Below are 178,981 nucleotides of genomic sequence, written 5' to 3'. Positions count from 1 at the left end.
GGTCTGGATCACCTGGGCCGGGAGGCAGTGTCCTGAACGAGACACACGGTGCGCGCCACGCGCAATGATGAGCGCGGTTGGGCACGAGACACCCACACAAGGCCGCAAACAGAGCCAGGTGCGGGGGTCTCTATAAGGCGCAGTGCGCACGAACCGTCAGACATGCACGGCACCGAATGGCCACGCCCACGCCACGCGCGGGAACGAGCCGGAGAAAGCATGCCAACCGGGTGCAAGGGCACGCCTGCGGCCAAAAGGGGAGACGCCCCAGGCCGGTAGGACCATGCCCCTTGGACCAGCCACAGCGGCCACACGGCCCCACCGGCCGCTCCCGAGCACACCACTGCCCGACAGCGCAGCACAAGCGCCGAAGGGCGGCAGGGGCTGCCCGAGAGCGCCAGCCCGAATACCCGATGGCAGCGAACCAGCGCCGGAGGGCGGAGGGCGGGAGCCCGGAACCGGAGGACGAAGGTCCGAAGGTAGCAAGCCAGCGCCGGAGGGCGACAGCTCGAAGGTGAAGAAGAACGAGTGAGTGCCCTTGAGCCGGAAGGCGAGGGGCGGTGAGTGCTTGCCCGGAGCCGGAAGGCGTGGGGCGGCGGTTGCATGCCCGGTACCGGGAGGTGCGGGGTGGGAAGCGGAAGGGAGTGTGGAGGCGATGCAGGACATGACCGAGCCCTCTGCGTTCTCCGCATCGTTTCGCTGCCGAACCAGTACAGGCCGGCCTGCGGCGCGAGCCGCCGAACTGGGCCCCGGCGGGACCGGACACGGCCTCGCCTCGGCAACGCTTCCCCGACTCGATGCCGGCACTGCCTCGGCGACAGCTCGAACCACGGATTGCAGTCGACCTGAGCCCAGCAACCGGCCAGGACCTTCTCGGCGGCTGCTCCGTCGCCGCCAGGTTGTACCGCAACCGACACGATCCTGGCCTCAACAGCACCGCATCAGCCCTCCACCGACTCCGGTTCCCGCCGAGCGCCAGCGCCAGCGCCACGACCGAAGACGACCGCGCTGCGGAGGCGAACCTTCAGCGCCGCGCCGCCGCTTCGCCGCAGCCTGCCTGGACCTCGGCCGCAACCTGACCCAGCCTCGGCAACGCACCGCAGGCCATCTCCGCGTCGCTTCCGTCGCTGATGGCTTGTACCGCTTTTCGAGCACGACCCGGCCCCGGCAGCACAACACGACCCTTCCGGCGGCCGCTCCGTCGCTGCCTGACGAACCCTCGGGTATCGCGGCGCTGTTCCGTCGCTGACTGTCTGAACCGCGACCGCAGATCGGCCTTGCTTCGGCTGTGGGCGCTCGGGATTCGTGTGGCGGTGCTGTCGGTGCTGGTTTGAACCGCGGTCCAAGACGGCCCTCGCTCCGGTAGCGGACCACCGGGAATCCCACGCCTTGCTCCGTCGCTGACTGCCTGAGCCTCGACCGAAACCGGACCTGGCCTCGGCAACCCACCACAGGCTATCCCTGCGCCACTTCCGTCGCCGATGTCTTGTACCGCAATCGGAAACAGAACCCTTCCGCGGCGGCGCACCCGTATTCGCATCATCGCTGTGAGCCCTGTTCTGTCGCTGACCGCCTGAACCGCAACCCGGCACAGTCCCCGACCCGACAATGCACCCGCCTAATCTCGCATCACCATTTCGGTACCCAAGGCGCGGTCCACCGGAGCCTCTACCCAGTGAGAGTCACTGTGAAACCTATTGCCCGATAGGCGGTTTGGGTGAGCAGAGCCCGTTTCGGCTCGGCTATGTCGCCGAAGTGGACTGTTTGTTTGAGCTTCGCGAGTCGGGGGTCTTCGAGGATGCCTTCTACCGGGCCCCCGGTGACAAGCACATCGAACTCGGCGTTGCCGAGGACTGCATAGGTCGCCTCTCGGGCGCGTTTCTCGGCTGCCTTCGCCTGGCCGTCTCGGCGTCTTGCGAAGCGCTGCTGGGACTGCCCGCCCGCCTTGGTCTTGCCTTGCACATAGGCGGTGTCGGTCTTGGAGACGGTGACCTTGCCGTCTTCGACGATCCCCACTGAATAAGCGCCCTTGCGGGCCAAGAGGACCGCGATGCGGCGGGGTTCGAGCGCGTAGTCGCGCAGGTGCTCGGCGGCCGTCTGCGGATCGTCGTCCAGGAGCCATCCGGCGGGCAGACCGCCGGCCAGTGTCCAGCGGACACTGGCCGACAAGCCTTCGTTCGATTCGATCGTCCACGCGTCGTCTCCGGCGCGGTGGCCCGCGATGCCGCCGTTGCGGGCGGCGAAGTTCGCGACCCACTTCGGGAGCCGCTCGGGCTCGACCTCGACGATGCGGCCGCCGCCGAAGGCGGGGCGGACCTTAGACGTTGAAGCCAAGGGCCCGCAACTGGTCGCGGCCGTCGTCGGTGATCTTGTCCGGGCCCCACGGCGGGATCCACACCCAGTTGATGCGCAGGTCGGTGGCGAGCCCGCCCTCCGGGCCCGAGCACAGGGCCGAGCGCGACTGGTCCTCGATGACGTCCGTCAGCGGGCACGCCGCCGAGGTCAGGGTCATGTCGAGGGTGACCACGTTCTGCTCGTCCACGTGGACCCCGTAGATCAGGCCGAGGTCGACCACGTTGATGCCCAGCTCGGGGTCGACCACGTCTTTCATGGCCTCGAGGACGTCGTCCTCTTTCGCCTTCACGGTGTCACTCATCCGTCGGTCCTCCCGGGGATCGCGGTTTCGGCACGGACCAGGGCGTCCTTGAACGCCATCCAGCCCAGGAGCGCGCACTTGACGCGCATCGGGTACTTCGAGACGCCGGCGAACGCCACGGCGTCCTCCAGGGTCTCCTCGTCGCCTTCGGACTGGCCCTTGGAGTTCATGAGCTCGGTGAACTCGCCGAGGCGGGCCAGCGCGTCGTCGACGGTCGTATCGTGGACCAGTTCGTACAGCACCGACGCGGAGGCCTTGGAGATCGAGCAGCCGACGTTCTCGTAGGAGACGTCGGCGACGCGGTCGCCGTCCACGTGGACCCGGAGGGTGATCTCGTCGCCGCAGGTCGGGTTGACCTGGTGCGACTCGCCCTCGTAGGGTTCGCGCAGGCCGAAGCCGCGCGGGCGCTTGTAGTGGTCCAGGATCACTTCCTGGTACAGCTCGTCGAGATTCATCAGCCGAACACCTTTCGCACCTGGCCCAACGCCTCCACGAGCCGGTCTATTTCCTCGCGGGTGTTGTAGACATAGGCCGAGGCGCGGGTGGTGGCGTTGACGCCGAAGCGGTCGCAGGTGGGCTTGGCGCAGTGGTGGCCGACGCGGACGGCGATGCCCTCGGCGTCGAGGATCTGCCCGACGTCGTGCGGGTGGACGTCCGCGAAGGTGAAGGAGACGGTCGCGCCGCGCCCGATCGGGACGCGGGGGCCGACGACGGTGAGGCCGTCGACGGTCTCGAACCGCTCGAGCATGTACCCGGCGAGTTCCTTCTCGTGGGCGCGCACGTTCTCCATGCCGAGCTCGTCGAGGTAGTCGACGGCCGCGGCCAGGCCCACCGCTTCGGCGATCGGCGGCGTGCCGGCCTCGAACTTGGCGGGCGCGTCGGCGAACGTGGTGCGCTCCATGGTGACGGTCTTGATCATGGAGCCGCCGGTGAGGAACGGGGGCATGGCGTCGAGGAGGTCGGCCTTGGCCCACAGGACGCCGATGCCGGTCGGGCCGAGCATCTTGTGGCCGGTGAAGGCGATGAAGTCGACGCCCAGTTCGGCCACGTTCACGGGCAGGTGCGGCACGGACTGGGAGGCGTCGAGGCCGACCAGTGCGCCGACCTCGCGGGCGCGGGCGGTGATCTGCGAGGTCGGGTTCACGGTGCCGAGCAGGTTCGACACGTGGGTGAACGAGATGACCTTGCAGCGTTCGGTGACGACTTCGGCGACGCTTTCGAGGTCGAGGCGGCCGTGGTCGGTGACGCCGATCCATTTGAGCGTCGCGCCGGTGCGCTGGGCGAGCTGCTGCCAGGGCACGAGGTTGGCGTGGTGCTCCATCTCGGTCACGACGATCTCGTCGCCGGGGCCGAGCTTGAAGCGCGGGTCGGCGGCCGGGTCGAACGCGGCGTTCTGGAACGCGTAGGCGAGCAGGTTGATCGATTCGGTGGAGTTCTTGGTGAACACCACCTCGTCGGGGCTCGGGGCTCCGATGAAGGCCGCGACGCGGGCGCGGGCGCCCTCGTACGCTTCGGTGGCCTCGGCGCCGAGCGTGTGGACCGAGCGCGAGATGTTCGCGTTCGAGTGGTCGGTGAAGCGGCGCATGGCCTCGACGACCTGGACGGGCTTCTGCGAGGTGGCGGCCGAGTCGAGGTAGGCGAGCTGCCTGTCGCCGATCCTGCGTCGCAGGATCGGGAAGTCGGCGCGGATCGACTCGACGTCGAGCTTGGTGACAGCCTCCACGGGCTCCTTCTTCCTGGTGGTCTAGGCCTTCTGGCCGACGTAGGACTCGTAGCCCTCGGCTTCGAGCTTGTCGGCGAGTTCGGGCCCGCCCTCTTCGGCGATCCGGCCGTCGACGAAGACGTGGACGAAGTCGGGCTTCACGTACCGCAGGATGCGCGTGTAGTGCGTGATGAGCAGGATGCCCGATTCGCTGGTGGACTTGGCGTGGTTGATGCCCTCGGAGACGGTGCGCAGGGCGTCGACGTCGAGGCCGGAGTCGGTCTCGTCGAGGATCGCGAACTTGGGCTTGAGCAGCTCCATCTGGAGGATCTCGTGGCGCTTCTTCTCGCCGCCGGAGAAGCCCTCGTTGACGTTGCGGTTGACGAAGGCCTCGTCCATCTTGAGATCGGCCATGGCGCCCTTGAGGTCCTTCATCCAGGTGCGGATCTTGGGGGCCTCGCCGTCGATGGCGGTCTTGGCGGTGCGCAGGAAGTTCGAGACGCTGACGCCGGGGACCTCGACGGGGTACTGCATGGCGAGGAAGAGGCCGGCGCGAGCGCGCTCGTCGACGCTCATCTCCAGCACGTCCTCGCCGTCGAGCAGGACGGTGCCGCCGGTGATCTCGTACTTCGGGTGCCCGGCCAGCGAGTAGGCGAGGGTCGACTTGCCGGAGCCGTTGGGGCCCATGACGGCGTGGGTCTCGCCGGAGCTGATGGTCAGGTCGACGCCGTGCAGGATCGGCTTGGCGCCCTCTTCGGTGTTGACCGAGACGTGCAGGTCGCGGATTTCGAGCTTGCTCATTGCAGATTCCTTCAGGCGTTTTCGGTGGTCTTGGGTTTCAGGCTGAGGTAGACGTCGCCGTCGCGCAGTTCGATCGGGTAGGTCGGGACCGCGACCGTGGCGGGCGGTCCGGACGGCTTGCCGGTGCGCAGGTCGAAGCTCGACCCGTGGAGCCAGCATTCGATCGAGCAGTCGTCGACGTCGCCCTCGGAGAGCGCCACGGCGGCGTGGGAGCACTCGTCGTAGAGGGCGAACACCTCTTCGCCCTTGCGCACGAGCACGATCGACGTGCCGTGGATGTCGGCCGCGACGGGCTCGGCATCGGGCAGGTCGCCGAGCGCGCACACGCGCAGGAAGTCCTGGTCGGTCATTTAGGCACCGGCATCCAGGCGCGCGACGACGAGTTCGGTGAGTTCCTCCCGCAGGGCCTCGTCGGGGACCTTCTGGAGGATCTCGTTGAAGAAGCCCTTGACGACCAGCCGGCGGGCCTCGGGCTCGGGGATGCCGCGGGACTGGAGGTAGAACAGGTGCTCCTCGTCGAAGCGGCCGGTCGTGGAGGCGTGTCCGGCGCCGACGATCTCGCCGGTCTCGATCTCCAGGTTCGGCACCGAGTCGGCGCGGGCGCCGTCGGAGAGGACGAGGTTGCGGTTGATCTCGTAGGTGTCGGTGCCGGTGGCCTTGTCCTGGATGAGGACGTCACCGACCCAGACGGTGTGCGCGGTCGCGCCCTGGAGGGCGCCGCGGTAGTTCACGTTCGAGCGGCAGTCGGGGACCGAGTGGTCCACGAGCTGGCGCTGCTCCAGGTGCTGGCCGGCGTCGGCGAAGTAGAGCCCGAGGGCGTCCACGGAGCCGCCGCGCCCGGCGTAGTCGATCGACAGGTACTGGCGGACCAGGTCGCCGCCGAGCGTGACGGCGATGTGGTCGAGCTTGGCGTCCTTGCCGAGGCGGGCCTTCTGGTGCTCGACGTGGGTGGACTCGCGGTCCCATTCGGCCACGACGACCAGGCGCAGGTGCGCGCCGTCGCCGACCGAGATCTCCACGTTGTCGCCGAGGCGGGCCTGGCCGGTGTGGCGCACGATGACGGTGACGTCGGCGTGGTGGCCGACCTCGAGGTAGGTGTGGGCCCAGGTGGCGCCGTCGAGGCCGCCGCCGGTGACGTCGATCCAGACCGGTTCGGCCACGGCCGCCTCGGGCGCGACGGCGACGAGCAGGGCCTTCTCGCTGTTGGCCCAGGCGACGGCGCTGGGCCGGTCGAAGGGCGTCAGGATCGATCCCAGGCGCTCGTCGTCCTTGCCGACCGCTTCGGCGCTGACGCCTTCGGGCAGGCTGCGGATGGCGTACTGGGCGGCCTTGACCGCGGGCGCGGTGCCTTCACTGTCGAGGCCGGCGAGGCGCTTGATCGGCGTGAAGCGCCAGTCCTCCTCCCGGCCGGTGAGGGCCGGGAAGTCCGCGGGCTCGAACGAGCGCAGCAGCTGCGACTTGGTCTTCGGGGGCACCTCGCCGGCGCCGTGGGTGTGCGGCTTGGCGGATGTCGCCAATTCGATGCTCATGAAATCTCTGGTTTCCTAGTCCGGGCCGTGGGTCGGTTAACCGACCGCGCCTTCCATTTGGAGCTCGATCAGGCGGTTGAGCTCGAGGGCGTACTCCATGGGGAGTTCCTTGGCGATGGGCTCGATGAAGCCGCGGACGATCATCGCGGCCGCCTCGTCCTCGGTCAGGCCCCGGCTCATGAGGTAGAACATCTGGTCCTCGCCGATCTTGGAGACCGTCGCCTCGTGGCCCATGTCGACGTCGTCCTCGCGGATGTCGACGTACGGGTAGGTGTCCGAGCGCGAGATGGTGTCGACCAGCAGCGCGTCGCACTTGACGGTGGACTTGGCGTGGTGCGAGCCGTCGTCGACCTTCACCAGGCCGCGGTAGGAGGTGCGGCCCCCGCCCCGGGAGATCGACTTGGAGACGATCGTCGAGGAGGTGTGCGGCGCGGCGTGGGTCATCTTCGCGCCGGTGTCCTGGTGCTGGCCGGCGCCGGCCATGGCGACCGACAGGACCTCGCCCTTGGCGTGCTCGCCGGTCATGACCACGGCCGGGTACTTCATGGTGACCTTGGAGCCGAGGTTGCCGTCGACCCATTCCATGGTCGCGCCCTGCTCGGCGATCGCCCGCTTGGTGACCAGGTTGTAGACGTTGTTCGACCAGTTCTGGATGGTCGTGTACCGGACGCGGGCGTCCTTCTTGACCACGATCTCGACCACGGCCGAGTGCAGCGAGTCCGAGGAGTACACCGGGGCGGTGCAGCCCTCGATGTAGTGCACGAACGAGCCCTCGTCGGCGATGATGAGCGTGCGCTCGAACTGGCCCATGTTCTCGGTGTTGATCCGGAAGTAGGCCTGGAGCGGGATGTCGACGTGGACGCCCTTGGGCACGTAGATGAACGAGCCGCCCGACCACACGGAGGTGTTGAGCGCGGCGAACTTGTTGTCGCCGACCGGGATCACCGTGCCGAAGTACTCCTTGAAGAGCTCGGGGTGCTCCTTGAGGCCGGTGTCGGTGTCCATGAAGATGACGCCCTGCTGCTCCAGGTCCTCGCGGATGGAGTGGTAGAGCACCGTCGACTCGTACTGGGCGGCCACGCCGGAGACGAGCTGCTGGCGCTCGGCCTCGGGGATGCCCAGCTTGTCGTAGGTCTTCTTGATGTCCTCGGGCAGGTCCTCCCAGGACTCGGCCTGCTTCTCGGAGGCCTCGACGTAGTACTTGATGTTGTCGAAGTCGATGCCCGACAGGTCGGCGCCCCAGTTCGGCATCGGCTTGCGGCCGAAGAGTTTGAGGCCCTTCAGGCGCAGGTCGAGCATCCACTCGGGTTCGCCCTTGCGCGCGGAGATGTCGCGGACGACCTCCTCGGTCAGCCCGCGCCGCGCGTTGGCCCCGGCGGCGTCGGAGTCGGCCCAGCCGTACTCGTACCGCTCCAGGGAGGCCAAGGCCTCCTCTTGGCTCAGCGGTTCGCTCTTCTGCGTGTCGGTCATCTCAAGTCTCACCTTTGACCTGTCGGGTTGTCGGTCTGCCGTTCGGGGTCGGGCAGCGGCACCGGGCCGCCGCCTGCTCCGTCGGTGCCCGCGGCCCTGCGGCCGCGGCTGGTGCCGGGAACGTGGGTGGTGCACACCCCGTCCCCGTTGGCGATCGTGGCCAGCCGCTGGACGTGGACGCCCAGCAGGCGGCTGATCACCCGCGTCTCCGCCTCGCACAGCTGCGGGAACTCCGCGGCCACGCCCGCCACCGGGCAGTGGTGCTGGCAGATCTGCCCGCCCGAGGCGATGACCGACGCCGTGGCGGCGTAGCCCTCCCCGGACATGGCGGTCGCCAGCGCCTGCGCGCGGGCCATCGGGTCGTCCGAGTCGACCGCGTCCATGGCGGCCCGGCAGCGGGCCTCCAGTCGCGCGACCTGCTCGGCGGCGAAGCCGCCTATGGCGTCCTCGCCTTCGAACCGGCGGATCCAGCGCAGGGCCTCCATCGCGAGGTCGTCGTACGTGTGGCCGAGTCCGGTGCGGGCGGCCGGCGTGAGCTGGTAGCTCCTGGCCGGTCGGCCGCGGCCGGCGGTCTTGACCACGCGGGTCTCGACCAGGCCCTCGGCCTCCATCGCGTCGAGATGGCGGCGGGTGGCGGTGGCGGTGATGCCGAGGGAGCGGGCCAGGACGGCGGCCGTGGCGTGGCCGCCTTCGAGCAGCAGCCTGGTCACCCGGCGGCGGGTGTCCCCGTCCGTCGAGTGGCTGGCCGCCCTCGTCACCATTTCCACAAGATAAATGTTACTTAATTCGCAGGGGACCGTCGAGATGCCTGGTGGTGAGACGGGGCACGCAGGGTTGCCTAACCTCACAAGGCGCCGGAACCGCGCAGCCCACATCGGCGGACCCGGCCCGAGCCGCGGGGCGGGTCCAAGGTTAGATTCGCGCCGTGGAGCTGTTGCAGCGGTGGTTCGGTCGGCCCAAGGCGATTCGCAGATGGGCGCTGGCTTGCGTGATCGCGAACGTCGGCATCATCGTGACCGGCGGCGCGGTGCGCCTGACCGAGTCCGGGCTGGGCTGCCCCGAATGGCCCAAGTGCACGGCCGACTCCCTGGTGACGACCCCTGAGATGGGGATCTTCGGGGTGATCGAGTTCGGCAACCGGGTGTTGACGTTCGTGCTGGTCGCGGTGGCGCTCGGGGCGCTGGCGGCGGCGTGGCTGCGGGTGCCGCGGCGAAGGTCGCTGGTGCGGCTGGCGGTACTGGGGATGCTGTACGTCCCGGTGCAGGCGGTCATCGGCGGGATCACGGTGTGGACGAACCTGAACCCGTGGGTGGTGGGCCTGCACTTCCTGGCGTCGATCCCGCTCGTGGCGATCTCGGTCGCGCTGTACGTGCGCGCGGGCGAGCCGGACGGGGCGGTGGTGCCGCTGGTGCCGCGCGCGGTGACGCTGCTGAGCCGGGGCCTGGTGGGCGTCGCGTTCGCGGTGATCGTGCTGGGCGTGGTGGTGACCGGGTCGGGCCCGCACGCGGGCGACGCGGAGACGCCGCGCAACGGCATGGACCCGGCGTTGATGTCGCAGTTCCACGCGGACCTGGTGTGGCTGCTGGTGGGGATGACGGTGGCGCTGATCGCGGCGCTGCACGCGGTGAAGGCCCCGGAGTCGGCCAAGCGGGTGGCGTACACGCTGCTGGTCGTGGAGCTGCTGCAAGGGGTCATCGGGTACACGCAGTACTACATGGACCTGCCGGAGCTGCTGGTGGGGATGCACATGCTGGGGGCCGGGGTGCTGTGGGTGGCGGTCGTGGCGGTGCCGTTCAGCCTGCGCAGGCGCGAGCCGAGCGCCGAGGCCGTGCCGCTGCATTACGAGATCCACGGCGAACGCGAGGGCGACCGGATCGTCGAGCCCGAACCGACCGTGAGGGAAACCGCGGTCTAACCGGGCACGACCTCGACGGCGGCGTGGTGGGCGCCGATCGGTTTCGCATCGCCGGTGAGCAACGGCGCGTCGAGGAGTTCGGGCAAGGCGATATAGGCGGCGTCGTGGCCGTTGCGGTCATGCCGGAGCGCCCAGCACCGGTCGGCGGTGACCGACCCGGGATAGCGGCGGATCGGCAGTTCGGCGAAGTCGGCTCGGGCGGTGTCGGCGTCCGCGGGCTTGGAACGCGACACGCGGTCCGGTACCGGACCGCGTGTCGCGTTCTCGGGGTCAGCGCTTGCCGGTCGGGGTGAGGGTTATGAAGGTGACCGAGTAGGGCTCGAATTCGTAAGTGAACTCGTTGCCGAGGTGCTTGACCTGTTCGGTGACCGGGTAGACCACCTGGTCCTCGCCGAGGACGTTGTCGCAGCCGGGTTCGCAGGCGATCGTGGTGACCTCGCCGCGCTTGTGGAGTTTCCGGCCTTCAAATGCGATGTCGGTGGTGATCGCCTTGTCCTGGGCGTTCACCACTTTGAGGGTGATCGCGCCGGTCTCGGCGTCGCGGGTGACCACTTGGTAGAGCGGTTCGATCGCGGCGTCGTCCTCGACGCTGAAGGCCTCCTCGCCGTCGATGTAGCCGGTGATGGTGCGACCGTCGACTTCCACCTTCAGGTCGTAGGTGCGGCCGGTCTCGATCACGGTGTCGTGGTTGAGGAGGGTCGACTTCCCGCCGCTGGAGGACTTCTCGACCGCGCTGGTGGTGTTGTTCCAGCCGCCGAGGTTCCACCAGTAGTAGTCGTCGGAGCCTTCGACGCCGAACATGACGAGGAAGCCCTCGTCGCCGGCGGTCTTGGTGGCCTTGAGCTCCAGCGTGTAGTTCGACCAGTCGGCCGAGCCGGCGGTGGAGCGGGCGTCCTCGACGATCGCGGTCTGGTGGTAGGCGCCGTCGAGCACCTCCCAGGTGCCGGTGGGGGTGTCTCCGGGACCGGTCACGGTCCAGGCGTCCGATCCGGCCGCGAAGTCGTCCGCGAAGAGGACCTCGCCGTCGGCTCCGGTCACGGTCACGTCGTCGTAGGCCGCGGCGGTGTTCCAGGTCGCCACGCCGATGCCGCCGGCGATGTCGGCGACCTCGACGGGGTCGGCCTCCAGGGTCGAGGCGAGCGCCTCGTCTCCGGCGTGGGCGCTGAACAGTTGCTGCACTTCGTAACTGGCGGACTTGACGGCCTGGTGGTTGTCGAACCAGATCATGTCCGGGGCCCAGTCGACGTAGTCGATGTTCGACAGCAGCGGCGCGTAGGAGGCCAGGTCGACCACGTCGCCGTTGCGTTCGAGACCGGTGAGGTACGAGGCCTCGGAGAGGGCGCTCCACCAGGTGTTGGAGAGGGAGGCGTACTCGCCGACGAACACGTGCGGGCCCTCGCGGTCGTAGGCGTCGTAGCGGTCGTTGTTGGACAGGAACCACTCGGGCGAGTTGTAGTAGTGCTCGTCCACGAGGTCGGCGCCCTGCTCGCGGGCGAATTCCCAGCTGCGGTCGAAGACCTCGCCCTCGTCGTCCACGCCGGAGTTCGCGATGATCGCGATCTCGGGGTGCGCCTCGCGGATCGCGTCGTGGAAGGCCGGGTAGTTCTCGTAGTACTGCGGCTTGTACTCCTCGTTGCCGAGGCCGATCATGGTGATGCCGAACGGCTCGGGATGGCCCATGTCGGCGCGCAGCGAGCCCCATTCGGAGTCGGCCGGGCCGTTGGCGAACTCGATGAGGTCGAGGGTGTCCTGGACCCAGAGGTCGAGTTCGTCCGGGTCGGTGATCTCGGCCGAGTCGCCGCAGCCGGTCACGCCGACCGGGACGACGGGCAGCGCTTCGGCGCCGATGTCCTCGGCGAACTGGAAGTACTCGAAGTAGCCGAGGCCGTAGGACTGGTTGTAGCCCCAGAAGTTGTGGTTGGTGAGGCGCTCCTCGACCGGGCCGACGGTGTCCTTCCAGTTGTAGGCCCGCTCGCGCGAGTCGGGGTCGAAGGAGCCGGTGTTCACGATGCAGCCGCCGGGGAACCGCAGGAAGCTCGGTTCGAGGTCGGCGATGAGCTCGGCGAGGTCGGCGCGCAGGCCGTTCTCGCGGCCGAGGAAGGTGTCCTCGGGGAAGAGGGAGACCATGTCGAGGTCGGTCGCGTCCGAGGTGGTGACCGCGAGGCGGCCGGTCGTGCTCGTCGCGTCGGCGGTCAGGGACGCTTCGAGCTTCGTCCACTCGCCGGTGCCGTCGAGGGCGAGGGCGGCGGTGGAGGAGAGGGCGTCGCCGCCTGCGTCGGTGAGGCTCGCGTGGAGCTCGGTGTCGGCGTCGGCGCGGGCCCAGACGCTGAAGTCGTAGTCGTCGCCGGCGGTGTAGGCCATGCCGGAGTTGTAGCCCGCGTTGACAATCGTGGCTGCGGCCGCGGCGCTGAGATAGGTGGCGTTGGCGTCGTTGAGGGGGTCGGCGGTTTGGATCTCGGCGCTGCCGTCCACGGTCCAGGCGGTCAGCGGGGTGTACGAGCCGTTGTCGGCGGGGCTGAACTCGAAGGAGCGGTTCTGGACGAGTTCGGCGTAGAGGCCGCCGTCGGCGGCGTGGTTGATGTCCTCGTAGAACAGTCCGTAGAGCCGGTCGGAGATGGCGGTCGCGTCGCCGAGGTCGACGGCGATGCTCGCCTCGGCCTCGGGCGCGGGGCCTCTGCCCGCGGTGAGGGTGGCGAGTACGACGACCGCGGCGCCGGCCACGGCGAGGGTGCGCGTTCGGTTCGGAGGCTGCATCGTCTCCCGTTCTGAAAAGTGTTGAAACATGTCAATGTATTGTGCATGTTAACGGTCACTCGGTCAAGGGTCGGGAAGATCCGAGGCCGAGGCGGCGGACGCGGGCGATCACTTCGGGGCGGGGAGCGGCGGGTGCGAGTGCGGCGGCGCGCGGGGCCGGGGAGCGGCGGGCTCATAGAATCCGGGCGTGACACAAGCGATCTCGCGACGCGAACGCGCCCTCGGCTGCCTCGTCGGCGGCGCGGTGGGCGATGCCCTCGGCTACCAGGTCGAATTCGACTCCTGGCCGCAGATCGCGGCCGACTACGGGCCCGGCGGGGTCGCCGAGCTGCGGTACAACCGCGTCTCGGACGACACCCAGATGACCCTGTTCACCGTCGAGGGGCTGTTGCAGGCGCAGCCGGGGGCCGAGGCCGAATCGGTGCGGCTCGCGTATCTGCGGTGGCTGGTGACGCAGCAGGAACCGATGCCGCCCATGGGTTCTCGCGGACTCGCGGCGCTGCCGTGGCTGTACGCGCGCCGCGCGCCCGGCAACGCGTGCCTCTCGGGGCTCGCGGCAGGAGGCGAGCCGGGCGTCAATCCGGACTCGAAGGGCTGCGGCACGGTCATGCGCTCGGCCCCGTTCGGGCTGCGCCACTCCCCCGCCGAGGCCTACGCGCTCGCGGAGGCGTGCTCGGCGTTCACGCACGGGCACCCGACCGCGGGGGCCGCGGCGGGTGCGCTGGCGATGATCGTGGCGCACTTGATGGAGGGCGCGAGTCCGCAGCGCGCAGTCTCGGCGACGCTGCTCCACTTGCAGCGGAGCCTGGACCGGTCGGAGACGGCGGACGCGCTTCAGAAGGCGTACTCGCTGGCGGGGAACGTCCCGCCCGGGCCGAACACGTGCACGCCGCTGGGTGAGGGCTGGATCGCGGAGGAGGCGCTGGCGATCGCGGTGTACTGCTTCCTGGGGACGGACGACGTGCGAGCCGGGCTGGTGGCGTCGGTGAGTCATGGGGGCGACTCGGACTCGACCGGAGCGATTCTCGGGAACCTCTATGGAGCGGCGTACGGCCATGCGGCACTGCCGAGGGAATGGGCCTCGCAAGCCGAAGGCCGGGAGACGATAGCGGCACTGGCCGAGAAGTTGAGCGGAGAATAAGAGCGGACCGGTTGCAGCGCAACCGGTCCGAAGGATGAAGCCGAGGAAGGCGACCCGGCAAAGAGGAGTCGAACCACCGGGCGATGTCATACCCCCGAGGCAGGGTTGAACCGGGGGCCCATCGATGTCCGAATTGCCCGGAACCCTCCGCTCACCTTTCGCAACTCCCGCGCGTGGCGGCCTAGGCGGCGGCCTTCACCGCCGCTGCGACCGCCGGGGCCACTCTCGGGTCCAGCGGCGACGGCACGATCCTGTCCGCCGCCAGATCCTCCGCCGCAATGTCCGCGATCGCCTGGGCCGCTGCGAGCTTCATCTTCTCCGTGATCTGCGGCGCCCCCGCGTCCAGCGCGCCCCGGAAGATCCCCGGGAAGGCCAGCACATTGTTGATCTGGTTCGGAAAATCGCTGCGCCCGGTCGCCACGATCGCCGCGTGGCGCGCGGCCACCTCCGGGTCGATCTCCGGCGTCGGATTCGCCAGCGCGAACACGATCGCGTTCGCCGCCATGCCCTCCAGCGCCGACTCCGGAATCCGCCCGCCCGAGACGCCCACGAGCACATCCGCCCCGCGCAGCGCCTCGGTCACGTCGCCTCGGCGGCCGCTTCGGTTCGTGCGCGCCGCGAGCTGTTCCTTGACCGGGTTCAACCGCTCCCGGCCTTCGTGGATGATCCCGGTCGAGTCGCACACGATCACCTCGCCGACTCCGGCTTCGGTGAGGATCTTCGTGATCGCCACCCCCGCAGCCCCCGCGCCGACCACCGCGACCGTCAGGTCCTCGGCGCGCCGGCCCTGGAGCCGGATCGCGTTCGTCAGCGCGGCGAGCACGACCACGGCTGTGCCGTGCTGGTCGTCGTGGAAGACCGGGATGTCGAGCATGGCCTTGAGCCGGTCCTCGATCGCGAAGCAGCGCGGCGCCGAGATGTCCTCCAGGTTGATCCCGCCGAAGGACGGCGCGATGGCGGCCACGGCCGCCACGATCGCGTCGGGGTCCTTGGTGTCCAGGCAGATCGGCACGGCGTCGACGTCCGCGAACTGGCGGAACAGGGCGGCCTTGCCCTCCATGACCGGGAGCGAGGCGGCCGGGCCGATGTCCCCGAGGCCGAGCACCGCGGTGCCGTCGGTGACCACGGCGACGAGGTTCGAGCGCCAGGTGTGCGTCCGCGCCAGCGAGACGTCGGCGGCGATGGCCTCGCACACGCGGGCGACGCCGGGCGTGTAGGCGACGGAGAGGTCTTCGCGGCTGTCGAGCGGGACGGTGGAGGAGGTGCGCAGTTTGCCGCCGCGGTGGGCGAGGAAGATCGGGTCTTGCAGGTCGATCACGGTTTGAGATGGCACGGAAAGCCTCATTGCTTCGATGACGATCGCCGACTCTGCGGACGCGGAACGGATGGTTCCATCGGGGAGTGAGCGGCGGGAGGCGGCGTCATGCGGGCTTCTGACCCCCACGCCGCGACTACCGGCTCGCGGCGTGCGTGCGCCGCCGCGAGCGGATTTCCCACAGGGCGGTCAGTGTAGCTCAGCGGTGGTCTGGATCCGGATCGCGGCGGCGGTCCACGCGGCGCGTTTCACCGCCTCGTCCTCATCCCCCAACGCTTTGGACAGTTGCACGAAATCATTTGCGGCCCTTTGGAGTCCGACTCGCTTCAGGTTCGCCGCGACGGTTTCGACGCGGACGCGGGAGGGTTCGCGTGAGCGGCGCAGCCCCTGGTGCGCCAGGTCCGCGCAGACGACGGTCGCGGCCTCGATCGCGGCGGCGACCGGATCGGTGGTGGCGGCGTGGTCGGCGGCGGCGAGGTCGGCGGAGTCGTCGCCGGGGGCGAGGTCGGGCACCACGGGGCCGTCGCCGGTGAGGATCGCGGTGGGTTCGACGATGAGTTCGCCTCTGTGGCGGCGCACGTGGCCGGCGACGGCGAGCGGTTCGGTGGCGAGGGCCTTCTCGGCGGCTTCGAGCGCGCCGGGAGCGGCGGCGCGGTGCTGGACCCGCAGGCGCGCCGATCCGCCGCCGGGGGCGGTGATGCGCGCTTCGAGGCACTGCGTCGCCGGGTCGTATCCGAGGGCGTCGACCGAGGCGATCGCTATGACGCGCAGGGATTCGGCGGCCACGCGCGGGCGGACGAGCCCGGGCGGCAGGTCGGCGAGTTCGGCGGCGAGCGCGTCGAGGTCGGTGGCGCGCAGGGAGTTCGGCAGGTCGTTCCAGGCGAGGCCGAGCGGGAGCACCTGGGTCTTGGCGAGCCGTCCGGTGCCGAGTTTGAGGGCGCGGGCGGCGGTGCGGGTGGCGGCCTCGGTGACGGTGTTCCCGCCCGCGAGGGCGCTGATCCGGCATCCGGCGATCTTGCGGCCGGCGAGTTCGGCGCCGGTGAGGTTGCCGTCCTCGGGGAGGGGCCATTCGCGTTGGATCGCGAGGACCATGCCGGTCTCGGGTTGCGCGAAGTAGACCTCCAGGGTGCGGCGGTCGCCGTCGGTGCCGATGCGGGCGCCGATCCCGGTGAGGCGCACCAGGGTCAGCGGGGTCGCGTCGGCCTCCTCGCTGCCGAGGATCTGCGCGGGCGGGGTGCCGCCGGGGTGCGCCGAGGCGCGGGCGCGGGCGGGGAGTTCGGCAAGGAGCGCGGCGAGCCGGTGCGGGTCGTAGGCGGCCGAGCGGTCCTCGTAGCGCTGGAGCTGGTCGATGAGGTCGTTGACGGCTCCGGCGGGCCAGTGCGCGCGGCGGCGGGTGAGGGCCTTCGCCTCGCGTTGCAGTGCGGCGCGCAGGACGGCGTCGGCGCCGTCGACGCCGTCGAGGAGCACCTGTTCGGCGAGCGCGAGCGCCCCGGCGAGGCTGCTCTCGGCGCTGGTGCCGCCGACGCTGACGGTGGTCGTGCCTTCGGCCGGGGCTTCGCGGAAGGCCCAGACGGCGAGGACGATGGCGGCGGCGCGGGCGGGCCCGGTCGCGTCGGTGTGGACGTAGCCGAGGCCGGGGACGAGGAAGGAGACGGTGGCGGCGGGCAGTTCGGCGACGGCGGGCCGGTCGGGTCCGGGCCAGACGAGGCGGGCGGTGTACCCGGCGCGGCGGGTGGCCTCGGCGGCCTTGAGCGCGTGGTGGCCGAGGGCTTCGCGGAGCTGGTCGTCGGTGATCGCGGCGGGGGTGGCGACGGGCTGCGGGGCGGTCTCGGCGGGCGCGGCGGCGTCGTCCTCGGCGGGTGCGCCTTCGTGTTCGCGCTGGTAGGCGAGGACGGCGCCGATGCGGTGGCGGCATTTGCCGCTCGCGCCGCAGGTGCAGGTGGCCGTCTCCAGGCCGCCTTCGGCGGCGAGCACGGCCCGGGCGCCGTCGGGGAAGACGGCGGTGAGGGCGCCGTCCTCGGCGAGGGCGAGTTCGGGGGCGGCCCCGGCGTCGAGGTCCTTGGCGGCGCGTTTGACGAGGCCGCGGTTGGCAAGGGCCGCAAGGGCGTCGGGGGTCAGCGCGAGCAGGTCGCTGCGGGTCACTCTCACTCCATCCAGAGGGGTCTTCAGGTGCCGAGCCGCTCGGCGACGAACTCGACCAGGTGGGACGGGGTCATGGCGCCGACGTGGGCGCCGACGTTCGCGAGGCGCCCGGCCATGTCGCGGTCGTAGACGGGGTTGGCCTCCTCGTCGAGGGCGGCGAGGCCGAGGACCTGCGTGCCCTGCTCGCACAGTTGCTTGACGGTGTGGACGAGCCGGTTGGGGCTGCCGCCCTCGTAGAAGTCGGTGACGAGCGCGACGATGCAGCGGCGGGGGTTCTCGACCAGGCCCGCGGCGTAGTCGACCGCGCGGGCGATGTCGGTGCCGCCGCCGAGTTGGACCTTCATGAGCAGCTCCACCGGGTCGTCCACATCGGAGGTCATGTCGACCACTTGCGTGTCGAAGGCGACCAGGTGGGTCTTGAGGCCCGGCAGGGCGTAGAGGCACGCGGCGGTGACCGCCGAGTGGATCACCGATCCGGTCATCGACCCGGACTGGTCGACCAGGAGCACCAGCTGCCACTGCTCCAGGCGCTTCGAAGTGCGCGAATGGAAGTGGGGGCGCTCGATCGCGACCTGCCGGTCCTCGGGCCGGTAGTGCTTGAGGTTGGACTTGAGGGTGCGCTTGAGGTCGAAGTCGCGGGCGCGGCGGTGCTGGCTGGGCCTGCGGTTGCGGCTGCCGGTAAAGACGGTGCGGACCTCGACCGAGAGCTTCTCGACCAGGCGGCGCACCACCTCCTCCACGATGCGGCGGGCGGCGTCGAGCACCTGCGGGTTCATCAGGTGCTTGGTGCGCAGGACCGCCTTGAGCAGGGCCGGGTTCGGCTCGATGCGCGCGAGCACCTCGGGGTCGGTGAGCACGTCGTGGATCTCGTAGCGCTCCACGGCGTCGCGTTCGAGCCGTTCGATCGTCTCCTTGGGGAAGAGCCGGTGGATGCCCTCCAGCCAGTCCACAGTGGTCAAGATGGACGGGTCGTCGCCGCCGTGGCGGTCCCCGCGCGCGCCGCCGCGGCGCACGTCGCGCTTGCCGAGGTCGTCGTCGCGGCTGTAGAGCCAGTCCAGTGCGGCGTCGCGACCGGCGTTCTCGGGGCCGAGCCCGCCGGTGTGGCGTTCGGCGGCGGGCCCGAGGATGAGCCGCCAGCGTTCCAGGTCGGCGCCCATCAGGACTCCCCTCCGAATAGCAGGTGTTCGCGTTCGAGGACGGCCTCAACGCGCGATTCCAGCGCCATCGAGGCCGCCACGGTGAGCGGGTCGACCTCGTGGCGCGCGGTCAGGTCGTAGGCGTCGCCGCCGCCGCGCAGCGACACGATCCGCTCGGCGATCTGGCCCCGCTCGCGCGGCGGGAACATCCCGAAGGCCTGGCGCAGCGCCGGAAGCGCCTCCAGGAACTCCCCCTCGGTCAGGTCGCCGACGAGTTCGTCCACGGCGGCCACGACCCCTTGGGCCTCGGCGAGGACCTCCTCGCGGGCGAGGGCGAACAGCCCGGAGAGCCAGTCGCCGAGCCGGTTCGGCCCGGCCGCGCCCTCGGCGGCGGCGACCGCGTCGGTCGGCGCGCCGAAGGTCCACGCGAGCCCCAGGGCCGCCCCGCGCAGGTCCGGCGGGGCCTGCGCGTCCAGCGCGATCCGGTCGGCCGCCCGCGTCACCGTCTCCGGCGAGGGCGTCAGGTCCGGGGCGTGGCGCACCGCGTCCCGCAGGGCGCGCAGCGCGTCGAGGCGCCCGAGGTCGGCCGGGCCCGGCGGGGCGTGGAGCCCTTCGACGAGCCACAGGACGCGGTCGCAGCAGGCGGCGATGACCGCCGCGTACAGGTCCGAGCCCGCCGTACCGAACAGGTGGTCGTGGCGCCACAGCGCCAAAGCGACCGACAGGGCCTTCCCGACCGCGGACACGTCGCCGCTGTCGGCCACGGCGGCCTCCACCGCCGCGCCGATCCGGTCGGTGAGATGGGCCCTCCCGCACAGGGCGGCGTCGAAGAGGATGCCCGCCATGGCGTCCAGTTCGCCGGTGCGGTCGAGCCGCTGCTCGAGGACGGTCTGGGCGGCGTCGCCGAGGGTCGCGCCGAGCGCCCCGGCCTCGATGAGCGCCGGGAGGCGGTCGCCGTGGGCGCGGAGGTCCCAGTGCTCCTCGGAGGTGACGTCGGCGCCGGCGGTGGGCCCGGCGGCGCGTTTGATCCCGGGGATGGCCAGCAGCCGCAGGCAGTGCAGCAGGCGGCTGCGTTCGAGGTCGCGGGGTTTGACGAGGTCGAGGCGCAGGGCCGCGTCGGCGTCGAGGCCGAGGCGTTCGAGTTCGGCCTGGGCGTCGGCGACCAGCGGCGGCGCGGGCGTGGCGGGGTGGAGGCGCCCGACCCGTTCGCCCGTGAGCGCGGCGGTCATCTCGACCACGACCGGGTGGGTCCCGGGGGTGAGGGTGCCGCGGCGGGTCCACGGGAGCGGCTGTTCGAGGTCGTCGCTGATGAGGGCGCTGGCGAGGCCGTCGAGGAGGTCGGTGCGGCCGGGCCGCTCGTGCCCGCGCAGGCGCGCGAGGCCGTCGGTGAGGCTGCGCGCGCCGATGAGGTCCGAGGTGGAGACGTGGAGTCCCTTGCCGCGCAGGCGCATCGTGATGCGCTGGACGAGCGCGGCGGCCGCGCTCCCCGGTCCCCGCTCCCACAGCTGCTGGTAGTACTCGGGCGAGGGCATCCCGGACTGGTAGCCGCCGAAGGCGTCGAGGCGCTTGAAGGAGTAGGGCACGAGGAAGCCGCCCACGTCGGTGCCTTCGGGCGGGCTGGGGACCTCGGGGGCCTCGGTCGTGCCGGTCGCGGCGAGCTTGCGCAGCGCGGGGGCGTGGAAGCCGCCGCAGACGACGAGCACGGGCCCGTCGGTCGCGGCGAGCGCGGCCCTGATCCACCGGGCCATGTACGCCTCGCGCTCGGTGTCGGTCCCGCTCGCCTCCGACTCGCCGCGGACGAGGTCGAAGTACTGGTCGAGCCGTTCGGTGAGGCCTTCGGGATCGGCGATCTCGATCAGGTGGTCCCACAGGGCGTCGGTGTTGTCCACGGCGAAGGCGCGGCAGAGCCGGTCGGTCGCCTCGGTGTAGCGCTTCTCGGCGTCGGAGTAGCGGTTCTCGATGCCCGCGAAGGCGTCGTGCCAGGCCGGGAGGTCGATGAACTTGACGTCGGCGCCGGTGCGGCGGCCCTTGGTGAGCGCGGCCCACTCCGGCGAGTAGTCGCACATGGGCGTCCAGGAGCGGCGCACGGCGAGGTCGGTGCTGGCGTAGGAGTAGATCGCCACGGGCAGTTCGTGTTCGAGGGCGAGTTCGTCGAGCCGGTCGTTGAAGTCGGCGGGGCCCTCGATGAGGACGGCGGCGGGCCGCAGCGCCTCGACGCGTTCGGCCACGAGGCGGGCGCAGGCGGGCGAGTGGTGCCGCACGCCTTGGACGTGAAGGCGCTCGATCATCCCGGCAGCAGGTTCCGCGCCTGGTAGAGCGAGGCCCAGTGGGGGCCTTTGCGCTTGGGGGCCTTCTGTTCGAGGTAGCGGCGCAGGCGGGCGAGGTCCTCGGCGCTGTCCTTGGCCGCGGCCCCGGCCATGCAGTCGACGATGTCGCCGGCCTGGGCCTCGCCGCCGCGCAGGTACCAGGCCTTGATGCCCACGGCGTGGGCGACCGAGACGGCCTCGGCGGTGGACATGACCGCCTGCGGGCGCCCGCCCTGGGCGTCGCCGGCGCGCAGGTCGCGGAAGACCCGCACGAGCACGGCGAGCACGTCCCGCGAGGGCGGGACGGGCACGCCCGAGCGGGCCAGCGCGGTGGCGGCCTCGTTCTCGACGAGGTCGAGTTCGGTGTCGAAGTCGGCGATGGGGAAGACCGTCTCGAAGTTGAAGCGGCGCTTGAGGGCGGCGCTCATCTCGTTGACGCCGCGGTCGCGGGTGTTGGCGGTGGCGATGATGTTGAAGCCCTCGCGGGCGAAGACCATGGGGTCGGCGTCGAGTTCGGGGATGGCGAGCACGCGGTCGGAGAGCGGGGAGAGCAGGGAGTCCTGGACTTCGAGGGGGCAGCGGGTGATCTCCTCGAAGCGGACGACGCGGCCTTCGGCCATGCCTTGGAGGAGAGGCGCGGGGACGAGGGCGCGCCGGGTGGGGCCTTCGGAGACGAGCAGGGAGTAGTTCCAGGAGTAGGCGATCTGGTCCTCGGTGGTGGAGGCGCCGCCTTGGATGGTGAGGGTGGAGTCGCCGGAGACGGCGGCGGCGATGAGTTCGGAGAGCAGGGATTTGGCGGTGCCGGGTTCGCCGACGAGCATGAGGCCGCGGTTGGTGGCGAGGGTGACGAGGGCGCGGTCGATGAGCGAGGGGTCGCCGACGAACTTCCTGGCGATGCCGCGGGACGGGTCGCCGACGATGAAGGTGCGGGCCGCTTGGAGGCTGAGGGCCCAGCCGGGCGGGCGGGGCGCGTCGTCCTCGGCGGCGAGCTTGGCGAGTTCGTCGGCGTAGCGGCGCTCGGCGGGCGGGCGCTGGAGGCGCGGTTCGGCGGTGGTCGTGTCGCTCATGTGCGTCTTTCTAGCTCAGTCGGTCGCGGGTGAGGGCGGCGAGGCCGTCGATGAGTTCGGCGGCGGTCACGGGGTCGAGGCGGTGTCCGGGCAGGGGCCGGGCGTGGTCGGGGTGGCGGTTGCGGGTCGTGGTGAGCCGCACCGAGTTCAGGGTGAGGCGGAGGGTCGGTTCGGGGGCGAAGCCCTCGGGTCGGGGGTCGGCGTCGGCGAGGAGCCAGCCGCCGGGGATCGGGCGTTCGAGGTTCCCGGTGCGGTCGGTGCCGTCTTGTGGCGAGGTGAAGCGGTGCGTCCATCCGAGGGTTTCGGCGAGGGTGGCGAAGGCGGCGGTGGTGCCGTCGAAGCGGGTGAGGCGGCCGGTGGCGAGTTCGTCGGCGGTGAAGGTCGCGGAGGGGCGGGTGAGCTGGTCGAAGGGTTGGAGGACTTCGTAGTCGCCGAGGAGGGCGGCCCAGGCGGGGGTGTCGGGGCCGAGGAGGGCGGGGTGGGCGAGCCGGATGGGGCCTTCGGGGGTGAACTCGCGGTCGTGCACGTCGGCGAAGCCGCCGTCTTCGGCGATGCGGAAGCCTGTGCCGCTGAACCAGACCAGGCGGGTGGCGAAGGGTCGCACGAGGGGGTGGTCGAGGAGTGCGGCGAAGGCGTCGGGGTTCCAGGTGCGGCCGTCGAGCATCGCGGTCCGGAGGCGTTCGATCTGGGTTTCGGCTTCGGTGGCGACGGTTTTGACGAGGCGCTTGTATCGGGTGATGGCGGCCTTGGCGGCGGGCGCGTCGTCGCGCACGCCGGGTTTGGGGAGGGATTTGCGGATCTTGCCGGTCTCGTCGGCGAGGTGGGGGTTGAGGAGGTGGTCGAAGCTGGCGTGGAAGCGGCGGGGTCCGTAGTCGAAGGTGAGCGTCTCGGGGTCGGTGACGCCGTGGTCGGGGACGAGGCGGTCGGCGTAGGTCTCGATGTCGAGGCCGCGTGCGGCGGCGAGTCGTCCGGCGAGGGTCCAGGCGCGTTGGGAGACGGCGCGGGACCGGTCGGCGAGGGCGATCGCGCGCAGGTGGGTGAAGGCGGTGTCGGTGCCGATGTGGGCGAGCACTTCGATGGCGAGGAGGGCCCGGTCGGCTTGGCCGCGGCCGGGCCAGGTGAAGGCGAGGGGGCCGAGCACGGCGGCGGTGGCGTCGTCGCCGAAGCATCCGAGCTGGTCGACGGCCCAGGAGTCCTTGCTGGGGGCTTCGGCGCGGAGCCAGAGTTCGAACAGGGCCAGGGAGAAGCGGCGCAGCGAGTCGGGTTCGCAGTGCTCGGTGTAGAGGTCGGTGCCGGGGAACGGGATGCGGGTCGACCACAGCGACAGGGCGGCGATGAGGTGGTGCACCGAGGCGCGCGGGAGTGCGGCGCGGGGCTGGGCGGGGTCGGTGCCGCGGAGCATGACCGGCGGGAGCATGGCCGGGTCGGCCCAGGGGCCGGGTTTGGGGGCCGGGCCCGCGAGCGGCGTGTGCGGGTGGGCGGCGAGGAGGTCTCGTACGCGCGTGAGGGCTTCGGGCCCATGGGGTTCGGCGGCGCGGAGGACGGCGTCGGGGCCGAGGCGCAGGCCGAGGTAGCGCAGGGCGGCTTCGCCGCCGGCGCGTTCGCGGTTGTTGCCGCCGAGCGCCGCCGGGGCGAGGAGGGGGACGGCGTGTTCGCCGTGGCGGTCGAGCCAGTCGACGGCGTGGGCGCGGGCGGATTTGAGGCGGCCGAACCAGTCGGCGACGAGTGCCGCGGCGGCGGCGCTGCGGATCGGCACGATCGCCTGGGCGTATTTCGGTTTGTCCCTCATGCGGGCCACGACCGCGTCGGCGACGGGAGCGCCGCCGCGGGCCAGGCGTCCCCAGAAGCGCTCGGTCACGTTCAGGCCGAGGTCGGCCGGGTCGACCCAGTACGTCTCGGGGTCCCAGGAGCTGAACTCGGGTTCGATGGCCATGGCGCGTTCGTATTCGCCTTCGCCCCAGACGATCGCGGTGCCAGCGGGCGCTGTGAGTCCTTCGAGCGGCGCGGCGGGGCGGCGTTTGGCGCGCTGGGTCCAGGCGGGTTCGGTGAGGGGATCGGGGAGCCGTCCGGGTCCGGCGGTGGTGGGGACGGTCTTGTCCAGGAGCGCTTCGACGGCGGCGCGGTCGCGCTCGTCGAGGTCTTTCAGGGTCGCTTCGAGCGGCACGTCCTCTTGCCGGAGGGCCCCGCAGAGGCGGATCGCGTCGGCCGCCGGGAGGTCGTCGGCGCGGGCGACGGCGCTCGCGAAGCGGGTCGAGGCGTGCAAGGCGGCGCAGCGGAGCCCGGTGAGCACTTCGGCCTCGCCGGCGCAGCGGACGAGGAGGTCGGCGGCCGCGTCGCTCGGGACGAGCGCGATCGCCTCGTAGAGGGCCGATCGCTGTTTGAAGTCGAGGCGCTTGCGGCCGAGGGCCGCGGTGAGCAGCGGGAGGGCGTCGGGGCCGAGGGCGGCGACGAGTTCGGCGAGGACGTTGCGCTGCAAGTCGAGGCCGGCGAACTTCTCGGCGCCGAGGAGGTCGGCATGTACGCGCTCGCCGAGGGAGGCCCACAGGAGCGGGTCGACGGTGAGGTCGGTCGTCGCGGTGCGGCGCTCCCGGCAGACCTCGGTGACCCAGGCGGTCTGGTCGGGCAGGAACAGGGCCGCGGCGAGCCGCTTCGGCGGGGTGTCGCGGTGTTCGCCGGCCAGGGCGACGAGGCGCTCGTACTCCTCGGGCGCGGCGTCGGCGATGCGCGCGCGGACGAAGGCGAGCAGGCGTCCCCGGCCGCCCAGGAGCATCCATTTGAGGGAGCTCGGTTCGCCCGGGACGAGCGCGGGCAGCCGTTCGGGGCGGTCTTCGGGGTCCTGGTACCAGCGGATGCCGATGCCGAAGTCCTCGATGAGCGCGGCGACGGCGAACGGCAGGCCGTGCGCGGCGGCGAGGTGCGCGAACAGCTCCGCGCAGCGGTCGGCGCGTTCGTCGGCGACGCGGAACATCGCGGAGTGGTAGTGCCTGGTGAACCTGAGCAGCGTGATGACCGCGCCCGCCCCGGCCGGGTCCGGCTCGCCGCCGAGGTGCGCCCGGGCGGCGCGGGCGAGGCCCGGATCGGTCTCGGGGCGTTCGAGGGCGGCTTCGAAATGCTCGCGTGCGGCCTCGATCCGCGCGGCGACCGCTGCGACGGCGGCCGGGTCGACCGTGTTCGGCGACCGGACCCCGTTGCCGCGCCTCGGCAGCACCAAGGCCGCCCACTCAGGCGGGAGGTTCGCCTGATCTTCTTGCGCGGCAACGGGTTCGGTCATTTCATTCCTTCACGGGGCGGGAGGTTCCCCAAGATCATAGGGACCGCGTGCGACACCGGCCGGCGATCCCCGGTTCGAACACGGTCAGGACCGGCCGGTGATCCGCGCCAGCGCGGCGAGGATCTCCGAGGCCGTCTGCGGGTCGACCGCGGGCGGTCGGGTCTCCTTGTCGCGCTCCCCGCCGTACCAGAAGTCGCGCTGGTCGGCGACGCGCACGCCCGCGAAGGTCTGGATCGGGTTCTCGCCGATCATGCCGACCCAGATGCCCGGGTCGAGCGCGACGGTCACGAACCCGCCTTCGGGCAGCGGGAAATACACGCCCGGTTCGACCCCGCCGTCCTCGGGGGAGGCGCGCAGCCAGCCGCGCTTGGTGAGGCCGAGGACGCGGCCGACCTCGACCTTCGCGCCCTCGAATCGCTCCAGGCAGCCGGTGGCGAGTTCGTCCTCGGTGAAGGCCATGACCGGCCGCGAGAGCTGCTCGAAGGGCTGGAGGATCTCGTAGTCGGCGAGGATCTCGGCCCACGCCGCGATCTCCGAGGCGCCCAGTCGGATCGGGTGCGCGAGGCGGATCACGGCGTCGTCGGGGAGCGCCACGGCGTCGTCGTCCACGTCGGAGAGGGTGCCGTCCTCGGCGATGCGGAACCCGATGCTCGCGCCGCCGGATTCGGCGGTCCACACCAGGCGGCGGGCGAGGTGCTTGACGAGGGGGTGCGTGGCGAAGTACCGGGTGAACTCCTCGGCGTTCCAGGTGCGGCCCTGGGCCATCGCGTTCTCCAGGCGGGCGACCTGGTCGGCGGAGGCGGTCCGCAGTTCCTTCTTGAGCAGGGAGAACCGCTTGTAGGCGGCCGCGGCGACCTCCGGGTCGTCCTTCGCTCCGGGTTTGGGCAGGCTTTTTCGGGGCTTGCCGGTCGCGTCGGTGACGTACGGCTTGAGCTGCTCGTCGAAGACCACGGTGAACGCGCGCGGGCCGTAGTCGAGGGTCAGTGCGGCGTCCTCGCCGAGGCCGAAGTCCGGCACGAGCCGGTCGGCGAGCTGCTCGCGGCTCAGGCCCAGGCCGGTGGCGATCGCTTCGATCTGGATTCGCGCCTCTTCCTTGAGGGCCTTGAACTTCACCTTGTCGGCGATGCCCTGGATGGCGCGCAGGGCCTCTTCGGAGCCGATCGCGCCGAGCACGCCGAGACCGGTGACGGCCCGCTTGTGCTGGGACTGGCCGGGCCATTCGCGGACCTTCGGGGCGAGCAGGCGCACGGTGTCGTCGTCGGCGAAGTGGGCGAGCTGGGTCAGGGCCCAGCCCTCCTTGGTGGGCGCACCCGCGGCGAGCCACATCTGGAACAGGGCCCTGCTGAAGCGGGCCAGCGAGGCGCGGTCGAAGGTCTCGGCGACGACGTCGAGGCCGGCGTACGGGTAGTCGGGAGTCGCCAAGGCCAGCACGGTGATCAGGTGCGGGACCGATCGGCGCGACAGGGCGTGCTCGCGGTCCTTGAGGAGCACCGGCGGGAGCGGGTAGGCGGTGGCCCAGTCGGGGATCTTGGGGACCTTCGCGCCGCGCGGCTCCAGCGGGTCGCCGTCGAGCAGGTCGCCGATCGCGGCGACCGCCGCTTCGCCGTAGGGCGCCGCGGCGGCGGCGATCGCGTCGGCGCCGTGGCGCATCGCGGCCACGGTCAGGGCGCCTTCGGCGTTGCGGCGGGCCTTCTTGTCGGCGCCGAGCGCGTCGGGGACGAGCAGGGCCGCGCCGTCGGCGCCGTGCCGGTCGATCCAGGCGATGGCGCTGGGGCGCGCGGATTTGAGGCGGGCGAACCAGTCGGCGGCCAGGCGCGCGGCCTCGACGCCGCGGATCGGGACGATGGTCTCGTGGTGGATCGAGTTGGATCGCAGCTGGGCGACGACCCGGTCGGCGACCCGGGCCTCGAAGCGGGAGAGGATCACCTTGAGGTCGCTCGGTTGGTACAGGGCGAACGCGCCGCGCCACTTCTCCAGGGCCTTGGTCGCGATCGGCATGGGCGCGTAGGTGAGCGCGATGGCGAGCAGGTTATCGGCGTCGGGCGTGCCGAGCGAGAGGATGCGCCGGTGCCAGTCCTCGTCGCTGTAGCGGCCGAAGTAGTTGTACTTGGCCTGCGACCAGCGGTCCCGTTCGCCTTCGGCCCATACGACGCGGGTCTCGGCGGGCGAGGTGAGGCCTTCGATGACGACGGGCTTGCGTTTGGCGCGCTTGGCGGTCCACGGCGGACTCGTCAGCAGCGGCGGCAGCGACTTCGCGGGCGCGCTGGGGACGGCGGCGATGGTGGCGGTGAGCGCTTCGACGGCGGCGCGCTCGGTGTCGGTGAGCGCGTCGCGGTGCTGGTCGGGGACGCGGTCGGCGAGCGAGGCGAGCATGGGCCGCAGTTCGGGCGCGGTCACTTCGGCTTTGGCGGCGATGACGCGCAGCGCCCGCGCGGGGAACCGCTTGGCGGCGTCGGCGAGGTGCGGGAGCACGTACGGCTCGGCGAGATTGGCGACGAGGTAGGCCATGGCCTCGTCGGTCGGCAGGAGCGCGACGGCCTTCAGCAGGAGGCGGCGGGCCTCGCCGTTCGGGTGCTGGCGCAGGGTGTCGAGGAGGATCGGGAGGCTGTGCGCGCCGAGGTTGCCGACGATCGCGGCGACCATATCGGTGGTGATCCACCACTGGTTGATCCGGCCCAGTCCGGCGGCGGCCACCGCCGCGGGGTCGTCGAGGGCGCTCCACAGCAGGACCTCGGCGTAGTACTCCTCCTGGGGGTCGAACTCGCGGCAGGCCTCCTCGGTCCACGCCCGCTGCTCGGGCATCACGAGTGCGGTGACGAAGCGCCGGGTCGCGTCGGTGCGGACGGCGCCGACCCGCGCCACGGCCGCCGCGTACTCCGTTTCGGACGCGGACGCGAGCAGGCCGCGCACCGGGTTGACGGCGCCGTCGAAGACGGCGGCGACCGAGCCGAGCTGGGCGAGGCTGGTGACCGTGAGCCTGCGCTCGGCGATCTGGCCGCGCAGGCGCCGGTTGTAGGCGCCGGCCCACGGGTCGACCGAGTACCGGACGATGGCGGCGGCGACGGCGAACGGCAGCCCGTAGTCGGCGACCCAGGCGTCGAACTCGGGGCGCAGGGACGACTCGGACTTGCGCCGCTCGCTGACGCCGACGAGCGCGGCGATCGCTCCGGCGCCGAGCGGGTCGGGCTCGCCGCCGCCCGCGAGGCTGTCGAGGTGGCGGCGCACCGCGGGCGCGTAGTCGGCGTTCTCGGGCTTGTCCATGGCGGTGCGGATCTCGGGCTCGTGCCAGTCGATCAGGCCGCGGACCGCCTCGGAGGCACCGGGGTCGAGTTCGACCGGACCGGCGGCGCGCAGGCCGCGCCGGGGCGGCAGGACCTTGGCCCAGGAGGCGGGGAGTTCGAGCTGGTCTTCGCGGGGCGCGTCGGTTTCGGTCATCGGCTGCTTTCTGAAGGGCCGGGGCGGTCGCCGTCGAGCATAGGCCCCGCGTACGACATCCCCTGGTGGCGGACGGTTCAGGTGGAGGCGGCGGTCAGGAGGCGCCGGTGAGCCGCGCGAGGGCGGCGAGCGCCTCGGAGGCGGTGACGGGGTCGATGCGTTCGGGCCGTTCGCGTTCGGGATCGGCGCCTGCCACGTCGTAGGTCTCGGTGTGGTCGAGGAGGACGCCGCGGACGGTCTGGTCGGGGAACTCCGAGGCGTACCCGGCGTAGATGCCCGGCTCAACCGCGACGGTGAGGTAGCCGCCGCCGGGCAGCGGGTAGGCGATGCCGGGGCTCATGCCGCCGTCTTCGGGGGCGGCGCGCCGCCAGCCGCCGCGGGTCATGCCGATGAGGCGGCCCACGTCGACCGTGGGCCCTTCGAAGCGGGTGAGGCGGCCGGTGGCGAGTTCTTCGGCGGTGAAGGCGAAGACGGGGCGGGAGAGCTGGTCGAACGGTTGCAGGATCTCGTAGTCGGCGAGGACTTCGGCCCAGGCGCCGACCTCGGCGCCGAGGAGGGCCGGGTGGGCCACGCGGATCACGGCGTCCGAGGGAAGGGCGCGGGTCTCGTCCTCGATGTCGCTGTAGGTGCCGTCCTCGGCGATGCGGAACCCGGTCCGGGTCCCGCCGGTCTCGGCGAGCCACACGAGGCGGCGGGCGAGGTGCCCGGTGAGGGCGTGGTCGACGAAGAACCGGCGGAACTCCTCGGGCCTCCAGGTGCGGCCGCGGACCATCGCCACTTCGAGGCGCGCGATCTGCTCGGCCGCGACGTTGCGCAGTTCCTTCCTCAAGGCGCCGAAGCGCTTGTAGGACTCCTCGGCGAGGACCGGGTCGTCCTTCGCGGCGGGCCGCGGCAAGGTCTTGCGGGGCTTGCCGCTGGCATCGATCGCGTAGGGCTTGAGGTGCTCGTCGAAGGCGACGGTGAAGCGGCGCGGGCCGTAGTCGAGGACGAGGGCCCGCTCGTCGCCGAGCCCGAACTCGGGCACGAGCCGGTCGGCGAGCTGGTCGCGGTCCAGGCCGAGACCGGCGGCGACGGCGTCGATCTGCCTGGTGGCCTCGTGCTTGAGCGCTTCGAACCGCACCTTGTCGGCGATGCCCTGGATGGCGCGCAGGGCCTCTTCGGTGCCGATCGCGCCGAGCACGCCGAGACCGGTGACGGCCCGCTTGTGCTGGCCCTCCCCCGGCCACGCGCGCAGGTGCGGGGTGAGGGCCCACACCGTCTCGTCCTCGGCGAAGTGGGCGAGCTGCGTGAGCGCCCACCCGTCCTTCGGGGGCGCGCCGACGGTGAGCCACTGCTCGAACACGGCCCTGCTGAAGCGGGCCAGTGAGGCCCGGTCGCAGGTCTCGGCGACGACTTCCAGTCCGGCGTACCGGTGGTCCGGGGTCGCCAGGGCCAGCACGGTGAGGAGGTGGCGCACGGACTCGGCCGGGAGGGCCCGCTCGCGTCCTTTGAGGAGCAGCTGCGGGAACATCGGCGGCGAGGCCCACGAGCCGGGCTTGGGGACTTTGACCCCGCGCGGCTCCAACGGGTCGCCCGCGAGGAGGTCCGTGAGCGCCTGGACCGCTTCGGGCCCATAGGGTTCGGCGCCGGCGGCGACGGCTTCGGCCCCGTGGTTCAAGGTGAGGTGCCCGAGCGCGGCCTCGGCGGAGGTGCGGGCCTTGCGGTCCTTCCCGAGGGCGTCGGGGACGAGGAGCACCGCGGCGTCGAGGCCGTGGCGGTCGAACCAGGCGACGGCGGCGGCGCGCACGGATTTCAAGCGCGCCAACCGGTCGGCGGCGAGGCGGGCCGCGGAGGCGCTGAGGACCGGGCCGAGCACGGTCCAGTCCGAGCCGTCCGCCGCGGCGGCGTCCACGGCCTTGTCGATCACGGCCGCACCGAAACGGGTGAGGGCGCTTCGGACGATGTAGCCCATCGGGTCCCAGTCCGAGGCGTTCCACTCCTCGAGCGCGGTCGCGGCGATGTCCTTCGGACCGAAGGCGATCAGGGTGTCGAGCCATCTGCGGCTGCCGGTGGGCCGGCGAAGGAGCTGGCGCTTCCAGCGGACCGCGTCGGCGTCGCGCTCGTACTCCCGGGCGAACTCCTCGCTCCAGGCCTCCCGCTCGCCTTCGGCCCAGACCAGGCGCGGCTCGCCGATCGGTTCGAGGCCTTCGATGACCGGGCCTTTGGCCTTGGCGCGCTTGCGGACCCACGGCGGGGCCGTGAGCAGGGGCGGGAGGTCGGCCGGGTCGGCCTCGGGCACGGGCCGGGCGGCGGCGGTCAGGGCGTCGAGCGCGGCGCGTTCGGCGGCGTCGAGCCGGCCGCTCTGGTCGATGACGGCGGCGACCGCCGCGAGCCGGGCGCGTTTGGCCGCGTCGGTCGCGTCGGCGGCGGTCAGGGCCCTGGCCATCCGCGAGGGGTAGCGCGCGGCGGCGTCGACCGCGCAGTCGAAGACGTGGGGCCGGTCGAGGCGGTTCGCGAGGTAGGCGGCGGCCTCGTCGCTCGGAATCATGGCGACGGCCTTGAGCAGCAGCCGTTTCGTGTCGGCGCTCATGTGACGGGGTTCGTCGAGGGTCGCGGTGAGGATCGGCAGGCTCGCGGCCCCGGCCGAGTCGACCAGCGCCGCCGTCGACTCGATGTCCACATGGTACTCGTCGAGGCCGGTGATCCCGGCGGCCTCCAGGTGCGCCCCGCCGCTCACCGAGTGCGCGATGATGCGGTCGGTCGCGGCGCTTCGGCGTTCGGTGCGGTACTCGGTGCAGGTCGCGAAGGCCCAGTCGGCCTGGCCGGGCAGGAAGAGCGTGGCCGCGAGGCGCTTGGCGACGGTGTCGCGGTGCCCGGCCGCCGCGGCGACGGCCTCGGCGTACTCCTCATCGCTCGCGGCGGCCAGGAGCCCGCGCAGCTCGGCGACCGCGCCGGAGTCGAGCTCGGCGTTGAGGGTCGGCGCGTCGTACATGTAGAGCGGGACGAGCACGTAGTCCCCCAGCGGGCCCCGGCGGTTGCCGGGGCGCGGGTAACCGCGCAGTTGGACGGCGCAGCGCTCGATGCAGGCTCGCACGGTCCAGGCCAGGCCGTGCTCCTGGACCCAGGCGTGCAGTTCGAGCCGGCCCCACCAGTCGGCCTCGTGCGGCCCGGCGTTGCGCAGGAACGTCGAGACCGCGGCGGCGCCGCGCGGGTCGGGCCGGCCGTCGAGGTGGGCGCGCACGACCGAGGCGTGCTTGCGGTTCTTGCGCATCAGGAGGATCTCGTCGAGGAAGGACCGGTGGGACTCCAGTTCCTTCCGGAGCCGCGCCGGGGCCTCGGGGTCGAGGACCATGGGCCTGCCGGGGCGGGTGCCGCGCCGCGGCAGCAGCCGTGACGCCCAGGCGGTCGGGAAGACGATGCGGTCCTCTCGGGGCGCGGGGTGTTCGGTCATCATCACCTCTCGTGGGGCCGGGGGCGGCGGTGCGCCGCCCCCGGCCGCGGGGGTCGTCAGGGGTCGAGGGGCCGTGTGCGAAAGGCCGGGTTTACGAGGCCATGGTCAGGAGGCACTGGTCAGGCGGGTGAGCGCGGCGAGCACTTCGGAGGCGGTCACCGGGTCGATCGCCTTGTCCCGCCAATCCTGTTCGTCCTTGCGCGGCGCCCAGTACGTCTCGCGCTCGGTGAGGCGCACGCTCTCGAGCTTCTGTTCGGGGAACTCGGCGACCGCTCCGGCGTAGATGCCCGGCTCCAGCCCGACCATGACGTAGCCGCCGCCGGGCAGCTCGTACGAGAATCCCGGCTCCATCCCGGCGTCCTCGGGGGCGGCGCGCCGCCAGCCGCGTTTGGCCATGCCGAGGATGCGGCCGACGTCGACCGTGACGCCCTCGAAGCGGGTCAGGTGACCGGTGGCGAGCTCCTCCTCGGTGAAGGTCATGATCGGCCGGGTGAGCTGGTCGAACGGCTGGAGGATCTCGTAGTCGGCGAGGACTTCGGCCCAGGCCTCGACCTCCTCGCGCTCCAGGTGGACCGGGTGGGCCACGCGGATGGTCGCGTTCTCGGGGAGGTCGAGGGCGTCGTCCTCGACGTCGCTGAAGGTGCCGTCCTCGGCGATGCGGAAGCCGAACCGGGCGTCGCCGTCCTCGGCGAGCCAGACCAGGCGCCGGGCGAGGTGGCGGGTGAGCGCGTGGTCGGCGAAGAACCGCCGGAACTCCTCGACGCTCCAGGTGCGGGCGCCGACCATAGCGGATTCGAGTCGCCCGACCTGGTCGGCCGCGACGTTGCGCAGCTCCTTCTTCAACGCGCCGAAGCGCTTGTAGGAGGCCTCGGCCAGCTCCGGGTCGTCCTTCGCCCCGGGTTTGGGCAGGGCCTTGCGGGCCTTGCCGGTGTCGTCGACCACGAAGGGCTTGAGGTGCTCGTCGAAGGCGACGGTGAAGCTGCGCGGACCGTAGTCGAGGGTCAGCGCGGCGTCCTCGCCGAGCCCGAAGTCCGGCACGAGCCGGTCGGCGAGCTGCTCGCGGCTCAAACCGAGCCCTTGGGCGATCCCCTGGATCTGGCGCGAGGCCTCTTCCTTGAGCGCCTTGAACTTCACCTTGTCGGCAATCCCCTGGATGGCCCGCAGGGCCTCTTCGGAACCGATAGCGCCGAGCACCTCCAGGCCGGTGACGGCCCGCTTGTGCTGGGACTGGCCGGGCCATTCGCGGACCTTCGGGGCGAGCATCCACACCGTCTCGTCCTCGGCGAAGTGGGCGAGCTGCGTCAGCGCCCACCCGTCCTTCGGGGGCGCGCCGACCGCGAGCCACTGCTCGAACAGGGCCTTGCCGAAGCGCGACAGCGAGGCCCGGTCGCAGGTCTCGGCCACGACGTCGAGCCCCGCGTAAGGGTAGTCGGGAGTCGCCAAGGCCAGCACCGTGATCAGGTGCGGGATCGACTCGGCCGGGAGCGCCCGCTCGCCGCCGGCGAGGAGCACCTGCGGGAGCATCACCGGGGAGGCCCACGCCGCGGGCTTGGGGACCTTGACGCCGCGCGGCGTCAGCGGGTCGCCGCCGACCACGAGGCCGATCGCGGCAGCGGCCTCGGGACCGAACTGCTCCGCCCGGGCGACGATCGCCTCCTGCCCATGACGGATCGACAGGTGCGCCAGCGCGGTCTCGGCGTACCGGCGGCGCTTCTTGTCGGCGCCGAGCGCGTCGGGCACGAGGTGCGCGACGGTGTCGAGGCCGTGCCGCTCGAACCACTCGGCGGCGCTGAGCCGGGTGGATTTGAGGCGGTCGAGCCGTTCGGCGGCGATGCGGGCGGCGGCGGTGTTGAGGATCGGTCCGGGCAGGTCCTGGGAGGTCGCGTCCTTGGCCACGCCGTCGAGGAGCCGGTCGATCACGGGTTCGCCGAAGCGCGCGAGGAGGCGCTGGCCGAGGGCGCCCGTGACGACTCTTCCGTCGTTGTCGATCCAGTCCTTGAGGTGCTCGGCGGCCTTCTCGTGCGGTCCGTAGGCCATGAACTGGGTGTAGCGCCAGTCGTTGTGCCGGGGCGTCTCCTCGGCGAAGTACCGGTCCCAGTAGGCCTCGTCGTAGGAGTAGTAGCCCCAGAGTTCGGACCATTCCCGCTGTTCGCCCGGGGCCCAGAGGAGGTGCGTTTCGGAAGGCGGGCGGAGGCCGTCGATGACGACGGGTTTGGCGTTGGGGCGCTTGAGGGTCCAGGGCGGGGCGACGAGGAGTTGCGGCAGTTCCTCGGCGGTGGCCTCGGGGACGCGGACGGTCTCGGTCAGGAGCGCGTCGAGCGTCGCGCGTTCGTCGTCGGAGAGGTGTTCGCGCCCTTGGGGTTCGGCGATCACGGCGATGGCGGTGAGGACCGGCCGCAGTCCGGCGGGGGCGGTCTCGGTGAGGCGCAGGGCGGCGCGGAGGGTCCGGACGGGGAACCGGGCGGCGGCGTCGGAGGCCGGCTCGAAGACGTGGGGTCGGTCGAGGTGTCGCAGCAGGTACTCGACGGCGTCGTCGCTGGGGAGGAGGCTGATGGCGCGGAGCACGAGTTTCCTGAGTTCGCTGGTCAGGTCCGAGGTGTCGAGGGTCGCGGCGAGGACGGGCAGCGCGTCGGTGCCGAGGCCGTCGACGAGTGCGGCGACGGTCGCGGCGTCGGTGTAGTAGCCGCTGACGTCGTTGAGGCCGGCGGCGGCGAGCTGTGCGGGTTCGCTGAGGGTGTGCATGATGAGGATGTCGGACCAGCCGAAGGTGCGGGCGGCGGCGTAGTCGGTGCAGGCCTCCAGGACCCAGGCGGTCTGGTCGGGGAAGAGGAGGGCGGCCACGAGCCGCTTGGGGCCGGTGTCGCGGTGGCCGGCGACTTCGGCGAGGACGGCGGCGTACTCGTCGTCGGGGAGGTCGGCCAGCAGCGAGCGGAGGGCCGTGATGCCGCCGTCGCGCAGTTCGTTCATGAGCAGGTAGGGGTAGTCGAGGGCGTAGGGCCGGATGACCCGCTCGGCGATGGCGCCGGCGACGCGGTGCTCGTCGGTGCTGGAGTAGACGGGGAGCCGTTCGACGGCGGCGGCGAAGGCGAACGGGAGGCCGTACTCCTGGATCCAGAGGTCGAGGTCGGGTCGCAGGCAGGAGGTGTTGTCGGAGCGGCGGTCCTCGGCGGCGCTCAGCGCGGCCACGGCGGCGGCGCCGGCCGGGTCGGCCTTGCCGTCGAGGAAGGCGTTGCCGGCGGCGGCGTATTCGGCGTTCTCGGGCAGGTCCAGGGCGGCGCGGAGTCTGCCGGTGCGGGCGGCGATCTTCTGGCGCCGCAGTGCCGGTGCGCCGGGGTCGAGCACGACGGGCTTGCCGTTGCGCTTGCCGCGCCGGGGCAGGAGGCGGGAGGTCCAGGCGGCGGGAAGTTGGAGCCGGTCTTCTTGGGGTGCAACGGTTTCAGTCATAAATGTCCTTAGTGGATATATTTCGGGGCGCGGCTCGGTGCGGCCGGGATGTCGACGAGGATAGGCCTCGGGTGCGACGGCCGGGGTGTTCGAAAGTCCTACTCGGTGCGGATCAGGCGGTCGAGGGCGGCCAGGGCTTCGGAGGCGGTGACGGGGTCGATGTCGGTGGGGTGGCCGCCGGACGGCGCGCCGCCGTACTCCTCGAGGTTCGACAGGTGCACCGAGGTGAGTTCCTGGGGTCCGCTGGCCGCGCCCATGCCGATCTGGATGCCCGGGGAGAGGGTGACGATCAGGTGGCCGCCGCCGGGGAACGGGTGGCTGATCCCCCATTCGGTGCCGTTGTCCTGGGGGCGGCAGCGGACCCAGCCGCGGGCGGCCAGTCCGAGGATGGCGCCGGCTTCGACCTCGTGGCCTTCGAAGCGCGGCAGGAGGCCGGTCGACAGTTCTTCGGCGGTGAGGGCCATGACGGGCCGGTCGAGTTGCGGGAACGGTTGCAGGATCTCGTAGTCGGCGAAGATCCTCCCCCAGGTCTCGCGGTCGTCGGGTGGCAGGTGGAGGGGGTGGGCGATGCGGATCGCCGCGTCGTCTGCGAGCGTCATGGCCGTCTCGTGGGCGTCGCTGAAGGTGCCGTCTTCGGCGATGCGGAAGCCGGTCGTCTCGGAGCCGGTCTCGGCGAGCCAGACCAGGCGGGAGCCGAGGTGGCGCAGCAGCGGGTGGCCGAGCACGGACCGCTCGAATTCCTCGCGGTTCCATATGCGGCCCTTGACCATGGCCTTCTCGTAGCGGCGGATCTGGTCGGCCGCGGCGGTGCGCAGCGCCTTCTTCAGGTCCGCGAATCGCCTGTGGGAAGCACCGGCGAGGTCGGGGTCGTCCTTCGCGCCGGGCTTGGGGAGGCTCTTGCGGGGCTTGCCGTCCTCGTCGGCGACCTGCGGTCTCAGGTGCTCGTCGAGGACCACGCGGAACCGGCGGGGGCCGTAGTCGAGGACGAGCGCCGAGGTCTCGTCGAAGCCGAAGTCCGGCAGGAGCCGGTCGGCGAGCTGGTCGTCGGTGAGCCCCATCCGGTGGGCGATGCGCGCGACGTGGCGTCCCGCTTCGACTTTGAGCGCCTTGTACTTCACCTTCTCGGCGATGCCCTGGAGGGCGCGGAGGGCGTTCTCGGTGCCGATGTCGGCGAGCACGCCGAGGCCGACGACCGCGCGCTGGTGGAGGCTCTGGCCGGGCCAGGCGCGCAGGAGCGGGGTGAGTCGCTCCACGGTGGCGTCGTCGCCGAGGTCCCGCAGCACGGTGAGCGTCCAGTCGTCGGCTTTGGGCGATCCGCCGTCGAGCCAGTTCGCGAACAGCGTCCAGGTGAACTCGCTCAGCGAGGCGGGGTCGCAGGTCTCGGCGAGGATTTCGAGGGCGGTCGGGCGGTCGAAGCCGGGCAGGGCGAGCAGCGTGACGACGTGGGGGATGGAGTCGGACGGGACCGCGAGGTCCTTGTCGCGCAGGCGCAGTTGCGGGAGCGCGGCGAGGTCGAGCCAGCGGCCGGGCTTGCGGATCTTCTCGGGACGGAGGTCGTAGGCGTCGGTTTCGAGCAGCGTCGCGATCGCCTGGGCCGCTTCAGGTCCGTAGGTTGCGGCGGCGTCGATGAGGGCGGCTTCACCGTGGCGTTCGGCCAGGTGGTGGAGGGCGCGTCGGGCGGAGGTCCGCCGCCCCGACAGGTCGCTGAGCGTGTCGGGCACCAGCAGTTGGGCGGCGGCCGGGCCGTGCCGGTCGAGCCAGGCGGCGCCGACCGCCTTGGCGGCCTTCAAGTTCGTGAACCGGTACGCGGCGATCCGGGCCGCGTCCAAGGAGCGGACGGGTTCGAACAGGTCGCCGAGACGGGCGTTGCCTCGCAGGGTCTCGGTCAGCTTCGCGGCCGCGGCGGTGTCGAAGCGGACCAGGACGGCCTGGAGCCGCGCCCGCAGGCGCGGCTCGTCGCGGTCGCTGGTCGCACCGTTCCAGGCGGCGAAGATCGGCTCGGCGATCGATTCGGGGCCGTAGGCGATCAGTTCGAGCGTGGCGCCGTCGACCCAGGCCGGGCGCTCCTCGGCGCGCCTCGCCCAGTCGGGTTCGCCCGGCCCGGTCGGGTCGTACGCGGCGGATTCGCGGACGAAGCGCTCGCGTTCGCCCTCGGCCCAGACGAGGTGCGCGGCTTCGTCGGTGCGAAGCCCTTCGATGACGCCGACGGCCGGCGCGGGCCGATCGGAGGCCCAGGACGGATCGACCAAGATCAAGGGCAGGTCGTCGGCGGACGCTTCGGGAAGCGGGTTCGGCTCGTTCACGTCCGCAACAGTAGGCCCCGGCTGCGACAGCGCGCCGCCGCCGAGGCGTCACTGCGGGCCACTGGCCAGCGCGAACGTGTCGATCAGAAGCCGTTCTTGCGGGGCACGTCGATGACGCCGAAGGCGCCGAGGGCCGCGATCGCCATGAGTGCCACGACGACCGCGGCGATGAGGACGCCGGTGGCCTTGCCCGCGGGGTGGCCGAGGTTGATCGTCCACTGCGAGCCGCCGACGCGCTGGTGCACGAAGAAGGCCGGGTCGTCGCGGTTGATGTAGACGAAGCCGCCGAGGTGCCAGTGCCGGTCGTCGTCGCGCTGCACCAGGCCGGTGTCCTCGTCCTCCTCCTCGGGCAGGGCCGGGAGCCGGTGGCCGCCCGCGCCGACGCGCACTTCGAAGGCCACGGCCGCGACCGAGGCGACGAGCAGCGGCGCGAAGAGCGCCAGGGTGAACGGAATCGAGGGCGGCACGATCTCCCACAGCCGCAAGGCGATCCCGGCGAGGGTGAGGTTGCCGCAGGCGACGATGAGCAGGCCGAGGCGGGCGAGGGAGCGCAGGTAGATCCGGTAGCGCCGGGCGGTGGCGGCGGGCCGGGCGGCGTCGAGTTCGGGCCGGACGCGCACGATCGCGACCAGGACGAGCGCCGTCCCGAGCGTGACGGCGGCCTGGCCGATGACGGGGTTGGCGGCGGTCCAGAACCCGGTCGGGACGCGCTCGCCGCCGGCGAGGTCGAGGCCGGCCATGCCCGGCAGGGTGTCGGGCAGTGAGGGGGCGTGCAGGAGGCCGACGATCGCGGTCGCGGCGAAGATCGCCACGGCCGGGATGAGACCGAGCCACGGGACGCGGACGGGGTCGGTGCGGAAGGTGAGGTCGGCGGTGACGGCCTGCTTGGTGCCGGCGTACCAGTCGCCTTCGCGCTTGGCGGTGCGGATCTTGTTGCCCGCGTGGAGGAAGGCGGCGGTGTCGGCGACGAGGAGCGCGATGGTCGCGGCGGCGGCCGCGAGGTTGAAGTCGGTGAGGAGCGCCAGCGGGAGGGACAGGAGCACGGCGGCGGCGCCGAGGCCGAGCACGTTGCGGGTGTAGGCGCGTCGGGCCAGGCCGATGGCGGCTTCACCGGCCCGGGAGGCGGGGACGGCGACGCCGAACGGCAGGGTCGGGCGGGTGAGGGCGGGCAGCGCCCACCAGACGGCGGTGACCGTCGCGGTGGTCGCGAGCAGCAGGGCGAACGCGGTGAGGTTCACGGTGCTTTCCTTTCGGCGGCTTCGGGGGTGGCGGACGGGGGGTTGAACGAGTCGAGCAGGAGGCCGGAGCGCCGCAGGACCTCTTCGGTGGTGAGGCCTTGGGCGACGGCTTCGGCGAGGAGGATGCGCAGGCGTTCCTGCCAGGCGTCGGCGATGCCGGGTTCGGGCGGGCCGGAGCCGGGGTCGCGGCGGACCACGGCGCCGCTCTTGCGGTTGACGCGGATGAGGCCTTCGCGGCGCAGGAGGTCGTAGGCCTTGTTGACGGTGTGGAAGTTGACGGCGAGGTCGGCGCCGAGCTGGCGGGTGGAGGGCAGGGGCGAGTCGGCGGGGAGTTCGCCGACGGCGATGGCCGTGACGATCTGGTCCCTGATCTGCTGGTAGATCGGGATCTCGCTGTCGAGGTCGAGCGTCAGTCGCATGGCGGAAGTCTATCTGATGTACATGAGCTATAACAACTAGATGAGCTGTCAAAATGAAATCGGCTCGTGAAATGGGATGGAGTCCCGGTGTCACGCGGTATGGCGGGGCGAGGAACGAGCCGCCGTCAATGCGCAAGGACGGACGCGACCGGGGCCTGCGGCCAGGCCCGTAGCTGGGCGAACCCTGTGGCCCGCCGCGTGTCGCGGCGGGCCACAGGGTTCGCCAGCGCCGCCGCCGATTCCGGCGCCGAATTTCGGGCTCCAGGCCCCAAGACACAGCCACCGCACCAGGCCCGATCCGCTCGTTCACCGGCGGGTTCGGCCACATGGCTGAAGCGGACCGGCTGCTCCCGCGACGACGATGGCGATATGCACCCTCCGAAAAGCACGCCCCGCCGCGAATGGCTCATCGCCGCAGGACTTCTCCTGCTCGCCCTCGTTCCCTCACTCGCCGGAGCGTTCCGGATCGGCGAGATCGCCACCGGCGCACCCGAGACCGCCGAGAACGCCCGGTTCATGCAGGTGCCGCTGCCGGTGGTCGTGCACATCGCGGGCGCGCTGGCCTACTCGATCCTCGGCGCCTTCCAGTTCCTCCCGCGCCTGCGAATGCGTCACCTGCGCTGGCACCGCTTCGCCGGGCGCTACCTGCTCGTGCCCGCCGGACTCGCCGTCGCGCTCACCGGACTGTGGATGACCGCGTTCTACGACACGCCCGCAATCGCCGACGGCCCGGTGGCGGTCTCGCGCTACATCGTCGGCACCCTCATGCTCGCGTTCCTCGCCCTGGGCGTCGCCGCGATCGCCCGCCGCGACACCGTCGCTCACGGCGCGTGGATGATCCGCGCCTACGCTCTGGCCATGGGCGCGGGCACGCAGGTGCTCACCGCGGGCGGGTCCATGGTGCTGTTCGGCGAACCGGACGCTCTCGCGCACGCCGTCCAGCTGAACGCCGGATGGCTCATCAACGCCGTAGTCGCCGAGTGGGTGATCGCCCGCCGGCGTGCCGCGCTGCGGCGGCCCCGACCTGCGACGATCGCCGCGTGACAGGATGCGACCCATGCACAGCAAGCTCGCCGCCGCTTGGTCGCGCCCGCGCGCCGAGGGCGCGGAGGGGCCAAGGCCGCGGGACTTCGCCCTCGTCGTGGCACTGGTCGCAGTGTCCCTCGTGGAGGGAGCGGTGCGGCCGGACCTCGCGTGGCCCTCGGCGACGATGCTGGTCACGGTCGCGATCCTGCCGGTGCTCCTGTGGCGGCGCACGCGTCCGCTGATCAGCGTCGCGGTCATGACGGGCTCGACCTCCGCGTTCGCGCTCGCGCAGGCCGCGGCGGGGCTCGACCCGAACGCGCTGGTCACCACGGCCGCGTTCCTCACCGTGCCGTATGCCCTGTTCCGTTGGGGCTCAGGGCGGGACCGAATCGCTGGCGCAGTAGTCGTCGCGGCGGGGCTGGTGTTCTCCAGTGTGCTCGGGCGCGATCCGCTCGCGGACACGATCGCCGGGGTCGCGTTCATGGGCGGCGCGTGCCTCATCGGGGCGCTGCGGCGCGAGCGCGTCGAGGCGCGGGCACGGCTCCTCGACACCGTGCGGTCGCGCGAGCGCGAGGCGCTCGCCCGCGATCTGCACGACACTGTGGCCCATCATGTCTCGGTCATCGTGATCCGCGCGCAAGTGGCGAGCGCGGACCCGCGGGATACGGCGCGCGTGGCCGAGTCGCTCGGCGTGATCGAGCGCGAGGCGCAGGCGGTGCTGTCCGACATGCGATCGCTCGTGCGCACGCTTCGCGCTCCGGCCGAGTACGCGCCGACGGCGGGAATGGACGAGCTCGCCCGCCTCGCCGATCCGGGGCCACCGCCGGTGACCGTGCGCCTTAACGCTCCGGAGGAACTGCCAGGCATCGTGGCCTCGACCCTGTTCCGGATCGCACAGGAAGGGGTCACGAACGCCCGCCGCCACGCCCGGGGTGCCACCGGCATCGAGGTAACGGTCGATGTGGAGGCGGACACCGCGCGGCTAACGGTCCACAACGACGGAGCCCCGGCGAAGCCGAATTCAGGCGAAGGCCATGGACTGCAAGGAATGACAGAACGAGTGGCACTGCTAGGCGGAGAGGTAACGGCCGGCCCAGATCCAGCCGGAGGCTGGACCCTGAACGCGGTGCTGCCGGTCCACGCAGAAAAGCGCGAGGCGTAGATGGCCGCCCTAGGCAAAGTCAGCGCGGGGCAAAACAAGTTCCCCTGCAAGGCCGCCATGGAGCCGGTCCGAGTCTTGCGGCGAAGCCCTCGAACCACCATCTCACCCTGAAGGGCCCCTTATGATCCGCGTTCTCGTCGCCGATGACCAGGAGCCCGTGCGCACGGGTCTTCGAATGCTGCTCGAAACGCAGTCCGACATCGAGGTGGTCGGCGAGGCTGCGGACGGCGTGGAGGCGGTCCGGCTCGCTCAGCAACTGCGCCCCGACGTGGCGCTCCTGGACATCCGGATGCCCGGGCTCGACGGCATCCAGACGACCACACTCCTCGCGGGCGAGCGCATCGCCGACCCGATCGCCGTCGTCGTCATCACCACGTTCGACCTCGACGAATACGTGCACGGCGCGCTCCGCGCCGGAGCGAAAGGCTTCCTGCTCAAAGACGCGGGCCCGCACCTCATCGGCGAGGCCGTGCGCGCCGCCGCAAACGGCGACGCCCTTATCTCGCCGCAGATCACGATGCGCCTCCTCGGCGAGTTCGCCCGCCCCGCCCGACAGGTACGGCAGCCGACCAGTCCGCTCACCGACCGCGAGGAGGAGGTGCTCGCGCTGCTCGCCACGGGCCTGACGAACACCGAGATCGGCGAGCGGCTGTTCCTCTCGCTCGGCACGGTCAAGACCCATATCGCAGGCGTCCTCACGAAACTCGGTCTGCGCAACCGCGTCGAGGCCGCTATCTGGGCGTACGAATCCGGTCGCGTGCACGCGGATCCGTCATCGAATTCAGGGTCTTTATCCGATATTTCATAAAATAACCACTATTTTCACAACAAATTACAACAAATACCTAAATATCATTGACTGCGGCTCCGCGCATTGATAACTGTAAATGCGTCTACTTCCCTCACCCGTGTAGCGCCGATCGGTCATTCGGCGTGCCACCAGGAGGAAAGAAGATGCTCCAGAGACTCAGACCATCCCGCGGGGTCCGCCGGGCCGTAGCGGTCGCCGTCGCCTTGGCGGTGGTCGGCACGATCGGCGCGGTCAACGCCACGACCTCGGCGATCGCGCAGCAGAACCCCGCATGGGGCTCCGAGCTGCCCCCGGCCGACGCCGAGTTCAGCATGGCCTACGAGCTGATCCTGCAACCCGATCCGAAGGGGTACGAGCCGCGCGCCGGCGAGTGCTCGAACGAGATCCACGCCCGGTACTGGGAATACGGCCCGGACGGCAAGGTCTACCCGACCTGGCACCCCACGCAGGACCCGAGCGGCTGCTCCTTCGGCCACGAGCACGGCGACGATCCCCGGAACTCGCCGCTGTTCTCGGACAGCGGGTTCCCGCCCTTCGGCTACGTCAGCCAAGTGCAGGCCGACAGCCTGGCCGAGACCAGCCACCGCCACGAAGACCACGTCGGACACAAGATCCTCGTCCAGAACACGGACGTGATCGAGGGCGACGACGGCAGCGCGTTCTTCCCGCCGCAGGGCAATGTCCTCGCCAACTGCGACATCCTGCTCAAGATCCACCAGGGCACGCACTCGCCTGACGCGTTCAAGAACAACATCCACGAGCTGATCAGCAACATCAGGTGCTCGGGCGGCGGCCAGACCGTTCAGGCGAACGTGGCCTTGATGATGCCGTTCGGCGTTGCCGGGGGCTTCGGTCCCTCGGAATGCCCGGGCTTCGGCGGCCCGCGCGTCGAGGTCGGCACGGCCGTCCCGGCCGACTCGCCCTCCGAGTACCAGACGCTGGGTCGCTTGATCTCCAACGCCGCCTGTGTGGACGCCATCCGCCGCGGCGAGACCCACTTCGACCCGCTCTTCCCTGAGCCGCAGCCGTTCAACGTCTCCGACATGGACGACTTCTGGTTCGGCAACTCGCAGGTCAGCGGGGCGGGCGTGACGTTCAGCATCTCGCCGCTCTTCTATGTGGTCGACTCCCAGCGCTACCACGACCCGGCGCTGCCCGACGGGCTCGGCAGGGTCCTGGACCTGTGCTACGAGTCGGATCTCTTGGGCGGCTTCAACTGCGACGAGGCGTTGCAGGCCGGCGGCGGGCAGCGGTTGGACTGGGACGACCCGCGTTCGCCGTTCAAGGGCACGAACCGCGAGTTCCGCCCCGGCGGCTTCACGTTGCAGACCTCGGGTGAAGGCGTGATCTACACCGACACCTACGGCGGCAACGCCTCCACCACGCCGTTCGACGGTTCGATCGAGCAGTACTTCTCGGGCAACTCCGGCAACGGCTGGTACCTGAGAGGCGCGAACCGGAACTGGGACGACGGCACGGTCCACTCCCCCAACTAGAACCCCATAGAGGCGAGAGGGGCCCACAGCGGGGACGCCGCGGGTCCCTCTCGCTATGAGTGTCACCGGGAAGCGCCATTGGGGATCGCAGTCGGGAGCGCCGTTGGGAAACGCCTCAGAAAAACGCCGCCGAGGAAGCACTGGGAAGCACCGAAAACGCTTGAGCACGCTCGGAACTCTCCTTAGCCTCCGCACGGTCGCCCGGCCGCAACGGCCTAGGGCGGCCCGGCATCGCTCTATCGACGCGGTCAGGAACGGGTCGATGGATGGGCCTGCTCATCCTCCCGGCTTCGTCTTGAATCCCCGGCGGGGGCCGGGGCCGTCGGCGGCGAGTTCGTCGCCTCGGTTGTAGATCGAGCACTGGTCGAGGGACAGGCAACCGCAGCCGACGCAGCCGTCCAAATCCTCCTGTAGATCGCGCAGGTAGGCGATCTGGTCCTCCAGTCGCTGCCGCCACGAGGAGGAGAGCCGCTGCCAGTCGGCGCGGTCGGGGATGCGCCGCTCGGGCAGCCGGTCCAAGGCGTCCTTGATCTCGTCCAGGGACAGGCCCACCGAGCGCGCGGCCCGGATGAACGCGACCCGGCGCAGCTCGGCCCGGCGGTAGCGGCGCTGGTTGCCGCCGGTGCGCACCGAGTGGATCAGGCTGAGCGACTCGTAGTAGCGCAGCGTCGGCGCGGGCAGTCCGGCGCGCGCGGCGAAGTCGCCGATCGCAAGCAGCGTACGGGCATCGGGATCGCTCATGTGGCCGTCCTCACTTCGACTTTCACCCGAAGGCATTGACCTCAAGTCGACTTGAAGTTACATGATTCCGGCATGACCATCACCTATGAGGAGACCAGAGAACTCGCCCAGCGCACCGTGGTCGACGCCCGCTATCCGAACATCAACATCTACACGCTCGACGCGATCTGGGTGCTCTACGACCGCGTGCTGCGGGTCGACCCGCAGCGGATCGACGATCCGGCCCGGGACCGGTTCCTGCTGTCGAAGGGCCACGGCCCCAGCGCGTTCTACGCGGTGCTGGCGGCGAAGGGGTTCTTCCCGGCCGAATGGCTCGACACGGTCGCGGACCTCGAATCGCCGCTGGGCTCGCACCCGGACGCCACGCTCGTGCCCGGTGCGGAGATCTCCTCCGGTTCGCTGGGCCACGGCCTGCCGCTGGGAGTGGGCGTCGCGCTCGGCCAGCGCGCCACCGGACACCGCGACGCGCAGGTGTACGTGCTGGTCGGCGACGCCGAGCTCGACGAGGGCTCCAACCATGAGGCGATCGCCTACGCCGGGGCCGTGGGACTCGCGAACCTCAACGTGATCGTCGCCGACAACGACTCCGCCTCGCACGGCTGGGCCGGCGGGATCGCCTCCCGGTTCGCGGTCAACGGCTGGAGCACCGCCACCGAGGACATGCACGACCACGACGCGCTCTACAGGGCGTTCACCGCGCCGCATCCGGACCGACCGCATGTCACGGTCGCCACCGTCCGCACCTGATCCGACTTCCGTTTCGACTCACCGAGGACCCGCCATGTTCCGTTCCAGCCCTTTGACCGACGACCTCCAGCGCCTGACCATGCGCGACGCCTTCGCCGCCGCTGCCGCCGACCTCCTCGACAGGGACCCGCGTGTCGCGGTGGTCCTGGCCGACATCTCCGCCGACCTCTTCCGAAAGGCCGCCGAGGCCCATCCCGACAGGGTCGTGAACGTCGGCATCCGCGAGCAGTTGCTGGTCGGCGCGGCCGGGGGCCTGGCGCTGGCCGGGCTGCGGCCGATCGCGCACACGTATGCGCCGTTCCTGATCGAGCGGGCGTTCGAGCAGGTCAAGCTCGATTTCGAGCGCCAGGGCACGAGCGGGGTGCTGGTGAGCGTGGGCGCTTCGTACGACTGGGCCGAGGGCAGTTTCACGCATTTCGGCCCGCGAGATGTGGCGCTGTTCGACACGCTGCCGGGTTGGCGGGTGTTCGTGCCGGGCCATGCGGCGGAGGTGCCGCCGCTGCTGGAGGAGGCGGTGGACTCGGAGGAGGGTGCGTATGTGCGGTTGTCGTTGCGGCACAACGAGGCTCCGCATGGTGGAACGGACGGTGCGCTGTCGGTGATGAGGAGAGGTAAGCGCGCCGCGGTGATCGCGGTGGGGCCGGTGCTCGACAATGTTCTGGCCGCCGCTGAGGGTCTCGATGTGACGGTGGCGTATACGAACACGCCGCGCCCGCTCGATACGGAGGGGTTGCGGGATCTGGCCGCCGAGACGGGAGGGACGGTGGTGATGGTGGAGCCGTATCTGGAGGGGACGTCGGCTTGGCTGGTTTCTAAGGCATTGTCTGATCGGCCGCACCGGTTGCTGTCGATCGGGGTGGGGCGGGAGGAGTTGCGCCGGTACGGCACGGCGGCGCAGCACGAGCGGTTGCACGGCCTCGACGCCGAGGGCATCGGTGCAAGGGTGAGGGAGTTCCTGGGCCCGGCCTGAACGGGGCCCGAGCAGGGGCTCCCGGCTCCCGGCTCCCGGCTCCCGGCTCCCGGCTCCCGGCTCCCGGCTCCCGCGGATTGTCGTACCTCCGCGGCACTCTTGCATCGGGGGGCCTTGCGATCCGACACACCCGACCCCGGGGGTGCCGGCGCGACACCCCGATGGCCTTGTATAAGAGGCCTTACATGAGGAACGAGTCGACCGCCAGCGCCAGGAACAGCAGCGTCAGGTAGCTCGTGGACCAGTGGAACAGGCGCATCGGCTTCGGGTCCTCGCCGCGGTTGACGCGCCCGAGCAGCTTGTGGCATTCGAGCACGAACATGCCGCCGGTCACCGCCGCCACGACGCCGTACAGCCAGGTCGATCCCAGCGGCACGGCCACCAGCGACACGATGAGCGTCAGCCAGCCGTAGACGACCGACTCGATCGCCACGCGCTTGGCCGGGGCCACGGTCGGCAGCATCGGGATGCCCGCGGCGGCGTAGTCGTCCTTGAACTTCATGGCGAGGGCGTAGAAGTGCGGGGGCTGCCACAGGAACACCACGGCGAACAGGATCCACGCCATCCACGACATGTGGCCGGTCACGGCCGCCCAGCCGATGAGCACCGGCGCCGCGCCGCACGCGCCGCCCCACACCGTGTTGTACGGGGTGGTGCGCTTGAGCCAGATCGTGTAGACCACGTCGTAGTAGACGATCGCGCCGAAGGTCAGCGCCGCGGCGAGCCAGTTGACGAGCAGGCCCATGCCGAGGACGGCGACCGCGCCGATGACCAGCCCGAAGATCAGCGCGTTGCGCGGCGGGATCTGGTGCTTGGCCAGGGGGCGCCGGGAGGTGCGGCGCATGAGCTGGTCGATGTCGCGGTCGATGTAGCAGTTGATCGCGTTGGCCGACCCGGCCGCGAGCGCGCCGCCGAGGAGGGTCGCGATGACGGCCGTGAGGGTCGGAAGGCTGTCGTACTCCATGCGCGCGGCGACGAGCATCGCCGGGATGGTGGTGATGAGGAGCAGCTCGACGATCCGCGGCTTGGTGAGTGACACGTACGCGCCGACGAGGGTGCGCAGGTCCGGCCGCGCCGCTTCCGGGGCGTCGGGTTCGGGCACCTCGATCCGCTTGCGGGCCTGGGGCCGGGGGCGGTCGGTCGCGGTGCCGTTCGAAGCCGCACCTTCAGCGGGGGTTCCGTTCAGAACGGCGCCGCTTGCGGCGGCGCCGTCGTCTGCGCGGGTCGGGTCCTCGTTCATCACCGCCCACCATACGGTCTGTGCGGTTGTGACCCGGGCCTGGGTCGAGGGCCCCTACCTGGGCGTTCCGGGTGCGAGTCTTGCTCGTGGGCGGGTTCACAACGTGCGGAATTCCGGCCTCCGAGAGACTGCGCATAAAGTTCACCCCGTGTAGGTAGGGTCAGAAGACACACGTCAACGGCCCAAATACGACGAGTATCAAGACGATTCATCAAGGAGTATCGCAGTGGCACAGTTCGAGTGGACCGAACTCGACCAGCAAGCGGTTGACACGGCGCGGCTGCTGGCCGCGGACGCGGTGGAGAAGGCCGGCAACGGTCACCCCGGCACCGCCATGAGCCTGGCCCCGGTGGCGCACACCTTGTTCCACAAGGTCATGCGCCACGACCCGAGCGAGCCGAACTGGGAGGGCCGCGACCGCTTCGTGCTTTCGTGCGGCCACTCGAGTCTGACACTGTACGTCCAGTTGTACCTGGCCGGGTACGGCCTGGAGCTTGAGGACCTGAAGAGCCTGCGCCAGTGGGGATCGCTGACCCCGGGGCACCCCGAGGTGCACCACACCAAGGGCGTGGAGACCACGACTGGTCCGCTCGGGCAGGGCCTGGCGACGGCCGTGGGCATGGCGATGGCCGCCCGCCGCGAGCGGGGCCTGTTCGACCCGGAGCCGGCGGTGGGCGAGAGCCTGTTCGACCACTTCGTGTACGTCCTGGCCTCCGACGGCGACATCGAGGAGGGCGTGACCCACGAGGCCTCGTCGATCGCGGGCGTGCAGGAGCTGGGCAACCTGGTCCTCATCTACGACGACAACGAGATCTCGATCGAGGACGACACGAACATCGCCCTGGTCGAGGACGTGGCGAAGCGCTACGAGGCCTACGGCTGGCACGTGCAGACCGTGGACTGGAAGGGCGGGGCCGAGTACAAGGAGGACCCGCGGGCGCTGTTCGAGGCGATCGAGGCGGCCAAGGCCGTCACCGACAAGCCCTCGCTGATCCGTCTGAAGACCATCATCGGCTGGCCCGCCCCGAAGAAGCAGAACTCGTACGCGGCCCACGGTTCGGCCCTGGGCGCCGGCGAGATCGCCGCGACCAAGGAGCTGCTGGGCTTCGACCCCGAGCAGGCCTTCCAGGTGTCCGACGAGGTGCTGGCGTACACGCGCGGCGTGGTCGAGCGCGGCCAGGCCGAGCGCGCCGAGTGGCAGGGCGCCTTCGACGCGTGGGCGTCGGCGAACCCCGAGAACAAGGCCCTGCACGACCGCCTGTGGGCGGGCGAGTTCCCCGAGGGCTTCGAGGCCGCCTTCCCCGAGTTCGAGCCCTCCGCGAAGGGCGTCGCGACCCGTTCGGCCTCCGGCAAGGTGCTGTCGGCGCTCGCGCCGGTGCTGCCGGAGCTGTGGGGCGGCTCGGCCGACCTGGCCGGGTCGAACAACACCACGATGGACGGCGAGCCCTCGTTCCTGCCGCTGTCGCGCCAGACCAAGACCTACCCGGGCAACCCGTACGGGCGCACCCTCCACTTCGGCATCCGCGAGTTCGGCATGGGCGCGATCCTCAACGGCATCAAGCTCCACGGGCCCACCCGCCCCTACGGCGGCACGTTCCTGGTCTTCTCCGACTACATGCGTCCGGCCGTGCGCCTGGCGGCGCTCATGCAGACCCCGGTGGTCTACGTGTGGACGCACGACTCGATCGGCCTGGGCGAGGACGGCCCGACCCACCAGCCGGTCGAGCACCTCGCGGCGCTGCGGGCGATCCCGGGCCTGGACGTGATCCGCCCCGGCGACGCCAACGAGACGGCCGTGGTCTGGAAGACCCTGCTGGGCAAGACCGACCGCCCCGCGGCGCTCGCGCTGACGCGCCAGAACATCCCGGTGTTCGACCGCGAGGTCTACGGTTCGGCCGAGGGCGCGGCCAAGGGCGGGTACGTCCTGGCCGACACCGAGGGCACCCCGGACGTGATCCTCATCGGCTCCGGCTCGGAGGTCCAGTTGGCCGTGCAGGCCGCCGAGACCCTCGCGGGCGAGGGCGTCAAGGCCCGCGTGGTGTCGATGCCGTCGATCGAGTGGTTCGACGAGCAGGATGAGGCCTACCGCGAGTCGGTGCTGCCCAAGGGCGTCAAGGCGCGCGTGTCGGTCGAGGCCGGCATCGGCCTGTCCTGGAGGGACATCGTGGGTGACGCGGGAGTCAGCGTCTCCCTGGAACACTTCGGCGCCTCCGCGCCGTTCGAGAAGTTGTACGAGGAATTCGGGATCACCGCCGCCGCCGTGGCGGACGCGGCCCGCTCCTCCATCAAGAAGGCGCAGCAGTAACGGCTCGCCGAGCAGTACAACAGCATTGAAGCGGATCGAAGACTAGCTGGAAAGCTGGAGGAACCGATGAGCGCGAACGAGAACCTGGCCGGACTGTCGGCCGCGGGAGTGTCGGTCTGGCTCGACGACATCTCGCGGGAGCGACTGGAGACGGGGAACCTGAGGGAACTCATCGCCGAGTCGTCCGTCGTGGGCGTCACGTCGAACCCGTCCATCTTCGCCAACGCCCTGAGCAAGGGCAGCGGCTACGACGAGCAGATCGCGGACCTCGCGGCCCGCAAAGTGAGCGTCGACGAGGCCGCTCGCGCCATCACCACCTTCGACATCCGCTGGGCCGCGGACGTCCTGGCGCCGGTGTTCGAGAACACCGGGGGCCAGGACGGCCGCGTCTCCATCGAGGTCGACCCGCGGCTCGCGCACGAGACGCGGGCGACCGTCGCCGAGGCCAAGGCCCTGTGGTGGGCCGTGGACCGGCCGAACACCTTCATCAAGATCCCCGCGACCGAGGCCGGGCTCCCGGCCATCACGGCCGCGATCGGCGAGGGCATCAGCGTCAACGTGACGCTGATCTTCTCCCTCAAGCGCTACCGGGCGGTCATGGACGCCTACATGGCCGGGCTCGAAAAGGCCAAGGACAAGGGGATCGACCTCTCGACCATCCGGTCGGTCGCCTCGTTCTTCGTCTCGCGCGTGGACGCCGAGATCGACAAGCGCCTCGACGCCGTCGGCACCGACGAGGCCAAGGCGCTCAAGGGCAAGGCCGCGGTCGCGAACGCGCGGCTGGCCTACCAGGAGTACGAGAACGCGTTCGGGACCGAACGCTGGGAGGCCCTCGCGGCGGCCGGGGCCGTCCCGCAGCGCCCGCTGTGGGCCTCCACGTCGGTCAAGAACCCCGACTACCGCGACGTGCTCTACGTCGAGGGCCTCATCGCCCCCGGCACCGTCAACACCATGCCCGAGGGCACCCTGCACGACTTCGCCGACCACGGCGAGGTCGAGGCCGACACGATCCGGCCGCACTACGCCGACGCGGCGACCGTCATGCTCCGCCTGGAGCGCGTCGGCGTCGACTACGCCGACGTCGTGCAGGTCCTGGAGGACGAAGGCGTGGAGAAGTTCATCGACAGCTGGAACCAGCTGCTCGAGCAGATCGACGCCCAGCTCAAGTCGAGCACCCCCGAACCCAACCTTGACAACAGCGGAGAACAGAAGTGAGCGAGCCGATGGGGAAGATGGAAGCCGCCGGGGGCCTCGCGGTCACCACGGGAGTCGACGTGAACGCCGGCGTCGAGCGGCTCAAGGCCGGGGACGTCCCCGCGAAGGTCGCCGCGAAGGACCCGACCCTGTGGGGTCCCGACGCCGAAGAAGAGGCCGCAATCCGACTCGGCTGGGTCGACACCTTCGTGGCCTCCAAGGAGCTGCTCGCGCCGCTGGCCAAGCTGCGCGCCGAACTGCACGAACAGGGCGTCGACCACATCGCGCTCGCGGGCATGGGCGGCTCCTCGCTCGCGCCCGAGGTCATCTCCCGGACCCTCGACCTGGGCATCAGCATCCTCGACACCACCGACCCGGGCCAGATCATCGCCGAACTCGGCGAGGCGTCCCTGCGGCGCACCGCCGTGGTCGTCTCCTCCAAGTCCGGCTCCACGGTCGAGACCGACTCGCAGCGGCGCGCCTTCGAGGCCGCGTTCAAGGGCGTCGGCGTCGAGGACTACGCGAAGCGGTTCGTGTTCGTCACCGACCCCGGCTCGGCCCTCGAGTCGCTCGCGAAGGAGCAGGGCTCGCCGGTGTTCCTCGCCGACGCCACCGTGGGCGGGCGCTACTCGGCGCTGACGGCCTTCGGGATCGTCCCGACCGCTCTGGCCGGCGCCGACGTGGCCGAGCTGATCGACCAGGCCGAGACCTTCGCGAACGCCGTCGCCGGCGGCGAGGGCGACGACCCGGCCGTGGTCCTCGGCGCGGTCATCGCGGCCAAGCCGACGATCACCATCGCCGACGACGGCTCGGGCATCGTGGGCCTGGGCGACTGGGCCGAGCAGCTCATCGCCGAATCCCTCGGCAAGGACGGCAAGGGCACCCTCCCGGTCGTCCTCGAAGGACCGGCCGCCGCCGGCGCCCGCGGCGCCGACCGCGTGTACGCCACCGTCGGCGGCTCCTCCACGGGCCTGCCCGGGTCCGGCTCGCAGCTGGCGATGCCCGACGTGGTCGTCAACGGCCCGCTCGGCGCCCAGTTCCTCGCGTGGGAGCTGGCGACCGCCTACGCCGGGCACCTGATCGGCATCGACCCGTTCAACCAGCCCAACGTGACCGAGTCCAAGGAGAACACCAACCGCATCCTCGCCGACGGCCTCCCCGAGGAGCGCCCGCACGCCGTGGACGGCGCGGTCGAGATCTACGGCTCGCACGCCGAGACCGTCGCCGGCGCGCTCGGCGAGGTGCTCACCAACGCCGACAGCGAAGGCGCCTACATCGCCGTCCTGGCCTACCTCGACCGGTTCGACGACGCCGAGATCGCCAGGCTCCGCGCCGAACTGGCCGACCGCACCGGCGCGCCCGTCACCTGGGGCTGGGGCCCGCGCTTCCTGCACTCGACCGGCCAGTTCCACAAGGGCGGACGCCAGACCGGTGTGTTCTTGCAGCTCACCGGCGAGGTCGGCGAAGACCTCGTCATCCCCGGCCGCGACTACACCTTCGCCGGGCTCCAGGCCGCCCAGGCCGCCGGCGACCGCCAGGCCCTCCAGTCGCGCGAGCGCCCGACGGTGCGACTGCACCTGACCGACCGCAAGCGGGGCGTCAACCAGATCCTCCACGCCGTCAGGGAGCTGAGCTAGATGGACCCGGACACCGTGCACCACGTCAATCCCCTGCGCGATCCCGCCGACCGGCGGCTGCCGCGCATCCCCGAGCCTTGCGCGCTGGTGATCTTCGGCGTCACCGGCGACCTCGCCAAGAAGAAGCTCATCCCGGCGATCTACGACCTCGCCAACCGCGGGCTCCTGCCGGCCTCGTTCGCGATCCTCGGGTTCGCCCGCCGCGACTGGGACCACGGGACGTTCGAGGAGATGGCCCGCGAGGCCGCCCAGGCCCACGCGCGCACCCCGTGGCGCGAGGAGGTCTGGGCCCGCCTGGCAGGGAACTTCAAGTTCGTCTCGGGCACCTTCGACGACGACGCGGGCTTCGACCGCCTCGACGCGACCCTCGACGACCTGCGCGAATCGCACGGCATCATCGGCAACGCCGCGTTCTACTTCTCCATCCCGCCGCTGGCGTTCCCGACCGTGCTCAAGCAGCTCGAGCGCACCGGCATGGCCGACAACCGCCAGGACGGCGGCGGCTGGCGGCGCGTCGTGGTCGAGAAGCCCTTCGGCGAGGACCGCCCTTCGGCCTCGGAGCTCAACGGCCTGGTCGACCGGGTGTTCACGCCCGCGGACGTGTTCCGCATCGACCACTACCTCGGCAAGGAGACGGTGCAGAACATCTTCGCGCTGCGCTTCGCGAACGCGATGTTCGAGCCGATCTGGAACTCCAACTACGTCGACCACGTGCAGATCACCATGGCCGAGGACGTCGGCATCGGCACCCGCGCCGGGTTCTACGACGACAACGGCGCCGCCCGCGACGTGCTCCAGAACCACGTCCTGCAACTGCTCGCGATCGCCGCCATGGAGCAGCCCAACGGGTTCGAGGCCGAGGAGATCCGCACCGAGAAGCTGAAGGTCCTGCGGGCCATCAAGCTCCACGACGACCTCGAGGCGACCGCGATCCGCGGCCAGTACGCCGACGGCTGGGTGCAGGGCCGTCCCGTCCAGGGCTACCTCGCCGAGGACAACATCCCGCAGACCTCGACCACCGAGACCTACGCGGCGGTCCAGATCGGCATCCAGAACCGCCGCTGGAACGGCGTGCCGTTCTACCTGCGCACCGGCAAGCGGCTCCCCAAGCGCGTCACCGAGATCGCGGTGGTCTTCAAGGAGGCCCCGCACATGCCCTTCGCCGATTACGACACCAAGACGCTCGGGAACAACCAGCTGGTCATCCGCGTCCAGCCCGACGAGGGCATCACCGTCAAGTTCGGCTCGAAGGTCCCCGGCACCGGCATGGAGCTGCGGGACATCTCGATGGGCTTCGGCTACGGCGAGACGTTCACCGAGTCCAGCCCCGAAGCGTACGAGCGGCTCATCCTCGACGTGCTCCTGGGCGACAAGACCCTGTTCCCCGACGCGCAGGAGGTCGACGCCTCCTGGGCCGTGATCGACCCGCTCGAGGAGTACTGGGCCAACACGAAACCCGAGCTGTACGAGTCGGGGACGTGGGGCCCCGCCGGGGCCGACCACATGCTGCAATCCTCCGGCCGCCGCTGGCGCCGGGCCTAGAAGGGGAGTCTGGACGTGCATCTGAAGGACACCACCACCGGCGACATCATGAAGGCCCTCGACGGGCTGCTCCACGAACTCGGCGGCGCCTCCGGCCTGGCGCTCAACCTGGTCGCCCTGACGACCGAGGACGAGCGCGAGGAGGTCGAGAAGGCCGCCTCGTTCGCCGCGCAGGAGCACCCGTACCGGCTGATCATGGCGATCCCCCGCGACCTGGAGGCGACCGAGCCGCGCATCGACGCCGAGGTCACCGTGGGCGACCGCCTCGGATCGGCCGAGGCGATCATCCTGCGCCTGGACGGCCCGGCCGCCGCCCACCTGACCGCGATCGTGCTGCCGATGCTCGCCTCGGACGTGCCCGTGGTGACCTGGTGGCTGCTCGACCCGGTCCGCTACGGCCTGGAGCACGAGCTGCGGTCGTTCGCCGACCGCCGCATCACCTACTCCGCCCGCGCGGCCGACCCGGTCGCGTCGCTGTACCGGCGCGCCGAGTCGTACGAGCCGGGCGACACCGACATCTGCTGGACCCGCATCAGCCTGTGGCGCTCGCTCATCGCCAGCGCCTTCGACGGGGTGACCAAGTCGGTGGAGAAGATCGTCATCAAGGCCGACGAGGACGACCCGTCGGCGCAGCTCATGGCCGCGTGGCTCGACACGCGCCTGGGTGTCGCGCCCGAGGTGGTCGACACCGAGGTCGAGCGCAACTCCGAGCACCTGCCCGCGATCGCCTCGGTGGCGTTCACGATGGCCGGCGGCGAGAAGATGGAGGTCGAGCGCCAGGCCGACGGCACGACCGTGCTGCGCCAGGAGGGCCTGCCGAAGCGCCGCCAGACGCTCCAGGGCCGGACCCTGGGCCAGCTGCTGGCCGAGGAGCTGCGGCACATCGACCCCGACACGGCCTACCGGAAGGTGCTGGACGGGTTCCAGGAGCACTACGCGACCCTGCGGGCGGGCGCATGAGCCGCTCGAACGCAGTGATCGTCCACGAGGACGCGGACGTGCTGGCCGACGCGGTGGCGTCGCGGCTGATCAACCGGCTCGCGGACGCGCAGGCGTCCCGCGGCGAGGCGTCGATCGTGCTCACCGGCGGGCGGATCGCCGCGAAGGTGTACGTGAACATCCTCGGGTCCTCGATCCGGGGGGTCGTGGACTGGTCGAAGGTCGACTTCTGGTGGGGCGACGAGCGGTTCCTGCCTTCGGGCGACCCGGAGCGCAATGAAACACAGGCGCGCGAGGCGTTCCTGGACCATCTGCCGGTGGACCCGGCGCGGGTGCATCCGATGGCGGCCGCGGACGCCGTGGGCACGCCTGAGGAGGCGGCGGCGCGGTACGAGGCCGAATTGGCGGCCGCCGCGGGCGGTGCCGGGGTTCCCGCGTTCGATCTGCTGCTGTTGGGCATCGGCGAGGACGGGCATGTGGCCTCGCTGTTCCCGGGCAACCCGGCGCTCGATGCCGAGGGCGCGGCGGTGGGGGTCCACGACTCCCCCAAGCCGCCGCCGGAGCGCGTCTCGCTGACGCTGGGGGCCCTCAACACCGCCACGGCGGCGTGGATCATCGCCTCCGGTGACGGCAAGGCCGAAGCGGTGGACGAGGCGCTGGAGAAGCGCGAGCTGCCGGCGGGGCGCGTCGAGGCCCAGGGCCACACGCGCTGGCTCATCGACAAGGCCGCGGCGGCGCGTTTGAAGCATCTGGAGCTCTGAGCGGACTGAAGGGCCCGGAACGGATTCCGATCCGTTCCGGGCCCTCGCTGTGTCAGCTGCGGCCGATCGCCCAACCATGCGATGTCGTGCCGCTCGGGGCGGTGGTGAGGGCCGCCCGGTGATGCAAGCGGTGGTGAGAGCCGCTTTTTTGTGTCTGGTGTCTGGTGTCTGGTGTCTGGTGTTCGGGTGAGTTCGACGCTCGGTGGCTAGTACAGCGAGCGTTCGCCGCGTGCCGCGGCGCGGGCGGCGAGCGCTTCGGCGAGGAGGTCTTCGGCCTCTTCTTCGCTGCGGCGCTCCCGCACGTAATTCAGGTGGGTCTTGTACGGCTTGGCTGATCGGCGTTCTGGGGGGTTGTCTTGATCGGGACTGGCGGGCCATCCGCAGCAGGTGCAGTCCCATTCCTCTGGCACCTCGACGTACAGCGCGAAAGACCGGGTGGTCTCGTGTCCGTTGGCGCACCAATATCTGACTTGCTGCCGAGGCACGGGTTCGCCGCGTTCCGAGTGGAGTCCCGGGGTGGCGCCGATTCGCGTGCCGCGGATGGCTTGTCCGTTGGACATATGTGTGATCGCTCCTCACAGACGGGAGATCTCTTGTGGAAATCGACCGGACGCGGCAGCGGTTTCAGGAGTCGGCGGGAGGAAGACCGCGCGGCTCCCCATTCGTCGCCGTGGAGTCACCGGCCGGAGCGGTAGGAGCACCGCCCTCAGCAATTCTATGACGCAACGCACACACTGTAAAGACTGCCGCGAGTTCGCATTGCGCCGGAAGTAGAGGCGGGTTCTAGAGCCCCGCTCGCATCGAATCGGTTGCGTCCCTAGGAGATTCGTGGAGTGAACTGACACCGGTTCTGGCCGGGGCGGAGAACCCTGAAAACGCGACTGGGTCCGGCGAGCATAGCTCGCCGGACCCAGACCGAAGTCGTGTTCGCTGACCGGACCGCTAGACGATGGCCCGCAGGAGGAGGCCGAACGCCAGGATGCTGGCGAACCAGATGACGCCGACGCCGATCGTGATGCGGGTGAGGTTCTTCTCCGCCACGGACGAACCGGAGGCCACCGAGGCCGCGCCGCCGCCGAACATGCTCGACAGGCCGCCGCCCTTGCCCTTGTGCAGCAGCACCATGAGGATCAGGACTCCGCTGGAGAGCAGCAGGAGGATCAGCAGGGCGTAACTCAGAACCGTCATCATCGGTGATCGGGTGTCCTCTCAGCAATTCTGACCCGATATGGGGCGCGGGCCGGGTCCGAGTCTAGCGGAGGACATGACGACAACCTAAGGCGGTGTCGGCATGATTGCAACTGCGTGCGAGCGAATCAGCTGGTCAGCTCGTGAAGTGGGATCCCGACAAATGGAAAGGGCGGAATGACTGCCGCTGGCCCGGGATACGAAGGGAGCCGCCGTACGACGTTGTACGACGGCCCTGCTCTTGAGGCCCGCAGCGCTCAGCTCGATGCGCTGCGGGCCGAAATACTGTTACGCCCCCGCGTGCTCCGGGCGGCGCTTCTGTTTCACGCCCCCGCGTGCTCCGGGAAGCGCACGATCTTGGCGAACTCCTCGGCGTCCAGGCTCGCGCCGCCCACCAGGGCGCCGTCGATGTCCGGCTTGCCCATGATCTGGGCGACGTTCGAGGACTTCACCGAACCGCCGTAGAGGATGCGAACCCGGTCCGCCACCGCGCCGAACTTCTCGGCCAGCGCCGAACGCAGGGCCCCGATGACCTCCTGGGCGTCCTCGGGGGTGGCCGTGCGGCCGGTCCCGATGGCCCAGACGGGCTCGTAGGCCACGACGACCTTGCCGAGCTCCTCCTCGGTCAGTCCGTCGACGGCGGCGATCAGCTGGCTCACCGTGTGCGGCACGTGGTTGCCCGCCTCGCGGACGTCCAGCGCCTCGCCGACGCACAGGATCGGGCTGATGCCGTTGTTGAGCGCCTGGCGGACCTTGGCGGCCACCAGCTCGTCGCCCTCGTCGTGGAACTGCCGGCGCTCGGAGTGGCCCACGGCCACGTACGAGCAGCCGAGCTTGGCGAGCATCGAGCCGGCGATCTCGCCGGTGTAGGCGCCCGACGGGTGCGCCGACAGGTCCTGGGCGCCGAAGCCGATGGTCAGCTTGTCGCCGTCGACGAGCGTCTGCACGCTGCGGATGTCGACGAACGGCGGCAGGACGACGGTCTCGACCGCTTCGAGCTGCTCGCGGTCGAGGCTGAAGGCCAGCTTCTGCACCAGGGCGATCGCTTCGAGGTGGTTGAGGTTCATCTTCCAGTTGCCGGCGATGAGCGGCTTGCGAGTCTCAGACATCAGCGTTTACTCCGGTTCGGGGAAGCGTCGCGAAGCGGCGCGGTTGGGCGGGGCGACGGGCGCGGGCCATCTACTTCTCCAGTGCGTCCAGGCCGGGCAGGGTCTTGCCTTCGAGGTATTCGAGGCTCGCCCCTCCGCCGGTCGAGATGTGGCCGAATCCGTCCTCGGGCAGGCCGAGGGTGCGGACCGCGGCGGCGGAGTCGCCGCCGCCGACCACGCTGAACGCCTCGGAGTCCACGAGCGCCTGCGCGACGGTCTTGGTGCCGGCGGCGTAGTCGGGGAACTCGAACACGCCCATCGGGCCGTTCCAGAACACGGTCTTGGCCCCGGCGATCCGCTCCGAGAAGAGCTTCGCGGACTCGGGTCCGATGTCCAGGCCCATGCGCTCGGCCGGGATGGCGTCCACCGCCACCGTGAGCGGCTCGGCGTCGGCGGCGAACTCGGCCGCGGTGGTGGTGTCCACCGGCAGCAGCAGTTCGACGCCGAGTTCGGCGGCCCGGGCGAGGTAGGACTTGCAGACCTCGATCTGGTCCTTCTCCAGCAGCGACGATCCGACCTCGAAGCCCTTGGCCGCGAGGAAGGTGAACATCATGCCGCCGCCGACGATGAGCGTGTCGACCTTGTCGAGGAGGTTGTCGATGACCGCGAGCTTGTCGGAGACCTTCGCGCCGCCGAGGATGACCACGTACGGCTTCTCGGGGGCCCCGGTGAGCTTGGAGAGGACTTCGACCTCTTTGGCGATGAGCCAGCCGGCGTAGTGCGGCAGGACCTTCGCGACGTGGTAGACCGAGGCGTGCTTGCGGTGCACGGCGCCGAAGGCGTCGTCGACGTACACGTCGCCGAACGCGGCGAGCTGGCCCGCGAACTCGGCCCGCTCGGTCTCGTCCTTGCTGGTCTCGCCCTTGTTGAAGCGCAGGTTCTCCAGCAGGAGCACGTCGCCGTCGCCTTGGGCGACGGCCTTGGACTCGGCGTCGGTCCCGACGGTGTCGGAGGCGAAGGCGACCTCGCGGCCGAGGACCTCGCCGAGGCGCTTGGCCACGGGGGCCAGCGAGAAGGCGGGGTCGGGCGCGCCCTTGGGGCGGCCCAGGTGCGAGCAGACCACGACGCGGGCGCCGGCTTCGGCCAGCGCCTTGACGGTCGGGGCGACGGCGCGGATGCGGCCGTCGTCGGTGATGTTCTTCCCGTCCAGAGGCACGTTGAGGTCGGCGCGTACGAGTACGCGCCGACCGTTGACGCCCTCCTTCAGGAGTTCGTCGAGTGTCTTCATCAGACTAAGCGCCGACCAGCTCGACGAGGCTGACGAGGCGGTTGGAGAAGCCCCACTCATTGTCGTACCAGCCGAAGACCTTGACCTGGTTGCCGATGACCTTGGTCAGGAGGCCGTCGATGATGCACGAGTGCGGGTCGGTCTCGATGTCCTTGGAGACGATCGGGTCCTCGGTGTAGGCCAGGATGCCCTTGAGGGGGCCCTCGGCGGCGGCCTTGAGCGCGGCGTTGACCTCTTCGGCGGTGACGTCGCGGGACGCCTCGAAGGTGAGGTCGGTGACCGAGCCGGTCGCGATCGGCACGCGCAGCGAGTAGCCGTCGAGCTTGCCGTTGAGCTCGGGCAGCACCACGCCGACGGCCTTGGCGGCGCCGGTGGTGGTGGGCACGACGTTCAGGCCGGCGGCGCGGGCGCGGCGGGGGTCCTTGTGGGGACCGTCCTGGAGGTTCTGGTCCTGCGTGTAAGCGTGGATGGTGGTCATCAGGCCCTTTTCGATGCCGACGGCCTCGTGCAGGACCTTGGCCATCGGGGCCAGGCAGTTGGTGGTGCAGGACGCGTTCGAGATGATGTGGTGCTTCTCGGCGTCGTACTTGTCGTTGTTGACGCCCATGACCACGGTCAGGTCCTCGTTCTTCGCCGGAGCGGAGATGATGACCTTCTTGACCGTGTCGCCCAGGTGGGCGGCGGCCTTGGTGCCGTCGGTGAAGAAGCCGGTGGACTCGATGACGACCTCGGCGCCGACCTCGGCCCACGGGATGTTGGCGGGGTCGCGCTCGGCGAAGGCCTTGATGGTCTTGCCGTTGACGGTGATCTCGCCGGGGCCGACCTTGACCTCGTAGGGGAGGCGACCGAGGATCGAGTCGTACTTCAGCAGGTTGGCAATGGTGTCGGCGTCGCCGAGGTCGTTGAATGCGACGATTTCGACATCGGCACCGGAGGCGAGAATCGCCCGGAAGAAGTTGCGCCCAATGCGGCCGAAGCCGTTGACGCCAACGCGGATGGTCACGTGGCCATCTCCTCGCTAGAACAGGATCGGATGATTGACTGAGACCGGAGGCGGTCTCGTACGCGATCCGTTCAGCCGAATAGCGACGGTGGAACAGATCGCTGTTCGGCCTCGTCGCCGAGCACTCCTTGACCCTACCGCTCCGGTTCTGAAAACCTGTCGCGGCCGGTTCCCCCCGATCATGTCACACCCAGGACAGCGGTGTGACATCGCGGTTAAGCGTAGCGGTAGAGCGCCAGGCCGCGCCGGACACCGCGCCAGAGAACGGCAGTCGGCTGCGAACGGTCAGGCGACCAGGGCTTCCTCTTCGGCGACGACGTCGTCGGGTCCGGGGACGCCGTTCTCGTGGGCGCGCTTGGTGGCCATGTTGATGAGGCGGCGGATGCGCCCGGCGATGGCGTCCTTGGTGAGCGGCGGGTCGGCGAGGGTGCCGAGTTCTTCGAGGGAGGCCTGGCGGTGGTCGAGGCGCAGGCGCCCGGCGGAGGCGAGGTGCTCGGGGACGTCGTCGCCGAGGACTTCGAGGGCGCGGGTGACCTTCGCGGCGGCGGCGACGGCGGCGCGGGCCGAGCGGCGCAGGTTCGCGTCGTCGAAGTTGGCGAGGCGGTTGGCGGTGGCGCGCACTTCGCGCCGCACGCGCCGCTCCTCCCAGGTGAGGACCGAGGAGTGGGCGCCGAGCCTGGTGAGCAGTTCGCCGATGGCGTCGCCGTCGCGGATGACGACGCGGTCGACGCCGCGCACGTCGCGGGACTTCGCGGCGATGCCGAGGCGGCGGGCGGCGCCGACGAGCGCCAGCGCGGACTCGGGGCCGGGGCAGGTGACTTCGAGGGAGGAGGAGCGGCCGGGTTCGGTGAGGGAGCCGCGGGCGAGGAAGGCCCCGCGCCAGGCGGCCTCGGCGCAGCACGGGTAGGCGCCGACCACGTGGTTGGGCAGGCCGCGGACGGGGTAGCCGCGCTGGTCGGTGAGGCCGATCTGTTTGGAGAAGGCCTGGCCGTCGGCCATGACGCGCAGGAGGTAGTGGTTGTTGCGGCGCAGTCCGGCGGCGACGAGGACGTGGACCTCGGACTCGTAGTTGTAGAGGTCGGCGATCATGCGCTTGGCGCGGCGGGCGACGTTCCCGGCGTCGACCTCGGCTTCGACGACCACGTTGCCCTGGCCGACGAGGTGCAGGCCGCCGGCGAAGCGGAACAGCGAGCCGAGCTCGGCCCGTTGACAACAGGACTTGCTGACCTCAATACGACTGAGCTCGTCCTTGACCTCCGAGGTCATCGCCATTCGTTAACCACCATCTTCGACCAGCAGACCTTCTTCGCGCAGCAGACGCTGCAACGCGGCGGCCAGAGCGCCGACGTCGTGGGTGACGCCGTCTGCGGCGAGGTCCGCCGCGACCAACCGGGCCTCCAACGATTGTGCCGCACTGTTCAACGATCCGGGATCGGCGAGGGTTCGGGCGTCGCCGGAGACGACGTAGTGAAACCGGACACCTTCGGCGTATCGGCGCAGCGTGTCGATGTGCCCGGCGGGGGTGAGCCCGTCGGTCTCCTTCTCCTCGGAGAGGTTGAGGACGACGATGCGGCGGGCGTCGGCGGCGGCGACGGCCTCGCGGAGGTCGGGCAGGAGCAGGTGCGGGATGACGCTGGTGTACCAGGAGCCGGGGCCGAAGACGTGCCAGTCGGCCTCGGCGACCGCGGCGAGGGTCTCGGGGCTGGCGGTGGCCCCGGACGGCCGCAGGCGCAGGTCGAGGACTTTGCCGTCGGAGACGGCGACGTCGTGCTGGCCGACGATGGTGCGGGTGCCGTCGCCTTCGGCGAGGTCGGCCTCGATGTCGAGCGGGGTGCCGGACATGGGCAGGACGCGGGCGCGGCAGCCGAGGAGGCGCGCGGCGGTGTCGAGCGCCTCGACCGGGTTGGAGTGGCGTTCGAGCAGCGAGGTGAGGATGAGGTTGCCGACCGGGTGGCCGGTGAGGAAGTCGTCGCCGCCGAAGCGGTGCGCGAACAGCGCGGCGACTTCGGACCGGTCCGGATCGGCGGTGGCGACGAGGGCTTTGCGCAGGTCGCCGGGCGGCAGGAGCGGCCTGGTGGACCGGATGGCCCCCGAGGAGCCCCCGTCGTCGGCGACGGTCACGACGGCCGTCAGGTCGATGTCGAGCCGGGCGAGGGCGCGCAGCGAGGCCGAGAGGCCCCGTCCGCCGCCGAAGGCGACGACTTTGAGCATCAGCGGCTCCCGCGGGGTCGGGGGGCGGGCGGCGGATCGGGGTCGGCGGCGCGCCGGCTCGGCCACGGCGGGGGCGCTTCGAGGCGGCCGGGAGGTTCGGGCCAGGACGGGGCGGTGCCGGCGCTGCCGGAGGGCCGGGGCCCGGCCCGGCGGGGCCGGTCAGCGGGTCGCGGACCCTCGGCGCGTTCGGACCCGAGTTCCTCGGGACCTCGGGGATCGGGTCCGGCCGGGGGCGGTCCTTCGCGGTCCGGGCGCCCTTCGGGGGCGCCGGGGCCGGGCCGGCCCTCGGACCAGGGCTGACCTTGGAGTCGGTGCGACCCGGCCGAGGTCACTCGTTGCCTCTGTCCCGGTGGTGCGTGTTCGCGGGGAAGCCCGCGGCGTTGAGCCGCTTGCAGAGTTCCTCGGCGATGGCGACGCTGCGGTGCTTGCCGCCGGTGCAGCCGATGGCGATGGTCATGTAGCGCTTGCCCTCCCGCTCGAAGCCCTGCGTGGTGCCGAGCAGCAGGGTGGCGTAGGCGTCGACGAAGTCCTCGGCGCCGTCCTGACCGAGGACGTAGTCGGACACGTCCCGGTCGGTGCCGGTGTGCTCGCGCAGGGTCGGGACCCAGTACGGGTTGGGAAGAAATCGTACGTCAGCGACGTAGTCGGCATCGCGCGGGATGCCGTACTTGAACCCGAATGACATGCAGGTGAACTGGAGTCCGGGCGAGGACGGGGCGAGGAAGGCCTCCTCGACGCGGGCGCGCAGCTGGTTCTCGTTGAGGTGCGTGGAGTCGAACAGCGTGTCGGCCGAGGCCCGCGCCGGTTGCAGCAGGCGGCGCTCGGCGGCGATCCCGTCGGCGAGCAGGCCGGCCCCCTGGAGCGGGTGCGCGCGGCGCACCTTCTCGAAGCGGCGGATGATCACGTCGTCGTCGGCGTCCACGAACACCAGGTGCGGCTTGAAACCGCCCTTGCGCAGGTCCTCCAGGACCCCCACGAGGTCGGTCATGAACGCGCGCGAGCGCACGTCGAGCACCATCGCGGTGCGCCGGACCTCCTCGCCGCCCGCGGCGGCCAGCTCGGCCGCCTGCCCCACGAGGGATTCGGGGAGGTTGTCGATGACGTAGTAACCGACGTTCTCCAGCGCCCTCGCCACAGTCGAGCGCCCACCGCCCGAGATGCCGGTGACGATCACGAGGTCCAACTCGCCCCGGTCGCCCGAACCCGCCTGCACTGCTGCCACACCCATAAGTCAAGTATCCCCGAGATCGATCCTGCCGCCGTGGTGACACGGCTTCGGCGTAGCCGCCGAACTCACAAGCGTATAGGTACCATCCGCGTCTCAAGCACCGTTGTCATCGGGATTACGCAGATGTGTCCGCAAAGCCTCCGCGAGCTTCGGGCCGATACCGGGCACCGCTTCCAATTCGGACAGTTCGGCCTCGCGGAGGCGCTTGACCGAACCGAACTGCTTGAGCAGGGCCCGCCGCTTGGACTCGCCGAGACCGGGCACGCCGTCGAGGGCCGAGGCCGACATCTTCTTGCGGCGGCGGGTGCGGTGCAGGGAGATCGCGAAGCGGTGGGCCTCGTCGCGCACGCGCTGCATGAGGTACAGCGCCTCGGAGGTGCGCGAGAGGATCACCGGGTACTCCTCGCCGGGGAGCCAGATCTCCTCCAGGCGCTTGGCGAGGCCGGCGAGGTTGATCGTGTCGATGCCGAGTTCGGCGAAGACGGCGTCGGCGGCGGCGACCTGCGGCTGGCCGCCGTCGACCACGAGCAGCTGCGGCGGGTAGTGGAAGCCGCGCTTGGGCTCCTCGTCCTCCTCCTGCGGGGAGCCCGCGGGCTGGTCGGCGAGCTTCGCGAGGCGCCGGCGCAGGGTCTCCTGGAGCGAGGCGAGGTCGTCCTTGCGCTCGCCGCGGATGACGAAGCGGCGGTACTCGCTCTTGCGCGGCAGGCCGTCCTCGAAGACGACCATGGAGGCGACCACGTCCTCCCCTTGGGACTGCGAGACGTCGTAGCATTCGATCCGCAGCGGCGCCTCGGGCAGGTCGAGGGCGTCGGCGAGCTCCTCGAGGGCCTTGGAGCGGGCGGTGAGGTCCCCGGCGCGCTTGAGCTTGTGCCGCTGGAGGTTCTCGATCGCGTTCTTCTCGACCGTCTCGGCCAGCGCCCGCTTGTCGCCGCGGCGCGGGACCCGCAGGTCGACCTTGGACCCGCGGCGCTCGGAGAGGAGTTCGGCGAGGGCCTCGTGGTCAGAAGGCAGGGCCGGGACGAGGACTTCGCGGGGGACGACCTCGTTCTGCTCGCCGTAGAACTGGAGGCAGAACTGCTCGACGAGTCCGGCGAGTTCGACCGGTTCGGGCTTGTCGAGGACCCAGCCGCGCTGGCCGCGGATGCGGCCGCCGCGGACGTGGAAGACCTGGACGGCGGCCTGGAGTTCGTCGTCGGCCACGGCCATGACGTCGCAGTCGACGTCCTCGGCGAGGACGACGACCTGCTGTTCGAGGACCTTGTCGAGGGCGCCGAGGTCGTCCCGCAATCGTGCGGCGCGTTCGAATTCGAGGGCTTCGGAGGCCTCCTGCATCTCGGCGATGAGGCGCTTGCGGACGGGGGCGGTGTCGCCGGACATGAAGGCGCAGAAGCCGTTGACGAGTTCGCGGTAGTCCTCGGCGGAGATGCGGCCGACGCACGGGGCCGAGCATTTGCCGATGTCGGCGAGGAGGTTGGGGCGGTTGATGCGGTTGCAGCGCTTGAACTCGGTGTCGGAGCAGGTGCGGATGGGGAAGACCCGGGTGAGCAGGTCGAGGGTCTGGCGGATGGCCCAGGCCGAGCCGAAGGGCCCGAAGTAGCGCACGCCTTTGCGGCGGTTGCCGCGCATGACCTGGGCGCGGGGGAACTCCTCCCCTACGGTGACGGCGAGCCAGGGGTAGGACTTGTCGTCCTTGAACATGACGTTGAAGCGCGGGTCGTACTCCTTGATCCAGGTCCACTCGAGCTGGAGGGCCTCGACCTCGGTGGCGACGACGGTCCACTCGACGCTGCGGGCGGTGTTGACCATGCGGCGGGTGCGCTCGTGCAGGCGCGTCTCGTCGGCGAAGTAGGAGTTGAGGCGGTTGCGGAGGTTCTTCGCCTTGCCGACGTAGATGACCCTGCGGTCGCGGTCCCGGAAGCGGTAGACGCCCGGTTCGGTCGGGATGGTGCCGGGAGCGGGACGGTAATCAACAGCCACAACACAAGGCTATAACCCGCCCCCGACACCACGTGCCGACAGTGGCGGCTCAGTCTCCCGCGAACAGTTCTTCGCAACTGCTGACACGGCCGACTTTCGATGCCCACGCCTCCAACTGGTCCGGGTCGTCGCACCGTTCGATCGTGAACCGGTGCCGCGCGCTCACGGGGATGTCGAATCCTTCCAGCACTGTGAGAAGGATCTGGCGCTGGCCGATCAGGCTGCCCTTCTCCAGGCCCTTCTCCAGGCCCTCCTCCAGGCCCTCGCGTACCCCGTCGTCGCGTACCCGCGTGAAGTAGGCGTTGTGCCATGCTTTCGGCTCGGTGTCCATATCTGCCCTCCGGCCATAGGGGGTCTCCGTTTCCGCAGTCTCCGTCGGATGACCGGGCTAACGAATGACCGAGTGCCCCGACACGGCACACGGCCTGTCGGGGCACTCACACTCACTGCGGCTTGGCCGCCAGCGCCAGCAGTTCGGCGGCGAAGTCGTCGACCTCCTGGCGGGGGATGCCCCTCGCGCTGAACCAGCCGCCGAGGTTCTCAGCGTCCCTTTCCAGAAAGCCCATGCCCAGCGGGTTGGCGTAGATGTCCACGATCTGCGGCAGGTCGAGCACGACCAGGCGCCCCTCGTGGACGACCGTGTTGTAGGAGGAGAGGTCGCCGTGGGCGAAGCCGAGCTCGGTCATGCGGCGCAGGGCCTCGCAGGCCTGGTCCCACAGGCTTTCGAGTTCGTCCTGGTCGGGCCGGGTCTCGGACAGGCGCGGGGCGGCCGTGCGGTCCTCCCCGATGAACTCCATGACCACCTCGGTGCCGAGGATCTGCACGGGGTAGGGCACGGGGACGCCGGCGGTGTAGAGGCGCTTGAGCGCGTCGAACTCGCTGGCGGCCCAGCGTCCGGCGGCCTGTTCGAGGCCGAACGTGGTGCGCTTGGCGAGAGCCCTGGCGTCGCGCGAGCGTTTCGCGCCGCGCCCGGCCGTGTAGTCCCCGGCCCGGTTGAACTGGGTGTGCTCGGCGCTGCGGTAGCGCTTGGAGGCGAGGACGACCGCTCGGTCGGTGCCCGGGACGGTCCGTTCGATGAGGAAGACGTCGGCTTCCTTGCCGGTCTTGAGGACCCCGAGTTCGTAGTCGACGGCGCCGAGGTCGGTGATGACCCACTCGGGCCACGGTTTCGGGCCGCGCTGGAGCGGCTCGGACTCGTCCCAGATCGACCAGCGGTCGCCGGTCGGCGGGCGCTCGTCGGAGGGGGCTTCGTCGAACTCGGTGCGCATCTCCTCGAACCGGGCGAGATCCTCGGCCGAGAAGACCGAGCCTTTGCGGGACTTGCGCGGCTTGATGTGCTGGAAGGATTCGGAAAGATCAGACTTGCGTGCCATGGGTGGCGGGCTCCTGTGGAATCATCCGCGGCACGCGGGAAGTCAGAGCGTGCCGACGGGAGGTGAACTGGGTTTCAAGGCGCGGGCGTGGACAACGACAGCCATCAGTCACACCTCCGATCCACAAGAGTCCCGGGCGCGATGCCTCGGGCAATAGCGAAAAGGCTAACGCCGCCTCGATGCGGCGCGCAAGTCTTTTTTCGCGGCTCAATGACCTGCGGAATCGTAGGCCTTGACGCCTTGGCGGAAGATCCAGGCGGCGATGGCGGCGGTCGCGGCCGCCGCCAGGGGCGGAGCTAGGAGCCACCACCAGTCGAGGCGGCCGGTGAGGATCTGCACCGGGATGAAGCTCGCGAACGCGAGCGGCAGGCCGAAGGTGAGGACCAGGCGCACCGCGGCGGGGAAGACCGTCAGCGGGAAGCGCATGGCCTCGTTCTGGAGCTCGGCCAGCGCGAACGCGAGCACCGGCATCCGGCCCTTCATCCAGAAGTTCGCGGCGTTCGCGGCGGTGAGCAGCGAGGCCTGGATGACGGCGGCGCAGACGAGGAGCAGCAGCGCGACCGGGATCATCGCGAGGCCGATCCCGGCGCCGGTCCAGCCGAAGACGAGCATGACGAGCCCGAGGGTCATCTCGCCGAAGACCTGCATTCCGACGTGCTTGGAGGCGACCTGGACGAGCACGGGGGCGGGGCGGGTGAGGCGGTAGTCCATGTCGCCTTCGACGATCATCTTGCCGACGTCCCAGATGCCGTCCCAGAACAGCTGCGTGGAGGACCAGGCGACGGCGAGGAACCCGGCGAGGACGAGCATCTCGTGGTAGCCCCAGCCGACGATGGCGTTGACGTTGGCGAACAGGATGCTCAGGAACGCGAAGAGCATGATCTGCCAGAACGTGCCGGAGACGGCCATGACCCAGAAGTCGGCCGGGTACTCGGCGATGGAGCGCAGGTAGGCGCCGATCGAGCGGCGGTAGACGCCGCCGGCGTGGCGGATCTCGCCGGTCTTCTCCACCGTGTCAGCCGCCATGGATGGTCACCTTCTTGACGAGGCGGCCCCAGATGAGGCGGCCCATGTACCAGAGGCCGACCGACCAGGCGGCCTGCGCGGCGAGGAGCCCGAGGGCCCCGGCGGTGTCGACGCGGCCGAGGTAGATCGAGGCGGGCGTGGTGGTGAAGTGGACGAACGGCAGCGCCCAAGAGATCCCTTGCAGCCACACGGGCATGAGCGCGAGCGGGACCATCATGCCCGAGAAGAACGCGACGAGCGAGTCCTTGGCCCATTGGATGCCGAGGAACCGCTGGGTCACGAAGCAGGTGAGGGTCGCGAGGTAGCTGATGCCGAACGCGAGCGGGAAGATGAACAGGACGCTGACGATCGTCAAGGCGGCTGCGAGGACCGAGGCGGGCGGCGCGGGCCGGAAGATCAGGCAGGCCGCCGCGGTGCCGAGCACGGCCGCGGGCACCGAGGCGGTCATGCCGCCGATGTACTCGGCGGCGCGGGCCCGCTGGAAGTCGACGGGCTTGGTCAGGTCGATGGCGACGTGGCCGTCGAGGATCCGGTTGGCCATCTCCCAGTCCGAGCCGCTCCAGGCGAGCGTCGCGGTGAGGAACCCGATGATCAGGTAGGCGCGCATGGCGGGCCAGTCGTAGCCGCCGATCTCGCCGTCGCCGATGATGTGGCTCCAGACCGCCAGGCCCGCCAGGAGCGACCAGCCGCCGAAGAGGACCGAGAAGATCCACGTGGTCTTGTAGGCGATCTTGCGTTTGAAGGTGACCGTCGCGAACGCGACGTCGAGGCTCGACATCAGTGGCCCGCCGAGTCGTAGGAGCGCAGGCCGAGCCGGAACACGCCGACGGCGGCGAGGACCGCCGCGAGCGCGGCGAGCGGGGTGCCGACCAGCCACCACGCGGACAGGTGCCCGGTGAGGACGGCGACGGGCACGAAGTTGACGAAGGCCACCGGGATGACGAACAGGGTCACGATCCGCACGCCGATCGGGAAGAGCCCCAGCGGCAGGACCATCGCGTTGCTCTGGAGGTCGACGAGGACGAACGCGAAGTTCGACATCGGGCCCTTGATCCAGAAGTTCACCGCGCAGAACACGGTGATGAGCGCGCATTCGATGACGATCGCGCAGACGAGGCCGAGGAGCCCGATCGGCAGGGCCGCCAGGCTCAGGCCCGCGCCGATCCACCCGTAGGCGAACATGAGGAGCCCGATGCCGCTCTCGCCGAAGCCCTGCATCCCGATGTGCGTGGTCGCGACCTGGACGACCACCGGCGCGGGCCGGGTCATCCGGTAGTCGATCTCGCCTTTGAGGACCATCTGGCCGGTGCTCCACACGCCGTCGACCAGCAGCGCGGTCGAGCCGCTGGCGACGGTGAACAGGCCCGAGAGCATGAGCATCTCGTGGTAGCGCCACCCGGCGACGTCGGGGACGGCGGCGAACAGGACCGTGATGAACGCGAACTGGAGGACGTTCCACATCGCGCCGGCCGAGGCCATGACCCAGAAGTCGGCCGGGTACTCGGTGATCGCGCGGATCTGGGCGACCAGCGCGCGCCAGTACACCCCGCCGACGTGCCGCGCCGTCAGGGACTTGTCGCGGACCATGGTGTCAGCCACCGTGCACCGTCACTTTCTTGACCGCGTGGCGGAACACGAGCCGGGCGCCGAACCACAGGCCGACCGCCCACGCCGCCTCGGCCGCGAGGAGCCCGAGCGCGCCGGCAGTGTCGACGTGGCCGAGGTAGATCGCGGCGGGCGTGGCCGTGAAGTGGGGGAACGGCGAGGCCCAGGCGATCGCCTGGAGCCAGGAGGGCATGAACGCCAAGGGGATCATCATTCCCGACAGGAAGCCGAGCAGGGCCTCGCGCAGCCACATGATCCCCAGGTAGCGCTTGGTCCAGAAGCACACCAGGACCGTGAGGTAGGTGATGCCGAAGGCCAGCGGGAACACGAGCGCGAAGCTGACGGCGGTGAGGGCCCCGGCGGTCGCGGTGGCCGGGCCGGGCGGGTCGAAGAGCAGCCAGGCGCCGGTGACGCCGACGATCACCGTGGGCACGGTCGAGATCATCGAGCCGACGTACTCGGCGGCGCGGGCCCGCTGGAAGTCGACGGGCTTGGTCAGGTCGATCGCGATGTGGCCGTCGAGGATGCGGTCGGCGATCTGCCAGTCGGCGGCGCCGAAGACCACGGTCGCGGTGACGAACCCGATGATGATGTAGGCGCGCATCGCCGACCAGTCGTAGCCCGAGAGCGCGCCGTCGGCGAGCAGGTCGTGCCACAGGGCCATCGAGACGAGCATGGCGCCGCCGCCGAGGACCAGTCCGAGCACCCACTGGGTCTTGTACGCCAGGCGGCGCTTGAACGCGACGGTCGCGAAGGCGCGGTCCACCGCGAAGCCGTGCGTCAAGGGGTCACCCCGGTTCGGGAACGATGGCTCACTTGGTCAGTTCCCCTGCGTAGAGGCGGCGGATGACGTCCTCGATGGACGGTTCGGAGAGCGAGAGGTCCCGCGGGGCGAGCTGGGCGGTGAGCGAGCCGAGGACCCCGGCGGTCGAGAACCGCGAGGTCTCGTAGGTCACGGTGACCTCGCTGGGCGCCTCGCCGGCGGCCCAGGCGTAGTCGGGGAACTTCTCCGCCAGGGCCGGGACGTCCGCGGGGCCCTCCAGGTAGAGGTTCACGGCCTTGGTCGTGATGTAGTGGGCCTTGAGCTGCGTGATCGGCCCGTCGTAGGCGATCGTGCCCTTGTCGATGACCACGATCCGCTCGCAGACCTCCTCGATGTCGGCCAGGTCGTGGCTGGTCAGCAGCAGGGTCGTGCCGTTGTCGACCAGTTCGCGCAGGAACGCGCGGAGGCGGTCCTTGACGGAGATGTCCAGGCCGATCGTGGGCTCGTCGAGGTAGACCATCTTCGGGTCGTGGATGAGCGCGCACGCGAGGTCGGCCCGCATCCGCTGCCCGAGCGAGAGCGTCCGGGCCAGGGCCGGCATGAACTCGCCGAGGTCCAGCAGGTCGTCGAACATCGCCAGTCGCCGCTTGTAGTCGGCGTCGGAGACGCCGTACATGTGCTTGAGGAGCTTCAGGGACTCCTCCACCGGCAGGTCCCACCACAGCTGGGTGCGCTGGCCGAAGAGCACGCCGATGTCGTGGGCGTTGGCGATCCGCTCGACGTGCGGGTCGCGGCCCATCACCCGGACGGTGCCTTCGGAGGGCTTGAGAATCCCGGTGAGGAGCTTGACGGTGGTGGACTTGCCCGCGCCGTTGGGGCCGACGTAGGCCACCGACTCCCCCGCCTCGATCGACAGGTCGATCCCGTCCACGGCGGTGTAGTTCTTGTACTTGCGCTGCGCCAGGTGCTTGACGGCGCCTTTGAACCCTGAGGCCTTGTCGGGCCTGCGGAAGGTCTTGGAGAGGCTGCGGGCCTCGAGAATCGGCATGGCTCAACGGTAGGAAAATTCAGCGGGGGCGGGCCACTCGTTTTCCGTGACCTAGGACGCGCGGCGGGCGCCGGAGGCGGGCGTTCGCGCCCCGGTCAGCGGTGGAATGCGCTTGCGGGCCTGGGACATCTGCGGTTCCGCACCGCGCCCGGAATGGCGAATGCGAATCAGGTCACATCGCTGGATCGGTTCTGCCGGAAGGAAACTCGCCAATCCGGGCAAAAGGCGCGGCTCATTCGCCGAGGCGGTCGCGTTCGGACTGCGGCAGCGAGCACGCGGCGGTGCCGCCGGGCAGGCGGTGGCGGTTGCGGGCGATGAGCCGGTAGACCGGCCAGGCGAGCCACGAGACGGGTGTGAGCGACAGGACCCCGCCGAAGGGCTTCCAGTACCACTGCGCGCGGCGCAGCAGCACCGCGACCGCGTCCGGACCGGCCCTGCGAAGGTGCGGCTCGACCCATAGGACCGCGGCTTCGGCCTCGGACTGCTCGACGCCGAGGGCGTCGAGGTCGGCCCACTGCCACGGGAGGACCCGGGCCTCGGTGCGCACGCGGCGCTTGAGGAACCGCGCGCAGTTGGTGCAGAAGGCGCAGTCGCCGTCGAAGAGGAACACCGGGCCGGGGGCATCGCCCTGCCGCGAAGCCGGGTCGTGCTGGGATGCCCTCACGGTCTCATTGTCCCGCGGGCACGGTCCCCGCGGCCTCGTACAGGGCCTTTCGCATGGCCGCCACCGGCGCCGCATCGATCCCGGTGAACTGCGTCCACTGCCGCACCGCCTGCGCCAGCAGCAGCGCGAGCCCGTCGAGGACGCGCACGCCCTCGCGCTGCGCGGCGGCCGCGAGCGGGGTCGGCCACGGGTCGTAGAGGATGTCGAACAGGACCGCGTCGGGGTTCCAGTCGAGGATGAGGTCGTCGGTGACGCCCTTGGGGACGGTCGCGATGACGAGGTCGGCGCGCCCGGCGAGCACGGCCTCCTCCCAGCTCGCGGCCTTGAGCCGCAGGCCGAGGCGGTCGGCGACCGGTTCGAGTTCGGCGATGGCCTCGCGGCGGCGCGCGTACACGGTCACGGTGCCCGCACCGAGCTGGCGGGCCGCGGCGAGCGAGCCGCGCGCCGAGCCGCCCGCGCCGAGGACGGCGACCTCCTCGGCGGCGACCAGGCCGATCCCGGCCAGCGCGTCCACGATCCCGGGCGCGTCGGTGTTGTCGGCGAGGCGGCGCCCGTCTCGCAGAACGAGCGTGTTCGCCGCGCCGATCGCCTCGGCCACGGGCGTGGCCTCGTCGGCGACGGCGAGGGCGATCTCCTTGAGCGGCATGGTGAGCGAGAGCCCGGCCCAGGTCTCGTCGAGGGAGTCCACGAAGCGGGCGAGCGCGGGCTCGTCGCATTCGTGCCTGCTATACGTCCAGTCGCCGAGTCCGGCTGCCTTGTAGCCGGCGGTGTGGATGACCGGCGAGAGCGAGTGCTCGATGGGCTTGCCGAGGACCGCCGCGCGCATCACTGGATGCCGTTCGCTTCGGCGACCTTGATGTTCTCCTGGTGATCGCTGTAGAGGTGCGCGAACAGGGCGCTGCCGTCGTCGTAGGCGGTCACGAAGAACAGCCAGTCGCCCGGTTCGGGGTTCGCGGCGGCGTCCAGGGCGGCGGCGCCGGGGTTGGAGATGGCGCTGGGCAGGTAGCCGGCCTGCTCTTTGGCGCTGGGGGCCCACGGGTTGTCGGGGTCGCGCATGAGGTCGTACCAGTTGACCTCTTCGCCGGAGGTGAGCGCCTCTTCGCCGTTGAGCAGGCGTCCGTAGTTCCAGATCGCCTCGCTCTCGAAGCAGTTGCAGTTGGTCTGCTCGTGCTCGTACGGGTTGAGGTACATCTTGTTGTACATGACCTGGGCGATCTTGGGGTCGTCGGTGGGGATGCCCGATTCGGACTGGATGATCGAGGCGACCTGGAGGGCCATCCACGGGTAGATCTTGAACTCGCCGTTCGTCGGCGGGTAGAAGGTCTGGTTCTCCATCGCGCTCGGGTCGTAGCCGGGGTCGGGGTTCGGGATGTTCTGGAGGTCCTCGAGGAAGCCGAGCTGGTCGATCGTCTCGTTGAACTTCCTGATCATCTCCCGGAGCATCTCGTCGGCGGTCATCTCGTCGGAGAACTCGTAGGTGGCCGGGAACAGGAAGCCCTCGACGGATTTGAACTGGCGGTCGGAGAAGCCCTCGAACCAGATCGGGTCGATGCCGAGCGCCTCGGGGTCCTCCGCGGCGGCCTCGAAGTCCTCGACGGGGACGCCGGTGTGCTCCGAGAGCCGCTGGAAGACCTCGAAGATGCGGTAGCCCTCGGGGATGGTCACCGCGTTGGTGAGGCGGTTCTCGGGGGTCGTCAGATGGTCGAGCGCGGCGGCGGCCGACATCTCGCCCTCCATGAGGTAGGTGCCCGGCTGGATGAGGGTGCCGGAGTCGCCGTCGTCCTCGGAGGCGTTCACGAAGGCCTTCGCGGAGGCGACCACGCCCTGCTCGTAGAGGTGGTTGGCGATGTCGGAGACGAACCAGCCGTCCTGGACGGTGACGACGACCTCGACGCCGTTGCCGGTCCCGGCGTAGTCCTCGGCGATGAAGTACTCCTTGATGACGTTGTTGTACGCCCACCAGCCGCCGACGCCCAGGATGCCGAACAGGGCCACGACCAGGGTCATGGCGATCAGGGAGCGACCGGAGTCCTTGCGGCGGTGGCGCCGGGGCGCCGCGTCGCGCTCGTCCTCGGTCCTGAAATCGCCGAGCATCCTGTTCTCTACCTCCGCCGCCGGTCCAACCAATGCTGGAGGATCTCCACCGCGGCGGCCTGGTCGACGATCGAGCGCTTCCGGCTGCCGCGCACGCCGCCTTCATTGAGTCTGCGGGTGGCGACGGCGGTGGTCATGCGCTCGTCGGTCAAGGACACCGGAACGGGTGAGACGTGGTCGGCGAACCGCTCCACCCAGGCGCGGGTGTGAGCCGCGGCCGGCCCCTCCTCACCCGAAAGAGTAACGGGTAGGCCGACCACGATTTCGACCACATCGTATTCCCGGGCCGTTTCGGCTATTTCGCGGATATCGGAGGGAATGTCTCCACTGGACGTCCTCATATCGCGACGGACGGTCGCAACGGGGGTCGCGAGGAGGCCGTCGGGATCGCACACGGCGACGCCGATGCGGGCCTTGCCGAGGTCGATGCCGAGACGGCGGCCCCGCCGCCATTCGCCCGGTTCGGGCGGGGTGGCGGCGGGGCCGTCTTCGGGTTCCATCACGCGGTGATCGCGCGGACGACCGCGTCGAGCAGCTGCGGGGCCTGGTCGGCGGGGACGCCGCCGCCCTGGGCGATCTCGTCGTTGCCGCCGCCCTTGCCCGACAGCGCGGACTTGACGAGGGACTGCGCCGAGACGCCCTGGGCCTTCGCGGCGCCGTTGACGGCGACGACGATGCTGGCCTTGCCGCCGGCGGTGGCGACGACCGCGGCCACGCCGGACTCGCCGTCGGGCAGGTGCCCGCGGATCTGGGTGGCGAGGTTGCGCACGTCGCCGCCCTTGGTGCCCTCGGGCGCCTGGATCGCGGCGACCTTGACGGCGCCGACCTGCTTCGCGGCGGCGGCGAACTCCGCGGCGCGGCCGGAGACGGCCTTCGCCTGGAGGTTCGCGAGCTCGCGCTCGGCGTCCTTCGTGCGCTGGAGGATCGCGCGGACGCGTTCGAGCACGTCGCCGCGCTGCGCACCGATCTCCTCGGCGATCTGCGAGACGAGGTCCCGCTCGCGCGCGAGGTAGCGGTAGGCCTCCATGCCGGTGGCGGCCTCGACGCGGCGCTGGCCCGAGCCGACCGAGGACTCCCCGGTGAGCACGAGCGGGCCGATCTGGGCCGAGTGCGACACGTGCGTGCCGCCGCAGAGCTCGCGCGACCAGGGGCCGCCGATCTCCACGACGCGGACGGTCTCGTCGTAGGTCTCGCCGAACAGCGCGACCGCGCCGAAGTCCTTCGCCTCGGGGAGCGTCATGTACTTGACGGCGACCGGCAGGTCGTCGCGGACGGCCCGGTTGGAGACCTCCTCGATCTCGCTGCGGGTCTCGTCCGAGAGCTTGGAGCGCCACGAGAAGTCCAGGCGCAGGTAGCCGGGCCGGTTGAACGAGCCGGACTGGAGCGCCGAGGGGCCGAGCACCTCGCGCAGGGCCGCGTGGACCACGTGCGTGCCCGAGTGGGCCTGGCGGGCGCCGAGGCGCCACTCCGCGTCCACGGTCGCCTCGACCTTGTCGTCGAGGACGAGTTCGCCTTCGAGGACGCGGACCTGGTGGACCACGAGCTTCTTGACCGGGCGCTGCACGTCGAGGACCTCGGCGGAGAGGTTCGGGCCGACGAGCTTGCCCGCGTCGGCGTGCTGGCCGCCGGACTCGGCGTAGAACGGGGTCCGGTCGAGCACGACCTCAACGATCTGCCCGGCCTTCGCGACCGGCACCGGCTGCCCTTCGGACAGCAGGCCGATGACGCGCGACTCGGTCTCGAGGGCCTCGTAGGCCTTCCAGTCCGTGGGTCCCTGCTCCTGGAGGAGCTGCCAGTACGCGGACAGGTCGGCGTGGCCGGTCTTGCGGGAGGCCGCGTCGGCCTTCGCCCTCTGGCGCTGCTCGGTCATGAGCCGGCGGAAGCCGTCCTGGTCGACCGACAGGCCCTGCTCCTCGGCCATCTCCAGGGTCAGGTCGATCGGGAAGCCGTACGTGTCGTGCAGCTCGAAGGCCTTGGAGCCGGAGAGGGTCGCGCCGCCCTCGGCCTTGGTCTCGGTCACGGCGACGTCGAGGATCGTCGTGCCGTGCTTGAGGGTCTTGAGGAACGCCTCCTCCTCGCCGTAGGCGTAGGAGGAGATCCGGTCGAAGTCCTGGCGCAGCTCGGGGTAGGCGGTCGCCATGCGCTCCATCGCGACCGGCAGGAGCTCGGGCATCGCCGGCTTGTCGTAGCCGAGCAGGCGCACCGAGCGGATCGCGCGGCGCATGATGCGGCGCAGCACGTAGCCGCGGCCCTCGTTGGAGGGCACGACGCCGTCGCCGATGAGCATCAGGCTCGACCGGACGTGGTCGGCGATGATGCGGAAGCGCACGTCGTCGGGGTGGGACTCCGAGGCGGTCTGGGAGGTCGAGACGCCGTAGCGCTTGCCGGTGAGCTCCGAGGCCTTGTCGATGATCGGGCGGACCTGGTCGGTCTCGTACATGTTGTCGACGCCCTGGAGGAGCGCGGCCATGCGCTCCAGCCCCATGCCGGTGTCGATGTTCTTCTTCGGCAGGTCGCCGAGGATCTCGTAGTCGGTCTTCGCCGGGCCCGCGCCGCGCTCCTGCTGCATGAACACGAGGTTCCAGAACTCGAGGAAGCGGTCCTCGTCCACCTCGGGGCCGCCGTCCGCGCCGTAGGCGGGACCGCGGTCGTAGTACAGCTCCGAGCAGGGCCCGCACGGGCCGGGGATGCCCATCGACCACATGTTGTCGGCCTGGCCGCGGCGCACGATGCGGTCCAGCGGCAGCCCGATCTGCTTGTGCCAGATCTCGATCGACTCGTCGTCGTCGAGGTAGACCGTGGCCCAGATGCGGTCGCCGTCGAGGCCGTACCCGCCCTGCTCGACCGGGCCGGTCGACAGGTCCCAGGCGAAGCGGATCGCCTGCTCCTTGAAGTAGTCCCCGAAGGAGAAGTTCCCGTTCATCTGGAAGAACGTGCCGTGGCGGGAGGTCTTGCCGACCTCCTCGATGTCGGGGGTGCGCAGGCACTTCTGCACCGACGTCGCCCGGTCCCAAGGCGGAGCGGCCTGCCCCAGGAAATACGGCACGAACTGGACCATGCCGGCGTTGATGAACAGCAGGTTCGGGTCCTCGATCGCCGGCAGCGGTGCGCTGGGGACCACCGTATGGCCATTGGACTCGAAGAACTTCAGAAACCGGCGTTGGATTTCAGCGGTCTCCATGGGGCACCTCCTTCAAGGACTAGTACTGCCGGCCCTGCAAGGCCCGGTCTTCTTCTTCGTCGTCGGAGAGCAGCGGCGTGAGGTCCTCGCCGCGCTCGATCGCGTCGAACAGCTCGGCCTCCTTGGCCTGCTTGGCCTCCGAGACGTCCGCCCAGAACGCTTTGAGCGACGCCTTCATTTCAGCACCGGCGCCGCCCACCCGCTCGGCGACCCCGCCGGGAGTGACCGAGTGCGCTGCCTTCGTGAGCTTGCGGACCGCGACCACGCCGACCGCGATGCCGATGCCTACCCAGATCATGCGTTTCAACAAGGGAGCTCCCCATTCGATCCTCGCCCATGCCCAGCACCGGCGCAAAGTCGTTTTACTCGGCGGACTGGCGGCGGGCCTTGCGGGCCCGCTTCGCCTCGCGCTTGGTCTGCCGGGAGGCCTCCACCATGCGGCGGACCTGGTCCTCGTCGACGCCCTGGTTGCGCTTCTTGACCGCGGTGCGCAGACCGAACCCGAACGCGGCGGCCTTGACCAGCGGCGAGCCGATGGCGGAGGCGACCAGGGTCGTCACGTTCGCGACGTTCGAGGTGACGTGCGCGGCGTTCTCGGTGATGGCGCCGACCTTCTCCAGCTCGCCTTCGACCTGCACGAGGGAGGAGTTCACGTTGTCGAGGGTGGCGTTCGCGTTGCGCAGGATCGGGCCGATCTCGTGGTCGACCTTGTCGAGCACGCTGTTGACCCGGTCGAGGGTGCCGGTGGCCTTGCGCAGCAGACCCGCCGCGAGCCACAAGGAGACGATGAAGATCGCGACCGCGACGATCAGAAGGGCGACTTCCCAGAGGCCCACGTTCGTGAACTCCACTGCCAACGTCTCGCCTGGCACAGCTCTTCCCCCTTTTTGCTGAAGCATTGACCGACCGGTGCGGCTGGAAATCCCGGTATTCGCGTAAGAGCGACGCAGCTCCGACCTTACCCTGCTGGACCGGACATCCGGCGCAACGGGGCGGACGGTCCGGAACGGGGTGTCCGGGCCTCTCCTAAGCCGATCCGCTCGGCTCCCGGCGGTCCTCCGCCAGCCGCGGCAGCGCCGCCTGCGAGGCCACGACCGCGGTCACCTCCGAGCCGACGCACAGCGCATAGCGGTCCTCGCACTCCAGCGGGACCACCCACAGCTCCAGGTACAGCTCGTCGCGGACGTAGCAGCCGGCCTCCTCCGAACCGCCCACGCACAGCGCCGGATCGGCCGGGACCCACCCCGCCTCCAAGATCGCCCGCCAGTACTCCCCCGCCGTGTCGTCCACGGTCCCCTCGGAGGTCCAGGTGCGCATCCGCACCCGGCACTCCCCCACGCACCAGCGGCTCCCGTACGTCTCGTCGGAGGCGCTCAGCGCCGCCCAGGCGGGCACCGACAACTCGTCCACCGCCCGGCGCGTCGGGTCCACCGTGACCGCCCGGCCCACCCACAGGACCGCCGCCACCAGCACCACCGCCGAGACCGCCACCGCGACCACGGTCAACCGCAGCCGCTCGATGCGGTCCCCGGTCCGCTCCAGGTCCGAGGCGAGGCGGCTCGACTGCTCCTCGATGCGGTCGGCCTCCGACCGCTCCGGTTCGGGACGGCGCGGCACCGGGCTCGGGCGCCGCTCAAGCGTCATCGGTCCGCCTCCGGACGATCCCGCGCAGCTTCTCCAGCCGGTCGGCGATCTCGGCCTCGCGGCCGTGGCGCGTCGGGCGGTAGTAGTCGCGCCCGGCGACCACGTCCGGCGCGTACCGCTGCGGCACGACCCCGCGCGGGTCGTCGTGCGGGTAGACGTACGCCTTGCCGTGCCCCAGGTCCCCCGCGCCCTTGTAGTGCGCGTCGCGCAGGTCCGGCGGGACCGGGCCGATCTTGCCTTTGCGCACGTCGCCGATCGCCTCGTCGATCGCCATGATGACCGCGTTCGACTTCGGGGCCGTCGCCAGGTGCGCGACCGCCTGAGCGAGGTTGATGCGGGCCTCGGGCATCCCGATCCGCTCGACGGCCGTCGCCGCGGCCGTCGCGGTCTGGAGCGCCGTCGGATCGGCCATGCCGATGTCCTCGGAGGCGAAGACGACCAGGCGGCGGGCGATGAACCGGGGGTCCTCGCCGGCGACGACCATGCGCGCCAGGTAGTGCATCGCCGCGTCGACGTCCGAGCCGCGGAGGCTCTTGATGAAGGCGCTGGCGACGTCGTAGTGGCCGTCGCCGTCGCGGTCGTAGCGGACCGCGGCGGTGTCGATGGCGGCCTCGACCACGGCGACGGTGATCTGGGCGCCGGGCTCGACCGAGAGCGCGGCGGCCTCCAGGGCGGTCAGGGCCTTGCGGGCGTCCCCGGCGGCGGTGCGGACCAGGTGGTCGCGGGCCTCGGGTTCGAGCGTGACCTCGCCGTTCAGGCCGCGCTCGTCGGCGACGGCGCGGTCGACCAGTTCGCCGACGTCGGTCGCGTCGAGTTCGCGCAGCGTCAGGAGCACGCAGCGGCTGACCAGCGGCGGGACCACGGAGAAGTAGGGGTTCTCGGTGGTCGCGGCCAGAAGCGTGATCGTGCGGTCCTCGACGGCCCCGAGCAGGGAGTCCTGCTGGGTCTTGGTGAAGCGGTGGACCTCGTCGATGAACAGGATCGTCTGCGGGCCGCCGGTGCGGCGCACGCGGCGGGCCTCGTCGATCGCGGCGCGCACGTCCTTGACGCCGGAGTTGAGCGCCGACATCGCCCTGAAGCGCCGGTCGCCGGACTGGGCGACCAGGTGCGCGATGGTGGTCTTGCCGGAGCCTGGCGGGCCCCACAGGATCACCGACAGCGGCTGGCGGCCCTCGACCACCTGGCGCAGCGGCGAGCCGGGCCCGAGCAGGTGGTCCTGGCCGACCAGCTCGTCCAGGGCCCGCGGGCGCATCCGCACGGCCAGCGGCTCGTCGCCGGTGGCCGAGCCCGTGCCGAGGATCCCCGATTGCCGCGGTTCCTGCGGGCCATTGATTTCGAACAAGCCAGGTGCGTCCATCTCGCCAACAGCGTAGGCCATCGCCGTGAAGGATCGGCGCATCCGGGAGCGCGGTTGCGATCTCCGCGGCTCCGGAGACGGCGAAGGCCGCCGCGCCTCGGGAGGTGCGGCGGCCTGCTGCGGGGCGCTACTGCTGCATCGCCGCGATGAGGTCCTCGAAGGGGTGCAGGTTGGTCGAGTCGGGGGCGGTGATGCCGTAAGAGCCGCCGACCTCCACGACCTCGCTGTTCATGTCGATGGTCATGCCGTCCGTCTCGGGCAGGGTCATGGCCAGCGACTTGAGCAGGCCGTCGTCGTCGAGGGCGACCGTCACGGCGATCTCGCCGATCGCGTCGGCGCCGGTGCCGACCGCGGCGTCGGAGAAGGTCTGGAGCGCGGCCGAGTCGCCCTTGAGCGTGCCGGTGTAGACGCCGTCGCCGGTCTCCTCGACGTCGGTCAGCTCGCTGAGCATGAGCTCGGTCTGCGAGGCGAGGTCCATGCCGCCGAACTGCTGGTACATGCCGGCGATGTCGCCTTCACCGGCGAGGTCGAGGGTGAACCAGGCGTCCTCGCCGTAGGTCTCGCCGGCCGCGTCGTACATGCCGCCGGTGATCTGGAGGTAGGCGGTGTCCCCGACCACGACCGTCTCGGTGTGCATGTCGGCGAAGAGCGCCTCCATCATCTCGGCGACCGCGGGGTCGGAGCCGAGGTCCTCGCCCGAGGCCTCCAGGATCGCGCTCATGTAGATGTCCTGGCTCGACTGGGCGGAGTCGCCCTCGACCGCGCTGGTCATGACCATGAAGTCGAGACCGTTGATGGTCATGACCGAGTCCATCCGGTACGAGTCGCCGTCGAGGCCCTCGAAGGAGGCCTTGACGGCGGCCTCGGGGCTGAGCTGGGCCACGCCCCCGTTGTCGCCGCCGGTCGTCTCGTCGGCGGGCTCGTCGGAGGTACAGGCGGCCATGCCGAGACCGAACGCGGGGACGGCCAGCGCGCCGATGAGTCGGCGTGCGGTACGGGAAGTCATGTGGTGCTCCTGGGTTTCGTGGTGTTCTGGGTTCCGCGGTCGAGCTTAGGGGCGCGTCGCCACATCGGTGGACGCGGCGCTTCCGCATCGTCGCCGGGCCCGTCCGCGTCGTCGGCGTTGCGGGTCGACGGCCGCCTCAGGGTACCGCATCCCGTGGGAGGGCTCCCGCTCGAATCTCGCGGCGGCGCCGGTGAACAACCGTGCCGAATCGCCATCAGGGTTGCAATTAATTGAAATCCATCTATATCATGACAACCTCGCTTTCATTACCCGGCATCATGAGAGACAAGGAGCGGCAATGCGACGCAGAATGCTTGCCATCGGCGCGGCGGTCACCGGACTGGCCCTGGCCGCGGGGACGGTGACCGCGTGGGCCCAGGCCGACGAGCCGTACGAGCCCGCCGCGGATCCGACGTTCGACTTCAGAACCGGCGACACGCTCGCCAACGGCCTCACGATCCCGTGGGGCCTCACGTTTCTGCCGGACGGCACGTCGGGGATCGTCGCCGAACGCGAGTCGGGCGACGTCCTGCGCATCGGCGTCGGCGCCGACCCGGTCGTGCTCGGGAACCTCGAGGTCGTCGGCGGCACCGGCCCGCTCGACGAGCGCGGCCTGCTCGGCCTGGCCGTCTCGCCGACGTTCGCGACCGACGGCTGGATCTACGCGTACACCTCCACAGAGGAGGACAACCGGGTCGTCCGGTTCACACTCGACAGTTTCAATCCGGAACCGGTGGTGACCGGTATTCCCGCCGCGCTCAACCACAATGGCGGGCGATTGGCGTTCGGGCCCGACGAGAAGCTGTACATCTCGACCGGCGACGCGAACGACAGCGCGAACTCGCAGGACCTCGACAGCCTCGGCGGCAAGATCCTCAGGGTGAACCCGGACGGGTCGGTCCCCGAGGACAACCCGTTCGAGGGATCGCCGGTCTACACCTGGGGCAACCGGAACGTGCAGGGCCTGACCTGGGGCCCGGAGGGCGAGCTGTACTTCTCCGAGCTCGGTCAGAACACCTGGGACGAGCTGAACCTGGCCGAGCCGGGCGGGAACTACGGCTGGCCCGAGGTCGAAGGCGAGGGCGGCTCGCCGGACTACATCGACCCGCTGTACACCTGGTCGACCGCGGAGGCCTCGCCTTCGGGCGTCGAGGTCGTGGGCGACACGATCTACATCGCGGCCCTGCGCGGCGAGCGACTGTGGACGGTGCCGGTGGCAGGTGGCGAGGTGACCGGCGAGCCTGAGGCCGTGCTGGTCTCGGAGCTCGGCCGTATCCGCACTGTGGAGCTGGGGCCGGACGGCTGGCTGTGGCTCACCACGTCGAACGGCAACGGCGAGGACCGGGTGATCCGGTACCGGCCCATCGGAGGCTAGAACGAACGAATCGGGCCCCCGAGTGCGAACTCGGGGGCCCGATGTCGTTGGAGCTTCAGACGCCGCCTTCTCCTCCACCGCCTCCACCCGGAGGAGGACCGTCAGAATTGTCCTCTTCATCGGTCGGTTCTTCAGGGGTGGAGCTGGTGGTCGGTTCCGAGGGTTCTTCGGGTTCGCTCGGCGACTCCGACTCGGTCTCCGAGGGCGACTCGCTCGGACTCTCCGAGGGCTCTTGTGTCGGGGGCGGTCGCCACTTGGTGGTCTCCTCCTCGGAGGTGACCTCTTCTTCAGAGGTCTGCTCCTCCCTGGTGGTCGCCTCCTCGCTGGTGGTGGTCGAGTTCTCCTCGACGATGCCCGGGTCTTCACCGCGCGTCGAGTTCAACCAGATCAGCAGGCCGATGACGATCAGCGCGACGGTGACCGCCCCGATGATGAGCCACAGGGTGAGGCGGCTCTTCTGGCCTTCCTGCTCCATCTCGGTGGTCGGCTGCGGGGCGGTGGTCGCGCCCGTGACGCCGCCGATCAGGGCGGTCGCGTCCGAGCCGAAGTTCTGGGTCTGCCCGCCTTGGGCGGCGGCGGGCGAGACCGGGATGCCGTCGGTGACGACGCGGCCCTCGCGGGCCGACCTCGCCATGTCGGCCGCGGAGTTGTAGCGGACGGCCGGGTCCTTCTGGAGCGCCTGGAGCACCACTTGGGCGACGCCGGCGGGAATGTCGCGCGAGAGCGGCGGCGGCGCCTGGGTCATGTGGCCGTTCATGACCGCGACGGGCGTGTCGGAGACGAACGGGGGCTGGCCCATCAGCGCCTCGTAGGCGACGATGCCGAGCGAGTACAGGTCGCTCGCGCCGGTCAGCTCGGCCCCGTTGAGCTGCTCGGGCGAGGCATAGGCGAGGGTGCCCATGACGGTGCCGGTCTCGGTGAGGCCGGAGGCCCCGCGGGCTGCGGAGATGCCGAAGTCGACGATCTTGGTCGCGCCGGTCTCCTCGTCGACGAGGAGGTTCGCGGGCTTGATGTCGCGGTGGATGATGTCGTGGCGGTGGGCGGTCTCCAGCGCGTCGGCGGCCGTCGCGACGATCTGCATGACCTCGGCGGGCGGGAGCGTCCCGCGGTCGCGCAGGATCTCGGCGAGGGAGCGGCCCCGCACGAGTTCCATGATGAGGTAGGAGACGAGTCCGTCCTCGCCGGTCTCCTCGCCGTAGTCGTAGAGCGCGACGATGCCCGGGGACTGGAGGGCGGCGACGGCGCGGGCCTCGAGTTGGAAGCGGGTGCGGAACTTGTCGCTGTTGGACAGTCCGGCATGGAGTATCTTGATGGCGACGGTGCGGCCGAGCCTGGTGTCGGTCCCTTTCCAGACCTCCCCCATGCCACCGGCGGCAAGTCGTTCGTCCAATCGATAGCGACCTGCCACCAAGGTCCCGCTCTGCACGTCGAACCCGCTCCTCAAAATTCCTGCGTCGGCCGGATGTTAGATATAGCAGCCGCTCAAAGGCCGCAGCCACCGCCCACGGACCCCTGCCGGTCCGGGTTGCGTTGAGGGGCAACCGGGCAGATCGAAAGGCAGACGGCCCGAGCCGCAGGCTCGGGCCGCCCACTACGACATCGTAGGGCTAATCGACAACGGCGTCGGTACCCGCTTCCTCTTCGGGTACGAAGTCGATGCCCGCCTCCGAGCGCTGCTCGGGCGTGATCGGGGTCGGGGCCGAGGTCAGCGGGTCGACGCCGCCGCCGGACTTCGGGAACGCGATGACGTCGCGGATCGAGTCGGCCTTGGCGAGGATCGCGCAGACGCGGTCCCAGCCGAGGGCGATGCCGCCGTGGGGCGGCGCGCCGTACTTGAGGCCTTCGAGGAGGAAGCCGAACTTCTCCTCGGCGTCCTCGTGGGTGAGGCCGAGCACGTCGAAGACGCGGCTCTGGACCTTGGCGTCGTGGATACGGATGGACCCGCCGCCGAGCTCGTTGCCGTTGCAGATGATGTCGTACGCGTAGGTGAGCGCGGAGGCCGGGTCGGTCTCGAACTTGTCGATCCACTCGGGGTTCGGGGAGGTGAACGGGTGGTGGACCGCGGTCCAGCCGCCGTCGTCGGTCGGCTCGAACATCGGGGCGTCGAGGACCCAGCAGAACGCCCAGGCGTCGGGGTCGATGAGGCCCACGCGGCGGCCGACTTCGAGGCGGGCCGCACCGAGCAGTTCCTGGGCGCCGCGGCGGTCGGCGCCGGCGGCGAAGAAGACCGCGTCGCCGGCCTTGGCGCCGACGGCGTCGGCGAGTCCGGCGAGGTGGGCCTCGGAGAGGTTCTTGGCGACCGGGCCCTTCGGCTCGCCGGTCTCGGCGTTGAAGGTGATGTAAGCGAGGCCCTTGGCGCCGCGCGCCTTGGCCCAGTCCTGCCAGCCGTCGAGCTCCTTGCGGGTCTGCGAGGCGCCGCCGGGCATGACGACCGCGCCGACGTAGCCGCCGGCGTCGATCGCGCCGGCGAAGACGCGGAACTCGGTGCCGCGCAGGTAGTCGGTGAGCTCCACGAGCTCCTGGCCGAAGCGCAGGTCGGGCTTGTCGGAGCCGTAGCGGTTCATCGCGTCGTGCCACTGGAGGCGCGGGATCGGCAGCGGGATGTCGTAGTCGGCCAGCTCGGACCAGAGGGCCTTGACGATCCGCTCGCCGAGGTCGATCACGTCCTCCTGGTCGACGAAGGAGGCCTCGATGTCGAGCTGGGTGAACTCGGGCTGGCGGTCGGCGCGGAAGTCCTCGTCGCGGTAGCAGCGGGCGATCTGGAAGTACTTCTCGAAGCCGCCGACCATGAGGAGCTGCTTGAACAGCTGCGGCGACTGCGGCAGGGCGTACCAAGTGCCGGGCTGGAGGCGCACGGGCACGAGGAAGTCGCGGGCGCCCTCGGGGGTCGAGCGGGTCAGCGTCGGCGTCTCGATCTCGAGGTAGCCGTCCTCGACGAGGAGGTTGCGCGCGATGTGGTTGGCCTTGGAGCGCAGGCGGATCGCGTGGTTCGGGCCGGAGCGGCGCAGGTCGAGGTAGCGGTGGCGCAGGCGGATGTCCTCGGAGACGTCCACGTGGTCGTCGATCTGGAACGGCAGCGGCGCGGACTCGGAGAGCACTTCGAGGCTGGTGGCGTTGATCTCGATCTCGCCGGTGGGCAGCTCGGGGTTCTCGTTGCCTTCGGGGCGGCGGGTGACGGTGCCGACGACCGAGACGCAGAACTCGTTGCGCAGCTCGTGGGCGACCTTGGCGGCTTCCGAGTCGCGGAAGACGACTTGGACGACGCCCGAGGCGTCGCGCAGATCCACGAACTCCACCCCGCCGTGATCGCGGCGACGCGCCACCCATCCGGCGAGGGTGACTTGCTGGTCGACGTCAGCGGCACTCAACGTGCCGGCGAGGTGTGTCCGATACACGGGCTCAAAACTCCTCGAAGGAAACGGCTTGCTGTCGGATGACTTCAGGCGATTCTCCCGAACGCCTCAGCCAGCAGCAATCGTATATCCGCCCACTGCGCAGTAAGCCGGGCATGCCGCCGGGCACGTCCGGCGTCACCTCTGGGGCGATTCCTCCGGCGCACAAGTGTCTTGCCGTGCTCCCCATTGAGCACGCGAGCGCACTACGACGCGTCGGCTTCGACGCGCGGGCGCTTCCCGTTCAGAGCGCGGATGTGCTGCTTCACCTGCACTTCAGCGTGCAAGTGCGCTCTCCGTGCCGCGCGCGGGTGCTGCACCGCCACTTCAGTGCGAGAGCGCGCTGCTGCACTTTTCGTTCAGCACGCGAGCGCACTACTGCGCTTCCCCTTCAGCGCGCGAGCGCGCTGCTGTACCGCCACTTCAGCGCGCGAGCGCGCTGAAGCCGAGCAACCTGACCACCACGTCGAGGAAGCGGCGGGCGTCGGTGACGATCGCGTCGGCCTCCTCTGGCGTGACGATGTCGGGGATGCCCGCCTGGGCGAGGACCCGCTTCCTGGCGGTGCGGGCGAAGTGCGAGGCCCACTCCTCCAGTTCCGGGGCCACGCCGCGCAGCAGCTCCCAAGTGCTCGACGGTCGCCCGGGGCGGCGCCTGCCGGTCGCGTCGCCCGCGCGCACCGCCAGGACGGCGACGGCCACGCGCAGGGCCGCCATGTGCGCCTCGGCGTACCGTTCGCCGGGCCTGGTGCGCTCGGCGGCGTCGTCGAGGTCCGCGCGGGCGGCCGCGAGCAGTTGCAGCGGGGAGCGGTTCGGGAGCTGGTCCGCGGGGATGCGGAGTCGGGAGTTCGAAACCGTGCCGGCCTGCACGAGCCGCGGCGAGCTCGCGCCGCGGATCGACGCCGGCGCGGCCGATCGGGTGGTTGCGGGTCGAGAAGTTGCCATCAGGGCCTCCTTAACCTGTTCGAACTTGCGTTCGAGAAATATCGAACCACAGGGGTACGACATTTCCAACCCCCAACCTCGCCAAAAAGCAGCGATCGACTACTCACTGTCGCTCATCCGACAGCAGAGTCATTGCCTCGCAACGGAAAGAGTTGAGAACAATTCGGCACCGATCCCCGAGGAGCCGCCGCGAATTCGGGCCTTGTTCGAAAAAACGCCCCGCACCTGACGGTGCGGGGCGTTCCGATCGTGCGTCTCGAGCGGGCGGACGCGCCGACCGGCCGCTCGGGGCGGCCGTTATTCGGCGATCTCGTCGATCAGGCGCAGGTGGCCGCGGGCCTGCTCGGCGCGGCCCATCCGCTCGAGGGTGCGGCCGAGGAGCCGGCGGGCGTAGAAGTCGGCCGGGTTGGACTCGACCATCTTCTCCGAGAGCGCCAGCGCCTTGTTCAGCTGCGCCGACTTGAAGTAGGCGCGGGCCGCCACCAGCATGACGTCCGGGTGCTCCGGGTGGTCGCGCAGGAGCGGTTCGATGAACTTCAGCGCGGCGTGCGGGTCCTTGAGCGCGAGCATCTCCTCGGCGTCGCGCAGCCGCTGGGTCTCCTCGGGGACCTGGCGGTCCCGGGAGGCGGTGTCGATGAAGGCGGCGATCTGGTCGTCGGTGATGTCTTGGTAGCGCATTCCCCGGTCAACACGGCCGGGCCCGGGATCATTCCCGGGCCCGGAGGGGCGCTTCAGCCGTTGCGCAGGGCGGTGGAGACCACGATGACGAGTTGGAGCAGGCCGAGGGCGGCCAGGAGCATCCAGCCGGTGACGGTGATGGTCACCGCGCCGCCGATCCAGTCCTCGTACTGGCCGCCGCCGGCGACCGCGATGACGCCGGCCGCGCCGAAGCCGAGGGCGACCACGACTTCGCGGACCGAGCGCTCCCCCAGGGTCGTCATGCCCAGGTCGCGCAGGCCGACCTGGCGCGCCCGCGAGCGGGTGAGGACGTACATCCAGCACAGCGCCCCGGTGGCCGCGACCGCCCAGCCGGGCGCGCCGAGCAGCCACAGGGCGAGCAGCCAGGCGGACTCGGAGAGGCGGGCGGCGAGGGGCTCCAGGACCAGCACGCGGCGCGAGAGGCTCGTGGAGCGCGCCGCGAGGAGCGCGTACGAGGAGTCGGCCAGCGCGGTGATCGCCAAAAGCGGCAGGGCGGCCAGGATGACCGGTCCGCCGATGAGGACGCATATGGGCGTGAGGAGGCTGGCGGTCAGGCCGAGGCCGACGACCGCTCCGGGCTGGAAACGGGTGGAGAGGATAACCCGGCCGACGAGGGAGTCGGCGGGCACACGGGTGCTCATGGGTCTTGTTCTAGCAGATGGCGACAAACGACGCTTGACAGCATCGGGCATGGAGGTGGACGGTGCGTGTCGGCGGGGTCACCGGAAGTTTTCGATCAGGTGGCCGAGAGGGGAGGGCGCGTCACGGGCGGAGGTTCTGCCAGACGCGGCGGGTCGAACGCGAGTGGTTGAGCGTGGTGAAGTGCAGGCCCGGGGCGCCTTCGGCGAGGAGTCGGGCGCCCATGTCGGTCGCGACTTCGACGCCGATGTCGCGGATGGCGTCGCGGTCGCCTTCGACGGCGCGCAGGCGCTCGGCGAGCGCCGCGGGGAAGTCCATGCCGGTGAGGATCGCGAAGCGCTCGATCTGCTTGATGTTGGTGACGGGCATGATGCCCGGCAGGATGGGGACGTCGCAGCCGGAGGCGGCGACGGCGTCGCGCAGGCGCAGGTAGTCCTCGACGTCGTAGAAGATCTGGGTGATCGCGAAGTCGGCGCCGGCGCGGCATTTGGCGACGAAGTGGCGCACGCCGGTCTCCCAGTCCTCGTCTCGCGGGTGGCCTTCGGGGAAGGCGGCGACGCCGACGCTGAAGTCGCCGGAGGACTTGATGAGCTCGACCAGTTCGTAGGCGTAGCGCAGGCCCTCGGGGTGGGCGATCCACTCGGCGCGCGGGTCGCCGGGCGGGTCGCCGCGCAGGGCGAGGATGTTGCGCACGCCGACGTCGGCGAAGTGCCCGATGAGGTTGCGCAGCTCGGCGACCGAGTGGTTCACGGCGGTGCAGTGGGCCATCGTGAGGAGGGTCGTGTCGGCGTTGAGCCGCTCGGTGGTCTCCACGGTCTTCTTGCTGGTGGAGCCGCCCGCGCCGTAGGTGATGGAGACGAAGTCCGCGCCGCGCTGCTCCAGGTTGCGGATGGTCCGCCACAGGATGCGGTCGTCCTTCTCGTCGCGGGGCGGGAACATCTCGAAGGAGAACTTGGGGTCGCCCGAGCGCAGCAGGTCGCCGATCTTGGCGGCCTTGACCGGCATCACGCTGGGGACTCCGAGTGTCATGCACACAACCGTAACCGTTCTGACACACGTGTCCTGACCTGCACTCGACCCCACCCAGTACTTGGGATCGGCCCCGATCGCCTAGGGTTCGAACCGTGGAGCTCAACGAGCGCATCGACGCAGCCCTGTCCGTCTTCCTCGACCGGCAGGCCGCCGTCATCTGCGACATCGACGACCGCCTCGGCGCCTACGCCGACGCGGTGCGCGATTTCGTGCTCGGGGGCGGCAAGCGGCTGCGTCCGGCGTTCGCGTACTGGGGCGCGCGCGGCGCGGGCCTGGCGGACTCGGCGGCGCTGGTCGCCTGCGTCTCCTCCCTTGAGCTGCTTCAGGCTTCGGCGCTGATGCACGACGACCTCATCGACGGTTCGGACACGCGGCGCGGCGCTCCCTCGATCCACCGGCGCTTCGCCTCGCTGCACGAGCGCGAGGGCTGGTCGGGCCGGGCGGAGGATTTCGGCACGGCGGCGGCGATCCTGCTCGGGGACCTGTGCCTGGCGTGGTCGGACGAGCTGCTGTGCTCGGCGGGGATGCCGGTGGAGGCGGTCGCGGCGGCGCGGCGGGACTTCGACCTCATGCGCACCGAGGTGAGCGCGGGCCAGTACCTGGACGTGCTCTCAGAGGTGCGCCGGGACGTGTCGGAGGCGACGGCGGCGAAGGTCGCGCGGTACAAGTCGGCGAAGTACACGATCGAGCGGCCGCTCCTGGTGGGCGCGGCGCTGGCGGGCGCGGGCGAGCGGGTGCGGTCGCACTACTCGGCGATCGGGCTGCCCCTGGGCGAGGCGTTCCAGTTGCGCGACGACGTGCTGGGGGTGTTCGGGGACCCGGCGCAGACCGGGAAGCCGGCCGGGGACGACCTGCGCGAGGGCAAGCACACGTTCCTCATCGCGCGGGCGTGGGCGGGGGCGGACGCGGCGCAGCGGTCGGCCTTGGACGCGAACCTGGGCGACCCGGACCTGGACGTGGCCGGGGTGGAGCGGCTGCGGGCGGTCCTGTTGGACACCGGTGCTCTGGCCGACACCGAGCGGCGCATCGAGTCGCTCGCGGCCGAGGCGGAGGCGGCGCTGGAGTCCTCGCGCCCGGACGTGGAGCCGGCGGCGCTGGAGGTCTTCGCGGGCCTGCTGGTCAAGGCGGTCAAGCGCGACTTCTGAGGGTCGCTTCCGGCTCGCGGTTCCAAGGGCCGCAATGGATCGCATCGTTCTTCTTGCGCCGCAGGGGCTTCGGTTCCGCAGCGGCGATTCCGGGTCCGCGGGACGTGACGGGATGCCACCCGCACGGGTGACCCAACGGTTACCGCCGGTGCCCTCGCTCGTTGAACCGGGTGAAGCACAGGAATGGACGGTGGGAGACAGGTGGGACTCTTCGGCGCCATCGGGCGCGAGACCAAGGGCGCGATGCGCTCACTCCACTACGATCTGCGGCAGTCGCGGCGGTTCAGGAAGATCGGGGCGATCGCCGTGGTCACGGTCGCGGGCGGCGTCCTGGCGACCGGGGCGCTGCTGCGCGAACCCGTGCCGGGCCTCATGGGCCTCGGCGAAGACGGCGAGGGCGCGGACATCATCGAGGGCTGGTTCGGCATCGGCGCCGAGACCGCCGAGCAGGACCCCGAGTCGATCACCGTGAGCCCGGACGGGCCGGCCGGCGAGGCCGCCGCGCCGGACGCGGGCGAGAGCTCGGAGGAGGCGCAACCGCAGGGGCGCACCAGGGGCACCTCGCCGGCGGGTTCGCCGGGGCTGTCGCCGGGACTCGTCCCGATCGGGGGCGAGACGACCTCCGGTCCGGGCGAGACCGAGGGCGGGACCACGCCGCCGCAGGAGACGACCGGCGAGCCGACCGACTCGCCGTCCGATCTGCCGAGCACCGGCGGTCCGACCACTGGGGAGCCGACCGAGGACCCCACTTCGGACGATCCGAGCGAGGACCCGAGCGCGAGCGAGTCGGTGACGACCCTTCCGGAGCAGGTCTCCAAGGGCGCCTCGGCGGCGCCGGAGCCGCGGAAGGCCCCGATCGGGTCCTGACGGCTACAGCACGCGGTCGGAGCGTTTCGCCTCGGCCAGTTCGGCCCGGATCGCGGCGATGTTGCGCTTGACGGCCGCCACGTCGGGCCCGTCGGGGACCGTCTCGCCGCGGCGCTGGTCGCGGGCGACGAGCGTCGCCAGGTTCACCAGTTCCCGCTGGAGCTTGCGCAGCAGGGTCGCGGCCGGCTTGCCCCAGCGTTTCGCGGCGCACTTGCGGGCCTTGCGGCGGGTGCGCAGCGTCCGCATCTCCGTCAGGTCCTCGGTGGTGATCACCGCCTCGTCCTCGTCGGACATGGTGGTCACGAACCAGTGCCACTCTGCGCGGGCCGCGGAGTTGTAGAGCACGAAGAACAGGCCCAGGATGATCAGGCCCTTCCCGTAGGTCAGGGGGATCGCCAGCGCCGGGGTCAGGCCGCCGGGGACCGGCAGGTTCCACAGGGCGTGCATCCCGAGGGCGAGGCCGAACAGTCCGATGGCGACACCGGCGCGGGTACTGAGGCTGCGGCGCGTCTGCGTCACGAAGAACGCGATGCCGAGCCCTGCCGCTCCGGTGTAGAGCGTGTGCGACCAGGGGCCGGCGACGAGGACGCGGGTGAAGGTGACGCTGAGGGCCCCCGACAGGTCCGAATTCGGGTTGAGCACGGCGAAGTTGATCGCGTACGTGAGGTTCTCGACCACCTGGAAGCCGAGGCCGATCAGGGCGCCGTAGATGAGGCCGTCGATGGAGCGGTCGAAGTGCTCGCGGACGATGAGGACGAGCATGACCACGCCCATGGCCTTGAACCACTCCTCGTTGAGCGGCCCGATGATGGACGGGCCCCAGGTGCGGGCCCACTGGGTGTCGGTCAGTTCGGCGAGGACGACGAGGGCGGCGTTGTTGGAGACCATCGAGAAGGCCACGGCGGCGAGGCCGCCCCAGCAGACGGCGGCGGCGCGGACGGTGGGCGGTTCGCGTTCGAACAGGTCGAGGCGGGCGAGGATCGTGAGGAAGACGATCGCCAGGACCGCGTTGATGGCGATGGAGGCCCACAGGGCGGTCGCGATGTCGCCGTAGTCGGGCGAGAGGACCCGGCCCAGTTCGAGCAGGCCGTAGACGAGGCAGGCCACGAAGAGCCAGTAGGCGGGCCGGCGAAGGCGGATGAACGCGCCCTGGCTCTCGACGACGATGCGTTCGGTGTGGAGCATCAGGCGCCCTCCAGCTCGAACGCGGCGGTGTAGGGGGCGGGGTCGACCTCGTCGGCCTCGGGGTCCTCGCCGGGGGCGAGGAGGACGAGGATGGCGGCGGCGCCCTTGTCGTTGCCGACGATGGTGATCGACCCGGCGGTGTCGATCCCGAGGATGTCGGCGCGGTAGCCCGCGAGCCCGGAGGTCTCGTCGGTGTATTCGCGCAGGTTGTTGTAGGTGTAGCCGTTCTGGGCGACGATCGGCTCGGCGCGGCGTTCGAGAAGGCGCCGGAGGCTGTCGACGCCGGAGTCGACCTCGACCGAGGCGGTCAGGTGGTCGCGGGTGAAGTTCTGGCGCTGCTCGGCGAAGTGGATGCCCGGGCTCGTCCAGCCCTCGCCGGGCAGCTCGAACGCGAGGCTCGCTCCGGCGACGGGGTAGGACTGGAGGTAGAGGGTCTCGCCGGCGCCGATGTTCTGGACCGAGTCGCCGAGGGCGCGTTCGAGCCCGATCCACACGCCGATGGGCAGGGCGATAGCGAGGGCGGCGACGACCGCCTGCCACATGCGTCCCCGCTCCAGGCCCAACCGGTTCAGGCTTATCGTGACCTCGCCCAAATCCCACTCCCCACAGGCAAGACGCGGAGTGCCGAACGCACTCCGCGCCTTGTCCATTGACGGCGCCGCGAGCGGGCGCCGCGACCGTGCTGTCAAGGGTACATATCGGACGCCGCCCTCCGCCCGGTATTCGCCGATCCGCGCGGACGGCGCGCCCGCGCGGATCGGTTGCCCGGTCAGGCGATCCGGGTGGTCCAGCCGTGCGTGTCCTCGGCGCGGCCGTGCTGGAGGTCGAGGATGGTCTGGCGCAGCTGCATCGTGAACTTGCCGGCCTCGCCGCCGTTGACCTGGAACTCGCCTTTGCGGCCCTTGACGGTGCCGACCGGGGTGATCACGGCGGCCGTGCCGCAGGCGAAGGCCTCCGAGAGCACGCCGGACTCGGCGTCCTCACGCCAGCGGGCCAGCGAGTAGTCGGTCTCGCGCACCTCCCACCCGGCCTCGGTCGCCAGGGTGAAGACCGCGTCGCGGGTGATGCCGGGCAGGATCGTGCCGAGCTTGGGCGTGTAGAGGACCCGCTCGTTCTCGTAGACGAAGAACAGGTTCATGCCGCCGAGCTCGTCGACGTTCTCGTACTTGACCGCGTCGAGGAAGACCACCTGGTCGCAGCCGTGCTCGATGGCCTCGGCCTGCGGGAGCAGGCTCGCGGCGTAGTTGCCGCCGCACTTGGCCGCGCCGGTGCCGCCGGGGCCGGCCCGATTGTACTCCTCCGAGACCCACAGAGTCAGCGGCTTCGGGCCGTTCTTGAAGTAGGCGGCCGCCGGGGAGGCGATGACCAGGTAGGAGTACTCCTTGGCGGGCCGCACCCCGAGGAACGCCTCCGAGGCGAACATGTACGGGCGCAGGTAGAGGCTGGCCTCCTCCTGGCCGGGGACCCAGTCGCCGTCGACGGCGAGAAGCTCGCGGATCGAGGCGAGGAAGTACTCCTCGGGCAGCGAGGGCATCGCCATGCGCGAGGCCGAGATGTTGAGGCGGCGCGCGTTGGCCTCGGCGCGGAAGAGGCCGATGCCGCCGTCGGGGTAGCGGTAGGCCTTGAGGCCCTCGAAGATCTCCTGGGCGTAGTGCAGGACCGCCGCGGCCGGTGAGAGCGTCAGGGGCCCGTAGGGCTTGATCGCGGCGTCGTGCCAGCCGCGGCCCTCGGTCCACGTCAGCGTGAACATGTGGTCGGTGAAGTTGGTGCCGAACCCGGGATCGGCGAGGATGCGCTCGCGCTCGGCGGCCGGGGTCGGGTTCGGGTGCGGCTCGCGCCGCAGGTCGGGAAGACCAACGCTTGTCATGGATCTGTCCTTCAGGTCAAACAGTCTGGTGTGGCGGTGCTTACTGGTCCTGATGCCTAACTTACCGCTCGTTCAGGTGGTCGGGCGGCGCGCGGCCCGGTCGTCGCTGACACGGAAAAACGCCCGGCGAGTCGCTCTGGTCAGAGCGCTGCCCGCCGGGCGTCGAAGCTGCTGGCTGGTTAGCTGAGCTGTCCGGCGACGTCGGCGGCTACTCGGTCGCCTACCTCGCCGGTGCGGATCTGGGAGCCGGACTCGCGTCCGGCCAGTTCGCGCTCGCACGCGGCGGCCACCGCGGCGGCGGCGTCGGCGCGGCCGAGGTGCTCGAGCAGGAGCGCGGTCGAGGAGATCGCGGCGACCGGGTCGGCGAGGCCCTGCCCGGCGATGTCGGGGGCCGATCCGTGGACCGGCTCGAACATCGACGGGTGCGTGTGGTCGGGGTTGATCGAACCCGACGCGGCCAATCCGATGCCGCCGGTGACGGCCGCGGCGATGTCGGTGAGGATGTCCCCGAAGAGGTTGTCGGTGACGATGACGTCGAACGTGTGCGGACGGTTCACCAGGAACATGGCCGCCGCGTCGACGTGCTGGTACTCGGTGGTGACGTCGGCGTACTCGGCCGCCACGTCGTCGAAGGCCCGCTTCCACAGGCCGCCGGCGTGGACGAGCACGTTCGTCTTGTGCACCAGCGTCAGGTGCCCGCGGCGGCGGCGCGCGCGCTCGAACGCGTCGCGCACGACCCGCTCGACGCCGTAGCGCGTGTTCAGGGACTCCTCGGTGGCGATCTCGGCCGGGGAGCCGGTGTGGAGGTTCCCGCCGGCGCCGGTGTAGAGCCCCTCGGTGCCCTCGCGGACGACCACGAAGTCGATGTCGCCGGGCTTGACGTCGGCCAGCGGCGAGGAGGCGCCCGGGTAGAGGCGGCTGGGCCGCAGGTTCACGTACTGGTCGAACTCGAAGCGGAGCTTGAGCAGCAGGCCGCGCTCGAGGACCCCGGGGGGCACCGACGGGTCGCCGATGGCGCCCAGGAGGATCGCGTCGTGCTCGTCCAGTTCGGACAGCACCGAGTCGGGCAGGACCTCGCCGGTGCGGTTGTACAGGCGCGCACCCAGGTCGTACTCGGTCGACTCGTATCCGGGAAGGGCCACGGCGAGCACCTTCTGCGCCTCGGCGATGACCTCTTGCCCGATCCCGTCGCCCGGGATGACCGCGATCCTGCTCATGCTGCCTCTCTGCTGGCTCACTCGTGCTGATGCCGACGCCGCGGCTCACCGCGGCGCCGTATCTGGATTCCCGCCCGTCGGCGGTCCGCGCGAAGCGGACCGACCCGTCCACGCCGGCCATTTCATGGCCTGGAACGCGGAATGCGGGCGAGTGCGTTCACAATAACGCACCCGTCCCGCATTTCGACGTACGGCTCTCAGCAGGTGGAATCAGTCTTGGAGGGTGACCGCTTTGATGCCGGTCGCGCCCACGGCGGCCTTGATGCCGTCGAGCACGTCGGCCGCCACCGGCGCGTCGAGCGCCAGCGCCATCACGGCCTCGCCGCCCGCGGCCTTGCGCGCCACCTGCATCGCGGCGATGTTCACGCCCAGGTCGCCCAGGGCCCCGCCGATGAGGCCGACCACGCCGGGCCGGTCGGTGTAGCGCAGGAACAGCAGCGACCCGTCGAGGTCGATGTCGAGCTCGAACCCGTCGATCTCGGTCAGGCGCGGGCCGCCGTGCAGGCCGGGGCTGATCGTGCCCGAGACCTGGAGGCCCCGGCCGTCGACCATCGCGCCGCGCAGGGTCAGCTCGACCTGGTACTCCGGCGACTCCTTCGCCGTCAGCAGGCCGACCTCGACCCCGCGCTGCTCGGCGACGAGCGGCGCGTTCACGTAGGTGACCGAGTCGGCCACGTCCACGAACAGGCCCTTGGAGGCGGCGAGCTGGAGGACGGTCACGTCGTGCTCGATGACCTCGCCGCGGACCTCGACCGTGACGGACTGGACGGCCGAGCCGGCCAGCGCGTTGAAGGTGCGGCCCAGGCGCTCGGCGAGCGGCAGCAGCGGGCGCACGGCCTCGGCGACCACGCCGCCGGCCTGCACGTTCGCGGCGTCCGGGACGAACTCGCCCGACAGGGCGAGCTTGACGCTCTTGGCGACGGCGAGTCCGGCGTTGTCCTGGGCCTCGCGGGTGGAGGCGCCCAGGTGCGGGGCGGCGACCACGTTGTCGAGGGTGAACAGCGGCGAGTCGGTGCACGGCTCCTTGACGAACACGTCGAGGCCCGCTGCGGCCACGCGGCCGTCCTGGAGGGCCGCGGCGAGCGCGTCCTCGTCGATGAGGCCGCCGCGGGCGGCGTTGACGATCCGCACGCCGGGCTTGACCTTGTCGAGGGCGTCCTCGCCGATGATCCCGACGGTCTCGGGGGTCTTCGGCAGGTGGATGGTGATGAAGTCCGAGACCGACAGCAGGGTGTCGAGGTCGACGAGCCGGACGCCGAGCTTCGCGGCGATCGCGGGCTGGGCGTACGGGTCGTAGGCGACGACGTCCATGTCGAAGGCCTGCATGCGGGTGGTGACGAGCTGGCCGATCTTGCCGAAGCCGACCACGCCGAGGGTCTTGCCCTGGATCTCGACGCCGGTGAACTTCTTGCGGTCCCAGCGGCCGGCGCGCAGCGAGGCGTCGGCGCGGGCGATGTGGCGGGCGCTGGCGAGCAGCAGCGTGACGGCCTGCTCGGCGGCCGAGACGATGTTGGAGGTCGGCGCGTTGACGACCATGACGCCGCGCTCGGTGGCGGTGGGCAGGTCGACGTTGTCGAGGCCCACGCCCGCGCGGGCGATGACCTTGAGCTTGGGGGCGGCCTCCATCGCGGCGGCGTTGATGGTGGTCGCGGAGCGGACGATCACGGCGTCGGCGTCGGTCAGCGCGGCGTGGAGGGAGTCCACGTTCGTACCGTCGATCTCCCGGACGTCGAAGTCTCCGGAGAGGACCTCGATCGCAGCGGGCGCGAGCGGGTCGGCAATGACCACGACGGGCTTCGGATCGGTCATGGATACCTCGCAAAGGTAAGGAGAGACGAATAGACCGGGCGCGGCGCTGCGTCGTCGGGGCCAATGGTATGTCGAACGCGTTAACGGCTCCTTACCGACCTGCCGCATTCCGAATCCTGGAACACCGAGGACCCTGCACGCGACTTGTGCTCGCTTCCGGTTATTCGAAGTGGGCGTCCTCGTCGAGGAGTTCGGCCGCTTCGCTCTCGGCCTCCGCCAGGACCTGCTTGACCACCGGGATCGCCACGCCGGAGCCGTAGCCCTTGCGGGCGAGCATCCCTACCAATTTGCGAAGCACCGCCTCGTCGCTCTGGCCCGCGAGCGAGCGGTACTGGCGGCGGGCCAGCGCCAGAGCCGCCTCGCGCTCGTCCTCGTCGCTGACGGCCTCGACCGCCGCCTCCACGAACTCGGGGTCGACGCCTTTGCGGCGCAGCTCCCCCGCGAGGACCTTCTTCGACAGGCCCCGGCTGCGGTGGCGCGAGTCGACCCAGGCGCGGGCGAAGACCGCGTCGTCGATGAGGCCGACCTCGGCGTAGCGCTCCAGGATCTCGGCGACCACGGTCTCCTCGAAGCCCTTGCGGCGCATCGAGTCGCCGAGTTCGGTGCGGGTCCTGGGCCGGCCCGACAGCAGTTGGAGACAGTACTGCCGGGCCGCCTCGGGATCGTTCGGCTTAGAAGTCGACCGGGGGTTCTTCAATCTCGTCCTCGACCGGTGCGTCTGCGGCGGCGTCCACGCCGAGCTTCTCCTTGATCTTCTTCTCGATCTCCAGGGCCAGGTCCGGGTTCTCCTTGAGGTTGGTCCGGGCCTTCTCCTTGCCCTGGCCGAGCTGGTCGCCCTCGTAGGTGTACCAGGCGCCGGACTTCTTGACGATGCCGTGCTCGACGCCCATGTCGATGAGCGAGCCCTCCTTGGAGACGCCCACGCCGTAGAGGATGTCGAACTCGGCCTGCCGGAACGGCGAGCCGACCTTGTTCTTGACGACCTTGACGCGGGTGCGGTTGCCCACGGCCTCGCCGGCGTCCTTGAGCGTCTCGATCCGGCGGATGTCCAAGCGCACCGAGGCGTAGAACTTGAGCGCCTTGCCGCCGGCGGTGGTCTCGGGCGAGCCGAACATGACGCCGATCTTCTCGCGCAGCTGGTTGATGAAGATCATCGTGGTGCCCGTGTTGTTCAGGCCGCCGGTGATCTTGCGCAGGGCCTGGCTCATCAGGCGGGCCTGGAGGCCGACGTGCGAGTCACCCATCTCGCCCTCGATCTCGGCGCGCGGCACGAGCGCGGCCACCGAGTCGATGACGATGAGGTCGACCGCGCCGGAGCGGACCAGCATGTCGGCGATCTCCAGGGCCTGCTCACCGGTGTCTGGCTGGCTCACCAGGAGGTCGTCGACATTGACGCCGAGCTTCTCGGCGTAGATCGGGTCGAGCGCGTGCTCGGCGTCGATCATCGCCGCGACGCCGCCTTCGGCCTGCACGTTCGCCATGGCGTGCAGGGCGATCGTGGTCTTACCACTGGATTCGGGACCGTAGATCTCGATGATCCGGCCCTGCGGCAGACCGCCGACGCCGAGCGCCACGTCGAGCGCGATCGAACCGGTCGAGATGGTCTTGACGTTCTGCTTCGGCTTCTCGCCCAGTCGCATGACCGAGCCCTTGCCGAACTGCTTGTCGATCTGGGCCAGCGCGAGATCGAGCGCCTTGGCCTTGTCCTGAGCGGAGTTCATTCCGCCTCCCCTGGATCCTGTCTGCTTAGCCATACCGAACACGGTAGTCGGCCCCACCGACAACCTAGAGCAGCGGCTTGTTCGAACAGGGCACATCTCGCAGAGATGAAAGAAGTACAGGTCGCGGAGATGAAGGAAGCACAGGTCGGAGAAATGAGGAAGGCACAGGTCGCGGAGATGAAGAATGCACGGGTCCCTAAGGAGTCGGGATCACCGGTCACTACGGCCGCGGCCCGGTCAGCGGACCAGGCGGGCGGGGATGCGTTCGGGCCAGGCGCGGCAGACGGCCATCCACACGGCCTTGGCGTTCTCGCCCTCGGCGAGGGCCTGGTCGATGGTGCGGCCGCCGAGCTGGCCCACCGCCTGGTCGGCGGCGACCGACCGTGCGTAGGCGGCCCCGAAGGTCTCGTTCATCCGGTCCCAGAAATCGCTCAGTTGCACTCGTCGACCACTCCCCGCCGTTGCGCCCGGGCCGGATGCCGTGCCGGCGTCCCGCCCCCTCGTCGATGCCGCCGCGCGATGCGCTGTTTCCCGTGCGACTCCATGCGACAACGGTAGGCGACTCCTTGGCTGGGGGCCGCGCCCAGGTGGCAAGATTGCCAAGTGCCTCGCGTCAGCCAAGAACACCTCGACTCCCGCCGTCAGCAGATCCTCGACGGCGCCCGTTCGTGCTTCGCCCGATTCGGCTACGAGGGAGCGACCGTGCGGCGGCTGGAGGAGGCCACGGGGCTCTCGCGCGGGGCGATCTTCCACCACTTCCGGGACAAGGACGCCCTGTTCCTGGCCGTGGCCTCGGTCGACGCGGCCGAGATGGCCGCGACGGTGGCCGAGCGGGGCCTGGTCGGGGTCATGCAGGATCTGACGGCCGGGGCCGACAAGCCCGAGATCGCCGGCTGGCTCGGCACCCAGTTGGAGGTGGCCCGCCGCCTGCGCACCGACCCGGAGTTCGCCGAGGCCTGGGGGCGGCGGCGCGAGGCGATCGCCGAGGCGAGCCGGGAGCGGCTGGAGCACCAGCGGGAGTTCGGGGCGCTGCGCACCGATCTCGACATCGAGGTGCTCGCCGGTTTCCTCCAGCTCATGTACGACGGCCTGGTGCGCTATCTGGCGACCGGCCGGGACGATCTGGACATCACGCGGATCCTGCAATTGGTGGAAGAAGCGGTCCGCCGCCACTGAGGTCGGTGCGGGTCGCGTCCAGGACCGCACCTCCGTCCACTTTCGTCACTCTGTGTCCGCACTGCAAATCAGAGCACATACTGTGAACATCTTCTATATTTACACATACCTATATTTCTTGGTATGATCCCTGGTTAGTTGAACTATCAACGAATGCTGCCTCGGGCTCCCCCACCTGGAGACGGCGGTCGAAGGCGACCTCTGTCCGGCATCCCGTCGGTCCGGTTCAGGGCGGCATCTACCTGGGAGGTCATATATGTTCGCCAGACTTCAACCCTACGCGCTCCTCATCGGACGCATCATGCTCGGCATCGTCTTCATCGCACACGGCTGGCAGAAGCTGGCCATCAACGGCATGGACGCGACCGTGCAGGGCTTCACCAACTTGGGCATCCCGGCACCCACGTTGGCGGCCTACTTCACGGCCATCGCCGAACTGGTCGGCGGTGGGCTGCTCATCATCGGCGCGTTGCTGCCCCTGGTGGGCCTGGCCCTTGCCGGGGTCATGTTGGGAGCGCTCTACTACGTGCACTCCGACGGCGGGTTCTTCTCGCGCGAGGGCGGCTACGAATATGTGCTGCTCCTGGCGGTCATCTCGATCGCCATCGGGTTCTCCGGCGGCGGCAAGTGGGCCCTGGACTCGTTGTGGCTCAACGCTAAGAAAGCCGAGAGCGTCGAACAGTCGCAGGCCGCCGCGGAAACGGCCGGCTCGCCGGTCTAGCGGGAGCGCTCCGACCGGGACGGGCACCGTCGCCCGCCCTGTCGACACCACGGCACTCGACACGCCCTCGAAGACGGTTCGGATGCCCGAGTCTCCCGTGGAGACGCGAAACGGCCCCGGGGAACCTCGTTCCCCGGGGCCGCTCGTCGATCAGTGCTTACCAGCGGTCGCGACGCTCGCGGTCGCCTCGGAAGCCGCCGCGCTCGCCGCGGTCGTCGCCGCGGAAACCACCGCGGTTGCCCCGGTCGTCGCTGCGGAAGCCGCCGCCGCCACGGTTGTCGCGGTCGCCGTAGCTGCGCGCCGGACGGTCACCGTAGCCACCGCCGCGGCTGCCGCGGTCGTCGCTGCGGAAGCCGCCGCCACCGCGGTTGTCGCGGTCGCCGTAGCTGCGCGCCGGACGGTCGCCATAGCCGCCGCCGCGGTTGTCACGGTCGCCGTAACCGCCGCCGCCTTCGCGGTTCCCGCGGTAGCCGCCGCCACCGCCGCCTTCACGGTTGCCTCGGTAGCCGCCCTCGCGGTTGCCTCGGTAACCGCCGCGGTCGCCGCCCTCGCGGTTCCCGCGGTAGCCGCCGCCACCGCCTTCGCGGTTGCCCCGGTAGCCGCCACGGCCGCCTTCACGGCGGTCGCCGCCGCGGTCGTCGCGGCGCGGGCCGCGGTCGCGCTTGGACGGGCCCTCGATGATCTCGCGCTCGGCCTGAGCCCGCAGGCGGGTCGCCTCGGTCCGCAGACCCTCGGCGTCCTCGCGGAGCCGCTGGATCTGCTTCTCCAGTCGGGCCGCCTCGGCGTCGTTCTGCGAGGCCTGGTGGTCGGCCGCGACCGCGCGCAGGTCGGTGAAGTTGCGCGCGCCCATGAGCGCGGTCAGCTCCGGGTCGAAGTTGTCGTTCACGTAGTGGCGCTGCGCCTCGACGCCGGCGCGCTCGATGAGGCTGAACATGCCGCGGTTCTGGTGCGGCAGCACCAGGGTCGCCACATGCCCGGACTGCCCGGCGCGCGCGGTGCGCCCGGCGCGGTGCAGGTAGTCCTTGTGGGTCTTCGGCGGGTCGACGTGGAGGACCATGTCGACGCCGTCCACGTGGATGCCGCGGGCGGCGACGTCGGTGCACACCAGGGCGTCCAGGCGGCCGTTCTTGAAGCGGTCGAGGACCTTCGAGCGGTCTACCTGGGACATGCCACCGTGCAGGCCCTCGGCCTTGATGCCGGCCTCGCGCAGTTCGTCCGCGATGCGGTCGACGGCGAGCTGGGTCCGCACGAACACCATCGTCAGGCCCGGGCGGGCCGCGACGGCGGCGGTCATCGTGGCCTTGTCGCGCGGGCCGATGAGCAGCAGGTGGTGGGTCATGGTCGTGACCGAGCCGGCCGACGGGTCCACCGAGTGGGTCACCGGGTCGGACAGGTACTTCCGGACCAGGACGTCGATCTCCTTCTCCAGCGTGGCGGAGAAGAGCATGCGCTGGCCGCCGACGGGGAGCATGTCGAACAGCTCCTCGACCTCGGGCAGGAAGCCCATGTCGGCCATCTGGTCGGCCTCGTCGAGGATCGCCAGCTCGACCGAGTCGAGCGAGCACTCGCCGCGGCGGATCAGGTCGCGCAGGCGCCCCGGCGTGGCGACGAGCATGTCGACCCCGGCGCGCAGGGCGTCGATCTGGCGCGAGAACGCGGTGCCGCCGCAGACGACCTTCATGTCGATGCCGACGGCGTCGCCGAAGGTCTGGAGCGACTCGGCGACCTGGATCGCGAGTTCACGCGTAGGGGTGAGGATGATGGCGCGCGGGCGCTTGGCCTTGGTGCGGCCCCCGGCGGCGAGCCGCGAGAGGGTCGGCAGGCCGAAGGCCAGGGTCTTGCCGGAGCCGGTCTGCCCGCGGCCGAGGATGTCGCGCCCGGAGAGCGCGTCGGGGATCGTCGCGGCCTGGATCGGGAAGGGCGTGATGATGCCCTGCTCGGCCAGCGCGGCGGTGATCTTCTCGGGCAGGCCGAGTTCCTCGAAGCTGGGGCCGGTGTAGGCGGGGACCGCGTCGGTCTCGACGGTGAAGTCCGCCTCGGGGGCGGCGGCGACCGGAGCGGCGCTTGCGGCGGCGGCTTCGGTGACGGCCTCGGCTTCCGCGACGGGAGCGGCCTCGGTCACCGCGACGGCCTCGACGGCCGGCGCTTCGGTGATTTCGGGGGTTTCTGTGGTTTCGAGTGCAGTGTCGGGTTCACTGATGGCAGCATCCGGCACAGTCGGGTCAATAGTCATGGTTCGCCTTCCGCGAGAACGACTTCGTGAGTGACGCACGTTCCGCGGAGATTTGGTTCACCATAAGCCGACGGTGATGGGGCGGGACGCGCCTGATCGGGCCACTATGAGGGCCAGCTAATGACAATAGCCGACCGTGGGGAGAGCTTGCCACCTCCACGGCCGGCTTGTGCCTGGGGACACCTTTTCGCAGGCGTGCGGGCGGGTTCGGGCCGGGCGGTTCAGCCGGCGAGCTTGATCTGGTATTCGCCGAAGGCGTCGACGATCTCGTACCCGAGGGTGACGTTGATGTCGATCATCGGGGCGTTGACGTCGGCGTTGTCGGTCCAGATGTGGGTGACCTGCGGGCGGTGCTCGCGCACGAGCCGCAGGTTGACGAGCTTCAGGAGCATGCCGAGCCGGTGGCCGCGGTGGCCGGGGTCGACGATGGTGATGCCCTGGAACGCGTCCGGGTACTCGGGGTCGTCGTTGGTGAACACGGCGGTGTTGGCGACGACCTCGCCGCTCGCGCGGTGGCGGGCTACGGTCTGGACGGGCGTGATCCCCATGGCCGCGTTGCGGTCGGCGCGGGCGTTCTTGATCTCGGCGTCGATGGTCTCGGGTTCGAGTTCGAGGTCGCCGAGCGGGACTTCGGCGAGGATCGTGGAGTCGATGCGGGCCATGGTCTCGACCAGTTCCTCGGGGGTGCGCCTGAGCCAGGAGATGATCTCGTAATCCTCGCCGGCGGCGGCCGCGGCCTTGTCGAGGAGCGCCTGCTCGGTGTCGTGGTCGAGGGCGTCGACCGCGCAGCGGCGGTTGATCGAGGTGAGGGCGAGTTTGAAGCCGTGCTTTTCGAGGAGGCGGCGGCCGGCTTCGCTGCGTTCGACGCCGTCTTCCCAGGTCATGAGGGATTCGAGGGTGAGTTCGGTGCGGCCGTGCTCGCGTCCGAAGTCGAGGAAGTGGCGCAGGAGGGCGGTGCCGTGGCCGCGGCGGCGGTGGTCGGGGTGCACATGGAGGTCGGCCCAGCCGAAGTGGAGGTTGCTGCGGTTGGGCAGGCCGGTGTGGAGGCAGCCGACGACCCGGCCGTCCTCGACGGCGACGAAGTGCCGCTCGTCCTCGTCGGGCGGGGGGTTGATCAGGCCTTTGACGAAGCTGCCCCAGTGCGGCGCCGGGTTGTCCGGGCAGTCGGCCGCGTGGGCGGCGCGGCGCACCTCGAAGGCGCCGGAGACGAGGTCGCCGTCAGCGGGGTCGAGTTCGATGATTTCCATCTGGTCAGTTTGAGGAACGGGTATGACCTGCGGCAAGCGAATTTCGGATTCGGCGGCCGCTCAGGGCCGGATCGGGCGCTGGTAGACGCGGATGGCGTCGACGGGGCGGTAGCCGAGGCGGTCGTTGATGGCGATCATGTGCTCGTTGACGTCGGCGTTGCTGGTCCAGATCCGCTTGACGTTCGGGAAGGCCTCGCGCAGCAGGCGCAGGTTCGCGAGTTTGACGAGCAGGCCGAGGCGGTGGCCACGGTGGGCCGGGTCGACGATCGTGATCTTGAGCAGGCAGTGCTCGGCGGCGGGGTCGGCGAACGCGTCGAAGCGGGTGTGGGCGACGACTTCGCCGGTGGCGCGGTGGACGGCGACGGTCTCGACCCCGATCTTGCGGTGGGCGGCGGTCGCGGCCTCCTTGGCGCGGACCTTCGCGGCGTCGACCTGCTCGGGGGCCATGTCGAGCTCTCCCAGGGGAATCTCTTCGAGGACCATGGCCTCCATGCGGGCGAGGGATTCCACCAGGTCCTCGGGGGCCGGGCCGGTCCAGCCGCGCACCTCGTAGTCGAACCCGGAGGCGGCGGCCGCGTCCCAGTGGCGCCGCTCGGTCTCGGGGTCGAGGGCGTCCACGGGGCAGTCGCGCCGCACGTTGACGATCGCGAGTTCGAAGCCGTTGCGCTCCAGGAACTTCGAGCCGTGGTCGGGGCGCTCGGGCCCGTCTTTCCAGGTGCCGATGGTGGCCGAGGCCAGGACGGACCGGCCTTCGCTGCGGCAGTGGTCGAGGGCGAACCGGAGCAGGGCGCTGCCGTGGCCCCTGCCGCGGTGGTCGGGGTGGACGAGCAGTTCGGCGGCGGCGAGCTGCGGGTTCTCCGCGGCCATGACGTCGATGGCGAGGTAGCCGACGACGGTGCCGTCCTCGGTCGCGACGAAGCGGCGCGAGAGGATGCCCGCTTCGGGGTGGGCGAGTTCGCCGAGGAAGGAGTCCTTGACGAGGGCGGGACCGTCGGGGGCGTCGACGGTGCGGACGAGGGCCGCGAGGTCGGCCACCTGGTGCAGGAGGGCGTCGCCGGCGGGGGTGCCGCCGGCGATGCCCTCGTCGTTGATGTCGAGTTCGGTGATCTCCATCGAAGCAGTATGTCGGAGATCCTTGGGGCAGTGGTGGAGACGGGTGGAAAGCGGTGGGCTCGGCCGCTGGGGGCCGGTCCCGGTGTCAGTCGGTGAGGTCGCGCCGGTAGGAGACCCGGGCGTCGACGGGCCGGAATCCGAGCCGGTCGTTGATGGCGGCCATGTTGGCGTTGGTGTCGGCGTTGCCGGTCCAGATGTGGGTGGTGTGCGGGAAGCGCTCGCGCAGCAGGCGCAGGTTCGCGAGCTTGACGAGCAGGCCGAGGCGGTGGCCGCGGTGGGCCGGGGCCGCGATGGTGATGCCCTGTTGGACGTGCGACTGCCCCTCGTGGGTGAACAGGACGGTGTTCGCGGCGACCTCGCCGGTGTCCCTGCGGACGGCGATGGTGCGGATCAGGTTGTCGCCCATGACTTCGGCGCGTCGCTCGCGGGTGCGGATGAACTCGGCGTCGACGGTGCGGGGGCGCAGGTCGATCTCGCCGAGGGGGATCTCGCTGAAGATCAGCGACTCGATCCGGCCGAGGCTCTCGAGGTACCGGTCGGGGCAGCGGCCGACCCAGGAGACGACCTCGTAGTCGCGCGCGGCGGCTTCCGCCTCCCGCCGCATCAGCGCTTCCTCGGCGGGGTCGATCGACGCGATCGGGAGGTTGCGGTCGACTTCGGTGAGCGCGGCTTTGAAACCGCGTCTCTCCAGGAACTTCGCGCCGGTGTCGGGGCGGCTCGGGCCGTCCTCCCAGGCGGCGCGGGTGAGGACGACCAGTTCGGTGCGGCCTTCGCGGCGGGCGAGGTCGATCATGTGGTCGAGCAGGGCCGAGCCGACGCCGCGGCGGCGATGAGCGGGGTCGACGGCCAGCTCGATTTCGGCGTAGTGGCGGTTCTCCTTGGCCGGCAGGTAGATCCAGTACTGGCCGAGCAGGGTGCCGGCCTCAGTGACCGTGTGGCAGCGGTGCTCGCCGTCCGGCGGCGGGTAGAGGAGCTCGTCGGCGTAGCGGCGTTCGGGGACCGGCGCGAGTTCGGGGGTCTCGGCCTCGCGGACGCGTTCGAACAGCGCACTGACCTGTGCGACGGCGTCGCGGTCGGCGGGGTCGAGGCGCTTGATCTCCATGCGGTCAGGCCCCGATCTTGCGCTGGTACTCGGCGTAACCGTCCACGGTGGTGTTTCCGAGGAGTTCGTTGATGGCGATCATGTGCTCGTTGATGTCGGCGTTGTCGGTCCAGATCCACTCGATGTGGCCGAAGCGCTCGCGCAGCAGGCGCAGGTTCGCGAGCTTGACGAGCAGCCCGAGGCGGTGCCCGCGGTGGGCTGGGTCGACGATCGTGATGGCCTGGTGGGCGTCGGGGTAGTCGCCGAAGTCGGTGTCGATCTCGGTCCAGGCGACCACCTCGCCGGTGGCGCGCTCGATCGCGACGGAGTGGACGTTGACGCGTCCCTCGGCGAGGTTCACGGCCTCGCGCCCGCGCAGCTTCTCGGCGTCCACCCGCTCGGGTTCGAGCTCCAGCTCCCCCATGGGGACCTCGCTCATGATCATCGTCTCCATGCGGCACATGGTGTCGAGCAGGTCGTCGGGCACGGGCCCGGACCATTGGCGCAGCTCGTAGGCATCGCCGGCCTTCGCCAGCGCCTCGTCGAAGCGGCGCGCCTCCTCTTCGGGAGGGAACGGGGCTACGGGGCTGCGGCGGTTGACGAGGGTGAGCGCGCGGGCGTAGCCGCGGCGTTCGAGGGCGTTCGCGCCGATCTCCTCGCGCGCGGGCCCGCCCTCCCAGAAGATCGGGACGGCGGTGGCGATGGTGGTGCGGCCCCGCTCGGCGCAGAAGCGCTCGACGTGTTCGATCAGGGCCGTCCCGTGTCCGCGGCGGCGGTGGCCGGGCGGCACGGACACGTCGAACATGGCGAAGTCGGTGTTCTCGTCGGTGTGGAAGACGACGCGGGCGAGTCCGACCAGGCGGTCGCCCTCGGCGTCGGCCTCGTTGTCGCCCTCGGCGCTGGCTTCGTCGCCCGCTTCGACGGCGGCGAACCAGTGGTTCTCGCGGCCGGGGAATTGGTGGGTGAACATGGTCTTGAAGAACCGCTCGACCGGCGCCGGGTTCTCGGGCGTGTCGGCGCGGTGTACCGCGACGCGGAGGGCGAAGGCCCGATCGATCAGATCGGGCGCGGCCTTGTCGAATTCGATGATCTGCACGGCATCAGTGTGCCTGCCGCGCACGCTCGGTTCAATCAGGTTTCCGCATGGGCCGTTCGGTCAGGCACAGTCGACCGTTCGGAGGATACGGCCTCGCGGGGTCCGGCCCGTCTAGCAAGGTACCCACACCTTTTCTCATGGAACGGAACCGATCGTGAGCGGACCGACCGCCCCGTCAGGGGTACCGCCGGCGCGGCAGGGCGAGTTCGAGGAGTTCGTCAGAGCCCGATCGGGGGCGCTGTACGCCGCGGCGTACCTGCTCACCGGCGACCGCGGACTCGCCGAAGACCTCGTGCAGGACGCCCTCGCCCGCACCTGGCGTTCCTGGAAGCGCCTGCACCGCACGGCGAACGCGGAGGCCTACACCAGGCGCACCATGTACCACCTGCACGTGAGCCGCTGGCGGCGCGCGAAGGTCGCCGAGATCGCGACCGCGTCCATGCCCGAGCGGCCTGACACCGGCGGCACGGACGAGTCCGACACGGCCCTGCGGCTCGCGGTGCACGCCGCGCTGCTGTCGCTCCCGGCGAGCCAGCGCGCGGCGATCGTGCTGCGCTACTTCGACGACCAGACCGAGGCGAGCGCGGCGGCCATCCTGGACTGCCCGGTCACCACCCTGCGGTCGCGGGTCCAGCGCGGACTGCGGCGGCTGCGGCGGTCCTTCCCCGAACTGGTGCTCGGCGAGCCGGGCACGCCCCGCGCCCCGTGGGAGATGGAGTTCGAGAATGCCAGAGGAGAGGCTCATGCCTGATTCGATTCGCGAACTGCTGCAAGGCATCGCCGGCGACGAGCCGGGGCCCTCCGCGGACCTGGCCGCGGGCGCGTTCAAGAGGGCCCGGACCATCGGGCGCCGCCGGATGGCCGCCGCGGTCGTCGGCGCGGTCACCGCGCTCGCTCTGGCATCGGTGGGCGCGGCGGCGCTGATCGACCCCGACGCGGCGCCGGAGCCGGCGCCGGCCGTCACGTCGGCGACCGACGCCTCTCCGACCGACGTGTCGAGTCCGAGCGAGCCGGTCGAGACCACCGCCGAGTCATCGGCGCCCGAGACCGATTCGACCGACCACGGTTGCGGGTCGCTCGACGGCTGGGACGGCTGGGGCGCCTCGGAGGCGTCCGCGCCCTTGCAGTCGCTGCCCGAGGTGCTCTATTTCGAGGTGCGCGACGACGGCATGGACAGTCCGAGCATCGTGCGCTTCGACGACGACGGGCACGAGTACGTGCTCGACGGGAACGACGGGTACGCGCTGGCCCCGAACGGCGATCGCTACGCGACCTCGGCGGGGGGCGAATGCGCGATGTTCCTGGCGACGCTCGGGGGGACCGGCGCGGAGGTCCCGGAGCTGGGCACGTTCGGGCCGCGCTGCGAGCCGTACTGGTCCCCCGACTCGAACCGGGTGGTGCTCAACGCACCCGCCGACGACGAGGGCGAGGGCGGGTTCCTGCTCGATGTCACCACCGGCGAGTCCTTCGCGCTGCCTGCGGAGGTCGGCTGCTCGCCGCGGTGGTCGGCGGACGGCGAGTACCTCGTCAGCGCCGATCTCAGCGTCGCGATGCGCCCGGACGGGAGCGGCCGGGTGGCGCTGGGAGGGGTGTGGACGGACGCCGAGGATTTCACGGGCCTGTCCGCGATCTCGGCGGATCTGGGCCGCGCCTGCCTTCAGATGGACGAGTCGCCGGTCCCGCCGGATCCAGCGGACGCGAACCGCTGCGACCTCTACGTGGACTTGCGGACCGGTGTCGAGCTGGAGCTGCCGGTCGCGACGCAGTCGGCGCAGGTGGTGTTCCTTGAGGACGGGTCGATGATCGTCACCGACGACCAGTACGGCACGGTCGTGGTGAGCCTCGTGGGCGAGGACGGGACGGTGCTGGACGAGCGGACGCTGCCGGGCCTGTCCAGCGGGGGGACGTACCTGCGCGGCTACCACACCGGCTGAGGCGAAGCTCGGCACCACAGAAGCCGCTGTCCTTCAGGTGAAGGGCAGCGGCTTCGGCTTACTAGTAGCTTAGAGAGCGCGCAGGTTAGCGGCCTGCGGACCCTTCTTGCCCTGTTCGACGTCGAACTCCACCCGCTGGTTCTCCTCCAGGGAGCGGTAGCCGTTCCCGGTGATCGCAGTGAAGTGGACGAAGATGTCCGGACCGTCGCCATCGGGGGCGATGAAGCCGAAGCCCTTGTCGGAGTTGAACCACTTAACGGTGCCTTGCGCCATTGCTGTATTTCCTTGCGATGTTGATGTTCAGACCCACCGCCCGCCCTTGACCGGGTCGATTCCCGATCGGGCGGCTCGGCGTCGCGGTCCGAGATGTGCCGCCATTGCTGGCGCTTGACCAATTCGGCGAAAACTGAACCGAACCGGCCTCTGGACATTACAGTACCCTCGCCTTTTTGAAACCCGCCAGAACGAGTTTTTCCTCAGATCAGGGGACTTGAGCTGCGATTATCGTCGTCAACCCGTCATTTTTGTGGTCTGTGTCACAGTGATTTCGAGGGTGGGTCTCACCGGGCTCCGGCTCCCACCTCGCCGGTCGCTTCCCCACGCGCCGTGGGGAACTCGTCGTCGAGAGCACCGAACGGCGCGTCGGGTCCGGTCTGCACCAAGGTGAGTTCGGCATCCGGCCCACAGGGCTCGGTGCCATTCCCACCGTTCGAGGCGCTTCGCTCTGCGCCGAACTCCTCGTCAGCGCCACTGCGTTCCGCACTGAGCATCTCGTTCACACCGCCACGTTCTGCGAACTGCGTCCGGTACAGCTCCGCGTAGAGGCCGCCGCGGGCGACGAGGTCGTCGTGGGTGCCGGACTCGGCGACCGCGCCGTCCTCCAGGACGATGATCCGGTCGGCGCGGCGGACCGTGGAGAGGCGGTGGGCGATCACCAGGGACGTGCGACCTTCGAGGGCCGTGTCGAGGGCGCGCTGCACGGCCGCCTCGGACTCGGAGTCCAGGTGGGCGGTGGCCTCGTCGAGGATCACGATCGGCGGCGCCTTCAGCAGCACCCGCGCGATCGCGAGCCGCTGCTTCTCGCCGCCGGAGAACCGGTAGCCGCGCTCCCCCACCACCGTGTCGAGCCCCGATTCGAGGCGGCGCACGGTGGTGCCGATCTGCGCCCGGTCGAGGGCCTCCCAGACTTCCTCGTCGGTCGCTCCGGGCCGGGCGTACACGAGGTTCTCGCGGACGGTGTCGTGGAACAGGTGCGCGTCCTGGGTGACCATGCCGATGTGCTCGGTCAGCGAGGCCGTGGACAGCTCGCGCACGTCGACACCGCCGACCTCCACCGCGCCGCCGGTCACGTCGTACAGGCGCGGCACCAGGCTCGCGGTGGTGGTCTTGCCGGCGCCCGAAGGGCCGACGAGCGCCACCAGCTCGCCCGGGGCGACCTCGAAGGAGACGTTCGTGAGGATCTGGCGCCCGCTGTCGGAGCGGTCGGGCCGGGCCAGGTCCTCCAGGCTCGCCAGGGAGACCTCGTCGGGGCCGGGGTAGCGGAAGTCCACGTCGCGGAAGACGACCGAGGCGGCACCCGAAGGCAGCTCCTTGGCCTCCTCGGCCTCGCGGATGAGCGGCTTGAGGTCGAGGACCTCGAAGACCCGCTGGAAGCTCACGAGGGCGCTCATGACGTCCACGCGGACGTTCGAGAGGGCCGTCAGCGGCCCGTACAGGCGCGTGAGCAGCAGCGCCAGGGTCACCACGGTGCCGGCGCTCAGCTGCCCGGAGAACACCAGGGCGCCGCCGAGCCCGTACGCGAGGGCCTGCGAGAGCCCGGCGACGAGGGTCAGCGCGACGATGAACGTCCGCGCGTACATCGCGGTCGTGATGCCGATCCCGCGCACGCGGTCGGCCTTGCCGGAGAACTCGTCGGACTCGGTCTCGGGGCGGCCGAAGAGCTTCACGAGCATCGCGCCGCCGACGTTGAACCGCTCGGCCATCTGCGTGTTCATGGCCGCGTTGAGGTCGAAGCTCTCCTTGGTGAGCGCCGCGAGGCGGCGGCCGACCCACTTGGCGGGGACGAGGAACACCGGGACGAGCACCAGCGACAGCAGGGTGATCTGCCAGGACTGGAAGAACATGACGGCGATGATGAGCGCGACGGCGATGCCATTGGAGACGAGCCCGGAGAGGGTGCTCGTGAACGCCCGCTGGGCGCCCATGACGTCGTTGTTCAGCCGCGAGACCAGGGCGCCGGTCTGCGAGCGGGTGAAGAACGCGACCGGCATCGACTGGATGTGGTCGAACACCGACCGGCGCAGGTCGTAGATGATGCCCTCGCCGAGTTTCGCGCCGTACCAGCGCATGGCGAGGTTCAGGGCGCCTTCGACGGCGGCCAGGCCGGCGATGATCGCCGCGATGGTGATCACCCCGCGCTGGGTGCCGTTCGCGCCGGTCAGCTCGTTGACGATGTCGCCGGCGAGCACCGGGGTGGCGACGCCGATGGCCGCGATGGCGGTCACCAGGGCGAGGAAGAATCCGATGTCGCGCCGGTAGGGCCGGGCGAAGCGGAGGATGCGGCGCTTGACGCCGCTGGAGAGGGTGACGCCTTTGAGGTCGTCCGCGCGCCGCATGGAGCGCATGGCGTCCCATCCGGCAGGTCCCATCGAAGACATAGGGCCTCCTGAGTAACGGGCCCAAGTGCATGCGAATGTGGGGTGGGGCTTGGGCGTGCATGGCGGCGCTCGCGGGCAGGGACCCGCGGTCCCGGCGGTTCGCGCGCGCCGTGGTCGACGAAGCGGTCTGGCGGCCGCGGCGGGCGGTGGATCACCGCCGCGTGCGGCCGACGGTCATGGCGAAGCCTGCGGGCGCCATGACGCACGGCAACGATACGTCGCCTTCGGATTGCTCCAGACCTGTCAACGCCCTGCCGGGCCCGTTTATTTCCGGGCGCTCCGGCGGGCCCCTCCACGGGTGCGGAAGTCGACGCCCGCCTCGGCGAGGAGGCGGTGCACGAAGCCGTACGAGCGGCCTATCGTGGAGGCGATGACGCGGATGCTCTGCCCTTGCCGGTATGCGGCCGTCACGCGTTCGGTGAGCTCGCGGCGTTCGTCTCCGCGGACCTGCCGGTTCGGATCTTTTCTCGGGGCATCGGAGTCGGCGTCGGCGTGCGCGGCACCGCTTCGATGTGGAACCTCGGGAGTCATGTGTCCTTTCCTACGCACGGAGGGTGATGAGGGGACGTTGTGAAGTTTGCCGGACTTTTCTCGCCCGGCGGTCGGTTGTGTCGGATACCCGATAGTTTCGTAACGTGACCGCACCGCAGACCTCCTTCACCGACCGGGTCGACGCCCTCGCGCCGACCCGGCGCCACGGTCGGCTGCGCGACATCGCGATCTGGTTGACGCTGCTGTTCGCGACCTTGACGCTGGCGTCGGTCGCGGTCTCCACTTCGGAGGTGATCGGGCCGGCCACGCTCCCGTGGTGGCCCGCCCAGAACCTGTCGCTGCACGTCACGGCCGGCATGGTGGTCGCGCCGCTGACAGCCGCGGCGGTGCTCGCGGCGGCCTCGCGGCCGGCGGCGGCCCGCATGTCGTGGAACGCGCTGTTGATCGTGTCCTATCTGGCCTCGATCACGTGGTCGGCGGCGCTGCACACGAACGTGGAGCCGACGACCATGTCGACGGCGACCGACGGGGCGCGGCGGGCGATCGCCTTCCTGGTGTCCTACAGCGGATCCGAGGCGGGCCTGGCGATCATCGTGATCGCGCTGTCGTGCCTGTCGGTGCCGTTGACGCTGGTCGCGGTGAAGTCCGTGTGCGGCCCGGTCGCGGCGCGGGCGCTCGCGCCGGTGCTGATCCTGGGGCCGTGGGCGGCGTGGGCGACGCTGGGGATCGACGGGATCGCGGCGGCGGCCTGCGCGGCCGTGCTCGCATGCGGCGCGGTCGTCTCCGAGCGGCGGGTGCGCGGCGCGGACGCGTTCTGGGGCGCGGCCGCGGCGGGCGGGCTGCTGGGGATCGCGGCGCTGCTGTCGTACGGGGCGGCGTGGTTCGCGGTGTCGCTGCTGTGCCTGTACTTCGCACGGCGGCGGCCGGCGCAGATCCTGGTGTCGGCGGGGGCGGCGCTGGCGGTGCTGGCGCTGGCGGCGACGGCCGGGACGTCGTGGCCGTACGGCTTGATCGACACGTACAACGCGGCGTTGGGCGAGATCGCCGCGCATCCGGGGCAGTTGTGGTGGCTGGCGCTGATGCCGGCGCTGGTGTGCGTCGCGTGCGGGCCGGCGATCGTGGAGAGCCTGCGGCGGTTCGGGTCGAGTTCGGCGTGGCCGCTGATGATCGGGCCGATGCTGGCGCTGATGATCGCGCCGCTGAGCGGTTCGAACCCGGAGCGGCCGGAGTACGGGTGGGTGGCGTTGTGCCCGTGGCTGATCGTGGCGGCGGCCGCGGGAAGTAGTAGGAAGCGGTCGGTGCGAGTGCCGCTGGCGGCGGCGGGCGCGGGTGCGTGCGCGGCGATCGTGCTGATGTACTCAGGCTGACCGGTCACGGGCCGGGCAGTTCGGACTGGGCAGTTTCGAGCTGACCCGCTCGCGCTGAACGACCTTGGGCTGTACGGTCTCAAGCTGAGCGGTGACTGAGCCACATCACGCTGAAGAACCTCGGACCGGGCAGTTTCGGACTGCGGCGCATCGCACTGAACGACCTCGGGACCATGCGCCGCCGACGACAAAGTCCCGCAACGTATTTACCATCCCTAACCCCCACCCTCCCTGGGGAAAGGTAGGGCCAGCGTCTCTCGCGGGTGTGACAAAAACCGGTGCCCGCGGCCGCGATGTCACTCAGATGTGGGACCGGGCGCGAGGCGCGATCGCCTTCGAGTCGATCCGAGAGCGGGCGCGAGTCACGGTCGCCTCGGAGTCGACCCGGGAGCGTGAGCGGACGCGCCACTTGCCGCCGCCCTTGCCGGTGCGGAAGAAAGTCGACCCGGGGGCGTGAGCGAACGCGAGGCGCGGTCGTGGGCGCGGAGCCCGGTCACGGATGCAGTCGGCTGCCCGGTCGCTTCCGCGCTCGTAGTGGAGCGCCGCTAGGCGGCGGGCGGCGGGCGGCGGGCGGCGGGCGGCGGGCGGCGGGCGGCGGGCGGCGGGCTATCAAGGCATAACGGCGCCGGTCGGTCGAGGTCGACCGGACCCATGGCGTTGTCGGCGCCGATCAGGCGAGTTCGACCAGTTCCATCAGGTCGTCCGACCACAGGTCCTCGTCGCCGTCCGGCAGCAGGATCGCCCGTTCGGGCCTCAGCGCCTCGACCGCTCCCGGGTCGTGCGTGACCATCACGATCGCGCCGCTGAAACCGTCCACCGCGTCGAGCACCTGCTGGCGGCTGGCCGGGTCGAGGTTGTTCGTCGGCTCGTCCAGCAGCAGCACGTTCGCACCCGAGCACACCAGGCTCGCCAGCGCCAGCCGCGTCTTCTCCCCGCCCGACAGCACGTGCACGGGCTTGTGCACGTCGTCGCCCGGGAACAGGAACGCGCCGAGGATCTTGCGCAGCTCCGAGTCCGGCAGGTCCGCGCCCGAGTCCGAAGCGGCCGACTGCATCTGCTCCAGCACGGTCCCGGTGTGGTCGAGCGTGTCGTGCTCCTGCGCGAAGTAGCCGATGCGCAGGCCGTGTCCGGGCACGACCTCGCCGGTGTCGGGTTCGAGCGTGCCGGCGAGCATCCGCAGCAGCGTGGTCTTGCCGGCGCCGTTGAGGCCGAGGATGACCACGCGGGAGCCGCGGTCGATGGCGAGGTCGACGCCGGTGAAGATCTCCAGGGACCCGTACGACTTCGACAGGCCCGCGGCGGTGAGCGGGACCTTGCCGCAGGAGGCGGGCTGCGGGAGGCGCACGTCGGCGACCTTGTCCTGCAACAGGTCCTCTTCGAGGTCGTCGATCATGGCCTCGGCGCGGCGGAGCATTCCCTTGGCGGCCTTGGCCTTCGTGGCCTTCGCGCCGAGTTTCGCGGCCTGCCTGGTGAGGCTGGCGGCCTTCTTCTCGGCGTTGGCCCGCTCGCGGCGGCGCCGTTCGGCGTCCTCGGCCCGCTGGCGCTGGTAGGCCTTCCAGCCGAGGTTGTACGCGTCGATGACCGAGCGGGTGGGGTCGAGGAACCACACCTTGTTGACCACTTCGTCGAGCAGGTCGACGTCGTGGGTGATGAGGACGAGGCCGCCCTTGTGGCCGGCGAGGAAGCCGCGGAGCCAGTTGACGGAGTCGGCGTCGAGGTGGTTGGTGGGCTCGTCGAGCAGGAGGATGCCGTCGCCGTCGTCGGCGAAGAGGATGCGGGCGAGTTCGACGCGACGGCGCTGGCCGCCGGAGAGGGTCGCGAGCGGCTGGGCGAGGATGCGGTCTTCGAGGCCGAGGTTGGAGCAGATGCGGGCGGCCTCGGATTCGGCGGCGTAGCCGCCTCGGGCGGAGAACTGCTCTTCGAGGCGGGAGTAGCGGCGCACGAGCTTGTCGCGGCGGTCGTCGTCGGCGACCTCGGCGAGTTCGGCCTCGGTCTTGGCGAGGTCGGCCAGGAGCTGGTCGAGGCCGCGGGCGGAGAGGACGCGGTTGGAGGCGGTCTGCGTGAGGTCGGCGAAGCGGGGGTCCTGCGGGAGGTAGCCGAAGGGGCCGTTGTTCTCGATCCTGCCGGTGTAGGGCTGGGCGAGCCCCGCGAGGACGTTCATGGTGGTGGTCTTGCCGGCGCCGTTGCGTCCGACCAGTCCGATCCTGTCGCCGGGTTGGATCCGCAGATCGGCCCCGGACAGGAGGATGCGCGAACCGGCGCGCAGCTCGAGACCGGTGGCGGTGATCATGGCACTCCTTCAGGCGAGGTGATCGGCCAGAGTCGTTTTCGCGGTGGCCGCAGACTTTCCAAGGATAGGCGGCGTCGTGGGTCACGGTCATACCGATATAAGCGAGGGCACGATTCGCGAACGCGCGGCTGTAGCGGCGGTCACCAACGTGGACACCTTTCGCAAGCGTGTGTTCACTGTGGGTGAGATGCCTCCTCCGAACGGGGGAGGTTCGGCCGCCTCCGGGTGCCGACCTCGGCCGCGAGGGGACCAGTTTGGACGTTGTATCGCCTGGTCACGGGCCGATTGTCGGGTTCGGGTCGGGTAGGTTTCCCGACGCTATGGGCAAACATGACGAGACCTGCGAATCCGCAGAACGCGAAATGACCAGCCGACGACTCCGGGCGATCCTCCGCCGTCGCCGAATGCGTCGCGAACGTCACACCTGGCGGTTCGTGAGCGGCGGCCTCGTGGCGGCGATCCTCACCGGATGGATCGTCTCGGCCCTGTCGGGCCAGGCCGCGGCGCAGGCCGCCGACGCCGAGAACCGCGCCGAGGTGACCTTGGTGCAGGCCGACTGGAAGGTCGACGAGGTGATCGACGCGATGGCCGTCGAGGCCGCCTCCCGCGAGCAGTCCGCGGCCGAGACCGGTGAGCGCGAGGCCGCCGAGGAGAACGAGCTCGCACGGGAGGCCGCGGAAGCGGAGGCCCGGGCGCTCGCCGAGGCCGAAGCCGCGGCCGAGGCGGAAGCGGAGGCCGCCGCGAACCCCGAGTGGATCTCCCCCTCGGACGCGCGCATCACCTCCTACTACGGCCAGCGCAACGGCAGGCTCCACGGCGGCACCGACTTCGGGAACAACTTCGGCGACGACCTGTGGGCGATCGGCGACGGCACCGTGACGTACGCGGCCTTCGAGAGCGGCTACGGCAACGTGGTCTTCATCGACCACGGCGACGGCGTCGAGACCCGCTACGCGCACGCCTCGGAGCTCCTGGTGGGCGTGGGCGACGAAGTGTCGCAGGGCGACACGATCGCGATCACCGGTTCGACCGGGAACTCCACCGGGCCGCACCTGCACTTCGAGGTGCTGCTGAACGGCGAGAAGGTCGATTCGCTGGCTTGGCTCCAGGAGCAGGGCATCGACGTCGGCTGACCGCGCATTGACCGCATTCCCTCCGCAAGGAGGACGGCGGCCCCGGAACTCCGCCAGTTCCGGGGCCGCCGTTTCGCCGTCCTGTTGTTCGTCCGCGAATGCGAGGGTGGTCTCTTGGCGCAGTGGGAGGTCCGCCGGTGCGTCGGCGGCCTCTCGCCACTGGTGGAAGTCCGCGGATGCGTCGGTAACTCATCGCACCGTGAGACCTCCGCAGCCGTCACGGCGTCACCGCATGGTGAGCTGCGGTTCTACCAGGGTCGCGTCCGGGACGTCCAGTCCGTCGAGCTTGCGCATGAGGTGGCGCACCGCGATCTCGGCCAGGGTCTCGGCCGGGACCAGGACCGACGGCAGTTGCGGGTGGACCCGCTCGGCCACCTCGTCCGGGCCGATGACGACCACGTGGAAGTCCTCCCCCACGCTCTTGCCCGCATCCGCCAGCGCGTGCACCACGTGCGGCACCGACGGCTCGTTGTGGACGGCCAGCCCGGTGAGCCCGGGCCTGGCGTGCAGCAGCTCTTTGACCGTGCGCTGCACCGCGGCCGGTTCGTCGGCGCAGGGCAGTGCGGCGGCCGCGACGCCGGGACGGTCGGCGGTGCGGTTGAGGAATCCGCTCCTGACCCGCTCGGCGAAGCCGGTGCGGCGTTCGTAGACGGCCTCGGAGGCGCCCAGGAGCGCCACGTCGGTGCAGCCGCGCTCGACGAGGTAGTCGGCGCAGACGCGTCCTGCGGCGGTGAAGTCGAGGTCGACGCACGTCAGGCCTTCGGCGTCCGCGGGGAATCCGATCAGGACGCTCGGGAGTCCCAGGCGGCGCAGGGTCTCGACCCGCGGGTCGCGGACTTCCACGTCCATGAGGATCAGGCCGTCCACGATCGCCGAGGCGGCGACCCGCGCGAGCCCGGCGGGTCCCTCGTCGGCGGTCATGAGCAGCACGTCCTGGTCCTGTCGGCGGGCCTCGGTGACCGCTCCCGACGCGAACTGCATGAGTACCGGCAGGTGCATGCCGTCGCGCAGCGGGAGCATCATCGCGATGACCCCGGCCCGCCGCGAGGCGAGCGAGCGGGCCCCGGCGTGCGGGTGGTAGCCGAGTTCGGCGACCGCCTCCATCACGCGCCGGGCCGTGTCCGGGGAGATCGACCGCTTGCCGCTGAGCACGTACGAGACGGTGCTGGCGGCGACGCCGGCCCTGGCGGCCACGTCGGCGATGGTGACGCCGCGGCCGGGCGCGGCCACTAGGGCCTCCCGCCGAAGGTCAGGGTCGCGAGCCTGATGGGCCCGGACTCGAAGGACACGTACAGGTCCTTGACCCCGCGGACTTCGCCGAGTTCCACCGTGACGTCGACGTATTCGTAGGCGCCGCCGGTCGCGGGCGTGTCGATCTTGGCGAGCACGTCCCCGTCGAGCGGGTCGTCCACTCGCAGCGCGAGCTGCGCGGCCTGTCCGGCGACGCGGGCGGTGACGGTGGCGTAGCCGGCGGAGGCGTCGTCGCGGGGTCCGAAGTCGCAGTCGCCCAGCATGATCCAGCCTCCCGCCTCTTCGGCGGCGATCACGTCGCCGGTGGTGCGGCTCTCGTCGGCCCACGTGACGCCGGCGTAGGCGTCGTTGGCGGTGGCGGCGAGCGGCCGGGTGAGGTCGCGCGGTCCGACGGTCTCGCCGTCGATGCGGACGGCGGTGGACAGGACGATGTCGGCGGCCGAGCGCCCGACCATGAGGCGCTGGCGGCTCTTCTCGACGATCATGCGGCCGGTGACGTTGTCCCAGTGGGCGAGCGCGTCGACCGGGACGGTGAAGGCGACGGTGCGGGTCTCGCCGGCCTTGAGGCGGACCTTCTCGAAGCCGCGCAGTTGCCGCAGCGGCTGCTTGACGCGCGAGCCGCACTGGTGCGAGTACAGCTGCACGACTTCGACGCCGTCGCGGCCGGAGGTGTTGGTGACCTCGACGGTGACGCGGAGGTCGTCGCCGGGGCGGGCCTGGTCGCGGTCGGCGGCGAGGTTCGCGTAGGCGAACTCGGCGTAGGACAGGCCGTGGCCGAACGGGTAGAGCGGCTGGCCGAGGTAGTACTGGTAGGTCGCGTCGGAGGCGACGATGTCGTAGTCGAGCATCGCGGGCAGTTCGGCGGCGTCGGTGTACCAGGTCTGCGGCAGGCGGCCTTCGGGGTCGCGTTCGCCGTAGAGCACCGCGGCGAGGGCGTTGCCCCATTCCTGGCCGCCGTGGCCGGACCACACGACCGCGGGGGTGTGCTTCGCGGCCCAGTTCGCGGCGTAGGGGTAGCTCGACGACATGACCAGAATGGTATTCGGGTTCGCGTCGAGGACGGTGCCCAGGAGCCACGCCTGGGCCGAGGGCAGGTTCAGGTCGGTGCGGTCCTCGGTCTCGCGGCCGTTGACGAGCGGGTGGTCGCCGAGCACGACGACGGCCACGTCCGCCTCGCGGGCGAGCTCGGCGGCGGCCTCGCGGCCCTTGACGACGAACTCGAAGTCGAACTCGGCGGCCTCGGCGAGCTTGTCGCTCAGCGTGATCCGTCCGTCCTCGATGGCGAACCACTGGCCGGACTCGGCGCCTTCGGCCTTGTGGATCTGCTGGATCGCGCACTTGCCGCCTTCGACCTCGACGATCTTGAAGGTCTCGTGCACGTCGAACTCGTGGGGGCCGACCGAGTCGGCGCCGACGGTGCCGTCCAGGCGCCCGTCGACGTACTGGCCGGTGCCGACGCTGCGGAGGGTGTAGGACCAGCCGCCCCAGTCGAAGAGGTCGAACTGGGCGGGCGCGGCGGTGGTGTCGGTGATCTCCAGGGCCTTGCCGTCCTCGACGGCGGTGATGTAGCCGGTCCTGTGGCGCAGGCGGATGCGGTCGACGCCTTCGCAATGGGTGACTTCGGCGCGTTCGGCGAGGGCGCCGCGGGCGGTGACGGCGTACGGGAGGGTCCCGGAGTACCAGTCCTGCATCTGGACGTCGGCGAGCGGTCCGATCACGGCGATCTTCTTGGGGCCGTCGTCTTCGGGGGCGGCGAGCGGCAGGATGCCGTCGTTTTTCAGGAGGGTGATCGACTGGGCGGCGGCCTCGCGGGCGAGGGCGCGGTGCTCGGGCGAGTCGACGACCTCGCGGCCGATGTGGGCGTAGGCGTCCTCGGGGTCGAATTCGCCGAGGCCGAAGCGGACGAAGAGGTTGCGGCGCACGGCGGTGTCGATGTCGCCTTCGTCGAGCAGGCCGCGTTCCATGGCGGTGACGAGGTGCGCGAGGACTTCGCCGGGGCGGTCGTCGTCCTGGGTGAAGGAGTCCAGGCCGGCCTTGACGGCCGCGGCGTAGGCGGTCGGGAGGTCTTCGAAGTAGCCCTGGAGTCCGGCGAGGTTGTTGGGGGCGTAGGCGTCGGAGACGATGAAGACCTCGTCGTCGGTCCAGGTGCGCAGTTCGTCGTTGACGAGGGGGGTGACGTGCGCGGGGCGGCCGTTGACGAGGTTGTAGGAGAGCATGACCGCGACCGCGTCGCCGCTCGCCAGTGCCGGGCGGTGGGCGGCGAACTCGTATTCGCGGAGCACTCGGGGCGGCATGTTGGAGGAGGTGGCGCAGCGGTCGGCCTCGTTGCCGTACGCGAGGAAGTGCTTGACGGTGGGGGCGGTCTTCCAGGTGGTGCCGTCGTCGCCTTTGAGGCCGCGGGCGTAGGCGGCGCCGAGGAGGCCGGTCATCCACGCGTCCTCGGAGTAGCCCTCTTCGTTGCGGCCCCAGCGGGGGTCGCGCAGGGGGTTGACGGTGGGGGCCCAGACGTTGCGTCCGACCTTGACGGGGTCTTCGCGGTTGAAGGCGAGGACCTCGTCGGCGACGGCCGCGCCGACCTGTTCGACGAGTTCGGGGTTCCAGGTGGCGCCGAGGGCGACGACCTGGGGGAAGACGGTGGCCTCGCCGAGCCAGGCGAGGCCGTGGAGGGCTTCGGTGCCGGTCTTGAACGGGCCCATGCCGAGCCGTTCGACGGGTCGGTGGTACTGGTGCAGCAGGCCGATCTTCTCGTCCAGGGTGAGCCTGGAGAGCAGGTCGGCGATGCGCTGGTCGCGGGGGAGGCCGGGGTCCCTGAACGCGGGACGCGGGTCGAGATCGCTCATGGCGGACTTCCTTGCTGGGACGTCACTGTCTTGGCAGATGGAGCTGACTTGGCAGATGGGACTGACGCGTCGTGGCGTCTCGTCGGGGCGGGCCCCGGTGAGACGCCCGTCGAAGCGCTTCGATGACGAAGGCGTTACCGCCGGTGACGCTATTCGAAGCGCTTCGATTGAGGAATGCAAGATTTCTACACCGCGGAGCCGACCGCCGTCAAGGCGGCCCGGCGGCGCCGAGCGCCCCAATGACGGGTTTCAACTGTTTCGTTACGGCTTTGAGCTGCGAAAACGTGGGTGGTAACAATCTTGAAACAGGCACGCGGGAGCCGCGGCGCGGGCCGTGTCGGCAGTGGGTTCGTCGGGGTCGAGGCGGGCGGTGCGGGGATCGGGGATGCGGGGTCTGAGATGTGGGGTCAGTTCAGCTGCCGATGGGGGTCGGCATCCTTCCGGCGTCGATGTCGTTGAGGATGCCGGTGGCCGCGCCGAGGGCGGGGGCCTCGTGGCCGAGGGCGGAGACGACGATCTCGGCCCCGCCGGCGCCCGAGGCGTGCGTGCGGTCGGCCAGCTCCGCCTCGGCCGCGGGGCCGATCCAGGTGCTCAGGGCCTGGTAGTGGCCGCCGAGGACGACCGCTTCGGGGTTGAGCAGGTCCACCGCCAGCGCGATCCCGGCGCCGAGCGAGCGGCCGATGCGCTCCAGGGCCTCGATGACGCGGTCCTCGCCGGCGCGGGCGCGGGTGACGATGTCCTCGACCTCGGCCTCGACCTCGGTCCCGGCGATGTGGTCCGATTCGGAGAGTTCGTTGAGGACCGCTCGGATGCCGGCGAAGTCCTCGACGCGGCCGATGCGCCCGTCGACCTCGATGAGGAGGTTCCCGATCTCGCCGGCGAACCCGGTGGCGCCGCGGCGCAGCTCGCCGTCGACGATGAGCCCGGCGCCGAGTCCGATCTCGCCGGTCAGGTAGATCATGTTGGACACCCCGGCCCAGGACCCGAAGCGCTGCTCGGCGACCGCGCCGAGGTTCGCGTCGTTGTCGGCGGTGACGGCGTACTTGGGGTCCCTCATGGCCTGTCGCAGGCGGCCGGTGAGGTCGAAGCGGGACCAGCCGAGCATCGGGGCGCGCTGGACGACGCCGTCGTTGTCGATCATGCCGGGGACGGCCACGGCGAGGCCGAGGATCTGGCGGCCCTCGGCGTCCATCTTGTCGACGGCCCTCTTGGCGAGTCCGGCGAGAGCCGAGACGGACTTGCCGGGGGTGGAGTTCTCGCCGTCGTGGGCGCGGCGCCACGACAGGAGGCGGTTGCCGGCGAGGTCGACGGCGACGAGGGTCATGTAGTCGACGTTGACCTCGACGCCGAGCGAGGCGTAGTAGCCGGTGTCGACGCTGAGGAGCACGGCGGGGCGGCCGATGTTGCCGATGACCGAGCCGGACTCGCGCAGGACGCGGCGGTCGATGAGCTCGGCGACCAGCGAGGAGACGGTGGCCTTGTTGAGCCCGGTCTTCGCGGCGAGGTCGGCGCGCGAGCACCGTCCCTCGGCGCGGACCTGGCGGAGCACGAAGCCGAGGTTGTTGGCCCGTACGTCGGTGAAGTCGGCCCGCTTGGCCCTTCCGGGTTCGTCCTCGGGGACGCCGCCGGGTCCGGCCGACTTCGCCGCTATCCGCATCGCCATGTTGTCCTCCAGTGTCGCTCGTGGTCCGCCCCCGGCGATGCCTGCGAGCCGTATTCGTCATTGTCATGTATGACCGCTCGCGAACTTCGACCAGTCCCTGGTGGTGGCGCATATGAGCGCCGCCACAGGTGCCGTTCCCGAATCGTGATCAATCCGCGGCCGTTTCGCCTGACCCCCGGCTTGTGCGGGCTGTCACCGTGCGCTACTTTAGTTTATCGAATAGCCGAACTAATTACCGGCTACACCCCCCGCGAACAAACCCTCACATTGGTACGACCGAAAGGACAGCAACGTGGCTACTCCCTCCGACAGGTCGCCGCTCCGGCGCCGCTCCCTGTTCAAGGTCGCCGGTCTCGGCGCCGCCGGGGCCGCGGGACTGCCCATCGTCGCCGCGTGCGGCGACATCGAGTCGGGGAGCGGATCGTCGCAGGTCCAGACCGGGTTCGACTTCCTTCCCGAGTACAAGGAATGGCCGCTCCCGTTCGAGCCCGACCTGGTCGGCGAGCCGCCGAACCACCCCTCCGCGTTCACCAGCTTCCCCGAGCCGGTCCAGGCCATCGCCGACGTGCCCTCCGGCACCGGCACCTACGAGGTCACCATCCCCATGTGGGGCGAGGCGCCCTCCAAGGACGACGACTACTACAAGGCCGTCCAGGAGGCCTGGGGCGGCACGGTGGTCAACATCCGCCACGCCGACGGCAACACCTACGCCGAGACCTCGCAGCAGTGGCTCCAGGCCAACGAGTTCGGCGACGGCATCCAGCTGTTCAGCTGGATGCTCTACGCCCACCCCGACTTCCGCGAGACGGTCGTCAACTCCTTCTACGACCTCACCGACCTCCTCAAGGGCGACATCTCCGAGCGCTGGCCGCTGCTGGCCGGCCTCGGCGACACCGTCTGGGGCAAGGCCGTCTGGTCGACCGACCCCGACGACCCCGAGTCCGCCCGCATCTTCGGCATCCCCGGGTCCATGATGGGCGGCGTCCAGAACGCCATGTTCTACCGCACCGACCTGCTCGACGACCTCGGCATGGGCGTGCCGACCACCGTCGAGGAGCTGCTGGAGGTGGCCCGCGCCTTCTCCGACGACGCCGCCGGCCAGTGGGCCTTCCTCGGCACCGACTGGCTCACCCCGGCGTGGTTCGGCCTCGCCTCGGGCGACGGCTGGGCGTACATCGACGGCAAGCTCGTCCACAACTCCGAGCGCCCCGAGTACACCGAGTGGCTCGAGTTCCGCCGCACCCTCCACGACGAGAAGCTCCAGCACCCGGACATCGCCAGCGGCACCCTGGACACCAAGCAGCTGTTCAAGGCCGGGACGAGCCTCTTCCAGCAGGACGGCATCACCTTCTGGAGCGAGTACACCGACTGGGTCAACAGCGGCGAGGCCCCCGGCGGGATCGGCGCCCTCGGCGCCCTCTCGGCGAACGGTCGCACCCCGCTCGTCCACTCCAAGCCCGACGTCGAAGGCTGGGTCTTCCTCAACAAGGACCTCTCCCAGGAGCAGGTCGAGGAACTCCTCGACGTCGCGAACTGGTGCTCGTCCCCGTACGGCACCAAGGAATGGGAGCTGCTGGAGTACGGCGTCGAGGGCACGCACTTCGACTACGGCGACGACGGCATCCCGGTCTTCACCGACCTGGGCGTCAGCGTCGTCCAGGCCCCGGTCAACTACAAGACCTTCTCCGGCGAGGTCCAGACCTTCCTGACCGGCCCGGTCGACATGGTCCAGGCCCGCTTCGAGTACAACGCCGCGATCAAGGACCTCATCGAGGTCGACATCTTCGACGGCGTCCGCATCGAGGCGCCCTCGGCGTTCGTCTCCGCCGCCGAGGCGCTGAAGGACCAGGAGGACGACGTCGCGTTCGGCCGCGCCGAGGTCGCCGACATCCCCTCCATCGTCGAGACGTTCCTCAGCAACGGCGGCGAGGCCGGCCGCGAGCACTTCACGGCCGTCTACGAGCAGCTCCACGGCGAATGAGCCGCGGCCGGGCGGCCCGCCACGCGGGCCGCCCGGCCTCTCGCGTCCCAATCCTCTGACTGCGAACCGGACCGGAAACCGAAAACACGATGGCAGCACTCCAGACACCAGCTCCAGAGGCCGCGCAGGCCTCGGAGCGCCCCCGCATCGACCGCCGGCGAACCCTGGCGCAGCGGCTCCGCCACGACTGGCCCCTGCTCCTGCTCACCCTCCCGGCGATGGTGCAGCTCGCGGTGTTCTTCTACTGGCCCAGCGCCTGGAACATCATCGCGTTCATGGACTACAGCCCGCACCGGGCGTTCTGGGAGAACCCGATCGTGGGCTTCGCCTGGTTCGAGCGGCTGTTCGCCAACCCGTACTTCCTGCCGGCCCTCGGGAACACGCTGAAGTTCTCGCTGGCGCAGCTGGCGTTCGTCTTCCCGCTGTCGATCATCCTGGCGCTGGTCATGCACAGCGTCGTCTCCACCAAGATCCGCAGCGTGTTCCAGTCGGTGGTCTACCTGCCGTACTTCTTCTCCTGGGTCCTGGTCGTCACCGTCTTCGTCCAGATGCTCGGCTCCGACGGCCTGGTCTCCAACCTGATGCTGCAATCGGGCGGCGAGCGCCTGACGTTCATGACCGACAGCGGCTCCTTCGTGTTCCTGGCCTGGATGCAGTGGGTCTGGAAGGACGCCGGCTGGGGCATGATCATCTTCCTGGCCGCCCTCGCCTCGATCAACCCGAGCCTGTACGAGGCCGCGGCCGTCGACGGGGCGAACCGCTGGAAGCGCATGTGGCACATCACCCTCCCGGGCATCCGGCCGGTCATCGTGCTCCTGCTCATCCTCCAGCTCGGCGGCATCCTCACCGTCGGCTTCGAGCAGTACCAGTTGCAGCGCCAGTCCGTGGGCTTCCAGACCACCGAGGTGCTCGACACCTTCGTGTACTACCGCAGCATCATCGGGCCCGAATCCGAATCCTTCGGCACCGCGGCCGGCCTGTTCAAGGGCGTGATCGGACTGTTCCTGATCCTCGTCGCGAACAGCGTCGCCCACCGCCTCGGAGAGCAAGGGATCTACCAGAAGTCATGACCACCACCGACATCCGGATCCGACCGCGCCGCAGCCGCAACAGGCGCCCGGTCTGGGACGAAGAGCCCTCGGCCTTCGGGAAGCTCGTCAAGGCGGCGTTCCTGGTCTGCTACGCGGCCGCGATCGTCATCCCCGTCTGGGCGGTCGTCGCGACCAGCTTCGCGAGCGAGGAGGCGCTCTCGCGCTCCCGAGGCAACCTGCTGCTCATCCCGACCGACCTGAGCGTGCAGGCCTACCAGGAGATCTTCAACGGCGGCGCGCTCACCGACTCGCTGCTGCTGACCATGGCCCTGACCGCCGGCGGCACCGCGATCAGCATGGTCATCACCATCGGCGCGGCCTACGGGCTCTCGCGGCCCGGGACGCTGCTGCACCGGCCGCTGCTGGTCCTCATCCTCTTCACGTTCCTGTTCGCCCCGGGCATGTACCCGAGCTTCCTGGTCGTGCAGTCGCTGGGCCTGTTCAACAGCTACTGGTCGCTGATCCTGCCGATGGCGTTCAACGCCTTCAACCTGATCGTGCTCCGCTCGTTCTTCATGAACAGCGTCCCGGCCGAGCTCATCGACGCCGCGAAGATGGACGGCGCCGGGGAGTTCCGGACCCTGTTCAAGATCGTCCTGCCGATGTCGAAGGCGATCCTCGCGGTCATCGCGCTGTTCTACGCGGTCATGTACTGGAACATCTACTTCCAGGCCGTGCTGTACATCCCGAGCCTCGACACCCAGCCGATCCAGGTGGTGCTCCAGCGGATGCTCATGTCCACCCAGGGCCTGCCCGGCGCCGCCTCGCAGGCGGCCCAGTACCAGTCCGCCGCCGCGGCGCCGACCGCCGCGCTCAAGATGGCCGTGGTCGTGTGCACGATCCTCCCGATCGTCATCATGTACCCGTTCATCCAGAAGCACTTCACCAAGGCCGTCATCACCGGCGCCATCAAGGGCTGACCGCGAGCGAAACCGCTGGTCGAAAGGGCCGCCTCCACTTGTGGAGGCGGCCCTTTCACGTGCCTTGCGGCGGGTGAAAGCGCGGTGCAAGGCACGTGCAAGGCGCGGGCCGCACGCTGGCGGCACGCAAGCGAACAGAAAGGCACCCCGCCATGAAGCACGCGATCGAAGTCCGAGGGCTGGTGAAGTCCTTCGGCGAGGTCCGCGCCCTCGACGGCGTCACCCTCGCCGCCGCGCCCGGCACCGTCCTGGGCGTCCTGGGCCCCAACGGCGCGGGCAAGACCACCGCCGTCCGGGTCCTGTCCACCCTCACGAGCCCCGACGCCGGCACCGCCCGCGTCCTCGGGCACGACGTCGCCGCCGAGGCGAGGAAGGTGCGCGAGCGCATCGGCCTCACCGGGCAGTACGCCGGGCTCGACCCGAACCTGTCGGGCGAGCAGAACCTCGTCCTCATCGCCCGGCTCCTCGGCGCCTCGCGCCGCCAGGCCAGGCAGCGCGCCCACGAGCTCATCGAGCGGTTCGACCTGGCCCACGCGGCCACCCGCGCCGCCGCGAAGTACTCCGGCGGGATGCGCCGGCGCCTCGACCTCGCCGCCTCGATCGTGCGCCGGCCCGAGGTGCTGTTCCTCGACGAGCCGACCACGGGCCTGGACCCGCAGAGCCGCGGCGGCCTGTGGGAGATCGTGCGCGAACTCGTCGCCGAGGGCACCACCGTCCTGCTCACCACCCAGTACCTCGAAGAGGCCGACCAGCTCGCCCACGCCATCGCCGTGATCGACCACGGCAGGGTCATCGCCTCGGGCACGCCCTCGGAACTGAAGCAGACCGTCGGCGGCCTGGTCCTGCGCCTGTCCCCCACCCGGCCCGAGGCCGCCGAGCAGCTCGTCCAGCTCGCCGAATGGGCCGCGGGCGCCAGCGCCCGCCGCGAGGACGGCGCCGTGGTCGTCCCCGTCGCCCACGCCGGTGAGGCCCAGGCCGTCATGGCCCGGATCGGCCAGGCCGGGGTCGACCTGGCCGGGTTCGGCCTCCACGAACCGACGCTCGACGAGGTGTTCCTGAGCCTGACCGGGCACCGCACCGAGACCGACCACCAGCAGAAGACGAAGGAGCTGACGGCATGACCGCCCTCGCATCCACCGGCCCGAGGCCGACGACCACTTGGAACACCACTCGCGGGCCGCTGGGGCAGTCGGCTTCCATGGCCGCCCGGTCGCTCGCGTCGATCAAGCACTATCCGGCGCAGCTGGTCGAGTTCTTCATGATCCCGCTCATGATCCTGCTGTCCATCACGTTCTTCATGGGCGGGCAGATGATGGGCTCGTGGCAGGACTTCCTCCAGTACGCGGGGCCGACCATCATCGCCATGGGCCTGTTCTTCGCGATCACCTCGACGGGCATGGGCCTGTACGGCGACATCAAGGAGGGGGTCTTCGACCGCCTCACCGCGATGCCGGTCTCGCGCTTCGCGCTGCTGGCCGGGCGCGTGGCCGCCGACATGGTCAAGCACGCGTGGGCGCTGCTGGTCGTCGGGGCCGTGGCGTTTGCGATCGGCTACCGCGCCGAGGGCGGCGCGGCGGGCACGGCCGCGGCGGCGGGCGCGCTGCTGCTGTTCCTGTTCGCCGTCTCGTGGACGATGGCCCTGGTCGGGCTGACGGCCAAGAGCGAGGAGCAGATCCAGACGTGGATGATCAGCCTGCTCATGCCGCTGGCGTACACGTCGACGATCTTCGTCGAGAAGGACACGCTGCCGGGGCCGGTGCAGTGGTGGGCGCAGGTCAATCCGATGACCGCCCTGGCCGACACGATGCGGATGTTCCTCGGCGGGGGCTCGCCCGGGGCCGAGACGCTCGCGCTGCTCGCGTGGTGCGCGGCGATCCTGGCGGTGTTCGTGCCGCTCTCGCTGCGGGCCTACCGGCGCAAGCTCACGAATTGAGCGCGCAGAACATGGGCTGAAGGGCTCAGGTGCTGAAGGGCCAGTTGCTGCCGTCCAGCATCCCGGCGGCCCGGACCTCCAGGTCCGGGTCGCCGAGTTCGCGCGCCACGAGGGCGAGCTGGCGGTACAGCTGCACCGAGACCTCTGAGAAGTCGAGGAACCGCGGCAGGTCGCCTTCGGCGGCCAGGAGTTCCTCGCGCGCTTCGGTGAGCTTCCCGAGGCGCCGCAGGCAGATCGCGGCCGAGGTGCGGGCGCCGACGACGTTCTCGGCGTTGCCGATGCGCGCGGCCCGGTCGGCCACGGCTCTCATCCGCTCCAAAGTCGCGGGCAGGTCGTCGCCGTATTCGGCGTCGATGCGCCACAGGTATTCGGCGATGACCGAGTCGGCCACGTCCGCGCCGAACTCGGCCTCGGCCTCCAATGCCCGCTTCAGTACTTCGCGGGCGCCCTGGTAGTCGCCGTGGGCCATGCGTTCGCCGCCGACGCCCTGCAAGGTGACCATGAGGCCGAAGCGCTCGCCGATCCGCTCGAAGATCGCGGCGGCCTCGGCGAGTTCGGCGCTCGCCCGCTCCTCGCGCCCGGCGCGCTGGGAGAAGTCGGAGATGAACAGCAGGGCGATGCCGCGGACCCACACTTCGCGTTCGGCGGCGGGCCCGGCGGCGCGGTCGGGGTCGATCGAGGCGGCGATGGACCGCAGTCCCGCCTCGTCCTCGGCGAGCAGGGCCCGGATCAGCGGGATCATCCGCAGCAGGGGTTCGGCCCGGTAGAGGTCGTGGCGTTCGACGAGGGCCTGGGCCTGGGCGAACCCGGCGTCGACCTCGGCGGGGTCGAGCAGGCCCGACCACATGCCCCAGGTGCCGGCGAGCGCGGCCTTGGCGCGCAGCAGCGGAGCGACCTCGCCGGGGAGGGCGCGGACGCGTTCGACGAGCCGCTGGCCTTCGCGGCGGTGGCCGCGCATCCACCAGTACCACGACAGCGGCGAGACGGCGCGGTGGGCGAGTTCGGCGTTCCCGGCGGCGATCATCCGGTGGACGGCGGCGGTGAAGTTCGCGTGGTCGGGGGCGAGGCGGGCGAGCCATTCGACCTGTTCGGCGCGCATGAGGTGGGGTTCGGCGGTTTCGGCGATCCGCGTGTAGTGGAGGGCGTGGCGCTCGTAGCGCCCGGCGGTCTCGCCGGCTTCGGCCAATCGCGCGGCGGCGTATTCGCGGACGGTCTCCAGGAGCCGGTAGCGTCCGCCGGGCAGGCGCTGGATGAGGGACTTGTCGACCAGGCCGGTGACGGTCTCGACGCTCGCCGAGCAGACCTCGCACGCGGCGTCGAGGTCGGCGCCGCCGTTGAACACCGACATGCGGGCGAGGACGAGGCGCTCTTCGGGGTCGAGGAGGTCCCAGCTCCAGTCGACGACGGCGCGGAGGGTCCGCTGGCGCGGTTCGGCGGTGCGGGGGCCGCGGCCGAGGAGCCCGAAGCGGTCGCCGAGGCGGGCGGCGAGGTCGTCGAGGCTCATGCCGCGCAGGCGGGCGGCGGCGAGTTCGATGGCGAGCGGGAGGCCGTCGAGGGCGGCGCACACGGCCGCGACGGTGGCGGCGTTGCCGGCGTCGACGGTGAAGCCGGGGTCGCTCTGGCGGGCGCGTTCTTCGAACAGGCGGATCGAGGCGTGGTCGCGCAGGTCGGCGAGGGCCTCGGCCGGTTCGGGGAGGGTGAGCGGGCCGACGTCGAAGACGGTCTCGCCGGTGATGCCGAGCGGCTCGCGGCTGGTGGCGAGGATGCGCAGGCCCGGGGCCTGGGCGAGCAGGTCGGCGACGAGTGCGGCCGTCGCCTCGATGAGGTGCTCGCAGTTGTCGACCGCGAGGACGACCTCGCGGTTCCACAGGGCTTCGACCAGGCGCGTGCGCGGGTCCTGCTCGCGGCGGGCGAGGATCGACTCGCCGAGGCCGAGGGCGTCGAGGAAGATCTCCGGCAGGCGGGTCGGGTCGCTCACGGGGGCGAGTTCGACGAGGTGGACGGTGCGCCCGGCCGCGGCGAGGCGGTGGGCGGTCTCGACCACCAGGCGGGTCTTGCCGGTGCCGCCGGGGCCGGTGAGGGTCACGAGCCGGTTCGCGTCCAGCAGCTCCGGGAGGGCCTTGAGTTCGCTCTCGCGGCCGATGCAGGCGGTGAGGGGCCGGGGCAGGCGGTTCGGGCGCCGCGGGGCCGAGTCGGAGCCGCGGAGCACGTCGAGGTGGGCGGCGGCGAGCACCGGTGAGGGGTCGACGCCGAGTTCGTCGGCGAGGCGGGCGCGGACGGTCTCGTGGACGGCGAGCGCCTCGGCGCGGCGCCCGGAGGCGGCGAGGGCCCGCATGTAGCGGGCGGCGTCGGGTTCGGCGAGCGGGTCGGCGGCGTGGCGGGCGGCGAGGTCGGCGAGCACGGCGTCGGAGCCGTCGAGGCGCAGGCGCGCCTCGATGTGGAGGGCGGCGACGGCTTCGCGGCGGACGGTGAGGCGCACCCTGGCGGCGTCGGCGAACGCGAAGCGGTCGAGGTCGGCGAAGGCGGGTCCGCGCCACAGGTCGAGGGCGGCTTCGGCGGTCTCGCGGACGGCGGCGGGGGCGCCGTGCTCGGCGGCGGCCTCGGCTCGGGCGGCGAGCCGTTCGAACTCGGCGAGGTCGGTGTCGGTCCCGGTGAGCCGGTAACCACCGGTCTCGCTGACCACGAGGGCGCCGATGGCGCCGCCGAGGTGGCCGCGCAGGCGCGAGAGCTGGGTGTGGAGGGCGCCGGCGGCGTTGGCGGGCGCGTCGTCGGGCCAGAGGGCCTCGATGAGGGCGGCGGCGGTGACGGTGCGCCCGGCGTCGAGGGCGAGCCGGGCGAGGAGCGCGCGCCCGCGGCCAGCGGGGAGGGCGATCTCGGCCCCGTCCTCGCCTTGCACCCGCAGCGGTCCCAGCAGTTCCACACGCATGTGGTCTATCTTGCCGCGCTGCGGGGTTCGCGCGGGAACCGGACCGGAACACGGTGACCCGGCCGATCCTGAGTGGAATCTACCAGTTGCATGAACAGGTTGTCACAGCACGTCAGGGCGTTTCTGTCAACTTCCCGACTGATCGAACAAACCGCTCGATCCCACACGTACTGTCGTTCACAAACCCGCAACGGCATCGGCTGCGGAGTCGCGAGTGATACCCCTTGCGGTGCGGCGACAACGGTGTCGGCGATCAATTCCTGTACACGAGGTGCGGTGTCCGACATGGCGATCCCCATTGATCACCAGCACGATTCGCAAGCCCGCACGCCTCTCTCCCTTGACACGGAAGGAGCACCGCCGATGAGCGCCGTCTTCTCCCTCGACGCGGAAGGAGCACCGCCGATGAGCGCTGGCCCCGCGGGCGCGCACGTCTCCGGCCATTGCGCCGAATTCACGCTCAGCACCAGGGACAACGGGACCCGGGTCCTCCTGGCGTTCGACCCGGACGGGGTGGCTGCGGCGGTGGCGACCATCGTGGCCTCGGACCTGGTCCAGGTGGCGACGGCGCTGGTGCGCGACCGTCCCGGGTACGCGCCGGGCGGGCGGCCCGACCACGGGCTCAAGATCGCCGCCGACCGCGAGACGGAGGTCGGCGCGCTCTCCTACTACGGCCCCGGCGGCGAGGACTACGGCCCGGGCGCGTGGGTCACCTACTCCAAGCGGCCGCAGGCGCCGGGAATACGCCTGTACCGGGACATGGACACCGCGAGCGTGTTCCCGCCCGACGCGCACGTGGCGCTGAGCACGCTCGCGCGCGCGGTGGAGGACTTCCGGGCCACCGGAGGGCTGCGGCCGACGATCTGCACCTGGCGGCCGAGCACTGTTTGGTAAGTCTGTCGGGCAGGTCTGTTTGGTAGCTCGGCCTGGCAAGTGGCGGGAAGCGCGGGTGTGGCGCTCGCCCGTCTGACGGGATCGAGCCCCGGCGGGGGCCTTTCCGCTGGATAGGCTTCGGCCATGAGCAGCAGCGACACGAGTGCGACCGGCCCGGTCACCGTGCGTTTCGCCGAGTCCTCGGACGCGGCGTCGATCGCCGGGATCGTCAACCACTACATCGCGACGAGCACCGCGAACTTCCGGACCGAGCCGCAGCCGCCGGCCGAGTGGGAGCGGGAGCTGGCCGAGTACGGCAGCCGCTACCCGTGGATCGTCGCCGAGTACGACGGCGAGGTGGTGGGCCTGGCCTACGCGAAGCCGTGGAACGCGCGGCAGGCGTACGACTGGACCGCGGAGGCGACGGTGTACGTGGCCGAGGGACGGCGCGGCAGGCAGGTCGGCTCGAGGCTGTACGGGGATCTGCTCAAGCGTCTCGAATCGCAGGGTTTCCGCAGTGTGATGGCGCTGGTGACGAGCCCGAACCCGGGTTCTGAGGCGCTGCACGCGGCGTTCGGGTTCAAGCCGGTGGGCACGATCGAGGCGGCCGGGTACAAGTTCGACGGGTGGCACGACGTGGGCGTGTGGCAGAGGACCCTCGCGGAGCTGTCGGACCCGCCGGCGCCGACGGTCCCGGTGGAGAAGTAGACCCCCCCGTCGCGTACCAGGTGTTTCCTGGCCGGTTCGGCGCCGTCGCGGTTCAAATGAACCTCTCATGGTTCTTCCCAGGAATCTGGAGCCCCGGTCCGTAACTTGTGTTTCAAGGGGAACGAAGTACTCCTGAGGGTGACACGAAGCCGCAAGGCGAGTAGATCCAACTGATGGGTGTGGGGTTGCGAAGCGGGCCCGGAGCTGTTGCTCCGGGCCCGCTTCCATGCTGTCCTGTGCCGCTTAGCGGACGCCGTAGAGGTGTTCCAGGGCGAGCTGGTCGAGACGCTCGAACGCCATCCCCTTCGCCGCCAGACCCTCGACATCCACTTCGAGGTCCTTCACATCCGCCCACGTCTCACCCTCAGCGAGGGTCGGGACGGCGAGCTGGTCGACCCGGGCGTCCCTGAGCGCCTCCTGGACCTCCGGGTCGGCCCGGAAGGCCTTCACCTTCGCCTGGAGGATCTTGTAGTTCCTCATGCACGCGGCAGCCGAGACCCACACGCCCTTGTCGTCCTCGGTCCGCGGCGGCTTGAAATCGAAGTGGATCGGCCCGGTGTACTGGCCCTTCGCGATGCCTTCTTCGACCGCGTCCACGGTCCAGAACGCCCCGCCCACATTCCCCGCACCGAACCGCAGATCCTGGTCATAGCGCGGACCGGTCTGCCCGTTCAAATCGATGTGATACAGCTTCCCGTGCCACAACGCCTGGCGGATGCCCGCGGCGTAGTCGAGCCCGGCCATCTCCTCATGCCCGATCTCCGGATTGATCCCGGTCAACTCCGGGCGCTCGAGCTCATTGATGAACGCGAGCGCGTGGCCGAGGGTGGGCAGCAGGATGTTCCCCCGCGGCTCGTTCGGCTTCGGCTCGATCGCGAACCGCAGGTCATACCCCTGCTCCACGACATAGTCGCCGAGGACGTCGAACGCCTCCTTCATCCGCGCCATCGCCGACTGCACGTCCTTCGACCCGCCGGACTCGGCGCCCTCACGCCCGCCCCAGGCCACATACACCTGCGCCCCCAACTCGGCGGCCAGATCGATATTGCGGATGACCTTCGCGATGGCGAACCGGCGCACCTCACGGTCGTTGTGCGTGAACCCGCCGTCCTTGAACACCGGATGGGAGAACAGGTTCGTCGTCGCCGTCGTGACCTTCAGGCCCGTCTCGTCCAGGGCCTTGCGGAACGCCGCGACCCGCGCCGATCGCCGCCAGCTCGCGCACCGCACGATCGGCACTCATCGCCGCACGCGTCGCCGAACCGAACACGTCCTGCGCCGCCCAACCCACCGTCCAAATCCCGAAAGAGAACTTGTCCTCGGGTGCGGGTGCGTACTTGTCCTCGGTCATGGTCTGTCCTTTGCTGTCTCGGCTGGAGTTCATCGGTGCGCCGCCCAGGGAGCGGTCTCGTCCCTGAGCGTCGCGTACTGCTCGGTCACGGCGTCGGCGGCGCTGCCGGTCAGCCTCGCCGTGTCACCGATGGTCCACTGTGGCGGTTCGTTGCGGCCGGACAGGGCCCAGGCCGCCTGCTTGGCGGCGCCGAGGGCCACGTACTCGGCCGAGGGAGGGATCTCGACGTCGACGCCGAACACGGTGGGGGCGATCCGGCGGACGGCTTCGGAGGCGGACGCGCCGCCGATGAGGAGGACCCGCCGGGCCTCCAGGCCCTGTGCGGCCAGCGCGGCGAGCCCGTCGGCCTGGGCCGAGAGCATGCCTTCGACGGCGGCGCGGGCCAGGTTCTGGCGGGTCGCCCCGGTGGTGATCCCGGAGAGGACCCCGGTGGCGTTCGGCCGGTTGGGGGTCCGTTCGCCGTCGAGGTACGGCAGGAGGGTGAGGCCTCCGGCGCCTGGTTCGGCGGCGAGCGCGAGGGCGTCGAACTCGGCGTGGTCGACGCCGAGGATCGCCCGGAAGGTGTCGAGGATGCGGGCGGCGTTGAGGGTCGCCACCAGCGGGAGGTACCGGCCGGTGGCGTCGGCGAACCCGGCCACGAGCCCGGAGGGGTCGTTGGCGGGGACGTCGGAGACGCCGAAGACGGTGCCGGAGGTGCCGAGGGAGACCGCGACGTCGCCGGGTCCGAGTCCGAGGCCGAGTGCGGCTCCGGCGTTGTCGCCGGCGCCGGGTGCGACGGCCGCGCCCCAGGGGGTGCGGCCGACGATCTCGTTCGGGGCGGCCACGCGCGGGAGCGCGAGGGTGCGTCCGAAGGCCTGGACGAGCCGGTCGGTGACGTAGTCGCCGGTGGCGGCCGACCAGTAGCCGGTGCCGGAGGCGTCGGAGCGGTCGGTGGTGGCCTCGGCGGCGCTCGCGCCGCGCAGCTTCAGGGTGAGCCAGTCGTGCGGGAGCATGACCGCGGCGGTGCGGGCGGCGTTGTCGGGTTCGTGCTCGGCGAGCCAGGCGAGTTTGGTGGCGGTGAAGGAGGCGGCGAGGACCAGGCCGGTGTCGGCGGCCCAGGCCTCGGCGCCGCTCTCGGCGGTGAGGCGCTCGGCCTGGGGGGCCGAGCGGGTGTCGTTCCACAGCAGTGCGGGGCGGACGACCTCGTCGTCGGCGTCGAGGGCGACCATGCCGTGCTGCTGTCCGGAGACGGCGACCGCCTCGGCCCGTTCCAAGAGGCCTTTTCCGGCCTCTTGGAGCGCCTCCCACCAGGCTTCGGGCGGGCACTCGGTCCCGTCCGGGTGGGAGGCGCGACCGGAGTCGACGATCTCGCCGGTCTCCGATTCGACCAGGAGGACTTTCGTCGACTGGGTCGAGGAGTCGACTCCGGCTACAAGGCTCATCTAATTACGCTCCAGCTCCACCTGCGCGGGCTTGCCCACGACATCGATGACGCTCACATTAGCGAGGTCCGCGGGGCCTGTCGAAACCAGGGTCACAACAGTTTCCGAAACTGTTTCCACCTCGATGACGGTGTCTCCGTCGACGTCGGAGAGCACGATTCCCCCGCTCGGCGTCCCCCACACTTCGAGCGTGACGCCCTCGAACGGGCCGTCGCCGAACGTGGCGCCGGGAGCGACGCGCGGCAGGATCGCCCCGTACCGCACGAACACCGGGAAGGTCTCCAGGCCGTGCTTCGTGTCGATGTAGCGCCCGCCCTCGTGGACCTCCTTGGTCCAGAAGTCGATCCACCGGCCCTCGGGCAGGTAGACCTTGCGCTCGCCCGACGGGTCGTTGACCGGGGCCACGAGCAGGTCGGTGCCGAAGCGGTACTCCTGGTCGGCCGTCCACGACACCGGGTCGGCGGGATCGTCCACGTTGAGCGCCCGCAGCACCGGCTCGCCGGTGCGCGAGGCGCGCACGGCCGCCGAGTAGATGTAAGGAGCCAGCGAGTAGCGCAGCTTCAGCGACTCGACCGCGAGGCGCTCGGCCTCCTCGGAGAACTCCCACAGCTCTCGGGTGGTGGTGCCGTGGTAGCGCAGCAGCGGCGACAGCGCGCCGAACTGGGCCCAGCGGACGTACAGGTCGTCGGTGGGCGTGCCGTTGAAGCCGCCGGTGTCGTGCGACCAGAACGGGACGCCCGACAGGCCGTGCGAGAGCCCGCCGCGGATGGTCCCGCCAAGGCCCGCCCACGTGGTCTGCACGTCGCCCGACCACTGCGCCGAGTGGCGCTGGCCGCCGAGGAACGAGGAGCGCGCCCACACGAGGTCGTGCCCGTTGACCTCGCGGGTCACCTCGCAGACCGCGTCGTTGTACAGCAGCGTGTACACGTTGTGCAGCTCGGTGCCGGTCATCCCGTTGTGCGCCACCGCATCGGCGGGGACCCCTTCGGCGAAGTCGGTCTTGTACAGCGCCGCCCCGTCCTGGAGCGGCCCGCGCAGCAGGTCCTTCCACCAGGCGGTGGCCTCGGGGTTGGTGAAGTCCACGATGCCGCACGCGGGGAACGAGCCGTGCCAGGTGTCGGCCACGTACGTCTCGCCCTTGGCGTCCTTGAGGAAGTAGCCGGCCTCGTCGGCGACCTGGAACAGCGGGGACTTGTGGGAGATGTACGAGTTCATCCACAGGCACACCTTGAAGCCCTGCTCGGCGAGCTCGGCCATGAGCGAGCGTGCCTCGGGGAAGTTCTCGGGGTCCCACTGCATGTCCGACCAGTGGCCGTCGGTCTGCCAGAACGTGTCGAGGTGGAGCACGTCGCAGGGGATGCCGCGCTCGCGGATCTTCTTGGCCCGCTCCAGGACCCGCTCGCGGCTGTCCACGAAGAAGCCCGAGGAGATCCAGGTCCCGAAGGCCCACTTCGGCGGCAGCGCCGGGCGCGAGGTGAGCCCGTCGAAGCGGTCGAGGACCTCGACGGGGGTCCCGCCGAGCACGAAGTACTCCAGGACCGCGTCGGGCACGAGGATCTCGACTGCCGCGTGGGTCTGCTGGGCCATGTCGAACTCGACGGGGGCGCCGGAGTTGACCACCACGCCGTAGCCGCGGTCGGAGACGTAGATCGGGATGTTCTTGTAGGCGCGGATCGACTCCGAGCCGAACGCGTCGAAGTTCCACATCAGCGGGCGCTGGCCGCGGGCGTTCAGCGGCGCGAAGCGCTCGCCGAACCCGGCGAAGGCCTCGTCGGGGGCGGCGGTGAACGACTCGTGGTAGGCCACCGGCTCGCCGTCGACGATCGACCGCCCGAACGGGAGGGTCCGCAGGCGACCCGAGATGTCCTCTTCGCCGGGGTTCTGGGCGACGAGGGTCTTCCCGTCGGCGTCGGTGTAGGTCAGCGACCACGGCTCGAGCGTGGCGACCGCGCGCACGGCGCCGGCGTCGACGACGACCGAGCCCTCCTCGACGGTGATCGCGGCTTCGGCGTAGATCCCGGCGTGCATCAGCTCGATGATCTTCTCGGCGTCCGGCCGGGCCTGGGGATCGGCCGAGAGGCGGGCGCGGACGACGCCCTCGGCGACGGCGGCGAGGCCGACGTACAGCTCCTCGTCGGCGCTGGTGGTGGCCTTGAGGAGGACCGAGGCGGGCCCGAGGTCGACGACCTCGGCGCGCCGGACGGCCGACAGACCCTGCTCGCCTGGGGCGCGCTGGGGCAGCTCCGGGGGGTCGGCGACGAAGAACTCGCGGGCGACCAGCGGCGGGCGATAAGGCATTCGGTGCTCCTGCCTGTTCAGGGTGCGTACGGCGGCGGCCGGGCCGGTGCGGCACGACGTCGATTAGTTTATCGACTAATCCAACAAATTGCGACCGGGGGCGGTGACCCTCTGCATTATCGACGCCGCGCACTCCTCGGGGGCCGTTTCGCGAACCGCCGTACCGGGATCGGGGGCACCGGGCCTGAAGGGAACGTGCCAATCTCCGCGCGCGGACCGCCGCTCTCGCCGGTTCGCTCCCCCGCGGGCGCGACGCGACTACCCTTGGCGGTGCAACTGCCGGACCACGAGCGCTTCCTGTGAGGTATCCAGATGTCGACCGTCCGCTCCAGCCTTTCCGACGAGAACCGCGATATCACCGCCAAGGCCCTCCAGGGGGCGCTGGTCGACCTCATCGACCTGTCCCTGGTCGGCAAACAGGCCCACTGGAACGTCTACGGCAAGAACTTCCGCTCCCTCCACCTCCAGCTCGACGAGATCGTCGTCGCCGCCCGCAACGCCACCGACCTGGTCGCCGAGCGGGCCATCGCCATCGGCGTGAGCGCCGACGGCAGGGCCGGAACGGTGGCCGAGACCTCCTCGGTCCCCAAGATCCACGACGGCACCATCAGCGACACCGAGGTCGTCTCGCTGTTCATCGAGGCCTACGGGGCGATCATCGCCAACATGCGCGAACGCATCGAGGTCACCGAGTCGGCCGACCCGGTGACCCAGGACCTCCTCATCGGCGTCACCGCCGAACTCGAGAAGCAGAGCTGGATGTTCCAGGCCGAACTCGGCTGACGGCCCGAACGCGCGGGCCGCAACCCTCGAAAACCACTCCAGCACAAGCTTCGGGAACGGGCGGGCACCTCTCGTCTGAGAACGCAGGCGACCGCATTCGGTCCCCTGCCGGCACCGAATCATCGCGGGCGGGGCCGGAGCGCTTGAAGCGCTCCGGCCCCGCCCTCTGCGAAGGAAACAGGTCAAGCTGCAAAGCCCCGGTGAGCGGCGGCGCGACTCAGGCGTCGCCGCTCACCGGACGATGCCGGTCGCACGGTGCGGGTCGCGAGGCGAGGTCCGCACAGTGCTCATTGCAGGGCCGATTACCGGGCGGTGCAGGTCACCGTCGGCACCGAGGCCGTGGCCCCGTCGGGTTTGGTGATGTTGAAGCCGAACGTGGTCGACTGGCCCGAGGACAGCGTGCCGTTGTAACCGGCGTCCGAGGCGGTCACCGTCGCACCGTCGAGCGTGCCCGAGATGCTCCAGGCGTTCGAGATCCGCTCCGAGCCCGGCCAGGTCCACGTCACGGTCCAGCCCGTCAGGTTCTGACCCGCCGTCACCGTGCCCTCATAGGTCGCACCGGTGTTCCACGGGCTCTGGACCGACAGGGTCGCCGTGCAGCCGTTGCCGGGGCCGGGGTCCGTCGGGTCAGGATCGGTGGGGTCCGGGTCGGTCGGGTCGGGATCGGTCGGGTCAGGGTCGGTGGGGTCGGGGTCCGTGGGGTCGGGATCGGTCGGACCGGGGTCCGAGCCGTCGCCGCCGAGGCCTTCGAGGAACGCGTCGTAAGCGGGCTTCTTGCTGTAGTCGTCGTTGAACAGCAGCGGCGCGCCCTCGCCCTGGAAGACGTCCGGGACCCACGAGTCGCCGTCGCGCAGACCCCAGATGGTCACGCCCGAGCAGTCGGCGATGCCGGCGCAGATCTCGGCCACGCGCCGGTAGTCGTTCGCCTGCTGCTGGAGTTCGTTCGCGTCCGCGGGCATCTGGATGCGGATGTCCAGCTCGGTGACGCGCACCTTCAGGCCCAGGGCCGTGAAGCGCTGGAGGTTGGCCTCCATGTTCGAGGGCACCTGGCCGAGGATGAGGTGGGCCTGGAAGCCGACGCCGTCGATGAGGTTCTGGGCCGCGAGGCCCTGGGCGATCTCATAGGTCTTGTCGGACTTGGCGTTGATGCCGTCGATCGAGTAGTCGTTCATGTAGAGGTCGACGGTCGGGTCGGCCGCGCGGGCGAGCTCGAACGCGGTGGTGATGTAACCCTCGCCGAGACCGTTGAGCCAGAACGAGTCCCGCAGCTGGCCGTTGTTGTCGCTGACGACCTCGTTCACCACGTCCCAGGACTCCACGTCGCCGCGGTAGTGGTCCATGACGGTGTTGATGTGGTCGGCCATCGCGTTCTCCAGCGCCGTGCCGGAGAGGCCCTGGATCCAACCGGGGGCCTGGCTGTGCCACACCAGGGTGTGACCGTGGACCGACTGGTTGTTCTGCTTGGCGAAGTCCACGATCGCGTCGCCCTGGGAGAAGTTGAAGTTCCCCTGGCTCGGCTGGAGGACCTCCATCTTCATCGAGTTCTCGGCCGTGAGGGAGTTGAACTCGGTGGCGACGGTGTTGCGGTAGGTGGCGTCGTTCTGGAGCAGGTTGTAGTTGACCGCGACGCCGACGTCCTTGCCGATCGCGTCGGCTGCGCCGCGGAGGGTGGTCTGGGCACTGGCGAGCTGCGTCGACAACGCGATGCCGAGCGCGGCGGTCGCGACTGTGGCGACCCCCGCGATCAACGCGCGCCGGCGTTTACGAGTAAGCAGCATGAAAAGCTCCTCAGTCAGATGCCGCGCGTGAGGGAACGAGGCTGTTCCAAGAGGGAGCGGAGCGCTCCCAAGGTAGTCCACAGCCTAGCGAATGCATAGACATGCGTCAATACTGACCTGGGGTTGTCCGGCCACGGAAGCATCACGGACGCCGAGCGGGCCCGGACGATGCCGGGCCCGCTTCGGTGACTATTGAGGAGGAATCATAGGGGAACGGTCATTTCACAATGAACGAAGCATTCCGGTGATCGGGCACGATCGCGCCCGGCGACCGGAGCGCCCTACTTCGCGACGATCGAGACCATCCGGCCCGCCACCACGATCACCTTCTTGACGTCCTTGCCGGCCAGGTTCGCGGCGACCTTCTCCTCGGACAGGGCGGCGGCCTTCACCGCCTCCTCGTCGGCGTCGGCGGCGATCTCGATGCGCCCGCGGACCTTCCCGTTGATCTGGACCGGGTAGGTCACGGTGTCCTCGACCAGGTACCGCTCGTCGACCTCGGGGAACGGCGCGTAGGCGATGCCGCCCTCGTTGCCCAGCCGCTCCCACAGCTCCTCGGCGATGTGCGGGGCGACCGGGGCGGTCATCGCGACCAGGGCCTCGGCCGCCGCGCGCGGCACCGGGTTCAGGCCGGTCACGTGGTTGTTCAGCGTGATCAGCTTGGCCACGGCGGTGTTCATGCGCAGGTGCTCGTAGTCCTCGCGGACCCCGGCGATGGCCTTGTGCATCTCGCGCAGGGTGGCCGTGTCGGGTTCGGCGTCGGTGACGGTGACCTCGCCGGTCTCCTCGTCGACGATGTTGCGCCACAGGCGTTGCAGGAACCGCTGGGAGCCGACGATGGCCCGGGTCTCCCAGGGCTTGGAGTCGGCCAGCGGGCCCATCGACATCTCGTAGACGCGGAAGGTGTCGGCGCCGTAGCGCTCGCAGATCTCGTCGGGCGTGACGACGTTCTTCAGGGACTTGCCCATCTTGCCGTACTCGCGGTTGACCTTCCTGCCCTCGTGGTAGTAGACGCCGTCGGCCTCTTCGACCTCTTCGGCGTTGACGTAGACCCCGCGGTCGTCGCTGTAGGCGTAGGCCTGGATGTAGCCCTGGTTGAACAGGCGGCGGAACGGCTCGCGGCTGGAGACGTGCCCCAGGTCGAACAGGACCTTCTGCCAGAAGCGGGCGTACAGCAGGTGCAGCACGGCGTGCTCGACACCGCCGATGTACAGGTCGACCCCGCCGACGTCCTCGGCGTCCTCCGGGCCCATCCAGTAGGACTCGTTCTCGGGCTCGGTGAGGGCCGAGGCGGCCTTGGGGTCGGTGTAGCGCAGCTCGTACCAGGAGGAACCGGCCCAGTTGGGCATGGTGTTCAGCTCGCGCGTGTAGGTGCGCGGACCGTCGCCCAGGTCCAGCTCGACCTCGACCCAGTCCTTGGCGCGGCCCAGCGGCGGCTCGGGCGCGGAGTCGGCGTCCTCGGGGTCGAAGGTCTTGGGCGAGAAGTCGTCCATCTGGGGCAGCTCGACCGGCAGCTGGTCGTCAGTCAGCGCCACCGGCAGGCCCGTCTCGTCGTAGACGATCGGGAAGGGCTCGCCCCAGTAGCGCTGGCGGCTGAACAGCCAGTCGCGCAGGCGGAAGGTGGTGGCGCCCTCGCCGCGGCCGTGCTCGGCCAGCCAGTCGATCATGCGGGCCTTGGCGTCGGGGACGGCCAGGCCGTCCAGGAACCCGGAGTTGACGCACGTGCCGGCGCTGCTTGTCAGGACCTCCTGGCGGTCCCACTCGACGCCTTCGGTGATGACCTGCACGATCGGGATGTCGAAGGCCCGCGCGAAGGCGAAGTCGCGCTCGTCGTGGGCCGGGACGGCCATGATCGCGCCGGTGCCGTAGCCGGCCAGCACGTAGTCGGCGATGAACACCGGGACCGTCTCGCCGTTGACGGGGTTGGTGGCGTACCCGCCGGTGAAGACGCCGGTCTTCTCCTTCGCGTCGGCCTGGCGCTCCACGTCGGTCTTGGCGGCGGCCTGGGCGCGGTAGGCGGCCACGGCCGCGGCGGGCGTGTCCTGCCCGCCGGTCCAGGACTCGGCCACGCCGGCGGGCCAGGCCTCGGCGGTCAGGGCGTCGACCAGCGGGTGCTCGGGGGCCAGGACCATGTAGGTGGCGCCGAACAGGGTGTCGGGCCGGGTGGTGAAGACCCGGATGTCCCCCGCGTAGGTCGCGAAGTCGACGAACGCGCCGACGGACTTGCCGATCCAGTTGCGCTGCATGGACTTCAGCGACTCGGTCCAGTCCAGGCCGTTCAGGTCGTCCAGCAGCCGGTCGGCGTAGGCGGTGATGCGCATCATCCACTGCTTCAGGGTGCGCGTGTAGACCGGGAAGTTCCCGCGCTCGCTGCGCCCCTCGGAGGTGACCTCCTCGTTCGACAGCACCGTGCCCAGGCCCGGGCACCAGTTCACGGGCGCCTCGGTGACGTAGGCCAGGCGGTGGCCGTCGACCAGGCGGCGGCGCTCGACCTCGCTCAGCTCGGCCCACGGGCGCTCACCCGGGGTCTGCCGCTCACCGGACTCGAACGCGGCGATCAGGTCGGCGATCGGCCGGGCCCGGTCGGCCTCGGTGTCGTAGTAGGAGTTGAAGATCTGGAGGAAGATCCACTGCGTCCACTTGAAGTAGTCCGGGTCGGTGGTCGCGAAGTCGCGGCGGTTGTCGTAGCCCATGCCGACCATGCGCAGCTGGCGCCGGTACCGCTCGATGTTCTCGGCGGTGATCTCGGCGGGCTGGCGGCCGGTCGCGATCGCGTACTGCTCGGTCGGCAGGCCGAACGCGTCCATGCCCAGCGGGTGCAGCACGTTGTACCCGGCCATGCGCAGGTAGCGCGAGTACGCGTCGGTGGCGATGTAGCCCAGCGGGTGGCCCACGTGCAGCCCCGCCCCCGAGGGGTAGGGGAACATGTCCATCACGAACTTCTTGGGCGCCCCGGCCCGCGGGTGGTCGGGTTCGGCGAGCGCGCCGACCGGGTTGGGGGCGCGGAAGGTCTGCTCGGCCTCCCAGCGCGCCTGCCAGCGCGGTTCGATCTCGTTGGCCAGCTTGGCGTCGTAACGGTGTGCGGGTTCGCTCATGACTCGTCCTGTGGTCCTGTGGCGCTGGTATCAGTGGCATTGATCCTGGTGGCGTCGGCTCCGGGCCTGCGTGATCGGATTCGACCCTAGACAGCAAAAAACCCCTGGCATGCAGGGGTCGCCGTGCGGGTTCACTCCGACACGGCTAGATAAGAAGCTCGAAACGCCGAGACATGACCCCAGTGTAGCGGAACGGCCGACCGGCGGTACAGCACGTTGGGGCGGGCGCGCGGGGCCGCGCCCGCGCGGTCCCGTCCGGTGCCGGTCGGTGCCGGAAGGGGCCCGCCGCAGCGGAAGCGCCCATCGGTGGCGCGCGACACGGCTGCTGGGCGTGCACGGGTACGATGGCGGAACAAGAGACGGTTACGGCGCACGGCGTTTCAAGGCGCGGTGCCTCGCGTCGCGGAACCGGCCGCGCGGCGCTGTCATCGCGCGCTGGCGCGCGTCCGATCCGCCATCGCGTCGCTTCGCGGTGTCCCACCTCAACGATCGATCCCCGGGAGGACCTTTGACCTTCGAGTCGTCCCCAGTTCAGCAGCCGCAGGCGCCGGCGCCGCTCTCCCCTCAGGAGTTCAAGGCGACGGCCGAGGCGATCTTGACCAACGTCGAGTGGGTGATCGAGGGCAAGTCGCACACGATCAAGCTCGCGCTCTCGGTCATGCTGGCGGAGGGCCACCTGCTGCTCGAAGACGTCCCCGGGGTCGGGAAGACGCAGTTGGCGAAGGCGCTGGCGCGCTCGGTCGACTGCTCGGTGCGCCGGATCCAGTTCACCCCCGACCTGCTGCCGTCCGACGTGACCGGCGTGAGCATCTTCGACCCCGAGAAGCGCGACTTCGTGTTCAAGCCCGGGGCGATCTTCGGGAACCTCATCCTCGGCGACGAGATCAACCGCGCCAGCCCCAAGACGCAGTCGGCGCTGCTGGAGTGCATGGAGGAGCGGCAGGTCACCGTCGACGGGAACACGTACAAGCTGCGCAGCCCGTTCATGGTCATCGCCACCCAGAACCCGGTGGAGATGGAGGGGACCTACCCGCTGCCCGAGGCCCAGCGCGACCGCTTCACCGCGCGCCTGGCGATCGGCTACCCGGACTTGAAGGCCGAGCTGGAGCTGCTGGACCGGCGCGAGGAGTACAACCCGCTCGACGCCCTGCGGCCAGTGGCCGACGGGGAGATGATCGTGCGGATGATCGCCGCGGCCCGCGCGGTGCACCTGGCGCCCGAGCTCAAGCGCTACGTGGTGGACCTGGTGACCGCGACCCGCACGAACGCGCAGGTGCGCCTCGGCGCGAGCCCGCGCGCGACGTTGCAGCTGCTGCGGTGCACGCAGGTGCTCGCGGCGATGGACGGGCGCGACTTCGCGCTGCCGGACGACGTGCAGCAACTGGCCGTGCCGGTCCTGGCGCACCGGCTCATCCCGACCACGGAGACGACCATGGGCGGTGGCGACACGAAGGCGATCGTCTCCGACATCCTCAGACACGTCCCGGTGGTGTCCCACCCGGGGAGGTTCTAGGCGTGGAGCTCACCGGGCGCGGCAAGACGCTGCTGGTGGTGAGCGTGGTCGTCGGCCTCACCGCCCTGGCGGTGGGCGAGGGCGATCTGCTGCGCGCGGCGCTGCTGGCGGCCATCACCCCGCTGGGCGGGCTGGTCCTGCTGCGCTGGACGCGCCCGACCCTGGAGTCGAACCGGGTGCTCAACCCGCCGCAGGTGGAGGCCGGGCAGTCCACGCAGGTGCGGCTGGGCATCCAGAACACCGGGCGGCGGCGCCCGCCGGCGCTCATGCTGGAGGACCGCATCCCCTACCGGCTCGGCAACCGCCCGCGCCTGGTCCTGGAGCGCCTCGCGCCCGGCGCGCGCAGCGTCGTCAACTACACGATCACGCCCGGCACCCGCGGCGCGTACGAGCTGGGGCCGCTGACGGTGCGCACGGCCGACCCGTTCGGGCTGGCGGTGTCGGTGCAGGAGTTCCCGATCACCACCGAACTGGTGGTCACCCCGCGCATCCAGCCGCTGTCGAGCCTGCTGCTGCCGGGCGGGGCGGGCATGTCCTCGGGCGAGTCGGCCGCGCACGCGGTGGCCATCACCGGCAACGACGACATCGCGGTGCGCGAGTACCGGCACGGGGACGACATGCGCCGCGTCCACTGGAAGGCCAGCGCCCACCGCGGCCAGCTCATGGTCCGGCGCGAGGAGCAGCCGTGGGAGAACAACGCCGCGGTGCTGCTGGACGTGCGGCGCGGGGCGCACCGCGGGGAGCTGTCGAGTTTCGAGTGGATGGTGGACGCGGCCGCCTCGGCGACCGTGCGGCTCGCGCGCGACGGCATCGACCCGTGGCTGATCACCGCCGAACGCGATTTCGAGTGCCGCCAGGGCGACTACAGCCAGGCGCTGCGGTACCTGGCGACGGTGGCGGCCGCCCCTGAGGCGCCGGTGGCGCACATGGTCGAGCAGGCGCAGCGGTCGCGTTCGGTCTCGGGGATCGTGGCGTTCCTGGGGCACCTGACCCCTGAGGAGGGGGCGGCGCTGGGGCGTCTGGCCAAGCGCGGCGGGCACTGCTCGGCGCTGGTCGTCGACCCGGTGCGGTGGATCCCGAAGGCGCCGACGGGGCGGATCGACCCGCGGGAGCAGGTGTTCGCCGAGCAGCACCGGGCCGCGGTGGCGGCGCTGGCGAACGCGGGCTGGCAGGTGATCCCGGTGGTCGCCGGGACCGAGCTGCGCCGGGTGTGGCCCCGCCTGGGCGCGTGGAGGACCCTCGCATGAACGGACAGCGGCACGCCACGATGGTCGCCGCCGCGACGCTGGCGCTGACCTTGACGCCGCTCCTGGGCGTCTTCGAGGGCCTGGGGTGGACGTTCCCGGTGCTGCTGACGATCACGATGATCGCGGTGACCGGTGCGCTGGTGCGCGCGGCCGGGCGCGGGCAGGGCCTCCAGACCCTGGCCATGGCCGCGGCGCTCATGGTGGTCCTCACCGCCGGTTTCGGCGGCGGGACCGGGTTCCTGTTCATCATCCCGATGCCCGGCACGTTCGAGCACTGGGCGCAACTGGCCGGCTCGGGCGTGGCCGACATCGTCGTCAACGCCCCGCCGGTGGCCCCTGAGGGGGGCATCCTGTTCCTGACGGTCGTGGGCGTGGGGATCGTCGCGATCCTCCACGACATGTTCGTGGTCGGCCTGCGCACTCCGGCGCTGGCGGGGCTGACGCTGCTGACGATGTACCTGGTGCCGGTCTCGGTCGCCCCCGAGGCGACCGCCTGGTTCTGGTTCATCCTCCCGGCCGTGGCCTACCTGTGGATCCTCGCCGACGACAACCTGCGGCGCGTCTCGGCGTTCGGGCACCGCTTCACCGGGGCCGGGCAGCTCGTCGGGCAGGGCTTCCCGTCGCCGATGGCGCGCACCGCGCGCTGGTCGGCGGTCGCGTTCATCGCCGCGACGCTCACGATCCTCACCGTCGTGCCGGTCAACACCTCGGGCCTGGTCGACCGGGTCTCGGGCGGCTTCGGCGGGGACGGGGAGGCCTACGGGCTCGGGGACGTGAACCCGTGGGCGCAGCTGTCCGGCTCGCTCAACCGGCCCGAGGCCGTCGACGTCCTGCGGGTCACCACGACCGACCCGAACCCGCGGTATCTGCGGATGCACGTGCTCGACGAGTTGAACAACGACGGGTTCGTCCCCAACGACTACGACGGCGAGGCCGAGTTCGACCAGTTCGCGCGGCCCGGCATCCAGCAGGAGTACACCGCCGAGATCGAGAACCTCAACAGCCGCGCGCCCGTGGTGCCCGTCTACGGGACGCCCACCGGGCTCGACATCGACGGCGACTGGCTCATCGACGCCGACACCGGCGTCATCGTCGGCGACACGATGGCCGACGTCGGCTCCTACACGCAGACGTACATCGACCCGGCGCCCGACACCGCCGAACTCGCGCGCGCGCCCGGCATGGACCCCGGCGACAGCCGCTGGGAGGCCAACACCGAGCACCCGGACGTGCCGGAGCTGACCGAGATCGTCCAGGACACCACCCGCGGGGCCTCCACGGTGCACGAGAAGGTCCTCGCCGTCCTCGACCACCTGTCGGTCGCGAACGGGTTCCGGTACTCCCTGGAGACCTCCGAGGCCGACAGCGGCGAGGCCGTCCTCGACTTCCTCACCAACAAGTCCGGCTTCTGCCAGCAGTACGCGGCCACGATGGCGTGGATGCTGCGCGAGGCCGACGTGCCCGCCCGCGTCGTCATCGGCATGTCCCAGGGCCGGCGCGACGGCGAGTCGTGGATCCTCACCAGCCACGACTACCACGCGTGGGTCGAGGTCTACTACGAAGGCCCCGGCTGGGTCACCTACGACCCGACGCCGTCCGGCGGCGTCCCCGGCTCGGTGAGCTTCCCGTGGGCGGCCGAACCGGCCGACACCGCCGACGATCCGACCGCCGCGCCCGACGCGACCGCCGACCCGACCGCCGACCCCTCCGCGGGCGACCCCTCGGCCGGGGACCCGTCCGAGTTCCCGAACGGCGAGGCGCCCGACGGCTCGACCGGCTCGGCCGCCGACGGCGGATCGGGCGCCGGTTCGAGGTTCAACCCCGCCTGGCTCGCGCTCCTGCTCGTCCTCGCCGTCCCGTTCGTCCCCGCGCTGTGGCGCGGCGGCATACGCCGCTCCCGCCTCGACCCGCAGCGGCTCAGCGCCCAGTCCGCGTGGTCCGAGGCCGCCGACCTCGCCACCGACTACGGCGTGAGCCTCTCCGACTCCCTCACGCCGAGACAGGCCGGCGGGGTCCTCGCGCAGGCCGCGCCCGGGGCCCGCGAGGCCGCGACCGCGCTCGGCTCGGCCATGGCCCAGCACCGGTACGCCCCCAGGGAGGCGCCCACCGCCGGACTCGCCGACGCCGTCACCGACCTGCGATCCGAACTCGACCGCCTCGCCCAGCGCCGCCAGCGCCTCCGGGCCCGGTTCTGGCCCGCCTCGCTCGCCGCGAAGCTCGCCGCCAGGCGCAGCGAGGGGGACGCGGCGATGTCGCGGCGTTCAGCGCAGGCGGCCGAGAAGGTCCGCGCGGTGGTGCGGCGCCGCGGACGTTCGAACAGCCGCAAGGGCGGATCTGTCACAGGTCGCCCATAGAGTGGCGGGCATGTCTGGAAGCGGTGCGGTCGGAAGCGGCCCGATTGGAAGCAGAGCGGTCGGGAGCGGCACGGTTCGCGACGGCTCAGGGACCGCGGGCTTCACGCAGCCGACCCTCGACAGCCTCGGGACCCCGCTGTCCGAAGTGACCTTCTGCGTGGTCGACCTGGAGACCACCGGACTGGCCGCCGACGCGTGCGGCATCACCGAGATCGGCGCGGTCAAGGTCAAGGGCGGCGAGGTCCTCGGCGAGTTCGGCTCACTCGTCAACCCCGGCGAGGCCATCGACCCGCGCGTCACCCGCCTGACCGGCATCACCGACGCCATGGTCGCCGACGCGCCGGCCATCTCCTCGGTCCTGCCCGCGTTCCTCGAGTTCGCGCACGGGGCCACGCTCGTGGCCCACAACGCCGGGTTCGACATCGGGTTCCTGCGCCACGCGTGCGAGCTGACCGACACGCGCTGGCCGCGCCCGCCCGTGGTCGACACCGTGGTGCTGGCGAGGCGCCTGACCGAGAAGAGCGAGGTCCCGAACCGGCGGCTGGGGACGCTCGCGCGGCTCTTCGGCTCGCCGGTGACCCCGAACCACCGGGCCCTGGACGACGCCCGCGCCACCGTCACCGTGCTGCACGGTCTCATCGAGCGCGCCTCGGGCCACGGGGTCGCCACCGACGCCGAACTCGTCGAGTTCTGCCGGGCCATCCCCTCCGAGCTGCAACGGCGCAAGCGCCACCTCGCCGACGGGCTGCCGAACACCCCGGGCGTGTACATCTTCCGCGACGCCGACGACCGGGCCCTCTACATCGGGGTGTCGGTGAACGTGGCCGCGCGCGTCCGCAGCTACTTCTCGGCCGCCGAGCAGCGCCGCCGCCTGCGCGACATGCTCGCCTCCGCCGAACGGGTCGAAGTGGTCGAGTGCGCGCACCGGCTCGAAGCGGGCGTCGCCGAACTGCGGCTCATCTCCGGCGGCAAGCCGCCCTACAACCGGGCCGCGAAGTTCCCCGAGCACCGCAGCTGGGTGCGCCTCACCGACGAGCCCTACCCGCGCCTGTCGGTCTCGCGTAAGCCCCCCGCGCCCGGCACGCCCCGGCTCGGCCCGACCTCCGGCACGCAGGCGCAGGCGGCGATCAGCGCGATCGAGGCGGCCCTGCCGATCCGGTCGTGCCGGACGCGGCTGTCACCTGAACGGCTCTCGCCCTCGTGCGTGCTCGGCGAGATCGGCAAGTGCGCCGAGCCGTGCCGCCACACCGTCTCGGTCGAGGACTACGCCGCGATCGCCGAACGCGCGGCCCGTGCCATGGACGGGGACCCGACGCCGGTGGCCGACGCGGTCGCCGAGCGGCTCGCGGAGCTGTCGGAGGCCGAGCGCTTCGAGGCCGCGGCCGAGCGGCGGGACGAGCTCGGCGCGTTCCTGGCGCTGGCCGCCGCCACGCACCGCGTCAGGAGCCTCGTGGCGGCCGGGGAGATAGTCGCGGCTGGCCGGGCCAAGGGCGGCGGCTGGGAGGTCGCGGTGATCCGGTACGGCCTGCTCGCCGGGGCCGTGCGGACGCCGCCGCGGGCCGATCCGATGCCGTACATCGAGCGGCTGCGGGCGACCGCAAGGGTGGTCGAGCCGGTCGAGGACGTCGTGGACGCCGCCCATGCGGCCGAGACGCGGCTGCTGCTCGACTGGCTGTCGCGCCCGGAGGTGCGGATCGTCCTGAGCGAGCGGGCCTGGGCCAGCCGCCTCGACGGCGCCGAACGCTGGGACGGCGCGGTCCCCCACGACCCAAGCCCCTGGCGCCGCTGAAGCAGACCGATCCGGGATGCCGTTGCGCCAAGGCCGCAATCGACTGAACGAACGCGACCGACTCGAAGGCCCGACCCCCACTCGCTGGAGTGCGGAACCGGTGCCACCGGAGGAAGGGACCGCGGCTCTCATCGCCGCCACGGTCGCCCTCACCTCGCTGCCAACGCTTTCCATATCCTGAGAAGCACGTCGGGACGCTCCGCAGTCCCGGCGCGACTCGAGGTCCGCATCGACGAAAACCCGGGTTCCGACAATCCGGACGTGAGCCGTCTCGCATTCATCTGCGGCGCTTGCGGTTCCGGCGGCGCCCGCGATTCCGGTACGCTGTGTCATCCGCCGATCGCGGCGGCTCCGCCGAAATCCGACAGCGTCTAGTGTCGATTCTCACCGGGAATCGTTGTACATCTAGAATGCGGTCAACCTTGGGCATCGGAGGCTTTCATGTTGCGCGCATTGCTTTCGGCTACTCGCTCTGCCAAACCCGACGATCCGTGGGACCTCGCGGGCAAGGTCGGGCAGCTCGAAGCGGCGCACCGTGCCCACTGCGAGCAACCCGACATGCTCCTGGTCCGACGCGCCTACCGCATCGCCGAGCAGATGCACCGGGGCCAGGCCCGCCGCTCGGGCGAGCCGTACATCACCCACCCGATCGCCGTCGCCACGATCCTGGCCGACCTCGGCGTGGACACCCCCACGATCGCCGCCGGGCTCCTCCACGACACCGTCGAGGACACCAGCTACTCCCTCGAAGCGCTCCGGGGCGACTTCGGCGACGAGATCGCCGTGATGGTCGACGGGGTGACCAAGCTCGACAAGATCCACCTCGGGTCGGCGGCCGAGGCCGAGACCTTCCGCAAGCTCGTGCTCACCGCCGGGCGGGACATCCGCGTCATGGTCATCAAGCTGGCCGACCGGCTCCACAACATGCGGACCATCAAGTTCAAGAAGCGCCCCAGCCAGATCCGCATCGCCGAGGCCACCAAGGACGTCCTCATCCCCCTCGCCGACCGCCTCGGCCTCTACGTCATCAAGCGCGAGCTCGAGGACATCGTGCTGGAGACGCTCGAGCCCGACGTCTTCCAGCGGATCAAGGAGCACCTCGGCTCCGAGTCCGACCGGGGCCGCCAGGTCGCCGTCATCGCCCCCCAGGTGCGCCGGACGCTGCGCGAGTTCAAAGTCGCCGCGCGGCTCCTCGACCGGCCCCGGCACCCGTACTCGATCTTCCGCGAGATGCAGAAGCACCCCGGCACCGGCCCGGCCGATCCGCCGCGCCTGGTCATCGTCGTCGACGGCCCGCCGACCGACTGCTACGCCGCACTCGGGGCGATCCACAAGCTCTGGAAGCCCGTCGGCGGCAAGTTCCGCGACCTCATCGCCGCCAAGAAGTTCAACCTCTACCAGTCCCTGCACACCGCGGTGGCCGGTCCGGGCGGCACCACGATCGAGTTCCTCATTCGCACCAAGGAGATGCACGAGACCGCCGAGATCGGGATCGTCGCAGGCCTGAAGCAGTCAGCGAACCCGGTCGAGGTGCAGCTCCCCTGGCTTCAGCGCCTGCTCGACTGGCAGCACGAGGTCGCCGACTCCGGGCAGTTCCTCGACTCGCTCCGCTGCGACCTCGCCGACCAGGACATCCTGGTGTTCACCGGGGACGGCGAGCAGGTCCTCGTACCGAAGGCCTCCACGCCCGTCGACGTGGCCTATTGTTCGGGACCGTCCAAGGGCCACCGCCTCATCGCGGCGTACGTGAACGGCGAGATCGCCCCACTCTCGCGCCCACTGCGCGACGGCGACGCCGTGGAACTGGTGCTCACCACCGAGCAGCCCTACGGGCCCTCGAAGCAGTGGCTCGACCACGCCAAGACCCCTGAGGCGCAACTGCACATCAACGACTGGTTCGGCGCGACCGAGGACCTGGACTCGACCGGAGAGCTCCCGATCATCCCGATGCAGCGCTTCGAGGACGAGCTGAAGGCCGGAAAGAACCGCCTGTGGCGGTCGCTGATCGCCCGAGGGCGAGGGCTCGCAGGGGAACAACCGCTGCACGGCGTCGCATCGTCTCTGGGCTTCCCAGACCTCGACTCGCTGTACCTGGCACTGGCGAGAGAGAAGCTCGACCCGGATGAGCTGGCCGAAAAACTCATAACGACGGTCGACCGCTTCTGACGCCCCTCGGCGGTCCGTGTCGGTAAGGGTTCAAGCGGCAGCGACGAATGAGCAGGGTAGAGAACGAGGCCGCAGTTCGACTTCCATGCCCCGCAATGGCCACGGTCAAAGCGGCAGCGACGAACGAGCAGGTTGCAACGAGGGGCCGCAGTTCGACCTCCATGCCCGCAATGGCCACGGTCAAAGCAGCAGCGACAAAAGAACATCATCGCTTGGAACTACTTCGGCGAGGTCAGCGGCTTCGCCCTACGCGCTAGTCCTGAGTAGGCACCTGCCTTTGGTGATTGCATCCTTCGACGTGCAGTAGCGGCCGGGAGGTTGCGGCGGTCCGCGGCAGGGCGGCCATGAGGGCCGGGTGCTCTGTTGTGTTCCCGCTATTCGGTCGCCGGGCATGGCAATGGGCCCGAATCTCATGGGGAGATTCGAGCTAGGAGGCGCTTGATGTACGTGCTCCTCCCCCGCCGGGACTGCCACCCCGGCGGGCCGCCTAAGAAGGGGATCAGATCGTTCACCGATCGACCCACCCCATAGACCTCGGGCGGAGGCTTCAGCTCCCGAAGTACTTCCTCTTCGGAATCAGTGCAGTCATCGTCAAGGTAGGTGCTCAACCCCGCAGGGTTGTACAGTGCCGCTTCGGACCCGCCGTCGAAGTAGGCCTTGGCCTCCTTCAGATCATCGGCGATGCTCTCCAGCCAAGGAGTCATCGCCTCGGACCACTCCGACTCGTACAGCCCAGTGGGGAAGAAGTTCTTGGCAGCGCCCGCGAAGGCCTCGTCCATGTCCGCCTCGGTGCGCCAGTCCGCGCACCCGCAGCCGTGCGCGTCCTTGTCGATCGTGTCAGCCTCGATGAGGTCCAGATCGGTCGAGCAAGGAGTGGAAGCGCCGGTCGCGTGGTCGTGGTGGACGATCACGGCCTTGCCGGGACCGGTCTTGGTCACCGACCAGTTCGCGGTGTGGATGCGGCCGTGGTGGAACCGGCAAAGAAGGATCAGGTTCTCAGCAACGGTAGGCCCACCATCGGCCCAGTGCTGAATGTGGTGCGCCTCGGTCCAAGCGACAGGACGGTCGCAACCCTGCCAAGCGCACCCTCCAGGCTGCTCAAGCTCCAGCTTGCGGCGCAGGGAGGTGTTGGGGAGTCGGAGGGCTCGGCCCAGCTCCACGGCTTCGCCAGTGGCGTAGTCGAACACCGAAGGGATGACCCCGGCTTCGCAGGCGAGCAGGCGGGCCCTGGCGACCGAGATGGGGCGGCCCTCCAGGAGAGGCAGGCGGCCCGTGTCCTTGCCCTGCAAAGTCTCGATGTCGACGGTCAAGTCAAGAGTGGCGGTGTGCCCGTGGCGGGTGACCGCTTCGGGAGAAGTGCCGTATCCGGCCAGCAACTGGTGCATCGCCTCGGCATTGCGGTTCGCCTGGGGAGGGAGAACGCCGTACTGGTCGGTCTCGTCCTGGCGAGGAGGAGGGCAGGCGGTCTTGAGGTACTTGTCCAACAAGGCACCTGTGGTGGCCGAGAGGAGCCCGTTCACGGCCCACATGCCGCCTTCGTCGAGTTCTTGAACCTCGAAGTGCTGCACGGACTCTTCACCGAGTCCGTCAAGGAGTTCGGCCTCCTCGGCGAAACCGGCATGCAGTTCGGCGAGGTGGCGGCGCAGTTCCCGGAAGGAAGCGTGAGCGGCGTACTCGCACACCAGGGCCTCAGGGGTGGCGCACATGGTCTCGGGGTCGAAGGGAGAAGGCACCAGGGCCCTGAAAGGAGTGCGGGCGAACAGGGCGCTAGCGGGGGTCTTGTTCAACTGGTTCGCGGCATACGCGGCCTGGTCGATGCGGGCGTAGCCGGTGAGCGCGGCGTCAGCGAGGAGGGCGAACTTGGTGGACAGCTTGGCGATCGAGGCGATGTTGCCCGCTGCGGAGGCGGTGAAGTCGAAGTTCGATACGAGCCAGTCCCGCTGAGCCGCGAAGCCGTCCAGATCGCGGTGGACGTTCCGGTCGAAGGCGTTCATCACGAGCCGAAGGGCATTGGCGTAGGCGCCGTTTACGAGTGCGGCGGTGTCGTCCAGGGAGGCGCGGATGGCATCGGCTTCCGCTCGCCGTTCTGCCGCTGTAGGAAGTGTGGATGCCATCGGGATTCGCCTCCTTCGCTGACTCGTAAGTTCGTCTGCTTTTCGACTTGGTGTTCTGAATCAATGATGCCAGGTGGGGAGGGTGACGGCATCACCCAAAGGAGTGAACTATCCAATGAGGCCTATTCATATACGCTTCGAGATGATAAGGGAGGCAACATGAACCGCGAGTCAATGGGACCAGACCGCCGCAATCCAACCCCCACCAAATAACCACCTCACCGTCGCTGCCGCCTTGACCGCAACAGCCAAGATTCGGCAAGCCGCAATCGGACCCCGACCGAATACCACCCCTTCGTCGCTGCCGCCCTGACCGCGACCCCCACGAACCACGAACGCCGAACACCGACCCCGAATGACAACCGTCCTCATTCGTCGCCGCCGCCTTGACCCCGCCCTCCGCCAACCCACAGGACGAAAGAGGGCCCCGCCTCACGGCAGGGCCCTCTTCAACTAATGCCAGTCCTAGTAGTGCTAGTGCTTCCCGGACTCGATCTCGTCCCGCGAAGCGCCGCCGTTGTCCGACGGCTCCTCGATCGACTTGAAGAAGCCCTTGTCGGCAGGCTCCAGCGCACCGACGCGGTTCATCTTCTTCGGGACCACCCAGCCGTTGTACTCCAGCTCGGTGTGGCCGTGCTCGTCCGGCTCCGCCAGCGGCTGGTGCACCTCGTAGAAGCGGCCGTTCGGGTCGCGCATCAGGATGCCCGTCTCCAGGCCGTGCGCGAGCACCTCGCGGTCGTGCTGCTGGAGGCCCAGGCAGATCCGGTAGGTCACGTAGTACGCGATGATCGGCAGGACCACGATGCCGATGCGTCCGGCCCAGGTCATCGCGTTCAGGCTGATGTGGAACTTCTCGGCGAACACGTCGTTGCCGCCCGAGACCGTGCCGATCACCCAGAAGACCACGACCATGACGCCCAGGCCGGTGCGGGCCGGGTTGTCGCGCGGGCGCTGGAGCAGGTTGTGGTGCCCGCGGTCCTTCGTGAAGCGCCGCTCCAACGCCGGGTACAGCAGCGGCAGCAGCACCGACAGGCCCATGCCCGCGATCGCCGGCCAGAACACCGCCGGCAGCGTGAAGTACGGCGGCACCCTGAACTCCCAGGCCGGGAACAGGCGGATCAGGCCGTCCAGGTACATGACGTAGAAGTCCGGCTGCGAAGCGGACGAGACCACGGCCACCTCGTACGGGCCGAACAGCCAGATCGGGTTGATCTGGAACAGGCCCGCCATCGCGGCGATCACGCCCCAGATGAACAGCATGAAGCCGACCTGCTTCATGATGTAGTTCGGGAACATCCGGAAGCCGACCACGTTGTGCTCGGTGCGCCCCGGTCCTGGCCACTGCGTGTGCTTCTGCGCGAACACGAGTCCCACGTGGACCACGATGAGGCCCAAGAGGATCAGCGGGAAGATGAACACGTGGATGATGTAGATCATCGAGATGACCGAGGTGCCGGGGAACTGGCCCCCGAACAGCGCCGCCGAAGCCCACGGACCGATGAACGGCACCGACTGGGTCATGCCCTCCATGATGCGCAGACCCGTGCCGGACAGGCCGTCGTCGGGGAGCGAGTAGCCGAAGAAGCCCTCGAAGAAGCCGACCCAGAACAGCAGGATGCCGATCATCCAGTTCGTCTCGCGCGGCGCGCGGAACGCGCCGGTGAAGAAGATCCGGAGCATGTGGATCAGGATCGAGGCCATGAACAACAGCGTCGCCCAGTGGTGCATCTGGCGCATGATCAGGCCGCCGCGCACCTCGAAGGAGATGTCCAGCGCCGACTCGTAGGCCTTCGTCATCTCCACGCCCTGGAGCGGCACGTACGCGCCCTCGTAGGTCACGTGGGCCATCGAGGGCTCGAAGAACAGCGCCAGGAACGTGCCCGACAGCAGCAGCAGGATGAACGAGAACAGCGCGATCTCGCCCAGGAGGAAGGACCAGTGGTCCGGGAACACCTTGTTGAGCAGCACCCGGGCCGGGCCGGCGAGCTTGAAGCGGTCGTCCAGCTCACCTCCGGCCTTGGTCAGCAGGCTGTCGCTCGTGCCTTTGCGGCGTTTCACTTCTCATCCTCCTCGGGGAGGGACGGGCGGTTCCAGAACGCCGGCCCCGGGGGCACCAGGAAGTCCGACGTGGCGATGAAGTAGCCCTCGTCGTCGACGCTGAGCGGCAGGATCGGCAGGTGCCGGGTCGCCGGGCCGAAGACCGGCGCCGCGTTGTCCACCACGTTGAACTGCGACTGGTGGCACGGGCACAGCAGCCGCTGGCTCTGCTGCTCGTACAGGCTCGTCGGGCAGCCGACGTGGGTGCAGATCTTCGAGTACGCCACGAAGTTGCCCCACAGGGCGTCGACTTCCTGGTACATCGGGTACAGGTTGCCGTGCAGGATCGTCGCGTCGTCGTCCCGCAGGTGGATCAGCAGGATCGGCGCGGTCGGGAACTCGTTCGAGGCGCCGTGGTCGATCGCCGGGAAGGCCGTGATCTGGCCGCCGACGGAGACCATGTCGGGGCGGATCAGGGCCCCGTCCTTGTGCATCAGGCGGATCGGCTCGCCGCCGTTGTACTTCTCGGCGTTCCAGCCGGTGACGGTGAGCATGTCGCCCGGGTCCTTGAGCAGCGCCCCGAGCGGGGCCACCGCGGCCAGGCCGAGCGGCGCGGCGCCGAGCAGGGCCGCCTTCACCAGGAACGGGCGGCGCTTGAGGCCCATGTCCTCCACGAGGCCGTCCACGGTGGCCTCGGCGATGCGCCGGTCCTCCGCGGAGGAGCCGCCGTCGTGGCGGTCCTGGACCAGCTCCTCGATCGGGAGGAGCTTCTTCGCCCAGGTGAGCACCCCGACCGCGAACAGCAGCAGGGCCAGGCCGAGGGTCACGCCGAGGATCGGGGTGTACCAGGTCTGCGGGTCGCGCCACGTGGACGGACCCTCATACTCCCAGGGCCAGAAGATGTACGCCGCCACGAACAGCGTCGCCGACAGCCCGGAGAGCAGGAACAGGCCGCCGACGATGCGCTCCATGCGCTTCTCGGCCTTGGTCCCGGGCTTGGCGAAGCGCGGCTCGTAGTGGATGATCTCGATGTCGTCGCGGCGCAGACCCTCCTTGAAGACCTCCAGCCGGGTGAGCTTCGGGTCGCTCAGGTCGACGGTCTCGCGTTCTGCTGCGCCGTGGGCACTGTCATTGTGGGCGGTCACGATTTACCTGCAATCCAAAGCGTGGTCAGCAGGAGCGCGGTCATGCCGACCAGGAAGATGGCCACACCTTCGGTGGACGGGCCGAACCGTCCGAGGTTGAACACGCCGCCGGGGTCGCGGTCATCGTTGACGATGAACTGGACGTAGGCGATGAGGTCGGCCTTCTGCTCGGGGGTGAGCTGGTTGTCGGCGAAGACCGGCATGTTCTGCGGGCCGGTGAGCATCGCCTGGTACAGCTCGAGGTTGGTGACGCCGTCCAGGGAGGGGGCGTGCGCGCCCGAGGACAGGGCGCCGCCGCCGCCGGAGAAGCCGTGGCAGGAGGAGCAGTTGACGCGGTAGAGCTCGCCGCCGGCGCCGACGTCCGCGTCGTCGACGAGCGTGTCCAGGTCCGAGGGGATCACCGCGCCGCCGCCGAGGTAGTCGATGTAGGCGCCGAGCCACTCGGCCTCTTCCTCGGTGAAGACCGGGTAGGCCGCCTCGGGGGCCTGCGCGCCCTGGGCCGCCATGGGCATGCGGCCGGTGTTCACCTGGAACTCGACGGCCGCGGAGCCGACACCGATGAGGCTCGGTCCGCGCCCTTCGACGCCTTCGCCGTTGTCGCCGTGGCAGGAGATGCAGCTCGTGTCGTAGAGCTCCTGGCCCTTGACGACCTCGGAGTCGATGGCGTTGGGATCGGTCTCCTGGGCGTACAGACCCGGCGAGAACACCGAGTAGAGCCCTCCGACGATGACCAGTGCACCGGTGAACCTGGCCAGAGCGCCGAGGCGCTTGCGCCAGCCTCGCCGGCGTTTCGCTGATGCAGCCACGGTTGTTGCCTCACCTTTATCTAGCTCTCGAACCGGGTCGAAGCCTGTTCGGCCTTGGCCCGACCGGCTGCCGCGAAGGGCGGCGGCCGTCCGTTTCTCGGATGGGCCTCGGCGCGGGGCCGGGGCCTGTTGCCATGTGCCGCCAGCGCGTTTTCGAAGGGCGCGGGCGGCGGGTCGTCTGTCAGTACTGGGCCATCGGAAGGAAGTAGATCACGGCGAACAGCGCGATCCAGACCACGTCGACGAAATGCCAGTAGTAGGACACCACGATGGACGCGGTGGCCTGCGCGGGGTTGAAGCGCCCCATCGTGGAGCGGATGAGGAAGAAGATGAAGGCCGCCAGACCGCCGGCCACGTGGAGGCCGTGGAAGCCGGTGGTCAGGAAGAACATGGTCCAGTAGCCGTCGGTGGCGATGGTGTGCCCTTCGGCGACCAGGTTCCGGTACTCGTTGATCTGGCCGAGGAGGAAGACCAGCCCCATAACGAAGGTGAGCGCGAACCAGCGGCGGAGGGCGAAGACGTCGCCGCGCTCCGCGGCGAAGACGCCGAGCTGGCAGGTGATCGACGAGGCCACGAGGATCACCGTGAAGGTCAGCGCGTAGGGGATCTCGAGGTGGCCGTAGCCTTCCTCGAACATCGCCGGCGCGGAGGCCTGGATGGAGAAGTACATCGCGAACAGGCCCGCAAAGAACATCAGTTCGCTGCTCAACCACACGATGGTGCCGACACTGACGACGTTGGGCCGTGTCAGTGAGTGGATTCGGCTGGGGTCGATAGTTGTTTCGGCGGCAGTCACGGGCACATTATTACGTTCCGTCGGCCCCAAGCTGCGCATGGGGTGTGTTCATCGCGCGTGTCGCGCGGCGGTAGGCTCCCGGTCCTCGGGACCGTGTTCGCAGGTCATGCCCGGTTCGGCTACTTTGGGCGTTCGTGGACCGGGAAGTGGCCGCGCCGGTCTTCCCATTTCGGTGTGGCCGGTTTAATATGCGAGGCGTGAGTACCTCAACGACCGAGTACGCGGTCCTGCTTTACAGTCATCGACCCGCAGTCATCGAGCAGATGCGCTCGGCCATCGGCGATGAGCCGGTCGAGGGGGTCAAGATCGAGTACGCCGTCGCCGGCGAGTACCTCGAGGCGGTGGCCTTGATCGACAAGTTCGAGATCGATCTGGTGCTGCTGGACGGCGAGTCGCAGCCGGCGGGCGGCATGGGGATCGCGCGGCAGCTGCGCGATGAGTTCGACGAGCCGCCGACGCTGGCGGTGGTGGTGGCGCGGGCGGCGGACCGCTGGCTGGCGGCGTGGTCGCGGGCGGACGCGGTGCTGATGCACCCGCTCAACCCGGTGACGACGGGGCAGACGGTAGTAGACTTGCTGGTCAACCGCGCAGCGGGCGCGGCGCCGGCGCAGCGCGCCGCGTTATCCCTCCTCGACTGGAGTCCTTATGTCTAGTGCGACCTGGCCCGATGTCCTCGCGCGGCTTTCGAGCGGCGCTCATCTCGACGAGGCCAGCGCGGATTGGGCGATGGCGGAGATCATCGCGGGGAACGCCGATCCGGCGCAGTTGGCGGCGTTCGCGGTGCTGCTGCGTTCGAAGGGCGAGACGCCGGAGGAGATCGGTGCGATCGCGGGCCGGATGCTGGCGGAGACGACGCGGTTGGATCTGTCGGATCTGGGTGTCGCGGTGGACATCGTGGGCACCGGTGGCGACGGTTCGAATTCGGTGAACATCTCGACGATGGCGGCGATCGTGGTCGCGGCGTCGGGGGTGCCGGTGATCAAGCACGGGAACCGGTCGGCGTCGTCGAGTGTGGGTTCGGCGGACCTGCTGGAGGCGCTGGGGGTGGACCTGGAGGCTACGGCCGAGCGGGTCGAGGCGTCGGTGCGCGAGGTGGGGATCGGGTTCTGCTTCGCGCGGACGTTCCATCCGGGGATGCGGCACGCGGGTCCGGTTCGGGCGGCGCTGGGCATCCCCACCGTCTTCAATCTCTTGGGTCCGTTGACGAATCCAGGGCAGCCGGCGGCGGGTCTGATCGGTTGCGCGGACCCGGTGAAGGCGCCTTTGATGGCGCAGGTGTTCGCGGCGCGGGGCGCTTCGGTGTTCGTGGTGCGCGGTGACGACGGTCTGGACGAGATCTCGACGTCGGCGACGACGTCGGAGTGGATCGCCTCGGGGGGCCGGGTCTCGCAGGGTTCGATCGACATCGAGGAGTTCGGGCTGGTGCAGGCGGGTCCGGATGCGCTGCGGGGCGGCGACATCGGGTTCAACACGAAGGTCGCGCGCGAGGTGTTCGCGGGTAGGACCGGCCCGGTGAGGGACGCGGTGCTGATCAACGCGGCGGCGGCGCTGGCGTCGCGGCAGGGGTTGATCGACGGGGTGGATCTGCATGATGTGAAGATCCGCCGGGGTCTGCTGGGCGCGAATCTGGCGTTGGCGGCGAAGGCGATCGACGGGGGCGCGGCGACGGATCTGGTGGCGCGCTGGGCGGAGTTCAGCAAGGCCTAGACTCAGCAAGGCTTAGACGTAGACGAGAAGGTGGGGCGCATCACGCGACCCACCTTCTCGCATATACGACATATCCGAAATGTCCGCCCGGGGGACCCCTTGGTTCAAGGCTATGCCGGGGCTACGACACTTTGCGGCCCTTCGCGTTCTCGCTTCCGGGGGCGATCGGTTCGCGTTCGCGGTGCGGGAGGGCCGCGTCGGCTAGGTGTACTTCTTGAGTTCTTCCTCGGAGGCGAGGGTGGTCGGCTTCGATTGCGGGAGTTCGGTGCGGATGAGGACGCAGCCGCATTCCTCGCAGCGCAGGACCTCGTCGATGGGGGCGGCCTTGATGGGGATCATGTCGGCCGGGGACTTCTCGATGCGGCAGGAGCCGCAGCGGCGGCCGACGAGTTCGGCGGCGGCGATGGGCTGGCGGGCGTGGATGCGTTCGTAGAGTTCGACGAGGCGGTCGGGGACGGCGATCTTGAGGGCTTCGCGGGTGGACCCGGCGTCGTCGGTCTCGGCGTCGATCTGGGCGATCGTGCGGTCGCGGTCGGCTTCGATCCGGGCGAGGGCCTCGCGGGCCTGTTCGACCTGGCCGCGGGTGGTCTCGAGTTCGGTCTCGACGCTTTCGCGGCGTTCCATGAGTTCGAGCTGGTCGTCTTCGAGGGTGCCTTGGCGGCGGGCGAGGGATTCGAGTTCGCTCTGGAGGCCTTCGAGTTCTTTGGCGGTGGCGGCGCCGGAGGCCATGCGGGTGCGGTCGCCTTCGGCGCGGCGGGTGACGAGTTCGACTTCGCGTTCGACGCGTTCGATGTCGCGGTCGAGGTCGGCGAGGTCGCCGGAGAGGTGGGCGGCCTTGTCGCCGAGGCCGCGCAGGCGCTGGGTCGCGGTGGCGAGGGCGGGGTCGGCGTCGAGTTTGCGGCGGCGCTGTTCCAGCTGGGTGAGCTGGGTGTCGACCGCCTGGAGTTCGAGCAGTCGGCGCTGATCGAAAAGGTCGGCTTTCAACTCAGTTCACCCCGGGTTTCTGGTGGATGGTCCACGGATCGGTGTCGATGTCGGAGACGGTGACGTCTTCGACGAGACGGGACAGTTGCTCCGCAACAGTATCGAGCCAGGGTCGCTCGGTGGCCCAGTGGGCGGCGTCGATGAGCGCGGGGCCGCTTCCGGCGAGGTGTTCGCTGGCGGGGTGGTGGCGCAGATCGGCGGTGAGGTAGGCGTTCGCTCCGGCTGCGGCGGCGTCGGCCAGATACGAGTCGCCGGCGCCGCCGCAGACGGCGACGGTGCTGATGCGGCGGTCGGGGTCGCCGGCGGCGCGGACGCCCCAGGCGGTGGGCGGGAGGGCCTTGACGACGCGTTCGACGAGGTCGGTGAGGGTGAGAGGGACGGGGAGGCGGCCGATGCGGCCGGTGCCGCGGCCGGTGCCGTCGTGTTCGGGGCCGGTGAGGGGGCGCAGGGGCCGCAGGTCGGTGAGGCCGAGGCGGTCGGCGAGGGCGTCGGAGACGCCGGGGACGGCGACGTCGGCGTTGGTGTGGGCGACGTAGAGGCCCATGCCGGATTCGATGAGGGTGTGGACGAGGTCGGCCTTGTAGTCGGCGGCGGGGTCGAGGCTGGAGACGCCGCGCAGGAGGAGGGGGTGGTGGGCGACGATGAGGTCGCAGTCGCCTTCGATGGCTTCGATGACGGTCTCGGGGACGACGTCGACGACGCAGAGGATCTTGCGGACCGAGTTGCCGCCGCGGCCGCAGACGAGGCCGACGCGGTCCCAGGACTCGGCCCAGCGGCGCGGGTACAGGTCGTCGAGTGCGGCGGTGATCTCGCTGAGCGTGCGCATGCCACGAGTGTATTGAGGCGCGGGCGCGAACGGGTCCCGGTGTCGGCGCGGGCGCTGATCGGAGCGGCAGTGAACGCGTCGTTCACTCTATTTCGGATCGTTCGGCTCGCGGCGGCGGTGCAGGGGCGCCCGGAGCCGGAGCAGCTTCGGCTCCGGGCGACCCTTCGCACCTTTCCGGTGCAGCCGCGGCTAGTTGAGGGCGCCGACCTCTTCGGCGAGGCGGCGCATGTCCTGGGCGGGTTCGCCCTTCGTGCGGTGCAGGATCTGGTCGATCAGCTCGATCGCCATCGGGCGGCACCGGATCTCGGAGGGCGCGTTCCGGTCGGCGGTCACCAGGTGGCGCCCGGCCAGGTCGATGTCGCCGATCTGGACGCAGGCCCGCGCCATGTCCAGGTAGTGGTGCGCCCGGCGTTCGGCCACGAGGTCGGCCAGCGCGGCCGGCGGGATCCGGTCGTGGACGGCGAGGGCGTCGCCGCCTTCGCCGAGTTCGACGAAGGCCGCCGCGCGGTGGAGCATGACGTTCGTGGGTCCGAACGAGGTGTAGTAGTAGTTGGCGTCGCGGCCGAGGATGTTGGCCGCCCGGGAGGCGCTGTCGAGCAGGTCGGCGCTGGTGGTGCCGTCGCCGGCGAGCGCGGCGGCCATGGCCCCTTGGAGGAGCAGGGTGCCGTAGACGCTGATTTCGGCGGGGCTGGAGGCCTCGCCGCCGGTCTCGGAGATGAGGCCGTGCGCGACTTGGACGTTGAGGTCGAGTGCGGCCTGGTAGCGGCCGAGTGCTCTGAGCGCGTTGGCGACCCGGGTGGTGGCGATGCCGGCCAGGAGCGGGTCGTTGCCGCGGTTGGCGGCGGATATGGCCCTGTCTGCGGCGAGCCAGGCGAGTTGTGCCTCGCCGAGTTTGCGCAGGACGGTGGAGGCGATCTGGTAGACCTGGGTCATGAGTTCGGCGGCGTCGGCGCTGGTGCCGCCTACGGGTCGGTCCTCGGCGACGGGGGTGTCGCGCAGGAGTTGGATGAGGGATCGGGCGACGACCGGGTAGTGGCCTTTCTCGAAGGCGAGCCAGCAGTAGTTGACGGCGCCGCGCAGTTCGGGGATGGGCGTCGGGTCGATCGGGGCGGCTTCGAGGAAGCGGCCGAGTCGTTCGTAGCGTTCGAGGGATTGGCGGATGGACTCGACTTCGACTTGGTCGAGGCAGCCGCCCATGCCGGGTCGGCGTTTGGGTTCGCGGCCGAGCAGTTGCGCGGCGTCGATGCTGAGCGATTCGGCCAGTTCGGTGATGACCGAGTACTTGTCGAGGCGGCGCACGCCGCGTTCGATCTTGTCGACCCAGCTCTTGGACTTGCCGATGCGGTCGGCGAAGACCTGCTGGGACATGCCTCTGCGTTGTCGCCAGTAGGCGACGCGCCGCCCCATGGGCTGCGTTTCGGACTCCATTTCAGACCCCACCGTCTATATAGGAGTTACACGTGGACTTCGGGATGGTCTCCCGTCGCTGCGGTGTCGTATTCGGTTGTGTCGGCCTCCTTCGCAGGCGGCTTTCCGGTGCGGGCCGCTCTGGTGGAGCGGCGGCGCGGTGCGGGCCCGTTCGGGTCCGGCTCCGACGTGCCGTTTCGCGGCCGTGCAGTCGCGATCGAGGCGTCGGGCGCCTTGCGGCGCGTCAGCGGCTCGCGGTCTCGTGCTCCGCGTGCGGTCCGGCGCCGCCGTCGCGGCGCCGGCGGTGCCCGCCCTGGGCGTCCCGACATTATGTGTTTACCGTCTTTTCCGTTCGCGCACAACGGTCGCCAGCTGCCAATATCACGCTGTGGCGGACCGCCACTACAGTGTTTCCCACTCCACGAGGGACACCGCCTGTTATATGGGGTTTTGACCGGTTTCGATCGCCCGAAGGCAGGAAATCTGCACATGCAACGTGTCGATTCAAGGGCCTGGATCGTTGTGTCGGATATGAGACATCACCGAGTCCCCGAGCGCCGCGAACCTCCTCGCGCCTTCCGCAGGGCCTTCCTCATCGCGGCCGTCGCGACCGCTGCGGCGGCCGCCGTGGGCTACGCGAGCGCCCATTCCGCGCTCGCCGGCTGGGCGGCCATCGGCGTCGGCGCAGCCGTCGCCGTGAGCCTGTGGATGGAGTCGCACGCCGGGCGCACCGCCACTCCCCCGCCGGTCATGGGCCTGTCCTTCGTCCAGCGGCGAGGCGAGGACTGACACGAGCCAGGGCGGCGCCCGGCTGACCCGCAGCGGCGCCTCCGGCGCTGCGGCGCCGCCCGTTCCCCCCGGTGGTGCGCCGTCCGGTCCGCGAAGATCGGGCGGCGCGCTCGAAGACCGGACCCCTCCGTATGCCGCGGTGCGCCGCCCGGACCTGCCGTCGACTGGTCCCGTCCGGGCGGCGTATCGCTTTTAAGAGGGCGCAGTCGAGCCGGGCGGCGGCGCGAGGAACGCGGTCCGCGCGGAACGGGGCTCGGGCCACGGCGGTCGACCGAATCGCGGTGCTTCCGCACGGAGCGGGGCTCAGTCGAGGCGGACCACCAGGCACTTGCCGCCTTGGTAGACGCCGCCATCGACGTTGAGGGCCAGGCCGTCGCAGTAGCGGCGGGCCTCGGTCACCTCGCTCGGCTCCAGCTCGGTCGTGTCCGGGATCGTCGAGTGGCCGTGGACGATCTCCTCGCCGCCGAACGAGCGGAGCATCGACTTCACTCGGTCGGGGCCGTCGGCGCCCATGAACTCGTGGCGCCGGGTCAGCTCCCGGAACAGCTGCCACCACTCCTCGGGCTCGTCGGCGGCCATGATCGCGCCGATCGCGGCGTTCACCGCCTCCACGGTCCGCCCGTACCCGAGGTAGGACTCGGTGTCGGCGTGCACCAGCAGCGAGCGGCCCGCGACGTGGACGGCGCGGCGCGTCTCCAGCCAGCGCACCTCGTCCTCGGTGAGATCGCCCAGCTCGTCCTCGAAGCCGCCGTTGAGGACCCACCAGTGGAGGAACTGCCGGGCCTGCCCGTCGACGTCGGTGAACGCCACGTCGCCGAAGCGGCGGGAGCCGAGCACCAGCACCTCGTGGTTGCCGATGAGGGTGTCCACGCCGCCGCCGACCTCGGCGGCCTGGTCGGCGAGGTCGCGCAGGAGCCGGACCACGGCCACGCCCTCCTCGCCGCGGTCGAACAGGTCCCCGAGGATCCACAGGCGAGCGTCGCCGCCCGACCATCGGGCGTCCCCGTCGACCAGTCCGCGATCGCGCAGCGCCTCGACGAGCGCATCGTAGTGGCCGTGGACGTCGCTGGCCACGTACAGCGGACTCGTATCAGGCATGGAGCCGATATTAATCCGGCCCGGGCCCGTTCGGTGAAGTTGTCGCCCGCTATTCCAATGAGCTTGCCGGACGGCAAGCGGCCGGAATAGGATTCGGCCACCGCCCGCACACGCCCGCCGACCGGCGCGGGGCCGCGGGCGGCGACGACCACCGCAGCGAGGAGCCTCCGTGACCGAGAACCCGTTCCTGACCCCCTCCGAACTCCCCTACCAGCTCCCCCCGTTCGAAGCGATCGAGGCCGAGCACTACCTCCCGGCGTTCGAGGCGGGCATGGCCGAGCAGCTCGAAGCCGTCGCCGCGATCGCCACCGACCCCGAGGCGCCGACCTTCGCGAACACCGTCGTCGCCCTGGAGCGCACCGGCCTGGGCACCCTCCAGCGGGTCACCATCGCGTTCTACAACAAGAACTCCTCCGACACCGACGACGAGCTCCAGGCGATCGAGACCGAGATCAGCCCCAAGCTCGCGGCGCACTCTGACAAGATTCACCTGAACGCGGCCCTGTTCGCCCGCCTCGACGACCTGTGGAACCGGCGCGCGGAACTGGGCCTGGACGAGCAGGACGAGCGCCTCCTCGAGCGCTACCACACCGAGTTCGTCCGCGGCGGGGCCGCGCTCGACGACGCCGGCAAGGAGCGCCTCTCCCGGATCAACACCGAACTGGCCGAACTGTCGGCCAAGTTCAACCAGGGCATCCTCGGCGACATCAACGCCGCGGCCGTCCACGTCACCGACCGCGAGGAGCTCGAGGGCCTCAGCGAGGACCAGATCGCCGCCGCCGCGGCCGCCGCCGACCGCGACCTCGAAGGCTGGCTCATCACCCAGTCGAACTTCAGCGTCCACCCCTACCTGGCCGACCTCAAGCACCGGCCGCTGCGCGAGCGGCTCTACAAGGCCACCATCGCCCGCGGCGGCGGCAACGCCGAGACGCTCCTGGCGATGGTGCGCCTGCGCGCGGAGAAGGCCCGGATGCTCGGCCACGAGCACCACGCCGCCTACATCGCCGCCGACCAGACCGCCGGGAACGCGCAGATCATCGCCGAGCGCCTCGCCGGGCTCGCCGCCGCCTCGGTGCGCAACGCGCGCCGCGAGGCCGCCGAGCTCCAAGAGGTCATCGACGCCGAAGGCGGCGACTTCACCCTCGCGGCCTGGGACTGGTCCTACTACGCCGGGAAGGTCCGCCAGGCCAAGTACGGCTTCGACGCCGAGGCCCTGCGGCCTTACCTCGAACTCGACCGGGTCCTGGTCGACGGCGTGTTCTACGCCGCCGAGAAGGAGTTCGGGCTGACCTTCGCCGAGCGGCCCGACCTCGTCGGGTACCACCCCGAGGCGCGGGTGTGGGAGGTCTTCGACAATGGCGAGCCGCTGGGGCTGTTCGTGGGCGACTTCTTCACGCGCGACTCCAAGAAGGGCGGCGCGTGGATGAACCCGCTCGTCGTCCAGTCGGACCTCACCGGCGACAGGCCCGTGGTCGTCAACAACCTCAACATCGTGGCGCCCGCCGAGGGCCAGCCGGCGCTCATCACCGTCGACAACGCGACCACGCTGTTCCACGAGTTCGGGCACGCCCTCCACGGGCTCCTGTCGGCCTGCCGGTACCCGAAGACCTCGATGACCTCCACGCCGCGCGACTTCGTCGAGTACCCCTCGCAGGTCAACGAGATGTGGCGCCAGTGGCCCGAGGTCGTCGCCAACTACGCCCGCCACCACCGCACCGGCGAGGCCGCCCCGGCCGAGCTGCTCGACCAGTGGGAGGCCTCCGGCCAGTTCGGCGAGGGCTTCGCCTCCACCGAGTACCTCGCCGCGGCCATCCTCGACCAGGCCTGGCACCGCCTCACTCCCGAGGAGGTCCCGGGCGGCGGCGAGGACCCGGCGAAGGCCGTGGAGGACTTCGAGCGCGCCGCGCTCGAAGCGGCCGGGATCGGGCTCGAGGAGATCGCCCCGCGCTACCGCTCGGGCTACTTCGCGCACATCTTCGCCGGCGGCTACTCAGCCGGGTACTACTCGTACATCTGGTCGGAGATCCTCGACGCCGACACCGTCGAATGGTTCAAGGAGCACGGCGGCCTCACCCGCGAGAACGGCGACCACTTCCGCGAGTTCCTGCTCAGCAAGGGCGGCTCCATCGACCCGATGGAGTCCTACCGGCGGTTCCGCGGACGCGACGCCGAGATCGAGCCGCTGCTGGAGCGGCGCGGCCTGAAGTGAGCGGCGCGGGGGCCCGGACCGGTCGGTCCGGGCCCCCGGCCGTCTACAGCGCCACCGCCCGCTCGTACGGGGACGGGACCGGGAAGTACGCCTCCAGGAAGCGGCCCATCATCGCCGAGCGCTCCTCGGCCACCTCGGGGGCCAGCCCGGCGTCGTTGATGCAGAACGTCTCGCGGTCGCGCCGTTCCAGCAGCAGCTCCAGCCGCTCGGCCGCGTCCGCCATCCCCAGCTCCACGTAGGCGTCGCGGGCCTGCCCGACGACCGCGCGGCCCGAGAAGTACGCGTAGTAGTGCAGCAGCGTCACCGTCGAGACGTCCGTGACGTCCCGGAACGCGCTGCGCGCCGTCCGCGCCATGTCCTCGTCGAACTCCTTCGCGACCTCCGCGAGCACACTGCGCTGCAACGGGTACGGCACGTGCTTCATCATCCGCGAGATCGTGCGCCCGAAGGCCCGCTCCAACAGCGCCCGGTCGTTCTTGAACGCCGCGTTCGGCGGCGTGTCCGCCCGGCTCACCGGGTCCATCCCGATGAACGTCTGCGCCGGGAAGTACCGCGAGAGCCCGCTGGGCTCGAAGAACAACTGCGGCCCGACCGGGCGGCCGATGAACATGTCGTCGTTGAAGTACAGGAAGTGCTCCGAGAGCCCCTCGATGCGGTGCAGCTGCGTCTCGATCGCGTGCGAGTTGAACGTCGGCAGGCAGTCCGGGTCGTCGAACAGGTCCCGGTGGTCGACCACCGTCAACCCCGGGGCCTCCGCGTCCAACCAGTGCGGACGCTGCCGGTCGGTCACCAGATACACGTGGCGCACCCACGGCGCGTTCAGATGCAGCGAGCGCAGCGAGAACCGCAGCTCGTCGCGGTCGAGGAACCGCGCCTCGTTCGCCGACTCCGCGTGGTACGGGGTGTGGCCGGCCTCGGCCCGGCGGCGCAGCCAGGCGTGGTCGGCGCCGTCGACCCACGTGTAGACCACGTCGATCGGGAAGTCCACGTGGTCGGGGGCGGGCCGGGCGAACTCCGACCGCGTCTGGACGCGCGGCAGCGCGGTGCGAGGACCGCTCGCGAGCGCGGTGAAGAGGTTCCCGGGGGCCGAGACCATCGCGCCGTCGGCGCGGACGACCGGGCCGATGCGGTTGTGCCGGGGCGCCAGCAGGTGGCCGTCGCCGGTGTCGGACCAGAATTCGATGTCGCAGCCGTAGTCCTCGCCGAAGACGAGGTCGCGGCCAGGGTCGGTCCACAGCCACGTGGCGCGCACCAGCGGCACGTCCCCCATGTCGGCCCGGCGGGCCCACTGCGGGCGGTCCAGGCCCAGCTCGGACTCGCGGAACGCCGGCTCGGGCACCGTCAGACGCCCGCCGGTCGAATCGCACAGCATCGCCAGCGCGGTGCACACCCGCTGGCGGTCGGCCGCGGCGGTGGCCAGGACCGGGCGGGTGAGGCTGAAGCCGGGCACGGCGAAGTGGTCGACGCCGGCGGCGGTGAGGATCGCGGTGACGATCTCCAGGTTGCGCCGCCACACTTCGAGCGGGGTCGGTGCGGTGAGGGCGTAGGCGGGCCGGATGTGGCCGTCGTGGAGGAGGTGGCCGGAGGCGAGGTCGGTGAAGAACCCGTACGGTTCGGTGACCTCGGTGCGGCCCGAGGGCGGGCCGACGGGGCCGCGCTCGTAAAGACGGGGTTCGTTCAGCTCCGCCGCTTCATCGAGCGGGGGGACGAATGCGGTCGAACGGGTTGCGATACGACGGTCATTGGCTGCGAACAATCGACACCTCCTGACACTGACGGCTTTGGGCCGCTCCGGGTTGACCGGGGACTGCTGCGTGGACCATGTGCCGAGCCGAGGGGTGGCGCCGCCGCCCGGTGCTACCGGGTGCTGTCGGTCAAGGGGGCTGGTCTTCGGTGACCGTGCCTGAACGCCGCGTGTCCTGGCTCTGACACATGCCTCAACAGTAGGCCACAGGCCGGTGACGTTTCGGTGTCGGATTCGCGTCTCAAGGGTCAATCGTTTCGGGCGCCGCGCGTGGCGGCGTCCGTGGGTTCGGCCTTTTGCCTAGGCGCCCAAGGGGATTCGAGCGATGTGCTCCCAGGTGTAGGTGGAGGCGTCCTCGGCTTGGATGACGCGGACGAGGTCGACGCCGGTGACGGTGATCTCCGTCCTACCGGGCCTGACGTCGCGCAGGCGGTTCTGGATCGCCCCGCGCTGGCGGTCGACGCCGACCTCGTCGGAGCGGTAGGAGAGGGAGACGTGGCCGGGGCCGCCGCCGGGGCGGGCGACGCGGCCTGCGACGACGGCGTCGATCGAGGCGACGCAGGCGTTCTTGAGCCGCTCGAACTGGTTGTCGGGGAAGGTGTCGAGCATGATGGCGCCGGTGGCGGCCAGTGCGGGCCCGATGGTGAGGGGGAAGGCGGGGATCGCGGCGGCGCTCTCCCGGAGGCGTTCGATGAGGCACTGTCGGGTGTCCTCGTCGATGTCGGCGGCGTCGCATTCGACGGAGGCGACGGTGGCGTGGAGCCATTCGTGCGGGACGGGCCGGTCGCCGTCGGTGCGGTCGATGACGTCTCGGTAGGACTCGGCGACCGCCTTGACCTGGTCGAGGTCGGTCAGGTAGACGTGGAGTTTGGTCCAGCCCTCGGGCCAGCGCTGCCCGGATCGGGGGACCTCGGGCTGGTGCGCAGTCGTGTTCACCGCTGATGCCTTAGTGAGTGTTCTGGATGCGGCGGGCGCCGGTCGGGCCCGCTCGGTGCCGCGGGACGTTCGCGGCGGCACCGGGTTGGGAGTCTACACATCGCCTTCGGGTTCGCGCACGCCGTGATCGGTGCGTGCGCTCTCCTATGACGATAGCGAGGTGGCGGCGGTCGCGGGGTTCGCGGCGGCGCGCGGCGCGGGCAGGGACGGGTCGAGGCGGACGACGCGGTCGACGATGCCGTCGGGCAGGGGCCGGTGGGTGATGATGATGGCGGTCTTGCCTTCGAGGGCCGCGGCGGCGGTGCGCAGGACGCGGTCGGCGGTGGCGGCGTCGAGGTGGGCGTCGGGTTCGTCGAGGATGAGGACTTCGCGGTCGGCGAGGAGGCAGCGGGCGAGGGCGATGCGGCCTCGTTCGCCGCCGGAGACGGCGCGGCCGTGTTCGCCCAGGCGGGTGCGGAGGCCGTTGCCGGTGCGTTCGAGGGCGTCGAGCCAGTCGCGCAGGCCGGCCCAGCGCAGGGCGCGGGCGAGGGCCTCGTCGTCGGCCGCGGGGCGGGCGAGGCGGAGGTTCTCGGCGAGGGTGGTGTCGAAGATGTGGGCGTCCTGGGAGCAGAGGCCGACGATGCGGCGGAGGTCGTCGCCGCCGTATTCGGCGAGTTCGACGCCGCCGAAGCGCAGGCTCCCCTCGTAGGGGAGGAAGCCCATGAGGGCGGCGGCGAGGGTGGACTTGCCGGAGCCGGAGGGGCCGGTCACGGCGACGCGTTCGCCGGGTTGGACGGTGAGGTCGAAGCCGGAGAGGGCGGGGGCTTCGGCGCCGGGCCAGGTGACGCTGAGGCGTTTGATCGCGACGAAGGGCGGGCCGCCGAGGGGGTTGGGTTCGTAGTCCATGGGTTCGGCGGGGTCGGGGCGCGGTTCGGTGGCGCGGGTGATGTCGAGCAGGCGGCGGCCGCAGGCTTTGGCGGCGGCGGTCTGCTGGGCGGCGGCGGGGAGGGCGAGGACGGGTTCGAAGGCGGCGAGGGGCACGAGGGCGAGGCAGGCGAGGAGGACGCCGTCGAGGGTGCCGGCGGCGACGGCGGGGATGCCGGTCCAGAGGGCGCCGCAGACGGCGGCGGCCATGGCGGCGAGGACGAGGGTCTGGCCGAGTCCGGCGGTCCAGGCGATGCGGGCGTCGGCGCGGCGCAGGCGCTCGTCGCTTTCGAGGACGCGTTCGAGGGCGGCGGCGTCGGTGCCGGCGGCGACGAGTTCTTCGCGGCCGTGGAGGCAGGAGCGGACGCCTTCGGTGAGGTCGCCGCGGGCGTCGGCGGTGGCGCGCACGGCGGCGCGGGCCGACCAGGAGGCGAGGGCGGGTCCGGCGAGGGCGGCAGTGAGGAGGGCGGCGGCGAGGAGGAGGCCCGCGGCGGGCAGGAGGGCGGTCTGGAGGGCGACGGCGCAGGCGGCGACGGCGAGGGCGCTGGTGAGCGGGAGGGCGCCGCGCAGCCAGCGGTCGCCGACGCCGTCGACGTCGTCGACGAGGCGGGCCTGGAGGTCGCCGGTGCGCCAGACGGGGACGCCTGCGGGGGCGAGGCGGACGAGTTTGCGCCAGACGGCGATGCGGAGGCGTTCGAGGCCGCGGAAGGCGGCGTCGTGGGAGACGAGGCGTTCGGTGTAGCGCAGGACGCCGCGACTGATGCCGAACAGGCGCACCGAGGTGATGGCGACCATGAGGTAGAGGATCGGGGGCTGCTGCCAGGCGCGGGAGATGAGGTAGGCGGCGACGGCGAGGAGCGCGAGGGCGCTCAGCTGGGAGAGGGCGCCAAGGCCCGCGCCGAGGCCGAGGCGCAGGGCGATCGGGTTGCGCCACAGGGTGAGGCGGCGAAGGCTCGGGTTCGGCGCTGCCTTGGTGAGTTCGGTGTCGGTCACCAGTCCACCTCTCGGTCGGCGATCGCGCGCACCGCGGGGCGGTGGGAGGCGATCAGGACGGTCCGGTCTTCGCGGTAGGGCGCGAGGGAGGCGAGCACGGCGTGCTCGGTGTCGGCGTCGAGGTGCGCGGTGGGTTCGTCGAGGAGGAGCACGGGCGGGTCGAGGAGGTCGGCGCGCAGCAGGAGGCGGGCGAGGCCGACGCGGGCGGCCTCGCCGGCGGAGAGCCCCGCGCCGCCGGCGGCGACGCGGCGGGTCGCGGCGGGGGCGTGGGCGGCGGCGAGGGCCCTGGCTACGGCGGGGTCGGAGGCGCTGCCGGGGACGGCGAGGCGGACGTTGTCGGCGACGGTGCCGTCGATGAGGACCGGGCGCTGCGGGAGCCAGGCGATGGAGCGGCGCACGGTGGCGAGGTCGAGATCGGCCAGGTCGGTGTCGTCGAAGGCGATCGAGCCGGACACGGGCGTGCGGAAGCCGACCAGGGCGGCCATGAGCGTGGACTTGCCGGCGCCGGAGCGGGAGGTGAGGACGGTGGTGCGCCCGGCGGGGACGGTGAGGCTGCGTTCGGGCAGCGCGTCGCGGCCCGGATAGGCGAAGACGGTGCGGCGGAACATGATCGTGGGGGCGCGGTCGAGGGTGGTGCGCATGGCGGGGGCGCTGGTGAGGGCCGTGGCGGCCGTGACGGCGCCGGTCGCGGGCGCGGGCGGTTCGGGCCGGTCCTCGCGTTCGGGTTCCTCGGCGATGATCGCGAAGACCTGTTCGGCGGCGGCGAGGCCCTCGGCGCTGGCGTGGTAGTGCGCGCCGACGTTGCGCAGCGGCAGGTAGGCCTCGGGGGCGAGGATGAGGACGAGCAGGGCGGTCTGGAGGCCGATGACGCCGGTGAGGCCGCCGCCGACGAGTTGGACGCCGACGGTGACGGCGACGACGGCCACCGACAGGCTCGCGGCGAGTTCGAGGACGAGCGCGGAGCAGAACGCGATGCGCAGCAGAGCCATCGAGCGGCGCCGGTAGGCGCCGGTGGTCGCGGCGATCGCGCCGGTCTGCTTGGCGGCGCGGCCGAAGGCCTTGAGGGTGGGCAGTCCGGCGACGAGGTCGGCGAAGTGGTGGGCGAGGTGCGCGGTCGAGGCCCACTGGCGTTCGGCCCGTCTGCGCGTGTACAGGCCGATGAGGATGCCGAACATGGGGATGAGCGGCAGCGTGACCAGGACGATGAGCGCCGCGGGCGGGTAGGCGGCGAGCATGACGGCGAGGACGGCGACGGGCACGAGGACGGCCAGGACGAGCTGGGGCAGGTAGCGGGCGAAGTAGGCGTCGAGCGCGTCGAGGCCGCGGACCAGGAGCGCGGCGGTCTCGCCGGAGTGGTGGCGGCCGGAGGGCAGGCGCATGAGCCGCTCGAGCGCCTGGCGGCGCAGCCCGGACTTGATCCCGGCGGCGGCGCGGTGCGCGGCGGCCTCCTGGACCGAGGCCAGGAGCGCGCGGGCGGCGAGGACGGCCCCGAGCCACAGCAGCCGCGGGGCGAGGGCGGCGAGGTCCTCGCCGCCGGCGAAGGCCCCCGCGATGAGGCCCGCGATGAGCCACGCGCCGACGACCACGCACGCGGTCTGGGCCAGGCCCAGCGCGGCGCACACGCCGATGTAGGCCGCCGACCCGCGGGCGCGGTGCAGGAGGCGGCGGTCGAAGGCGCCGGCGGGCTTCGGTGCGAGCGTGGTCATCAGGCGGGGATCCTCTCGACGGCGACCCTCTTGCGGAAGACCCAGTACGTCCAGCCCTGGTAGAGCAGGACGATCGGCAGGAAGACGAGGGCGGCCCAGGTCATGATGCCGAGGGTCTTGGCGGTCGCGGCGGCGTTCTGGTGCGTGAGCGTGTTCGCGGGGTCCGAAGTAGAGGGGAGGACGTCGGGCCAGAGGGCGCAGAAGAGCGCGGCGGAGGCGAGGCCGATGGTGAGCGCGGTGGCCGCGAAGGCCCAGCCGCCGCGGCCGGTGTAGTCGAGCGCGAGGCCCGCCAGCAGCGCGAGGACGGCCAGGAGGATGAGGATCAGCGTGACGGCGTTGCCGTAGGCGATCTGGGTCCAGATCAAAAACGCGAGCGCGGGGACGGCGGCGGCCGCCCCGGTGCGCAGGCCGACCCTGCGGGCGCGCTCGGCGATCTCGCCGGCGGTCTTGAGGTGCAGGAAGTAGGCGCCGTGGGCGGTGAACAGCAGGAGCGTCGTCAGGCCGCCGAGGATCGCGTAGAGGTTGAGCAGGCCCCAGAAGGAGCCGGTGTGGTCGAAGTTCGCGTCGAGGGGGACGCCGCGGACGATGTTGGCGACCACGACGCCCCACAGGAACGCGGGGACGACCGATCCGACGACGATGCAGCGGTCCCAGCCGCGGCGCCAGCGGTCGGTCTCGCCCTTGCCGCGGTACTCGAAGGCGACCCCGCGGAGGATGAGTCCGATGAGGATCATGAACAGCAGGAGGTAGAAGCCGGAGAACAGGCTCGCGTACCAGTGGGGGAAGGCCGCGAACATGGCGCCGCCGGCGGTGATGATCCAGACCTCGTTGCCGTCCCAGACCGGGCCGATGGTGTTGATGAGGGCGCGGCGCTCGCGGTCCTCGCGTCCGAGGACCGGCAGCAGGGCGCCGACGCCGAAGTCGAAGCCCTCCAGGATGAAGTACCCGGTGAACAGGACCGCGATGGCGATGAACCAGACCGTCGTCAATTCCATGGAGTGTCCCTTGATCAGTAGGCGAAGGCCATGGGCTGGTCGGCGTCGTCCGGCGGCCCGGAGGAGGCGAGCGCGTCCGCTTCGCTGGGCGGGCCCGCCTTGGCGTACTTGAGGAAGAGCTTGAGGGCGATCACGGCGAGCACGAGGTAGACGAGGGTGAAGCCGGTGAGGGAGAGGGCGACGGTGGACACGCCGACGCGCGGTGAGACGCCGGCGCTGGTCTCCAGGAGGCTGAAGACGACCCAGGGCTGGCGGCCCATCTCGGTGAAGATCCAGCCGGCGCTGTTGGCGAGGAAGGGGGTCAGGGCCGTCCACATGACGGCCGGCCAGAACAGGCGGTGGGCGGGGAGGCGGCCGCGGCGGGTGGACCACCAGACGATGACGGCCATGGCGATCGCGATCAGGCCGAAGCCGATCATGAGCCGGAAGGACCAGTAGGTGAGGGGGATGTACGGGGCGTAGTCGCCGGGGCCGTAGAGGGCGTTGTACTGGGCGTTGAGGTCGTTGATGCCTTCGACGCGGCCTTGGGTGGAGCCGGTGGCGAGGAAGGAGAGGAGGCCGGGGATCTCGATGACCGGGGTGCCGGTGCGCCCGTCGAGCGAGCCGAGGGTGAGCACGGAGAACGGCGCGTTGTAGGTGGTCTGGTAGAGCGCCTCGGCGGCGGCCATCTTCATCGGCTGGGTCGCGGTCATGACCTTGCTGAGGGAGTCGCCCGAGAGGATGAGGCCGAGCCCGCCGACGAGGGTGGTGAGGATGCCCAGGCGCATCGCGGGGCGGTGCACGTCGAGGTCGCGGCGGTGCTGGAAGTGGTAGCCGGAGACGGCGATGACGACGACGCCGGCGGTGAGCCAGGAGGCGAAGATGGTGTGGGGGAAGGCGGCGAGGACGACCGGGTTGGTCAGGACGGCGCCGAAGTCGGTGAGTTCGGCCCTTCCTGCGGTGGCGTTGATCTGGTAGCCGACGGGGTTCTGCATGAAGGCGTTGGCGGCGAGGATGAAGTAGGCGCTGGCGAGGGAGCCGAGGGCGACGAGCCAGATGCAGGCGAGGTGGAGGGCGGGTTTGAGGCGGTCCCAGCCGAAGATCCAGATGCCGATGAAGGTCGATTCGAGGAAGAACGCGACGAGGGCCTCGAAGGCGAGCGGGGCGCCGAAGATGTCGCCGACGAAGCGCGAGTAGGCCGACCAGTTCATGCCGAACTGGAACTCCTGGACGATCCCGGTGACCACGCCCATGGCGAGGTTGATGAGGAAGAGCTTGCCCCAGAACTTGGTGGCGCGGAGGTAGGCGGTCTTGCCGGTGGTGTGCCAGAGGGTCTGGAGGAGGGCGACCAGGAGCGACAGGCCGATGGTCACGGGCACGAAGAGGAAGTGGTAGACGGTCGTGACGCCGAATTGGATCCGGGCCAAGTCGAGAACGTCCATATCGCCCCAATCGCGCATTGAGTGCCTGAGTCCGATTATCGTGGCAGCCCCTCCGGCGGCGAGGGGACGAAACGCTCAATCGGACAGTTTTTCGCGAGTGCGAAGTTCTCGCCCAGTGGTCGAGGGGCGCGGTCGCGGCGGTGCGCGAGGCACAATCGATGAGGC

137 protein-coding genes and 1 pseudogene are annotated in these 178,981 nt (G+C 70.6%); 40 read left to right on the top strand and 98 right to left on the bottom strand.

Features of this window, described 5'->3' with window-relative positions:
- Window positions 1–1,668: 1,668 nt before the first annotated feature.
- The 9 genes from IF12_RS0119810 to IF12_RS0119770 are packed head-to-tail and all read right to left on the bottom strand — an operon-like array spanning window position 1,669 to window position 8,919.
- Complete coding sequence (locus tag IF12_RS0119810) at window positions 1,669–2,334, bottom strand: acVLRF1 family peptidyl-tRNA hydrolase (protein ID WP_030161525.1); 666 nt, start codon at window positions 2,332–2,334, stop codon at window positions 1,669–1,671.
- Entirely contained in the window at window positions 2,318–2,656 is a 339-nt protein-coding gene (locus IF12_RS0119805; RefSeq protein WP_030161523.1) for a metal-sulfur cluster assembly factor, read from the bottom strand. Before IF12_RS0119805 ends, IF12_RS0119810 begins: the two co-directional genes overlap by 17 nt.
- Window positions 2,653–3,111 (bottom strand): Fe-S cluster assembly sulfur transfer protein SufU, encoded by a 459-nt coding sequence (gene sufU / locus IF12_RS0119800; RefSeq protein WP_030161522.1) that lies wholly within the window; start codon window positions 3,109–3,111, stop codon window positions 2,653–2,655. The genes IF12_RS0119805 and sufU overlap by 4 nt, the downstream gene beginning before the upstream one ends.
- Complete coding sequence (locus IF12_RS0119795) at window positions 3,111–4,379, bottom strand: cysteine desulfurase (RefSeq protein ID WP_030161520.1); 1,269 nt, start codon at window positions 4,377–4,379, stop codon at window positions 3,111–3,113. Before IF12_RS0119795 ends, sufU begins: the two co-directional genes overlap by 1 nt.
- A 21-nt stretch (window positions 4,380–4,400) precedes the next feature.
- Window positions 4,401–5,159 carry a Fe-S cluster assembly ATPase SufC gene (gene sufC / locus IF12_RS0119790; RefSeq protein ID WP_030161518.1) on the bottom strand — a complete coding sequence of 253 codons (759 nt, stop codon included), beginning with the start codon at window positions 5,157–5,159 and terminating at the stop codon, window positions 4,401–4,403.
- Window positions 5,160–5,170: 11 nt separating this feature from the next.
- Window positions 5,171–5,509, bottom strand: a complete 339-nt coding sequence (locus IF12_RS0119785; RefSeq protein ID WP_030161516.1) for a non-heme iron oxygenase ferredoxin subunit — start codon at window positions 5,507–5,509, stop codon at window positions 5,171–5,173.
- Window positions 5,510–6,688, bottom strand: a complete 1,179-nt coding sequence (gene sufD, locus IF12_RS0119780) for a Fe-S cluster assembly protein SufD (protein ID WP_051704646.1) — start codon at window positions 6,686–6,688, stop codon at window positions 5,510–5,512.
- A gap of 36 nt (window positions 6,689–6,724) precedes the next feature.
- A complete protein-coding gene (gene sufB, locus IF12_RS0119775; RefSeq protein ID WP_030161511.1) occupies window positions 6,725–8,158 on the bottom strand; it encodes a Fe-S cluster assembly protein SufB in 1,434 nt (477 codons plus the stop codon).
- Window positions 8,159–8,166: 8 nt separating this feature from the next.
- Window positions 8,167–8,919 (bottom strand): metalloregulator ArsR/SmtB family transcription factor, encoded by a 753-nt coding sequence (locus IF12_RS0119770; RefSeq protein ID WP_081913769.1) that lies wholly within the window; start codon window positions 8,917–8,919, stop codon window positions 8,167–8,169.
- A 164-nt stretch (window positions 8,920–9,083) separates the two neighbouring features.
- Here IF12_RS0119770 and IF12_RS0119765 point away from each other — a divergent pair, with 164 nt between their 5' ends.
- Window positions 9,084–10,073 (top strand): heme A synthase, encoded by a 990-nt coding sequence (locus tag IF12_RS0119765; RefSeq protein WP_081913768.1) that lies wholly within the window; start codon window positions 9,084–9,086, stop codon window positions 10,071–10,073.
- Here the strand turns inward: IF12_RS0119765 and IF12_RS23375 are convergent.
- Both IF12_RS23375 and IF12_RS0119755 read right to left on the bottom strand, forming a co-directional pair.
- Window positions 10,070–10,306 carry a type II toxin-antitoxin system VapC family toxin gene (locus tag IF12_RS23375; protein ID WP_051704645.1) on the bottom strand — a complete coding sequence of 79 codons (237 nt, stop codon included), beginning with the start codon at window positions 10,304–10,306 and terminating at the stop codon, window positions 10,070–10,072. The two genes, IF12_RS0119765 and IF12_RS23375, sit on opposite strands and share 4 nt — an antisense overlap.
- A 37-nt stretch (window positions 10,307–10,343) precedes the next feature.
- On the bottom strand, window positions 10,344–12,827 hold the full coding sequence (locus IF12_RS0119755; protein ID WP_030161504.1) for an alpha-L-arabinofuranosidase C-terminal domain-containing protein: 2,484 nt from the start codon (window positions 12,825–12,827) through the stop codon (window positions 10,344–10,346).
- Window positions 12,828–13,014: 187 nt separating this feature from the next.
- On the opposite strand from IF12_RS0119755, the gene IF12_RS0119750 reads away from it, so the two are divergent.
- Window positions 13,015–13,968 (top strand): ADP-ribosylglycohydrolase family protein, encoded by a 954-nt coding sequence (locus tag IF12_RS0119750; protein WP_030161502.1) that lies wholly within the window; start codon window positions 13,015–13,017, stop codon window positions 13,966–13,968.
- A 181-nt stretch (window positions 13,969–14,149) separates the two neighbouring features.
- Here the strand turns inward: IF12_RS0119750 and IF12_RS0119745 are convergent, their stop codons facing one another.
- The 12 genes from IF12_RS0119745 to IF12_RS0119690 form a co-directional block, all read right to left on the bottom strand.
- On the bottom strand, window positions 14,150–15,283 hold the full coding sequence (locus IF12_RS0119745) for a malic enzyme-like NAD(P)-binding protein (protein ID WP_030161500.1): 1,134 nt from the start codon (window positions 15,281–15,283) through the stop codon (window positions 14,150–14,152).
- A 189-nt stretch (window positions 15,284–15,472) separates the two neighbouring features.
- The gene (locus tag IF12_RS0119740) at window positions 15,473–17,425 is read right to left on the bottom strand and encodes an SWIM zinc finger family protein (RefSeq protein ID WP_030161498.1); all 1,953 of its coding nucleotides are present in this window, start codon (window positions 17,423–17,425) and stop codon (window positions 15,473–15,475) included.
- 23 nt (window positions 17,426–17,448) lie between these two features.
- Window positions 17,449–18,585, bottom strand: a complete 1,137-nt coding sequence (locus IF12_RS0119735; RefSeq protein WP_369807736.1) for a VWA domain-containing protein — start codon at window positions 18,583–18,585, stop codon at window positions 17,449–17,451.
- Complete coding sequence (locus IF12_RS0119730) at window positions 18,582–20,849, bottom strand: DUF5682 family protein (RefSeq protein WP_030161490.1); 2,268 nt, start codon at window positions 20,847–20,849, stop codon at window positions 18,582–18,584. Before IF12_RS0119730 ends, IF12_RS0119735 begins: the two co-directional genes overlap by 4 nt.
- Window positions 20,846–21,934 carry an AAA family ATPase gene (locus tag IF12_RS0119725; protein WP_030161488.1) on the bottom strand — a complete coding sequence of 363 codons (1,089 nt, stop codon included), beginning with the start codon at window positions 21,932–21,934 and terminating at the stop codon, window positions 20,846–20,848. The genes IF12_RS0119730 and IF12_RS0119725 overlap by 4 nt, the downstream gene beginning before the upstream one ends.
- Before the next feature lie 10 nt (window positions 21,935–21,944).
- Window positions 21,945–25,205: a DUF4132 domain-containing protein gene (locus tag IF12_RS23370; RefSeq protein WP_035749640.1), complete on the bottom strand. Its 3,261-nt coding sequence runs from the start codon at window positions 25,203–25,205 to the stop codon at window positions 21,945–21,947.
- Between the two features lie 84 nt (window positions 25,206–25,289).
- Window positions 25,290–28,640: a DUF4132 domain-containing protein gene (locus IF12_RS0119715; protein ID WP_030161486.1), complete on the bottom strand. Its 3,351-nt coding sequence runs from the start codon at window positions 28,638–28,640 to the stop codon at window positions 25,290–25,292.
- A gap of 94 nt (window positions 28,641–28,734) precedes the next feature.
- Window positions 28,735–32,070 (bottom strand): DUF4132 domain-containing protein, encoded by a 3,336-nt coding sequence (locus IF12_RS0119710; protein ID WP_133884281.1) that lies wholly within the window; start codon window positions 32,068–32,070, stop codon window positions 28,735–28,737.
- Window positions 32,071–32,175: 105 nt separating this feature from the next.
- Window positions 32,176–35,514, bottom strand: a complete 3,339-nt coding sequence (locus IF12_RS0119705; RefSeq protein ID WP_051704642.1) for a DUF4132 domain-containing protein — start codon at window positions 35,512–35,514, stop codon at window positions 32,176–32,178.
- 98 nt (window positions 35,515–35,612) lie between these two features.
- Window positions 35,613–37,817 (bottom strand): DUF4132 domain-containing protein, encoded by a 2,205-nt coding sequence (locus IF12_RS0119700; RefSeq protein ID WP_051704641.1) that lies wholly within the window; start codon window positions 37,815–37,817, stop codon window positions 35,613–35,615.
- Between the two features lie 83 nt (window positions 37,818–37,900).
- Window positions 37,901–39,055, bottom strand: a complete 1,155-nt coding sequence (locus IF12_RS0119695; RefSeq protein ID WP_030161479.1) for a DUF1648 domain-containing protein — start codon at window positions 39,053–39,055, stop codon at window positions 37,901–37,903.
- Window positions 39,052–39,474 (bottom strand): GntR family transcriptional regulator, encoded by a 423-nt coding sequence (locus IF12_RS0119690; protein WP_051704640.1) that lies wholly within the window; start codon window positions 39,472–39,474, stop codon window positions 39,052–39,054. Before IF12_RS0119690 ends, IF12_RS0119695 begins: the two co-directional genes overlap by 4 nt.
- A 369-nt stretch (window positions 39,475–39,843) precedes the next feature.
- Here IF12_RS0119690 and IF12_RS0119685 point away from each other — a divergent pair, with 369 nt between their 5' ends.
- The 4 genes from IF12_RS0119685 (at window position 39,844) to IF12_RS0119670 (ending at window position 43,969) form a co-directional block, all read left to right on the top strand.
- Window positions 39,844–40,518, top strand: a complete 675-nt coding sequence (locus tag IF12_RS0119685; RefSeq protein ID WP_030161475.1) for a DUF2306 domain-containing protein — start codon at window positions 39,844–39,846, stop codon at window positions 40,516–40,518.
- A 13-nt stretch (window positions 40,519–40,531) separates the two neighbouring features.
- Window positions 40,532–41,662: a sensor histidine kinase gene (locus IF12_RS0119680; protein WP_030161473.1), complete on the top strand. Its 1,131-nt coding sequence runs from the start codon at window positions 40,532–40,534 to the stop codon at window positions 41,660–41,662.
- 121 nt (window positions 41,663–41,783) lie between these two features.
- The gene (locus tag IF12_RS0119675; protein ID WP_030161472.1) at window positions 41,784–42,470 is read left to right on the top strand and encodes a response regulator transcription factor; all 687 of its coding nucleotides are present in this window, start codon (window positions 41,784–41,786) and stop codon (window positions 42,468–42,470) included.
- Between the two features lie 146 nt (window positions 42,471–42,616).
- On the top strand, window positions 42,617–43,969 hold the full coding sequence (locus IF12_RS0119670) for a hypothetical protein (RefSeq protein WP_030161470.1): 1,353 nt from the start codon (window positions 42,617–42,619) through the stop codon (window positions 43,967–43,969).
- A gap of 276 nt (window positions 43,970–44,245) precedes the next feature.
- Here the strand turns inward: IF12_RS0119670 and soxR are convergent, their stop codons facing one another.
- Window positions 44,246–44,710, bottom strand: a complete 465-nt coding sequence (soxR, locus tag IF12_RS0119665) for a redox-sensitive transcriptional activator SoxR (RefSeq protein WP_030161468.1) — start codon at window positions 44,708–44,710, stop codon at window positions 44,246–44,248.
- A 72-nt stretch (window positions 44,711–44,782) separates the two neighbouring features.
- On the opposite strand from soxR, the gene IF12_RS0119660 reads away from it, so the two are divergent.
- Together IF12_RS0119660 and IF12_RS0119655 are read left to right on the top strand one after the other, a co-directional pair.
- Window positions 44,783–45,457 carry a transketolase gene (locus IF12_RS0119660; RefSeq protein ID WP_035749636.1) on the top strand — a complete coding sequence of 225 codons (675 nt, stop codon included), beginning with the start codon at window positions 44,783–44,785 and terminating at the stop codon, window positions 45,455–45,457.
- A gap of 79 nt (window positions 45,458–45,536) precedes the next feature.
- Complete coding sequence (locus IF12_RS0119655; protein WP_030161464.1) at window positions 45,537–46,427, top strand: transketolase C-terminal domain-containing protein; 891 nt, start codon at window positions 45,537–45,539, stop codon at window positions 46,425–46,427.
- A gap of 181 nt (window positions 46,428–46,608) precedes the next feature.
- On the opposite strand, the gene IF12_RS0119650 is transcribed toward IF12_RS0119655, so the two are convergent.
- Window positions 46,609–47,667 carry a heme o synthase gene (locus IF12_RS0119650; RefSeq protein ID WP_081913766.1) on the bottom strand — a complete coding sequence of 353 codons (1,059 nt, stop codon included), beginning with the start codon at window positions 47,665–47,667 and terminating at the stop codon, window positions 46,609–46,611.
- Between the two features lie 226 nt (window positions 47,668–47,893).
- Here IF12_RS0119650 and tkt point away from each other — a divergent pair, with 226 nt between their 5' ends.
- The 6 genes from tkt to pgl all read left to right on the top strand — a co-directional run bounded on the left by tkt (window position 47,894) and on the right by pgl (window position 56,045).
- Complete coding sequence (tkt, locus tag IF12_RS0119645; RefSeq protein WP_231492653.1) at window positions 47,894–49,972, top strand: transketolase; 2,079 nt, start codon at window positions 47,894–47,896, stop codon at window positions 49,970–49,972.
- A 66-nt stretch (window positions 49,973–50,038) separates the two neighbouring features.
- Window positions 50,039–51,187: a transaldolase gene (tal, locus tag IF12_RS0119640; protein ID WP_030161459.1), complete on the top strand. Its 1,149-nt coding sequence runs from the start codon at window positions 50,039–50,041 to the stop codon at window positions 51,185–51,187.
- On the top strand, window positions 51,184–52,803 hold the full coding sequence (locus IF12_RS0119635) for a glucose-6-phosphate isomerase (RefSeq protein WP_030161457.1): 1,620 nt from the start codon (window positions 51,184–51,186) through the stop codon (window positions 52,801–52,803). Before tal ends, IF12_RS0119635 begins: the two co-directional genes overlap by 4 nt.
- Window positions 52,804–54,345: a glucose-6-phosphate dehydrogenase gene (zwf, locus tag IF12_RS0119630; RefSeq protein WP_030161455.1), complete on the top strand. Its 1,542-nt coding sequence runs from the start codon at window positions 52,804–52,806 to the stop codon at window positions 54,343–54,345.
- Between the two features lie 15 nt (window positions 54,346–54,360).
- A complete protein-coding gene (locus tag IF12_RS0119625) occupies window positions 54,361–55,305 on the top strand; it encodes a glucose-6-phosphate dehydrogenase assembly protein OpcA (RefSeq protein WP_133884280.1) in 945 nt (314 codons plus the stop codon).
- On the top strand, window positions 55,302–56,045 hold the full coding sequence (gene pgl / locus IF12_RS0119620) for a 6-phosphogluconolactonase (RefSeq protein ID WP_030161452.1): 744 nt from the start codon (window positions 55,302–55,304) through the stop codon (window positions 56,043–56,045). The genes IF12_RS0119625 and pgl overlap by 4 nt, the downstream gene beginning before the upstream one ends.
- Before the next feature lie 206 nt (window positions 56,046–56,251).
- On the opposite strand, the gene IF12_RS25240 is transcribed toward pgl, so the two are convergent.
- The 26 genes from IF12_RS25240 to IF12_RS0119490 all read right to left on the bottom strand — a co-directional run bounded on the left by IF12_RS25240 (window position 56,252) and on the right by IF12_RS0119490 (window position 81,789).
- Window positions 56,252–56,605 carry an RNA polymerase-binding protein RbpA gene (locus IF12_RS25240; RefSeq protein WP_081913765.1) on the bottom strand — a complete coding sequence of 118 codons (354 nt, stop codon included), beginning with the start codon at window positions 56,603–56,605 and terminating at the stop codon, window positions 56,252–56,254.
- 382 nt (window positions 56,606–56,987) lie between these two features.
- Window positions 56,988–57,233 (bottom strand): preprotein translocase subunit SecG, encoded by a 246-nt coding sequence (gene secG / locus IF12_RS0119610; protein WP_231492652.1) that lies wholly within the window; start codon window positions 57,231–57,233, stop codon window positions 56,988–56,990.
- Window positions 57,234–57,556: 323 nt separating this feature from the next.
- Complete coding sequence (tpiA, locus tag IF12_RS0119605; protein ID WP_197034805.1) at window positions 57,557–58,342, bottom strand: triose-phosphate isomerase; 786 nt, start codon at window positions 58,340–58,342, stop codon at window positions 57,557–57,559.
- Between the two features lie 70 nt (window positions 58,343–58,412).
- A complete protein-coding gene (gene pgk, locus IF12_RS0119600) occupies window positions 58,413–59,609 on the bottom strand; it encodes a phosphoglycerate kinase (protein ID WP_030161447.1) in 1,197 nt (398 codons plus the stop codon).
- Window positions 59,610–59,613: 4 nt separating this feature from the next.
- Entirely contained in the window at window positions 59,614–60,612 is a 999-nt protein-coding gene (gene gap, locus IF12_RS0119595; protein ID WP_030161446.1) for a type I glyceraldehyde-3-phosphate dehydrogenase, read from the bottom strand.
- A 285-nt stretch (window positions 60,613–60,897) separates the two neighbouring features.
- The gene (whiA, locus tag IF12_RS0119590; protein WP_030161443.1) at window positions 60,898–61,884 is read right to left on the bottom strand and encodes a DNA-binding protein WhiA; all 987 of its coding nucleotides are present in this window, start codon (window positions 61,882–61,884) and stop codon (window positions 60,898–60,900) included.
- A gap of 3 nt (window positions 61,885–61,887) precedes the next feature.
- Window positions 61,888–62,823, bottom strand: coding sequence for a gluconeogenesis factor YvcK family protein (gene yvcK / locus IF12_RS0119585; protein ID WP_030161441.1), 936 nt, complete (start codon window positions 62,821–62,823; stop codon window positions 61,888–61,890).
- A 328-nt stretch (window positions 62,824–63,151) separates the two neighbouring features.
- Window positions 63,152–64,051 (bottom strand): RNase adapter RapZ, encoded by a 900-nt coding sequence (gene rapZ / locus IF12_RS0119580; RefSeq protein ID WP_051704639.1) that lies wholly within the window; start codon window positions 64,049–64,051, stop codon window positions 63,152–63,154.
- A gap of 93 nt (window positions 64,052–64,144) precedes the next feature.
- Entirely contained in the window at window positions 64,145–66,028 is a 1,884-nt protein-coding gene (gene uvrC / locus IF12_RS0119575; protein WP_030161438.1) for an excinuclease ABC subunit UvrC, read from the bottom strand.
- 49 nt (window positions 66,029–66,077) lie between these two features.
- Entirely contained in the window at window positions 66,078–66,359 is a 282-nt protein-coding gene (locus IF12_RS23365) for a hypothetical protein (protein ID WP_035749633.1), read from the bottom strand.
- 112 nt (window positions 66,360–66,471) lie between these two features.
- On the bottom strand, window positions 66,472–67,401 hold the full coding sequence (locus IF12_RS0119565) for a serine protein kinase RIO (protein ID WP_051704638.1): 930 nt from the start codon (window positions 67,399–67,401) through the stop codon (window positions 66,472–66,474).
- 207 nt (window positions 67,402–67,608) lie between these two features.
- Window positions 67,609–68,427 (bottom strand): ABC transporter permease, encoded by an 819-nt coding sequence (locus tag IF12_RS0119560; RefSeq protein ID WP_030161434.1) that lies wholly within the window; start codon window positions 68,425–68,427, stop codon window positions 67,609–67,611.
- Window positions 68,417–69,205, bottom strand: coding sequence for an ABC-2 family transporter protein (locus tag IF12_RS0119555; protein ID WP_051704637.1), 789 nt, complete (start codon window positions 69,203–69,205; stop codon window positions 68,417–68,419). The genes IF12_RS0119560 and IF12_RS0119555 overlap by 11 nt, the downstream gene beginning before the upstream one ends.
- On the bottom strand, window positions 69,205–70,026 hold the full coding sequence (locus tag IF12_RS0119550) for an ABC transporter permease (protein ID WP_133884279.1): 822 nt from the start codon (window positions 70,024–70,026) through the stop codon (window positions 69,205–69,207). Before IF12_RS0119550 ends, IF12_RS0119555 begins: the two co-directional genes overlap by 1 nt.
- Window positions 70,019–70,816 (bottom strand): ABC-2 family transporter protein, encoded by a 798-nt coding sequence (locus IF12_RS0119545; protein ID WP_051704636.1) that lies wholly within the window; start codon window positions 70,814–70,816, stop codon window positions 70,019–70,021. The genes IF12_RS0119550 and IF12_RS0119545 overlap by 8 nt, the downstream gene beginning before the upstream one ends.
- A 28-nt stretch (window positions 70,817–70,844) precedes the next feature.
- Window positions 70,845–71,843: an ATP-binding cassette domain-containing protein gene (locus tag IF12_RS0119540; RefSeq protein ID WP_030161426.1), complete on the bottom strand. Its 999-nt coding sequence runs from the start codon at window positions 71,841–71,843 to the stop codon at window positions 70,845–70,847.
- Between the two features lie 232 nt (window positions 71,844–72,075).
- Complete coding sequence (locus IF12_RS0119535; RefSeq protein ID WP_051704635.1) at window positions 72,076–72,507, bottom strand: thiol-disulfide oxidoreductase DCC family protein; 432 nt, start codon at window positions 72,505–72,507, stop codon at window positions 72,076–72,078.
- 4 nt (window positions 72,508–72,511) lie between these two features.
- Complete coding sequence (locus tag IF12_RS0119530; protein WP_030161421.1) at window positions 72,512–73,333, bottom strand: shikimate dehydrogenase; 822 nt, start codon at window positions 73,331–73,333, stop codon at window positions 72,512–72,514.
- Complete coding sequence (mltG, locus tag IF12_RS0119525) at window positions 73,333–74,601, bottom strand: endolytic transglycosylase MltG (protein WP_030161417.1); 1,269 nt, start codon at window positions 74,599–74,601, stop codon at window positions 73,333–73,335. The genes IF12_RS0119530 and mltG overlap by 1 nt, the downstream gene beginning before the upstream one ends.
- An 8-nt stretch (window positions 74,602–74,609) precedes the next feature.
- Entirely contained in the window at window positions 74,610–75,101 is a 492-nt protein-coding gene (ruvX, locus tag IF12_RS0119520; RefSeq protein WP_051704651.1) for a Holliday junction resolvase RuvX, read from the bottom strand.
- Window positions 75,101–77,782 (bottom strand): alanine--tRNA ligase, encoded by a 2,682-nt coding sequence (gene alaS / locus IF12_RS0119515; RefSeq protein WP_030161415.1) that lies wholly within the window; start codon window positions 77,780–77,782, stop codon window positions 75,101–75,103. The genes ruvX and alaS overlap by 1 nt, the downstream gene beginning before the upstream one ends.
- A 19-nt stretch (window positions 77,783–77,801) precedes the next feature.
- Window positions 77,802–78,089 carry a hypothetical protein gene (locus IF12_RS0119510; protein WP_133884278.1) on the bottom strand — a complete coding sequence of 96 codons (288 nt, stop codon included), beginning with the start codon at window positions 78,087–78,089 and terminating at the stop codon, window positions 77,802–77,804.
- Window positions 78,090–78,144: 55 nt separating this feature from the next.
- On the bottom strand, window positions 78,145–78,654 hold the full coding sequence (locus IF12_RS0119505; RefSeq protein WP_166659588.1) for a DUF948 domain-containing protein: 510 nt from the start codon (window positions 78,652–78,654) through the stop codon (window positions 78,145–78,147).
- 154 nt (window positions 78,655–78,808) lie between these two features.
- A complete protein-coding gene (locus IF12_RS24405) occupies window positions 78,809–79,426 on the bottom strand; it encodes a hypothetical protein (RefSeq protein WP_051704632.1) in 618 nt (205 codons plus the stop codon).
- Window positions 79,416–80,783: a replication-associated recombination protein A gene (locus IF12_RS0119495; RefSeq protein ID WP_035749630.1), complete on the bottom strand. Its 1,368-nt coding sequence runs from the start codon at window positions 80,781–80,783 to the stop codon at window positions 79,416–79,418. Before IF12_RS0119495 ends, IF12_RS24405 begins: the two co-directional genes overlap by 11 nt.
- 127 nt (window positions 80,784–80,910) lie before the next feature.
- A complete protein-coding gene (locus tag IF12_RS0119490) occupies window positions 80,911–81,789 on the bottom strand; it encodes a hypothetical protein (RefSeq protein WP_030161407.1) in 879 nt (292 codons plus the stop codon).
- 298 nt (window positions 81,790–82,087) lie between these two features.
- Between IF12_RS0119490 and IF12_RS0119485 the strand changes: the two genes are divergently transcribed.
- On the top strand, window positions 82,088–83,164 hold the full coding sequence (locus IF12_RS0119485) for a sorbosone dehydrogenase family protein (RefSeq protein WP_030161406.1): 1,077 nt from the start codon (window positions 82,088–82,090) through the stop codon (window positions 83,162–83,164).
- Between the two features lie 55 nt (window positions 83,165–83,219).
- Here IF12_RS0119485 and IF12_RS24400 read toward each other — a convergent pair whose 3' ends face one another.
- The 6 genes from IF12_RS24400 to metF all read right to left on the bottom strand — a co-directional run bounded on the left by IF12_RS24400 (window position 83,220) and on the right by metF (window position 89,865).
- Window positions 83,220–84,554 carry a serine/threonine-protein kinase gene (locus tag IF12_RS24400; RefSeq protein WP_133884277.1) on the bottom strand — a complete coding sequence of 445 codons (1,335 nt, stop codon included), beginning with the start codon at window positions 84,552–84,554 and terminating at the stop codon, window positions 83,220–83,222.
- A gap of 217 nt (window positions 84,555–84,771) precedes the next feature.
- On the bottom strand, window positions 84,772–86,559 hold the full coding sequence (gene aspS / locus IF12_RS0119475) for an aspartate--tRNA ligase (RefSeq protein WP_030161403.1): 1,788 nt from the start codon (window positions 86,557–86,559) through the stop codon (window positions 84,772–84,774).
- A gap of 420 nt (window positions 86,560–86,979) precedes the next feature.
- Window positions 86,980–87,498 carry an SAV_6107 family HEPN domain-containing protein gene (locus tag IF12_RS0119470; RefSeq protein ID WP_166659587.1) on the bottom strand — a complete coding sequence of 173 codons (519 nt, stop codon included), beginning with the start codon at window positions 87,496–87,498 and terminating at the stop codon, window positions 86,980–86,982.
- A gap of 297 nt (window positions 87,499–87,795) precedes the next feature.
- A complete protein-coding gene (locus tag IF12_RS25850) occupies window positions 87,796–88,176 on the bottom strand; it encodes a tetratricopeptide repeat protein (RefSeq protein ID WP_051704630.1) in 381 nt (126 codons plus the stop codon).
- A gap of 53 nt (window positions 88,177–88,229) precedes the next feature.
- Window positions 88,230–88,838: a CDP-alcohol phosphatidyltransferase family protein gene (locus tag IF12_RS25845; protein ID WP_133884276.1), complete on the bottom strand. Its 609-nt coding sequence runs from the start codon at window positions 88,836–88,838 to the stop codon at window positions 88,230–88,232.
- A gap of 121 nt (window positions 88,839–88,959) precedes the next feature.
- Complete coding sequence (gene metF / locus IF12_RS0119455) at window positions 88,960–89,865, bottom strand: methylenetetrahydrofolate reductase [NAD(P)H] (protein ID WP_030161396.1); 906 nt, start codon at window positions 89,863–89,865, stop codon at window positions 88,960–88,962.
- A gap of 95 nt (window positions 89,866–89,960) precedes the next feature.
- Here metF and IF12_RS0119450 point away from each other — a divergent pair, with 95 nt between their 5' ends.
- Together IF12_RS0119450 and IF12_RS0119445 are read left to right on the top strand one after the other, a co-directional pair.
- Window positions 89,961–91,013 carry a polyprenyl synthetase family protein gene (locus IF12_RS0119450; protein WP_051704628.1) on the top strand — a complete coding sequence of 351 codons (1,053 nt, stop codon included), beginning with the start codon at window positions 89,961–89,963 and terminating at the stop codon, window positions 91,011–91,013.
- A gap of 201 nt (window positions 91,014–91,214) precedes the next feature.
- Window positions 91,215–91,880: a hypothetical protein gene (locus IF12_RS0119445; RefSeq protein ID WP_030161392.1), complete on the top strand. Its 666-nt coding sequence runs from the start codon at window positions 91,215–91,217 to the stop codon at window positions 91,878–91,880.
- 3 nt (window positions 91,881–91,883) lie between these two features.
- Here IF12_RS0119445 and IF12_RS0119440 read toward each other — a convergent pair whose 3' ends face one another.
- The 8 genes from IF12_RS0119440 to IF12_RS0119405 form a co-directional block, all read right to left on the bottom strand.
- Complete coding sequence (locus tag IF12_RS0119440; RefSeq protein ID WP_030161390.1) at window positions 91,884–93,065, bottom strand: PrsW family intramembrane metalloprotease; 1,182 nt, start codon at window positions 93,063–93,065, stop codon at window positions 91,884–91,886.
- On the bottom strand, window positions 93,065–93,658 hold the full coding sequence (locus tag IF12_RS0119435; RefSeq protein ID WP_133884275.1) for a hypothetical protein: 594 nt from the start codon (window positions 93,656–93,658) through the stop codon (window positions 93,065–93,067). Before IF12_RS0119435 ends, IF12_RS0119440 begins: the two co-directional genes overlap by 1 nt.
- Before the next feature lie 176 nt (window positions 93,659–93,834).
- On the bottom strand, window positions 93,835–94,932 hold the full coding sequence (locus IF12_RS0119430; RefSeq protein WP_030161385.1) for a branched-chain amino acid aminotransferase: 1,098 nt from the start codon (window positions 94,930–94,932) through the stop codon (window positions 93,835–93,837).
- Window positions 94,933–95,111: 179 nt separating this feature from the next.
- Window positions 95,112–96,149 carry a 3-isopropylmalate dehydrogenase gene (locus tag IF12_RS0119425; RefSeq protein ID WP_030161384.1) on the bottom strand — a complete coding sequence of 346 codons (1,038 nt, stop codon included), beginning with the start codon at window positions 96,147–96,149 and terminating at the stop codon, window positions 95,112–95,114.
- Window positions 96,150–96,359: 210 nt separating this feature from the next.
- On the bottom strand, window positions 96,360–97,958 hold the full coding sequence (gene serA, locus IF12_RS0119420; protein WP_030161382.1) for a phosphoglycerate dehydrogenase: 1,599 nt from the start codon (window positions 97,956–97,958) through the stop codon (window positions 96,360–96,362).
- 160 nt (window positions 97,959–98,118) lie between these two features.
- Window positions 98,119–98,655: a regulatory protein RecX gene (locus IF12_RS0119415; RefSeq protein ID WP_030161380.1), complete on the bottom strand. Its 537-nt coding sequence runs from the start codon at window positions 98,653–98,655 to the stop codon at window positions 98,119–98,121.
- Window positions 98,630–99,679 carry a recombinase RecA gene (gene recA / locus IF12_RS0119410; RefSeq protein WP_030161378.1) on the bottom strand — a complete coding sequence of 350 codons (1,050 nt, stop codon included), beginning with the start codon at window positions 99,677–99,679 and terminating at the stop codon, window positions 98,630–98,632. The genes IF12_RS0119415 and recA overlap by 26 nt, the downstream gene beginning before the upstream one ends.
- A 237-nt stretch (window positions 99,680–99,916) precedes the next feature.
- Window positions 99,917–100,120, bottom strand: a complete 204-nt coding sequence (locus IF12_RS0119405; RefSeq protein ID WP_030161376.1) for a DUF3046 domain-containing protein — start codon at window positions 100,118–100,120, stop codon at window positions 99,917–99,919.
- Window positions 100,121–100,282: 162 nt separating this feature from the next.
- Here IF12_RS0119405 and IF12_RS0119400 point away from each other — a divergent pair, with 162 nt between their 5' ends.
- Window positions 100,283–100,855 carry a TetR/AcrR family transcriptional regulator gene (locus tag IF12_RS0119400; RefSeq protein WP_030161374.1) on the top strand — a complete coding sequence of 191 codons (573 nt, stop codon included), beginning with the start codon at window positions 100,283–100,285 and terminating at the stop codon, window positions 100,853–100,855.
- A 256-nt stretch (window positions 100,856–101,111) separates the two neighbouring features.
- Window positions 101,112–101,576, top strand: a complete 465-nt coding sequence (locus IF12_RS0119395) for a DoxX family protein (protein WP_051704627.1) — start codon at window positions 101,112–101,114, stop codon at window positions 101,574–101,576.
- Between the two features lie 157 nt (window positions 101,577–101,733).
- On the opposite strand, the gene IF12_RS0119390 is transcribed toward IF12_RS0119395, so the two are convergent.
- The 5 genes from IF12_RS0119390 to IF12_RS0119370 all read right to left on the bottom strand — a co-directional run bounded on the left by IF12_RS0119390 (window position 101,734) and on the right by IF12_RS0119370 (window position 108,346).
- Window positions 101,734–103,809, bottom strand: coding sequence for a DEAD/DEAH box helicase (locus tag IF12_RS0119390; RefSeq protein WP_081913762.1), 2,076 nt, complete (start codon window positions 103,807–103,809; stop codon window positions 101,734–101,736).
- A 221-nt stretch (window positions 103,810–104,030) separates the two neighbouring features.
- On the bottom strand, window positions 104,031–105,056 hold the full coding sequence (locus IF12_RS0119385) for a GNAT family N-acetyltransferase (RefSeq protein ID WP_030161369.1): 1,026 nt from the start codon (window positions 105,054–105,056) through the stop codon (window positions 104,031–104,033).
- 60 nt (window positions 105,057–105,116) lie between these two features.
- A complete protein-coding gene (locus IF12_RS0119380; protein ID WP_030161368.1) occupies window positions 105,117–106,169 on the bottom strand; it encodes a GNAT family N-acetyltransferase in 1,053 nt (350 codons plus the stop codon).
- Between the two features lie 85 nt (window positions 106,170–106,254).
- Entirely contained in the window at window positions 106,255–107,271 is a 1,017-nt protein-coding gene (locus IF12_RS0119375) for a GNAT family N-acetyltransferase (RefSeq protein ID WP_030161366.1), read from the bottom strand.
- Window positions 107,272–107,275: 4 nt separating this feature from the next.
- Window positions 107,276–108,346 carry a GNAT family N-acetyltransferase gene (locus IF12_RS0119370; RefSeq protein ID WP_030161364.1) on the bottom strand — a complete coding sequence of 357 codons (1,071 nt, stop codon included), beginning with the start codon at window positions 108,344–108,346 and terminating at the stop codon, window positions 107,276–107,278.
- A gap of 154 nt (window positions 108,347–108,500) precedes the next feature.
- On the opposite strand from IF12_RS0119370, the gene IF12_RS0119365 reads away from it, so the two are divergent.
- The gene (locus IF12_RS0119365) at window positions 108,501–109,097 is read left to right on the top strand and encodes a SigE family RNA polymerase sigma factor (RefSeq protein WP_051704626.1); all 597 of its coding nucleotides are present in this window, start codon (window positions 108,501–108,503) and stop codon (window positions 109,095–109,097) included.
- Entirely contained in the window at window positions 109,090–110,280 is a 1,191-nt protein-coding gene (locus IF12_RS24395; protein WP_051704625.1) for a hypothetical protein, read from the top strand. The genes IF12_RS0119365 and IF12_RS24395 overlap by 8 nt, the downstream gene beginning before the upstream one ends.
- A 69-nt stretch (window positions 110,281–110,349) precedes the next feature.
- On the opposite strand, the gene IF12_RS0119355 is transcribed toward IF12_RS24395, so the two are convergent.
- The 3 genes from IF12_RS0119355 to IF12_RS0119345 form a co-directional block, all read right to left on the bottom strand.
- Window positions 110,350–110,553, bottom strand: a complete 204-nt coding sequence (locus IF12_RS0119355; protein WP_030161360.1) for a cold-shock protein — start codon at window positions 110,551–110,553, stop codon at window positions 110,350–110,352.
- 287 nt (window positions 110,554–110,840) lie between these two features.
- A complete protein-coding gene (locus tag IF12_RS0119350; protein ID WP_081913761.1) occupies window positions 110,841–112,937 on the bottom strand; it encodes an ABC transporter ATP-binding protein in 2,097 nt (698 codons plus the stop codon).
- A 264-nt stretch (window positions 112,938–113,201) separates the two neighbouring features.
- Window positions 113,202–113,468 (bottom strand): helix-turn-helix domain-containing protein, encoded by a 267-nt coding sequence (locus tag IF12_RS0119345; RefSeq protein ID WP_051704624.1) that lies wholly within the window; start codon window positions 113,466–113,468, stop codon window positions 113,202–113,204.
- Window positions 113,469–113,572: 104 nt separating this feature from the next.
- On the opposite strand from IF12_RS0119345, the gene IF12_RS0119340 reads away from it, so the two are divergent.
- Window positions 113,573–114,796: a hypothetical protein gene (locus IF12_RS0119340; RefSeq protein WP_030161354.1), complete on the top strand. Its 1,224-nt coding sequence runs from the start codon at window positions 113,573–113,575 to the stop codon at window positions 114,794–114,796.
- A 670-nt stretch (window positions 114,797–115,466) separates the two neighbouring features.
- On the opposite strand, the gene IF12_RS0119335 is transcribed toward IF12_RS0119340, so the two are convergent.
- Entirely contained in the window at window positions 115,467–117,086 is a 1,620-nt protein-coding gene (locus IF12_RS0119335; RefSeq protein ID WP_030161352.1) for an ABC-F family ATP-binding cassette domain-containing protein, read from the bottom strand.
- A gap of 404 nt (window positions 117,087–117,490) precedes the next feature.
- On the opposite strand from IF12_RS0119335, the gene IF12_RS23355 reads away from it, so the two are divergent.
- Window positions 117,491–118,219, top strand: coding sequence for a M23 family metallopeptidase (locus tag IF12_RS23355; RefSeq protein ID WP_133884274.1), 729 nt, complete (start codon window positions 117,491–117,493; stop codon window positions 118,217–118,219).
- A gap of 225 nt (window positions 118,220–118,444) precedes the next feature.
- Here the strand turns inward: IF12_RS23355 and IF12_RS0119325 are convergent, their stop codons facing one another.
- The 3 genes from IF12_RS0119325 to IF12_RS0119315 all read right to left on the bottom strand — a co-directional run bounded on the left by IF12_RS0119325 (window position 118,445) and on the right by IF12_RS0119315 (window position 123,973).
- Window positions 118,445–119,449: a LacI family DNA-binding transcriptional regulator gene (locus tag IF12_RS0119325; protein ID WP_030161349.1), complete on the bottom strand. Its 1,005-nt coding sequence runs from the start codon at window positions 119,447–119,449 to the stop codon at window positions 118,445–118,447.
- The gene (locus IF12_RS0119320; RefSeq protein ID WP_030161347.1) at window positions 119,449–122,310 is read right to left on the bottom strand and encodes a glycoside hydrolase family 3 protein; all 2,862 of its coding nucleotides are present in this window, start codon (window positions 122,308–122,310) and stop codon (window positions 119,449–119,451) included. The genes IF12_RS0119325 and IF12_RS0119320 overlap by 1 nt, the downstream gene beginning before the upstream one ends.
- 412 nt (window positions 122,311–122,722) lie before the next feature.
- Window positions 122,723–123,973, bottom strand: coding sequence for an ROK family transcriptional regulator (locus IF12_RS0119315; protein WP_197034804.1), 1,251 nt, complete (start codon window positions 123,971–123,973; stop codon window positions 122,723–122,725).
- A 292-nt stretch (window positions 123,974–124,265) separates the two neighbouring features.
- On the opposite strand from IF12_RS0119315, the gene IF12_RS0119310 reads away from it, so the two are divergent.
- The 5 genes from IF12_RS0119310 to IF12_RS0119290 all read left to right on the top strand — a co-directional run bounded on the left by IF12_RS0119310 (window position 124,266) and on the right by IF12_RS0119290 (window position 129,898).
- The gene (locus IF12_RS0119310) at window positions 124,266–125,954 is read left to right on the top strand and encodes an extracellular solute-binding protein (RefSeq protein ID WP_030161343.1); all 1,689 of its coding nucleotides are present in this window, start codon (window positions 124,266–124,268) and stop codon (window positions 125,952–125,954) included.
- Window positions 125,955–126,043: 89 nt separating this feature from the next.
- Window positions 126,044–127,024 (top strand): sugar ABC transporter permease, encoded by a 981-nt coding sequence (locus IF12_RS0119305; protein WP_030161341.1) that lies wholly within the window; start codon window positions 126,044–126,046, stop codon window positions 127,022–127,024.
- Complete coding sequence (locus IF12_RS0119300; RefSeq protein WP_051704622.1) at window positions 127,021–127,965, top strand: carbohydrate ABC transporter permease; 945 nt, start codon at window positions 127,021–127,023, stop codon at window positions 127,963–127,965. Before IF12_RS0119305 ends, IF12_RS0119300 begins: the two co-directional genes overlap by 4 nt.
- A 152-nt stretch (window positions 127,966–128,117) precedes the next feature.
- Window positions 128,118–129,086: a daunorubicin resistance protein DrrA family ABC transporter ATP-binding protein gene (locus tag IF12_RS0119295; RefSeq protein WP_030161338.1), complete on the top strand. Its 969-nt coding sequence runs from the start codon at window positions 128,118–128,120 to the stop codon at window positions 129,084–129,086.
- Window positions 129,083–129,898 (top strand): ABC transporter permease, encoded by an 816-nt coding sequence (locus IF12_RS0119290; RefSeq protein WP_030161336.1) that lies wholly within the window; start codon window positions 129,083–129,085, stop codon window positions 129,896–129,898. Before IF12_RS0119295 ends, IF12_RS0119290 begins: the two co-directional genes overlap by 4 nt.
- Window positions 129,899–129,923: 25 nt before the next feature.
- Here the strand turns inward: IF12_RS0119290 and IF12_RS0119285 are convergent, their stop codons facing one another.
- Entirely contained in the window at window positions 129,924–132,824 is a 2,901-nt protein-coding gene (locus IF12_RS0119285; RefSeq protein WP_081913759.1) for a BTAD domain-containing putative transcriptional regulator, read from the bottom strand.
- Between the two features lie 405 nt (window positions 132,825–133,229).
- On the opposite strand from IF12_RS0119285, the gene IF12_RS26315 reads away from it, so the two are divergent.
- Together IF12_RS26315 and IF12_RS0119275 are read left to right on the top strand one after the other, a co-directional pair.
- Window positions 133,230–133,718, top strand: a complete 489-nt coding sequence (locus IF12_RS26315; RefSeq protein ID WP_166659586.1) for an Imm1 family immunity protein — start codon at window positions 133,230–133,232, stop codon at window positions 133,716–133,718.
- A gap of 123 nt (window positions 133,719–133,841) precedes the next feature.
- Window positions 133,842–134,405 (top strand): GNAT family N-acetyltransferase, encoded by a 564-nt coding sequence (locus tag IF12_RS0119275; protein ID WP_030161330.1) that lies wholly within the window; start codon window positions 133,842–133,844, stop codon window positions 134,403–134,405.
- Window positions 134,406–134,648: 243 nt separating this feature from the next.
- Here IF12_RS0119275 and xylA read toward each other — a convergent pair.
- The 3 genes and pseudogenes from xylA to IF12_RS0119260 all read right to left on the bottom strand — a co-directional run bounded on the left by xylA (window position 134,649) and on the right by IF12_RS0119260 (window position 139,475).
- Window positions 134,649–135,756 (bottom strand): annotated as a pseudogene (gene xylA, locus IF12_RS23350) (xylose isomerase).
- A 29-nt stretch (window positions 135,757–135,785) separates the two neighbouring features.
- Window positions 135,786–137,177, bottom strand: a complete 1,392-nt coding sequence (xylB, locus tag IF12_RS0119265; RefSeq protein WP_030161328.1) for a xylulokinase — start codon at window positions 137,175–137,177, stop codon at window positions 135,786–135,788.
- Window positions 137,178–139,475: a TIM-barrel domain-containing protein gene (locus IF12_RS0119260; protein ID WP_030161321.1), complete on the bottom strand. Its 2,298-nt coding sequence runs from the start codon at window positions 139,473–139,475 to the stop codon at window positions 137,178–137,180.
- 312 nt (window positions 139,476–139,787) lie between these two features.
- Between IF12_RS0119260 and IF12_RS0119255 the strand changes: the two genes are divergently transcribed.
- Window positions 139,788–140,258: a Dps family protein gene (locus IF12_RS0119255; protein ID WP_030161319.1), complete on the top strand. Its 471-nt coding sequence runs from the start codon at window positions 139,788–139,790 to the stop codon at window positions 140,256–140,258.
- 302 nt (window positions 140,259–140,560) lie between these two features.
- Here the strand turns inward: IF12_RS0119255 and IF12_RS0119250 are convergent, their stop codons facing one another.
- Both IF12_RS0119250 and leuS read right to left on the bottom strand, forming a co-directional pair.
- Window positions 140,561–142,036 (bottom strand): endo-1,4-beta-xylanase, encoded by a 1,476-nt coding sequence (locus IF12_RS0119250; protein ID WP_030161318.1) that lies wholly within the window; start codon window positions 142,034–142,036, stop codon window positions 140,561–140,563.
- 281 nt (window positions 142,037–142,317) lie between these two features.
- Window positions 142,318–145,131 carry a leucine--tRNA ligase gene (gene leuS, locus IF12_RS0119245; RefSeq protein WP_030161317.1) on the bottom strand — a complete coding sequence of 938 codons (2,814 nt, stop codon included), beginning with the start codon at window positions 145,129–145,131 and terminating at the stop codon, window positions 142,318–142,320.
- Window positions 145,132–145,639: 508 nt separating this feature from the next.
- Here leuS and IF12_RS0119240 point away from each other — a divergent pair.
- The 5 genes from IF12_RS0119240 (at window position 145,640) to IF12_RS0119220 (ending at window position 154,200) form a co-directional block, all read left to right on the top strand.
- Window positions 145,640–146,644, top strand: a complete 1,005-nt coding sequence (locus tag IF12_RS0119240) for a MoxR family ATPase (RefSeq protein ID WP_035749625.1) — start codon at window positions 145,640–145,642, stop codon at window positions 146,642–146,644.
- A gap of 2 nt (window positions 146,645–146,646) precedes the next feature.
- Complete coding sequence (locus tag IF12_RS0119235) at window positions 146,647–147,891, top strand: DUF58 domain-containing protein (RefSeq protein WP_051704618.1); 1,245 nt, start codon at window positions 146,647–146,649, stop codon at window positions 147,889–147,891.
- Complete coding sequence (locus IF12_RS0119230) at window positions 147,888–150,245, top strand: DUF3488 and transglutaminase-like domain-containing protein (RefSeq protein WP_030161313.1); 2,358 nt, start codon at window positions 147,888–147,890, stop codon at window positions 150,243–150,245. The genes IF12_RS0119235 and IF12_RS0119230 overlap by 4 nt, the downstream gene beginning before the upstream one ends.
- Window positions 150,246–150,255: 10 nt before the next feature.
- Window positions 150,256–152,034 (top strand): DEDD exonuclease domain-containing protein, encoded by a 1,779-nt coding sequence (locus tag IF12_RS0119225; protein ID WP_081913774.1) that lies wholly within the window; start codon window positions 150,256–150,258, stop codon window positions 152,032–152,034.
- Window positions 152,035–152,475: 441 nt separating this feature from the next.
- On the top strand, window positions 152,476–154,200 hold the full coding sequence (locus tag IF12_RS0119220; protein WP_030161309.1) for a bifunctional (p)ppGpp synthetase/guanosine-3',5'-bis(diphosphate) 3'-pyrophosphohydrolase: 1,725 nt from the start codon (window positions 152,476–152,478) through the stop codon (window positions 154,198–154,200).
- 410 nt (window positions 154,201–154,610) lie between these two features.
- Here IF12_RS0119220 and IF12_RS24390 read toward each other — a convergent pair whose 3' ends face one another.
- The 5 genes from IF12_RS24390 to IF12_RS0119195 form a co-directional block, all read right to left on the bottom strand.
- Window positions 154,611–156,314 (bottom strand): HNH endonuclease signature motif containing protein, encoded by a 1,704-nt coding sequence (locus IF12_RS24390; RefSeq protein WP_030161307.1) that lies wholly within the window; start codon window positions 156,312–156,314, stop codon window positions 154,611–154,613.
- A 474-nt stretch (window positions 156,315–156,788) separates the two neighbouring features.
- Window positions 156,789–158,372 carry a ubiquinol-cytochrome c reductase cytochrome b subunit gene (locus IF12_RS0119210; protein WP_030161305.1) on the bottom strand — a complete coding sequence of 528 codons (1,584 nt, stop codon included), beginning with the start codon at window positions 158,370–158,372 and terminating at the stop codon, window positions 156,789–156,791.
- Window positions 158,369–159,499 (bottom strand): ubiquinol-cytochrome c reductase iron-sulfur subunit, encoded by a 1,131-nt coding sequence (locus IF12_RS0119205; RefSeq protein ID WP_030161303.1) that lies wholly within the window; start codon window positions 159,497–159,499, stop codon window positions 158,369–158,371. Before IF12_RS0119205 ends, IF12_RS0119210 begins: the two co-directional genes overlap by 4 nt.
- The gene (locus tag IF12_RS0119200) at window positions 159,493–160,302 is read right to left on the bottom strand and encodes a c-type cytochrome (RefSeq protein WP_030161301.1); all 810 of its coding nucleotides are present in this window, start codon (window positions 160,300–160,302) and stop codon (window positions 159,493–159,495) included. The genes IF12_RS0119205 and IF12_RS0119200 overlap by 7 nt, the downstream gene beginning before the upstream one ends.
- 181 nt (window positions 160,303–160,483) lie before the next feature.
- Window positions 160,484–161,137: a heme-copper oxidase subunit III gene (locus IF12_RS0119195; RefSeq protein WP_197034803.1), complete on the bottom strand. Its 654-nt coding sequence runs from the start codon at window positions 161,135–161,137 to the stop codon at window positions 160,484–160,486.
- Window positions 161,138–161,361: 224 nt separating this feature from the next.
- Between IF12_RS0119195 and IF12_RS0119190 the strand changes: the two genes are divergently transcribed.
- Both IF12_RS0119190 and trpD read left to right on the top strand, forming a co-directional pair.
- Window positions 161,362–161,751: a hypothetical protein gene (locus IF12_RS0119190; RefSeq protein ID WP_369807735.1), complete on the top strand. Its 390-nt coding sequence runs from the start codon at window positions 161,362–161,364 to the stop codon at window positions 161,749–161,751.
- On the top strand, window positions 161,744–162,805 hold the full coding sequence (gene trpD / locus IF12_RS0119185; protein ID WP_030161296.1) for an anthranilate phosphoribosyltransferase: 1,062 nt from the start codon (window positions 161,744–161,746) through the stop codon (window positions 162,803–162,805). Before IF12_RS0119190 ends, trpD begins: the two co-directional genes overlap by 8 nt.
- Window positions 162,806–163,006: 201 nt before the next feature.
- Here trpD and IF12_RS0119180 read toward each other — a convergent pair whose 3' ends face one another.
- The 3 genes from IF12_RS0119180 to IF12_RS0119170 form a co-directional block, all read right to left on the bottom strand.
- Window positions 163,007–163,789 (bottom strand): zinc ribbon domain-containing protein, encoded by a 783-nt coding sequence (locus IF12_RS0119180; RefSeq protein WP_051704615.1) that lies wholly within the window; start codon window positions 163,787–163,789, stop codon window positions 163,007–163,009.
- A 1-nt stretch (window position 163,790) separates the two neighbouring features.
- Complete coding sequence (locus tag IF12_RS0119175; protein ID WP_030161292.1) at window positions 163,791–164,615, bottom strand: Nif3-like dinuclear metal center hexameric protein; 825 nt, start codon at window positions 164,613–164,615, stop codon at window positions 163,791–163,793.
- A gap of 189 nt (window positions 164,616–164,804) precedes the next feature.
- Entirely contained in the window at window positions 164,805–166,043 is a 1,239-nt protein-coding gene (locus IF12_RS0119170) for a helix-turn-helix domain-containing protein (RefSeq protein WP_030161290.1), read from the bottom strand.
- Between the two features lie 510 nt (window positions 166,044–166,553).
- Between IF12_RS0119170 and IF12_RS0119165 the strand changes: the two genes are divergently transcribed.
- Window positions 166,554–166,811 (top strand): hypothetical protein, encoded by a 258-nt coding sequence (locus tag IF12_RS0119165; RefSeq protein ID WP_030161288.1) that lies wholly within the window; start codon window positions 166,554–166,556, stop codon window positions 166,809–166,811.
- A 303-nt stretch (window positions 166,812–167,114) separates the two neighbouring features.
- On the opposite strand, the gene IF12_RS0119160 is transcribed toward IF12_RS0119165, so the two are convergent.
- Window positions 167,115–167,909, bottom strand: a complete 795-nt coding sequence (locus tag IF12_RS0119160; RefSeq protein WP_030161286.1) for a metallophosphoesterase — start codon at window positions 167,907–167,909, stop codon at window positions 167,115–167,117.
- A gap of 169 nt (window positions 167,910–168,078) precedes the next feature.
- Here IF12_RS0119160 and IF12_RS0119155 point away from each other — a divergent pair, with 169 nt between their 5' ends.
- On the top strand, window positions 168,079–170,118 hold the full coding sequence (locus IF12_RS0119155) for a M3 family metallopeptidase (RefSeq protein WP_035749622.1): 2,040 nt from the start codon (window positions 168,079–168,081) through the stop codon (window positions 170,116–170,118).
- Window positions 170,119–170,161: 43 nt separating this feature from the next.
- Here the strand turns inward: IF12_RS0119155 and IF12_RS27065 are convergent, their stop codons facing one another.
- The 6 genes from IF12_RS27065 to IF12_RS0119130 form a co-directional block, all read right to left on the bottom strand.
- A complete protein-coding gene (locus IF12_RS27065; RefSeq protein WP_197034801.1) occupies window positions 170,162–171,874 on the bottom strand; it encodes a stealth family protein in 1,713 nt (570 codons plus the stop codon).
- A 288-nt stretch (window positions 171,875–172,162) separates the two neighbouring features.
- Window positions 172,163–172,798, bottom strand: coding sequence for a 2'-5' RNA ligase family protein (locus IF12_RS0119145; protein WP_030161280.1), 636 nt, complete (start codon window positions 172,796–172,798; stop codon window positions 172,163–172,165).
- Between the two features lie 144 nt (window positions 172,799–172,942).
- Window positions 172,943–174,694: a thiol reductant ABC exporter subunit CydC gene (cydC, locus tag IF12_RS23340; protein WP_051704613.1), complete on the bottom strand. Its 1,752-nt coding sequence runs from the start codon at window positions 174,692–174,694 to the stop codon at window positions 172,943–172,945.
- Window positions 174,691–176,400 (bottom strand): thiol reductant ABC exporter subunit CydD, encoded by a 1,710-nt coding sequence (gene cydD, locus IF12_RS23335; RefSeq protein ID WP_051704612.1) that lies wholly within the window; start codon window positions 176,398–176,400, stop codon window positions 174,691–174,693. The genes cydC and cydD overlap by 4 nt, the downstream gene beginning before the upstream one ends.
- Window positions 176,400–177,395 carry a cytochrome d ubiquinol oxidase subunit II gene (cydB, locus tag IF12_RS0119135; protein ID WP_030161278.1) on the bottom strand — a complete coding sequence of 332 codons (996 nt, stop codon included), beginning with the start codon at window positions 177,393–177,395 and terminating at the stop codon, window positions 176,400–176,402. Before cydB ends, cydD begins: the two co-directional genes overlap by 1 nt.
- A 14-nt stretch (window positions 177,396–177,409) precedes the next feature.
- The gene (locus IF12_RS0119130; protein WP_030161276.1) at window positions 177,410–178,816 is read right to left on the bottom strand and encodes a cytochrome ubiquinol oxidase subunit I; all 1,407 of its coding nucleotides are present in this window, start codon (window positions 178,814–178,816) and stop codon (window positions 177,410–177,412) included.
- Between the last annotated feature and the right edge of the window lie 165 nt (window positions 178,817–178,981).

This window comes from Glycomyces sp. NRRL B-16210, assembly GCF_000719515.1.
Lineage (GTDB): Bacteria > Actinomycetota > Actinomycetes > Mycobacteriales > Micromonosporaceae > Glycomyces.
The sequence above is the reverse complement of the archived record's forward strand: the minus strand, read 5'-3'. Positions and strand labels throughout refer to the sequence as shown.

Bases quoted from the DNA above. Each gene is read 5' to 3' on its own strand.
- IF12_RS0119805 (WP_030161523.1), bottom strand. From the start codon at position 2,656: ATGAGTGACACCGTGAAGGCGAAAGAGGACGACGTCCTCGAGGCCATG.
- sufU (WP_030161522.1), bottom strand. From the start codon at position 3,111: ATGAATCTCGACGAGCTGTACCAGGAAGTGATCCTGGACCACTACAAG.
- sufC (WP_030161518.1), bottom strand. From the start codon at position 5,159: ATGAGCAAGCTCGAAATCCGCGACCTGCACGTCTCGGTCAACACCGAA.
- IF12_RS0119785 (WP_030161516.1), bottom strand. From the start codon at position 5,509: ATGACCGACCAGGACTTCCTGCGCGTGTGCGCGCTCGGCGACCTGCCC.
- sufD (WP_051704646.1), bottom strand. From the start codon at position 6,688: ATGAGCATCGAATTGGCGACATCCGCCAAGCCGCACACCCACGGCGCC.
- sufB (WP_030161511.1), bottom strand. From the start codon at position 8,158: ATGACCGACACGCAGAAGAGCGAACCGCTGAGCCAAGAGGAGGCCTTG.
- IF12_RS0119770 (WP_081913769.1), bottom strand. From the start codon at position 8,919: ATGGTGACGAGGGCGGCCAGCCACTCGACGGACGGGGACACCCGCCGC.
- IF12_RS0119755 (WP_030161504.1), bottom strand. From the start codon at position 12,827: ATGCAGCCTCCGAACCGAACGCGCACCCTCGCCGTGGCCGGCGCCGCG.
- IF12_RS0119730 (WP_030161490.1), bottom strand. From the start codon at position 20,849: ATGATCGAGCGCCTTCACGTCCAAGGCGTGCGGCACCACTCGCCCGCC.
- IF12_RS0119725 (WP_030161488.1), bottom strand. From the start codon at position 21,934: ATGAGCGACACGACCACCGCCGAACCGCGCCTCCAGCGCCCGCCCGCC.
- IF12_RS23370 (WP_035749640.1), bottom strand. From the start codon at position 25,205: ATGACCGAACCCGTTGCCGCGCAAGAAGATCAGGCGAACCTCCCGCCT.
- IF12_RS0119715 (WP_030161486.1), bottom strand. From the start codon at position 28,640: ATGACCGAAACCGACGCGCCCCGCGAAGACCAGCTCGAACTCCCCGCC.
- IF12_RS0119710 (WP_133884281.1), bottom strand. From the start codon at position 32,070: ATGACCGAACACCCCGCGCCCCGAGAGGACCGCATCGTCTTCCCGACC.
- IF12_RS0119705 (WP_051704642.1), bottom strand. From the start codon at position 35,514: ATGACTGAAACCGTTGCACCCCAAGAAGACCGGCTCCAACTTCCCGCC.
- IF12_RS0119690 (WP_051704640.1), bottom strand. From the start codon at position 39,474: ATGCGACTGACGCTCGACCTCGACAGCGAGATCCCGATCTACCAGCAG.
- IF12_RS0119685 (WP_030161475.1), top strand. From the start codon at position 39,844: ATGCACCCTCCGAAAAGCACGCCCCGCCGCGAATGGCTCATCGCCGCA.
- IF12_RS0119680 (WP_030161473.1), top strand. From the start codon at position 40,532: ATGCACAGCAAGCTCGCCGCCGCTTGGTCGCGCCCGCGCGCCGAGGGC.
- IF12_RS0119675 (WP_030161472.1), top strand. From the start codon at position 41,784: ATGATCCGCGTTCTCGTCGCCGATGACCAGGAGCCCGTGCGCACGGGT.
- IF12_RS0119670 (WP_030161470.1), top strand. From the start codon at position 42,617: ATGCTCCAGAGACTCAGACCATCCCGCGGGGTCCGCCGGGCCGTAGCG.
- soxR (WP_030161468.1), bottom strand. From the start codon at position 44,710: ATGAGCGATCCCGATGCCCGTACGCTGCTTGCGATCGGCGACTTCGCC.
- IF12_RS0119660 (WP_035749636.1), top strand. From the start codon at position 44,783: ATGACCATCACCTATGAGGAGACCAGAGAACTCGCCCAGCGCACCGTG.
- IF12_RS0119655 (WP_030161464.1), top strand. From the start codon at position 45,537: ATGCGCGACGCCTTCGCCGCCGCTGCCGCCGACCTCCTCGACAGGGAC.
- IF12_RS0119650 (WP_081913766.1), bottom strand. From the start codon at position 47,667: ATGAACGAGGACCCGACCCGCGCAGACGACGGCGCCGCCGCAAGCGGC.
- tal (WP_030161459.1), top strand. From the start codon at position 50,039: ATGAGCGCGAACGAGAACCTGGCCGGACTGTCGGCCGCGGGAGTGTCG.
- zwf (WP_030161455.1), top strand. From the start codon at position 52,804: ATGGACCCGGACACCGTGCACCACGTCAATCCCCTGCGCGATCCCGCC.
- pgl (WP_030161452.1), top strand. From the start codon at position 55,302: ATGAGCCGCTCGAACGCAGTGATCGTCCACGAGGACGCGGACGTGCTG.
- IF12_RS25240 (WP_081913765.1), bottom strand. From the start codon at position 56,605: ATGTCCAACGGACAAGCCATCCGCGGCACGCGAATCGGCGCCACCCCG.
- secG (WP_231492652.1), bottom strand. From the start codon at position 57,233: ATGACGGTTCTGAGTTACGCCCTGCTGATCCTCCTGCTGCTCTCCAGC.
- tpiA (WP_197034805.1), bottom strand. From the start codon at position 58,342: ATGTCTGAGACTCGCAAGCCGCTCATCGCCGGCAACTGGAAGATGAAC.
- pgk (WP_030161447.1), bottom strand. From the start codon at position 59,609: ATGAAGACACTCGACGAACTCCTGAAGGAGGGCGTCAACGGTCGGCGC.
- whiA (WP_030161443.1), bottom strand. From the start codon at position 61,884: ATGGCGATGACCTCGGAGGTCAAGGACGAGCTCAGTCGTATTGAGGTC.
- yvcK (WP_030161441.1), bottom strand. From the start codon at position 62,823: ATGCTCAAAGTCGTCGCCTTCGGCGGCGGACGGGGCCTCTCGGCCTCG.
- rapZ (WP_051704639.1), bottom strand. From the start codon at position 64,051: ATGGGTGTGGCAGCAGTGCAGGCGGGTTCGGGCGACCGGGGCGAGTTG.
- IF12_RS23365 (WP_035749633.1), bottom strand. From the start codon at position 66,359: ATGGACACCGAGCCGAAAGCATGGCACAACGCCTACTTCACGCGGGTA.
- IF12_RS0119565 (WP_051704638.1), bottom strand. From the start codon at position 67,401: ATGGCACGCAAGTCTGATCTTTCCGAATCCTTCCAGCACATCAAGCCG.
- IF12_RS0119560 (WP_030161434.1), bottom strand. From the start codon at position 68,427: ATGGCGGCTGACACGGTGGAGAAGACCGGCGAGATCCGCCACGCCGGC.
- IF12_RS0119555 (WP_051704637.1), bottom strand. From the start codon at position 69,205: ATGTCGAGCCTCGACGTCGCGTTCGCGACGGTCACCTTCAAACGCAAG.
- IF12_RS0119540 (WP_030161426.1), bottom strand. From the start codon at position 71,843: ATGCCGATTCTCGAGGCCCGCAGCCTCTCCAAGACCTTCCGCAGGCCC.
- IF12_RS0119530 (WP_030161421.1), bottom strand. From the start codon at position 73,333: ATGCGCGCGGCGGTCCTCGGCAAGCCCATCGAGCACTCGCTCTCGCCG.
- mltG (WP_030161417.1), bottom strand. From the start codon at position 74,601: ATGCTCGGCGATTTCAGGACCGAGGACGAGCGCGACGCGGCGCCCCGG.
- ruvX (WP_051704651.1), bottom strand. From the start codon at position 75,101: ATGGAACCCGAAGACGGCCCCGCCGCCACCCCGCCCGAACCGGGCGAA.
- alaS (WP_030161415.1), bottom strand. From the start codon at position 77,782: ATGGAGACCGCTGAAATCCAACGCCGGTTTCTGAAGTTCTTCGAGTCC.
- IF12_RS24405 (WP_051704632.1), bottom strand. From the start codon at position 79,426: ATGACGCTTGAGCGGCGCCCGAGCCCGGTGCCGCGCCGTCCCGAACCG.
- IF12_RS0119495 (WP_035749630.1), bottom strand. From the start codon at position 80,783: ATGGACGCACCTGGCTTGTTCGAAATCAATGGCCCGCAGGAACCGCGG.
- IF12_RS0119490 (WP_030161407.1), bottom strand. From the start codon at position 81,789: ATGACTTCCCGTACCGCACGCCGACTCATCGGCGCGCTGGCCGTCCCC.
- IF12_RS0119485 (WP_030161406.1), top strand. From the start codon at position 82,088: ATGCGACGCAGAATGCTTGCCATCGGCGCGGCGGTCACCGGACTGGCC.
- IF12_RS0119470 (WP_166659587.1), bottom strand. From the start codon at position 87,498: ATGGCAACTTCTCGACCCGCAACCACCCGATCGGCCGCGCCGGCGTCG.
- IF12_RS25850 (WP_051704630.1), bottom strand. From the start codon at position 88,176: ATGCGCTACCAAGACATCACCGACGACCAGATCGCCGCCTTCATCGAC.
- IF12_RS25845 (WP_133884276.1), bottom strand. From the start codon at position 88,838: ATGAGCACCCGTGTGCCCGCCGACTCCCTCGTCGGCCGGGTTATCCTC.
- metF (WP_030161396.1), bottom strand. From the start codon at position 89,865: ATGACACTCGGAGTCCCCAGCGTGATGCCGGTCAAGGCCGCCAAGATC.
- IF12_RS0119440 (WP_030161390.1), bottom strand. From the start codon at position 93,065: ATGCTCCACACCGAACGCATCGTCGTCGAGAGCCAGGGCGCGTTCATC.
- IF12_RS0119430 (WP_030161385.1), bottom strand. From the start codon at position 94,932: ATGACAAGCGTTGGTCTTCCCGACCTGCGGCGCGAGCCGCACCCGAAC.
- IF12_RS0119425 (WP_030161384.1), bottom strand. From the start codon at position 96,149: ATGAGCAGGATCGCGGTCATCCCGGGCGACGGGATCGGGCAAGAGGTC.
- serA (WP_030161382.1), bottom strand. From the start codon at position 97,958: ATGACCGATCCGAAGCCCGTCGTGGTCATTGCCGACCCGCTCGCGCCC.
- recA (WP_030161378.1), bottom strand. From the start codon at position 99,679: ATGAACTCCGCTCAGGACAAGGCCAAGGCGCTCGATCTCGCGCTGGCC.
- IF12_RS0119395 (WP_051704627.1), top strand. From the start codon at position 101,112: ATGTTCGCCAGACTTCAACCCTACGCGCTCCTCATCGGACGCATCATG.
- IF12_RS0119390 (WP_081913762.1), bottom strand. From the start codon at position 103,809: ATGACTATTGACCCGACTGTGCCGGATGCTGCCATCAGTGAACCCGAC.
- IF12_RS0119385 (WP_030161369.1), bottom strand. From the start codon at position 105,056: ATGGAAATCATCGAACTCGACCCCGCTGACGGCGACCTCGTCTCCGGC.
- IF12_RS0119380 (WP_030161368.1), bottom strand. From the start codon at position 106,169: ATGGAGATCACCGAACTCGACATCAACGACGAGGGCATCGCCGGCGGC.
- IF12_RS0119375 (WP_030161366.1), bottom strand. From the start codon at position 107,271: ATGGAGATCAAGCGCCTCGACCCCGCCGACCGCGACGCCGTCGCACAG.
- IF12_RS24395 (WP_051704625.1), top strand. From the start codon at position 109,090: ATGCCTGATTCGATTCGCGAACTGCTGCAAGGCATCGCCGGCGACGAG.
- IF12_RS0119355 (WP_030161360.1), bottom strand. From the start codon at position 110,553: ATGGCGCAAGGCACCGTTAAGTGGTTCAACTCCGACAAGGGCTTCGGC.
- IF12_RS0119350 (WP_081913761.1), bottom strand. From the start codon at position 112,937: ATGTCTTCGATGGGACCTGCCGGATGGGACGCCATGCGCTCCATGCGG.
- IF12_RS0119345 (WP_051704624.1), bottom strand. From the start codon at position 113,468: ATGACTCCCGAGGTTCCACATCGAAGCGGTGCCGCGCACGCCGACGCC.
- IF12_RS0119335 (WP_030161352.1), bottom strand. From the start codon at position 117,086: ATGATCACCGCCACCGGTCTCGAGCTGCGCGCCGGTTCGCGCATCCTC.
- IF12_RS23355 (WP_133884274.1), top strand. From the start codon at position 117,491: ATGCGTCGCGAACGTCACACCTGGCGGTTCGTGAGCGGCGGCCTCGTG.
- IF12_RS0119320 (WP_030161347.1), bottom strand. From the start codon at position 122,310: ATGAGCGATCTCGACCCGCGTCCCGCGTTCAGGGACCCCGGCCTCCCC.
- IF12_RS0119315 (WP_197034804.1), bottom strand. From the start codon at position 123,973: ATGGCGATGCGGATAGCGGCGAAGTCGGCCGGACCCGGCGGCGTCCCC.
- IF12_RS0119305 (WP_030161341.1), top strand. From the start codon at position 126,044: ATGGCAGCACTCCAGACACCAGCTCCAGAGGCCGCGCAGGCCTCGGAG.
- IF12_RS0119300 (WP_051704622.1), top strand. From the start codon at position 127,021: ATGACCACCACCGACATCCGGATCCGACCGCGCCGCAGCCGCAACAGG.
- IF12_RS0119295 (WP_030161338.1), top strand. From the start codon at position 128,118: ATGAAGCACGCGATCGAAGTCCGAGGGCTGGTGAAGTCCTTCGGCGAG.
- IF12_RS0119290 (WP_030161336.1), top strand. From the start codon at position 129,083: ATGACCGCCCTCGCATCCACCGGCCCGAGGCCGACGACCACTTGGAAC.
- IF12_RS0119285 (WP_081913759.1), bottom strand. From the start codon at position 132,824: ATGCGTGTGGAACTGCTGGGACCGCTGCGGGTGCAAGGCGAGGACGGG.
- IF12_RS26315 (WP_166659586.1), top strand. From the start codon at position 133,230: ATGAGCGCTGGCCCCGCGGGCGCGCACGTCTCCGGCCATTGCGCCGAA.
- IF12_RS0119275 (WP_030161330.1), top strand. From the start codon at position 133,842: ATGAGCAGCAGCGACACGAGTGCGACCGGCCCGGTCACCGTGCGTTTC.
- xylB (WP_030161328.1), bottom strand. From the start codon at position 137,177: ATGAGCCTTGTAGCCGGAGTCGACTCCTCGACCCAGTCGACGAAAGTC.
- IF12_RS0119260 (WP_030161321.1), bottom strand. From the start codon at position 139,475: ATGCCTTATCGCCCGCCGCTGGTCGCCCGCGAGTTCTTCGTCGCCGAC.
- IF12_RS0119255 (WP_030161319.1), top strand. From the start codon at position 139,788: ATGTCGACCGTCCGCTCCAGCCTTTCCGACGAGAACCGCGATATCACC.
- IF12_RS0119250 (WP_030161318.1), bottom strand. From the start codon at position 142,036: ATGCTGCTTACTCGTAAACGCCGGCGCGCGTTGATCGCGGGGGTCGCC.
- leuS (WP_030161317.1), bottom strand. From the start codon at position 145,131: ATGAGCGAACCCGCACACCGTTACGACGCCAAGCTGGCCAACGAGATC.
- IF12_RS0119230 (WP_030161313.1), top strand. From the start codon at position 147,888: ATGAACGGACAGCGGCACGCCACGATGGTCGCCGCCGCGACGCTGGCG.
- IF12_RS0119225 (WP_081913774.1), top strand. From the start codon at position 150,256: ATGTCTGGAAGCGGTGCGGTCGGAAGCGGCCCGATTGGAAGCAGAGCG.
- IF12_RS0119220 (WP_030161309.1), top strand. From the start codon at position 152,476: ATGTTGCGCGCATTGCTTTCGGCTACTCGCTCTGCCAAACCCGACGAT.
- IF12_RS24390 (WP_030161307.1), bottom strand. From the start codon at position 156,314: ATGGCATCCACACTTCCTACAGCGGCAGAACGGCGAGCGGAAGCCGAT.
- IF12_RS0119195 (WP_197034803.1), bottom strand. From the start codon at position 161,137: ATGCGCAGCTTGGGGCCGACGGAACGTAATAATGTGCCCGTGACTGCC.
- IF12_RS0119190 (WP_369807735.1), top strand. From the start codon at position 161,362: ATGCGCTCGGCCATCGGCGATGAGCCGGTCGAGGGGGTCAAGATCGAG.
- trpD (WP_030161296.1), top strand. From the start codon at position 161,744: ATGTCTAGTGCGACCTGGCCCGATGTCCTCGCGCGGCTTTCGAGCGGC.
- IF12_RS0119175 (WP_030161292.1), bottom strand. From the start codon at position 164,615: ATGCGCACGCTCAGCGAGATCACCGCCGCACTCGACGACCTGTACCCG.
- IF12_RS0119170 (WP_030161290.1), bottom strand. From the start codon at position 166,043: ATGGAGTCCGAAACGCAGCCCATGGGGCGGCGCGTCGCCTACTGGCGA.
- IF12_RS0119165 (WP_030161288.1), top strand. From the start codon at position 166,554: ATGAGACATCACCGAGTCCCCGAGCGCCGCGAACCTCCTCGCGCCTTC.
- IF12_RS0119160 (WP_030161286.1), bottom strand. From the start codon at position 167,909: ATGCCTGATACGAGTCCGCTGTACGTGGCCAGCGACGTCCACGGCCAC.
- cydD (WP_051704612.1), bottom strand. From the start codon at position 176,400: ATGACCACGCTCGCACCGAAGCCCGCCGGCGCCTTCGACCGCCGCCTC.
- cydB (WP_030161278.1), bottom strand. From the start codon at position 177,395: ATGGAATTGACGACGGTCTGGTTCATCGCCATCGCGGTCCTGTTCACC.
- IF12_RS0119130 (WP_030161276.1), bottom strand. From the start codon at position 178,816: ATGGACGTTCTCGACTTGGCCCGGATCCAATTCGGCGTCACGACCGTC.